The 223,390-nt window shown below is 64.9% G+C and carries 225 protein-coding genes, 3 pseudogenes and 1 riboswitch (2 of these 229 running past the window's edge); of the genes and pseudogenes, 102 read left to right on the forward strand and 126 right to left on the reverse strand.

Going from position 1 to position 223,390, the window contains the following annotated elements:
* The 4 genes from JQ507_20760 to JQ507_20775 all read left to right on the forward strand — a co-directional run.
* Positions 1-782, forward strand: the 3' portion of a protein-coding gene (locus tag JQ507_20760) for an amidohydrolase (protein ID QRI67407.1). Its footprint begins 391 nt before the window's first position; only the last 782 of its 1,173 coding nucleotides appear in the window; its start codon lies off the left edge, out of view; its stop codon occupies positions 780-782.
* A complete protein-coding gene (locus JQ507_20765; GenBank protein ID QRI67408.1) occupies positions 775-2,193 on the forward strand; it encodes an amidase in 1,419 nt (472 codons plus the stop codon). The genes JQ507_20760 and JQ507_20765 overlap by 8 nt, the downstream gene beginning before the upstream one ends.
* A 171-nt stretch (positions 2,194-2,364) precedes the next feature.
* Positions 2,365-3,255: a crotonase/enoyl-CoA hydratase family protein gene (locus JQ507_20770; protein QRI67409.1), complete on the forward strand. Its 891-nt coding sequence runs from the start codon at positions 2,365-2,367 to the stop codon at positions 3,253-3,255.
* Positions 3,252-3,926 carry an alpha/beta fold hydrolase gene (locus JQ507_20775; GenBank protein QRI67410.1) on the forward strand — a complete coding sequence of 225 codons (675 nt, stop codon included), beginning with the start codon at positions 3,252-3,254 and terminating at the stop codon, positions 3,924-3,926. The genes JQ507_20770 and JQ507_20775 overlap by 4 nt, the downstream gene beginning before the upstream one ends.
* Positions 3,927-4,015: 89 nt before the next feature.
* On the opposite strand, the gene JQ507_20780 is transcribed toward JQ507_20775, so the two are convergent.
* From JQ507_20780 to JQ507_20790, 3 genes are all read right to left on the reverse strand, one after another.
* Positions 4,016-4,990 (reverse strand): NADPH:quinone oxidoreductase family protein, encoded by a 975-nt coding sequence (locus JQ507_20780; protein QRI67411.1) that lies wholly within the window; start codon positions 4,988-4,990, stop codon positions 4,016-4,018.
* Positions 4,990-5,601: a 2-hydroxychromene-2-carboxylate isomerase gene (locus JQ507_20785; protein QRI67412.1), complete on the reverse strand. Its 612-nt coding sequence runs from the start codon at positions 5,599-5,601 to the stop codon at positions 4,990-4,992. The genes JQ507_20780 and JQ507_20785 overlap by 1 nt, the downstream gene beginning before the upstream one ends.
* Positions 5,602-5,700: 99 nt before the next feature.
* Complete coding sequence (locus tag JQ507_20790; GenBank protein ID QRI73441.1) at positions 5,701-6,405, reverse strand: glutathione S-transferase family protein; 705 nt, start codon at positions 6,403-6,405, stop codon at positions 5,701-5,703.
* Between the two features lie 99 nt (positions 6,406-6,504).
* Between JQ507_20790 and JQ507_20795 the strand changes: the two genes are divergently transcribed.
* Positions 6,505-7,527, forward strand: coding sequence for a methionine synthase (locus JQ507_20795; GenBank protein ID QRI67413.1), 1,023 nt, complete (start codon positions 6,505-6,507; stop codon positions 7,525-7,527).
* Positions 7,528-7,540: 13 nt separating this feature from the next.
* Here the strand turns inward: JQ507_20795 and JQ507_20800 are convergent, their stop codons facing one another.
* The 3 genes from JQ507_20800 to JQ507_20810 form a co-directional block, all read right to left on the reverse strand.
* Positions 7,541-8,164: a hypothetical protein gene (locus JQ507_20800; GenBank protein QRI67414.1), complete on the reverse strand. Its 624-nt coding sequence runs from the start codon at positions 8,162-8,164 to the stop codon at positions 7,541-7,543.
* Positions 8,165-8,327: 163 nt separating this feature from the next.
* Positions 8,328-8,855, reverse strand: coding sequence for a xanthine phosphoribosyltransferase (gene gpt / locus JQ507_20805; GenBank protein QRI67415.1), 528 nt, complete (start codon positions 8,853-8,855; stop codon positions 8,328-8,330).
* 6 nt (positions 8,856-8,861) lie between these two features.
* Positions 8,862-9,614, reverse strand: coding sequence for a competence/damage-inducible protein A (locus tag JQ507_20810; protein QRI67416.1), 753 nt, complete (start codon positions 9,612-9,614; stop codon positions 8,862-8,864).
* A gap of 236 nt (positions 9,615-9,850) precedes the next feature.
* Between JQ507_20810 and JQ507_20815 the strand changes: the two genes are divergently transcribed.
* The 4 genes from JQ507_20815 (at position 9,851) to JQ507_20830 (ending at position 13,838) form a co-directional block, all read left to right on the forward strand.
* The gene (locus tag JQ507_20815) at positions 9,851-11,269 is read left to right on the forward strand and encodes a circularly permuted type 2 ATP-grasp protein (protein ID QRI67417.1); all 1,419 of its coding nucleotides are present in this window, start codon (positions 9,851-9,853) and stop codon (positions 11,267-11,269) included.
* Between the two features lie 8 nt (positions 11,270-11,277).
* Positions 11,278-12,225: an alpha-E domain-containing protein gene (locus JQ507_20820; GenBank protein ID QRI67418.1), complete on the forward strand. Its 948-nt coding sequence runs from the start codon at positions 11,278-11,280 to the stop codon at positions 12,223-12,225.
* 162 nt (positions 12,226-12,387) lie between these two features.
* A complete protein-coding gene (locus tag JQ507_20825) occupies positions 12,388-13,230 on the forward strand; it encodes a transglutaminase family protein (GenBank protein QRI67419.1) in 843 nt (280 codons plus the stop codon).
* A 182-nt stretch (positions 13,231-13,412) separates the two neighbouring features.
* On the forward strand, positions 13,413-13,838 hold the full coding sequence (locus tag JQ507_20830; GenBank protein QRI67420.1) for a carboxymuconolactone decarboxylase family protein: 426 nt from the start codon (positions 13,413-13,415) through the stop codon (positions 13,836-13,838).
* A gap of 15 nt (positions 13,839-13,853) precedes the next feature.
* Here JQ507_20830 and JQ507_20835 read toward each other — a convergent pair whose 3' ends face one another.
* A complete protein-coding gene (locus tag JQ507_20835; protein ID QRI67421.1) occupies positions 13,854-15,449 on the reverse strand; it encodes a peptide ABC transporter substrate-binding protein in 1,596 nt (531 codons plus the stop codon).
* Positions 15,450-15,744: 295 nt separating this feature from the next.
* Between JQ507_20835 and JQ507_20840 the strand changes: the two genes are divergently transcribed.
* Positions 15,745-16,506 carry a proteasome-type protease gene (locus tag JQ507_20840; GenBank protein QRI67422.1) on the forward strand — a complete coding sequence of 254 codons (762 nt, stop codon included), beginning with the start codon at positions 15,745-15,747 and terminating at the stop codon, positions 16,504-16,506.
* Positions 16,507-16,520: 14 nt separating this feature from the next.
* Positions 16,521-17,282, forward strand: a complete 762-nt coding sequence (locus tag JQ507_20845) for an SDR family oxidoreductase (protein ID QRI67423.1) — start codon at positions 16,521-16,523, stop codon at positions 17,280-17,282.
* A gap of 306 nt (positions 17,283-17,588) precedes the next feature.
* Here the strand turns inward: JQ507_20845 and JQ507_20850 are convergent, their stop codons facing one another.
* Positions 17,589-18,812 (reverse strand): MFS transporter, encoded by a 1,224-nt coding sequence (locus JQ507_20850; GenBank protein ID QRI67424.1) that lies wholly within the window; start codon positions 18,810-18,812, stop codon positions 17,589-17,591.
* Positions 18,813-19,027: 215 nt separating this feature from the next.
* Between JQ507_20850 and JQ507_20855 the strand changes: the two genes are divergently transcribed.
* Positions 19,028-20,278, forward strand: coding sequence for a nucleoside:proton symporter (locus JQ507_20855; GenBank protein QRI73442.1), 1,251 nt, complete (start codon positions 19,028-19,030; stop codon positions 20,276-20,278).
* Between the two features lie 57 nt (positions 20,279-20,335).
* Here the strand turns inward: JQ507_20855 and JQ507_20860 are convergent, their stop codons facing one another.
* A complete protein-coding gene (locus JQ507_20860) occupies positions 20,336-20,890 on the reverse strand; it encodes a cupin (GenBank protein ID QRI67425.1) in 555 nt (184 codons plus the stop codon).
* A 111-nt stretch (positions 20,891-21,001) separates the two neighbouring features.
* Positions 21,002-21,292 (reverse strand): usg protein, encoded by a 291-nt coding sequence (locus JQ507_20865; GenBank protein ID QRI67426.1) that lies wholly within the window; start codon positions 21,290-21,292, stop codon positions 21,002-21,004.
* Between the two features lie 382 nt (positions 21,293-21,674).
* Here JQ507_20865 and groES point away from each other — a divergent pair, with 382 nt between their 5' ends.
* The 3 genes from groES to JQ507_20880 all read left to right on the forward strand — a co-directional run bounded on the left by groES (position 21,675) and on the right by JQ507_20880 (position 24,100).
* Positions 21,675-21,989 (forward strand): co-chaperone GroES, encoded by a 315-nt coding sequence (gene groES, locus JQ507_20870; GenBank protein QRI67427.1) that lies wholly within the window; start codon positions 21,675-21,677, stop codon positions 21,987-21,989.
* Positions 21,990-22,032: 43 nt separating this feature from the next.
* Positions 22,033-23,673, forward strand: coding sequence for a chaperonin GroEL (gene groL, locus JQ507_20875; GenBank protein ID QRI67428.1), 1,641 nt, complete (start codon positions 22,033-22,035; stop codon positions 23,671-23,673).
* 127 nt (positions 23,674-23,800) lie between these two features.
* Complete coding sequence (locus JQ507_20880) at positions 23,801-24,100, forward strand: GIY-YIG nuclease family protein (protein QRI67429.1); 300 nt, start codon at positions 23,801-23,803, stop codon at positions 24,098-24,100.
* Between the two features lie 51 nt (positions 24,101-24,151).
* Here JQ507_20880 and JQ507_20885 read toward each other — a convergent pair whose 3' ends face one another.
* Complete coding sequence (locus JQ507_20885) at positions 24,152-24,991, reverse strand: LysR family transcriptional regulator (protein ID QRI67430.1); 840 nt, start codon at positions 24,989-24,991, stop codon at positions 24,152-24,154.
* A 125-nt stretch (positions 24,992-25,116) separates the two neighbouring features.
* Between JQ507_20885 and JQ507_20890 the strand changes: the two genes are divergently transcribed.
* Both JQ507_20890 and JQ507_20895 read left to right on the forward strand, forming a co-directional pair.
* Positions 25,117-25,710 carry a cysteine hydrolase gene (locus JQ507_20890; protein QRI67431.1) on the forward strand — a complete coding sequence of 198 codons (594 nt, stop codon included), beginning with the start codon at positions 25,117-25,119 and terminating at the stop codon, positions 25,708-25,710.
* 10 nt (positions 25,711-25,720) lie between these two features.
* Positions 25,721-26,350, forward strand: coding sequence for a glutathione S-transferase N-terminal domain-containing protein (locus JQ507_20895; GenBank protein QRI67432.1), 630 nt, complete (start codon positions 25,721-25,723; stop codon positions 26,348-26,350).
* Between the two features lie 573 nt (positions 26,351-26,923).
* On the opposite strand, the gene JQ507_20900 is transcribed toward JQ507_20895, so the two are convergent.
* From JQ507_20900 to JQ507_20930, 7 genes are all read right to left on the reverse strand, one after another.
* Complete coding sequence (locus JQ507_20900; protein ID QRI67433.1) at positions 26,924-28,483, reverse strand: trypsin-like peptidase domain-containing protein; 1,560 nt, start codon at positions 28,481-28,483, stop codon at positions 26,924-26,926.
* A 364-nt stretch (positions 28,484-28,847) separates the two neighbouring features.
* Positions 28,848-30,344, reverse strand: a complete 1,497-nt coding sequence (locus JQ507_20905) for an AMP nucleosidase (GenBank protein ID QRI67434.1) — start codon at positions 30,342-30,344, stop codon at positions 28,848-28,850.
* Between the two features lie 232 nt (positions 30,345-30,576).
* The gene (locus JQ507_20910) at positions 30,577-31,770 is read right to left on the reverse strand and encodes a DUF2778 domain-containing protein (protein QRI73443.1); all 1,194 of its coding nucleotides are present in this window, start codon (positions 31,768-31,770) and stop codon (positions 30,577-30,579) included.
* Positions 31,771-32,162: 392 nt separating this feature from the next.
* Complete coding sequence (locus JQ507_20915) at positions 32,163-33,665, reverse strand: glycosyltransferase family 39 protein (GenBank protein QRI67435.1); 1,503 nt, start codon at positions 33,663-33,665, stop codon at positions 32,163-32,165.
* A gap of 7 nt (positions 33,666-33,672) precedes the next feature.
* The gene (locus JQ507_20920) at positions 33,673-34,806 is read right to left on the reverse strand and encodes a glycosyltransferase family 2 protein (protein ID QRI67436.1); all 1,134 of its coding nucleotides are present in this window, start codon (positions 34,804-34,806) and stop codon (positions 33,673-33,675) included.
* A 253-nt stretch (positions 34,807-35,059) separates the two neighbouring features.
* Positions 35,060-35,269: a hypothetical protein gene (locus JQ507_20925; protein ID QRI67437.1), complete on the reverse strand. Its 210-nt coding sequence runs from the start codon at positions 35,267-35,269 to the stop codon at positions 35,060-35,062.
* 67 nt (positions 35,270-35,336) lie between these two features.
* The gene (locus JQ507_20930) at positions 35,337-35,708 is read right to left on the reverse strand and encodes a hypothetical protein (GenBank protein QRI67438.1); all 372 of its coding nucleotides are present in this window, start codon (positions 35,706-35,708) and stop codon (positions 35,337-35,339) included.
* Positions 35,709-35,846: 138 nt separating this feature from the next.
* Between JQ507_20930 and JQ507_20935 the strand changes: the two genes are divergently transcribed.
* A complete protein-coding gene (locus JQ507_20935; protein QRI67439.1) occupies positions 35,847-36,695 on the forward strand; it encodes a DUF72 domain-containing protein in 849 nt (282 codons plus the stop codon).
* 10 nt (positions 36,696-36,705) lie between these two features.
* Positions 36,706-37,179 (forward strand): DUF488 domain-containing protein, encoded by a 474-nt coding sequence (locus JQ507_20940; GenBank protein ID QRI67440.1) that lies wholly within the window; start codon positions 36,706-36,708, stop codon positions 37,177-37,179.
* A 199-nt stretch (positions 37,180-37,378) separates the two neighbouring features.
* On the opposite strand, the gene JQ507_20945 is transcribed toward JQ507_20940, so the two are convergent.
* The 19 genes from JQ507_20945 to JQ507_21035 all read right to left on the reverse strand — a co-directional run bounded on the left by JQ507_20945 (position 37,379) and on the right by JQ507_21035 (position 54,837).
* Positions 37,379-38,293 (reverse strand): PhzF family phenazine biosynthesis protein, encoded by a 915-nt coding sequence (locus JQ507_20945; GenBank protein ID QRI67441.1) that lies wholly within the window; start codon positions 38,291-38,293, stop codon positions 37,379-37,381.
* Between the two features lie 154 nt (positions 38,294-38,447).
* A complete protein-coding gene (locus JQ507_20950) occupies positions 38,448-39,347 on the reverse strand; it encodes an amidohydrolase family protein (protein ID QRI67442.1) in 900 nt (299 codons plus the stop codon).
* Positions 39,348-39,362: 15 nt separating this feature from the next.
* Positions 39,363-40,607 (reverse strand): MFS transporter, encoded by a 1,245-nt coding sequence (locus JQ507_20955; GenBank protein ID QRI67443.1) that lies wholly within the window; start codon positions 40,605-40,607, stop codon positions 39,363-39,365.
* Positions 40,608-40,654: 47 nt separating this feature from the next.
* Entirely contained in the window at positions 40,655-41,383 is a 729-nt protein-coding gene (locus JQ507_20960) for a GntR family transcriptional regulator (protein ID QRI67444.1), read from the reverse strand.
* A 74-nt stretch (positions 41,384-41,457) separates the two neighbouring features.
* Complete coding sequence (locus JQ507_20965; GenBank protein ID QRI73444.1) at positions 41,458-42,777, reverse strand: adenylate/guanylate cyclase domain-containing protein; 1,320 nt, start codon at positions 42,775-42,777, stop codon at positions 41,458-41,460.
* A 44-nt stretch (positions 42,778-42,821) separates the two neighbouring features.
* Positions 42,822-43,985 carry an ABC transporter permease gene (locus JQ507_20970; protein ID QRI67445.1) on the reverse strand — a complete coding sequence of 388 codons (1,164 nt, stop codon included), beginning with the start codon at positions 43,983-43,985 and terminating at the stop codon, positions 42,822-42,824.
* 4 nt (positions 43,986-43,989) lie between these two features.
* Positions 43,990-44,937 carry an ABC transporter ATP-binding protein gene (locus JQ507_20975; protein QRI67446.1) on the reverse strand — a complete coding sequence of 316 codons (948 nt, stop codon included), beginning with the start codon at positions 44,935-44,937 and terminating at the stop codon, positions 43,990-43,992.
* Positions 44,934-45,719 (reverse strand): efflux RND transporter periplasmic adaptor subunit, encoded by a 786-nt coding sequence (locus tag JQ507_20980; protein ID QRI67447.1) that lies wholly within the window; start codon positions 45,717-45,719, stop codon positions 44,934-44,936. Before JQ507_20980 ends, JQ507_20975 begins: the two co-directional genes overlap by 4 nt.
* A complete protein-coding gene (locus JQ507_20985) occupies positions 45,716-46,441 on the reverse strand; it encodes a TetR/AcrR family transcriptional regulator (protein ID QRI67448.1) in 726 nt (241 codons plus the stop codon). The genes JQ507_20980 and JQ507_20985 overlap by 4 nt, the downstream gene beginning before the upstream one ends.
* 238 nt (positions 46,442-46,679) lie before the next feature.
* Positions 46,680-47,090 carry a DUF2000 family protein gene (locus tag JQ507_20990; GenBank protein ID QRI67449.1) on the reverse strand — a complete coding sequence of 137 codons (411 nt, stop codon included), beginning with the start codon at positions 47,088-47,090 and terminating at the stop codon, positions 46,680-46,682.
* A 135-nt stretch (positions 47,091-47,225) separates the two neighbouring features.
* Complete coding sequence (locus tag JQ507_20995) at positions 47,226-47,633, reverse strand: DUF4189 domain-containing protein (GenBank protein ID QRI67450.1); 408 nt, start codon at positions 47,631-47,633, stop codon at positions 47,226-47,228.
* Between the two features lie 246 nt (positions 47,634-47,879).
* Entirely contained in the window at positions 47,880-49,484 is a 1,605-nt protein-coding gene (locus tag JQ507_21000) for a molybdopterin-binding/glycosyltransferase family 2 protein (protein QRI67451.1), read from the reverse strand.
* The gene (locus JQ507_21005; protein ID QRI67452.1) at positions 49,481-50,182 is read right to left on the reverse strand and encodes an XdhC family protein; all 702 of its coding nucleotides are present in this window, start codon (positions 50,180-50,182) and stop codon (positions 49,481-49,483) included. Before JQ507_21005 ends, JQ507_21000 begins: the two co-directional genes overlap by 4 nt.
* 2 nt (positions 50,183-50,184) lie before the next feature.
* A complete protein-coding gene (locus JQ507_21010) occupies positions 50,185-50,508 on the reverse strand; it encodes an XdhC family protein (GenBank protein ID QRI67453.1) in 324 nt (107 codons plus the stop codon).
* Between the two features lie 28 nt (positions 50,509-50,536).
* Entirely contained in the window at positions 50,537-51,739 is a 1,203-nt protein-coding gene (locus JQ507_21015) for a VWA domain-containing protein (GenBank protein QRI67454.1), read from the reverse strand.
* A gap of 117 nt (positions 51,740-51,856) precedes the next feature.
* Positions 51,857-52,762, reverse strand: a complete 906-nt coding sequence (locus JQ507_21020; GenBank protein ID QRI67455.1) for a MoxR family ATPase — start codon at positions 52,760-52,762, stop codon at positions 51,857-51,859.
* Between the two features lie 99 nt (positions 52,763-52,861).
* Entirely contained in the window at positions 52,862-53,668 is an 807-nt protein-coding gene (locus JQ507_21025; protein QRI67456.1) for a xanthine dehydrogenase family protein subunit M, read from the reverse strand.
* Positions 53,669-53,736: 68 nt separating this feature from the next.
* Complete coding sequence (locus tag JQ507_21030) at positions 53,737-54,222, reverse strand: (2Fe-2S)-binding protein (protein ID QRI67457.1); 486 nt, start codon at positions 54,220-54,222, stop codon at positions 53,737-53,739.
* 168 nt (positions 54,223-54,390) lie between these two features.
* Entirely contained in the window at positions 54,391-54,837 is a 447-nt protein-coding gene (locus JQ507_21035) for a carbon monoxide dehydrogenase subunit G (GenBank protein QRI67458.1), read from the reverse strand.
* Positions 54,838-55,048: 211 nt separating this feature from the next.
* On the opposite strand from JQ507_21035, the gene JQ507_21040 reads away from it, so the two are divergent.
* The 3 genes from JQ507_21040 (at position 55,049) to JQ507_21050 (ending at position 57,752) form a co-directional block, all read left to right on the forward strand.
* On the forward strand, positions 55,049-56,404 hold the full coding sequence (locus tag JQ507_21040) for a 3-carboxy-cis,cis-muconate cycloisomerase (protein QRI67459.1): 1,356 nt from the start codon (positions 55,049-55,051) through the stop codon (positions 56,402-56,404).
* A 56-nt stretch (positions 56,405-56,460) separates the two neighbouring features.
* Positions 56,461-57,243 (forward strand): 3-oxoadipate enol-lactonase, encoded by a 783-nt coding sequence (gene pcaD, locus JQ507_21045; GenBank protein QRI67460.1) that lies wholly within the window; start codon positions 56,461-56,463, stop codon positions 57,241-57,243.
* 116 nt (positions 57,244-57,359) lie between these two features.
* Positions 57,360-57,752, forward strand: coding sequence for a carboxymuconolactone decarboxylase family protein (locus tag JQ507_21050; protein QRI67461.1), 393 nt, complete (start codon positions 57,360-57,362; stop codon positions 57,750-57,752).
* On the opposite strand, the gene JQ507_21055 is transcribed toward JQ507_21050, so the two are convergent.
* Complete coding sequence (locus tag JQ507_21055; protein QRI67462.1) at positions 57,732-58,259, reverse strand: hypothetical protein; 528 nt, start codon at positions 58,257-58,259, stop codon at positions 57,732-57,734. The two genes, JQ507_21050 and JQ507_21055, sit on opposite strands and share 21 nt — an antisense overlap.
* A 183-nt stretch (positions 58,260-58,442) precedes the next feature.
* On the opposite strand from JQ507_21055, the gene JQ507_21060 reads away from it, so the two are divergent.
* The 7 genes from JQ507_21060 to JQ507_21090 all read left to right on the forward strand — a co-directional run bounded on the left by JQ507_21060 (position 58,443) and on the right by JQ507_21090 (position 65,945).
* Positions 58,443-59,198, forward strand: coding sequence for a hypothetical protein (locus tag JQ507_21060; GenBank protein QRI67463.1), 756 nt, complete (start codon positions 58,443-58,445; stop codon positions 59,196-59,198).
* Between the two features lie 520 nt (positions 59,199-59,718).
* The gene (locus JQ507_21065; protein QRI67464.1) at positions 59,719-60,636 is read left to right on the forward strand and encodes a branched-chain amino acid ABC transporter permease; all 918 of its coding nucleotides are present in this window, start codon (positions 59,719-59,721) and stop codon (positions 60,634-60,636) included.
* A gap of 67 nt (positions 60,637-60,703) precedes the next feature.
* On the forward strand, positions 60,704-61,972 hold the full coding sequence (gene livM / locus JQ507_21070; protein ID QRI73445.1) for a high-affinity branched-chain amino acid ABC transporter permease LivM: 1,269 nt from the start codon (positions 60,704-60,706) through the stop codon (positions 61,970-61,972).
* Positions 61,969-62,802, forward strand: a complete 834-nt coding sequence (locus JQ507_21075; GenBank protein QRI67465.1) for an ABC transporter ATP-binding protein — start codon at positions 61,969-61,971, stop codon at positions 62,800-62,802. The genes livM and JQ507_21075 overlap by 4 nt, the downstream gene beginning before the upstream one ends.
* Entirely contained in the window at positions 62,799-63,548 is a 750-nt protein-coding gene (locus tag JQ507_21080; GenBank protein ID QRI67466.1) for an ABC transporter ATP-binding protein, read from the forward strand. The genes JQ507_21075 and JQ507_21080 overlap by 4 nt, the downstream gene beginning before the upstream one ends.
* Before the next feature lie 165 nt (positions 63,549-63,713).
* Positions 63,714-64,832, forward strand: coding sequence for a branched-chain amino acid ABC transporter substrate-binding protein (locus JQ507_21085; GenBank protein QRI67467.1), 1,119 nt, complete (start codon positions 63,714-63,716; stop codon positions 64,830-64,832).
* 117 nt (positions 64,833-64,949) lie between these two features.
* Entirely contained in the window at positions 64,950-65,945 is a 996-nt protein-coding gene (locus JQ507_21090) for a P1 family peptidase (GenBank protein QRI67468.1), read from the forward strand.
* 133 nt (positions 65,946-66,078) lie between these two features.
* Here the strand turns inward: JQ507_21090 and JQ507_21095 are convergent, their stop codons facing one another.
* Positions 66,079-66,906: an EF-hand domain-containing protein gene (locus tag JQ507_21095; GenBank protein ID QRI67469.1), complete on the reverse strand. Its 828-nt coding sequence runs from the start codon at positions 66,904-66,906 to the stop codon at positions 66,079-66,081.
* A 251-nt stretch (positions 66,907-67,157) separates the two neighbouring features.
* Between JQ507_21095 and JQ507_21100 the strand changes: the two genes are divergently transcribed.
* Positions 67,158-67,859, forward strand: a complete 702-nt coding sequence (locus JQ507_21100; protein QRI67470.1) for a ribulose-phosphate 3-epimerase — start codon at positions 67,158-67,160, stop codon at positions 67,857-67,859.
* Here the strand turns inward: JQ507_21100 and JQ507_21105 are convergent.
* The 6 genes from JQ507_21105 to JQ507_21130 form a co-directional block, all read right to left on the reverse strand.
* Complete coding sequence (locus tag JQ507_21105) at positions 67,856-69,313, reverse strand: protein kinase (GenBank protein QRI67471.1); 1,458 nt, start codon at positions 69,311-69,313, stop codon at positions 67,856-67,858. The two genes, JQ507_21100 and JQ507_21105, sit on opposite strands and share 4 nt — an antisense overlap.
* A 5-nt stretch (positions 69,314-69,318) precedes the next feature.
* The gene (locus JQ507_21110; GenBank protein QRI73446.1) at positions 69,319-70,059 is read right to left on the reverse strand and encodes a metallophosphoesterase family protein; all 741 of its coding nucleotides are present in this window, start codon (positions 70,057-70,059) and stop codon (positions 69,319-69,321) included.
* A gap of 122 nt (positions 70,060-70,181) precedes the next feature.
* Positions 70,182-70,775: a TetR family transcriptional regulator gene (locus JQ507_21115; GenBank protein QRI67472.1), complete on the reverse strand. Its 594-nt coding sequence runs from the start codon at positions 70,773-70,775 to the stop codon at positions 70,182-70,184.
* A 531-nt stretch (positions 70,776-71,306) separates the two neighbouring features.
* Positions 71,307-71,915, reverse strand: coding sequence for a hypothetical protein (locus JQ507_21120; GenBank protein QRI67473.1), 609 nt, complete (start codon positions 71,913-71,915; stop codon positions 71,307-71,309).
* A complete protein-coding gene (locus JQ507_21125; protein ID QRI67474.1) occupies positions 71,908-72,597 on the reverse strand; it encodes a hypothetical protein in 690 nt (229 codons plus the stop codon). The genes JQ507_21120 and JQ507_21125 overlap by 8 nt, the downstream gene beginning before the upstream one ends.
* Positions 72,594-73,361 (reverse strand): MotA/TolQ/ExbB proton channel family protein, encoded by a 768-nt coding sequence (locus JQ507_21130; GenBank protein ID QRI67475.1) that lies wholly within the window; start codon positions 73,359-73,361, stop codon positions 72,594-72,596. The genes JQ507_21125 and JQ507_21130 overlap by 4 nt, the downstream gene beginning before the upstream one ends.
* Positions 73,362-73,625: 264 nt before the next feature.
* On the opposite strand from JQ507_21130, the gene JQ507_21135 reads away from it, so the two are divergent.
* From JQ507_21135 to JQ507_21150, 4 genes are all read left to right on the forward strand, one after another.
* A complete protein-coding gene (locus tag JQ507_21135) occupies positions 73,626-74,996 on the forward strand; it encodes a HAMP domain-containing protein (protein ID QRI67476.1) in 1,371 nt (456 codons plus the stop codon).
* A 1-nt stretch (position 74,997) separates the two neighbouring features.
* Positions 74,998-75,663, forward strand: coding sequence for a response regulator transcription factor (locus tag JQ507_21140; protein QRI67477.1), 666 nt, complete (start codon positions 74,998-75,000; stop codon positions 75,661-75,663).
* Between the two features lie 308 nt (positions 75,664-75,971).
* Positions 75,972-77,279 carry an adenylosuccinate lyase gene (locus tag JQ507_21145; protein QRI67478.1) on the forward strand — a complete coding sequence of 436 codons (1,308 nt, stop codon included), beginning with the start codon at positions 75,972-75,974 and terminating at the stop codon, positions 77,277-77,279.
* Between the two features lie 86 nt (positions 77,280-77,365).
* Complete coding sequence (locus JQ507_21150; GenBank protein QRI67479.1) at positions 77,366-78,538, forward strand: amidohydrolase; 1,173 nt, start codon at positions 77,366-77,368, stop codon at positions 78,536-78,538.
* Positions 78,539-78,605: 67 nt separating this feature from the next.
* On the opposite strand, the gene JQ507_21155 is transcribed toward JQ507_21150, so the two are convergent.
* A complete protein-coding gene (locus tag JQ507_21155) occupies positions 78,606-79,598 on the reverse strand; it encodes an agmatine deiminase family protein (GenBank protein QRI67480.1) in 993 nt (330 codons plus the stop codon).
* 264 nt (positions 79,599-79,862) lie between these two features.
* Positions 79,863-80,426 carry a cytochrome b gene (locus JQ507_21160; protein QRI67481.1) on the reverse strand — a complete coding sequence of 188 codons (564 nt, stop codon included), beginning with the start codon at positions 80,424-80,426 and terminating at the stop codon, positions 79,863-79,865.
* Positions 80,427-80,597: 171 nt separating this feature from the next.
* On the opposite strand from JQ507_21160, the gene JQ507_21165 reads away from it, so the two are divergent.
* From JQ507_21165 to JQ507_21190, 6 genes and pseudogenes are all read left to right on the forward strand, one after another.
* Entirely contained in the window at positions 80,598-81,395 is a 798-nt protein-coding gene (locus tag JQ507_21165) for a glutamate racemase (GenBank protein QRI67482.1), read from the forward strand.
* A 60-nt stretch (positions 81,396-81,455) separates the two neighbouring features.
* Positions 81,456-82,232, forward strand: coding sequence for a 2,4-dihydroxyhept-2-ene-1,7-dioic acid aldolase (locus JQ507_21170; protein ID QRI67483.1), 777 nt, complete (start codon positions 81,456-81,458; stop codon positions 82,230-82,232).
* 294 nt (positions 82,233-82,526) lie between these two features.
* Positions 82,527-82,907 carry a cupin domain-containing protein gene (locus tag JQ507_21175; protein ID QRI73447.1) on the forward strand — a complete coding sequence of 127 codons (381 nt, stop codon included), beginning with the start codon at positions 82,527-82,529 and terminating at the stop codon, positions 82,905-82,907.
* Positions 82,908-83,025: 118 nt separating this feature from the next.
* Positions 83,026-83,757: pseudogene (locus tag JQ507_21180) on the forward strand (acyltransferase).
* 323 nt (positions 83,758-84,080) lie between these two features.
* On the forward strand, positions 84,081-84,698 hold the full coding sequence (gene rpsD / locus JQ507_21185; protein QRI67484.1) for a 30S ribosomal protein S4: 618 nt from the start codon (positions 84,081-84,083) through the stop codon (positions 84,696-84,698).
* A gap of 92 nt (positions 84,699-84,790) precedes the next feature.
* The gene (locus tag JQ507_21190) at positions 84,791-85,858 is read left to right on the forward strand and encodes a threonine aldolase family protein (GenBank protein ID QRI67485.1); all 1,068 of its coding nucleotides are present in this window, start codon (positions 84,791-84,793) and stop codon (positions 85,856-85,858) included.
* Here JQ507_21190 and JQ507_21195 read toward each other — a convergent pair whose 3' ends face one another.
* The 5 genes from JQ507_21195 to grxD all read right to left on the reverse strand — a co-directional run bounded on the left by JQ507_21195 (position 85,859) and on the right by grxD (position 90,931).
* On the reverse strand, positions 85,859-87,349 hold the full coding sequence (locus JQ507_21195) for a serine hydrolase (GenBank protein ID QRI67486.1): 1,491 nt from the start codon (positions 87,347-87,349) through the stop codon (positions 85,859-85,861).
* Between the two features lie 2 nt (positions 87,350-87,351).
* Positions 87,352-88,614, reverse strand: coding sequence for a beta-lactamase family protein (locus JQ507_21200; GenBank protein QRI67487.1), 1,263 nt, complete (start codon positions 88,612-88,614; stop codon positions 87,352-87,354).
* 103 nt (positions 88,615-88,717) lie between these two features.
* Positions 88,718-90,001 carry a beta-lactamase family protein gene (locus JQ507_21205; GenBank protein QRI67488.1) on the reverse strand — a complete coding sequence of 428 codons (1,284 nt, stop codon included), beginning with the start codon at positions 89,999-90,001 and terminating at the stop codon, positions 88,718-88,720.
* A 49-nt stretch (positions 90,002-90,050) separates the two neighbouring features.
* Positions 90,051-90,602, reverse strand: coding sequence for an O-acetyl-ADP-ribose deacetylase (locus JQ507_21210; GenBank protein QRI73448.1), 552 nt, complete (start codon positions 90,600-90,602; stop codon positions 90,051-90,053).
* Positions 90,599-90,931 (reverse strand): Grx4 family monothiol glutaredoxin, encoded by a 333-nt coding sequence (grxD, locus tag JQ507_21215; protein QRI67489.1) that lies wholly within the window; start codon positions 90,929-90,931, stop codon positions 90,599-90,601. The genes JQ507_21210 and grxD overlap by 4 nt, the downstream gene beginning before the upstream one ends.
* Before the next feature lie 294 nt (positions 90,932-91,225).
* On the opposite strand from grxD, the gene egtB reads away from it, so the two are divergent.
* Both egtB and egtD read left to right on the forward strand, forming a co-directional pair.
* Positions 91,226-92,479, forward strand: coding sequence for an ergothioneine biosynthesis protein EgtB (egtB, locus tag JQ507_21220; protein ID QRI67490.1), 1,254 nt, complete (start codon positions 91,226-91,228; stop codon positions 92,477-92,479).
* A 53-nt stretch (positions 92,480-92,532) separates the two neighbouring features.
* Positions 92,533-93,501 carry an L-histidine N(alpha)-methyltransferase gene (egtD, locus tag JQ507_21225; GenBank protein ID QRI67491.1) on the forward strand — a complete coding sequence of 323 codons (969 nt, stop codon included), beginning with the start codon at positions 92,533-92,535 and terminating at the stop codon, positions 93,499-93,501.
* A gap of 22 nt (positions 93,502-93,523) precedes the next feature.
* Here the strand turns inward: egtD and JQ507_21230 are convergent, their stop codons facing one another.
* Both JQ507_21230 and JQ507_21235 read right to left on the reverse strand, forming a co-directional pair.
* Entirely contained in the window at positions 93,524-94,708 is a 1,185-nt protein-coding gene (locus tag JQ507_21230) for a low temperature requirement protein A (GenBank protein ID QRI67492.1), read from the reverse strand.
* Positions 94,709-94,738: 30 nt separating this feature from the next.
* Positions 94,739-94,975, reverse strand: coding sequence for a BolA family transcriptional regulator (locus tag JQ507_21235; protein QRI67493.1), 237 nt, complete (start codon positions 94,973-94,975; stop codon positions 94,739-94,741).
* Positions 94,976-95,202: 227 nt separating this feature from the next.
* On the opposite strand from JQ507_21235, the gene JQ507_21240 reads away from it, so the two are divergent.
* Positions 95,203-95,562, forward strand: coding sequence for a DUF427 domain-containing protein (locus tag JQ507_21240; protein QRI67494.1), 360 nt, complete (start codon positions 95,203-95,205; stop codon positions 95,560-95,562).
* A gap of 130 nt (positions 95,563-95,692) precedes the next feature.
* Here JQ507_21240 and JQ507_21245 read toward each other — a convergent pair whose 3' ends face one another.
* Positions 95,693-95,866 carry a DUF1328 domain-containing protein gene (locus JQ507_21245; protein QRI67495.1) on the reverse strand — a complete coding sequence of 58 codons (174 nt, stop codon included), beginning with the start codon at positions 95,864-95,866 and terminating at the stop codon, positions 95,693-95,695.
* 193 nt (positions 95,867-96,059) lie between these two features.
* On the opposite strand from JQ507_21245, the gene JQ507_21250 reads away from it, so the two are divergent.
* Positions 96,060-97,244: an acyltransferase gene (locus JQ507_21250; GenBank protein ID QRI67496.1), complete on the forward strand. Its 1,185-nt coding sequence runs from the start codon at positions 96,060-96,062 to the stop codon at positions 97,242-97,244.
* A 3-nt stretch (positions 97,245-97,247) separates the two neighbouring features.
* On the opposite strand, the gene JQ507_21255 is transcribed toward JQ507_21250, so the two are convergent.
* From JQ507_21255 to JQ507_21265, 3 genes are all read right to left on the reverse strand, one after another.
* Complete coding sequence (locus tag JQ507_21255) at positions 97,248-100,328, reverse strand: efflux RND transporter permease subunit (protein ID QRI67497.1); 3,081 nt, start codon at positions 100,326-100,328, stop codon at positions 97,248-97,250.
* A 29-nt stretch (positions 100,329-100,357) separates the two neighbouring features.
* Positions 100,358-101,467 (reverse strand): efflux RND transporter periplasmic adaptor subunit, encoded by a 1,110-nt coding sequence (locus JQ507_21260; GenBank protein QRI67498.1) that lies wholly within the window; start codon positions 101,465-101,467, stop codon positions 100,358-100,360.
* Positions 101,468-101,627: 160 nt separating this feature from the next.
* Positions 101,628-102,842: an MFS transporter gene (locus JQ507_21265; protein QRI67499.1), complete on the reverse strand. Its 1,215-nt coding sequence runs from the start codon at positions 102,840-102,842 to the stop codon at positions 101,628-101,630.
* Between the two features lie 296 nt (positions 102,843-103,138).
* Here JQ507_21265 and soxR point away from each other — a divergent pair, with 296 nt between their 5' ends.
* Positions 103,139-103,615, forward strand: coding sequence for a redox-sensitive transcriptional activator SoxR (gene soxR / locus JQ507_21270; GenBank protein QRI67500.1), 477 nt, complete (start codon positions 103,139-103,141; stop codon positions 103,613-103,615).
* 108 nt (positions 103,616-103,723) lie between these two features.
* Positions 103,724-103,984 (forward strand): GlsB/YeaQ/YmgE family stress response membrane protein, encoded by a 261-nt coding sequence (locus JQ507_21275; GenBank protein ID QRI67501.1) that lies wholly within the window; start codon positions 103,724-103,726, stop codon positions 103,982-103,984.
* A gap of 107 nt (positions 103,985-104,091) precedes the next feature.
* Here the strand turns inward: JQ507_21275 and purL are convergent, their stop codons facing one another.
* Positions 104,092-106,335 (reverse strand): phosphoribosylformylglycinamidine synthase subunit PurL, encoded by a 2,244-nt coding sequence (gene purL / locus JQ507_21280; protein QRI67502.1) that lies wholly within the window; start codon positions 106,333-106,335, stop codon positions 104,092-104,094.
* Between the two features lie 174 nt (positions 106,336-106,509).
* Here purL and JQ507_21285 point away from each other — a divergent pair, with 174 nt between their 5' ends.
* The 3 genes from JQ507_21285 (at position 106,510) to JQ507_21295 (ending at position 110,644) form a co-directional block, all read left to right on the forward strand.
* On the forward strand, positions 106,510-107,001 hold the full coding sequence (locus JQ507_21285) for a PaaI family thioesterase (GenBank protein ID QRI67503.1): 492 nt from the start codon (positions 106,510-106,512) through the stop codon (positions 106,999-107,001).
* 275 nt (positions 107,002-107,276) lie between these two features.
* Complete coding sequence (locus JQ507_21290; GenBank protein QRI67504.1) at positions 107,277-109,508, forward strand: alkaline phosphatase family protein; 2,232 nt, start codon at positions 107,277-107,279, stop codon at positions 109,506-109,508.
* A 140-nt stretch (positions 109,509-109,648) separates the two neighbouring features.
* A complete protein-coding gene (locus tag JQ507_21295) occupies positions 109,649-110,644 on the forward strand; it encodes a DMT family transporter (protein QRI67505.1) in 996 nt (331 codons plus the stop codon).
* Here JQ507_21295 and JQ507_21300 read toward each other — a convergent pair.
* The 6 genes from JQ507_21300 to JQ507_21325 form a co-directional block, all read right to left on the reverse strand.
* Positions 110,633-111,370: a tetratricopeptide repeat protein gene (locus tag JQ507_21300; protein QRI67506.1), complete on the reverse strand. Its 738-nt coding sequence runs from the start codon at positions 111,368-111,370 to the stop codon at positions 110,633-110,635. The two genes, JQ507_21295 and JQ507_21300, sit on opposite strands and share 12 nt — an antisense overlap.
* 251 nt (positions 111,371-111,621) lie before the next feature.
* A complete protein-coding gene (locus JQ507_21305) occupies positions 111,622-112,587 on the reverse strand; it encodes a tripartite tricarboxylate transporter substrate binding protein BugD (protein QRI67507.1) in 966 nt (321 codons plus the stop codon).
* 5 nt (positions 112,588-112,592) lie between these two features.
* On the reverse strand, positions 112,593-113,294 hold the full coding sequence (purQ, locus tag JQ507_21310) for a phosphoribosylformylglycinamidine synthase subunit PurQ (GenBank protein QRI67508.1): 702 nt from the start codon (positions 113,292-113,294) through the stop codon (positions 112,593-112,595).
* 4 nt (positions 113,295-113,298) lie between these two features.
* Positions 113,299-113,685: a hypothetical protein gene (locus JQ507_21315; GenBank protein QRI73449.1), complete on the reverse strand. Its 387-nt coding sequence runs from the start codon at positions 113,683-113,685 to the stop codon at positions 113,299-113,301.
* Positions 113,686-113,890: 205 nt separating this feature from the next.
* A complete protein-coding gene (purS, locus tag JQ507_21320) occupies positions 113,891-114,133 on the reverse strand; it encodes a phosphoribosylformylglycinamidine synthase subunit PurS (protein ID QRI67509.1) in 243 nt (80 codons plus the stop codon).
* Between the two features lie 9 nt (positions 114,134-114,142).
* Positions 114,143-114,910: a phosphoribosylaminoimidazolesuccinocarboxamide synthase gene (locus JQ507_21325; GenBank protein ID QRI67510.1), complete on the reverse strand. Its 768-nt coding sequence runs from the start codon at positions 114,908-114,910 to the stop codon at positions 114,143-114,145.
* 347 nt (positions 114,911-115,257) lie between these two features.
* Between JQ507_21325 and JQ507_21330 the strand changes: the two genes are divergently transcribed.
* The gene (locus JQ507_21330) at positions 115,258-115,581 is read left to right on the forward strand and encodes a DUF1476 domain-containing protein (protein QRI67511.1); all 324 of its coding nucleotides are present in this window, start codon (positions 115,258-115,260) and stop codon (positions 115,579-115,581) included.
* Between the two features lie 33 nt (positions 115,582-115,614).
* Here the strand turns inward: JQ507_21330 and JQ507_21335 are convergent, their stop codons facing one another.
* Positions 115,615-116,559: a LysR family transcriptional regulator gene (locus JQ507_21335; protein QRI67512.1), complete on the reverse strand. Its 945-nt coding sequence runs from the start codon at positions 116,557-116,559 to the stop codon at positions 115,615-115,617.
* Positions 116,560-116,671: 112 nt separating this feature from the next.
* On the opposite strand from JQ507_21335, the gene JQ507_21340 reads away from it, so the two are divergent.
* Positions 116,672-117,502 carry an isocitrate lyase/phosphoenolpyruvate mutase family protein gene (locus tag JQ507_21340; GenBank protein QRI67513.1) on the forward strand — a complete coding sequence of 277 codons (831 nt, stop codon included), beginning with the start codon at positions 116,672-116,674 and terminating at the stop codon, positions 117,500-117,502.
* A gap of 203 nt (positions 117,503-117,705) precedes the next feature.
* Complete coding sequence (locus JQ507_21345; GenBank protein ID QRI67514.1) at positions 117,706-119,136, forward strand: adenylosuccinate lyase; 1,431 nt, start codon at positions 117,706-117,708, stop codon at positions 119,134-119,136.
* A 53-nt stretch (positions 119,137-119,189) separates the two neighbouring features.
* Here the strand turns inward: JQ507_21345 and cynS are convergent, their stop codons facing one another.
* The 7 genes from cynS to JQ507_21380 form a co-directional block, all read right to left on the reverse strand.
* Entirely contained in the window at positions 119,190-119,678 is a 489-nt protein-coding gene (gene cynS / locus JQ507_21350; GenBank protein ID QRI67515.1) for a cyanase, read from the reverse strand.
* Positions 119,679-119,697: 19 nt separating this feature from the next.
* Positions 119,698-120,609 carry an ABC transporter ATP-binding protein gene (locus JQ507_21355; protein QRI67516.1) on the reverse strand — a complete coding sequence of 304 codons (912 nt, stop codon included), beginning with the start codon at positions 120,607-120,609 and terminating at the stop codon, positions 119,698-119,700.
* A 2-nt stretch (positions 120,610-120,611) separates the two neighbouring features.
* Entirely contained in the window at positions 120,612-121,451 is an 840-nt protein-coding gene (gene ntrB / locus JQ507_21360; protein QRI67517.1) for a nitrate ABC transporter permease, read from the reverse strand.
* 160 nt (positions 121,452-121,611) lie between these two features.
* The gene (locus JQ507_21365) at positions 121,612-122,997 is read right to left on the reverse strand and encodes an ABC transporter substrate-binding protein (GenBank protein ID QRI67518.1); all 1,386 of its coding nucleotides are present in this window, start codon (positions 122,995-122,997) and stop codon (positions 121,612-121,614) included.
* Positions 122,998-123,103: 106 nt separating this feature from the next.
* Positions 123,104-123,982: a sulfurtransferase gene (locus JQ507_21370; GenBank protein ID QRI67519.1), complete on the reverse strand. Its 879-nt coding sequence runs from the start codon at positions 123,980-123,982 to the stop codon at positions 123,104-123,106.
* Between the two features lie 100 nt (positions 123,983-124,082).
* Positions 124,083-125,213 (reverse strand): acyl-CoA/acyl-ACP dehydrogenase, encoded by a 1,131-nt coding sequence (locus tag JQ507_21375; GenBank protein QRI67520.1) that lies wholly within the window; start codon positions 125,211-125,213, stop codon positions 124,083-124,085.
* A 36-nt stretch (positions 125,214-125,249) separates the two neighbouring features.
* Positions 125,250-125,792 (reverse strand): OsmC family protein, encoded by a 543-nt coding sequence (locus tag JQ507_21380; GenBank protein ID QRI67521.1) that lies wholly within the window; start codon positions 125,790-125,792, stop codon positions 125,250-125,252.
* Between the two features lie 254 nt (positions 125,793-126,046).
* Here JQ507_21380 and JQ507_21385 point away from each other — a divergent pair, with 254 nt between their 5' ends.
* Positions 126,047-126,706 carry a TetR/AcrR family transcriptional regulator gene (locus JQ507_21385; GenBank protein ID QRI67522.1) on the forward strand — a complete coding sequence of 220 codons (660 nt, stop codon included), beginning with the start codon at positions 126,047-126,049 and terminating at the stop codon, positions 126,704-126,706.
* On the opposite strand, the gene JQ507_21390 is transcribed toward JQ507_21385, so the two are convergent.
* Together JQ507_21390 and JQ507_21395 are read right to left on the reverse strand one after the other, a co-directional pair.
* Complete coding sequence (locus JQ507_21390) at positions 126,703-127,737, reverse strand: DUF21 domain-containing protein (GenBank protein ID QRI67523.1); 1,035 nt, start codon at positions 127,735-127,737, stop codon at positions 126,703-126,705. The two genes, JQ507_21385 and JQ507_21390, sit on opposite strands and share 4 nt — an antisense overlap.
* A gap of 90 nt (positions 127,738-127,827) precedes the next feature.
* Positions 127,828-128,646 (reverse strand): AAC(3) family N-acetyltransferase, encoded by an 819-nt coding sequence (locus JQ507_21395; protein ID QRI67524.1) that lies wholly within the window; start codon positions 128,644-128,646, stop codon positions 127,828-127,830.
* Between the two features lie 239 nt (positions 128,647-128,885).
* On the opposite strand from JQ507_21395, the gene JQ507_21400 reads away from it, so the two are divergent.
* Positions 128,886-130,103, forward strand: a complete 1,218-nt coding sequence (locus tag JQ507_21400) for a GGDEF domain-containing protein (GenBank protein ID QRI67525.1) — start codon at positions 128,886-128,888, stop codon at positions 130,101-130,103.
* A 21-nt stretch (positions 130,104-130,124) separates the two neighbouring features.
* Here the strand turns inward: JQ507_21400 and JQ507_21405 are convergent, their stop codons facing one another.
* Both JQ507_21405 and JQ507_21410 read right to left on the reverse strand, forming a co-directional pair.
* The gene (locus tag JQ507_21405) at positions 130,125-130,853 is read right to left on the reverse strand and encodes an SDR family oxidoreductase (protein QRI67526.1); all 729 of its coding nucleotides are present in this window, start codon (positions 130,851-130,853) and stop codon (positions 130,125-130,127) included.
* A 98-nt stretch (positions 130,854-130,951) separates the two neighbouring features.
* Positions 130,952-131,842: a LysR family transcriptional regulator gene (locus tag JQ507_21410; GenBank protein ID QRI67527.1), complete on the reverse strand. Its 891-nt coding sequence runs from the start codon at positions 131,840-131,842 to the stop codon at positions 130,952-130,954.
* Between the two features lie 93 nt (positions 131,843-131,935).
* Here JQ507_21410 and JQ507_21415 point away from each other — a divergent pair, with 93 nt between their 5' ends.
* The 3 genes from JQ507_21415 to JQ507_21425 all read left to right on the forward strand — a co-directional run bounded on the left by JQ507_21415 (position 131,936) and on the right by JQ507_21425 (position 134,630).
* Positions 131,936-132,391 (forward strand): PACE efflux transporter, encoded by a 456-nt coding sequence (locus tag JQ507_21415; protein QRI73450.1) that lies wholly within the window; start codon positions 131,936-131,938, stop codon positions 132,389-132,391.
* 236 nt (positions 132,392-132,627) lie between these two features.
* Entirely contained in the window at positions 132,628-133,854 is a 1,227-nt protein-coding gene (locus JQ507_21420) for an ABC transporter substrate-binding protein (GenBank protein ID QRI67528.1), read from the forward strand.
* A gap of 83 nt (positions 133,855-133,937) precedes the next feature.
* Complete coding sequence (locus JQ507_21425; GenBank protein ID QRI67529.1) at positions 133,938-134,630, forward strand: glutathione S-transferase N-terminal domain-containing protein; 693 nt, start codon at positions 133,938-133,940, stop codon at positions 134,628-134,630.
* Between the two features lie 338 nt (positions 134,631-134,968).
* Here the strand turns inward: JQ507_21425 and JQ507_21430 are convergent, their stop codons facing one another.
* Positions 134,969-136,168, reverse strand: a complete 1,200-nt coding sequence (locus JQ507_21430; GenBank protein ID QRI67530.1) for a TrmJ/YjtD family RNA methyltransferase — start codon at positions 136,166-136,168, stop codon at positions 134,969-134,971.
* Positions 136,169-136,501: 333 nt separating this feature from the next.
* On the opposite strand from JQ507_21430, the gene JQ507_21435 reads away from it, so the two are divergent.
* From JQ507_21435 to JQ507_21445, 3 genes are all read left to right on the forward strand, one after another.
* The gene (locus JQ507_21435; GenBank protein ID QRI73451.1) at positions 136,502-138,202 is read left to right on the forward strand and encodes an alpha/beta fold hydrolase; all 1,701 of its coding nucleotides are present in this window, start codon (positions 136,502-136,504) and stop codon (positions 138,200-138,202) included.
* 125 nt (positions 138,203-138,327) lie between these two features.
* Positions 138,328-139,542: an NADP-dependent isocitrate dehydrogenase gene (locus JQ507_21440; protein ID QRI67531.1), complete on the forward strand. Its 1,215-nt coding sequence runs from the start codon at positions 138,328-138,330 to the stop codon at positions 139,540-139,542.
* A gap of 31 nt (positions 139,543-139,573) precedes the next feature.
* On the forward strand, positions 139,574-140,080 hold the full coding sequence (locus JQ507_21445) for a DUF3455 domain-containing protein (protein ID QRI67532.1): 507 nt from the start codon (positions 139,574-139,576) through the stop codon (positions 140,078-140,080).
* Here JQ507_21445 and JQ507_21450 read toward each other — a convergent pair whose 3' ends face one another.
* Positions 140,081-141,331 carry an ion transporter gene (locus JQ507_21450; GenBank protein QRI73452.1) on the reverse strand — a complete coding sequence of 417 codons (1,251 nt, stop codon included), beginning with the start codon at positions 141,329-141,331 and terminating at the stop codon, positions 140,081-140,083. It lies immediately after the preceding gene.
* Positions 141,332-141,342: 11 nt separating this feature from the next.
* Positions 141,343-144,015: an alanine--tRNA ligase gene (gene alaS / locus JQ507_21455; GenBank protein ID QRI67533.1), complete on the reverse strand. Its 2,673-nt coding sequence runs from the start codon at positions 144,013-144,015 to the stop codon at positions 141,343-141,345.
* Between the two features lie 202 nt (positions 144,016-144,217).
* Positions 144,218-144,312, forward strand: a riboswitch (glycine riboswitch).
* 140 nt (positions 144,313-144,452) lie between these two features.
* On the opposite strand from alaS, the gene gcvT reads away from it, so the two are divergent.
* The 4 genes from gcvT to JQ507_21475 all read left to right on the forward strand — a co-directional run bounded on the left by gcvT (position 144,453) and on the right by JQ507_21475 (position 149,529).
* Entirely contained in the window at positions 144,453-145,598 is a 1,146-nt protein-coding gene (gene gcvT / locus JQ507_21460) for a glycine cleavage system aminomethyltransferase GcvT (protein ID QRI67534.1), read from the forward strand.
* A gap of 18 nt (positions 145,599-145,616) precedes the next feature.
* Positions 145,617-145,982: a glycine cleavage system protein GcvH gene (gene gcvH / locus JQ507_21465; GenBank protein ID QRI67535.1), complete on the forward strand. Its 366-nt coding sequence runs from the start codon at positions 145,617-145,619 to the stop codon at positions 145,980-145,982.
* Between the two features lie 11 nt (positions 145,983-145,993).
* Complete coding sequence (gene gcvP / locus JQ507_21470; protein ID QRI67536.1) at positions 145,994-148,867, forward strand: aminomethyl-transferring glycine dehydrogenase; 2,874 nt, start codon at positions 145,994-145,996, stop codon at positions 148,865-148,867.
* Positions 148,868-149,091: 224 nt separating this feature from the next.
* Entirely contained in the window at positions 149,092-149,529 is a 438-nt protein-coding gene (locus tag JQ507_21475; protein QRI67537.1) for an acyl-CoA thioesterase, read from the forward strand.
* Between the two features lie 5 nt (positions 149,530-149,534).
* On the opposite strand, the gene JQ507_21480 is transcribed toward JQ507_21475, so the two are convergent.
* Positions 149,535-150,497, reverse strand: coding sequence for a hypothetical protein (locus JQ507_21480; GenBank protein QRI67538.1), 963 nt, complete (start codon positions 150,495-150,497; stop codon positions 149,535-149,537).
* 93 nt (positions 150,498-150,590) lie between these two features.
* Positions 150,591-151,679: a recombinase RecA gene (gene recA, locus JQ507_21485; GenBank protein ID QRI67539.1), complete on the reverse strand. Its 1,089-nt coding sequence runs from the start codon at positions 151,677-151,679 to the stop codon at positions 150,591-150,593.
* 366 nt (positions 151,680-152,045) lie between these two features.
* Between recA and JQ507_21490 the strand changes: the two genes are divergently transcribed.
* The 5 genes from JQ507_21490 (at position 152,046) to JQ507_21510 (ending at position 155,453) form a co-directional block, all read left to right on the forward strand.
* Positions 152,046-152,210 carry a hypothetical protein gene (locus JQ507_21490; GenBank protein QRI67540.1) on the forward strand — a complete coding sequence of 55 codons (165 nt, stop codon included), beginning with the start codon at positions 152,046-152,048 and terminating at the stop codon, positions 152,208-152,210.
* Positions 152,211-152,522: 312 nt separating this feature from the next.
* The gene (locus JQ507_21495) at positions 152,523-152,771 is read left to right on the forward strand and encodes a hypothetical protein (GenBank protein ID QRI67541.1); all 249 of its coding nucleotides are present in this window, start codon (positions 152,523-152,525) and stop codon (positions 152,769-152,771) included.
* 346 nt (positions 152,772-153,117) lie between these two features.
* Positions 153,118-153,294, forward strand: a complete 177-nt coding sequence (locus tag JQ507_21500; protein QRI67542.1) for a hypothetical protein — start codon at positions 153,118-153,120, stop codon at positions 153,292-153,294.
* A 77-nt stretch (positions 153,295-153,371) separates the two neighbouring features.
* On the forward strand, positions 153,372-153,575 hold the full coding sequence (locus tag JQ507_21505; GenBank protein QRI67543.1) for a hypothetical protein: 204 nt from the start codon (positions 153,372-153,374) through the stop codon (positions 153,573-153,575).
* Positions 153,576-155,246: 1,671 nt separating this feature from the next.
* Entirely contained in the window at positions 155,247-155,453 is a 207-nt protein-coding gene (locus JQ507_21510; protein ID QRI67544.1) for a hypothetical protein, read from the forward strand.
* A gap of 47 nt (positions 155,454-155,500) precedes the next feature.
* Here JQ507_21510 and JQ507_21515 read toward each other — a convergent pair whose 3' ends face one another.
* Both JQ507_21515 and JQ507_21520 read right to left on the reverse strand, forming a co-directional pair.
* Positions 155,501-155,731 (reverse strand): hypothetical protein, encoded by a 231-nt coding sequence (locus JQ507_21515; protein ID QRI67545.1) that lies wholly within the window; start codon positions 155,729-155,731, stop codon positions 155,501-155,503.
* Between the two features lie 95 nt (positions 155,732-155,826).
* Positions 155,827-156,102 (reverse strand): hypothetical protein, encoded by a 276-nt coding sequence (locus tag JQ507_21520; protein ID QRI67546.1) that lies wholly within the window; start codon positions 156,100-156,102, stop codon positions 155,827-155,829.
* Between the two features lie 414 nt (positions 156,103-156,516).
* Between JQ507_21520 and JQ507_21525 the strand changes: the two genes are divergently transcribed.
* Entirely contained in the window at positions 156,517-157,992 is a 1,476-nt protein-coding gene (locus JQ507_21525; GenBank protein QRI67547.1) for an amidase, read from the forward strand.
* A gap of 45 nt (positions 157,993-158,037) precedes the next feature.
* Positions 158,038-158,499 carry a PaaI family thioesterase gene (locus tag JQ507_21530; GenBank protein QRI67548.1) on the forward strand — a complete coding sequence of 154 codons (462 nt, stop codon included), beginning with the start codon at positions 158,038-158,040 and terminating at the stop codon, positions 158,497-158,499.
* A gap of 303 nt (positions 158,500-158,802) precedes the next feature.
* On the opposite strand, the gene JQ507_21535 is transcribed toward JQ507_21530, so the two are convergent.
* The 4 genes from JQ507_21535 to JQ507_21550 form a co-directional block, all read right to left on the reverse strand.
* Positions 158,803-159,096 (reverse strand): hypothetical protein, encoded by a 294-nt coding sequence (locus JQ507_21535; GenBank protein ID QRI67549.1) that lies wholly within the window; start codon positions 159,094-159,096, stop codon positions 158,803-158,805.
* A gap of 212 nt (positions 159,097-159,308) precedes the next feature.
* Positions 159,309-161,333, reverse strand: a complete 2,025-nt coding sequence (locus JQ507_21540; protein ID QRI67550.1) for a pyrroloquinoline quinone-dependent dehydrogenase — start codon at positions 161,331-161,333, stop codon at positions 159,309-159,311.
* Positions 161,334-161,404: 71 nt separating this feature from the next.
* The gene (locus JQ507_21545; protein QRI67551.1) at positions 161,405-162,859 is read right to left on the reverse strand and encodes a caspase family protein; all 1,455 of its coding nucleotides are present in this window, start codon (positions 162,857-162,859) and stop codon (positions 161,405-161,407) included.
* A gap of 143 nt (positions 162,860-163,002) precedes the next feature.
* Positions 163,003-163,230, reverse strand: a complete 228-nt coding sequence (locus tag JQ507_21550) for a hypothetical protein (protein QRI67552.1) — start codon at positions 163,228-163,230, stop codon at positions 163,003-163,005.
* Between the two features lie 160 nt (positions 163,231-163,390).
* On the opposite strand from JQ507_21550, the gene JQ507_21555 reads away from it, so the two are divergent.
* Together JQ507_21555 and JQ507_21560 are read left to right on the forward strand one after the other, a co-directional pair.
* Positions 163,391-163,843 (forward strand): hypothetical protein, encoded by a 453-nt coding sequence (locus JQ507_21555; protein QRI67553.1) that lies wholly within the window; start codon positions 163,391-163,393, stop codon positions 163,841-163,843.
* 163 nt (positions 163,844-164,006) lie between these two features.
* Positions 164,007-165,188, forward strand: coding sequence for a GNAT family N-acetyltransferase (locus JQ507_21560; GenBank protein QRI67554.1), 1,182 nt, complete (start codon positions 164,007-164,009; stop codon positions 165,186-165,188).
* Between the two features lie 206 nt (positions 165,189-165,394).
* Here JQ507_21560 and JQ507_21565 read toward each other — a convergent pair whose 3' ends face one another.
* The 3 genes from JQ507_21565 to JQ507_21575 all read right to left on the reverse strand — a co-directional run bounded on the left by JQ507_21565 (position 165,395) and on the right by JQ507_21575 (position 167,669).
* Positions 165,395-166,033 carry an NIPSNAP family protein gene (locus tag JQ507_21565; GenBank protein ID QRI67555.1) on the reverse strand — a complete coding sequence of 213 codons (639 nt, stop codon included), beginning with the start codon at positions 166,031-166,033 and terminating at the stop codon, positions 165,395-165,397.
* 83 nt (positions 166,034-166,116) lie between these two features.
* On the reverse strand, positions 166,117-166,782 hold the full coding sequence (locus JQ507_21570; protein QRI67556.1) for a DsbA family oxidoreductase: 666 nt from the start codon (positions 166,780-166,782) through the stop codon (positions 166,117-166,119).
* 62 nt (positions 166,783-166,844) lie between these two features.
* On the reverse strand, positions 166,845-167,669 hold the full coding sequence (locus JQ507_21575) for a helix-turn-helix transcriptional regulator (protein QRI67557.1): 825 nt from the start codon (positions 167,667-167,669) through the stop codon (positions 166,845-166,847).
* A gap of 94 nt (positions 167,670-167,763) precedes the next feature.
* On the opposite strand from JQ507_21575, the gene JQ507_21580 reads away from it, so the two are divergent.
* Positions 167,764-167,988, forward strand: coding sequence for a hypothetical protein (locus JQ507_21580; protein ID QRI67558.1), 225 nt, complete (start codon positions 167,764-167,766; stop codon positions 167,986-167,988).
* 30 nt (positions 167,989-168,018) lie between these two features.
* On the forward strand, positions 168,019-168,417 hold the full coding sequence (locus JQ507_21585; GenBank protein QRI67559.1) for a hypothetical protein: 399 nt from the start codon (positions 168,019-168,021) through the stop codon (positions 168,415-168,417).
* Between the two features lie 228 nt (positions 168,418-168,645).
* Here JQ507_21585 and JQ507_21590 read toward each other — a convergent pair.
* Positions 168,646-169,083 (reverse strand): annotated as a pseudogene (locus tag JQ507_21590) (group III truncated hemoglobin).
* 83 nt (positions 169,084-169,166) lie between these two features.
* Between JQ507_21590 and JQ507_21595 the strand changes: the two are divergent.
* Positions 169,167-169,589 carry an Rrf2 family transcriptional regulator gene (locus JQ507_21595; GenBank protein QRI67560.1) on the forward strand — a complete coding sequence of 141 codons (423 nt, stop codon included), beginning with the start codon at positions 169,167-169,169 and terminating at the stop codon, positions 169,587-169,589.
* A gap of 29 nt (positions 169,590-169,618) precedes the next feature.
* On the opposite strand, the gene JQ507_21600 is transcribed toward JQ507_21595, so the two are convergent.
* Positions 169,619-170,311: an SET domain-containing protein-lysine N-methyltransferase gene (locus JQ507_21600; GenBank protein ID QRI67561.1), complete on the reverse strand. Its 693-nt coding sequence runs from the start codon at positions 170,309-170,311 to the stop codon at positions 169,619-169,621.
* A gap of 194 nt (positions 170,312-170,505) precedes the next feature.
* On the opposite strand from JQ507_21600, the pseudogene JQ507_21605 reads away from it, so the two are divergent.
* Positions 170,506-171,008: pseudogene (locus JQ507_21605) on the forward strand (hypothetical protein).
* 18 nt (positions 171,009-171,026) lie between these two features.
* Here the strand turns inward: JQ507_21605 and JQ507_21610 are convergent.
* The gene (locus JQ507_21610) at positions 171,027-171,752 is read right to left on the reverse strand and encodes a TetR/AcrR family transcriptional regulator (GenBank protein ID QRI67562.1); all 726 of its coding nucleotides are present in this window, start codon (positions 171,750-171,752) and stop codon (positions 171,027-171,029) included.
* A gap of 112 nt (positions 171,753-171,864) precedes the next feature.
* Between JQ507_21610 and JQ507_21615 the strand changes: the two genes are divergently transcribed.
* Positions 171,865-173,268 carry a carotenoid oxygenase family protein gene (locus tag JQ507_21615; GenBank protein QRI67563.1) on the forward strand — a complete coding sequence of 468 codons (1,404 nt, stop codon included), beginning with the start codon at positions 171,865-171,867 and terminating at the stop codon, positions 173,266-173,268.
* A gap of 174 nt (positions 173,269-173,442) precedes the next feature.
* Here JQ507_21615 and JQ507_21620 read toward each other — a convergent pair whose 3' ends face one another.
* Complete coding sequence (locus JQ507_21620; GenBank protein ID QRI67564.1) at positions 173,443-173,850, reverse strand: hypothetical protein; 408 nt, start codon at positions 173,848-173,850, stop codon at positions 173,443-173,445.
* Positions 173,851-174,501: 651 nt separating this feature from the next.
* Here JQ507_21620 and JQ507_21625 point away from each other — a divergent pair.
* From JQ507_21625 to JQ507_21635, 3 genes are all read left to right on the forward strand, one after another.
* Entirely contained in the window at positions 174,502-175,077 is a 576-nt protein-coding gene (locus JQ507_21625) for a hypothetical protein (GenBank protein QRI67565.1), read from the forward strand.
* Positions 175,078-175,134: 57 nt separating this feature from the next.
* A complete protein-coding gene (locus JQ507_21630) occupies positions 175,135-175,689 on the forward strand; it encodes a septation protein IspZ (GenBank protein QRI67566.1) in 555 nt (184 codons plus the stop codon).
* Positions 175,690-175,769: 80 nt separating this feature from the next.
* On the forward strand, positions 175,770-176,066 hold the full coding sequence (locus tag JQ507_21635) for a hypothetical protein (protein ID QRI67567.1): 297 nt from the start codon (positions 175,770-175,772) through the stop codon (positions 176,064-176,066).
* Between the two features lie 10 nt (positions 176,067-176,076).
* On the opposite strand, the gene JQ507_21640 is transcribed toward JQ507_21635, so the two are convergent.
* Positions 176,077-176,751 (reverse strand): DUF429 domain-containing protein, encoded by a 675-nt coding sequence (locus tag JQ507_21640; protein QRI67568.1) that lies wholly within the window; start codon positions 176,749-176,751, stop codon positions 176,077-176,079.
* Entirely contained in the window at positions 176,748-178,403 is a 1,656-nt protein-coding gene (locus JQ507_21645; GenBank protein ID QRI67569.1) for a fumarate hydratase, read from the reverse strand. The genes JQ507_21640 and JQ507_21645 overlap by 4 nt, the downstream gene beginning before the upstream one ends.
* Positions 178,404-178,637: 234 nt before the next feature.
* Here JQ507_21645 and JQ507_21650 point away from each other — a divergent pair, with 234 nt between their 5' ends.
* The 4 genes from JQ507_21650 (at position 178,638) to JQ507_21665 (ending at position 180,763) form a co-directional block, all read left to right on the forward strand.
* Positions 178,638-178,955, forward strand: a complete 318-nt coding sequence (locus JQ507_21650; protein QRI67570.1) for a hypothetical protein — start codon at positions 178,638-178,640, stop codon at positions 178,953-178,955.
* Between the two features lie 105 nt (positions 178,956-179,060).
* Positions 179,061-179,522 carry a hypothetical protein gene (locus JQ507_21655; GenBank protein QRI73453.1) on the forward strand — a complete coding sequence of 154 codons (462 nt, stop codon included), beginning with the start codon at positions 179,061-179,063 and terminating at the stop codon, positions 179,520-179,522.
* A gap of 193 nt (positions 179,523-179,715) precedes the next feature.
* The gene (locus JQ507_21660) at positions 179,716-180,390 is read left to right on the forward strand and encodes an isoprenylcysteine carboxylmethyltransferase family protein (GenBank protein ID QRI67571.1); all 675 of its coding nucleotides are present in this window, start codon (positions 179,716-179,718) and stop codon (positions 180,388-180,390) included.
* 13 nt (positions 180,391-180,403) lie between these two features.
* Positions 180,404-180,763: a GFA family protein gene (locus JQ507_21665; protein QRI67572.1), complete on the forward strand. Its 360-nt coding sequence runs from the start codon at positions 180,404-180,406 to the stop codon at positions 180,761-180,763.
* A 6-nt stretch (positions 180,764-180,769) separates the two neighbouring features.
* On the opposite strand, the gene JQ507_21670 is transcribed toward JQ507_21665, so the two are convergent.
* A complete protein-coding gene (locus tag JQ507_21670; protein QRI67573.1) occupies positions 180,770-181,477 on the reverse strand; it encodes a glutathione S-transferase in 708 nt (235 codons plus the stop codon).
* A 191-nt stretch (positions 181,478-181,668) separates the two neighbouring features.
* Between JQ507_21670 and JQ507_21675 the strand changes: the two genes are divergently transcribed.
* Both JQ507_21675 and JQ507_21680 read left to right on the forward strand, forming a co-directional pair.
* Positions 181,669-183,750 carry an EAL domain-containing protein gene (locus JQ507_21675; protein QRI67574.1) on the forward strand — a complete coding sequence of 694 codons (2,082 nt, stop codon included), beginning with the start codon at positions 181,669-181,671 and terminating at the stop codon, positions 183,748-183,750.
* Positions 183,751-183,931: 181 nt separating this feature from the next.
* Positions 183,932-184,339 (forward strand): DUF3606 domain-containing protein, encoded by a 408-nt coding sequence (locus JQ507_21680; GenBank protein QRI67575.1) that lies wholly within the window; start codon positions 183,932-183,934, stop codon positions 184,337-184,339.
* Positions 184,340-184,498: 159 nt separating this feature from the next.
* On the opposite strand, the gene JQ507_21685 is transcribed toward JQ507_21680, so the two are convergent.
* From JQ507_21685 to flgB, 9 genes are all read right to left on the reverse strand, one after another.
* A complete protein-coding gene (locus JQ507_21685) occupies positions 184,499-185,173 on the reverse strand; it encodes a lectin (protein QRI67576.1) in 675 nt (224 codons plus the stop codon).
* A gap of 150 nt (positions 185,174-185,323) precedes the next feature.
* The gene (locus tag JQ507_21690; GenBank protein ID QRI67577.1) at positions 185,324-186,283 is read right to left on the reverse strand and encodes a TIM44-like domain-containing protein; all 960 of its coding nucleotides are present in this window, start codon (positions 186,281-186,283) and stop codon (positions 185,324-185,326) included.
* 244 nt (positions 186,284-186,527) lie between these two features.
* Positions 186,528-189,107 (reverse strand): PAS domain-containing protein, encoded by a 2,580-nt coding sequence (locus tag JQ507_21695; GenBank protein QRI73454.1) that lies wholly within the window; start codon positions 189,105-189,107, stop codon positions 186,528-186,530.
* Positions 189,108-189,248: 141 nt separating this feature from the next.
* Positions 189,249-190,322, reverse strand: coding sequence for a flagellar biosynthesis protein FlhB (flhB, locus tag JQ507_21700; protein QRI67578.1), 1,074 nt, complete (start codon positions 190,320-190,322; stop codon positions 189,249-189,251).
* Between the two features lie 10 nt (positions 190,323-190,332).
* Positions 190,333-191,103 carry a flagellar type III secretion system protein FliR gene (gene fliR, locus JQ507_21705; GenBank protein ID QRI67579.1) on the reverse strand — a complete coding sequence of 257 codons (771 nt, stop codon included), beginning with the start codon at positions 191,101-191,103 and terminating at the stop codon, positions 190,333-190,335.
* A gap of 18 nt (positions 191,104-191,121) precedes the next feature.
* Positions 191,122-191,385 (reverse strand): flagellar biosynthesis protein FliQ, encoded by a 264-nt coding sequence (fliQ, locus tag JQ507_21710; protein QRI67580.1) that lies wholly within the window; start codon positions 191,383-191,385, stop codon positions 191,122-191,124.
* A gap of 123 nt (positions 191,386-191,508) precedes the next feature.
* A complete protein-coding gene (gene fliE / locus JQ507_21715; GenBank protein ID QRI67581.1) occupies positions 191,509-191,823 on the reverse strand; it encodes a flagellar hook-basal body complex protein FliE in 315 nt (104 codons plus the stop codon).
* 26 nt (positions 191,824-191,849) lie between these two features.
* Entirely contained in the window at positions 191,850-192,275 is a 426-nt protein-coding gene (gene flgC / locus JQ507_21720) for a flagellar basal body rod protein FlgC (GenBank protein ID QRI67582.1), read from the reverse strand.
* A 27-nt stretch (positions 192,276-192,302) separates the two neighbouring features.
* A complete protein-coding gene (gene flgB, locus JQ507_21725) occupies positions 192,303-192,713 on the reverse strand; it encodes a flagellar basal body rod protein FlgB (GenBank protein QRI67583.1) in 411 nt (136 codons plus the stop codon).
* A gap of 360 nt (positions 192,714-193,073) precedes the next feature.
* On the opposite strand from flgB, the gene JQ507_21730 reads away from it, so the two are divergent.
* The 4 genes from JQ507_21730 (at position 193,074) to JQ507_21745 (ending at position 196,944) form a co-directional block, all read left to right on the forward strand.
* Positions 193,074-194,015, forward strand: coding sequence for a flagellar biosynthetic protein FliO (locus tag JQ507_21730; GenBank protein QRI67584.1), 942 nt, complete (start codon positions 193,074-193,076; stop codon positions 194,013-194,015).
* On the forward strand, positions 194,012-194,764 hold the full coding sequence (gene fliP, locus JQ507_21735) for a flagellar type III secretion system pore protein FliP (protein ID QRI67585.1): 753 nt from the start codon (positions 194,012-194,014) through the stop codon (positions 194,762-194,764). The genes JQ507_21730 and fliP overlap by 4 nt, the downstream gene beginning before the upstream one ends.
* An 87-nt stretch (positions 194,765-194,851) precedes the next feature.
* Entirely contained in the window at positions 194,852-195,739 is an 888-nt protein-coding gene (locus JQ507_21740; protein ID QRI67586.1) for a hypothetical protein, read from the forward strand.
* Positions 195,740-195,792: 53 nt separating this feature from the next.
* Positions 195,793-196,944 carry an aminotransferase class V-fold PLP-dependent enzyme gene (locus tag JQ507_21745; GenBank protein ID QRI67587.1) on the forward strand — a complete coding sequence of 384 codons (1,152 nt, stop codon included), beginning with the start codon at positions 195,793-195,795 and terminating at the stop codon, positions 196,942-196,944.
* Here the strand turns inward: JQ507_21745 and JQ507_21750 are convergent.
* The 5 genes from JQ507_21750 to JQ507_21770 all read right to left on the reverse strand — a co-directional run bounded on the left by JQ507_21750 (position 196,941) and on the right by JQ507_21770 (position 200,714).
* Positions 196,941-198,176 carry a YbfB/YjiJ family MFS transporter gene (locus JQ507_21750; GenBank protein QRI73455.1) on the reverse strand — a complete coding sequence of 412 codons (1,236 nt, stop codon included), beginning with the start codon at positions 198,174-198,176 and terminating at the stop codon, positions 196,941-196,943. The two genes, JQ507_21745 and JQ507_21750, sit on opposite strands and share 4 nt — an antisense overlap.
* 127 nt (positions 198,177-198,303) lie before the next feature.
* Positions 198,304-198,546, reverse strand: coding sequence for a 4-oxalocrotonate tautomerase family protein (locus JQ507_21755; protein QRI67588.1), 243 nt, complete (start codon positions 198,544-198,546; stop codon positions 198,304-198,306).
* A 20-nt stretch (positions 198,547-198,566) separates the two neighbouring features.
* Positions 198,567-199,277, reverse strand: coding sequence for an SDR family oxidoreductase (locus JQ507_21760; GenBank protein ID QRI67589.1), 711 nt, complete (start codon positions 199,275-199,277; stop codon positions 198,567-198,569).
* A gap of 87 nt (positions 199,278-199,364) precedes the next feature.
* Positions 199,365-200,330, reverse strand: a complete 966-nt coding sequence (locus tag JQ507_21765; GenBank protein ID QRI67590.1) for a LysR family transcriptional regulator — start codon at positions 200,328-200,330, stop codon at positions 199,365-199,367.
* Positions 200,331-200,471: 141 nt separating this feature from the next.
* Positions 200,472-200,714, reverse strand: coding sequence for a hypothetical protein (locus JQ507_21770; protein ID QRI67591.1), 243 nt, complete (start codon positions 200,712-200,714; stop codon positions 200,472-200,474).
* A gap of 270 nt (positions 200,715-200,984) precedes the next feature.
* Between JQ507_21770 and JQ507_21775 the strand changes: the two genes are divergently transcribed.
* On the forward strand, positions 200,985-201,830 hold the full coding sequence (locus tag JQ507_21775; protein QRI67592.1) for a DUF3471 domain-containing protein: 846 nt from the start codon (positions 200,985-200,987) through the stop codon (positions 201,828-201,830).
* Between the two features lie 11 nt (positions 201,831-201,841).
* Here JQ507_21775 and JQ507_21780 read toward each other — a convergent pair whose 3' ends face one another.
* The 5 genes from JQ507_21780 to fliL form a co-directional block, all read right to left on the reverse strand.
* Entirely contained in the window at positions 201,842-205,660 is a 3,819-nt protein-coding gene (locus tag JQ507_21780) for a tetratricopeptide repeat protein (protein ID QRI67593.1), read from the reverse strand.
* A 270-nt stretch (positions 205,661-205,930) separates the two neighbouring features.
* Positions 205,931-206,740 carry a flagellar protein FlbB gene (locus JQ507_21785; protein QRI67594.1) on the reverse strand — a complete coding sequence of 270 codons (810 nt, stop codon included), beginning with the start codon at positions 206,738-206,740 and terminating at the stop codon, positions 205,931-205,933.
* Positions 206,737-207,210: a chemotaxis protein gene (locus tag JQ507_21790; protein ID QRI67595.1), complete on the reverse strand. Its 474-nt coding sequence runs from the start codon at positions 207,208-207,210 to the stop codon at positions 206,737-206,739. The genes JQ507_21785 and JQ507_21790 overlap by 4 nt, the downstream gene beginning before the upstream one ends.
* Complete coding sequence (fliM, locus tag JQ507_21795; protein QRI67596.1) at positions 207,207-208,409, reverse strand: flagellar motor switch protein FliM; 1,203 nt, start codon at positions 208,407-208,409, stop codon at positions 207,207-207,209. Before fliM ends, JQ507_21790 begins: the two co-directional genes overlap by 4 nt.
* Positions 208,410-208,427: 18 nt before the next feature.
* Positions 208,428-208,916: a flagellar basal body-associated protein FliL gene (fliL, locus tag JQ507_21800; protein ID QRI67597.1), complete on the reverse strand. Its 489-nt coding sequence runs from the start codon at positions 208,914-208,916 to the stop codon at positions 208,428-208,430.
* Between the two features lie 382 nt (positions 208,917-209,298).
* Here fliL and flgF point away from each other — a divergent pair, with 382 nt between their 5' ends.
* From flgF to JQ507_21835, 7 genes are all read left to right on the forward strand, one after another.
* A complete protein-coding gene (gene flgF, locus JQ507_21805) occupies positions 209,299-210,063 on the forward strand; it encodes a flagellar basal-body rod protein FlgF (protein QRI67598.1) in 765 nt (254 codons plus the stop codon).
* 16 nt (positions 210,064-210,079) lie between these two features.
* Complete coding sequence (gene flgG / locus JQ507_21810; GenBank protein QRI67599.1) at positions 210,080-210,868, forward strand: flagellar basal-body rod protein FlgG; 789 nt, start codon at positions 210,080-210,082, stop codon at positions 210,866-210,868.
* A 2-nt stretch (positions 210,869-210,870) separates the two neighbouring features.
* Positions 210,871-211,926, forward strand: coding sequence for a flagellar basal body P-ring formation protein FlgA (flgA, locus tag JQ507_21815; GenBank protein QRI67600.1), 1,056 nt, complete (start codon positions 210,871-210,873; stop codon positions 211,924-211,926).
* Between the two features lie 5 nt (positions 211,927-211,931).
* The gene (locus tag JQ507_21820; GenBank protein QRI67601.1) at positions 211,932-212,684 is read left to right on the forward strand and encodes a flagellar basal body L-ring protein FlgH; all 753 of its coding nucleotides are present in this window, start codon (positions 211,932-211,934) and stop codon (positions 212,682-212,684) included.
* A 373-nt stretch (positions 212,685-213,057) separates the two neighbouring features.
* Entirely contained in the window at positions 213,058-213,501 is a 444-nt protein-coding gene (locus JQ507_21825; protein ID QRI67602.1) for a hypothetical protein, read from the forward strand.
* A 100-nt stretch (positions 213,502-213,601) separates the two neighbouring features.
* Positions 213,602-213,895, forward strand: coding sequence for an antibiotic biosynthesis monooxygenase (locus tag JQ507_21830; protein QRI67603.1), 294 nt, complete (start codon positions 213,602-213,604; stop codon positions 213,893-213,895).
* A gap of 45 nt (positions 213,896-213,940) precedes the next feature.
* A complete protein-coding gene (locus JQ507_21835; protein QRI67604.1) occupies positions 213,941-214,483 on the forward strand; it encodes a hypothetical protein in 543 nt (180 codons plus the stop codon).
* Positions 214,484-214,561: 78 nt separating this feature from the next.
* Here the strand turns inward: JQ507_21835 and JQ507_21840 are convergent, their stop codons facing one another.
* From JQ507_21840 to JQ507_21860, 5 genes are all read right to left on the reverse strand, one after another.
* A complete protein-coding gene (locus JQ507_21840) occupies positions 214,562-215,464 on the reverse strand; it encodes a phosphatase PAP2 family protein (GenBank protein ID QRI67605.1) in 903 nt (300 codons plus the stop codon).
* A 578-nt stretch (positions 215,465-216,042) separates the two neighbouring features.
* On the reverse strand, positions 216,043-216,477 hold the full coding sequence (locus JQ507_21845) for a DUF1801 domain-containing protein (protein ID QRI67606.1): 435 nt from the start codon (positions 216,475-216,477) through the stop codon (positions 216,043-216,045).
* A gap of 34 nt (positions 216,478-216,511) precedes the next feature.
* Positions 216,512-216,745, reverse strand: coding sequence for a hypothetical protein (locus tag JQ507_21850; GenBank protein ID QRI73456.1), 234 nt, complete (start codon positions 216,743-216,745; stop codon positions 216,512-216,514).
* Between the two features lie 150 nt (positions 216,746-216,895).
* Entirely contained in the window at positions 216,896-217,327 is a 432-nt protein-coding gene (locus JQ507_21855) for an SRPBCC domain-containing protein (protein QRI67607.1), read from the reverse strand.
* A complete protein-coding gene (locus JQ507_21860) occupies positions 217,324-217,647 on the reverse strand; it encodes a winged helix-turn-helix transcriptional regulator (GenBank protein QRI67608.1) in 324 nt (107 codons plus the stop codon). The genes JQ507_21855 and JQ507_21860 overlap by 4 nt, the downstream gene beginning before the upstream one ends.
* Positions 217,648-218,341: 694 nt before the next feature.
* Between JQ507_21860 and JQ507_21865 the strand changes: the two genes are divergently transcribed.
* Positions 218,342-219,094 carry a carbonic anhydrase gene (locus tag JQ507_21865; GenBank protein ID QRI67609.1) on the forward strand — a complete coding sequence of 251 codons (753 nt, stop codon included), beginning with the start codon at positions 218,342-218,344 and terminating at the stop codon, positions 219,092-219,094.
* A gap of 66 nt (positions 219,095-219,160) precedes the next feature.
* Positions 219,161-219,550: a hypothetical protein gene (locus tag JQ507_21870; protein QRI67610.1), complete on the forward strand. Its 390-nt coding sequence runs from the start codon at positions 219,161-219,163 to the stop codon at positions 219,548-219,550.
* 12 nt (positions 219,551-219,562) lie between these two features.
* Here JQ507_21870 and JQ507_21875 read toward each other — a convergent pair whose 3' ends face one another.
* The gene (locus JQ507_21875; protein ID QRI67611.1) at positions 219,563-220,348 is read right to left on the reverse strand and encodes a fumarylacetoacetate hydrolase family protein; all 786 of its coding nucleotides are present in this window, start codon (positions 220,346-220,348) and stop codon (positions 219,563-219,565) included.
* A gap of 107 nt (positions 220,349-220,455) precedes the next feature.
* Positions 220,456-221,484 carry an aldehyde reductase gene (locus JQ507_21880; GenBank protein ID QRI67612.1) on the reverse strand — a complete coding sequence of 343 codons (1,029 nt, stop codon included), beginning with the start codon at positions 221,482-221,484 and terminating at the stop codon, positions 220,456-220,458.
* A gap of 95 nt (positions 221,485-221,579) precedes the next feature.
* On the opposite strand from JQ507_21880, the gene JQ507_21885 reads away from it, so the two are divergent.
* On the forward strand, positions 221,580-222,008 hold the full coding sequence (locus JQ507_21885) for a helix-turn-helix transcriptional regulator (protein ID QRI67613.1): 429 nt from the start codon (positions 221,580-221,582) through the stop codon (positions 222,006-222,008).
* Between the two features lie 346 nt (positions 222,009-222,354).
* On the opposite strand, the gene dksA is transcribed toward JQ507_21885, so the two are convergent.
* On the reverse strand, positions 222,355-222,720 hold the full coding sequence (gene dksA, locus JQ507_21890; GenBank protein QRI67614.1) for an RNA polymerase-binding protein DksA: 366 nt from the start codon (positions 222,718-222,720) through the stop codon (positions 222,355-222,357).
* Positions 222,721-222,930: 210 nt separating this feature from the next.
* A protein-coding gene (locus JQ507_21895; protein ID QRI67615.1) for an NAD(P)-dependent oxidoreductase crosses the window boundary here: on the reverse strand, positions 222,931-223,390 show its 3' portion. The gene runs 152 nt beyond the window's last position; the window shows 460 of its 612 coding nt (coding positions 153-612); its start codon lies beyond the right edge, outside the window; its stop codon occupies positions 222,931-222,933.

Below are 223,390 nucleotides of genomic sequence, written 5' to 3' on the forward strand. Positions count from 1 at the left end.
TCTTCCAGCCGGCCGAGGAAGGCCTCGGCGGCGCCCGCGCCATGATCAAGGACGGCCTGTTCAAGCAATTCCCCTGCGACGAGGTCTACGGCCTGCACAACGCCCCCGACCTCAACCATGGCGAGATCGCGATCCTGCCGGGCCCGGCGATGGCCGCGGCCGACTTCTTCGACATCAGGATCCAGGGCTATGGCGCACATGGCGCGATGCCGGAACGCTCCAAGGACGCGGTCGTGATCGCAATGACGCTCGGACAGGCGCTGCAGTCCATCGTCAGCCGCAACGTCGATCCGCTGCAGGCAGCGGTGCTGTCGATCACCCAGATCCATTCCGGTTCGGCCTACAACGTTATTCCAGGCGATGCCTGGATGTGCGGCACGGTGCGCTGCTTCTCCGAGGAGATCCGCGCGCTGATCCGCACGCGCATGCGCGAGATCTGCGCCGGCTTTGCCGCCGCATATGGCGCCGAAATCTCGGTCGAGGTCCGCGACGGTTTCAGCGTGCTGGTCAATCAGGAAGAGCAGTCCCGCGTTGTCGAGGAAGTCGCGCGCACCGTGGTTGATCCGGCCAAGGTGATCACGCGCTCGACGCCCAAGATGGGCAGCGAGGATTTCGCCGACATGATGCAGGCCGTTCCCGGCGCGTATTTCTGGGTCGGCCATGACGGTTCAGTGCCCGTGCACAATCCCGGTTACGTTCTCGACGACAAGATCCTGCCGATCGGCGCCAGCATGTTCGCCCGCATCATCGAGAAACGTATGCCGGCAGGTGCGCATGCATAGGCCGAAAGCGGACGCCATCACGTCGCTGCACGATCTCTCGGCCGTCGACCTGCTCGCCGGCTATCGTGCCAAGCAGTTCTCGCCGTCCGAGGTGCTCGAGGAAATCATCTCCCAGGTCGCGACCTGGGAGCCGCACATCAAGGCGCTGTATCTGTACGACCCCGACGGGGCGCGGAAGGTCGCCAAGGCCGCGACCGAGCGCTGGCAGCAGGCCGAGCCGGCCGGCACGCTCGACGGCGTGCCCGTCACCATTAAGGACAATGTCGCGACCAAGGGCCAGCCGGTGCCGCTCGGCAGCGCCAGTGTCAAGCTCGCGCCGGCGGAGAAGGATGCGCCGCCTGCCGCGCGGCTGCGCGAAGCCGGCTGCGTGATCTTCTCCAAGACCACGATGCCGGACTACGGCATGCTGTCGTCGGGACTGTCGTCGTTCCATCCCCTCACCCGCAATCCCTGGGATGTCAGCAAAAACCCCGGCGGCTCGAGCTCCGGCGCGGGCGCCGCCGGTGCTGCCGGTTACGGCCCGCTGCATCTCGGCACCGATATCGGCGGCTCGGTGCGGCTGCCGGCCTCCTGGTGCGGCCTCGTCGCGCTGAAGCCGAGCCTCGGCCGCGTGCCGATCGACCCGCCCTATGTCGGCCGCGTCGCGGGGCCGATGACCCGCACCGTCGACGACGCCGCGCTGATGATGAGCGTGCTGTCGCGCCCGGATCGCCGCGACGGCATGAGCCTGCCGGCGCTTGAGGTGAACTGGAAGGCGCTGGAGAAATCGCCGCGCAAGCTGCGTATCGGGCTGATGCTCGATGCCGGCTCCGGCCAGAAGGTCGAGAAGGACGTTCGCGAAATCGCCGTCAAGGCGGCGAAGGCGTTCGAATCCGCCGGCGCCGTCATCACCGAGATCGACGGCATCCTGACGCCCGAGATGCTCGAAGGGCTCGACAATTTCTGGCGCGCGCGGACCTGGGACGAGCTGTCGAAATTGTCTGAGGCCGATCGCGGCAAGACGCTGCCCTATATCCTCAACTGGGCCGAGGCCGGCGCAAAACTCTCTGGCGTCGACGTGGTGCGCGGATTCAACCAGACGATGGCGATCCGCGCAGCCGCCGCAAAATTGTTCTGCGAGGTCGACTACGTGATCTCGCCGGTGTCGCCGGTGGTGAACTTCCCGGCGGAATTCGCATCACCGCTCAACGATCCGGCAAAGCCGTTCGAGCACATCTGCTTTACCGTGCCGTGGAATATGTCGGAGAATCCTGCGTTGTCGATCAACGGCGGCTATGACAAGAAGGGCTTTCCGATCGGCGTCCAGATCATCGGCCGCCGCTTCGACGATATCGGGGTGCTCGGCATGGGCAAGGCGTTCGAAGGCCTGCGTGGCCCGCAGAAGCCGTGGCCGACGCCGCCGAAGAAGTAGATACCTCCACTTGTCATTCCAGGATGGCCCGAAGGGCTGGGCCCGGAATCCATTTCCCCGCAGGTCCGGCTGTGATTTGTGGAGCAATGGATTCCGGGCTCGCGCTTCGCGCGCCCCGGAATGACGTGCTAGAGATCAATCAGAAACGAACGAAGGAAGGAAATCATCCCCATGGCGTATGAGACGATCAAGTACGAGGTCGCCGAGCAGATCCTGACCATCACGCTGAACCGGCCCGACAAGCTCAACGCCTTCAACGCCACGATGCAGCAGGAGCTGATCGACGCGTTTGACAAGGCCGACAAGGACGACGACGTCAGGGCGATCATCGTGACCGGCGAAGGCCGCGGCTTCTGCGCCGGCGCCGACCTCTCCTCCGGCGCGAACACATTCGACCGCGATGCGCGGCGCGGTCCGGTCAAGCGCAATGCCGACGGCAGCGTCGACTACAGCGATCCGCAGGTGCGCGACGGCGGCGGCCAGGTGACGCTGCGCATCTTCAAATGTCTGAAGCCGGTGATCGCCGCGGTGAATGGTCCCGCGGTCGGCATCGGCGTCACCATGCAGCTCGCGATGGATATCCGCATCGCCTCCGAGGCCGCGCGCTTCGGCTTCGTGTTCTCCCAGCGCGGCATCGTGCCGGAAGCCGCCTCGAGCTGGTTCCTGCCGCGCATCGTCGGCATCTCGCAGGCGCTGGAATGGTGCTATTCGGGCCGCGTCTTCCCGGCGCAGGAAGCGCTCGCCGGCCGGCTGGTCAGCAAGGTGGTGCCGCCGGAGGACCTGTTGCCGACCGCGCGTGCGCTCGCCAAGGAGTTCGCGGCCAAGACCGCGCCGGTGTCGGTGGCGCTGATCCGCCAGATGATGTGGCGCATGCTGGGCGCCGACGATCCGATGGAGGCGCACAAGGTCGACAGCCGCGGCATCTATGCCCGCGGCCGCTCCGAGGACGTCAAGGAAGGCGTGGTGTCGTTCCTGGAGAAGCGTCCCGCGCAGTTCAAGAACAAGGTCTCGTCCGACATGCCCGACTATTTCCCATGGTGGCAAGAGCGCGACTATAAGTGAGCGAACGGCGTCCCACGACGTCCACTTCCGACGGCGTCGTCCTGCTGCACGGCATCAGCAGGACGGCGCGCTCGTTTCGCAGGATGGAGCTGGCGCTCGGCGATGCCGGCTTTGCCACCCTCAACCTCGACTATGACAGCCGGCGCAAGGCGCTCGATGCGCTGGCCGAGGATATTCATCCGGCGATCGATCGTTTCGCCGAAGGGCTCGACGGCTCGGTGCATTTCGTCTGTCATTCGATGGGCGGCCTGCTGGCCCGCGCGTACCTCGCACGACACCGCCCCGCGCAACTCGGTCGCGTCGTGATGCTGGGCACGCCGAACGGCGGTAGCGAGATCGCCGACCGCCTGAAGAACCTCGCCGCGTATCGTGCGTTCTTCGGCTCGGCCGGCCAGCAGCTCGTTACCCGCCGCGATGCTGCGACCAGCGCGCTGTTGCCCGCAATCGATTATGAGGCCGGCATCATCGCCGGCAACCGCTCGGTCTATCCGATCACCTCGATGGCCCTGCCCCGTCCGCATGACGGACGGGTGTCGGTCGCCAACACCAGGCTCGACGGCATGGCGGATCACATCGTGATCCGCACCTCGCATCCCTGGCTGGTACGCAACAGGGAGGCGATCGCGCAGACGATCGCGTTCTTGCGGGAGGGACGATTCAACACACCATAGCGGTCATTGCGAGGAGCAAAGCGACGAAGCAATCCATCGCTCCGCATATCCGGCAGCATGGATTGCTTCGCTTCGTTCGCAATGCCGAATTATTGCATCATCAGCGCCACCCGCCCGATCGCCTTGCGCTCGATCAACAGCCGCATCGCCTTCGCGTAGTCCTCCAGCGGCAGCCGGTGTGAGATGTTCGGCCGCACCCGGCCGGCCTCCGCCCATTCGCTCAGCGCCTTGAACCTGACCTCGCCGAGCGCGGGGTCCTTGCGCACCGCCTCGCCGGCGCGAACGCCGAGCACGCTCGCGCCCTTGATCATCAACAGATTGGTGCGGGCCAGCCCGATGCCGCCGGTGAAGCCGACGACGAGAATCCGCGCGCCCCAGTTGATGCAGCGCATCGAGTTTTCGAACACCTCTCCGCCGACAGGATCGAACACCACGTCGGCGCCGCGGCCGTCGGTGAGGCGCTTGACCGCATCGCGGAACGGCTCACGCGCGTAGAGCACGAGATGATCCGCGCCGCGTTCCCTGGCGATCGCAAGCTTCTCCTCGGATGAGGCCGCCGCGATCACCGTGGCGCCGAGCAGCTTGCCGATCTCGACCGCGGCCAGCCCGACACCGCCGCCGGCGCCGTGCACCAGCAGCACCTCGCCCGGCCTGATCTGCCCGCGGTCGATCAGCGCGTGATAGGCCGTACCGTGCGCGGCCAGGAAAGTCGCGCCCTCGGCATAGTCGAAGGTCGACGGCACCGGCACGAGCTGCGCCGGCACAGCAACCGTCTCGTCGCAATAGGCGCCGAAGCGCATCTTGACGATCACCTTGTCGCCGACTGCGACACCGGCAGCTTCATTGACCTCGACGACATCGCCGGCTGCTTCCGAGCCCGGCGTGAACGGCAGCGGCGGCTTGAGCTGATACTCGCCGGCAGCCATCAGGATGTCGGGGAAATTGATCCCGGCGGCACGGATCGCCACGCGCGCCTCGCCCGGCTTCAGCGGCACCGACGCAAAGCTCTCCAATTGCAGGCGCTCGGGCGGGCCGAGCTCGCGGCAGACAACGGCTTTCGGCATCAGGCGGCTCGCGCCTTGAGACGCGCCAGGGCCTCGCGGATCAGCGGCAGGCGGTCATTGCCGAAATAAATGTCGGTTTTGTCGAGATAGATCGTGGGTGAGCCGAATGCGCCGCGCGCCACGGCCTCTTCGGTGTTGGCCTTGAGCTGGTCCTTGATGGCTTGATCGCCGATGCCGGCAAAAAACTTTGCGGGATCGATCCCGACCTTGCCGCAGATCTCGGTCAGCACCGCATCCTGCGAAATGTCCTTGTCGTCGCCCCAATAGGCCTCGAATACGGCGCGGGCAAAGGGTACCATCTTCTCGTTGCCGAGCCAGATGCAGCCGCGCATCGCCTTGACGCTGTTCACCGGAAACACCGTCGGCGGCATCTTGATCGCAAGACCGGCCGAACGCGCCCAGTCGGCGAGATCCTTCTTCATGTAGCGCGCCTTCAGCGGCACCGGCGTTTCACGCTGCGCATAGACCGAGGGATTGACGGTGTTGAAGATGCCGCCGACCAGGATCGGCCGCCAGGTGATGTCAGCGTCGAACTCCTTCGCCAGCGGCTGGATGTTGTGCCACGCGAGATAGGTCCACGGACTGGAACAGTCGAAGAAGAATTCGATCATGGCGTTTCCCTTTGTCTTTTCCGCATCCATTGTCGTCATTCCGCGATGCGCCGCAAGGCGCGGGCATCGCGACCGTGTCGCGCCGCGGAATAACGGACGTTATTTTTTCTCGACCAGCTCCTTTGCACGCTGGCCGAACATGTTCTTGCGCGATTCCTCGTCGAACGGCTCCTTGACGAATTTGCCGATCGCAAGTCCCGCCTGCACCTGCGGCCGGGCGCGCACCGTCGCGTACCAGCGCTTGATGTTCGGGTAGTCGTCGAGGGTGAAGCCCTGCGCCTTGTGGGTCATGGTCCAGGGAAAGCAGGCTATGTCGGCAATCGAATAATCGTCGCCGGCGACATAGGCGCCGGTCTTGCCGAGCTGCCGGTCGAGCACGCCATAGAGCCGCGCTGTTTCGTCGCGGTAGCGCTCGATCGCATAGGGAATTTTCTCGGCCGCATAGAGCGCAAAATGGCCGTGCTGACCGAGCATCGGCCCGAGGCCGCCCATCTGCCACATCACCCATTGGATGACGTTCGACCGCGCACGCAGCTCCCTCGGCAGGAAGCGGCCGGTCTTGTCGGCGAGATAGATCAGGATCGCGCCGGTCTCGAACACCGAGAACGGACCGCCGCCGTCGGATGGCTCATGGTCGACGATCGCGGGGATCCGGTTGTTCGGGCTGATCGCCAGGAATTCCGCCCGAAACTGCTCGCCGGCGCGGATGTTCACCGGGATCACCGTGTACGGGAGCCCCAGTTCCTCCAGCATGATCGAAATCTTCCAGCCGTTCGGCGTCGGCGCGTAGTGCAGGTCGATCATCGGCGTCCACTTCCCCATCACAAGGACTTTTGTTGTTCTGTACCTCCACTCTAGGACATGGCAAACAGGCGCTCAATCAGAACCCATCGGGAGGCACCCATGCTGTTTCCAACCACGATCGCAGGCTCGCTGCCGAAGCCGGAATGGCTCGCGGAGCCGAACATGCTGTGGGCCCCCTGGAAGTCTGATGGCGCCGAGCTCGCCCGCGCCAAGCGCGACGCCACGGTGCTCGCGGTCAAGCTGCAGGAGGATGCCGGCGTCGACATCGTCACCGAGGGCGAGCAGGCGCGTCAGCACTTCGTGCATGGTTTCCTGGAGCGGATCGAGGGTATCGACTTCGCCCACAAGGTCGAGATGGGCATCCGCAAGGATCGCTACAAAGCCATGGTGCCGCAGGTGGTCGCGCCGCTGCAGCTCAAGGGCCGCGTCCATGAGAACGAGGCGCGAGCGGCGCGCGCCCACACCCGAAACCGGCTGAAATTCACGTTGCCCGGCCCGATGACGATCATCGACACCATCGCCGACCAATATTACGGCGACCGCGTCAAGATGGCGTTCGCCTTCGCGGAGCTGTTGAACCAGGAAGCCAAGGCGTTGCAGGCCGACGGCGTCGACATGATCCAGTTCGACGAGCCGGCCTTCAATGTCTACATGGACCAGGTGCGCGACTGGGGCATCAAGGCGCTGGAGCACGCCGCCGAGGGCCTCACCTGCGCCACCGCCGTGCACATCTGCTACGGCTACGGCATCAAGGCCAACACCGATTGGAAAGAAACCCTCGGCGGCGAATGGCGGCAGTATGAGGAGACCTTCCCGGTCATCGACAAGAGCACGATCCAGCAGGTCGCGATCGAGTGCCGCAACTCGAAGGTGCCGATCGAGCTGCTCGCGGCGCTCCCCGGCAAGATCGTGCAGGCCGGCGTGATCGACGTCGCCAGCGACGAGATTGAAACCCCTGAGGATGTCGTCAAGGTGATCGAGGCGGTCGCCAAGCATGTGCCGAAAGGCAACATCATCGCGACCACCAATTGCGGCATGGCGCCGATGCGGCGGGACATCGCCGAAGCCAAGCTGATCGCGCTCGGTGCCGGCGCCAAACTGGCACGGCAACGGCTCGCGTAGGGATGCCGGCGGTTCAGCCGAGCGCGACCGCCGCGCTCGGATGCAACGCCGGCCGATAGCCGGCCTGAAATGCACGGACGGTCGACGGCGGCGTCAGCAGCATCGCGGGCGCAGCCCCCTCGGCGCGCTCGTAACCGGCAAAGGACCACCGCAGCACTTTTCCCTTGGAGACGAGATAGCTCTCCCCGTTCGCTTGCACCATCGTGCCATCAGGCAGTTCGTTCACCGGCACCGGCAACGGATGCAGCCGCTTCTTCCGGCGATCCAGCCGCTCGGAATGCAGCACCGCATCCATCGCCTTGGCGCTGAGATCACTCGCCCCGTTGCCCTGCTCCCAGGCGGCGCGAAACCGGTCGGCGTCGTCACGGCGGCAGTAAAAGCAGGGCCGGTGCCCGGCCGCGAACGAGGTGGCTTCGTCAAGGAAGAACAGCTCGGTCCAGCTCTGCCGGCGCATCACCTCGCGCCGCCGTCCCCTGAACTCGCAGACGCAAGTGAGCCACGCCGGCGACGACCACCGCTTGTTCAGAAGCGTCCGTGTCGCGGGGTCGTGGATGATGCCGCGATTGCCGGTGAAGGTGCCGCGATGCTCTGACGCGACGATCTCGCCTGTCGGTGTGACGCGGTTTTGCAGGGGCATTTTCTTCTCCTTCTCCCCGCTTGCGGGGAGAAGGTCGGGATGAGGGGGGCGTTCCGCAAGGTCGGTGAGAATTGGACTCGTGGTGGGTCCCCCTCACCCGGATTGCATTCCGCTGCGCTGCATGCAATCCGACCTCTCCCCGCGCGCGGGGCGAGGTGACTCGCTAGGCCGCCCCATCCTTGATCGGCGGCTGGAACGACAGCGCGGTGTCCCAGGGGAAGAAAATCCAGGTGTCCTGCGACACCTCGGTGATGTAGGTGTCGACCAACGGCCGCCCCTTCGGCTTGGCGTAGACCGTGGCGAAATGCGCGTCGGGCAGCATCTCGCGCACCATCCTGCCGGTCTTGCCGGTGTCGACAAGGTCGTCGACGATCAACAGTCCCTTGCCGGTGCCGCCGCCGAGCTTGGCGGTCTGCTCCGAAATGCCCTTGAGCACTTGCAGGTCGCCTTGCTTGTCATGGTCGTAGCTCGCGATGCAGACCGTATCGATGATCCGCAAGCCGAGCTCGCGCGCCACGATCGCCGCCGGCACCAGCCCGCCGCGGGTGATCGCGATCACCGCATGGAACGGTCCGACTTCATTGAGCCGCCAGGTCAACGCCCGGCAATCCCGGTGGAATTGATCCCACGAGACCGGGAACGGCCTGCCGGCCCGATCCTGCGCATTCGGTTCAGAAATTTTCTCGACCATATCGTCTCAACCCGCCGGCTTCTTCTGCGCGGCCTGTACCTGCTTCAACATCTCTTTTACTGCGGCCATCGCGGCCGCAAGCTTGTCCGGATCGCGCGAGCGCACCACCAGATTGGTGTTCGGCTTCTGGTTCTCGTCCTGGAACGGATAGCTGCCGATGATGGTGTCGGGATTGGCTTCCGCGATCGCCCGCAGCGGGCCGCCGATGTCGCCTTCCCGCGCGTCGGCGCGGACCGAATCCGACAGCATCCGCACGCCGGATTTCAGGGTCGGCGCCACGATGTCCATCATCGCCTGCATGATGGTGGGGATGCCGGCCATCACGATGACATTGCCGAGCTTGAAGCCCGGCGCCAGGATGGTCGCGCTCTGAATCAGCTCGGCGCCGTCGGGCACCCGGGCCATCCGCAGCCGCGCCTCGTTGAGGTCCTGTTCGCTCCAGCGCTCCCTGAACCGCGCCACCACCTCAGGGTGATGGTGGATATCGACCCCGAACGCCTTCGCCACGCTGTCGGCGGTGATGTCGTCATGGGTCGGCCCGATGCCGCCGGTCGTGAACACGTAGGTGTACCTGTGCCGCAGCGCATCAAGGGCGGAGATGATGTCGGCCTCGTCGTCGGCGACGACGCGGACCTCCTTCAGGTCGATGCCGATATTGGTCAGGTATTCGGCGATGAAGCCGATGTTCTTGTCCTTGGTCCGGCCGGACAGGATCTCGTCGCCGATCACCAATATCCCCGCCGTGACGATCTCGCTCATGGTCTCATTCCCTAACACTTGCCCTAACTTGATCCCCTGACATTGCCGATCCAATGCCTTGATGTCACGGGGTTTTGCCGCCGAATTAAGCAGACCTCAGCCGGTTTTTCGGGCAGGCCTCCTGGCTATCCCTAGCAAATGCCACACGCCAATGCATATCGCGCTGGCCCGCCCCTTGCTACCATCCCATCAAGTCATGCACTGTGTCACATGGCTTGGGAGGGCAGTCGGGATATATGGCAGTCGCGTTCGATGAGATGAACGGCCTCGGCGAGGATCTCCGCCCGGCCTACCAGGAGCTCTCCCGCTGGCTCAACGAGACGCCGCCGGACGCGCTCGAATATCGGCGCCAGGAAGCGGAGCTCTTGTTCCGCCGGATCGGCATCACCTTCGCGGTCTACGGCGATTCCGAGGCCCAGGAACGGCTGATCCCGTTCGACGTCATTCCCCGCATCATATCGGCGAACGAGTGGACGCTGCTGGAGAAGGGCCTGAAACAGCGCGTGCTCGCGCTCAACATGTTCCTGAAGGACATCTATCACGGCCGCGACATCCTGCGCGCCAACATCATCCCCGAGGACCTGATCTTCCAGAACCCGGTGTTCCGGCCGGAGATGAACGGCCAGGACGTGCCGCACGACATCTACGTCCACATCGCCGGCATCGACATCATCCGCACCGATCCCGACAATTTCATCGTGCTGGAGGACAATGCGCGCACGCCGTCCGGCGTCTCTTACATGCTGGAAAACCGCGAGATCATGATGCGGCTGTTTCCGGACCTGTTCGCGCGCCACCGCGTCGCTCCCGTTGAGCGCTATCCAGACGAGCTGCTGTCGGCGCTGCGCTCGGTCGCCCCGCACAGCGCCTCGGCTGAACCGACGGTCGCACTGATGACGCCCGGCGTCTACAACTCGGCCTATTACGAGCACTCGTTCCTGGCCGACAAGCTCGGCATCGAGCTGGTCGAGGGGCGCGACCTCATCGTCAAGAACGACGAGGTGTTCATGCGCACCACCGAGGGGCTGAAGCGGGTCGACGTGATCTATCGCCGCGTCGACGACGATTTCCTCGATCCCCTCACCTTCCGGCCGGATTCCGCGCTCGGCGTGCCCGGACTGATGTCGGCCTATGCCGCCGGCAACATCACGCTCGCCAACGCAGTCGGCACCGGCATCGCCGACGACAAGGCGATCTATTCCTACATGCCTGACATCGTGAAGTTCTATCTCAGCGAGGAGCCGATCCTGAAGAACGTGCAGACCTGGCGCTGCCGCGAACCGCAGGATCTGTCCTACGTGCTCGACAACCTCGCCGACCTCGTCGTCAAGGAGGTGCACGGCTCGGGCGGCTACGGCATGCTGATCGGCCCGGCCGCCACCAAGGCGACCATCGAGGCGTTCCGCGACAAGCTGAAGCGCGAGCCGGAGGGCTTTATCGCCCAGCCCACATTGGCGCTGTCGACCTGCCCGACCTGCACCGACAAGGGCCTCGCGCCGCGCCATGTCGACCTTCGTCCCTTCGTGCTGACCGGCTCCAGCCACACCACCATCGTGCCCGGCGGGCTGACCCGCGTCGCGCTGAAGGAAGGCTCGCTGGTGGTCAATTCGAGCCAGGGCGGCGGCACCAAGGACACCTGGATACTGAGCGAGTAGTTGAACGCATGCTGTCGCGCACCGCTGAAAACCTGTTCTGGCTGGCCCGTTACGTCGAACGCGCCGAGTACCTCGCGCGCACGATCGACGCCACGCTCCGCGTCACCGCGCTGCCTGCGGCCTATGTCGGCAAGACCAATGAGTGGGACTCCGCGCTGCTCACGGCAGGCGTCGGCGCGAGCTTCTACGATCACTACCAGGAAGCCAACCAGCAGAACGTCGTCGAGTATCTGTCGTTCTCCTCGGAGAACCCCTCCTCGATCAAGAACTGCATCGAGGCGGCGCGGCTCAACTCGCGCTCGGTACGAACCGCGCTGACCTCGGAGATGTGGGACACCATCAACTCCTCCTGGATCGAGCTGCAGGCGGTCTGGAGCAAGGGCGGCACCGGCAGCCGCGAGGAGCTGGCAAAATTCCTGCGCTTCGTGCAGGAGACCTCATTGCGCTTCGATGGCTCGGCCTACCGCACCATGCTGCGCAACGACGCCTACTGGTTCTCGCGGCTCGGCGTCCACCTCGAGCGCGCCGACAACACCGCACGGATTCTCGACGTCAAATATCACGTGCTGCTGCCGGAGGAAGAACACGTCGGCGGCCCGCTGGATTACTACCAGTGGACCTCGATCCTGCGCTCGGTGTCGGCAACGACAGCCTATCACTGGGTCTACCGGGAAACCCTCAAACCCTGGCTGATCGCCGACCTCCTGATCCTCAACGACACGCTGCCGCGGTCGCTTGCGAGCTGCTACAGCAATCTGGTGCGCAATCTGGACCAGATCGGCGTCGCCTATGGCCGCCAGGGCGCCTCCCAGCGCCACGCCCGCGGCATCCGGAACCGGCTCGAGCACAGCAACATGGATGATATCTTCCAGCACGGCGTGCACGAATTCATCCAGGAGTTCATCGCGGACAACTCACGGCTGGGTGAGATCATCACCAAGCAGTATCTGATCTGACCGATACGGCCGGAAAACTGCTCAAATTGTCGTCATGGCGGACCTGATCCCGGCCATCGACGTCTTGCTTTCGCGGCCGATTAGGAAGAAAGACGGGAGTGCCCGGGAAAGCACCGGGCATCACGCCCCTGCCCTCAAAACCGACTGAACTCCGGTTGAGCCATGCGCCTGCGGATAGCCCATACCACCACCTATCGCTACGAGCCGGCGGCCTCGGGCGTGATCCAGATTCTGCGGATGACGCCGGGCAGCCATGACGGCCAGTATGTCGCGGATTGGCAGATCGACGTCTCGACCGATTCACGGCTCGACACCCACGAAGACGCTTTCGGCAACGTCACCCATGTGCTGACACATGGGTCGATCAGCGACCTCACCATCCATTGCGAGGGCCTGGTCGAGACCCATGACACCGGCGGCGTGCTCAAGGGCACCGACGAGCGGTTTCCGCCGAGCCTGTTCCTGCGCCCGACGCCACTGACCGACCTCAACCCGGCGATGACGGCCTTCGTGCGCGAAATGCGCGCGGAAGCCGGCAGCGACGTGCTCGGCTTCCTGCACGCGCTCATGGTGCAGGTCTACGAGCACATGACCTTCGACGAGGACCCGACCAACAGCACCACGTCGGCGTCGGAGGCGTTCGCGCTGAAGCGCGGCGTCTGTCAGGACTACGCGCACATCCTGATCGCCTGCGCGCGTGCCGGCGGCGTTCCGGCGCGGTTCGTGTCCGGCCACTTCCTGCGCTCCGACGGCATGGTGAACCAGCAGGCCGGCCACGCCTGGGCCGAGGCCTTCGTGCCCGACCTCGGCTGGATCGGCTTCGACGCCGCCAACGGCATCTGCACCACCGACGCCCATGCCCGTGTCGCCATCGGTCTCGACTATCTCGGCGCCGCGCCGGTCCGCGGCACCCGTTATGGCGGCGGCAACGAAACGCTGACGGTCGCGGTCAAGGTCGACCAGGCCGGCCGCCCCGGGCAGTGGCAGAGCCAGACGCAGTCGTAAGGTCCCACACTTTCTCCGTCATTTCGGGGCTCACGCAGCGAGAGCCCGGAATCCATGATGCCACCAACTATGCGGAGAAATGGATTCCGGGCTCGCGCCAAGAGGCGCGCCCCGGAATGACGATCGTAAGATACGAGCATGCTATCATTGCTGCCGCTTCATCCGAACCATCGGGACACACCATGGCAACCGTCAAACTGCTCTCCGACGACGAACTCTCGCCCGAGGCACGCGCCGTGTTCGACGACATCCGTGCGGCGCGGAAGTCGGACTTCGTCAACAATTTCTGGCGCGCGCTCGCGCATGATCCGAAGACCTTGCGGCGGACCTGGGAGAGCATCAAGGAAGTGATGGCCCCCGGCGCGCTCGACCCGAAGGTCAAGGAGATGCTCTATGTCGCGGTCTCGGTGGCTCACGGCTGCAGCTACTGCATCCATTCGCACACCGCGGCTGCCCGCGCCAAGGGCATGACCGACGCCGAGTACCAGGAAATGCTGGCGATCGTCGGCATGGCCGCCGAGACCAACCGACTGGTCACCGCGCTCGGCGTGCCGGTGGATGAAGCGTTCCTCGTCGATGCACCGGCAGGACGAAGCCAGGAGACGTAACGGCCCAGCACTGCGTCACTTGTCCAGCCAGACATCCTCGAAGCGCAGATTGTTGTACTGGCTGTTGTCGTGCGGATGAAAGTTCTTCACGTAAGGCTGCCAGCAATTGCCGGCCGATGAGTGCAGGATGACCGGCCGCGCGGCATCGTCGACCAAGAGGTGCTCGATGTCGAACACGATCTTGCGCCGCTTGTCCTTGTCGACCTCACGCGACTGCGCGGCGAGCAGCTTGTCGACCTCGGCGTTGCAGTACTGGGTGTAGTTGCGCTCCGAGTTGCAGGAATAGTTCTCGACCAGGTTACCGTCGGGATCGTCGACGCTGACGCCGGTGACGTTGAGGCCGATGGTGTAGTCCTTGCGCTGTAGCCGCGAGTACCAGCGCGGCGTATCCAGGATATCGAGCTCGGCGACGATGTAGATCTTCTTGAGCTGGTCGGCGAGGATCACGGCCGGGTCCCGATAGGTCGGCAAATTGCGGGTCTGGATCTTGATCGACAGCGGCTTGGCGTCGCTGTAGCCGAGCTTCTGCATGATCACCTGCGCGTCGGCAAGATTCTTCTCGGTATCGGGGCCATAGCCCATCAGCGTCGACAATATCTCCTGCGGCATGCCCCACTCGCCTTCGGGCTTGGCCTGCATCGCGCCGCCGAGCCGCCCGCTGCCCTCGAACAGGATGGAGTTGAAGGCCTTGCGATCGAGCGCCAGCGACATCGCCTTGCGGATCTCCGGATCGTCGAACGGCGGATTGACCCGGTTGACCAGAAGATTGATCTGCAGATTGGTCGAGGTCATCTCGCAGATCGCGTTCGGCGCCCGCGCCTTGACGTCCTTCATCAGGGGAATGCTGACGTCGGACGGAAAGGTGATGTCGTAATCGCCGGTCGCAAACGCCAGCATGCGGGTGGCGCGGCTGTCGATCGAGCGCACCGTGATCTCGTCGAGATACGGCCTGTCCTTCTTGAAGTAGTCGGGGTTACGCACCAAACGGATGGAGTCTCCGCGCCGGAACTCGACGAACCTGAACGGTCCGGTGCCGACAGGCTTGGTACGCATCACCTGCTGCGGCACGTGGCAGGGATAGACCACCGAGAAGGCGCTGGCGAGCAGCGCCAACAGGCCGGGCTGCGGTTCGGTCAGCTCGAAGGTCGCCTCATCCTCGCCGTTGACGCTGACATCCCTGAGCTTCGAGTACCAGACCTTGCGCGGATTGCGCTTGAAGTCCTGAGTTTCGCTCTTGCCGGTCAGCATCCGCCAGGTGCATTGCACATCCTTGGCCGTGAACGGTTGGCCGTCATGCCATTTCACGCCCTGACGCAGCTTGAAGGTGAGCTTGGTGTTGGTCTGGTCCCACGACCAGCTCTCGGCGAGATCGGGGATCACGGTGTCGATCGATTCGTGCACCTTGGCCGGATCGAACACCACGAGGTTGTTGAACACGGCCGCGAACGGCAGCACCGAGGCGATGGTGGATTCCTCGAGCAGCGAAGTCGAGGGTGGGTTGTCGTTGTGATAGAGCCGCAGCGTGCCGCCCTTCTTCTGCGCCGACGCAGGGCTTGCGGCGATTGCCGCGACGCCCAACGCCATGATGCACGCGGCCAATTTGAACGACATTCTCGCCTCCCGGAATTCTTGTTGTTGTCGGTTGCGGGCAGTCGACCACAAGGTCAGGTGCCTCGCAATGACAGCGAATCCGGATCATTGCCGGCTGCGCACAGCGCAGAGCGATAGCGCTCCAAACTCCGAACCGTGGTCACAGGAACAGGCCCCTGCGGGCCGTCTCCGCGATCCGGACCCGCCACTTTGACCGGCCGCAGCAATGTCCGTCACGGGGAATTGGGGTTGGATGCGACCTCGAAATTGGCTACACGTTTGGCGCCGATAAACTCGGACCGTTTGGGGACTGGAAATGACCTATTGCTGCGGAATTCTGGTGCGCGACGGCCTCGTCATGATCGCCGATACCCGCACCAATGCCGGCCTCGACAACGTCTCGACGTTCCGCAAGCTGCACATCTTCGAAAAGCCCGGCGAGCGCATCATGGCGATCGCCAGCGCCGGCAATCTGGCGATCAGCCAGTCGGTGCTGTCGACCCTGACCGAGGGTATGGAAGACCCGCACACCGGCGAGCTCGAGACGCTGATGAATGCGCCGACCATGTTCCAGGCGGCGCAGCGGATCGGCCGCGCCATCCGCTCAGTGCATGCCACCGAGGGCGAGGCGCTGCGTTCGGAGGATATCTCGTTCGACGTCTCGTTCCTGTTCGGTGGCCAGATCAAGGGCTCGCGGATGCGCCTGTTCATGGTCTACACCGCGGGCAACTTCATCGAATGCACCACCGACACGCCCTATTTGCAAATCGGCGAGCACAAATACGGCAAGCCGGTGCTCGACCGCGCCATGCATTACGATGTCGAGCTCTATGAGGCGCTCAAGACCGGCCTGATCTCGATGGATTCGACGATGCGCTCCAACCTCGGCGTCGGCCTGCCGATCGACGTGCTGGTGGTGCGCACCGACGTCTGCGAGGCCGACCTCAACCACCGTATCGAGGCCGGCGAGCCCTATTTCCACGATCTGCGCTCGCGCTGGTCGGCGGCGCTCCGCGCGGCGCACCAGAACATTCCACGCCCGCCCTACAAGAACGAAACCGAAGCAAAAACCAAGTAAGAGGAAACTCGGAGATGACCGAAGCAACCAGCAAGATCGCACTCGTCACCGGCGCCGGCACCGGCGTCGGACGCGCGGCATCGCTCGCTTTGATGGACAAGGGCTACACCGTGGTGCTCGCCGGCCGCCGCATCGAGATGCTGGAAGAGACCGCCAAGCTCGGCCCCGCCGGCAAGAGCCTGTGCGTCTCGGCCGACATGGCCAACCCGGCCGCGATCGCCGCGCTGTTCGATAAGGTGAAGGCGACCTACGGCCGGCTCGACGTGCTGTTCAACAACGCCGGCATGGGCGCGCCCCCGGTCAATTTCGAGGACCTGCCGCTCGAGCAGTGGCAGGCCGTCGTCAACACCAACCTCACCGCGCCATTCCTGTGCACCCAGCACGCCTTCCGCATCATGAAGGACCAGACGCCGCGCGGCGGCCGCATCATCAATAACGGCTCGATCTCGGCGCATGCGCCGCGGCCGTTCTCGGCGGCCTACACCTCGACCAAGCACGCCATCACCGGCCTGACCAAGGCCTCCAACCTCGACGGCCGGATGTACGACATCGCGGTCGGCCAGGTCGACATCGGCAATGCCGCGACCCCGATGACCGACCGCATGGTCAACGGCCCCGGCGTGCTGCAGCCGGACGGCACCACCAAGCACGAGCCGCGCATGGACGCCAAGGCTGTCGGCGATGCCGTCGCCTACATGGCCGGCCTGCCGCTCGACGCCAACGTGCTGTTCATGACGGTCATGGCGACCAAGATGCCGTTCGTGGGGCGGGGCTGATCGTCCCCTGCTCCCCGCGTGCGGCAGGCCATGGCCGGGCAGGTCCCGGCTATGGCCTCGCAGGGGCGCGCTGTCAAAATATCGAAAACAACCCCATGCAAAGGAGCCGGCGGCTGCCGGCGTCCGACCGGGCGCCTTGACACGTCGGGCAAATCAGCGGTAGTTTTCCATTATTCCGAAATAGTCTTCCCCGATCGGGATCCAGGGAAGCCTCCAAGCGGACGGTGAAAGACGAATTCGCGGAGAGTGCCCCTCACCCGCCGCTTCGCGTCGACCTCTCCCCGCAGGCGGGGCGAGGTAAGGCCCCTACTCCAGCTTCTCCACATCCCGCAGCGTCGGGAACAGCTTCATCCAGAGCAGCGCGACTGCGACCGTGGCGACGCCGCCTAGCACGGCTGACGGCACGGCGCCGAGCAGCGCCGCGGTGACGCCGCTCTCGAACTGGCCGAGCTGGTTCGAGGCGTTGATGAACAGGAAATTGACCGCGCCGACGCGGCCGCGCATCTCGTCGGGGGTGGCGAGCTGCACCAGCGAGAAGCGGATCACGACGCTGATCGTGTCGGCCGCGCCGAGCACCGCGAGCGCCAGCGCCGACAGCCACATCCAGTGCGACAGCCCGAACACCACCGTCGCGACGCCGAACACGATCACGGACTGGAACATCCTTAATCCGACGCGACGGTTGATGGTGTGCCGCGCCAGCACCATGGTCATCAGCAGCGCGCCCACCGCGGGCGCGGCGCGCAATACACCGAGGCCCAGCGGACCGGTTTGCAGGATGTCGCGTGCATAGATCGGCAACAGCGCGGTGACGCCGCCGAACAGCACCGCGAACAGGTCGAGCGAGATGGTGCCGAGGATCGCCGGATTGCTGCGCACGAAGGTGACGCCGGCAAACAGATCGTCCGACGATCCGCCGTTCTTCACCGGCGCCTGCTGCAGCCGGCCGATACCGCCGGTCAGCAACGCGCCGAACAGCCAGAACACCATCATGATGCCGTAAGGCGCGCTCGGCATCAGCGCATAGGCGAAGCCGCCGAGCGCAGGGCCGGTGATGGTCGCGACCTGCGCCGCGCCGCTCGATATCGCGGTCGCCCGCTGTAGCGAACCCTGCGGCGCGATCAGCGGCAACACCGCGGCGGTCGCCGGGCTCTCGAACGCACCGGCGATTCCCAGCACGAAAGTCGCAACGAAGATCTGGATTTCGGAGATGGTGCCGGCAAAGGTGCTTCCGGCGAGAAACAATGCGGTCAGCGCTTCCGCGAACTGGCAGGCCTGCACCACGCGCTTGCGCTCGAAACGATCGGCGGCATGACCGGCGACGAACACCAGCAATGCGGTCGGCAGGAACTGCACCAGTCCGACCATGCCGAGGTCGAATGCGCTGCCGGTGAGATCATAGATCTGCCAGCCGATCGCCACCGCGCCGATCTGGCTGGAGAAGCGCGACAGGCTGCGCGACAACAGGAAGAACAGGAATGGTCGGTGGCCGAGCAGATCGCGGGCGCCGGCCGGCGTGGCGGAGGACATGGATGATTGCGTGGCCGAGCGCCTGCAACTTGTCAATGGAGAGGATGGTCAGAGCCCCGTTCCGAAAAGTCGGAACGGGGCTCTGGACTCCTGATTTGACGCGTTTTCTTCACGCGAACCGGTAATCCACTTCGCTGGAAAACGCTCTAATGCGCAACAGCATTGCGCTGCGCGAGGCCCCTGCCCATAATCGCATGCGGGTTCTTGGGGGCGTGATGCTGCAGTTGCAATCGGCGTTCGGCGTGGTGGCGTTGCTCGTGATCGCCTGGGTGTTGAGCGAGAACCGCAGGATGGTGTCGCTGCGGCAGGCGGCGATCGGGCTCGCGGTGACAGTCGTGACCGCGCTGGTGTTGATCAAGGTGCCGCTGGTGACGCAGGCCTTCGGCGTGATCAACGATGCCGTCGGCACCATCGCCGCCGCGACGCGCGCCGGCACCGCCTTCGTGTTCGGCTATGTCGGCGGCGGCCCGGCGCCGTTCGATCCGAAGGCACCCGGCTCGGATTTCATCCTCGCCTTCCAGGCGCTACCGATCGTGCTGGTCATGAGCGTGCTGACGACGCTGCTGTTCTATTGGCGCGTGCTGCCGCCGATCGTGCGCGGCATGGCCTGGCTGCTGGAGCGCACGCTCGGCGTCGGCGGCGCGGTCGGGCTCTCGACCGCAGCCAACATCTTCCTCGGCATGGTGGAAGCGCCGCTGTTCATCCGCCCCTATCTGGCGCAGCTCAGCCGCAGCGAATTGTTTCTGGTGATGACCGGCGGCATGGCCGGGATCGCCGGCACCGTGCTGGTGCTGTACGCGACGCTGCTGGCGCCGCTGATCCCCGATGCGGCCGCGCATTTCGTCATCGCCTCGGTGCTCGGCGCGCCGGCCGCCATTCTGGTCAGCCTGATCATGGTGCCGGAAACCTCGGACACGCGCACCGGCGGATCGCTCGACGATCCCGATATCCAGGTGTCATCGACGATGGATGCCATCGTCAAGGGCACGGCCGCCGGGCTCGAGCTCCTGATGAACATCATCGCGATGCTGCTGGTGCTGGTCGCACTGGTGTATCTCGCCAACAAGATCGTCGGCCTGCTGCCGGAAATCGGCGGCGCGAAGATCTCACTGCAACGCCTGCTCGGCTACGTCATGGCGCCGGTGTGCTGGCTGATGGGCCTGCCCTGGCCGCAGGCGATCACGGCGGGCAGCCTGATGGGCACCAAGACCGTGCTGAACGAGCTGATTGCCTATGTCGATTTGTCGAAGCTCGGCCCCGACGCGCTCGATCCGCGCTCGCGCCTGATCATGCTCTACGCGATGTGCGGTTTTGCCAACTTTGCGAGCCTCGGCATCATGATCGGCGGCCTCGGCATCATGGCGCCGACCCGGCGCGACGAGATCAACGCGCTCGGGCTGAAGTCGATCGTCTCGGGGACGCTGACGACGTGCTTGATGGGGGCGATCGTGGGGGCGATGACGTGACGACGTAGTCGTCATTCCGGGGCGATGCGAAGCATCGAGCCCGGAATGACATCGAGACTACGCCTTCAGCTCCACCGTCTTGAACTCCGCCGGCAGGATCACCTCCAGCAGTTCGACGTCGTCGGAATAGTCCAGGATCATGTGCCGGATGCGCGGCGGCTGGGTCCAGGCGCTGCCTTGCTTCATCAGCGTCTCACCCTCGCCTTCCATGTAGGTCTTCACCCAGCCCTTGAGCACATAGACCATCTGGAAGTCGACGTCGTGGAAGTGCAGCTTCGACACCTCATCCGGATTGCACGGGCCCTGCAGCCGGATCACATGCGCCTGGGCGAGGCCATGCGAGGCGGCTGATATGCCGAGGTCGCGGTACTTGGCGTAGGCGCGCAGCCCATCGGCCTTGAAGTCCTCTTCGCGGTGATGGCTGATGGCGATGCGCTGTTTGGGCCGTGCCTTCGTCGCTGCCTTCGGTGTGCTCTTCTTGGCCGCCGAGACGCGGCCCTTGGACTTGATCGTCTTGCGCGCGGACGTCTTCTTGGCGCCGCCGCCAAGCCCCGACCATTTCTTCTTCACCGCGGTCTTGGCTGCGGATCTCGATGCCGTCTTCTTGGCCATTGTTCGCCTCCCGTCTTGTTCTGGCGGACGGGAAGCTAACACAAGTCGCGCCGCGCGCGGTGGGCAAAGGCGCGCACCGCGCCTTCCCCCTTGCCTTGCCCCCTCAGCGGATCAATTCAGCCGGAACACGCCGTCCACCGCGCGCAGCTCGGCCGGCTTGACCAGCTTGGAATGCGCCACCGTCACCGCGAACAGCGGGCCCTCGAGCTTCTGCTGCCAGAAAGAGAGGAAATCCTGCAGCGCCGGAAATTTCGGAAACAGGTCGTAGTTCTGCCAGACATAGGTCTGCAGCAACGAGGGATGATCCGGCATCCGATAAAGGATTTGCGCCGTCGTCAGCCCATACCCCAACAACTGCTTCCGGAAATCGTCGGAAACAACCCCACCAACTCGCGAGACCATGCCAACCTCCTGTGACGGAGCGCATTCACATGGTGGCCGACCTTCCCCGCCGGACCACCGGCAATGGATGCGCTCACATGAGAGAAATGTGACGCACGCGACTAACCCATCTCAAGCCCAAATGTTTAATAGGTTGTTGAAATTTCTTGCGTTAGCAGCAACTTACCGCAACTGCTAATAGCAACGACGAGATTCGCGCCGCCATTAAGGATGCCGAAATGATCCTGGCAGCGACCATCTGCGAGTGCCAAAATTTCTGCTAGAGGCTCTTGCCCGCCGCCACGGCTTGGCCTATCTCCTGCGCAGCCGGTCTGGCACTCGCTGGGCTGGACTGCTAACACTCCAAAATTCTACAGCATCCGCAAATATTTAGGAGGACTGCATGAAATTCCGTCCGCTTCACGACCGCGTCGTGGTCAAGCGCATCGACGCCGAAGAGAAGACTGCTGGCGGCATCATCATTCCGGACAGTGCCAAGGAAAAGCCCTCGCAGGGTGAAGTCATCGCCGTTGGCCCGGGTGGCCGCGATGAAGCTGGCAAGCTGATCCCCATCGACGTCAAGGTCGGCGATCGCGTCCTGTTCGGCAAGTGGTCGGGCACCGAGGTCAAGATCGACGGCGAAGACCTGCTGATCATGAAGGAAAGCGACATCATGGGCGTGCTCGACGTCCCCGCTTCCAAGAAGAAGGCGGCCTAAGCGCCCCCTCCCTCCCTGGTAAACCTCTCAAGGAAAAACTCAGATGGCAGCTAAAGAAGTCAAATTCTCCGTCGAGGCGCGCGACAAGATGCTGCGCGGCGTCGACATCCTCGCCAACGCGGTGAAGGTCACGCTCGGCCCGAAGGGCCGCAACGTCGTGCTCGAGAAGTCGTTCGGCGCTCCCCGCATCACCAAGGACGGCGTCACCGTCGCCAAGGAGATCGAGCTCGAGGACAAGTTCGAGAACATGGGCGCCCAGATGGTGCGCGAAGTCGCCTCCAAGTCCGCTGACGCGGCCGGCGACGGCACCACCACGGCGACCGTGCTCGCCCAGGCGATCGTGAAGGAAGGCGCCAAGTCGGTCGCCGCCGGCATGAACCCGATGGACCTGAAGCGCGGTATCGACCTCGCGGTCGAAGCCGTCGTTGCGGACTTGCAGAAGAACTCGAAGAAGGTCACCTCGAACGAGGAGATCGCCCAGGTCGGCACCATTTCGGCCAACGGCGATGCCGAGATCGGCAAGTTTCTCGCAGACGCCATGAAGAAGGTCGGCAACGAGGGCGTGATCACGGTCGAGGAAGCCAAGTCGCTCGAGACCGAGCTCGACGTCGTCGAGGGCATGCAGTTCGACCGCGGCTACATCTCGCCCTACTTCGTCACCAACGCCGACAAGATGCGCGTTGAGATGGACGACGCCTACATCCTGATCAACGAGAAGAAGCTCTCCTCGCTGAACGAGCTGCTGCCGCTGCTCGAGGCCGTGGTGCAGACCGGCAAGCCGCTGGTCATCGTCGCTGAAGACGTCGAAGGCGAAGCGCTCGCCACCCTCGTCGTCAACCGCCTGCGTGGCGGCTTGAAGGTCGCGGCCGTCAAGGCTCCGGGCTTCGGCGATCGCCGCAAGGCCATGCTGCAGGACATCGCGATCCTGACCGGCGGTCAGGCCATCTCGGAAGACCTCGGCATCAAGCTCGAGAACGTCACGCTGCAGATGCTCGGTCGCGCCAAGAAGGTGATGATCGACAAGGAGAACACCACGATCGTCAACGGCGCCGGCAAGAAGGCCGACATCGACGCCCGCGTCGCCCAGATCAAGGCGCAGATCGAGGAAACCACCTCGGACTACGACCGTGAGAAGCTGCAGGAGCGTCTCGCCAAGCTCGCAGGCGGCGTCGCGGTGATCCGCGTCGGCGGCGCGACCGAAGTCGAGGTGAAGGAGCGCAAGGATCGCGTTGATGACGCGATGCATGCGACCCGCGCGGCTGTCGAGGAAGGCATCGTCCCGGGCGGCGGCGTCGCCCTGCTCCGTGCCTCCGAGCAGCTCAAGGGCCTGCGCACCAAGAACGACGACCAGAAGACCGGCGTCGAGATCGTGCGCAAGGCGCTGTCGGCTCCGGCTCGCCAGATCGCGATCAACGCCGGTGAAGACGGTTCGGTGATCGTCGGCAAGATCCTGGAGAACAAGGCCTACAATCACGGCTTCGACTCCCAGACCGGCGACTATGCCGACCTCGTCAAGAAGGGCATCATCGACCCGACCAAGGTCGTCCGCACCGCGATCCAGAACGCTGCCTCGGTTGCCGCGCTGCTGATCACCACGGAAGCGATGGTTGCCGAGCTGCCGAAGAAGAACGCCGGCGGCCCCGCGATGCCTCCGGGCGGCGGCATGGGCGGCATGGACTTCTAAGTCCAGCCACTCAAGGCAATCCACGAAATGCAAAACCCCGGCAGCGATGCCGGGGTTTTTGTTTTGGGGTCTCCGTCATTCCGGGGCACGCGAAGCGTGAGCCCGGAATCCATTGGTCCGCTTGCTCATGGCCTACTACGTCTACCTGCTCGCAAGCGACAAATATGGCACGCTCTATCTCGGCGTGACCAACGATGTCGTGCGCCGCGTCCACGAGCACAAGAGCAAGACGGTCAAGGGCTTCACCAAGCGATACGCCGTCGACAAACTTGTCTGGTTCGAGATCTACGATGATGTACTGACGGCGATCGCGCGTGAGAAGGAATTGAAGAAGTCGCGGCGCGACTGGAAGATCAGGTTGATCGAAGAGAAGAACCCACAGTGGATCGATCTGTATCCGGAAATTGCCGCCGGACATCTTGGATGAATGGATTCCGGGCTCGCGCTACGCGCGCCCCGGAATGACAGTGTTTCCACCTCACCCGCTGCGCGCGACATCCTGAAAGCAACCGCGCAGCCAGTCGATGGTGACGCGCGTTGCCGCATCGCGCTTGAGATGGCTCTGCACCAGCAGCCAGACGTCGCGCCGCTTCGGTAGCAGCGTGGCGCGCAGACGGCGATCGGTCAAAAGGTCCGCGCAACTATGCTCCGGCAGCACGCCGACCGCCTGATGCGACTGGATGATCTTGTGGATGATGCGGACATTGTCGGTGACGCAGCGCGCGCGAAGCCGCTTGGCGCGCAGGAACTGCATCTCGGGAATTGCGCCGAGTTCGTCCGGATAGGCGCAAGTCACCGCGTCTGCCGCCGACGTCGCGGCCGGCTCGAAGAAATACAGCCTGACTTCGCCAAGCTTCGAGATCGCGAAATCGCCCTTGTCGGGCTTGCGCAGGCGGATGGCGAGATCGGCCTCCCAGCGCGAGAATTTGACGTTGTCGCTCGAAGTCAGGAATTGCAGCGTGAGGCCCGGATTGGCGCGCAGCAATGCGCCGGTGCGCGGCGCCAGCACTTCCTCCGCGATCGCGTTGGTGGAGGCGACGCGCAGCCGGCCGACCGGGCCCGGCAGGCTGTCGCCGACCCGGCCGATCTCCTCGGCATGCACGGCCATCGCCTGGATATGTGCGAGCACGACGTCGCACTGCCGGGTCGGCTTGCGGACGCCGTCGGCCGCCTCGAACAGGCGGAGCCCAAGCGCGCGCTCGATCCGCGCCAGGCGGCGGCCGACCGTGGTCTCGTCGATGCGCAGCCGCGCGCTGGCGCCGGCATAGGTGCCCTCGTCCCTGACCGCCGCGATGATCCGAAGGTCGTCCCAGTTCATTTCGGCAGGCTACATCCGGCCTTGACCACCTGCAATAACGCAGCCACCGGCTGCAAACTCCCTGCATAACGGCAGGCCGGTCCACGGCTATATTTCACGCGACCCATTTCATGGAGACCTGGACCATGTCGTCAGCCAAGACCTTGATGCAGCTCGCCGGTATCGACCTCACCCCGCCGCGCCTCGGCGATGCCTGCCTGGTGTTGATCGACATCCAGAACGAATATCTCGCAGGTCCCTTGGCCCTGCCCGACGCCAGCCCGGCGATTGCGCGCGCCACCGCATTGCTCGGTCGCGCACGGGAAAGCGGCGCCAAGATCATCCACATCGCGCACAAGGGAGCGCCGGGCAGCCTGTTCGATCGCGACGCGGAGCGCGGCGCGATCGTGGCGCAGCTCGAGCCGCGGCCCGGCGAGATCGTGATCGAGAAGCAATTGCCGAACGCCTTCGCCGGCACCGAGCTCAATGTGCAGCTGGCCGCGACCGGCCGCAAGGAGTTGGTGCTCGCCGGCTTCATGACCCATATGTGCGTGAGCTCGACCGCGCGCGCCGCGCTCGATCTCGGCTTCCGCACCACGATCGACGCCGAGAGCTGCGCCACCCGCGACCTGCCCGACGGCAAGGGCGGCACGATTGCGGCGAGGCTGATTCACGACGTCGCGCTCGCCGAATTGTCCGACCGCTTCGCGATCATCGCCCGCGGCAACGCGCTCGCCTGAGACCACCATCATGCTCGAGCTCTATTTCTCGCCGATGGCCTGCTCCCTCGCCAGCCGCATCGCATTGATGGAGGCCGGCATCGAGGCGCGCTATCGCATGGTGCAGCTCTGGACCAAGAAGGTGCTCGAGGACGATGGCGACTTCCGCGCCGTCGCACCGAAGGGCGCAGTGCCGGTGCTGGTGCTCGAGAACGGCGAACGGCTGACCGAGAGCGCGGCGGTGCTGCAATACATCGCCGACCGCAAGCCCGAACTCGGCCTGGCGCCTCCGCCGGGCGATCCGGATCGCTACCGCCTGCAGGAATGGCTGAGTTTCACCGGCACGGAGATCCACAAGGGATTCCTGTTTCCGACCTTCTGGTACAAGGACGACGCATCGCTTGCCAAACCGCGCGCCCGGATCGGGCCGACCTTGTCGGTGCCAGCAGCGCATCTGGCGCACCGCGAATTCCTGGTTGGGAACCGCTTCACGGTTGCTGACGCGCACCTCGCCTGGGCCCTGCTGCTGCTCCGCGCCGCCGGCGTCGACGTCGCGCAATGGCCGTCACTGGCAGACTATCTCTCGCGCATCCAGGCACGGCCGCAGGTCAAGGCCGCGGTCGGCATCGAGATGCAGTTGTGGAAGACGGTCGCGGCGTGAGCGTCGCGTCTGCTAAGACTTTGGCAGACCAACTATGCCGCTTAAAGCGATGACGCCAGAGATAGCCCGAGGCGCCTTATTGAACGCTCAGAACCCGGCATATCCACGAGTCCTGTGACAATTAACCACCTTCATTTGCTCGCCGTGCACTTTGAGCCTCACATCATCCAACCATGCCTTGTTAGCACATGTTGCGACTGAATTGGAACGTCGCCGCCGTTCGAGATGACAAACTTATAAAGCGTCGCTGGATATATTTCTCCCACACTCAACAGCCTGCCATGAGCAAAAGCGTCGCGAACATCGACTACACTCCTGTCAACTCTAAACTTTCCCTCGGCCTCGCTGAGGAGCCCGTTGTATTCGTCAATGAGAGAGCCTATCGAACGGAAGTTCGTAAGATACGTCTCCGTTGCTGTTTAGTCGCCTAAACCGGGTAACTTGAGCCGCTGGTTGTGCACAGCCGCGAGAAATAATCTCACGACCGTCTCCAGCGCTTGAAGGTTTGTTACGATGGCGCCGACGCCTTGAATATGATCTTGCGCAGTTGTTTTGCTTTCCATAGTTCCGCTCTTACTTACTCAGCAGCGCCGAAAGCTCAATTCCGTTAACTGCCATGAATTCGACACCAGTGAACTTAGTTGAACCACCAAAGCCAACCGCGGCAATGCCAATTACTTGATAGCCGTCATTCAAGACCGGACCACCACTGTTTCCGCCGATAATCTTGGGCGATATCTCCAAATAGGAAACTGCGCTCTTCACAAACGAGCGAATGAGCTTGCCACGTTCCATACGTATGGGAGTAGCAGCAAAATGGTTTGGGTATCCCCACAGGCTGACATCGGCACCGTTCGCCAGAGCGACGCCCTTGTATGCCGAGAGCGGGACAACATTCTCCAATTCGACTGGAACATAAAGAATAGCAAGGTCCCGATGCTTATCCTCCGCCCTAACCTTTAATTTGAAGCGCTTAGTATGATCGGAAGGATGGTAAATGAAAGGATTCTCACCGAGGCAGTGGGCACATGTAACGATACCTACGCCGTCCAGGAAGAAAGCGGTTCCCTGAGAATCGCCGTCATGCTCGATAACCCATATGGCCTGTGCAGCAATCTCGGACCTGCTAAGCGCAGTTCGAATCTTTCCGTTGGCAGTCAGCTTATTGAACTCCAGCGCAAGCTTCTTGAATGACTCGTCGGGTCGACCTCGGATCTGTCCAATAAAGCCAATCTTACCACGAACTACCGCCTCGAAGTCTCGTCCCGCTCCCCCGAATTTTTCGTTGAAGACGCTGCTCGCTTTTACAAGGCCAAATTTCCTCCAAGCGTGAAGCAACGCTCGAGCTTCCCGGATCGCGCTGCGCCGTACGTTGACGCGCTCATTTACGACAAGGCCCGTAACGACCTGACGACGACCTCGAGTCGACAACCGAACTTTGCGCTCATTGATGACGAAGCCATTAGCTTCGATTATTTCGCGAAGAGGTCTTGCCAGTTCAGTGATCGGTGTCCCGTCCGAGTTGAGGTTCAGCGCGGCCATCGGCATGAATTGTCGATTAGTCGAAAACGTCAAATCATCAGCGTAGCGGGTGTAAATGCACTTGTTAGCAAGAGCATATCGACTCAGCTCTGCGTCCATTTTTGCGCAAATGAGGTTCGAGAGGATCGGTGAAGTTGGGGCACCCTGGGGAAGAGCATTATCGAGCGTGCAAGCCTTAGCGATCGCCGCCGCGACTTTTGGTGCTATCCCGTAGGGCTTCTTGGTCAACAAGCCATAGACGCGACCGTAGTTGATAGTATTGAAAAAGTCTTGAAGATCGACGTTCAGTACATGACGCTGACCTACATGGAGCACAGCATTCCGCTTTATGTCGCGCCCCTTCACAAAGCCGGTAACGCATGGCTTGAAGCGAACAAGCCTCTCGAGTTCACGCACAATGCTTCGCTGGATTATCTTGAGATTCGTGGCAGGCGCCTTGATAATTCTAGCGCCTCCGCTCCTCTTTTTGATTTGAAACTGCTTGTATTGCGTAGCGAGGTCGCGCTTATAAACGTAGTATCCAAGCTGCTTCGCGGAACAATCAAGAAGGATCGCTAATGATGTGAGGTCGTAAGCCTTAGAAAGGTCCATGGCGCTGCTGAAAGAGGGAGATGATGGACGCGATCGCGAGACTTCTCACTTACCAAACGCATGCGCCACGTGAGCCATTGGGCCGCACGCCGCGCCGCGCTGCTTCTGCAGTAACGTTTTTAGCAAGGTCGCAGTATCAACGACCAGAACAAATGCCACGATCGCGCCAATTCGCTTTTAACGAGAGTCTGATGGAATAGTCAATCCCAAGCTGCCAAGGCCCCATCCAACTCACCCGTTATTCCGGACCGGCTCAACCATTGGATTTGTCGGCTTCAGGCCGTCTGCGAAGTTACGGCACGTTGTAGAGCCGCCTCGTCTTCTACGCGCAACTATGCCATCAGGTCACCTGCACCCTGCCGCTCTACTGAAACGCGACCTCGGCGAAGCTGCGCAGCTTGCGCGAATGCAGCCGCTCGGATTCCTGCTGCTTGAGCCGCTCCAGCGCCTTGAGGCCGATCTGGAGATGCTGGCCGACGCGCTGGCGATAGAACTCGCTGGCCATGCCCGCGAGCTTGATCTCGCCATGCAGCGGCTTGTCGGAGACGCACAGCAGCGTACCGTAGGGCACCCGGAAGCGATAGCCGTTGGCGGCGATCGTCGCCGATTCCATGTCGAGCGCGATGGAGCGCGACTGTGACATCCGCCGGATCACCTGCGGTCCGCTGATCTCCCAGTTGCGGTTGTCGACGCTGGCGACCGTGCCCGTCCGCATCAGCCGCTTGAGCTCGAAACCGGTGAGCCCGGTCACCTCGCCGACCGCCTCCTCGAGCGCGACCTGCATTTCCGCCAATGCGGGGATCGGCACCCAGAGCGGCAGCTCGTGATCGAGCACGTGATCCTCGCGGACATAGCCATGAGCCAGCACGTAGTCGCCGAGCCGCTGCGTGTTGCGGAGGCCCGCGCAATGCCCGATCATCAGCCAGGCATGCGGCCGCAGCACCGCAACGTGATCGGTGATGTTGCGCGCGTTCGACGGACCGATCCCGATATTGATCAGGGTGATGCCGCGATAGCCGGACTCGACGAGATGAAACGCCGGCATCTGCGGGGTGCGCTCCGATGCCGCCCCCGTAGTGCCGCCGCCGGCCAGCGCGTTGCGCGTGATCACATTGCCGGGCGCGACGAAGGCTTCGATCCCTTCCTCGCCCGCCGCGAGCCGTTGCAGGCTCGATTGCGCGAAGGCGTCGACATAGAACTGGTAGTTGGTGAAGATCACGAAATTCTGGAAATGCTCGGGGTCGGTGCCGGTGTAGTGGTAGAGCCGGCGCAGCGAGTAATCGACCCGCGCGGCGCGGAACAGGGCCAGCGGCTCGGGCGTCCCCGGCGTCAGCTCGAACGTGCCGTCGGCGATCGCATCGTCCATCGCCGCGAGATCAGGCGTATCGAAGATGTCGCGCAGCGATCGCGTGAACGCCGAGCTGTCGGCAACGGTCAGCGCCGCCTCGATATTGATGTCGCGCCGGTAGGCGAAATGAATCGGGATCGGCTCGCCGGACTCGCCGATCTCGACCGCCACGCCATGGTTCTTGATCAGCAGCCCGATCTGCTCGGTGAGGTAGGTCCGGAAGATGTCCGGCCGCGTGATGCTGGTCTCATGGATGCCGGGCCCCGCGACGAAGCCGTAGGCAAGCCGCGAATCGAGCCTCGCATGCGACGAGGTCGTGATGCGGACGAAGGGATAATGCGCGCGGACCCGCGTCGTGAAGGGCACGCCGTTGACATAGGCCTCGAAGCGATTGCGCAGGAAGCCGGTGTTGCGCTCGTAGATCTCTTCGAGACGGGCAACCGCGGCTGCCCCATCGCCGAACGCTTGGGTCGTGATCGGCGGCGGGGTTTCGATGAGCGGAGCAGGATGCATTGCGTTTTCGACCGGTGATCTGGTCGCCGCAGTATAGCAACAATCGACAGGCCAGTTCCAGCGACGCGGAATTTGATGCATGCTATCGGAGGCGATCGAGGCGCGCTTTGGCCTGACCACGCCGATCGATCCGGTCGCTTGGAATTCCACGCTCGACGCGCTGATACGCTGCCGAGGATAGTTGGCCGCGAGCGGACAAGCCAAGGGGCAAGCCCCCTGGCGCAGAATGCGCCTACTGGATCCGCGCGAGCACCGCGAGGCGGCGGATGCCCTTGTTGCGGTAGGCGTCGAGGAACGCGTAGTAGTCCTTGAACGAGACGCAACCGTTGGAGTCGCCGTTCGGACCGAGCATGAAGGTGTGCGCGAGCAGGCCGTCGCGGTTGAAGATCTTGCCCTCGCCGCCGATCGGATTGAGCCGCAGTGCCGGCACGCCGTGGAACAGCGCCTCGCGCGGCTTGAGTTCGTAAATGTGCGGCGGCGTCACGCCGACCATCTTCAGATGCGAGGATCGGGGATCGTCGAGCCGCGAGCCGAGACCCGAATGCGCCTCGAGGCGCGTGCCGTCGGGCAGATACACGGTCTTCGCCGAGATGTCGTACACCGCGGTCTGGCGGTCATAGGGCGGCGAGCCGCCGAGCATCGGGTTCTGGTCCAGCGTCGAGGGAATGCTGCCGGTGACGTTGGCATCGGCGGAGGCAAACGACAGCAGCCCGCCGCTCGACTCGCGTTTGCCCCACAGCTTCTCGACCATGGTCTGCCGCTCGCTCGATGCGATCGACATCACCGCGGCCTTGGCGCGCGCGGCCATGTCGCGGACGCCGCCGGATTTCGCGGCCTGCTTGGCTTCGGCCGGCTTCGCCTCAACGCCCTTGGGCTGAACGTTGACGGTGGGATCGTTGAGCGCCACCTGCAGATTGGCGGCGGCTTGCTTCTTGGCGGTCTCGACCGATTTCGGGGCTGGCAGCGGCTTCGATGTCTCGGCGAGCTCCGCGGTCGCCACCGCCCTCGCCGTCGCAACGACCTTGGGTGCAGCGGCCTGCTTGATCGGGTCGATCTGCGGAGCGGCGTCAGCCACCACGCTGGATGCGACGCCCTCCGGCGTGGCGGCCGCAAACCGATCGTTAAACATGAGTGACGGGGCCAGGGCTTCCGACGTCGCGACCTCGGTCTTTGCAACCTCAGTCTTGGCAACCTCAGTCTTTGCGGGCGCCGCCGGTGCCGGCGTCAGGGACGCGAACACCTCGTTAAACGCCGGTGCCGGCCGCGCGGCAGCGGCGACCGGCCGCTTCACGACAGGCGCATCGAACGACGCATTGCCAACCGACGGATAGACGTTCGCGGCAAAGATGTTGGCGTAGACCGTCCAGGCGCAGCCAAGCACCAGCCCCGCCACCGCGGCGCTGCCGAGGAAATGCTGAGGGAGGATTTTTTTGGAGGATTTCTTGCGGCTTGGCGCCTCAAGAACATACGCACTCGCACTCGTACCCATACACCCGGCGCTCAAAACAGGTCCACCTTTGTCCCTCACTCGACGCGTGGTCGAACGGAGTTCGGCTCAACGTCGCGCGGGGGCACAGACGGCCATTAAGGCGCCTTTTAGTTAAATGCGACTTAACCGGATGTGATCCCCTGCAGCGCGGGAAGTGCCTGTGGCGTAGGGCTTTTTTAAGATGACATTGGACCGCTAAAGCGGCTTTTCTGTCCCATGATGGGACATTTCGGCACCCTGCTCCAGCGCAGCTCAGCGGAATAAATTCAAGAGAGAATTTCCTTGCCGATCACCCCGTGAAGACGCGGGGATCGGACAAAAACCATCTCTCACTGCAGTTCCGGCGGCGGCGAGCGGTCAAAGACCTCGCCCTTGGCGCCATCAAGCAGATCGAGCGCATAGGTCTCGATCACCAAGGGCCCGCGTAAGCGCTTGACCTCGGCCACCGTTTCGACATGAGCGAAATTGTCGCGCACCGAGGCCGGCATCTCCTGCTCGACCTCGTGCACATAGAGCAGCTTGCCGGACAGCTGCGCCGGGCTCGGCTCGCCCATGTTGATCCAGCGAATGCGCTGGCCCTGCTGGGCGACGCAGGTGCCCTTGGGGAGATAGAAGGCCAGCCAGCCGGTGGTGCCGTAGTCCGGCGCCAGCACGCAGGTCGCGCCCGCCCGCACCCGCGCCGCCTCGATTTCATCCGCGAGCTCCCGCCAGCCGACGCCGACGCTGCGCACGGTGGCGTCGCGACGGTAACCCGAGAGCATGCCGGTGTTGGCCTGCACGATCAGCAGCGCGAACAGCACCACGCCGGTGGGCGCAGCCCAGCGACGGCAGAAATCGATCGTGCGCTGCTCGCGCGGCGCCCACTGCACCTGGATCGCGGCGACCGCGGCCGCTACCGCGAAGGCCGGATAGACCGGCGCGAACCAGTTGGCTTCGACCCGCGCATGCAGCGCGTGCCAGGTGAAGTAGACGACGATGGTCCAGAACATGGTGTTGACCAGCACGCGTGCCGGCATCGCGCCGGCGCGGCGCCGGTACAATGCATAGAGGCCCATCACGCCGAGGATGAACACCAGCGGCGTCGCGAACGCAAACTGCGTCGGGATCAGCTCGGCGATGTAGTTCGGCCGGAAATCCTCGATCCGGGCGCGGCCCATCTGCTTGATGAACGACACCCATTGATGATCGGCATTCCAGAGGATGACCGGCGCGAACAGGCCGGCCGCGACCAGGCCGCCAAGATAGAGCCAAAGCGAGAGATACCAGCGCCGCAGCTTCGGCACGACGGCAAGCCAGATCAGGATCGCGGGACCGAAAAACAGCGCGGTGTATTTCGACAGCAGCGCCATGCCGGCGCTGGCGCCGACCGCAAGCCACCAGGCGCCGCGGCCGCTCTCCAGCACCTTCGCAAGCGCGTACAGCAGGAAGCTGGACGCAACCAGCAGCGGCGCATCCGGCGTCACGATCAGCGTGCCGACGGCGGCCATCAGCGTGACGTTGAGCAGGATCGTCGCGCTCGCAGCGATGCGCTGGCCACCGAACAGGATCGCGGCCGCGCGGTAGATCGCCCAGCTCATCGGCAATGCGAGCAGGATCGACACCAGGCGCACGCCGAACGGCGTATCGCCGGCGATCATGGTGCCGAGCCGGATCACCACCGCAACCATCGGCGGATGGTCGTAATAGCCGCCGGCGAGCAACTTCGACCACATCCAGTAATAGGCTTCGTCGAAGGTCAGCGGCGTCCATGCCGCGGCGGCCAGCCGCAACACCACCAGCGCGCACACCGCGAGCGCGGTGTTCCGGGCCGGCCGCGCCTCGTTCGCGTTCATGCCGCCGTCATCGCTTGCGCCAGACGAACAGCCCGGACATCGCGTAGTTCCACACCACGCCCATCAGCGCGCCGGCCGCGCCCGCAAGCCACCAGATCGGCTCCTGGTCGTAGACCGAGAACGCGACGCCGACATTGGCGAGCAGGCCGACGCTGCAGACCAGATAGAACAGCAGCAGGCCGCGCAGGATGCCAATACCCTTCAGCCGCTGGTCGCGGTAGGTCAGGAAATTGTTGAGGATGAAGTTGCTGGTCATCGCCACGATCGCACCGGCGGCCTGGGCCTCCGGGAATGGCGCCTTGAACAGTTCCAGCGCGATGAACAGCACCGTGAGATGCACCAGCAGGCCGAGCCCGCCGACCGCGGCGAACAGGATGAAGCGCAGCGAGATCAGGTCGTTGGTCAGTTTCGCCAGCACGAGGCCGAGGAAGTCGAGCGCAACCATCGAGTCGAGCTTGCTCTCGCCATGCTGGCGGGCGCCGAAAGTGTAGGGAATCTCGACGGTGCGCAGCTTGCCCTCCGCCGTCGCGACGACGTCGAGCAGGATCTTGAAGCCCTGGGTCGAGAGCTGCGGCGCGAGCTGCTCGAAGCGGTCCCGGCGGATCATGAAGAAGCCGCTCATGGGATCGGCGACCTCGACCTTCAGCGCGCGGCGCGCGATCTCGGTGGCGAAGGCGCTGGCGCCGGCGCGCTGCTTGTTGAAGCCGTCGGCCTTGTAGCCCTCGATGTAGCGGCTGCCGACCACGAGCTCGGCCTCGCCGCTCTGCAGCAGTCCCAGCATCTTCGGGAGCTGGGTCTCGTCATGCTGCAGGTCCGCGTCCATGACGGCGGCGTAAGGCGCGCTCGATGCCAGGATGCCCTCAATGCAGGCACCCGACAGGCCACGCCGGCCGATTCGGCGGATGCAGCGCACGCGCGAATCCTTCCGCGCCAGCGCGCGCACCACGTCCCAGGTTCCGTCAGGCGAATTGTCGTCGACGAAGATGACTTCCCAGGACACGTCCTTCAGGATCGCGTCCAGCCGGCGGTACAACACCGTGACATTGTCGCGTTCGTTGAAGGTCGGGACCACCACCGAAAGCTGCGGCAGACTGGCCGCTTGCGACGAGGTTTCGGGGCTGAGCTTGATGGCGTCGTTCATGAGCGCCAGCGTATAGCGGCAGCCTCCCCCGCTGCCAAGGCGGGCCGGCCCAAACGCGGTCTCGGAAAGCGGGAAAACGGGGCAGAATACCCCCGAAAATGCCAACGACCACGAACAAAGGGGCGCGCGTACATCCGGCGCAGCCGACATTGCCGTGGTCGTCCCAGCGCCGGAGCCCTTAAGCTGCAACGTCGCCGTTATGATCCAGATAGGAAGCCCCCATGCGGTTCGCAAGGGGCAGTCTGCACAAAGGCTAGTTGTTCGGGACTTCCCGGATCACCGGGCCGCGCGGCGCCGGGGCCGCCTGCGCAGCCTCCGCGGCGGGAGCCGCCTGCGGCTGCATCGCGGCGGGCTTGGTCGGGTTACGGAGCTGGCTCGGCGACGGCCCGTAGATGAACGCCGCCGCCAGCGCGATGGCTGCGACCACTGCGCCCAAGAAGCCTGCCGTCGATCGTGAGTTCATCCCGTCATCCCCTTAGCCTGCGCGGATTGATATCAAAAATCGGCCGGCCGCAACAGGATTCGGGAACCTATTTCGCCGCTGCCCTGCGCCTGACGAAGGCGATCACGATGTCCTTCTGCGCCAGCTCGATCGCGCGGTTCGCGGTGGACAGGTTGGCGTCGGCATCCTGCTTCGGAAATTGCAGCGACAGGAAGTCGATCAGCGACACCCGGAAGTTCTGCCGCTCCGAAGGACAGACATTGGCGATCAGCGCAGTGAACTCCTGGTCGGACATCGCCTTGTTGCTGTCGCGGGGATATTCGCGGGCGAGACAATTCCAGTAGGCGTCGCGGCCGGTGATCGCGAGCTTGTGCGCATCGTCGACCTCGTCTGCCATTGCAGTAGACGATATGGCCGCGGAAGACGTGATCAAGAGGGCGGCCGCAACCAGCATGCGCATTGTTGTTCTCCCGTTTTTCGGCATCCTAGCCAACGCTTGCGGTCACGATAAGCACTGCCACGCCAATCTGGCAAACTGGCCAATCACGATTATTTTGACTACTCTCTATTCCCTTCCCTCCTCACGATGAGTGCAGTCGTGGCCAAAGCTCCCACCAAGGCGACCAAGACAGACACGAAGACGACCAAGACGGACGCAGGCAACATCTATATCGGCATCGGCGGCTGGACCTTCGAACCGTGGCGCGGGGTGTTCTATCCCGAGAAGCTGACGCAAGCGAAGGAGCTGTCCTACGCCGCCTCCAAGCTGACCTCGATCGAGATCAACGGCACCTATTACGGATCGCAGAAGCCGGAGAGCTTTCGCAAATGGGCCAGCGAAGTGCCCGACGGCTTCATCTTCTCGCTGAAGGGGCCGCGCTTCGCCACCAACCGCCGCGTGCTCGCCGAGGCCGGCGATTCGGTGAAGCGGTTCTACGATTCGGGCGTGCTCGAGCTGAAGGACCGGCTCGGCCCGGTGCTGTGGCAGTTCGCACCGACCAAGAAATTCGACGGCGCCGATTTCGGCAAGTTCCTCGAATTGCTGCCGCGCAAGCTCGACGGTCGCGCGCTGCGCCATGTCGTCGAGGTGCGTCACGACAGCTTTTGCGTGCCCGAGTTCATCGCCCTCATTCGCGAGCACGAGGTGCCGGTGGTGTTCGCCGAGCACGGCAAATATCCGGCGATTGCCGACGTCGCCAGCGACTTCGTCTATGCTCGGCTGCAGAAGGGCAATGACGAGTTGAAGACCTGCTATCCGCCGAAGCAGCTCGACGCCTGGGCCAAGCGGTTTCAGGACTGGGCTGCCGGCGGCGAACCGGACGACCTGCCGAAGGTCGACAAATCAGCGCCGAAGAAGGCGCCGCGCGACGTGTTCGCCTATGTGATCCACGAGGGCAAGATCCGCGCGCCCGCCGGCGCGATGGAGCTGATCGAACGGGTAAAGTAAGGGACAATCGATGGCAAAGGCGAAACGGCTGTTCACCATCGGCTACGAGCAGACGCCGTCAAAGGCGGTGCTCGACGAGCTCGAGCAGGCCGGCGTCAGGCTGCTGGTCGACGTCCGCGCGGTCGCCTCCTCACGCCGGCCGGGCTTCTCCAAGACCCAGCTCGCCGCAGGCCTCGACGAGCGCGGCATCGGCTACGTCCATCTGCGCGGCCTCGGCACGCCGAAGAGCGGCCGGGAGGCGGCGCGCAGCGGGCAATATGCGCTGCTGCACAAGATCTACTCGGCGCATCTCAAGACAGTGCAGGCCAAAGAGGAGCTCGACGAGTTGTCGGCGCTGGTGAAGAAGTCCGGCCCGGTCTGCATCCTCTGCTACGAGCGCGACCACGAACACTGCCACCGCCGCTGGATCGCCGAGATCATCGAGGAGCGCGACGGCGTCAAGATCGAGAACCTCGCAGCGCCGCAGGTGGTCTACGCAAAATAAACTCAGATCGATTCGCGTTCGCCGCGTGCTTGCTTCACCTCTCCCCATTGGGGAGAGGTCGATTTGCGAGGCAAAGCGGGTGAGGGGCCGCAGCTTCAATGAGGGACCGTCCCCCCTCACCCGGCGCTGCGCGCCGACTTCTCCCAAGGGAGAGGTGAACCTCCGCTGCCGGTCCAGCTCGAGCGAATCTCTTCCCGCTCTAGCCTTCTCCCTCCAGGCGCAACGTCCCCTGCATCATCTGCACACAGGCGCCGCCGACATGCGCCGATATGTTAGCACCGTCCTGCTTGCGCACGCGGGTCAGCAGCAGACTCGGCCGGCCCATATCGAAGCCCTGGCCGACCGTCAGCTTCAGGACCCCGTCACGCAGCGGATCGAGCGCAGCCAGCAACGCGGCCGCTGCAACCGTGGCACTGCCTGTGGCCGGATCCTCGATCAGGCCGCTTGATCCCGAGAAGAACATCCGCGCCTGCAGATCGCAGGGCGCCTCCGCGGCCGGGACGTCGCGGGTGTAGAAATACGTGGAGAACGCACCGTCGCGCGGGAAGAAGCGGCCGAACGCCGCCGCATCCGGCTTTGCCCGCCGCACCGCATCGCGCGATGCGACCTCGAAGACCAGGAATGGAGTTCCGACACCAACCACCTGCGGTGCCTGACGATCCGTCCTGACGTCGTCTGCCGTGAGCGAGATGAGGCTCGCGACCTCCCAGGCGGAGAATTGCGCCAGCCGCGACAGCGGCTGCGGCGCGGTCAGCTCGGTGGCAACCACCCTGCCGCCGTCTCGCGTGATGTCGACCGGCACCAGCCCCGCCTTCTCCTCGAACACCAGACGCGGCTTCGGCTCCTTGGCAAGCTGCGCCAGCACGAAGGCCGTACCGACGTTGGGATGCCCGGCGAACGGCAGCTCCCTGACCGGCGTGAAGATGCGAACGTTGGCGTCGTTGGCCTTGTCCTGCGGCGGCAGCACGAAGGTCGTCTCGGAATAGTTGAACTCGGTTGCGATCGCCTGCATCTGTGCGGTCGACAGCCCCTCGGCGTCGAGCACCACGGCGAGCGGATTGCCGCCGAAGGCGCGGTCGGTGAAAACGTCGACAGTGATATAGCGCCGCTGCATCTTGCGTGTCCTTGTGCTCCGGTCATCTGCGACCGATGGCGTCATCGTAGCATAGCCGCAACGACGCCCGTCAGAGCACTCGGTACAATCGCGCGCGCCTTGTTTGAGCATGATCCTCTTCGGAAAAACCGCTTCGCACTTTTCCGGATCATGCCTAGAACCGAAACAATTCCCGCGGCGATGCGAGCACGCGCGCGCGTTCATCGGCATCGGTGACGAGCTCGTCGAGGAATTTGCGGTTCTTCGCGTAATTCTGTGTTGACTCGAATTGCGTGTGCGGCCAGTCGCTGCCCCACAGCAGCCGATCGACGCCGTAGGCGTTGCGCAGCAGCGGATAGGCCTGCTTCGCGAACGCCTCGCCGGCCGCGCCGTTGCGATAAGGCGCCGATATCTTGACCCAGACATTGCGCGTTGTGCCGAGCTTGAGCACCGACTGGAAGCCGGGATCGTCGATGCCGAGCTTCGGATCGGGCAAGGCGAAGTGATCGAACACGACCTTCACGCCCTGGTCGAGCAGCTTCGGCGCCAACGTTGCGAGATCGCTGGCATTGCGCTGGATCTCGACCTGCCAGTCGAGCGTCCGGATCTCTCCGAGCAGCGCCGTCCACTCGCCCGATGTCAGATCGGGCAGCGTCTGGCCGACCAGATTGAGACGGATGCCGGCGACACCGGCACGATCGAGCTCACGAAGCGCTTCCGCCGGAACCGTGGGATCGACCACGGCGATGCCGCGCAGCCGGCCGTTGGTCGCCTTCAGGCACTCCACAAGATAGGAATTGTCGGTGCCGAGAAAGCTCGGCTGCACCAGCACGCCATTGGTGATGCCGTTCTGGTCGAGCTGCTGCAGATAGAGCGCGAGCGGCGCGTCGTAGTCGGGCGCGTACCGGCGGCCCGGCGCGAGCTTCAGCCCGCGATGAAAGACGTGGGCGTGGGTATCGATCGCCAGTTTCGGCACCTCAGCCCTCACCTTGCTCGCCAATCCGCCGGCCGACAGCGCGGCAATCATCCCCGCGGCAAACCGGCGCCGCGTCAAGCCATGTTCGTACGATGTCATGATCATTCCCCATCATCACGCGCGCGCAGCGGTGGCCTGCTCGAAAACCTTGCCGCGGGTTTCCGGCAGCATCAGCACGGCGACCAGCACCAGCGAATAGGCGAAAGCCGCGTCGATCCCGATCGCGGCACCAAGGCCGATGTGATCGCTGAGATAGCCGACCAGGAACGGAAACGCCGCCGAGACGATGCGGCCGAAATTGTAGCAGAAGCCGACACCGGTGCCGCGCACGCCTGCCGGATAAAGCTCGCTGAACAGCGCCGCCATGCTGGCCGGAATGCCCGCCGAGAAGAAGCCCAAGGGAAAGCCGAGCACCAGCATCTGCGAATTGGACAGGGGCGCGAAGATGTAGACCAGCACCGTCACGACGCAGGCGGCGGCGAACAGCGTCACATTGGCGCGCCGGCCGATTCGGTCGCTGATGATCCCGGAGACCACGCAGCCGCAGAAGAAGGCGACGATGATCACGGCGAGATAGGCGCTGGAGCCGAGCACCGATAGATGCCGCACTTCGCGCAAGTAAGTCGGCAGGAATGTCGTCAGCGCCGCATAGCCGCCATGGGCGCCGATGCCGAACAGGCCGCCGATCAGGGTCGAGCGCAGCACGTCGCGGTGGAAGATTCCGGCGAGCGTCGCGAAGAACGGCGGCTCGGCTGTGCGCGATGCGGCACGCGGCGGCTCCTTCAATCCGCGGCGGATATACAGGATCAAGAGCGCCGGGATCAGGCCGACCGCAAACAGGATGCGCCAGGCGATGTCGGCCGGCGCATAGGTAAACACCAGGGCCGAGAGCAGCACCGCCGCGCCCCAGCCGACCGCCCACGCGCTCTGCACGGCGCCGAGCGCCTTGCCGCGATGCTCGGCGCGGATGATCTCCGCCATCAGCACCGCGCCGCAGGCCCACTCGGCGCCGAAGCCGACGCCCTGAATGGCCTTCAGCACCACGAGTTGGCTGTAGTTCATCGCGAAGGCCGAGGCGAAGGTCGCGAGCGCAAAGGTCGCGACCGTGATCTGCAGCGCCTTCACCCGCCCGAAGCGATCGCCGAGTGCGCCGCCGAGCCAGCCGCCGAATGCGCCGAAGAACAGCGTCACCGAGCCGAGCAGGCCCGCGTCGGCCTTGCTGATGGCGAATGCGGTGATCAGCGCCGGAATGGCGAGGCTGAACATCTGGACGTCGAGTGCGTCGAGGCCCCAGCCGCCAAAGCTTGCCCAGAAGGTGCGCCGCTCGAGCGGCGAACATTCGCTATACCAGTTTGCCATCATTCCTCCCTGAGATGTCTTGTGTTGTTTTTAATTGATCGTCGCGGTCATCTGATCTCGGCGTGGTAGCGGAAACGATCCGCCGGGCCGCGCGAGCGGCGCCACTCGATCGGCCGCCGCTCCAGGTCGAAGGCCAGGCGCTCGATCACGATCAGCGGCGCGTTGGCCTCCAGTCGCAGCAGGCGCGATTGCATCTCGGTCGCGATCTCGACGGTGAGGACTTCATCGGCCGAGACCACGACCTGGCCGCAGCGATCCTCGTAGAGCGGATAGAGCAAGTCGCCGAATTCAGCCGTGTCGAGCGCGACGATCGCCTCGAAGCGCGATCGCTGCAGCCAGATCTCTTCCGCGAGCAGCGGCACGTCGTCGATCAGCCGCAGCCGCGACAGGCTGATCACGGGCTCGCCGACCGAGATACGCAACGCCGAGGCCACCGCCGTGGTCGCCGGCATCGCCTTGCGGCGCAGGATGCGGCTCTGCGGCACGCGGCGCTCGCCGCTTTCGGACTGGAAGCGGAAGAAGCGGAACAGCGAGGAGTTGAACCGCGCGCGGCGCACGAAGGTGCCGCGGCCCTGCTGACGCTCCAGCACGCCATCGCTGACCAGCTGATCGATCGCCTTGCGCACGGTGCCGATCGCGACGCCGTAATACGCACCGAGCTCGGCCTCGGAAGGGATCAGGTCCCCGGGACGCCATTCATTGCGGTTGATGCGCGCCGCGAGATCGTCGCGGAGACGCTGGTAGCGCGGCAGTCGATCGTCGAGGGCTGAACTCATATAGTCATCTATATGAGTAAAGGACATCGCGTCAATCACTACCAATCTACCTTTATGCGATCAGATGCGGTGCCCTACCCCAATTGCCAGACCGGCACCGGATGCTCGTAGCCCCGCACCGGGATCTCGCCGCGCGAGACCGCGTCCCTGCACTCATCGCCGAGCGCTTCGCGCACCGCGGAAGAAATCAGGAATTGCGAGCCGAGCTCCTTGTTGAGCGCCTCGAGCCGCGCGGCAAAGTTCACGGTGTCGCCGATGACGGTGTATTCCTTGCGCCGCGGCGAGCCGATATTGCCGGCGACGACCTCGCCGATATGGATGCCGATGCCGATGCGCAGCGGCCAGCTCGAGCCCGCGTTGGTGCGCTCATTGGCGGCCAGCATCTCGCGCGCGGCGGCGACCGCCTGATGCGCGGCATCGCCGGTTTCGAACGGCGCGCCGAACAGCGCGAGGAAGCCGTCGCCGAGAAACTTGTTCACGATGCCGCCATGGCGATCGAGAATCTCGACCAATACGGCAAAGGCGCCATCGAGCCGATCCACCACCTCCTGCGGCGACCGCGAGCGCGCCCCGGCCGTGAAGCTGCGAAAATCGACGAACATCACTGCCACACGGCGGATGTCGCTCGCGGTCGAGGCGCCCTCCGTCATCAGACGCTCGACCACCTGCGGCGAGACGTGCTGGCCGAACAGATTGGTGATGCGATCGCGCGCTGTGGCAGCCGCGATGCTGGCCGCGAACTGCCGCCGCATCTGCAGGCCGACAGTCCCCGCAAGCACGCCGGCAATCAGGACCACGGCGCTGCGCGCGCAGTGGTAGAAAAAATCCGGCTCGGGGTCGAGCGTTCCCTCTGGGCGATAATACATCGCCATCCAGAACAGCTCCGAGGCCGCCACGAAGCCGGTGAAGGTCGACAGCCAGAAGTCCAGCCGCAGGGTCGAGGCGATGATGAAAATGAAATAGACCATCGGCGCGACCCAGCCGAGTGCCGCAACCGGCCCCATGCTGTCGATATGCAGGGCGAGCGCGACGGTTGGCATCGACGTCTCGATCAGAGCGCCGACATAGCGCCTGATGATCGGCAGGTCGCGCCCCTGCCTCCTGTACCAGCTGATCGCGCCATGCACCCACAATTCGAACAGGATGAACGGCGTAATGACGGAGTAGAGATAGGACGGCTTGAAATTGCCGTGCCACACCCGGACCAGCGCGTCCGGAGCCGTGAAGTAGATCACGGATGTGAGCGCCGAGAATGCCAGGGCAATGCCGATCAGCACCTTGATGCGAAGCAGCTCGGTGGCCATCACCTCCTGCATCAGGGCGTGGTGGAAGTCGGCAGAGACCGTCGTGTCCTGCGTTGTCTTTTCGCCGCTCCACCAGCCAGCCATCGTCATCGCTCCGGTCACCATGCCAGAATGACTCCTTGCTTATATTAGCCTCAATCAAGCGTGCGGCGGAAGCGCGTCACGGCGACGGTCATGGCGAACAGCATCAGGGCAGCCAGCGCGATGGTGTCGTATTGCAGGTTCGGCATCGCCGCGCCTTTCAGCATGATGGCACGGACGATGCGAATGAAATGGGTCAGCGGCAGGACCTCGCCGATATATTGCGCCCACACCGGCATGCCGGCGAACGGAAACATGAAGCCGGACAGCAGGATGCTAGGCAGGAAGAACATCATCGAGAGCTGCATCGCTTGCAGCTGGTTCTGCACGATGGTCGAAAACGTATAGCCGATCGACAGATTGGTGGTGATGAACAGCGTGGTGAGCAGCCCCAGCAATGTGAGGCTGCCGAGCACCGGTACGCCGAACAGCAGCACGCCGATGCCGATGATCAGCCCGGCCTGGATGAAGCCAACCATCACGTAGGGGATGATCTTGCCGAACATCACCTCGACCGGCTTGATCGGCATCGACAGCAGGCTTTCCATGGTGCCGCGCTCGATCTCGCGTGTCACCGACAGCGCGGTGAAGATCAGCATGGTCATGGTGAGAATGGTCCCGACCAGGCCGGGCACGATGTTGAGGCGCGATTCCGCCGCCGGATTGTAGCGGGCATGGGCGCGGATCTCGAACGGCATTTCGGGCGGATCACCGATGTGCAGGTCGTGTGCCAGCGCGCCCTGCACCAACGGCCCGAGCGCGCCGAGCGCCGAGCCCGCCGCGACCGGGTCGGTGGCATCGGCCGCGACCAGGAGCGCCGGCTTGTCGCCGCGCCGCACCGCGCGCTCGAAGCCGCGCGGGATCTCGACGCCGAACAGCACCTTGCCCGACTGCAGCAGCTCGTCGAGCTGCTCGACGGTGTGCACCTCGCGCGTGAAGCGGAAATAGGCGGTGTTCTCCATCGCCTTCAGGATCGAGCGTCCGAGGTCGGTATCTTCCTGAAGCAGCACCGCGGTCGGCAGATGCCGCGGCGTGGTGTTGATGGCGTAACCGAACAACAGCAGCTGCATCACCGGAATGATGATGATCATGGCGAAGGACACGCGATCGCGGCGAAGCTGGATGAATTCCTTGACCAGCATCGCGTAGCTGCGGCGCCAGAAGCCGAACGCCGGCTCCCTCTCTTCGCCAATCCGGATCGTATCCGTTGCACTCATGACACTATCCCTGGAAGTTGTCCTTGGAGCGCCCCATCAGGTCGATGAAGACGTCCTCGAGCGACGGCTCGCTCGGCTGCCAACGCCACTTCGAACTGTGGCGGTAGGGTGCGATCGCAGCCTCGAGCGCCGCCTTGTCCCGGCCGGAGACATGCAGGCTGGTGCCGAACGGCGCCACCATGTCGACGCCGGGCTTACCGGTCAGCTCGGCCATCAGCCCGTTGAAATCCTCGCCCGTCACCGTCCAGGTCGACAGCGCGGAGGCCGCGATCACCTCGTCCACCGTGCCGTGGGCAAGCAGATGGCCGTAGGCGATGTAGGCGATCTCGTGACAGCGCTCGGCCTCGTCCATGTAATGTGTCGAGACCAGCACGGTGAGGCCTTCGGCGGCGAGCGCATGGATCTCGTTCCAGAAATCGCGCCGCGCCTTGGGATCGACGCCGGCGGTCGGCTCATCCAGCAGCAGCAATTGCGGATTGGGCAGCGTGCAGGCGCCGAGCGCCAGCCGTTGCTTCCAGCCGCCGGACAATTCGCCGGCGAGCTGCTCCTCGCGGCCCTTCAGCCCGATCCGCGCGATCATGTCGGCCGCGGCGCCGCGCGGGTCCGGCATGCCATAGAGCCGCGCGACGAACTCCAGATTCTCGCGCACCGACAGATCCTGGTAGAGGCTGAAGCGCTGCGTCATGTAGCCGACCTTGCGCTTGATCTTGTCGGCATCGCGCCGGATGTCGTAGCCGAGGCAGGTGCCCTCGCCGCTGTCGGGCGTCAAGAGGCCGCACAGGATGCGGATGGTCGTGGTCTTGCCGCTGCCGTTCGGACCGAGGAAGCCGTAGATCGAGCCGCGCTTGACCTGCATCGACAGGTCATGGACCACTTCGCGACCGCCGAACGATTTGGTCAGGCCCTTCACATCTATGGCAATACCGGGCGCACTGGTTTGGCCGCCGTTCATCTGCGGTCCGCCACGGGGGTCTTGGGATTGAGATAGACGCTGATCGGCTGGCCAACTCTCAGCACATCGGGCCGGCTCGGCCGCGCCTGGATCAAATAGACCAGCTTGTTGCGCTCATCGAGGCTGTAGATCACCGGCGGCGTGTATTCCGCCGTGGTGGCGATGAAGTAGATCTTCGCGGTGAGATCGGCGGCGCAATTATCGCAGGTCACCCGCACCTGGTCGCCGAGCGCAAGCTTCGGCAACTCGGTTTCCGGCACGAAGAAGCGCAGCTTCATGTTGCCGGGCGGCATGATCGACAGCACCGGGCGTTGCGCCTGCACCATCTCGCCCTCGCGGAAATAGATCTGCTGGATCGAGCCCGCGATCGGCGCAAAACCCTTGCGGCGGTCGAGCCGGGTCTGTGAGGTGACGACGCGCGCCTCGGCGACGCGCAGCGCCGAGACCGCGGAATCGAGGTTGGCCTGGGTGCCGGCGCCGGTGCCGCGCAGCGAGGCGGCGCGGTCGTAGCTCTGCTGCGCGTTGGCGAGCGTGGCGTTGTTCTGGTTGAGATCGGCGCGCTGCAGATCGTCGTCGACCGAATAAAGCAGCTCGCCCGGCTTGACCTCGTCGCCTTCGCGCACGTTGAGCTTGATGACGCGGCCGGATTCGTCGGGGCTGACGAAGATCATGTCGGCCTCGACCCAGCCCTGGAAGCCTGGATCGCGCGTCTCCTTGCATCCGGCGAGCGCCACCGCCAGGGCGGCGACCGTGATCAGCTTCATCATGCGCGGCGCGGTCATGTCTTCCTCCGTTCGCCGAAGATCAAGTCGAGATGAACCTTGAACATCGCGAGCCCGTCGAGCGGCGCGTGCCGGGCGAACAGGCTCTGCCAGATCACCGCGACGATCGCGGGCGCAACGACCAGCTGGGGAAACTCGCCGAGCTCGCGCTGCTTGATCTCGCCGCGCGTGATCGCGAGCTGGACCAGCGCCTTCATGCCGGTCAGGCCCTTCGACACCACCTCGCGGAAATAGAAATCGGCGATCGCCGGAAAGCGCGGCCCTTCCGAGACGATCAGACGGATGATGTCGCCGCGCCTGGTCGACACGACCTCGCGGATGAAGGTCTCGGCAAACCCCTCCACCGCGTCGCGCACCGGACCGGTGATGGTGGGCAGTGCCGTCATGCGGCTGATCAGCGGCACCAGCGCGGTGCGGATCAGCTCCTCGAACATCGTCTCCTTGTCCTTGAAGTAGAGATAGAGCGTGCCCTTGGCGACGCCGGCCCGCTTGGCGACATCGTCGAGCCGCGTCGCGGCGTAACCGCGCGCGATGAACTCATCCATCGCCGCCTCGACGATCGCAGCGCGCCGCTCCGCCGATTTCTCGGCGCGGTTCGCCGGCGGCCTCGCCTCGGGCAGCTTCGCCGAAGCCACTTTCGGGATCCTCGCCGCGGCAGCCCGGATCGTGGCCGGGCGTTTGGCGGGCTTGGTGCGGGTCGTTCTTTCGGTGCGCTTTGCCATGACCACATTATGACTGACTGGTCAGTCATTGTCAATTCGCTGAAGGATAGCGCGTTCCCTTACGAAAGGTTGCTGTTCGCCGGCTTGAGCGCGATCAAATCACCGCACGTTCTTCGTCATTCCGGGGCTCGCGAAGCGAGAGCCCGGAATCCATTGAGCCGCAGAACTCCTGGATGAATGGATTCCGGGGCTCGACGCTGCGCGTCGCCCCGGAATGACGGCGGGAAGCGGTGTCGCGCTATGTATGAAACTTCAGCCCATCGAGGATCTTGTCGGCCACCTTGCGCTCGGCGCGGATGGCGAGGCCGACCAGATTGAGCTCGGTGCGCGCCACCGCCTTCACGACCTCGCGGTTGGCGGCGTCGTGCGTGGTCTTGAACATGTCCTCGGTGTAGAGCGCAGGCTTCACGTCGCGCGCCAGCGCGCGCTCCAGGGCGCGTGACAGCTGCGCACGGTCGGCGCCGTAGATCAGGATCGGCTGGCCGATCAGGGAGAGATACCTCGTCCCCGAGCCGTCCTCATAATTCTCGCCGATACATTCGGGAAAGGAAGCGGCGATGCCACCGGCGAGAAACGACGCCACGTTGAGCTTCTGCCAGACTTCCAGGTCGGTGCGGATCACGACCGCGATCTTGGTGTCGAACTGCATAGCGGTAAACCTATCCGCAGGCCGACGGCCAACACCAGCCCTGACGGCGCATCCCTCGCCTGCCCGTCAGGCGCCGGCGTTCGTTTCCTGCAAGGCTTACGCGGCCGACCGTCGCCGCCATTCTTGTAGCCCGCGCTAGCCCTTGGCGTCGCAGGCCCAGGCGCGGATCACGCATTCCTTGCCGCCAAACTCGTAGCACTTCTTGGTCGCGGCATTGAGCGAGCTCGAGATCCTGGGCGCCACCGCATAACCATGGGCGCCGCAGGGATTCTTCATATCGATCGAGAGCGCGGCGCAGGCGCGCTTCATGGTGACGGTGGTGCAATCGCCCTTGCACTGCTTGAGCGCCGCGGCGCGCGCCGCGCCTTCGGCCGAATAGTCGTAGGCCTGGCCATAGGCGCCGCACTTGCCGACCGCGAACGCACCGGCCGCGTGCGCTTTGGGCACGAAGGTCTCCACGGAGAAACGCGCGGCACCCAGCAGCAATGTCAGGACAAGTATCGTCAGCGCGCGGCGCTGCGCGGCGGCGGTCGAAATGATCAAGCGGAAATCCCCCAAAGTCCGGCGCGGACTGTACGCGGGGGTCGTTGCCAGATGGTGAATGACGGGTTGAGGGCGCGACGAAGCTCTATCCACGCGTCGTCCCGGCCTAGTGCGCAATTGCGCACGGGGGCCGGGACCCATAACCACAGGGTTGAGTTATTGAAAGAGGCTGCGGCTACAACGTCGTGCAACAATCGCTTTCGGTGGCAATGGGTCCCGGCCTTCGCCGGGACGACGGCTGATAGTTCAGCCTCGCCTTGCCGCTTCCAGCGCCTGCGGCGTGTCGATGTCGAGGAAGGCGCTGTTGCCTTCGACCGGGACCTCCGCGACCACTTCGGCGTGCTTGGCGATCAGGTGGCGGGCGCCGATGTCGCCGTCGAGCGTCATCAGCTCCTTGAAGAAGCGGCGCGACCACAGCACCGGATTGCCGCGGCGGCCCTCGCTGACGGGGACCGCGATCAGATGGCCGCGGTCGGGCGCGAAGGTCTCGATCAAGCGATCGATCAGCGTGGCATCGATCAGCGGCATGTCGCCGAGGCAGACGATCGCGCCGTCGGCGCGGTCTGACACCGCGGAGATACCCGCCTTCACGGAGCTCGCAATACCGCCAGCGAAATCCGGATTGCGCACGAACTTGACCTTGAGTCCATCGAGCGCCTGCTCGACCAGGTCGGCCTGATGCCCGGTGACGACGATCACCTCCGAGGCCTTCGAGGCCAGCGCCTGCTCGGCGACGATGCGCGCGAGCTTCTTGCCGTCGAGCTCGGCGAGCAGCTTGTTGGGGCCGCCCATCCGGGTCGAGCGGCCGGCGGCGAGCACGATCGCCGCGACGTTGCGGTTGCCTTCGGTGTCCGGCACGGTGCGCGGCTGCGGCCGCGTCACGATCTCCATCAGAAGACCGCCGACACCCATGCCGGTGAGATCCGACCGCGTCACCTTGATGCCGGCGAGCAGCCGCATCAGCACCCAGTCGAAGCCGTTCTCGACCGGCGAGCGCGCGCAGCCCGGCGCGCCCAGCACCGGCACGCCGCCGGCGCTGCCGATCAAGAGCAGATTGCCGGGATCGACCGGCATGCCGAAATGCTCGACGGCGCCGCCGATCTCGGTGATCGCGGCCGGGATCACGTCACGGCGGTCGGCGATTGCGGATGCGCCGAACACGATGACGAGCTCGGCGCCGAGCCCGAGCAATTCCTTGATCGAGGCGGCGAGCACGGTCTCGTCATGCGGCACGCGGCGTTCGGCGATGATGGTGGCGCCGGCCGGCGCGAGACGCTCGGCGGTGACGCGCAGCGTCTTGTCGATCACCTTCGGTGCGAGGCCCGGCAGCAAGGTCGAGACCACGCCGACCTTCTTGATCACATAGGGCGCGATCCGCAGCGTGTCGCGGCCCGCCACCGCGACGGCGGCATCGCGCAAGCGCCCCTCGACACCGAACGGGATCAGCTTGACGGTTGCGATCATCTCGCCTTCGACCACCGGCTTGTAGGCCGCGAGCGTCGCGAAGGTGATCGCCTCGTCGACGCCGTTGATCCGATCGACCGCGGCGCGGTCGACCACCAGCACCCCGGGGCGCGCCGCGAACAGATTGGCGCGGCCGGTGAAGGCGCGCTCGACATTGACGCCCTCGCCCGCCACCGCCTGTGCGATGCTGGCGGCCGCGACGTCTTCCGAGACGTCGCCGTCCTCCAGACGCACCACGACGACGTCCTTGACGCCGGCCCTGGTCAGCGCCTCGACTTCATCCGGGCCGATGGTGGTGCCCTTCTTGAGCACCAGCGCGCCCTGGCGGAGCGTATGCACGGTGACGCCGCCAATCGCGTCGGCCAGACTGGCGGGACCGAACTTCATGCCGCTTCTTCTTTTTCCTTGGGAGGCAGACGCAGCTGCGCGGTGATCTCGGCCATGATCGATACCGCGATCTCCGACGGCGACACCGCGCCGATGTCGAGCCCGATCGGCGCGTGGATGCGCGCGATGTCGCTGTCCTTGGCGCCCTGCGCGCGCAAGCGCTCGGCGCGCTTGGCGTGGGTTTTGCGCGAGCCGAGCGCGCCGATATAGAAGCACTCGCGGTCGAAGGCGTGCAGCAGCGCCGGATCGTCGATCTTCGGATCGTGCGTCACCGCGACGAACGCTGTGTAGTGATCGACGTTGAGCGGCGGCAGCGCGACGTCGGGCCATTCGGCGACCAGCGGCACGTCGGGGAAACGCTCGGGGCTTGCAAACGCCGTGCGCGGATCGACCACCGTGACGTCATAGTCGAGCGACCGCGCCAGCGGCGCCAGGGCCTGGCTGATATGGACCGCGCCGATGATCACGAGCTTTGCGGTCGGCGCGTAGACGTTGAGGAACAGCTTCTTGCCCGCAACCTCGACATTGCCGCTCTTGCCTATCCGCAGCTGCTTCGACAGTTCGGCGCGCAACGGATCGCCGGCGATGTCCGCGGCTTTGACCAGGCGTTGATCGCCATTGGCGGTGTCGGTGACGATGATGACCGGACGGCGCGCAGCACGCTCGGCATTGAGCTCTTTCAATATCTCGAGTTTCACGGCTAACCGACCTTCTCGACGAAGACGCGGATGGTGCCGCCGCAGGACAAGCCGACATTCCAGGCGGTCTCGTCGGCGACGCCGAATTCGAGCATCTTGGGCTGGCCGCTCGCGATCACGTCGAGCGCCTCGGTGACGACGGCGCCCTCGACGCAGCCGCCGGAGACCGAGCCCAGAAACGTGCCGTCGTCATTGATGACGAGGCTGGAGCCGGCCGGGCGCGGCGCCGAGCCCCAGGTCTCGACCACGGTAGCGAGCGCCACGCCATGGCCCTGCTTCTGCCAGGTCTCGGCGGCCTGAAGGATGTCTTCGTCGCGGTTGAGCATGGTGGCCTCCTGCTATCGGGTCAGGCTTCTAGGCTACGGAACGGATCAAACTGCGGTGGTGCGCCGGCGGCGGGGATGACAGCGCCCCGATCAAGCCCTTGATGGACGTCAAGTTATGCACCGGGCGAAATTCGTCAACGTGGGGCAGCATCATTTTGATGCCCTGCGCCTTGGCCTCGAAGCCGGAATAGCGCAGCAGCGGGTTGAGCCAGATCAGGCGGCGGCAGGAGCGGTGCAAACGGTCCATTTCGAAGGCCAGTTTGGCATCCGCCTCCCGTTCTAGTCCATCGGATATAAGGAGGACGATGGCGCCCTGCCCTAGCACCCGGCGGGCCCAGAGCTGGTTGAAGGTGTGCAGCGAGGTCGCGATCCGGGTCCCGCCGGCCCAGTCCTCGACCGAGGACGAGCAGCTCGCCAGCGCCTCGTCGGGGTCACGCGCCCGTAACGCGCGCGTCACATTGGTCAGGCGGGTGCCGAACAGGAACACCGAGACCCGCTTGCGGGCGTCGGTGATGGCATGCAGGAAGTGCAGGAACAGCCGGGTGTACTCGCTCATCGAGCCGGAGATATCGAGCAGCGCCACGATCGGCGCCGGCTTCTCGATCCGACCGAGCTTCCTGATATCGATGATCTCACCGCCGGTGCGCAGCGAATTGCGCACGGTCCGGCGCATGTCGAGCCGCAGGCCGCGCGCGTTCGGCTGGTAACGGCGGGTGACGAGCTCGGCCTGCGGCAACCGCATCTTGGCGATCTCGCGCGTCACCTCGGCGATCTCGGCCGCGGTCATCTGCGCGAAATCCTTCTTCTGCAGCACCTCCTTGTCGGAGACCGATAGCTTCAGCTCCTGCTCCTGGGCCTGCGGCCGCTCCTCGGTTTTCGCCGGCTGCGCCATCGCCTCCTGGACCCGGCGCGAGGCCGGCGGCGGCTTCTTCCTGGCGTGGTCGGGCAGCGGCACCGAATCCAGCATGCTCTTCCACTCCTCAGCGGCTCGGAAGAACAGCATGAAGGCCTGGTGGAAGATCAGCGCGTGCTCATGGCGCTTGACGAAGATCGCCTCCAGCGTGGCGTAGAAATCGGAGCGGTTGCCGACCTCGATCAACTGCAACGCATTGAGCGCATCGATCACCGAGCCCGGCCCGACCGGCAACCCCGCCGCCCGCAGCGCGCGGGCAAAGCCGATCACATTGTCGGCCATGTGGCCGGTCGGGGGATTGAGGTGGTTGATCGGCATCGAGCTATCCACTCCCGTCATTCCGGGGATCGCGAAGCGAGAGCCCGGAATCCATTGTTCAGCGTCAAGGCGGCCCGATGGATTCCGGCTCGCGCTGTGCGCGCCCCGGAATGACGGCTAGTCGCTCGTCGCTTCCTTCAATGTCTTCTGCAACGCATCGCCCTGCATGCGCGCGATGTCGTCCTGGTATTTCAGCAGCGCGCCCAGCGTGTCGCCGACCACCTGCGGCGTCAGCGAGCGGGCGTCGAGCTCGGACAGTGCGGTGGCCCAGTCGATGGTCTCGGCAACGCCCGGCGACTTGTAGAAGTCCTGGTTGCGCAGCGCCTGCACGAAGCGGACGACCTGCTGCGACAGCTTGGCGGAGATGTTCGGCACCCGCGATTTGACGATCGCGAGCTCTCGCTCGGCTGTGGGATAATCCACCCAGTGATAGAGGCAGCGCCGCTTCAGCGCGTCGTGGATCTCGCGGGTGCGATTCGAGGTGATGATCACGATCGGCGGCGCCGGCGCCTTCACGGTGCCGAGCTCGGGAATGGTGACCTGGAAGTCGCTGAGGATTTCCAAGAGATAGGCCTCGAACGCCTCGTCGGCGCGGTCGAGCTCGTCGATCAAGAGCACCGGCGGCCCCGCGACATCCGGCTCGAGCGCCTGCAACAGCGGCCGCTTGATCAGGAAGCGCTCGGCGAAGATGTCGCTCGCGAGCTGGTCGCGATCGGTATCGCCGGAGGCTTCAGCGAGGCGGATCGCGATCATCTGCGCCGCGCTGCTCCACTCATAGACGGCGGAAGCGACGTCGAGGCCCTCATAGCATTGCAGGCGGATCAGCTTGCGCCCGAGCGCCGCCGACAGCACCTTGGCGATCTCGGTCTTGCCGACGCCGGCCTCACCTTCGAGGAACAGCGGCCGGCCCATGCGCAGCGCGAGATAGGTGACGGTCGCTAGCGACCGCTCGGCCAGATAGCCGCGCGAGGTCAAGAGCTCCTCGAGCGCATCGACGGAAGTGGGTAACGCCGATGCACTCATGGAACAGCCAGTCTTCGAACGGGGGTCAGCGAGGTCACGCGTGAAATCTAGTCCCTGGGATCCAGTTCCGATCTAGTCCCTTGGATCTAGTCCTTGGATTTAGCCCTTGGCATTGGCGGCTTCCACCGCCCGGCGCGTCAAAACGCCGATCAGGTGGGCGCGGTATTCCGCACTGCCGTGCAGGTCGCTGTTCAGCCCTTCGGCGGGAACCGCGATGCCGTCGAGCACCTTGTGCGAGAAGCGCTTCTTCAAGGCCTCCTCGAACGCGGTGGCGCGGAACACGCCGTCGGAGCCCGCACCCGTGACCGCGACGCGGACGTCGGACGGACGCTTGGCCACGAACACACCGACCAACGCGTAGCGCGAGGCCTGGTTGCGGAACTTGATGTAGGCCGCCTTCTTCGGCAGCGGGAACATCACCTTGGTGATGATCTCGTCGGCCTCCAGCGCGGTCGAGAACAAGCCCTGGAAATACTCCTCGGCTTTCAGGCGACGCTTGTTGGTGACGATGGTCGCGCCCAGCGCCAGCACCGCGGCCGGGTAGTCGGCGGTCGGATCGTTGTTGGCGAGCGAGCCGCCGATGGTGCCGCGATGGCGCACCGCGGGATCGCCGATCATGCCTGCGAGTTCGGCGAGCGCCGGGATCGCTTCGCCAACGATCGCGGAGTTCGCCACTTCGGCGTGCTTGGCGGTGGCGCCGATCACCAGCGAGCGGCCCTTCATCTCGATCGTGTCGAGACCTTCGATATGGGAGAGGTCGACCAGATGCGGCGGGCTTGCGAGCCGCTGCTTCATGACAGGCACCAGCGTGTGACCGCCGGCGATCAGCTTCGCGTCCTCGTTCTTCACCAGGAGGTTGGCGGCCTGCCGCACGGTGCCGGGGCGATGATATTTGAATTCGTACATTGGCGAAATTCCTGGGAATGTCCTGATCGCAGTCGCGACGAATTGCTGATTAAGCGGGATCCGGCTTGTCAGGCCAAATCCGACTTGGCCATCGCCTTGGCGCCGGCGGCGATCGAGGCGACGATGTTCTGGTAGCCGGTGCAGCGGCACAGATTGCCTTCCAGCTCCTCACGGATCACCTCGTCGGAGAGGTCGTGGCCCTTGCGATGGACCAGGTCGACGGCGGTCATGATCATGCCCGGCGTGCAAAAGCCGCACTGCAGGCCATGATGCTCGCGGAAGGCCTCCTGCATCGGATGCAGCGGCGCGCCATCGGCGGCCAACCCCTCGATGGTCTTGACCTCATGACCGTCGGCCATCACCGCAAGCGTCGTGCAGGACTTCACCGCCTTGCCGTCCAGGTGCACGACGCAGGCGCCGCACTGCGAGGTGTCGCAGCCGACATGGGTGCCTGTCAGCCGCAGGTTTTCGCGCAGGAACTGGACCAGAAGGGTACGGGGGTCGACATTCGCGTTAACGGGATTGCCGTTCACGATCATTGAAATCTTGGCCATCAGCACTCTCTTATCTGCCCCGCCGCATATCGGCGAAGCAGGCGGTTTAAAATCATTCCAGACGGCATAATATGGGCGCGCCCCGCGATGGGCAACCTTTGGAGCCACCCATCCAGGACATAGCGGGAAGCCTTGGCCGGACCCAGATAGTCCAGCCGGAAGGCAGGGCTAACCCTGCACCGCCTTTGCAAAATTTGCAAAGAATTCGTCGGCCAGCTTCTTGGCGGCGCCGTTGATCAGGCGCTGGCCGAGCTGGGCGAGCTTGCCGCCGATCTGCGCCTCCACGTTGTAGCTCAGAAGCGTGCCGCCGTCCTTGTCGGCAAGGCCGACGGTGGCGCCGCCCTTGGCGAAGCCGGCGACCCCGCCCTCGCCTTCGCCCGAGATCTTGTAGCCGTTCGGCGGATCAAGGTCGCTGAGCATGACCTTGCCCTTGAAGCGGGCGGAGACCGGGCCGACCTTCATCTTGGCGGTGGCGCGGAAGCCGCCCTCATCGGTCTTCTCCAGCTCTTCGCAGCCGGGAATGCAGGCCTTCAACACCTCGGGATCGTTGAGCTTGTCCCACACAGCCTGTCGCGGCGCTGCAAGCTGGACTTCGCCGGTCATTGTCATGGCCATGGGGGGACCTCCTCGATCGCAAGAAACCTTTTCCCCCAAGTAAAGCAGCCCGGGCGCAAAGGAAAGGCCACCTTGGGAGGATGAGCGATGCATATTCGCAACCGCAGCAAGCCGAGCGCATCGTTCACGAAATCGCGCGGTCCGCTTGCCGGATGTGACGGCAGCGCAGGGGCATTGGCAGCGACGCGCAGGAGTGGTTAGGTCGCGCGCCATGAGCACAGCCCTCTCCCCCCTGCTTGCGCCGATGCTGTCGAGCGCGGCGATGCGCGCGGTGTGCGACGACGCCGCCACCCTGCAGAACATGCTGGATTTCGAGGCCGCGCTGGCCCGCGCCGAGGTGGCCTGCGGCGTGATTCCCGCAGCCAGCGCTGGACCGATTGCCGCGGCCTGCAAAGCCGAATCATTCGACCTCGCGGCGTTGGCCGATGCGGCGACGCGATCGGGCAATCTGGCGATTCCCCTTGTGAAGGCCCTGACCACCAACGTCGCCAAAGCGGATGCCGAGGCGGCCCGCTACGTGCATTGGGGCGCAACCAGCCAGGACGTCGTCGACACTGCGACCATGCTGTCGTTGCGCGCCGGCATCGATGCGCTGCTCGCCGATCTCGATCGCGCGATTGCCGGATTTGCCGGGCTTGCGCGTGCCCACCGCGACACCGCAGTGGTGGCGCGCACCTGGTTGCAACACGCGCTGCCGATGCCGTTCGGCCTCAAGCTCGCCGAATATGCCGCGGCGCTGCATCGCTCGCGCCAGCGCTTGCTGCGGCTGCGCCGCGAGACGCTGGCCCTGCAATTCGGCGGGGCCGCCGGCACCCTCGCCGCGCTCGGGGACAAGGGACTAGCGGTGGCCGCAGCACTGGCGAAAGACCTCGACCTGCCCCTGCCCGATGCGCCCTGGCACACCCATCGCGACCGCATCGCGGAGGCCGCGTCCGTGTTCGCCATCCTCGCCGGCAGCTGCGGCAAGATCGCGCGGGACGTTTCGCTGATGATGCAGACCGATGTCGGCGAAGCCTTCGAGCCGGCCGGCGCCGGCCGCGGCGGCTCCTCCACCATGCCGCACAAGCGCAATCCGGTCGCCGCCGCGAGCGCGCTCGGCGCCGCGACGATGGCGCCGAATCTCGCCGCGACGATCTTCGCCGCACAGGTGCAGGACCATGAGCGCAGCGCCGGCCCGTGGCACGCGGAATGGCCGACCCTGCCGAGCCTGATGCTGGTGACTTCAGGTGCGCTTGCCGCGATCGTCGATCTCGCCGAGGGGCTCGAGGTCGATGCGGCGCGGATGCGCGTCAATCTCGATGCGACGCAAGGGCTGATCATGGCGGAAGCCGTCACCTTTGCGCTGGCCGACAAGATCGGCAAGAGCGACGCCCATCACTTGATCGAGGCCGCCAGCAAGAAGGCGGTCGCCGATAAGAAGCATCTGCGCGATGTGCTGTCGGCGGATGCCAAGGTCACCGCGCATCTCGACACCAAGCGGATCGCAGGACTGTTCGAGCCGATGGCCTATCAGGGCGCCTCACAGGTGCTGATCGACCGGTTGCTGGCTTCACTGGATGAGAAATAGCGAAGATGTCATTGCCGGGCTTGGCCCGGCAAGCGCATGACGAGAGGGACAAGACGATGCCGATGATCAACGCCGACGGATGCCTGCTCAACGTCCAGGTGGATGGCCGCGACGGCGGGCCGACCTTGATGCTGTCGAATTCGCTCGGCTGCACCTTGCAGATGTGGGAGCCGCAGATGCGGGCGCTGACGCAGATGTTCCGCGTCATCCGCTACGACCGCCGTGGTCACGGCAAATCCGGCGTCCCGGCCGGCCCCTACTCGATGGAACGGTTCGGCCGCGACGTGCTCGCGATCCTCGATGACCTCAACATCGAGAAGGTGCATTGGTGCGGCCTGTCGATGGGCGGCATGGTCGGACAATGGCTTGGCGCCAACGCTCCCGAAAGATTCGGCAAGATCATCCTCGCCAACACCGCCTGCTACTATCCCGATCCGACCAACTGGCTGAATCGCATCAAGGCGGTGAAGCAAGGCGGCATCGCCGCGGTCGCCGACACCGTGATCGCGGGCTGGCTGACCGCCGAATTCCGCGAGCGCGAGCCTGAGACCACGGCGCGCATGAAGGCGATGCTGCTGGCCTCTCCGGTCGAAGGCTATCTCGCCTGCTGCGAAGCGTTGTCGACGCTCGACCAGCGCGCGCTGCTGCCTGGGATCAAGAGCCCGACACTGGTGATCGCAGGCAAGCAGGACATGGCGACGCCGGTGTCGGCGGGTGAGATGATCCGCAGCGGCATTCCCGGCGCCAGCATGACGCTGCTGGATGCCGCGCACATCTCCAATGTCGAGCAGTCGCACGCCTTCACCGAAGCCGTGGTCGGCTTCCTGACGCAACGCTAGCCCCCGAGCAGCAATGGACGTCATTGCAAGCGAAGCGAAGCAATCCATGTCACCGCCTGCCGTAACATGGATTGCTTCGTCGCTTCGCTCCTCGCGATGACGAGGAGGAGAATTCAATGGACGACAACCAGCGCCGCGACGACGGCATGACTCAGCGCCGCAAGGTGCTCGGCAATGAATGGGTCGACAAGTCGATCAAGAACCGCAACGCGTTCAACACCGACTTCCAGGATCTGATCACGCGCTATGCGTGGGGTGAGATCTGGACGCGGCCGCATTTCGATCACCGCACGCGCCGCGTGCTCGTCATCGGCACCATGGTCGCGCTCGGCCAATGGGATGAGTTCCGCCTGCACGTGCGCGCCGCGCTCACTGAGGGCGGCTTCACGCCCGAGGACATCAAGGAGATCCTGCTGCAACAGGCTATCTATTGCGGCGTGCCCGCGGCCAATCACGCCGTCAAGGAAGCCGGTGCGATCATTGCCGAACTAGGGCTGCTGAAGGGATAGCTCGCTCGCCGGGGCTCCGGCCTCGGCGACAGGCGCCTTGGTGACGGGCTTCGCCGGCTGCTCGAACAGCATCACGATCGCGGTGCCGAGCAGCATCAGAAGCTCCGACGCGTGCATCCGCAGCGCTTCGATCTCGCCGACCCTGGAGGCCATCATCATGCTGGCGAAGCTCAGCACGCTGCCGAGGCAGAGCGCCACCGCAAGCGCCTCGTCGGCGCCGCTGCTGTTTCTACGCAGCGGCGAGAACGCGGCCATCGCCAGGAAGACCGCGAAGAACGCCACCACGGTGATCCGCGCCAGCGCCAGCAGCCATGCCAGCCGCACCGTCGCCATCTTGCCGAGGTGCAGATAGTCGCTCGCATACAGTGCGATCGACACGCTCGGCCGCTCATAGAGGCCGTGGATCGGCGACACCATGATGCTGAAGGCGATGATGGTCCAGACCGGAATGAAATAGACCGCAAGCAGCGCGCCATTGAAGGAGCTGATCCGCCAGTTACTCGACATTGCCGCTTCCCGTGCTTGCCGCGCCTTATCGACCGGCGACGGTTCAGCCTGCGAGGTAACGCCGATCGATTGCCGGCAGCAATTTAAACCCTTTGTTAAGGTTAAGCGCGGTGCGATTGTGCCGGGACCGATGCGATCGGGGCCGGCCGGGATTCTGCGCCAGCCGAGACAAAAGGGGGTAAAATGACCGAAAGAACCCGCGTTTTCGTCGCAACGCCCTGCTTCGGCGGCGACCTGAAGATGGCCTATGTGTTATCAGCGCTGAAGCTGCAGGCTGCGGCCACGGCCCGGGGCATCGACATCCAGTTCAACCTGATCGGAAACGAATCGCTGATCGTGCGCGCCCGGAACGAACTGGCCCACCAATTCCTGATGTCCGGCGCCAGCCATCTGCTGTTCATCGATGCCGATATCGGGTTCGAGCCCGAGTCCGTGTTCCGGCTGCTGGACAGGGGCGCCGACGTTTCGGCGGCGGCCTATCCGCTCAAGCACATCGATTGGGCAAAGGTGCAGCGGGCGGCCGACGCCAAGCGGCAGAACCTCGCATCATCGTCGCTGGACTATGTCGTGACGTGGGAGGGCGAGCAGATCCAGGCTCGCGACGGTTTCGCAAAGGTCCGCTACGCCGGGACCGGGTTCCTGCTGCTGAAGCGGTCGGTCCTCGTCAGGATGTGTGATGCCCATCCGGAGCTGAAATATCGAGCCAACCACAAGACCAATGACTTGAACACCGGCGACCTGGTGCGCGCCGACCTCGACCGCGTGTCGCTGTTCGAATGCATGATCGACAAGACGACCGGCGAGTATCTGTCGGAAGACTACGCGTTCTGCCGGCGCTGGCTCGACCTCGGCGGCGAGATCTGGCTCGACCTGCGCAGCGAATTGACGCATTTCGGATCATACGCCTTCCGCGGCCGCTTCGCCGATCAATTGGCATGAACCACAGCGGACACAAACAAATGAGCTGACGACAGGGACCTCGCGACGCGGCGAGACCCTTTTTGTTGCAGCTGCTCAGTTGCCCCGATGAGGGCTTCGGGCTTCTCACGCCGGGACGGTTCCTGAGGCACCCGCGCTTCTGACCTGGGCTCCGGATGCTCGTTGTTTCATCAAGCTGGGGACAACGCGCGCATCGGGACCGCAGTTGCGCTGGGAACGCGGGTTCCGGCGCGATCATTGCAAGGCAACGAGGTGTCGCCCCCTGTGACATCGGAACCGCACCCGCCAAAGTAGTTATGTACAAAGCCCTCTCTGCTGCTGCCATGCTGTTGCCGCCGCCGGGGTTCCGCTGTTAGAAAATACCGCGACGCGACGGACCAGGCTGCCGGGGGCCCTCGCCGCGTCACCCGCGACGTGGCGTTTTCGAGCGAAGTGGAGACCGGTTCGCGTGAAGACAACGCGTCCAAATCAAACCGAGAGCCCGTTCGGTTCTCAACCGAACAGGCCCTGACGGCAGCGCATGGATTATTTCGCCCAGCAACTGATCAACGGCCTCGTGCTCGGTTCGATCTATGGCCTGATCGCCATCGGCTACACGATGGTCTACGGCATCGTCGGCATGATCAACTTCGCCCATGGCGACATCTTCATGATCGGCGGCTTCATCGCGCTGATCTCGTTCCTGGTGCTGGTGTCGCTCGGCCTCACCGCGATCCCGCTCATCCTGCTCATCGTGCTCCTGGTCTCGATGGCGATCACCGCGCTCTACGGCTGGACCATCGAGCGTATCGCCTACCGGCCGCTGCGGCATTCGTTCCGCCTGGCGCCGATGCTGTCGGCGATCGGCATGTCGTTCGTGCTGACCAACTTCTCGCAGGTGTCGCAGGGCGCGCGCGTCAAGCCGGTGCCGCCGATCATCACCGGCGGCTACACGCTGCATGAAGGCTCGCAGGGCTTCGCCGTGCAGCTGTCCAACATCCAGATCATGGTCGTGCTCGCCACCATCGTGGTGCTCGCGCTGTTCACCTGGCTGGTGTCGCGCACCCGGCTCGGGCGCGACATGCGCGCCTGCGAGCAGGACCAGACCATGGCCGCGCTGCTCGGCGTCGACGTCGACCGCACCATCTCGATGACCTTCGTGATCGGGGCCGCGCTCGCCGCCGTCGCCGGCATGATGTACCTGCTGTATTACGGCCTGGTCGATTTCTTCATGGGCTTCGTCGCCGGCATCAAGGCGTTCACGGCCGCCGTGCTCGGCGGCATCGGCTCGCTGCCGGGCGCAATGCTCGGCGGGCTCGCGATCGGCCTGATCGAGACGTTCTGGTCGGCCTATTTCTCGGTGGAGTACAAGGACGTCGCCGCGTTCTCGATCCTGATCGTGGTGCTGATCTTCATGCCGACCGGCCTGCTCGGCCGTCCCGAAGTCGAAAAAGTCTGACAGGCACTTCGTGAGCGCGACCTCAGCCCGCCCCTCGCACGCCGCGCAGCCCTCGGGCAGCGCCTTCATTCTCAAGAAAGCGCTGATCAGCGCCCTCGTCGCGCTGGTGCTGTTCTCGCTGATGATCGGCGTGCGCACCGAGGCCGGACCGCAGGGCGGCCTGATCTACTGGACCCGGTTCGGCGACCTCGCCGCACTGGTCGGCACCGTGTTCGGCGGCAGCATCATCATCGAGCTGCTGCGGCAATGGTGGGGGCCGGTCGACAAGGACCGCCTCGTGCCGAAACCGGTGCAATCGGCGATGTCGTTCGCCGGCCGCTGGCTGGCGCCGGCGCTGCTGGTGTTCACCTTCCTCGTGCCCGTCATCTTCTACAACCAGCGCTACATTCTCGACCTGTCGATCCTGGTCCTGACCTATGTGATGCTGGGATGGGGGTTGAACGTCGTGGTCGGGCTCGCCGGCCTGCTCGACCTCGGCTATGTCGCCTTCTATGCGGTCGGCGCCTATTCCTACGCGCTGCTTGCGACCAATTTCGGATTGTCGTTCTGGGTCTGCCTGCCGCTCGCCGGCATCCTGGCGGCGTTCTGGGGCGTGCTGCTCGGCTTCCCGGTGCTGCGGCTGCGCGGCGACTATCTCGCGATCGTGACGCTCGCATTCGGCGAGATCATCCGCCTCGTCATCATCAACTGGCAGAGTCTGACCGGCGGCCCCAACGGCGTCTCCGGGATTCCGCGTCCGACCATGTTCGGCATTCCGCTGACGCCCGGCGATGACGGGCTCGCCGCCAAGCTCGGCATCGAGTTCTCGCCGACCCACCGCCTCGTCTTCCTGTTCTATCTGATCCTGGGGATGGCGCTGCTCACCAACTGGGTGACGATCCGGCTGCGGCGGCTGCCGATCGGCCGCGCCTGGGAAGCGCTGCGCGAGGACGAGGTCGCCTGCCGCGCGCTCGGCATCAACACCACGACCACCAAGCTGACGGCGTTCGCGACCGGTGCGATGTTCGGCGGCTTCGCCGGCGCGTTCTTCGCAACGCGCCAGGGCTTCATCAGCCCGGAATCCTTCACCTTCCAGGAATCGGCGCTGGTGCTGGCGATCGTCGTGCTCGGCGGCATGGGCTCGCAGCTCGGCGTTGCGCTCGCCGCACTGACCATGATCGGCGGCTTCGAACTGTTCCGCGGGCTCGATCAGTACCGCATGCTGGTGTTCGGCATGGCGATGGTGCTCTTGATGATCTGGCGGCCGCGCGGGCTGATCGGCCATCGCGCGCCGACCGTGTTCCTGGAGCGCAACCAGGCGATCTCCTCCGACCTCGTCAAGGAGGGCCACGGATGAGCGGCGACCCCATCCTCACCGTCGACCGCCTGATGATGCGCTTCGGCGGCATCGTCGCGGTCAACGAGCTCTCCTTCGCCGCCGAGCGGCGCAAGATAACCGCGCTGATCGGGCCGAACGGCGCCGGCAAGACCACCGTGTTCAATTGCATCACCGGTTTCTACCGGCCGAGCGGCGGCGCGATCCGCCTCGCCCATGACGACGGCCGCACCATCCAGCTCGAGCGGCTGAACGATTTCCGCATCTCCAAGCAGGCCAAGGTGGCGCGAACCTTCCAGAACATCCGGCTGTTTCCCGGCATGACCGCGCTGGAGAATCTGATGGTCGCCCAGCACAACGCGCTGATGCGCGCCTCGGGCCTGACCGTGCTCGGGCTGCTCGGCCTGCCGTCCTGGCGCGAGGCCGAGCAGCGCGCCATCGAGCTGGCGCGGACCTGGCTCAAGCGCGTCGGCCTGCTCGACCGCGCCGACGATGCCGCGGGCAACCTGCCCTACGGCGACCAGCGGCGGCTCGAGATCGCGCGCGCGATGTGCACGGAGCCGGCGCTGCTCTGTCTCGACGAACCGGCGGCTGGCCTCAACGCGCGCGAGAGCGGCGGGCTCAACGAGCTGCTGCTGTCGATCCGCAACGAACAGGGCACTTCGATCCTCCTGATCGAGCATGACATGTCGGTCGTGATGGAGATCTCCGACCACGTCGTGGTGATGGACTACGGCGTCAAGATCGCCGAAGGGCCGCCGCAGACCGTCCGCGACGACCCCAAGGTGATCGCCGCCTATCTCGGGGCCGACGAGGAAGAGGCGATCGCCGTGATGGAGAGCGGCACGTGAGCGCGCTAGCTGCTACCACACCCCTGCTCGCGGTGCGCGGCGTGCGTGCGGCGTATGGCAAGATCGAGGCGCTGAAGGGCGTCGACATCGAGATCAACCGAGGCGAGATCGTGGCCCTGATCGGCGCCAACGGCGCCGGAAAGTCGACGCTGATGATGACGATCTTCGGCCGGCCGCGCGCCCGTGCCGGCAGCATCGAATATGACGGCAATGACATCACCGGCGTGCCGACCCACGAGATCGCGCGGCTGCGCATCGCGCAATCGCCCGAGGGCCGGCGAATCTTTCCGCGCATGAGCGTCGCGGAGAACCTGCAGATGGGCGCCGACGCCACCGAAAGCAGCGAGGCCGAACGCGAGGCCGGGCTGGAGCGGGTGTTCGCGCTGTTCCCGCGCCTGAAGGAACGCATCGCACAACGCGGCGGCACGCTGTCGGGCGGCGAGCAGCAGATGCTCGCGATCGGCCGCGCCCTGATGAGCCGGCCCCGCCTGCTGATGCTTGACGAGCCCTCGCTCGGCCTCGCACCGCTGATCGCGCGCCAGATCTTCGACGCCATCCGAACGCTGAACCGGCAGGACGGCCTCACCGTCTTGATCGTCGAGCAGAACGCCAACCATGCGCTGAAGCTCGCCCATCGCGGCTATGTCATGGTCAACGGCCTGATCACGCTCACCGGAACCGGCAGCGAATTGCTGCAGCGCCCGGAAATCCGCGCCGCCTATCTGGAAGGCGGCCGCCACGGGTAGTTGCACGTTTCGTGCCGCTCCTGCAGCAGGATGCAGCTGATGCAGCGTCGATTTGCCTGAAAATTGCCGGTGACTTCGCCGCGAAACCAGCCGAGAATGCCCGCGGTTTGAGGGCCCGGCGTGCCGGGCCCTTCCGCAAGAGGCAACGACCACGAGGGACGTCTCATGAAATCACTGAAGCTGATCGGCCTGGCATTGGGCGCTTCGTTCGCATTGTCGGCGAGCGCATTCGCGCAAGACATCACCATCGCAGTCGCGGGTCCGATGACGGGCTCCGAATCCGCTTTCGGCCGGCAGATGAAGAACGGCGCCGAGCAGGCAGTCGCCGACATCAACGCCGCCGGCGGCGTGCTCGGCAAGAAGCTCGCGCTGGAAGCCGACGACGATGCCTGCGATCCGAAGCAGGCGCGCTCGATCGCGGAGAAGATCGGCTCGTCGAAGATTCCGTTCGTGGCCGGCCATTTCTGCTCGTCGTCGTCGATCCCGGCCTCCGAGGCCTATGCCGACGCCAACGTCCTGCAGATCACCCCGGCCTCGACCAACCCGCTGTTCACCGAGCGCAAGCTCTGGAACGTGGCGCGCGTCTGCGGTCGTGACGACCAGCAGGGCCTGGTCGCCGCCGACTACATCGTGAAGAACTTCAAGGGCAAGAACGTCGCGATCCTGAACGACAAGACCACCTACGGCAAAGGCCTCGCCGACGAGACCAAGAAGGCGCTGAACAAGGCCGGCTTCCAGGAGAAGATGTTCGAGTCCTACAACAAGGGCGACAAGGACTTCAACTCGATCGTCTCGCGCCTGAAGCGCGACAACATCGATCTGGTCTATGTCGGCGGCTACCATCAGGAAGCCGGCTTGATCCTGCGCCAGATGCGCGACCAGGGCCTGCAGACCATTCTGATGGCGGGCGACGCCATGAACGATAAGGAGTTCGCCTCGATCACCGGCCCGGCCGCCGAAGGCACGCTGTTCACCTTCGGCCCCGATCCGCGCAACAAGCCGACCGCGAAGGCGATCGTCGAGAAGTTCAAAGCCAAGAACATCGACCCCGAAGGCTACACGCTCTACACCTACGCCGCGATGCAGGTGTGGACGCAGGCCGTCGCCAAGGCCGGCACCACCGACGCCAAGAAGGTGATGGAGACCATCAAGGCCGGCGATTGGGACACCGTGCTCGGCAAGATGGGCTTCGACGCCAAAGGCGACATCAAGGCGATCGACTACGTCGTCTACAAGTGGGACGCCAAGGGCAACTACACCGAGATCAACCCGAAGGGCTCCTGAGCCCCCCGCGCCTGATCCGATCAGAGATACGAAACGCCCCGGTCCGCCGGGGCGTTTTTCTTTGGTACCGCGGCTGCTATACCGGATCGATCGGACAGCAGGCGGACGGGCCCAATCGTGAAAAACCTTCTCACCGATATTGCCGGCGTTGCCGTCGGCCACGCCGACGACGCGGTGATCGCCTCGGGCGTCACCGCGATCCTGTTCGAACGGCCGGCGGTCGCCTCGATCGATGTCCGCGGCGGCGGTCCGGGCACCCGCGAGGACGCGCTGCTGTCGCCGCATAATGTCGTCGAAGCGATCGACGCCATCACGCTGTCCGGCGGCTCCGCGCTTGGGCTCGATGCCGCCGGCGGCGTGCAGGCCTGGCTTGCCGAGCGCGGCCGCGGCTTTCGCATCCGCGACGCGGTGATCCCGATCGTGCCCGGCGCGATCTGCTTCGACCTGCTCAACGGCGGCAACAAGGCGTGGGGACGCTTTCCGCCCTATCGCGATCTCGGCTATGCGGCGGCGAATGCCGCCTCCGACGACTTCGAGCTCGGCAGCGTCGGCGCCGGCATGGGCGCGACAACAGCCAACCTCAAGGGCGGCCTCGGCTCGGCGTCTGATGTGACCGACGACGGCGTCAAGGTCGCAGCGCTCGCCGTGGTCAACGCGGTCGGCAGCGTCGCGGTCGGCAACGGCCCCTGGTTCTGGGCGGCGCCGTTCGAGGTGAACAGCGAGTTCGGCGGACGCGGCCTGCCACCCTCGTTCACACAGGACATGCTCAAGCCGCGGCTGAAGGGCGGCACGGACGCTACCGCCGCCGAGAACACGACGCTGGTCGTGGTCGTGACCGATGCGCAATTGACGAAACCGCAGGCGCGGCGGCTGGCGATGATCGCACAGACCGGCATGGCGCGCGCGATCTACCCAGTGCACGCCCCGCTCGATGGCGATGTGGTGTTTGCCGCCGCGACCGGTGCCAAGCCGGTCGATCCGCTGTTCGGGCTGACCAAGCTCGGTGCGATCGCCGCCAACACGGTGGCACGCGCGATCGCTCGCGGCGTCCATTCAGCGACCCCCCTGCCCTTCCCCGGCGCGCTGCCGAGCTGGCGGGACCGGTTCGGTTAGATCGTCACTCTCCCGTCATTGCCAGCGAAGCGAAGCAATCCATTTATCCGCACATGCGGACAGATGGATTGCATCGTCGCTCCAGCGCAAAATTGCTTTGCAAGTTTGTCGCCGAGCTCCTCGCAATGACGAGCTACGCGCTGACCGACAGCGACGATGAGGCCTGGGCCGAGATCGCCTGCGACTGGCGCTGGATCAGCTGCTCGATGAAATTGTAGGACGAGGTGGCCTTGTTGCCGGCGGAAGACGAATTCGCGCTGCTGTTGGCCGACGCCGTGGCCGGCGTCGTCATCGACACCTTGGAGCCGTCGGCATAGGTCGTCGTCGTGGTGGTCGAGCCGTCGCTGTTGGTCACCGAGGTCGAGGTTGCGCCGTCCAGCGCCTGCATCAGCGGATCGGAGCTCGAGCCACCCGAGCCGCCGCTCGAGCCGGATCCATCGGTCGAGCCGCTTTCCATGTGATGGTGATGATGGCCGCCGCCCTTGTGGCCCTGCAAGGCCTGCGACATCTCGTCGAGGCTGACGCTGCCGTCGCCGTTCTTGTCGAGCTTGGAGAACACATCGTCGGCCTGCGCGATGTTGGTACCGCCGGCGCCGAGCGCGTTCTCGAATTCGGTCTTGGTGATCTGGCCGTTGCCGTCGGCGTCGATCAGCGAGAACAGGTCCTTCAGCGCATCCGACCGGCTGGTCGGCGTTGTGCTGGTTGAAGCCGTGCCGGTCGAAGCGGTCGCCTGGCTCTGCGCGTCGAGCAGCGCACTCATGGTCTGCGGCGAAATCTGCGGGGTGCCGGCGCCCGATCCGCCGCTGGTGCTGCTCGACGTCGATGTCGCGGTCGAGAGGTCGAACAGCCCGGTGGTCTGATTTCCCTGGGTGGAGCTCCCGGTCTGGGTCGTCGACTTCGACGACATCAGCGAGCTCAAAAGATCGACGGCGGATGACGCAGCGCCAATGGCAAATAACATGGCAATACTCCAACAAGGCCGCGCCTGGCGGCTCAAACGCTTGTCATTGGCGGAGCAAGGGGCATGCCATGGCAAAAACCCAATAAAACCAGGCCTTGGCACATCGACGCGGGTTCCGCGCACCCGGCAAGAACTGCCGTTGGCGGCAGGAATTTCCGGCTTCCAGCCGCCGTCCGCTCGCATTGCCCGCCACGCCTGCGCGTGTTAGGCGGGATCACCCGTCGCCCCCTGAAGTCTTCCGGAACTGCGCTATGACTCAGCCATTCACCCCGCGTCCCCTCATCATCGCTCCGTCGATCCTGGCGTCGGATTTCTCAAAGCTCGGCGAGGAGGTCCGCGCCGTCGACCAGGCCGGCGCCGACTGGATCCATCTCGACGTGATGGACGGACACTTTGTGCCGAACATTTCCTACGGCCCTGATGTCATCAAGGCGATGCGGCCGCACACCAAGAAGGTGTTCGACGCGCATCTGATGATCTCGCCCTGCGACCCCTATCTCGAGGCCTTCGCCAAGGCGGGCTGCGACCACATCACCGTGCATGCCGAGGCGGGCCCGCATCTGCATCGCTCGCTGCAGGCGATCCGCGCGCTCGGCAAGAAGGCCGGTGTCTCGATCAATCCGGCGACGCCGGCGAGCGCGATCGAATATGTGCTCGACCTGATCGACCTCGTGCTTGTCATGTCGGTCAATCCCGGCTTCGGCGGCCAGGCCTTCATCCGCTCGGCGATCGGCAAGATCTCTGACGTCAGGGCGATGGTCGCGGGCCGCCCGATCGACATCGAGGTCGATGGCGGCGTGGCGCCCGACGTCGCGGGCCAGCTCGCCGCCGCCGGCGCCAATGCCTTCGTCGCGGGCTCCGCGGTGTTCAAGGGCGGCACGCTCGAGGCCTACAAGACCAACATCGCCGCGATCCGCCACGCCGCGGCCGAGGCGCGCGGCGAAGCGATTTAGAACAAAGCGGGGGGCGTCGGCGCGGCATCCGCCGCGGCGTCGCCCGTATCCATCGCGGCCAACCGCGACGGCCGCACCACGGTCACGGTGCACGGCGCTTCCCCGGCGACCTGGGCAGACACGCTGCCGAGCAGCGCGCGCCGCATCGAGGACTGCCGCGCGCCGACGATGATGTGGTCGACCAGATTGACCGCGGCGAATTCCAGGATGGCGGCGGCCGGATCGATCGCCTCCAGGACATGCACGGTCAGCCGCCCCTCCTCGAGCCGGAACGGGCGTGCCCAATGCTGGAGCGCCACCAGGCGGTCGACATGCTTGTTCTGGCCCTGCTCGTCGTGGCTGCGGTCGATCGCGAGGCGATTGAGCTTTAACACATTCACGCAGGCGAGCCGCGCCGACGGCGAGGTCGACAACACCTGCTCGGCGGTGACGCGGATGGTCTCGTTCAGCGCCTCGGTACCCTCGCCGAGATCGAGCGCAACGGCAACGATCGGGCTCGATGCGAGCTGCACCGCGACGTTGGACTTCGGCTGCGGCGGCGCCGCGCCGAGATTGAAACGGCGGCGCCAGACCGTACTCAGCGGGTCGCGTTTGAGCCGCTGCGCCCGAGCCGTCAGCTTGACCTGCTCTGGATGGCCGAGATCGAACGCGAGCTGCGCCGCAGTCGGGTAGCGCGCGGCCGGGTCGATCTCCAGACAGCGCAGCACGATCTCCTGCAGCCAGGGCGGATAGTCGGGCTTGAGCTCGCGCGGCGGAGTGGGATCGCGCCACAGCCGCCGGCGCATGCCGCGCAGGCTCTCGGTCTCGCCGAACGGGCGGACGCCGGTGGTGAAGAAATAGAGCAGCACGCCGAGCGAAAACAGGTCGCTGCGCGGATCGTCGCGGACGCCGAGCAGGCGCTCCGGCGCCATGTAGGGCGCGGTGCCGTAAGGCAGCCGAAACTCCTCCTGCAGCAGATCGGGCAGATGCTGGTGATGCGAGAGGCCGAAATCAATCAGCACCGCCTCGCCGCGCTCGCGGAACATGATGCTGCTCGGCTTGATGTCGTGATGGATGACGTTCTGCCGGTGCAGGCTGGCGAGCGCGGCGGCGACCTTGCCGCCGATCACCCGCACCTCGTCGTACGGCAACGGCAGCGCGTCGAGCCGCTTGTAGAGCGTTTGGCCGGGGATGCGCTCCATCACCACATAGGCCTGGCGTTCGAAATCGCCGGTCCCGAAGCAGGCCGGCACGTGCGGCCCCGACAGCCGCGGCAGGATCATCTGCTCCATCTCGAAGCTGACGATCGCGGCCGGATCCTCGCCTTCCGAGGTGAGCGGTACCTTCATCAGCAGCGGCACGTTGATGCCCGGATGGGTGACCGTCCACAGCGTCGCCATGCCGCCACGGTGCACGCGCTCGCCGATGGTGAAGCCATCTATCTCGGCGCCGGGCTGCATCGTCAGCGCCGCCATGTCGGTCACCTGCCGATCGACAAGCGGTCGGCGAGCCAGAGCGGCAGGCCATTCGCCTTGATGCGTGCCGCGGCGGTCGCGACGTCGTAGGGCACGCGATGATAGGTGATCTCGCGGCTTGCCGTGTCGAACATCGCAAACGACGCCGCCGGATCGCCGTCGCGCGGCTGGCCGACCGAGCCGAGCACCGCAAGCCAGCGCCGCCCGGTCAGAAGCTGTACGGGCACGCCCGAGGTCGGAACGAAGCTCGTCATCTTCGCCGTCGAGGACATCGAGTAGAGGCCGGGACGATGGATGTGGCCGCAGAAGGTGATCTGCAATTCGGTTGCCATCATGCTGCGCGCGGCATCCGACGTGTCGCGGACATAGCGCCATTTCGCGGGGTCGGAGGCCTCGGAATGCACGTAGAGCCGGTTGTCCTCCGCGCGTAGGATCGGCAGGCCGGCGAGGAAGGCCTTCTGCTCGGCGCTGAGCCGATTGCGAGTCCAGTCGATGGCGGCCTGCGCATCGGCATTCATGCTGTCGCTGGGCTCGCCGATCGCATTGTCATGATTACCGCGCACCGCAATCCCGCCGTTGGCGACGAGGTCCATCGCCGTGTCGACGGCCCATTCGGGATCGGCGCCGTAACCGACGATATCGCCGAGGCAGATCAGCCGCTCCGCGCCGCGCGCACGCGCGGCATCCAGGCAGGCGGCGAAGGCCTGCCGGTTGGCATGGATATCCGCAAGCAGTGCAAGCCGCATCGTGGTCCGCAGAATGATCGAGAAAAGCACGACTGATCTTGACGGATATCAAGCACACGCGGCCCCGGCCTCGCAATCGGCCGGAGGCATCAGGTCGTCAGAGGATGTTGGAAGAAAGCAGGCTAGTGCTTGCACACCCGCACGCCGCGCAGCAGCAGGGCGATCAGGGCATCGATCCGTGACGGGCATTCCGGCTTGGCCCATTCCTCGGCATGCGCCGGGTGATGGTAGCGGACGGTCGCGTCGAACACGGCGCGCGCCGTCGTCTTGACGTCGTCCATCTCGAACACACCCTGCGCGACGCCGTCGGACAGGATTTTCGCGATCAGGTCGACCTGCTTGTCCTTGTAGGCTTCCACCACCTCGCGCGCGCCCTGCGCCAGCGCAAGGTAGGTCGCGAACATCTCCGGATCGTCGCAGACCTTCTTCTGCTTGATCGAGAAGGCGGTGCGCAGCCATTTCTCCAGCCGTTCCGGCGCCGGGCCGTCGCCGGCTGCGAGCTTGCAGAGCGGCTCGTTGGCGCGGTCCAGCCAGCGTTTGGCGACCGCGTCGCGCAGCGAGGCCTTGCTGGGGAAATGGCGGTAGACGCTGCCGTGGCTGACATCCAGCGCACGGGCCACGTCGACAACGGTGGCCTTGGTCAACCCGTAGCGTCTCAAGACATCCTCAGTTGCCTCGAGAATCCGCTCGGGTGTCAAAACCACCGCCTCGTTCATGCGTTTACCGTCTGGTTATCGCTGTCCTGCCCGCGGGTGAACTTGGCGGCCTGGGCAGCCAAATGGCGGGCGACGCGAAGGTTGAGCCACTGTTGAATCTGGGCGGTCAATTGAAAGATTTCTATCGTCATGGAGGTAGTCCTTCGAGGTGGTCAAATTAAGTACGGCTTCCCCGGCCAAACGCCGGAACAGCCACTGGGCGCCCTCCTCCCTTGGGCTGGATTGTGTATACACCGTCTCGCTGACAGATTTCAATATCTGTCAGCGAGACGGTGTGAGATGACAGCCATGCACGGAGCGCGGCCTTGCTGGAAAATGCCGGTCGGGATCTGGCGGCAGAATCGAAAGGGGCCGCTTCACGCAGCGGCCCCTTTGCCGGGAAAATGGCTTCGGGATAAAATCTAGCCCCGGTTAGCCCAAAGTCTACACGGTTCAGGCAATTGAGGAATTCCGGATGACTACTGTCCGCTCCGCTGACTGATTATTGGCGATCCCTACTTTTGTGCCATCGCCCGGCCGGCCCGCGTCGCCCTATCGCTGCTCGTCCTTGGGTGGCATCCGGGGCGGCGGCAGCGGGGTGAAAACCGATCCCTGCGCGCCCGCCGGCGGGGCCACGAACGTCCCTGTCGTGGAATCGCCGCCCGTGGTCTCCACAATCGTCTTCGGCGTGATGTACTCCCTGACGAAGTCCATGATGGTCCCGTCACCGCCGCCGAAATCCGCCGCCCGCCCGCCCTGCGGATGCCCGGCCTTGATCTCGTTGTCGGCGGTGTGGGTCTGCTCGGCCAGGGCGTCGCTGTAGGGAATGCGGAAGGCGCGCGGCACCGCGCTCGGGCGGTTGTCCTCGTCGAGCTCCTCGACCCACAGATAGATCGAGCCTGGATCGCCCTCCAGCGAGTGCGGCTCCACGATCCGCGTCGAGAGCAGCTTGAAGTTCGCCGGCAGCTTCTCCGCGGAGGCCCAGCCGAGCAGGCCGCGCATGCCGCCGAAGCTGACGAAGTAGAAGGCGCTGGTCACGACGATGACGACGGCCTTCAGCGACCAGTGCAGCCGCGCATAGACCAGCACGATCAAGAGCAGCGCGCCGACCACCGCGTAGGCGACCGCAAGCGTGAGGATGACTGATTGCAGGCTAATCACGACGGAGCACCCTCACGCCGGATCTCGGGACCCCCGTGTTCGGATCGAGATCGGCACCGTTGCGCCAGCTGCTGCGGAAAGTCTCGAGCAGCGATTTCGGCCGCCGGTCGACGTTGATCACCTTGCCCTCGGCATCGAGACGAAATCGCACCGCGGTCTTCTCGTCGCCGGTGTGGTCGACGGTCAGCTTGTCGTCGAAGATCACCTGCGCCGTCGGATTGAGCTTCTGCACCTTGACATTGGCCTGCACCGGCTCGCCTGTCGTGGCCTGGAAATGCGAGACGTTGACGGTGTATTCGCCGGCGACGACGCCGCGCAGGGTGACGATCTCCTCGCGGATTGGCGAAGCGATCTTCTTGCCGTTGACCACGATGAAGTCGTTGGCGCCGCCGCGATCGTCGCGATCGAGCGTCAGGAAGCCGGCCTCGCGATGCCGGTACCAGGCGATGTTGCCGGCCGGGTCCTGCACGAACAGGTCGAGATCGTCGGGATGGTTGTCCGGCCAGTCCATCGTGATGATGAACTCCGCCTTGGATTCGATCTTGCCGTCCTTGGAGTCCGGCGACACCGCGAGCAGCGCGAGGAAGAACAGGAAGGCGATCACCTGCAGCGCCTTGAACAGCATGACACCGAGCGGATCAAACGGCTCCTCGCGCGGATAGAGCCCGAACTCGTCCATCATGGCGGCGTACCAAGGCGACGTTCGAGAGCGGGCGTGACGTGCGTCTCGGTCAGCACGACGGCATCGGAGAACACCCGCTGGGTCGCGGAATCCAGCATGTAGTACTGGATCCGGACCAGGATCGACCCGATCAACCCGGCCAGCGTCGTGTACATCGCAACCGCCATGCCGTCGCTCATCAGCCCCATCGAGGATTTCATCGCGACCTTGTCGGCGGCATCGAGCGAGGCGATCGGCGCCAGCATGATGATGAAGCCGATGATGGTGCCGAGCAGGCCGAGCTTCATCAGCGTGTCGGAGACGAAGGCGCCGAAGCCGTTCGACCCGCGCAAGCGATCCGCCAGCGTCCGCAGCAGCAGGGTCTGGTCGATGCGGCCTTTGGCTTGCGCGTCGGCCTTCTGAACCAGGCTCTTGATGTGATCGGTGACGAGGCCACCGGGCAAGCCGCGCGCATCCGGTACAAGAACCTTGGCGCCGTCAGGCGCGGCGAGGATCGTGCGGCAGGACCGCGCCACCTCGCCTTCCCGCGCGATCGCCCGCGTCCGCCAGAAGCAATGGACGCAGGTGACGACGTAGAGCACCGCGATGACGCTGGAAATGTAGGTGCGGTCGGAACTGACCATCAGGCGGATCAGCCCGTAGCGCCACAGCAGGAAGGCGGCGAACACCGAAAGACCGGTGAAGATCATCCAGAGCAGCAGCACGCTGCGCTCCGCCGCATCCGTGCCGGCCGAAGCGGCCGCGGCGCCGACCTTGGCATTCATGCTGCGCTCGCTCCCTGTGGCGGTTGTTCCATGAGGCTCCGGGAGGGCCTCGCCTTCGGTTAGAGCAGAGCCGGCGGGCGTCGTCCAAAGACATCTGCCCAGGTTTGGTCGGGCAAATTTCCCGACCTGCATCGCTGCGCATGCTTGTCCTTGCCGGGAATGGGGTTGCTGTTAGGCTTCGCGCCGCTCTTTTGAGCGCGATCTCCGCGCAAGCGCGTGCCGCGTTTATCGCGAGGGATCATGCTCCGGCCGTGGAGTGATCATATGCGCCTCGTGCTTCAACTGGTCGCCCGCCTGCTCGTCATCGTCGCGCTGTGCCTTGGCGCCGCCACCGTCTGGGCCACGATCGATGCCTATCGCAGCGTCGATCGCGCCACGTCGGCGTCCGCCGAGCGAGTTTCGCAGGCACTGGAGGCGCTGTACTGGCGCGAATTGCTGCTGCGCAGCAACCGGATGCGGGAACAGCTGCTGCCGGCGCCGGACTGGCGCACCATCGAAACCATGGGCCTGATCGCACCCGGGATCTGCGTGCAGTTCGAACCGGCCGGCGCCTTCGAGAGGCCGCTCTGCGGCCAGAGCAAGGGGATCGGCCAGGCGCCGCCGCGCTGGTTCGCGGCCACGGTGCAGGCGGTGCTCGGCGATCACGCCACCGTCGAGCGGCCGATCAGCGCCCGCGCCACGACCGCGGGAGCCGTCCGCGCCATCGCCGATCCGGAGGCCGCGACCGCGCTCGCCTGGCGGCACATCCTGGACAACATCCATGTCGCGCTGCTGATGGCGCTCGCCATCGCGCTGCTCGCGTCGCTCGCGATCGCGCATACGCTGGCGCCCGCCCACTCGATCGTGTCGGCGCTGCGGCGCATGGCCGACGGCGAGTATCGTACGCCGCTGCCGCGCATCCGATCGATGGAGCTCGCGATGATCGGACGCGCCGTCGGCGATCTCGGCGATCGCCTGGCGCAGGCCGAGGAGGAGCGCACGCTGCTGACCCGGCGGCTGCTCGAAATCCGCAGCGACGAGCGTCGCGCGCTGGCCCGTGAGCTGCATGACGAGTTCGGCCAGAATCTCACCGCGATCCTGGCCTTCGCCACCACGATCGAGGCGAGCGCCGGCGACGAATACGCCGCCGGCACTGAAATCGCGCAGGACGCGCGGATGATCTCGCAGGCCACGCGCCGCATCATCGCCTGCCTGCGTGACACGTTGAACCGGTTGCGCCATCCGCCGGCCGAGGAGCTCGGGCTGGAGGCAAGCCTGGTCGCCCTCGTCGACAGCTGGCGGTCGCGCGCGACGCAGCCGCAGATCCAGCTCGATCTGCAGGGCGACCTCGCCGACATCAGCGGCACGGTCGCGGTCACTGCCTATCGCGTCGCGCAGGAATGCCTGACCAACGCGCTGCGCCACAGCTCGGCGCGCGAGATCGTGCTGCGGATCGAACGGCGCAGCGGAACTGAAAACGCGCTGCTGGTGCGGGTCGAGGATGACGGCGGCGGCGATGCCGCCAAGGTGGCGCAGTCGGCGGGCTTCGGCCTCACCGGCGTCAGCGAGCGCGTCGCAGCACTCGGCGGTTCGCTGTCGATCGCGCGCGCCAGCCGCGGCCTCTCCGTCGCCGCCACGATCCCGCTCGCCGCCTGAGATGACGACCGCGAAAACCACCGCAACCCTCCGGGGCATCTCGATCCTGCTGGTGGACGATCATCCCGTGGTCCGCCAGGGCTACCGGCGCGTGCTCGAGCATCAGGACGATTTCCGCGTGGTCGCCGAGGCCGACAACGCCGCCAACGCCTACCGTGCGTTCAAGTCGCACGGCCCCGATGTGGTGGTGATGGACATCTCGATGCCCGGCGCGAGCGGCCTGGAGGCAATCCGCAACATCCGCGCGCGCGATGCCGACGCCCGCATCCTGGTCTTCAGCATGCACAGCGAGGCCGCCCAGGTGAAGGCGGCATTCGGCGCCGGCGCCTCCGGCTTCGTCACCAAGGGCAGCGAGCCGGCCGAGCTGATCGCGGCGATCCGCTCGGTGGCGCGCGGCGAGCACGCGATGAGCGACGACGTCGCGCGGGTGCTCGCGCTGGAGAGCCTGGTGCCGACCAGATCGGCGCTCGACCAGCTCGGCGAGCGGGAGATCGAGATCCTGCGGCAGTTCGCGGCCGGCAGCACCAAGGAGCAGATCGCCGCCAACCTCAACCTCAGCACCAAAACCGTGCAGAACTACCATTATCTGATCAAGGCCAAGACCGGGATGCGGACCGACGCCCAGCTGGTCCGCCTCGCCGTCGAATGCGGCCTGGCGAACCTCTAACTGCTCCCTCTCCCCGTTCTTGCTATCTCCGCGAAGACGTTGACAGCCGAATTTCGCGGAGGCCCCTCTCACCCCGAGCGCATCCGGCGATGCGTTCCGGCCTCTCGCCGCAAGCGGGGCGAGGCGAAACAAGGCCTCGGATATCGCTGCGCCAATCCGGGCTACCAACCGCCGGTTTCGGCCGGTTTTCCCCGCCAAATGCCCCGAAAAGGTGGCTTCGGCCGACCCGATTTGCTAAAGCGCAGCGTAAAATCGGATCGGCCGGAGCGCGTTTTGCGCGCCCCGCCCCGTCCGATTCGGAGTTCTCGATGATCCCCCGCTATGCCCGCCCGGAAATGGCCTCCATCTGGGAGCCGCAAACGCGTTTCAAGATCTGGTTCGAGATCGAGGCGCATGCCGCCGACGCGCTGGCCGAGCTCGGCGTGATCCCCAAGGAAGCCGCCAAGACGATCTGGGCCAAGGGCAAGGACGCCACCTTCGATGTGGCGCGAATCGACGAGATCGAGCGCGAGACCAAGCACGACGTCATCGCCTTCCTGACCCACCTCGCGGAGATCGTCGGCCCCGAGGCGCGCTTCGTGCACCAGGGCATGACCTCCTCCGACGTGCTCGACACCTGCCTCAATGTCCAGCTCAAGCGCGCCGCCGACCTGCTGATCGCCGATCTCGACCGGGTGCTGGCGGCGCTGAAGACCCGCGCCTTCGAGCACAAGATGACGCCGACCATCGGCCGCTCGCACGGCATCCATGCCGAGCCGGTCACCTTCGGCCTCAAGCTCGCCTATGCCCATGCCGAGTTCGCCCGCGCCCGCGCCCGGCTGGTCGCCGCGCGCGACGAGATTTCGACCTGCGCGATTTCGGGCGCGGTCGGCACCTTTGCGCAGATCGATCCGCGGGTCGAAGAGCACGTTGCGAAAGCGATGGGGCTGCGGCCGGAGCCAGTCTCGACCCAAGTGATCCCGCGCGACCGCCACGCGATGTATTTTGCCACGCTCGGCGTGATCGCCGCGTCGGTCGAACGGCTCGCGGTGGAGGTGCGCCATCTGCAGCGCACCGAGGTGCTGGAAGCCGAGGAGTTCTTCTCCGAGGGCCAGAAGGGCTCGTCGGCAATGCCGCACAAGCGCAATCCGGTGCTGTCGGAAAATCTCTCCGGCCTGTCGCGCATGGTGCGCGCCTATGTGACGCCGGCACTGGAGAACGTCCCGCTGTGGCATGAGCGCGACATCTCGCACTCCTCGGCCGAGCGCATGATGGGCCCCGATGCCACCGTCACGCTCGACTTCGCGCTGGTCCGGCTCGCCGGCCTGATCGAGAAGCTGCTGGTCTATCCGCAGAACATGCAGAAGAACCTCGACCGGCTCGGCGGCCTGGTGCACTCGCAGCGCGTGCTGATCGCGCTGACCCAGAAGGGCGCCAGCCGCGAGGACGCCTACAAATTCGTGCAGCGCAACGCGATGCCGGTGTGGCGTGGCGAAGGCGACTTCCAGACGCTGCTGAAGAACGACCCCGACGTGACGAAATACATGACCGATGCCGAGATCGAGGAGAAGTTCGACCTTGGCTATCACCTCAAGCACGTCGACACAATTTTCAAGCGGGTGTTCGGCGAGGCCTGAGCGAGGCCGCCATTCCCGCGTGACATCGCAGCGGGTTGCGCTACGCTGACCCGTCTTACAAAGCCCACAAGAAACGGACCCTCCCCATGCCCATCGTCAATCGCGTTGCCGCCCTCTCGGATGAAATGGCCGCCTGGCGCCATGACTTCCATGAGAACCCTGAATTGCTCTATGAGGTGCACCGCACCGCCGGCATCGTCGCCGACAAACTGCGCGAGTTCGGCTGCGACGAGGTGGTGACGGGGATCGGGCGCACCGGCGTGGTCGGCGTGATCCGCGGCCGCAAGAACGGCTCGGGCAAGACCATCGGGCTGCGCGCCGACATGGACGCGCTGCCGATCGTGGAGGCGGCCGACGTGCCCTACGCCTCGAAGGTCCCCGGCAAGATGCACGCCTGCGGCCATGACGGCCACACCGCGATGCTGCTCGGCGCTGCGAAATACCTCACCGAGACGCGCAATTTCGACGGCACCGCGGTGGTGATCTTCCAGCCTGCCGAAGAAGGCGGCGCCGGCGGCAAGGCGATGGTCGACGACGGGCTGATGACCCGCTGGGGCATCCAGGAGGTCTACGGCCTGCACAACATGCCCGGCCTGCCCGAGGGCTATTTCGCGACCACGCCCGGCCCGATGCTGGCCTCGTCCGACACCCTGAAGATCGTCGTCCGCGGCAAGGGCGGCCACGCCGGCGCCGCGCCGCACGAGGCGATCGACAGCGTCCTGATCGGCGCCCAGATCATCAATGCGCTGCAATCGATCGTGTCACGCAATCTCGACCCGCTCAAATCGGCCGTCATCTCGATCACGATGTTCGAGGCCGGCAGCGCGTTCAACGTGATCCCGGAGACCGTCACGCTGGGCGGCACCGTGCGCACGCTGGACCCCGGCGTGCGCGACATGGTCGAGCGCCGGATCGGCGAGGTCGCCTCCAGCATCGCCAAGGCTTATGGCGGATCGGCCGAGACGGATTATGGACGGATGTATCCGGTCACGCTGAACCATGCGCATCAGGCCGGCATCGCCGCCGAGATCGCCCGCGACGTGGTCGGCGCCGACCGCGTCAACGACAATCTGGTGCCGGTGATGGGCGCCGAGGATTTCGCCTTCATGCTGGAAGCGCGCCCCGGCGCCTTCGTCTTCCTCGGCATGGGCGACGGCCCGATGTGCCACCACCCGGCCTACAAGTTCAACGACAACATCCTCGGCCACGGCGCGTCCTATTGGGTGCGCCTGGTCGAGAAGCAGATGCCGGCGGGCTAGCACCGCCCGCGCAACCGATGAACGACGAATGGCCCGGCCGCGATCCATCGCGGCCGGGCCATTCACATCACGAACGCGGCTGCTGTTGCGTGGTGCAGTGAATGCCGCCGCCGCCGGCGGCGATGCCGTCGATGTTGAGCTGGATGATTTCCCGGTCCGCAAACAGCTCCCGCAGGATGTCGCGCGCATTGCGGTCGGCGGCCGCATCGCCGAATTCCGGCGCGATCACGGCGCCGTTGCAGACGTAGAAGTTGATGTATCCGGCAGCGAAGTCCTTCGTACCGTGCTTGGGGCGCACCGTCGACGGGCCCTGCAACACCACGACGTCGAGATGCCGGCCCTTCGCGTCGACCGCGCCGCGCAGCAGATCGAGGTGCCGCCTGGTCACCGCGTGATCGAACGACGACGGATCCGGCTCGAGGCCGGCCACGACGACGCCTGGACCGGCAAATCGTGCGTAGAAGTCGGTATGTCCGTCGGTGATGTCCTTGCCGGCGATCCCTGGCAGCCAGATGATCTTGTCCAACCCGAGCAGGCGCGACAGTTCGGCCTCGCATTTCTCCTTGGAGACACCGGAATTGCGATTGGGGTTGAGCACGCAGCTTTCGGTGACGATCGCGGTCCCCTCACCGTCGACTTCGATGCCGCCGCCTTCCAGCACCAGGCCGGCCTTGACGAACGTCGCGTTCGCGGCACGGGCGACGTATTCCGCGACCTCGGCATCGAGCGCGTGGCGCTGCTTGTTGCCCCAGCCGTTGAAGTTGAAACCGATCGCGCCAAGCTGCCCGGACGGGTCCCTCACGAACACCGGTCCGGTGTCACGCATCCACACGTCATCGACCGGTCGAATGACGAGGCTGACCGAGGGGCCGCAGAGCCGCGCGGCAATCTCGCGGTCCTCCTCGCGCACCAGCATGTTGACGCGCTCGTAGGCCGCAATCGCCTTGGCGATGCCGGCGAGATTTTCCCGCGCCGCCGGAAGCAGCTTGCCGCCCCAGATCGCGGCGCTGGCGCCGAACGCCATCCAGGTCGCGGCATGCGGCGCGCCCTCATCCGGCATCCGCCAATTTGCATTGTCCCGTGCAAGGTCGTCCACGAGCGTACCGGCCGCGATGGCCCTCCCGGCTTGACCGCCAGATTAGCCCCGTCGCCAACCCGACGCCACGATCTGACGGTGATCCGCTCGCCCTGGGGCTGGCCGCCCAAGTCGCTTGGTGAGGCGCCTAAAGCGCGATGAGATTGGGTTGAATCGTCATCGCGCTTCAGCTCTTTGTTTGAGCATGATTTTTTCGGAAAACCGCTTCGCACTTTTCCGGATCATGCTTTAGCGAGCGGGGTCGGCCTCACCCGCCCCGATCATGCGAGCGGCGACGCGGTCGCGCTTGACGAAATGATGGAAGGCGACTGCGCCGAGATGCAGCACGATCAGTGCGAGCAGCACATAGGCGAAGAAGATGTGGCGTCCCTCATAGGCATCCGCCGCCGCCTTGTCCGGCGAGGTGATCTGGGGAACGTGGAACAGGCCGAAGAAGCTCGAATAGTCCTGCGCACGGGATCCGGAATGCGCCCAGCCCAGCATCGCCACCAGGATGGTGACGGCATAGAGTGCGCCGTGGTTGACCCGGGCGGCGATCCTTTGCCAGGAGGGCATGTCGGCCGGCAGCGCCGGCGTCGGATTGACTCCGCGCCACACCAGCCTGAGCACCGTGAGCAGCAGCACCAGATAGCCGATGTCGGCATGGATCGACCGGTAGAAGAACTTGTCCGCCCGCGCCGGGATGTGGTTCATCCACCAGCCATAGGCCAGCATGCCGATGATGGTGACGCCCAGCACCCAGTGAAACGCGCGGGCGAGCGAGCCCCAGCTTGCCGTCGTATTGCGGATCATGGTCGAATGCCCCGTTAGGATTTCGCACGTCGCAGCAATAGTTTGCCGAGATACTTGCAGGGATCGGTCAAGGCCATATGAAATTCCCGCCTTCACCGCCTTTTGTCGGCCGCAGACGCTAGATAGCCAAAAACAACTGAATGGTAACCCTGGTTCGGATAGAATTTCCGCGTGTCCAATCCCCCGACCATCCTTGTGTTCGATTCCGGCCTCGGCGGCCTCACCGTGCTGCGCGAGATCGTCCGGGCCCGGCCCGACGCGCACTTCGTCTATGTCGCCGACGACGCGTTCTTCCCCTATGGCCACCATGGCGAAGACGAGATCATCGCCCGCGTGGTGCCGCTGGTCGGCGAGCTGATCGAGGCCCATGCCCCCGACCTCGTCGTGATCGCCTGCAATACGGCATCGACGCTCGTGATGTCGCATCTGCGCGACGCCTATCCTTTGCCCTTCGTCGGCACGGTGCCGGCGATCAAGCCGGCCTGCGCCTCGTCGAAGACACGGCGCGTCTCGGTGCTCGGCACCAGGGGCACCGTGAAGCGGGAATATACCCGCAAGCTGATTTCCGATTTCGCGCAGGGTTGCGAGGTCACCCTGGTCGGCTCCGGCGAACTCGCCTCTCTGGCGGAAGCGGCCCTCAGCGGGAAGGCCGTGCGCGACGAGGACATCGCGGCCGAGCTCGCGCCCTGCTTCGTCGGCGATGGCGCTGACGACCCGGCCCGCACCGACACCGTGGTGCTGGCCTGCACGCATTATCCGCTGCTACTGGAGCGCCTGACGCGGCTCGCGCCCTGGCCGGTCGACTGGATCGATCCGGCGCCGGCGATCGCCCGCCGGGTCGCCGACCTGCTCGGCCCGGCAGGCGGGGAGAGCGACGAAGCCGGCGCCGAGATGATCTTCACCTCGAACCGCCCGCATGCCCTGACCGCGGCGCTGACGCCGTTCTTCGGCGGCCGCGTCCCGGCCTGATCCTTTCCGTCGCCACAACGCGCTGCTAGTTTGCCCTCGCCTCACCGAGGGAGCCCTGCATTGACCTCAGCACCGCTGACGCCGCTCAATCGCCTGCGCAAGGCGTGGCGCGACAAGCGCCCGACCTTCGGCGCGATCGCGACCATTCCGAGCATCCAGACCGTGCAGATCATGGCGCAGTCGCTGGACTGGATCATCGTCGATCTCGAGCACGGCCCGATCGATCTCGGCACCGCGCATGCGATGATCGTGGCGACCTCGGGAACGCCATGCGTGCCGATGGTGCGGATATCAGCCAACGAGCCGCACCTTGCCAAGGCGCCGATGGACATCGGAGCGCTCGGCATCAACTTTCCGATGATCTGCAACCGCGCCGACGCCGAGAAAGCCGTGCGCAGCGTGCGCTATCCACCAAACGGCGACCGGCTGTGGGGTCCGTTCCATGCACCGTTCCGCTGGGGCGTCTCGATGAACGATTACATGGCGACCGCCGACGACGACATGATCTGCATGATCACGATCGAGCATGTCGATGCCGTGAATCGCATCGACGAGATCATGGCAACCTCCGGCATCGACCTCGCGGTGATCGGCCCCGGCGATCTCGCCACCTCGATCAACAAGCGCGGGCTGCCCGACGATCCCGAAGTGATCGCGCTGATGCAGCGTGCCGAGGAAGGCATCATGAGGAGCGGCGTGCCGATCGGCGGCGTCGCCCGCACCGCCGAGCAGGCCAACGCGATGATCGACCGCGGCTACCTCGCGCTCGCACTCGGCTTCGACTGGTCGCTATTCCAGCGCGGCATCGCCGCCGCGTTCGCCGGGATCAGGCGGTAGGCGCGATGGCGAGCAAGTTCCAGCCCTGTCATGACGGAACCCCAGCACCGCCCCAGCGCGGCTGCGATGAGCCGCCGCGCCTGCACGCCGCAATTGCCTGAACAGCAGGTAAGCCCACTGTAAGCTTGGCCGCGGATAATTCCATGACGGCCAGCACGACCGGATGAACGGACTAATCCCATTGTCGAAAGCGTACATCACACAACGCCTGCTTTTCGCCGCGATTCCACGCTGCTAGAGTTTCGCGGGTTGGGAGGAAATTGCATGTTCAGGAATTTGCTGCTGGGTCTCACCGTGATTGCGTTTGCCGGCGCCGGCGCTGGTTTTGTTGGTGCTGGCGCTGCCTTGGCGCAGCAGAGCGGCATCAAGCGAACGCCGCTGCAGAAGGTCGATTTTCCGGCGGGCTACAACACGGTCACAGCGATTGCAGAGGTTCCGGCAGGGGGTGCGTCGGGGCGTCACAGCCATCCGGGTGCTGAAACCGGCTATGTGCTCGAAGGCGAGCTGGAGCTTGTGATCGACGGCAAGCCGCCGCTGAAGCTGAAGGCGGGCGATTCCTACCAGATTCCGGAAGGTGCGGTGCACGATGCCAGGACTTCCGGCGACAAGCCGCTCAAGGTGCTCGGGGTCTACGTGGTCAAGGCCGGCGAGCCCTTGGCCAAACCGGCGCCATGAGCAGAAACCGATTGGCCTCCGGCCAATTGGTTCATGTCAGCTTCAGGTACGGCGAGCAAAGCCTGAGTTCTCCGGGCCTTTGATTTTTTGCCTGATTGCAGGGAAATGAACCGAACAAATGCGCGGTGAATTTCGTCGGATCTCATTGCCGCGCCGTCTCGTCGCTGATCTGATGCACGCGTCGGCCGGCGTGCCGTTCGTCTCCCTGACGCGCTCGTTGAACGTCCGTGCAGTGGTCGAGGCCCGCGCACGCGGGGCACAGGCACCAGGCTGGGCCGCGATCTTCGTCAAGGCATTCGCGCTGGTCGCCAGGACCGAGCCAACGCTGCGAACGCTGCACGTCAAATGGCCGTGGCCCTGCCTCTACGAGTTGCCGTGCAGCGTCGGCATGGTGGCCGTTGCGCGCGTCGAGAAGGGTGAGGACTGCGTGCTGTTCGAGCGCGTCCGCGGCGCCGACCAGATGACGCTCACCGCTGTCGACGCGCTGATCCGGCGCGCCAAGACCGCGCCGCTGCACGAGATTCCCTCGTTCCGCAAAACCCTCTGTGTGACGCGGCTGCCAATTCCGCTGCGCCGCCTGGCATGGGCGATCGGGATGAACTTCGGCCGGCAGCGCGCCAATTTCTGCGGCAGCTACGGCGTGACCTCGGTCGCCGCCTACGGCCCGGGCGAGCTGCACGCGTTGAGCCCCGGCCCGTTCCTGCTGAGCTACGGCGTGGTCAAGCCGGACGACACCATCGATGTGGTGCTGCGCTGGGACCATCTGGTCTGCGACGCCGCCCTGATCGCCCAGACCCTGACCCGGCTCGAGCAGGTGCTTGGCGGCGAAATTGCCGCGGAGCTGGATGCGATCCCGCCGCTCAACGAGGCCGACCGGCTAGGGCAGCCGCAAACCGCCCCTAAAGGGCAAAAACTGCCAAATTTTGCGCCGATTCGGCCCCAAATAGCCGGTGTTTCGTTTGACAGGACCGGACTTTCTCCTTAAGACCACCCTTGCTCGCGGGCCGGTTTCGGCCCGCGATGCGTTTCGCGACCCGTGGTTCTCCCCGAGCTTTCGAGGCGGACCTGTCGGTACAGGCCTTTAGGCAGGTACACAGGAGGGCGCGTCTCCTCAAACCCTGGACTGACAAAACGCCGGACGCCAGACAGCGACGGCTATACAAAGAGGACGCGATGACAAAGCGCAGTGAGGCGAAGTACAAGATCGATCGCCGCATGGGCCAGAACATCTGGGGCCGCCCGAAGAGCCCCGTGAACCGCCGCGAATACGGCCCCGGCCAGCACGGCCAGCGCCGCAAGGGCAAGCTCTCCGACTTCGGTGTGCAGCTGCGCGCCAAGCAGAAGCTCAAGGGCTACTACGCCAACATTTCCGAGCGTCAGTTCCACGGCATCTATGTCGAGGCCAGCCGCCTGAAGGGCGATACCGGCGAGAACCTGATCGGCCTGCTCGAGCGCCGTCTCGACACCGTGGTGTATCGCGCCAAGTTCGTCTCCACGATGTTCGCCGCGCGCCAGTTCATCAACCACGGCCACATCAAGGTGAACGGCCGCAAGGTCAACATCGGCAGCTACAAGCTGAAGGTCGGCGACGTCGTCGAGGTCAAGGAATCCTCCAAGCAGCTCACCCCGGTGCTGGAAGCAAGCCAGCTCCCCGAGCGCGACGTGCCCGACTTCATCGAAGTCGATCACTCCAAGATGACCGCGAAGTACGCGCGCACCCCCGGCCTCTCGGACGTGCCGTTCCCGGTGCAGATGGAGCCGCACCTGATCGTCGAGTTCTATTCGCGCTGATCAGTTCAGCATTGCGAGTTCGGAAAGGCCCCGGTTTTGCCGGGGCCTTTTTGTTTGGCTAAAGTCAGGGCAAATCGACCGAGAGAAACATCATGCACTACACCCCTGCCCCGCCCGATCCGAAGGCGCCCGCCGTGCGCATCAACCTGCTGTCGGACACCCAGACCAGACCGACGCCGGCGATGCGCGAGGCGATGGCGAAGGCTGAGGTCGGCGACGAGCAGGTCGGCGACGATCCGACCACCAATGAGCTCTGCGCCCGCGTCGCCGATCTGCTTGGCAAGGAAGCCGCCGTGTTCATGCCGTCGGGCACGATGTGCAATGTCGCTGCGACGCTGGCCTATTGCCGGCCGGGCGACGAGATCCTGGCGCACGCCACCGCGCATATCATCGCGCGCGAGGGCGGCGCGCATGCCGCGCTCGGCGGCTTCCAGATCACCCAGCTTGCGGGCGACGATGGCCAGTTCACGCCGGACACCTTCCGGGCCGCGCTGCATCCGCGTACCCGTTACCAGCCGCCGCAGGTGCTGGTCAGCGTCGAGCAGACCGCCAATATCGGCGGCGGCACGATCTGGAAGAAGGCCGCGCTGGATGAGGTCGTTGGCATCGCCAAGGCCCATGGGCTCGTGACCCACATGGACGGCGCGCGGCTGTTGAACGCGACCGTCGCCTCCGGCATCTCTCCGCGCGACATGACGGCGGGCTGGGATTCGGCCTGGATCGACTTCTCCAAGGGCCTCGGCGCGCCGATCGGCGGCGTCATCGCCGGCACCAGAGCGTTCATCGACGACGTCTGGCGCTGGAAGCAGCGGCTCGGCGGCTCGATGCGGCAGTCCGGCGTCTGTGCCGCCGCCTGCATCCACGCGCTCGATCATCATGTCGACCGCCTTGCCGACGACCACGCCAATGCGCGGGCGCTGGCACGCGGGCTGTCGCAGATCAACGGCATCGCGGTGCAGACGCCCGAGACCAACCTCGTCTTCTTCAAGCCGGACGGTGCCGGCGTATCGGGCGACAAGATGGTCGCCGAGCTGCGCAAGCGCGGCGTGATGCTGGCGATGATGGACGGCCGGATCCGGGCCTGCACGCATCTCGACGTTACGGCGGAGATGATCGAGGAAGCGGTCGGGCACGTCCGGGACATCGTCCGCGCGGCGTAGCTACGGCTTGGCTTGCGGAACGCGTCGCGCAAGGTGATCCCTACCGTCCTGGTGGAAGATCAACTGCGTCGCTGCAGCTTCGCCGTCACCATCGAACGATAGCACCGCATCAACCACCTTGAAGAAGAAGGTGCGATCGCTCTCGGGGAAGAGCTCGCGACGCTCCTCCCCCGTCGCGTGGCTGAACAGGCGATTGCCCTCCCTGGCGACGCGGATCGCAAACTGCGGCGTGAACTGATAGGTCCCGACCAGGCGATCCAGCGCCTGCGGGTCCGCTGCGATGACTGTCTTGATCCTGGCCTGGCGATCAGGCCAGCGGTACTCATCCGCGATGCTGCGCAGGATCTCGCCCACCAGGATCTGTCCACCCCAGCTATTCGTCATCACGACCGCGCCATCACCGTTCTCGAAGATCACCATCGTGTTGACGAAGCCGTGGTTGACGCCGTTGTGCCAGAACTGCCGTTGAGGCGCGGTGCCGCGAACCAGCCAGCCCAATCCATATCGTCCGAGCCCCGGCGGAAGCCCCTCGGCGCTGCCGAGAACGGGCGAGAGCATCTCCACAGTCGTCGATTGCGAGAGCACGGAATAGCGGCGGCCCGTCAGCCCATCCAGCGTGGCGAGCAAGCAATGAGCGAGATCGGTCGGCGTCGTCCATAGTCCGGCAGCGGCAAGTTCCGGATGGATGCGGGGGCCGCCGGGCACCGGCGCGCCGTCCGAGCGGTAGGGCGTTGCGGCCATCGGCAAGCGATCCGCGGACAATGGTTGCGCGAAACTGGAATGCGTCATCCCGAACGGCCTGAGAACGACATCGTCAAGCAACGCCGGAAACGGCCGCCCCGTCACGTCGACCAGCAACTGCTCGATGATCGCGTAGCCGCCGCCGGAATATTGCGTCTGCTTGCCCGGCTCGTGCTCGACCAAAACCGGCGCGCTGTTCGCAGGCCGCGCGCCATTGAGGACCTCGGCAAGGGACGGCACCGGTTCGCCGGCCGGGTAGCCCTCAAAGCCCTGAACAGTCGTGCCGGCCGAATGACTGAGCAGCCCGCGCAGCGTGACCCTGGATTGGCGGCTGAACGGATGGTCAGGAATTTTCCAGCCCTTGAGCGCGAGATTGACGTCGGCATCCAGATCGAGCTTCCCGGCCTGCGCCAATGCCAACGCCGCGACGGCCGTCACCGGCTTGCTGATCGAGCCGGCCTGGAACAGCGTTTCCGGCACCACGGGCGGGCCACCGATGGCGGTGAGGCCAAAGCCGCGCGCCCATTCGATGACGCCGCCGCTGATGACCGCGATGCTGACACCCGGGACGCGGAGTTCGCCCATCCGCTCGGACAGGCTCATCGGCGCATCGCCATCGACGATGACGGCGGTCCTCAGCCCCATCGTGACCCGTTCGATGCGCGCTGCGACATCGCTTTGACTGTTCGAACCGCCGGCAGAACCGGTTTGCGAGGAAGCGGCGTCGTCATGGCCACCGCCTCGCGCCATTCCTACCGCCCCATCGCCTGGTAGATCAGCGTCTTCAGTTCCTGCTGGATCCGGCCGCGCTGCGACGGCGTCTGCACCATGAAAATTCCAAACAGATCGTCGGCGGGATCGATGAAGAAGAACGTACCGCCGACGCCGTCCCAGCGGTATTCGCCCAGCGGCCAGTTCGTGTTCGCCGGCACCGAAGTGCGGACGGCGAAGCCGAGGCCGAAGCCCGAATTCGGACCGGGATAATAGTTCTTGTCGCGGGCGACGCCGGTCTCGGGGCCGATATGGTCCGACGCCATCAGTGCGATGGTCTCCGCCTTCAGGTAGCGCCGGCCTTCATAGACGCCGCCGTTCAACAACATCTGCGCAAAGCGTGCGTAATCGCTGACGGTACCGACCATCCCGCCGCCGCCGGATCGCCATTTCAGCGGCTTCCTGGGATCGCGCACCTGTGTGGTCGGGCTGATCGCGCGATCATTGGGCATCGGCTCGGCGATCAGCGGCCACTTGGCGGGATCGGCGACATAGAACGCGGTCTCGTCCATGCCGAGCGGCTCGAGTAGCCGCTCCCTCTCGAACTGGAGCAGGGATTTTCCCGTGATCACTTCGATGACGCGGCCCAGCACGTCGGTGGAATGACCGTAGTCCCATCTCGTCCCGGGCTGTTCGGCGAGCGGCAGCGCGGTAAGCTTCGCCACGAACTCGGCATTGGAGATGTCGCTCTTGAACAGGTCGGCATCGGCATAGGCCTTGTTCACCAGCCCACCGCCATAGTAGCCGTAGGGCAGCCCGGAAGTGTGGCGCATCAGGTCTTCGATCGTCACCGCGCGCTTGAGCGGCTCCAGTGTGAGCGCCGGCTTGCCATCTTCTCCGTGCGTCTTCACTCCGACCTTCATATCCGCAAAGGCAGGAATGTATTTCGAGACCGGATCGCTGAGCGCCAGCTTGCCCTCCTCCACCAGCATCATCGCGACGACGGTCGTGATCGGCTTCGACATCGAATAGAGGCGGAAGATGGTATCCGCGCTCATCGACAGCTCGGTGGTGGGGTCGCGAACCCCGAAATTCTCGTAGTAGACCGGCTTGCCGTGCTGTTGCAGCAGCAGGATCGCGCCGGGAATCTTCCCGTTCGCGATCTCGTTCCTGACATAGTCGGAGACCTTGGCGAGGCCCTCCGGAGAGAATCTGTGCGCGGCCAACCCCGGGGAGCCGGCCTTCGCATCGGTTGCGACGAACGCGAGCACGAGCGCCGCGACGACAGCGCGGCATCTACGCATGAGAGAGCATGATCCGATCGGATTGCATCGGATCATGCTCTCATTCCTTGTTTTTGACGCGTTATCTTCACGCGAACCGGCATCCACTTCGCTCGAAAACGCTCTAGTTTTCCATGGCTTCGTAGACGAGCTGCTTCAACGTCCGCTGGATGCGCTGGCGCTCGGTCGGCGTCTGCTCCAGCAGGACGAAGAAGAAGTCCTGCTTGCGGTCGATGATGTAGTAGCAGCCGCTGGCGCCGTCCCATTTCAGCTCGCCGAGATCGCCGGGCGGCGGCGGCTTCGCCGTACCCGGATCGGTGCGCACCGCGATCCCCAGTCCGAAGCCGAAGCCGTCGCCGGGGAAGTAGAAGAAGTCTCGCTCGACGCCGGAGCCGGGCCCGACACGGTCGGTCATCAGTTCCTTGAACGTCTCGGGCTTCATGATGGTCTTGCCGTCGAGGGTGCCGCCATTGAGCAGCATCTGCGCGAAGCGCGAATAGTCCGCCATGGTCGAGACCATGCCGCCAGAGGCGGACTCCCATTTCTTGACCGTGGTCGGATCGTTGATCCGGCCGACCCTGAAGTCGCTGTCGTTCGGCATCGGCTCGGCCATCAGCTTCTGCTTCTCGGGATCGGTGACGAAGAAGCCGGTGTCCTTCATCCCGAGCGGGCCGAGCAGCCTTTCCTGCTCGATGGTCGAGAGCTTCTCGCCGGTGGCCACCTCCATCACGCGCGCCAGGATGTCGGTGGAATGGCCATATTGCCAGAGCGCGCCGGGCTGGTTGTGCAGCGGCAGCTTGGCGATCCGCTCGGCGAATTCAGCGAGATCGAAATCGCCGCCGTAGATGTTGGCCTCCTTGTAGGCCTTGCGGACCAGGCTGTCGCCGTAGAAGCCGTAGGTGATACCCGACGTATGCGTCATCAGATCGAGGATCGTGATCGGCCGCCTGGGCGGCACCAGCTCGAGCGTCTTGGTGCCGTCCTCGGCCTTCTTCTCGACGCCGACCTTCACATTGGCAAAGGACGGGATGTATTTCGAGACGGGGTCGTCGAGCTTGTATTTCCCCTCCTCCAGCAGCTGCATCGACACTACGGCGGTGATCGACTTGGACATCGACGCCAGCCGGAAGATGGTCTGGTCGGTGATCGGCACCTTGCTGACCACGTCCTGCACGCCGAAGGCCTCGTGATAGACCGGCTTGCCGTGCTGCTGGATCAGGACGACGGCGCCGGGAATCTTGCCGGTCGCGACCTCGTTCTTGAAGAACTCGCTGATCCTGGCAAGCTTGTCGGGGTTGAAATGCGCACCCGCCGGAATCTCATAGGTGCCCTCGGTGTGCGAGAATGCCGGCGCCGTTAGCACGACCGCCACGGCTGCGGCCGCGCATGTCAAACGAAATGAATGCATTCGGTCTGTCCCTCCCCGGATATCACGGGGAAGTGTAGCGGCGGTATCATCAGGCACAAGGGCTCCCAAAGGCGTCCAGGACCGCCTGATGCAGCTCGCCGCTTGGAGCCGCGAAGCAGCAGAAGATCACCTGTGTGACACCGGGGGCGGATGGCAGGGCGTCCACGACCGTTCGAACGGCGATTGCCGCCGCGCGATCCGCGGGGAAACGGTAGATCCCGGTGGAAATCGCAGGGAAGGCCACCGACGCAAGCCCGTGCTCGTCGCAGAGCTGCATCGAACGCCGATAGCACGATGCAAGCAGAGCATCCTGGTCGAGCTTCCCGCCATTCCACACCGGGCCAACGGTATGGATCACGTGCCTGGCGGGCAGCCGATAGCCCTTGGTGATCTTTGCCTGGCCGGTCGTGCAGCCATGAAGCATACGGCATTCGGCGACGAGATCGGGTCCAGCGGCGCGATGAATCGCGCCGTCGACACCGCCGCCACCGAGCAGCGATGAATTGGCCGCGTTGACGATGGCGTCAACGCGCAGGGTCGTGATGTCGGTGACGATGACTTCGAGCCGCGCATTGCCGATCCGGCGCGCGGTCAAGGTCAGGCAGCCACGTCGACCGGGATGCCCTTGTCGGCAAACAGCTGCTGCAATTCACCGGCCTGGAACATCTCGCGGATGATGTCGCAACCGCCGACGAACTCGCCCTTCACGTAGAGCTGCGGAATCGTCGGCCAGTTCGAATAGACCTTGATGCCGTTGCGCAGCTCGGCCGATTCGAGAACGTTGAGGCCTTTGTAGCCGACACCGATGTGGTCGAGGATCTGAACGACCTGACCGGAAAACCCGCACTGCGGGAATTGCGGCGTGCCCTTCATGAACAGCACGACGTCGTTCGACTTCACTTCGTTGTCGATGAATTGCTCGATGCTCATTTTCGCTTCCTTGCGTAGGCGGCGCTCTCAGGCCTTGACGGGCCGGCCCGCCCTTCTAACCCGTGACTGGCTATATATGTAGCTCAAACCATTGTGCATCCAAAGCAAAATGGCGGAAATCCGGCATGCGGTTGGGGCCGGACGGCACCCCCAAAAGCGCCGGGATTATCTGACGGCCCCAATATCATCATGGGGGGAGGCTTTTTTCCCGTAACGGAGCCCCTATCTAGGACGAACTGTCCGTCAGGAACCAGACTGCCGAAGCAACGTTCTCCCCTGGAATCGGAGACCCATGTGACGAAACCAGCCTCTGCCGCGGCCGCCAATTCCGCCGCCGCCCCGTCACCTTCCTCCGAATCCGCCCCGCTCGCGCAGCGGCTGGCGGACGCCTATCGTGCGGTCCGCGACGAGACCGAGCGCCGGGCCGCCCCGCTTTCGGCGGAAGACCAGCTGATCCAGTCGATGCCGGATGCGAGCCCTGCCAAGTGGCACCGCGCCCATACCACCTGGTTCTTCGAGCAGTTTCTGCTCGGAGAACACGTCAAGGGCTACACGCCGTTACATCCTGACTACGCCTATCTGTTCAATTCCTATTACGTCAGCGCCGGCCCCCGGCATGCCCGCCACCAGCGCGGCCATCTGACCCGACCGACCGCCGACGAAGTCACAGCCTACCGCCGCCATGTCGACGCCGAGGTGGTGAAGTTCTTCCGGACCGCGACGCCTGAAAAGCTCGAGGCGCTGGTGCCGCTGGTCGAGGTCGGCCTCAATCACGAGCAGCAGCATCAGGAGCTGATGGTCACCGACATCCTGCATGCCTTCGCGCAGAACCCGATTCCGCCGGCCTACGATCCGGCGTGGCGCTTCCCGGCGTCGCAGCACGGGCCGCAGGAATGGGTGGCGCTCAACGAAGGCATCCACACCGTCGGCCATGCCGACGACAGCTTCCATTTCGACAATGAGAAGCCCGCGCATCGAGCCCTGGTCGGCCCGGTCAAGCTCGCCAAGAATCTCGTCACCAACGCCGAGTGGCTCGCCTTCATCAAGGACGGCGGCTATTCCACCGCGACGCTATGGCTGATGGACGGCTTCGGCACTGTCAGCAAAGAGGGCTGGCAGGCGCCCGGCCATTGGCGTGAGATCGACGGCGAATGGCAGATCATGACGCTGGGCGGCCTGCAGCCGATCGATCCGCAGGCCCCGGTCTGCCATGTCAGCTATTACGAGGCCGACGCCTTCGCCCGCTGGGCCGGCAAGCATCTACCGACCGAGATAGAATGGGAGGTCGCCGCCCGCGCCGGCCTGCTCAGCGACGCCTATGGCATCGTCTGGCAATGGACCCGCAGCTCCTATTCGCCCTATCCGGGCTACCGCGCCATCGAGGGCGCACTCGGTGAGTACAACGGAAAATTCATGGTGAATCAGCTCGTGCTGCGGGGGTCGTCGCTGGCGACGCCACCGGGTCACAGCCGCGTCACCTACCGCAACTTCTTCTATCCGCACCATCGCTGGCAATTCACGGGGTTACGCCTCGCCGACTACGCCTGATTGATTCCAGTCGACATCAAGTGCGCGCCGGTAAGCGCGTTCAGGAGAGTATCATGAATGTGCATGCCGCCGCTTTGGCCAAAGCCTATCCGTTCGACGAAGCGACTGCTGCGTTTGCCGGCGACGTGATCGGCGATCTCGCCCGTCACCCGAAACGGCTGTCGCCAAAATATTTCTACGACGCCACCGGCTCGGAGCTGTTCGAGCAGATCACGGTGCTGCCGGAATATTATCCGACACGCACCGAACTCGGCATCCTCAGCGACCGCGGCGACGAGATCGCGGCGAACATTCCGGACGGCGCAGCGCTGGTCGAGTTCGGCGCCGGTGCGACCACCAAGGTACGCCTGCTGCTCGAGCATTGCGAATTCGCAGCCTATGTGCCGGTCGATATTTCCGGCGATTTCCTGAAAGCCCAGGCCGACGGCCTGCGGAAGGATTTCCCGGGTCTCGGCATCTATCCGGTCACGGCCGATTTCACCACGCCGTTCGCGCTGCCCGAGGCGGTCGCCGCGATGCCGAAGGTCGGCTTCTTCCCCGGATCGACGCTCGGCAATTTCGAACCGAGCGAGGCCTTGGCCTTCCTGCGCAGCGCGCGCAAGATCCTCGGCCACGGCGCGCAGATGATCATCGGCGTCGACCTCGAGAAGGACGAGCGCGTGCTGTACGACGCCTACAACGATGCGGCCGGCGTCACCGCGCGCTTCAACCTCAATGTGCTGGTGCGGATCAACCGCGAGCTCGGCGGCAATTTCGATCTCTCGGGCTTCACCCACCGTTCGATCTACAACCGTGACCGCCATCGCATCGAGATGCACCTGATCAGCCGCAAGGCGCAGACCGTGCGGATCCTCGGCAACACCTTCGCGTTCCGCCCCGGTGAAAGCATTCACACCGAGAACAGCTACAAATACTCGATCGAGCGTTTCACCGCACTGGCGCGCAGCGCGGGCTGGACGGTGCGCAACAGCTGGACCGACGCCAACACGATGTTCTCGGTGCACGCGCTGATCGCGGAATAGACTCGGGAGCGGACCCCGCCGGCTATTCTTCGGCCGAGGGATCGGACCGCAGCGAGATCGATTCCCACGCCGCGACCACGATCATGATCGCGGTGGTGACGATCGAGAGCATCAGCGGCGACATCCCGCCGGCGAAATACGCCGTGACCGCCAGCGCGACGATGCCGACGCCGTGCGAGAGCTGCAGGAAGCCGCGGATCACGTATTTGAACAGGATGGTCCCGACCAGGAACAGCATGGGGCCGCCGACCGAGCTGATGATCGTCTTCAGGTCGGAATGGCCGCCTGGATGCTTCAACACCAGCTCATCGGCAACCGCGGTGAGGATGATGCCGCCGACGATCGGCATATGCAGATAGGTGTAGGCGATCCGCGCGACACGGCCGGATTCCTCCGCCTTCGAGATCATCTCGGAGCCCGCCTCGGCGCCCTTGTGGAAATAGATCCACCACATCGCGATGCTGCCGACCAAAGCCGAGATGAAGGCTGTGACATTCTCCGGCGTCCAGATCAGGTCGGCGAAGGTCGCGCCGTCGACCACGATGGCCTCGCCGAGCGCAATGATGATGAAGCCGGCGCAGCGCTCGGCCATATGGCCGCCTTCGACCGACCAGGCCTCGATCGAGGACGGGCCGAGCCCCGGGGTCCAGAACCGCGCGGCGGGCGCGATATATTCGATTGTCAGCGCCGCGATCCAGAGCCACATCCGCGTCTCATGCTCGGCGAAGCCGCCTGATATCCACAGCACGGCCGAGCAAGACAGCCAGGTCAGGATCCGGATCGCATTGTGGCGCACCGCGGTGCGGCGCCGCGGCGTCGCCAGCAGCCAGAACGCGGTGCGGCCGACCTGCATCGCGGCATAGGTCCCGGCAAACCACAGCCCGCGGCCCTCGAATGCGGTCGGGATCGAGGTCGACAGCAACAGCCCGCCCAGCATCAGGACGAACAGCAGCAGGCGGACCGGCGTCAGGTCGGGATTGAGCCAGTTGGTGACCCAGGTGGTGTAGACCCACACCCACCACACCGCGAGGAACAGCAGCGTGACCTGCACCGCGCCGAGCGGGGTGAAGTGATGCAGCAGCGTGTGCGACAGCTGCGTGACGGCGAAGACGAAGACGAGGTCGAAGAACAGCTCGGCATTGGTGACGCGGCTGTGCTGGTTCGGCACGATGACGCGAAACATGGCGCCGCGCGGATTTTCTGCCATTGCTTGCGGCCCCCGCCTGCTGGCCGGGCCTTAGCCTTCCGGCACCCCGGTTTGCAGCGCCAGGGCGTGCAGGACGCCGCCCATCTGGCCCTTCAGCGATTGGTAGACGATCTGGTGCTGCTGGACGCGGGACTTGCCGCGGAATGACTCGGAAACGACAGTGGCCGCATAATGGTCGCCGTCGCCGGCCAGGTCGCGGATCGTCACCTCGGCGTCCGGGATCGCTGCCTTGATCATCGATTCGATATCACGGGCGTCCATCGGCATCCCAGTCCACCTCCGTCAGGTCATTCGAATCAGGGCCGATTTGGCCAGGAAAACCCAAGAAAACCCGAGTAGCCCGAGAAAATCTGCGACAACACCCAAGGCAAAACCTGGCGCCTGAGGTCTTCTAGGTCATCCCGGGCACACTATATTCCCATTCCCAGCGATTTAAACCTGCATCAATCGGTCACAAGCCATCACGTCGAAATAACCAGAAGAGGCGCAGAATCATGAAGCTCCCCGGCCCCGACCATCCCATCACGATCACGCCCAATGCCAAACGCGTCCGCGTCACCGCCGACGGCGTCGTGATCGCCGAGACCACCCATGCGCTGACCCTCAAGGAAGCGAGCTATCCGGCCGTGCAATACGTCCCCCGGCAGGACGCCAACATGGCGCTGCTCGCCCGCACCGAGCGGACCACGCATTGCCCGTACAAGGGGGATGCGAGCTACTTCAGCATCAAGGCGAACGGCAAGACGCTGGACAATGCGATCTGGACCTATGAGGAGCCTTTCCCGGCCATGACCGAGATCGCCGGCCACCTCGCATTCTATCCCGACAAGGTGAAGATCGAGGAAGTCGCCTAGGTTCAACGTCGGCATTCCGGGACGATGCACAAGCATCGCCCCGGACTCTCGGGATCCCCCGAAGCGCAATCGCGCGTCGGAGGTTTGCTTCGCGCCCCGAATGACGGCATTTGTTGAAGCAGCTTTGCCGCTAGACCCTGAATATCGTGAGCCCAAGGATCAGCAGCACCAGGAAGATCACGACGAACACATAGAACAGAAAGCGTGCGATATCGGCTGAAGCGGCTGAGATACCTGTGAAGCCGAGCAAGCCCGCGATGATCGATACGACAAGGAAGACCAACGCCCATTTCAGCAGTGTCATTACTTGCTCCTCAAAGGCGCGCGCCCCGTGCGCCCGCCAGCCTTCCAGACAACGCCCGCTACAAACGCCAGTTCCAAAACGAAACAGACGCGCTGAGATGACCGACCTCGACACCACGGAATCGGGACGATTGGGCCTTGCTGAATCGGGTTCCCGATTGCAACATCGGGATGCAGACCAGGCTGGGGGCACCATGAAATCGATTGCTCACGCGGCTCCGGCCGTCGACATCCAGGCAGCACCGAAGCTCCACAAGCGCAATGTCGCGCTGGACCGCGCGCGCACCTTCCTGACGCTGGTCGTGCTGCTGCACCATGCGGTGATCCCCTACACCCATTTCGGGCATACCGACCCCACATCGTGGATCGGCTTCGACTGCGTGGTGCTCGCCACCGACAGCTTCTTCATGGCGATGTTCTTCTTTCTGTCCGGGCTGTTCGTCTGGCCCGGGCTCGGCCGCAAGCCGTGGCTGATCTTCCTGCGCGACCGGCTGCTGCGGCTCGGCTTGCCGTTTGTGGTCTGCGCCGTCACCGTAATTCCGATCGCCTATTACGCGATCGCCCTGCGCGCGACGCCGGAGCTGACCTTCTCCGAGTTCTGGCGAAAAACCATGATGTTCGGGCCATGGCCAAGCGGCCCGATCTGGTTCGTCTGGGTGTTGATGACCTTCGACCTGACGGCGAGCCTGCTGTACCGGGTCTCGCCGCATCTGCTCGAGCCGATCAACCGTCTGTCGATCATGGGATTCGAACGTCCCTCGAAGTTCTGGCTGTTCCTCGTCGTCGTCAGCGCCGCCGCCTATCTGCCGATGTTGGTCCATTACGGCCAGAACTACTGGTTCGAGCTCGGGCCGTTTTCGGTGCAGGCGAGCCGCGTGCTGCTGTACGCGTCCTATTTCTTCATCGGGGCGGGCATCGGGGCGGCAAACCTCGAGGGTGGCGTGCTCAGCGCGCATGGGCGACTGACCGAGCGGCGCTGGTTCTGGACCGGCGTCACGCTGATCCCCTACGCGCTGATGTGGGTGATGATCTACATCAAGCGCCAGATCATCGGTAACCCCGATCCGCTGCCGGGCTGGTATCTTGCGGCCTATGGCAGCTTCTACGTGCTGTTCAGTGCCTCGATCCTGTTCGCGATCCTGGCCTACTTCCTGCAATCGAAAGCAGTGGGGCCGACGCTGCTCGACCGCATGCAGAGCGACGCCTACGGCATGTTCCTGGTGCACTATCCGATCGTGCTGTGGCTGCAATACTGGCTGTTCGACATGGATCTGCCGGCGATCGCAAAGGCTGCGATCGCGTTCTTCGCCACGGTGGCGCTGAGCTGGGCCGCGACAGCCGTGCTGCGCAAGCTGCCGGGCGCCAACTACGTGCTGTAGAGATCACGCAGCGATCTCGCCCCTCGCCGCCACGCTTTCGAGCCGTGGCGTGGCGGCGGCGCGATGGTCGCGGGCGATCAGGATGTAGAAGGTCGGCAGCACGAACAGCGTGAACAGCGTGCCGATCAGCATCCCCATCACCACGACGATGCCGATCGCGAAGCGGCTCGCCGCGCCTGCGCCGTCGGCATAGAGCAGCGGCGCGAGGCCGGCGACCATCGCGGCCGTCGTCATCAGTACCGGCCGCATGCGCACGACGGCCGCCTTCTGGATCGCGGCAACGCGGTCGAGTCCTTCATGGTGCTGGATCTCGTTGGCAAAGCTCACCATCAGGATGCCGTGCTTGGAGATCAGCCCAATCAGCGTGACGAGCCCGATCTGGGTGTAGATGTTCAGCGTGGTGAAACCGAAATACAGCGGCAGCAGCGCGCCGCAGACCGCGAGCGGCACCGTGACCATGATGACCAGCGGATCGCGAAAACTCTCGAACTGCGCCGCCAGCACCAGGAAGATCACGATCAGCGCCATGCCGAAGGTGACGATCAGGCGGTTGCCCTCCTGGACGTATTGCCGGCTGTCCGACAGCCAGTCGACCGTCATGCCCGGCGACAGCTTCTGCGCCTGCATGAAGGACACCGCCTGTCCCATGGTCACACCGGGCTTGAGCACCGCCGAGATCGTCGCCGCGTTCATCTGATTGAACTGCGGCAGCCGGTTCGGCTCCGGCTTGACGTCGATCTTGATCACCGTCGACAGCGGGAACATCTGGCCCGAGCTGGAACGCACGTTGAAGTTTCCGAGATTCTCCGGCGTGACCCGGTCGGCCTGGCGCACCTGCGGGATCACCACGTAGGAGCGCTCGAAGAAATTGAAGCGGTTGACATAGTTCTCGCCGACCAGCACCGCGAGCGTATCGGCGATGGTCTGCATGCTGACGCCCGCCTCGGCCGCCTTGGCGTGATCGATCGTGATCCGCGCGGTCGGGCTGTCGAAGGCGAGATCGCTGTCGACGAAGACGAACAGCCCGCTCTTCCAGGCCGCTCCCTTCAAAGTCTCGACCTCCTGATAGATGCTGGCGAAATCGCCGGCCGAACGCACCACCATCTGGAACGGCAGGCCGCCGGTCGCCGCCGGCAGTGCGGCCGGCTGGAACGGCGTCACGCTGGCGCCGAGCACGCCGTAGGACATGCCGTAGAGCTGGTTCTGGATGTCGTCGGCGGAACGCTTGCGCTTGTCCCAGTCGGTCAGGTTGATGCCGCCGAAGGCCCGGTTCTGTCCGTCATTGCCGTTAAGCACCCAACTCGACTGATACTCCGGAAACGAGCGATACATCTGCTCGATCTGATCGGTGTAGCGCGTCGTGTAATCCACGCTGGCATATTGCGGGGCCCTGAGCACGGTGAACACGTAACCCTGGTCTTCCGGCGGCGCGAGCTCGCGCTGGCTGCCAAGGAACAGCACCACGATCGCGGCCAGCACGCTGACGGCAACCACCAGCACCGCGGTACGCATCCTAAGCGTCGCTGCCAAGAGCCAGCTGTAGCCGCGCGACAGCTTCGAGAACCGGTACTCGACAAAGCGGGCAAACCGGCCATGCGAGGTCGCTTCACCCAACAGCTGCGAGCTCATCATCGGCGACAGGGTCAGCGCGACCACGCCCGATACGATCACCGAGCCCGCCAGCGTGAAGGCGAATTCGCGGAACATGCTGCCGGTGAGGCCGCCCATCAGGCCGATCGGGGCGTAGACCGCGGCAAGCGTGATCGTCATCGCGACCACGGGGCCGATGATCTCGCGCGCGCCGATCAAGGCCGCCTCGGCCGGCTTCAGCCCCTCTTCGATGTGGCGATGGATGTTCTCCACCACGACAATGGCGTCGTCGACGACGAGCCCGATCGCGAGCACCATCGCAAGCAGGGTCAAGAGGTTGATGGAAAAGCCGAGCGCCAGCATCATCGCGGCGGTGCCGACCAGCGACAGCGGCACCGTGACGACAGGGATCAGCACCGAGCGGAACGATCCGAGGAACAACAGGATCACCACCACGACGATTACGATCGCCTCGACCAGTGCGTGCTGGACCTCCGAGATCGAGGCCTTGACGAAGTGAACGATGTTGAAGACGTCCCTGACTTGCAGGCCGGGCGGCGCCGCCCGGTTGAGATCCCCGATCACCTTGTTGGTGGCCGCGACGATCTCCAGCGGATTGCCGTCGGGGGTCGGCTGCACGCCGATGAACACGGTCGGCGTGCCGTTGTCGCGCGCATTGGCATCGTAGTTCTCGCCGCCGATCTCGAGTGTCGCGACATCGCCGAGCCGCACCAAACCGCCGCTGCCGGCACCGGTCTTGATCACCATCTTGCGGAAATCGTCGAGATTCCTGAGATCGGTCTGCGCCGCGATGTTGGTGACGGTGATCTCGCCGCGCAGCCGGCCCGGCGCCGACTGCACGTTGTTGGCGCGCAGCGCCGCCGCGATATCGCCCGCGGTCAGCCCGCGCGCCGCAAGCTTGAACGGATCGATCCATACCCGCATCGCCAGCGCCGCGCCGCCCAACGTATCGGCCGACGCGACGCCGGGCACGGACGTCAACAGCGGCTGCGCCACGCGGGTGGCGAAGTCGGTGATTTCAGCGGAGCTCAGCGTCGCGCTGGTGAAGGCGATGTACTGCACCGCCGACGCGCCGTCGGTGATCTTGGTGATGACAGGGTCGAACACGCCGGCGGGCATGCGGTACTTGACCTGCTGCACCTTGGCGAGCACCTCGGTCATGGCACGGTCGGCGTTGGCGTTGAGCACCAGCTTGGCCTTGATCTGGCTCGTGCCGAGCGTCGAGTTCGAGGTCATGTACTCGATGCCATTGGCGGTCGCGATCGACTGCGCGATGACAGAGGTGACGAACCCCTGCATGACGTCCTGGGTCGCACCGGGGAACGAGACGTCGACCTGGATCGTCGCGCTCTCCATGCTGGGATATTGCCGGACCGGCAGCGAGACCATCGCTGCGGTGCCGATCAGAAGGATCAGCAGGCTGACGACCGTCGCCAGGATCGGTCGGCGGATGAAGATGTCGGTGAAATGCATGATGCTTGCTTCGGGCGCCGCTCGCGGAGCTAGCGCCCCTTCTCCTGCGTTTCGGCCATGGTCATCTGCACGGCTGCGCCGGGCACGACGCGGAGCTGGCCTGATGTGACGATGTGGTCGCCGGGTGCAAGCCCGTGCTCCACCACGACGCGCTCGCCGATCCGCTGCCCGGTTTTGACCGCGACACCGATCGCCTTGTTGTCGCGCACGACGAGCACGCTCTCGCCGGATGCGCTGGTCTGGATCGCGGTGACCGGCACCACGATCGCATCCAGCTGCGGCGGCAGCACCACGTTGACCGTCACGAACAGGCCGGGCCGCAGCAGCCGGTCGGGATTATCGAACAGGGCCTGCACGAGGACATTGCGGGTGTCCTCGGCGACCTGCGGTTCGATGGCATTGATCTTGGCCTCGAACACCCGATCGGGGAAAGCATCGGTACGGATCGTCACCGCGCCTCCCACCTTCAGATTTGACAGGCGCTGCTGCGGAACGGTGAAATTGGCATAGAGCTGGTCGAGCGCGGTCAGCGTGGCGAGCGCATCGCCTGCGTTGACGTATTGACCGAGATTGACCTTGCGCAGGCCGATCTGGCCTGCGAACGGCGCCCGGATCGTCGTCTGCGCGATCTGCGCATCGAGCTGCTCCACCGAGGCGTCGGCCTGCTTCAGGTCTTCCTGCCGCTGTTGCAGGGTCTCCTGGGTCACGAATCCGGACGGCGCGAGCCCCTGGGAGCGCTTCTCCTGCAATTGCGCGAAGCGTCCCTTGGAGACCGCAACGGCGCGCGAGGCGCGCAGCGGCGCGTCATAGAGCTGCACCAGCGGCGCGCCCGCGGCGACGTCGGTGCCGGCGTCGAAATTGATCGCGGTGACACGCCCGGCCACTTCGGGCGACAGGATCACCTGCCGCACCGCCTGCAGCGAGCCGATCGCCTCGAGCCCGCGCGGCAGGGTTTCGGTCCGCACCACCATGGCCGCCACCGGCGTCGGCGGGGCTTCGGCGGACGGCTTGGCGACCGCTCCGCCGCCGCGCCATGCCAACAATGCAGCGGCAGCCGCGCCAACCAGGAGGACAGCAATGCCGAACGGCATTGCGCGGGCGCGCAGCGACCGGCGAGAAAAAGATGATGCGGACGGCATTTTGATTCCAGAACAGCGAACCCGACGGCTTCGCCGGGTGCTTGCCCCTTGCAAGCTCGCGGATGTTATAGAACCTCAAGCATGGTTGAGGTCAAGACCAGGCAGATTGCAGAACCTCCAATCACGGGAATTCCGACCGTCGCGTCCGCTCACATCTTCGTCATGCTGCTCGCCGCCCAGCCCTGAAGCCATGCGCTTTTGCCTGCCACACGGTGGCCAGCGCAGTCATGACGAGGGGAAGTAAAATCCACGGCAGCCAACCAGGTCCGGCCTGGTCGGTGACGAGTCCTCCGATCAGTCCTCCCCCGGCCACCGCGAGATTGAAGACCGTGACGAGGATGGATTGAGCGACGTCAGCGTGGTCACCCGCCGAATCCGCCAGTGCCGTTTGCAGCAGCGTGGGTGCGCCCCCGAAAGTCAGTCCCCAGGCCGCCACGCCGATCAGCACCAGCACGGCAGAGTGATGCGGTATCGCCAGAAGAATGGCGGCGACAGCGAAGGCAGCCAAGCTGATCAGCGTCAACGCCCGCAACTGGCGATCCACCAGAAGTCCGGTGCCCCATATGCCGACGACCGACGCCACGCCGAAGACGAGCAGGATGAGGTCAAGGCGCAGATCCGTTCCGGTCGCACCAAGGAACGGAGCGACATAGGTGTAGAGGATGTTGTGCGCGAGTATCCATGCGAACAGCACCAACAGGACCGGCCGAACCCCGGGAATGAGAAAGACAAGGCGGACGGGCAAACGTTGATGCCGGGCTTGACCAGGAAAATCAGGGACGGCGAGCCGGACCCACGCCAACAGCAACAATGCGATGGCGGACATGATGTAAAAGACGGCCCGCCAGTCGAACATCCCGCCCAGCCATGACCCGAGCGGCACGCCGAGCGAAAGCGCGATGGGTTGCCCGACGCCGACAATCGCCATCGCCCTGCCTTGCAGGTTCTGCGGAGCCAGCCGCCGCGCATAGCCGGCGACCAGCCCCCACACCACGCCGGCCGACATGCCGGCGACAAAGCGGGCCACGAGTGTCAGCCCGTATTGGGCAGAAACCGCCGTCATCGTGTTGAAGATCAGCAACCCCGCAATCGCCAGCAGGAACAGCGGGCGGCGATTCCAGCTCCGCGTCGCCGCAATCACCGGAACGGCGGCGACAACCGACCCGAGCGCGTAGAGCGTAACCGTCTGCCCTGCCATGGCTTCCGACACGCCGAGGCCAGTGCCGATCTGCGGAAGCAAACCGGCGGGCATGTTCTCGGTCATGATGGCGAGGAAGCCCGCCACGGTGAACGCCAGCAATTGCCCGACCGGAAGGCGGTCTTGAGCGCTGCCAGCCTCTAGTCTGGCGGCATGAATATTCTCTGAGACAGTCATGATTTACTCATCAGGGTGGAGAAGAAGGTGGCGATGTCGCCTTCGCATTGACCGGCGGCGAGGATGTTCGGCCGGTCCGGCAGGCGCGGCGGGGACGGCGACCAACAAGCAGGCAATGCGAAGCAGCACTGCGCGAGCACGCAGCGGCGCGCGCGAAGGAGATGACGCGGACGGCATTTCGATTCCAGAACGGCGAGCCGGCGGTATCAGCCGGATGCTTGCTCCTGCAAGCTGCCGAGTGATATAGAACCTCAAGCATAGTTGAGGTCAACAGGCCGAACACAGGATCGTCCGCGATGGTGCCAGCCACCGAGCTTTCAGTCGGCGAAGTCGCAAGGCGCAGCGGGCTCGCAGTCTCCACTCTTCACTTCTACGAGACCAAGGGGTTGATCGCGAGCCGGCGCACCGGCGGCAATCAGCGGCGTTATCCGCGCGGCGTGCTGCGGCGGATCGCGGTGATCCGGATCGCCCAGCGCGCCGGAATTCCGCTGGAGGAGATCAGGCAGACTTTTTCCGCGATACCACTGGAGCGCGCTCCGACGCTGCGCGAGTGGGAGCGCGCGATGCGGAACTGGACCGCTGCGTTGCAGCAGCGGATCGACGATCTCACTGATCTCAGGGACAAGCTGTTCAGCTGCATCGGCTGCGGCTGCCTGTCGCTGACTGATTGCCCGCTACGCAATGGCGAGGACAGGCTCGGCACCCAAGGCCCCGGCCCGCGCGTCCTGATCACTGCTGCCGAACGCCGCCAGCGGCGCAAGCGGCAGGGCTGAGACCGGACGCCACCACCGACAAGTTGCGCACAACCTGCCATTGGTCACATGCCATCGGGTGATTCTCGGTTATGCTGGCCGGACTGCTTGACCCTAGGGAGTCCCAGAATGAACGACCCTCAAGTTGGATGGATCGCGGCAATCATCGTCGGCGGATTGGCCGGCTGGCTCGCCGAGATGTTCATGAAGACCGGAACCGGCATCTTCATGAATATCATCCTCGGCATCGTCGGCGCCGCGCTGGCGAACTGGCTGTTGGGTCTGCTTGGCGTATCGCTCGGCGGAGGATGGATCAGCTATCTGATCGCCGGCTTCATCGGCGCCGTCATCATCATCTTTGCGTGGCGCGCGATCCGCGGCGCAACCTAGCGCTTGATCCAAAAGGATCGCGCCCGGACATAAGACAATAGCGCGATGATGGGTTCATCGCGCTATCAAGATTGCTGCTTCGCGCCACAGCGCCTGATCCATCCGGATCAGGCCGCGCCGTTGCGCATGTAATTCGGCAGCCAGTGCTCGAAGGCGCGAGCGAGCGTCTCCACCGCAACCGGCGCCTCGCCAGCCACTGCGATGGCATCGCCACCGGTGGTGCCGATACGTGCGCAGGGCACGCCTGCACCCTTCATCTTCGCAAGCACGAGACCGGCATCCGCTGCCGGCACCGTGACGATGTAGCGGGCCTGATCCTCGCCGTACCAATAGGCATGCGGCACGATCGAGGACGGCGCCGCCAGCAGCTGCGCGCCGATACCGCTTGCGATCGCCATCTCGGCCAGCGCGATCAACAGGCCACCGTCGGAGACGTCATGCACCGCGGTCGCGGTGCCGGCGCGGATCATGCCGCGCACCACGTCGCCGTTGCGCTTCTCGGTGGCGAGATCGACCGGCGGCGGAGCGCCCTCCTCGCGGCCGCAGACGTCGCGCAGATAGACCGATTGGCCGAGCCAGCCTTGGGTGTCGCCGACCAGCAGAATCGCCTCGCCCGACGCCTTGAACGCCAGCGTCGCCGACTTGGTGAAGTCGTCGAGCAGCCCGACGCCGCCGATCGAGGGCGTCGGCAGGATGCCGCGGCCGTTGGTCTCGTTGTAGAGCGAGACGTTGCCGGACACGACCGGGAAGTCCAGCGCGCGGCAGGCCTCCGAGATGCCCTTCAGGCAGCCGACGAACTGGCCCATGATCTCGGGCCGCTCGGGGTTGCCGAAATTGAGATTGTCGGTGATCGCGAGCGGCCGGCCGCCGACCGCGGTGATGTTGCGCCAGGCCTCCGCCACCGCCTGCTTGCCGCCCTCGAACGGATCGGCCTCGCAATAGCGCGGCGTGACGTCGACGGTGAGCGCAAGCCCCTTCGGCCCGTCCTCGACGCGGACCACGGCGGCATCGCCGCCGGGACGCTGCATCGTATTGCCGAGGATGACGTGGTCGTACTGCTCCCACACCCAGCGCTTCGAACACAATTCGGGCGTGCCGATCAGCTTCTCCAGCGCCGCGGTGATGCCGAGCGGCGGCTCGACGTCCTGGCCGCGGATCACCGGCAGCGCGTTCGAGGCGACATACGGACGGTCATAGACCGGCGCCTCGTCGCCGAGCTCCTTGATCGGCAGGTCGGCCATCACGTCGCCGCCATGCTTGACGACGAAGCGCTTGGTCGGCGTGGTGTAGCCGACGATGGCGAAATCGAGCCCCCATTTGCGGAAGATCGCCTCGGCCTCCTGCTCCTTCTCGGGCTTGAGCACCATCAGCATGCGCTCCTGGCTCTCCGAGAGCATCATCTCGTAAGCGCTCATGCCGGTCTCGCGGGTCGGCACCGCGCTGAGGTCGAGCTCGACGCCGAGGTCGCCCTTGGCGCCCATCTCGACCGCCGAGCAGGTCAGGCCGGCCGCGCCCATGTCCTGGATCGCGATCACGCAATCGGCTTCCATGATCTCGAGGCAGGCTTCCAAAAGCAGCTTCTCGGCGAAGGGGTCGCCGACCTGCACGGTCGGGCGCTTCTCCTCGGAGGCGTCGTCGAATTCGGCCGAGGCCATCGAGGCGCCATGGATGCCGTCGCGGCCGGTCTTGGAACCGAGATAGACGATCGGCATGTTCACGCCGGAGGCCGCCGCGTAGAAGATCTTGTCGGCATCGGCGAGGCCCACCGCCATCGCGTTGACCAGGATGTTGCCGTCGTAGCGGGTGTGGAAGCGCACCTGGCCGCCGACCGTCGGCACGCCGAACGAATTGCCGTAGCCGCCGACGCCCGCGACCACGCCGGACACCAGGTGCCGGGTCTTGGGGTGCTCCGGCGCGCCGAAGCTCAGCGCGTTCAGGCAGGCGATCGGGCGGGCGCCCATGGTGAAGACGTCGCGCAGGATGCCGCCGACGCCGGTGGTGGCGCCCTGATAGGGCTCGATGTAGCTCGGGTGGTTGTGGCTCTCCATCTTGAAGACCACGGCCTGGCCGTCGCCGATGTCGATCACGCCGGCATTCTCGCCGGGGCCCTGGATCACCCAGGGCGCCTTGGTCGGCAGCCCACGCAGATGGATCCGGGACGACTTGTACGAGCAATGCTCGTTCCACATCGCCGAGAAGATGCCGAGTTCGGTGAAGGTCGGAACCCGCCCGATCAGCTTGAGGATGCGCTCGTACTCGTCCGGCTTCAGCCCGTGGGCGGCGACGAGTTCGGGGGTGATCTGGGGCTCGTTCTTAGGATCGTTCTTGGGGTCGTTCTTGGGCGCGGTCATGGGACCCTTAATAGGTAGATCGAACGGGGGCGAAAAGGCCTTTTACGGCCCATTTCCGGCCTGTCCAGAGCTTTGCGGCGGTTGGACCCGGCTTGGGGTCGGTACCCGGGATTTGCACAATGGGGATGGATCGGATTTAAGGACCCGAACCCGACAATTGAAGGCCCAGATTTCGTGAACGAGCTCGCCCCGACCGCACTCAACACCGCATTCAACCGCCGCCCCGACCTGCACGTCGAAACCGAGGGCGAATTCGCCGGCTGGCGAACCTGGACGCGGGACAATTTCGAGACCCATACCGGCCCGTTTTACCACCGGATGGACGAGACCGGCCGCATCTCCTGCGCGTTCCGGGTCGCCAGGAAGCACCTCAACGGCTCCGGCAATGTCCATGGCGGCTGCTTCATGACCTTCGCGGATTACTGCCTGTTCGCGCTCGCCGGCTCGGTGCTCCAGGGTCCCGGCGTCACGGTCTCGTTCGCGTCGGAATTCCTCGACGCGGCCCGCGAGGGCGATCTGATCGAATGCAGCGGCGAGGTCACCCGCGCCGGCGGCTCGCTGATCTTCGTGCGTGGCATGCTGACATCGGCCGAGCGACCGCTGTTCACCTTCTCCGGCACCATCAAGCGCGTGAAGCGCAAGGCGCCGGCGGAGCCGACAGCGTAAGCACGCGCACCTCGCTTCGCTTGAGAACACGCACGCGCCGTGAACACGCGTCGTCATCCGGCCGTTACATCGGCGCGGATTGAATCGAAGGCGCGGCTCTAGCGCGTTGTGTTCACGCGCGTTCTTCGTGTGAAGCAATGCGCACTGCAGTTGTGACGCGACGAGATGCTGTCGTTGCGTCGTCGCGCATGCGTCACATGCCCGTCAGCCAAGCTTCCGTAGATTGCCGAACGGTTTCGGTTTGTGCATTCGCGCAGCGAGCTTGGGGCATTCTCATGACATTGAAGACGTTTGTTTCCGTCACGACGGCAATGACGCTTGTCGCATCGCTGGCCTGGACCGCAACTCCGGCGCGCGCCGGACAGGACGGCGACAATGGCGATCGCGGCAGCGACTCCCGCGGGCACGATCAGGACCAGGATCAAGACCATGACGGCGGCCATCATGGTCGCAAGCCACGCGTGGTGCTGATCTCGCTCGACGGTGCAAAACCCGATTTCATCCAGAAATTCATCGAGGAAGGCGTGCTGCCGCGCGACGGCGGCCTCGCCCGGCTCAGCCGGCGCGGCGCGGTGGCGCTGCAGAACGTGACGGCATCACCGTCGCTCACCGCGGTGTCGCACATCGCGATCGCGACCGGCTCGACCGCGGTCCACAACGACATCCCCTCGAACACGTTCCAGCCGATCGTCGGGCTGATCTCCAGCAGCATCAGCGGCTTCGCGGCCCCGATCGGCGGCTACACCGAGAGCCCGCTCGGGCCGTCGGCGCACCCGACGGCCGAGCCCCTGTGGGTGCAGCTGCGCCAGCAGGGCAAGAAGGTCGTCACCGCGACCTGGCCCGGCGGCGACGGCGCCGACATCTCCATCAACAAGACCGTGGTGCAACCGGCGCAGCCGACCCGCGTGACCGACTTCACGGTCCCGTTCGGCGCATTCGGCGGCATCGGAGCCCAGGGCTTCACGCTGTCGCGCAGCGACTTCACCGCCGATCCCGGCATCGTCGCAGCGCTGCAGGCGGCAGGTCATTTCTCGTTCAGCCCGGTGCTGGTGACCTCGGCGCCGATCGAGACGTTCTCATGTTCCGCGGCTGCAACCGCGACCTGCACCAATGCGTCGACGCTTGACGTCAAATACTCGATCCGCGTCGCCGCGATCGACACCACGAACGATCGCAAGGTGAACTACGACACGCTGGTGTTCTTCGACGAGAACCGCGGCATCACCGCAGGTCCGTTCCATGCACCGTCGACCGGGCCGGCTTATGCCAGGTTCGGTGGCGAGAACGCGCCGTTCTTCTTCGAGGGCAGCGGCGCCAAGGTCGGTGCCGCCTACTTCGTCTCGGCACTGTCGCCGGACCTCTCGGTGGTGCGCTTCGCCCGCTACGGTGCCAACTACATCCCGCGCAACACGCCGGTTCTCGCCGACGTCGACGACATCAACAACAACATCGGGTTCTGGCGTGCGCAGGCCGACTTCCGCATCCCGGAGCGCCTGAGCCCGGGCTTCACCAACTTCCCCGACGTCGAGATCGAGACGATGTACGAGGACATGGTGAAGACCTTCGTGCGCTACCAGGCCAATATCGGCGAGCGTGCCATCAAGACCCATCCGGACGCCGACCTCGTGATGGTCTATATCGAGCAACCCGACGGCTCCGAGCACCAGTTCCTGCTCACCGATCCGCGCCAGGGCACCAACCCGGCGGATCCGAACTCGATCGGCGCCAACCAGGACCCCGCCAAGGTCAAGCGCTACGCCTCCTACATCCGCTTCGCTTACCAGACCGCCGACAAGGCGGTGAAGCAGGTCGCCGAAGCGGCGGGCCATGACAGCAACGTCGTCGTGGTGTCGGATCACGGCTTCGCGCCGTTCCACACCTCGGTCAACCTCACCAACATCCTGCGCAACGCGGGCATCGACACCAGCAAGGTCGGCATCCGCACCTCGGGCCCTGCGGCCGACATCTACGTCAACCTGCAGAACCGCGAGCTCGGCGGCACCGTGGATCTTGCGACCTACCGGGCCCTGGTGACGCAGATCACCGATGCGGTGAAGAACGCGGTCGATCCCAACGCACGCTTCAACTACTCGCTCAAGGAGCAGCGCATCTTCACCGTCGTCGAGACCCGGCCGCTGCAATGCGACGCCGGCACCGGACAGTGCACCAGCAAGACCGTCGGCCAGGACTATGGCGACGTGTTCGCGCTGATGGCGCCCGGCTACAATTTCGACGGCGTGCAGAATCCGGGCGTCGCACGCCAGGGCGATGCGCCGTTCAATTCGGCGACCACCGCGCTGTCGATGCCGAACTTCTACGGCGCCCACGGTCACGACCCCGAGCTTCCGGTGATGAGCGCGACATTCATCGCCGCGGGACCGCAGATCCGCAGGGATACCGTAGTACGGCACATGCGCAACATCGACGTGGCGCCAACCATCATGCGGATCCTCGGCACCACACCGCATCACGTCGATGGCGAGGTGCTGAACGAGGTGCTGCGCTAGTATCTCAGCTAAATTCCGTGCGACGGACGCCACGCGCGTCCGTCGCTTTTCACTATTGAACCACCGCCTCTAGCCTTTCGCCCTGTGGCCAAGCTACATTCGCCCCATCGCGCGACAATGCGCGAAGGGAGCCAATCAAGGTGCCGAAGAGCACAGCGAACACGGGCGGCGTGACGGCTCCCGCGATCACGCCCCATCCGTCCATATCGGCGCCCGGTGCGCGCGGCTGGCGCGACTATGCGCTGCTGCTGGCGCTGGCCTGCTGCTGGAGCTCGACCTATCCGCTGACCAAGATCGGCCTCGGCTCGATCCCGCCGGTCACCTTCATTTCCGCCCGCTCGCTGGTGGCGGCAGCCTTCCTGCTCGTCGTGCTGCGGATCCGCGGCATCCGCATCCCCACCGACATCAAGGCGTGGAAGCTGTTCGCCTTCCAGCAGACCATCAACTCGACGATCCCGTTCCTGGTGATCACCTGGGCGCAGCTCTATGTGCCGGCGTCCAACACCGTGGTGCTGGCCTCGACGACGCCGATCTTCGCCTTCCTGATCACCTGGGCGATCACGCGGCACGAGCCGGCCTCGCTGCTCAAGCTGGCCGGCGCGATCCTCGGCCTCGCCGGCACGGTCGCGATCATCGGCCTCGACGCGCTCTCGGGCTTCGGCAAGGAAATATTCGCGGAGATCGCGATCCTGCTCGCCACCATCTCGTTCGCCTGCGCGACGATCTTCGGACTGCGGTTGTCGGATTACGATCCGATGGTGGTCGCCGCCGGCTCGCTCTTGTTCGGCGGCACCGTGCTGCTGCCGGTCGCCCTGATTATCGACCATCCCTGGACGCTGCATCCGACGCCGCAGGCGCTGGTCGCCACCGTCGTGAAGGGCATCTTCTCCAGCGCGTTCGGCCTGATGCTGTTCTACATGTGCCTGACGCGGCTCGGCACGCTGACGACCAATGCGCAAGGCTATCTGCGGATTCCGATCGGCGTCGCGCTGTCGGTGATCCTGCTCGGGGAATCCGTGCCGTCGAACCTGGCACTGGGACTCGTGCTGGTCATGTTCGGCGTCGCCGCGATGACGGTGCCGGGCGATGCGGTTAAGCGGTGGCTGCGCAGGGGTAGTCGCAGCTCAAGTCGATAGCTGCTTCTCGGCGATCGAGAGCCATTCGGCCTGCGCATCGCGCAGGTATTTCGGCGCGCGCCGCATCTGGATCAATAGCTCGTTGAACACCATGCGCGCCTCGGCGGTGCGGCCGACCAGCTGCAGCAGCAGGCCATAGCGGACCCGCGCCTCAGCGCCGGGGAAGTACTGCGACACCGCCTGATACTCCTCCAGTGCCTCGTCGAGCCGACCCAGTTCGGCGAGCGAACGGGCATAGAGCAGATGCCCCTCGGCGGACTCGAAATCCGGCCAGCGCTCGCGCAAGGCGTCGAGCGTCGCCAGCGCCTCGGCCGGCTGCTTGCGGCCGAACTGGGCCTGCGCCTTGGCCAGCGCGTAAGCCGGATCGTCGCCCTGCGGCAACCCCAACACATGGTCGTAGTGGCTCTCCGCCTCCTCGAAGCGCCCGATCGCCTGGCACTCCGCGGCCAGCGCCGCGCGGTTGGCGATCGTGTCTGATGTCGCGAGCCGGTCGGACAGTTCGCGATACCGCTTCTCGGGATCGAGCCGGTTGGCGACGCGCTTGCGCGCCTGCGCGGCGCCCGGTCCGCCCCACCATTCCGGAATCAGCTCGACGACGATGTAGGCGATCGCGCCGATCAGCGGCACCATCAGGATGATGAAGGCCCACGGCTGCAAGCGCCCGGTGCGCGAGGCGTGGTAGATCAGCGTGATGTCGAGCAGCAATATGACCAATGCAACAGGCATTGCGGATCCCCGCGAACCGGACAGACCATCCCAATCGCCCTCGTCATAACGTGCCCGGCACGCTGCGACAATCCCCGGTTGCCATGCCGGCCGCGCTAGCGTGAAGAGATTGTGAAACGGAGGCGATTATCCCTGCATTGGTCGCAGACCGAACAGTCCGGGTTCACGGTTCCTATTGCGCTTCGCAGCGAGCCTTGCGCTCCTCTTCAGCGCGCTTTTCCTCTTCTGATGTCGCCTGCATTTCGGAGGCGCTACTTCTTGTCGTCGGCGAGCAGCGCGCGGTATTTCGCGACGTCGCGGGCCACGAGTTGCTGCAGCACCTCGGGCGCGAGCTCGTCGGCGTCCGGCGCGACCGTCGACAGATCGGCGAACCGCTTCTTCACCGCGTCGCTTGCGACCGCGGTGCGTGCGGCGGCGTTGAGCCTGGCGATGATCTCGGGCGGGGTGCCCTTCGGCGCGAACAGGCCGTTCCAGCCCTGCGCCTCGAACTCGGGCAGCCCGGCCTCGCTCGAGGTCGGCAGCTCCGGCAGCGAGGCGAGCCGCACCGTCGAGCCGACCACGACCGCCTTCACGAGCTTGTCGTCGATCGCCTGCGACACCGAGGCCGCGGCATCGCAGACGCCGTCGATCTGGCTGCCGATCGCATCGGTCAGCGCCAGCGCGGCGCCGCGATAGCCGACCAGCTGCACGTCGATCCCGGCGGCATGCACGAAGCTCTTGCAGATCAGATAATTCGACGAGCCGACGCCGGCATGGCCGAGATTGACCTTCCCCGGGTTCTTCTTGGCGTAGTCGATGAAGTCCTTGAGGTCCCTGGCCGGAAAATCCTTGCGCAAAGCGACGATGCCGAAGGTTTTCGCCACCACCGCGATCGGCGCGAAGGAGTCCGGCGTGAACGACAGTTTTGGATAGATCGTGTAGGTCGCGGCGTTGGTGCCGGCATTGCCGATCGCGATCGTGTAGCCGTCCGGCTCGGCGCGCGCCGCGCGGGTCAGCGCGGTCGAGCCGCCCGCGCCGCCGACATTCTCGATGATGATGCTCTGGCCGAGCGCCGCGCTCATCTGGTCGGCGACCGCGCGGGCGATCACGTCGGAGGTGCCGCCGGCCGTGAACGGCACGATCATCGTGATCGGACGCTTGGGGAAGTCCTGGGCGTGAGCCGATGTCACAAGCAGCAGAACCGCGGCTGCGGCCGCGGCAAGGTACCGTCCCAGCATGATGGCTATGCCGCCTTCTCGAACTGCTGGACCAGCCCGGCGAACAGGCCGCGGCCATCGGTGCAGCCCATGATCTCTTCGACGTGGTTTTCCGGATGCGGCATCATGCCGAGCACGTTACCGCGCTCGTTGACGATGCCGGCGATCGAATGCGCGGCGCCGTTGAAGTTGGAGGCCTCGTCGACCACGCCATCGGCCGAGCAGTAGCGGTAGAGCACCCGCCCGTCGCCCTCGAGCCGCTTCAGCGTCTCTTCGTCGGCCTCGTAATTGCCCTCGCCATGCGCCACCGGCACGCGGATCACCTGGCCGGCATTGTAGCCGCGGGTGAACGGGGTGTCGGAGCGCTCGACCTTCATGTGCACGTCACGGCAGACGAATTTCAGCCCGGCATTGCGCATCAAGACGCCCGGCAGCAGACCGGACTCGCACAGAATCTGGAAACCGTTGCAGACGCCGAGCACCAGCCCGCCCGAGGCTGCGAAGTCGCGCACGGCGTCCATCACGGGCGCGCGCGCCGCGATAGCGCCGCAGCGCAGATAATCGCCATAGGAGAAGCCGCCGGGCACCACCACGAGGTCGGTGCCTTTTGGCAGCGCGGTCTCGGCGTGCCAGACCATTGCGGTCTCGTTGCCGGAGGCCAGTTTCAGCGCTCGCGCCATGTCGCGCTCGCGGTTGATGCCGGGGAAGACGAGGACGGCTGATTTCATCGGATCACCTGGTTTTGGGCGCCAGCACGAGCTTCGCTGCGGCGGCAAACTTTGCGTAATTGTCGTTGCTGGCTTTCTCGTCGCGCGCCGAACTGATCAGGCTGGCGGAGCCTTGTCCGCCGATCAGCAAGCCGCTGACTTGATACTCGCTTGCGCCATCGGCCGTCACGGTCAGACGCCGTGCCTTGAACATGCGCGGCGTCGCCGTGCCCTTGTCGCCGTCAACGCCGAGCAGCGTAATCCGCTGTCCGGGCGTCCGCTGTTCCAGCGCCTTGATGATCTGCTCCTGCCCCGCACGGAACTGGTCGAGCGTCATCTGCTTTCCGCCGATATAGTACCGGTAGCTCACCTTGGAGCCCGCACCGCAGGACGACTGCGTGCAGCGGAACATGTGCGCATCGGAGCCGCGGCGCTCGTAGCTCCATCCGCTGACCGTGAACGGCGGCGCCTGCGTCGTGGCGGAGGGTGGCGGCGGCGCCGATTGCGCCGAGACACCGCCGCATCCAGCAACCGTCAGCAGAGCAGCCAACAACGATCGGACGACGATACGGTCACCGCCAGCAGCGAGGGTGGCTGTTGTCATCTGGCGCGCCCGGCTAGCTCAGGACCTCGACCCGGTAGTTCTCGATCACGGTGTTCGCCAAAAGCTTGTCGGCGGCGGCCTTCAATGCCGCCTCCGCCTTGGCCTTGTCGGTCGCGGCGAGCTCGATGTCGAACACCTTGCCCTGGCGAACGCTCGCGATGCCGTCGACGCCGAGCGATTTCAGCGCGCCCTCGATCGCCTTGCCCTGCGGATCGAGGATGCCCGACTTCAACGTAACAGTGACACGTGCCTTCACGATAGCCCCTTAACTTTTCACCAGCACCGGGCCGCTTCCAGCGGGCCGCTCGTTTTCGATCAGGATGCCGAGCCGCTTCGCGACCTCGGTGTACGCTTCGAGCAGACCGCCGAGATCGCGGCGGAAACGGTCCTTGTCGAGCTTCTCGTTCGACTTGATGTCCCACAGCCGGCAGGAGTCCGGCGAGATCTCGTCGGCGACGATGATCCGCATCATCTCGTTCTCGAACAGCCGCCCGCACTCCATCTTGAAGTCGACGAGGCGGATACCGATGCCGAGGAAGAGGCCGGTCAGGAAGTCGTTGACGCGGATGGCCAGCGCCATGATGTCGTCGATCTCCTGGGGCGTGGCCCAGCCGAACGCGGTGATGTGCTCTTCCGACACCATCGGGTCGTTGAGCTGGTCGTTCTTGTAATAGAACTCGATGATCGAGCGCGGCAGCTGGGTGCCCTCCTCGATCCCGAGCCGCTGCGACAGCGAGCCGGCGGCGACGTTCCGTACCACCACCTCGAGCGGCACGATCTCGACCTCGCGAATCAGCTGCTCGCGCATGTTGAGGCGACGGATGAAGTGGGTCGGCACCCCGATGTCGTTGAGGTGCTGAAACAGGTACTCCGAAATCCGGTTGTTGAGGACGCCCTTGCCCTCGATCACCTGGTGTTTCTTGGCATTGAACGCGGTCGCGTCGTCCTTGAAGTGCTGGATCAGGGTTCCCGGCTCGGGGCCTTCGTAAAGCACCTTGGCCTTGCCTTCATAAATGCGGCGTCGACGGCTCATTGGGATGTACCGTGTTTTGTTGAAATCCATGAATTTGGGTGCTCCGGATGACTTGGGGTTACGACCCACGACGGAGCTGCCGCGGAGGCCTGGAACCTGAGCTATCCAACTGGAAACAGAACAAGAACCACGCCTGTTGGCAACCTATCCGATTGGCCCATCCAGCACAATCGATAGTGCCCCCTTGCGGGCACTTATACCGCCCTATCGAAAAGGGCCGATTCCGCCTGTTTTGCCTGCGGCTTAACGGCTCGTTGTCTTGCCGATTCCTCCCAACTATCTAGGCAGGCATCGGGGCTGCCGCAACGAGCTGCGGCCCGCATTCAGCAGGGATTGGAACTTCGGCCATGAACGAGTTCAACAAGCGCGAGGAAGGTTTCGAGAAGAAGTTCGCCCTCGACGAGGAGCTGAAGTTCAAGGCGGAAGCCCGCCGGAACAAGCTGCTCGGCCTGTGGGCTGCCGAGAAGCTCGGCATCACGGGCGATGCCGCCAACGCCTATGCCAAGGAGGTGGTGGCCGCCGATTTCGAGGAAGCCGGCGACAACGACGTCCTGCACAAGGTTCTGAAGGACCTCACGGCCAAGGGCCAGCCCGCCACCGAGCGCGATATCCGCGCCAAGATGGACGAGCTGCTGGCCGTGGCGGTGGCCCAGGTCAAGGCGGGAACCTAGGTTCACGCCCCGGCTTCGCTCACCTTCGAGTTGCTACGCGCGCCGGACCTTGTTCCGGCGCGACGCGTTTGTGCCCCTTGCCTTGGTGAAGTCTGCGCGGATGATGTCGAGCAGGCGGCGCGACGCGGCGCTGAGGAAGCCGCCGTGCCGTGTCACCGCGACGACCTCGTGACTGGCAGTGAGATTGCCGACGCGGATGGTCGCGATCGCCGAGGTCCGCAGCTCCTCCGCCGCATTGCTGTGTGACAGCAGCGCGATCCCGAGCCCCGCCTCGACCAGCCGCTTCTGCGCCGTCAGGCTGTCGACCGGCGTCCATGCGACCTCGCCGAGCCCGTGGGTCAGGAACAGCGCGAACACATGGGAGGCCGTGATCTCGCGCCGGCCCGGCACCTCGGGAAAGGCGATCCACCGCTCGTCCCGGAGATCGGCGAGCCTGCCGACCCTCCGTCCCGCCAGCGGATGGTCCGGCGCGCAGACCACCTGGAGCGGCTCGGCGAACAGCACCTCGCATTCGAGGTCACCTGAGCGGTCGCGGTCGTAGCGCAGCCCGATCGTCGCCTCGCCGCGCCGGATCTGGTCGCTGACCTCGGCGCTGGTCGCCGTGCGCAAGGTCAGCGCGACATCCGGATGCCGGCGGGCGAACCGCTTCAGCACCTTCGAGAGCCGCTCGCCCGCCAGCGTGCCGGTCACCGCCAGCGCCACCGGGCCGGAATTGTCGCGCAGCAGCGCGCGCACCGCGTTCTCGGCATCCTGCGCCGCCGCCACCGCGCGCTCGGCGTAGGGCACCATCACCCGCCCTGCATCGCTGAGCCGCGTCTTGCCTCCGATGCGCTCGAACAGGGGCACGCCGAGCTCCTGCTCGAGCAGCGCGATCCGCCTAGAGATCGCCGGCTGCGAGCGATGCAGCGCCTTCGCGGCGTTCGAGATCCCGCCGCGGCGATGCACTACCAGGAACGTGTTGAGCGCGTCGCTGTCCATTCTCGCCTCATGCAAAAAGCTAATGATATCGAGAGAAATAACAAATTTGTCTGATGATCGAAACCACCCTATCGCTTGCTGCCAGTCGCTTTCCCAACCATCAGGAGTTCACATGCGCACCCAGGCAGACAAGGCAGCACGGTTTCGCGAGCTGCATCAGCGGCCCGGCGCCTTCATCATTCCCAACCCCTGGGATGCCGGAACCGCGAAACTGCTCGCTGCCATGGGGTTCGAGGCGCTCGCGACCACCAGCCTCGGGGTCGCCAACACGCTCGGGCAGTCCACCATCAGCCTCGACGCTATCATCGAGAATTGCCGGATGATCGTGGAGGCCACCGACCTGCCCGTGAACGCCGACCTCGAGAATTGCGGCGCCGATGATCCGAAGACCGCGGCAAGGGCGATCACCCGCGCAGCAGAGGCCGGCGTGGTCGGCGGCTCGATCGAGGACTCGACCGGCAATCGCGAGCATCCGATCTACGACTTCTCGCTCGCGGTCGAGCGGGTGCAGGCGGCGGTCGAAGCGGCACGGGCGCTGCCGTTCCCGTTCATGCTGACCGCGCGGGCGGAGAACCTGCTGCACGGCCGCAACGATCTCGACGACACCATCAAGCGGCTGCAGGCCTTCGAGGCGGTCGGCGCCGACGTGTTGTACGCACCCGGCGTGTACGACGCCAAGACCATCCGCACGGTGACGGCCTCGCTCGGCAAGCCATTCAACCTGGTGATGGGCTTTGCCGATCCGACCCTGACGGTCGATCAGATCGCCGCCGCCGGCGTCAAGCGCATCAGCACCGGCGGCGCGATGGAGCGCCACGCGCTCAACGCCTTCTTGCGCTCCGCCCGCGAGATGAAGGACAAGGGCTCGTTCAGCTATGTCCGCGACATGGCGCCGGTGAAGGAGGTCAGGGCGGCGTTCAACGGATCCGTTCCCGCCCCGTGATTGCGAGCAGTGCTGGCGACAATGACGTCAGCCAGTGCTGCGTGCATGCCGAAGCCGCCTCAGGTTGCCTGAGGCGGTGCGGATCACTATCTGCTAAGGTGCCGCCAACACCGCAAGCCCGGGCCGTGGTGCCTGCAATCTCGACGATCCATGACAGCTCTCGGCTTGCAGCCGGCACCAGGTAATGCCAAGAGAGCGGGATCATGTCCCAAGATCACATTTCCAACGTCCTCGCCGAACGTTATGCCTCGCCCGCCATGCGCGCCATCTGGAGCGGCGAAGGCAAGGTCCGCCTCGAACGCGACTACTGGATCGCCGTGCTGAAGGCCCAGCGCGATCTCGGAATTCCGGTTCCGGATGGCGTGATCGAGAGCTACGAGCGCGTGAAGGACCAGATCAACCTGGCCTCCATCATGCAGCGGGAGCGCATCACCCGCCACGACGTGAAGGCGCGCATCGAGGAGTTCTGCGAACTCGCCGGTCACGAGCACCTGCACAAGGGCATGACCAGCCGCGATCTTACCGAGAACGTGGAGCAATTGCAGGTCTATCGCGCGTTGCAGTTGGTCGAGACCAAGAGCGTCGCCGCGCTGGTTCGATTTGCAAAGCGCGCGCAGCAATTGCGCGACGTTCCGTTTACCGCACGCACCCACAACGTGGCGGCGCAGGTCACGACGCTCGGCAAGCGCATCGCCATGTTCGGCGAGGAAACGCTGCTGGCGCATCAGAGCCTGGTCAATGTGCTTCAAACCTATCCCGCGCGCGGCCTGAAGGGCGCGGTCGGCACCCGGCTCGACCAGATCACCCTGTTCAATGGCGATGCCGGCAAGGCGCGCGCACTCGAACAGCGCATCCTCGTTCACCTCGGCCTGCCGAAAGCCCTTGATGCCGTCGGCCAGGTGTATCCGCGCAGCCTCGACTTCCGTGCCGTCAGTGCGCTCACCGAGCTTGCCAGCGGCCCCGGCAATTTCGCCAAGACCATTCGCTTGATGGCGGGCCACGAACTCGCCAGCGAAGGCTTTGCCAAGGGCCAGGTCGGCTCCTCGGCGATGCCGCACAAGATGAACAGCCGCTCCTGCGAGCGCATCAACGGCCTTCATGTGATCCTGAAGGGCTATCTCGCCATGGCCGCCGGGCTCGCCGGCGATCAGTGGAACGAAGGTGACGTCTCCTGCTCGGTCGTCCGCCGCGTGATGCTGCCCGATGCCTTCCTCGCCATGGATGGGCTCCTCGAAACCTTGCTCACCGTGCTCGATCAGATGGACGTGTTCGAGGCCGTGGTCGCGACCGAGCTCAACCGCTATTTGCCCTTCCTGCTGACCACCACGGTCATGATGGAAGCGGTCAAGAAGGGCGCCGGCCGCGAAAGCGCCCACGAGGCGATCAAGGAACATGCCGTCGCCGCCATCGGCGACCTGCGGACCGGCAAGATCGTGCAAAACGATCTGCTGCAGCGCCTCGCCGCCGATCAGCGCCTTGGCTTGAGCGAGGCCGAGCTGCAGCTTGTGCTGGACCAGGGTCGCGCCAACTCCGGCGACGCCGCCGCTCAGGTCGATTACTTCGCCGAGCAGGTCGACGCCCTGGCGAGAGCCAAGCCCGACGCGGCGAGCTATGCGCCACGCGCGATTCTGTGAGGTCGGAGGGAAGTTCCGAGCGCGCGGCGTGAAGCAGTCGCGCCGCCCTGCTCTCACTCCTCCTTGAAGCCGTATTCCGGCACGTTGCCGCTGGCGCCGTAATATTTGTACGGCAGGAACTTGCCGCTCATGGTGATCTTGACGCGGTCGCCCTTCGGATTGGCGACGCGCTCCATCGCCATGTCGAAGTCGATCGCCGACATGATGCCGTCGCCGAACTCCTCCTCGATCAGCGCCTTCCATGCCGGACCGTTGACCATCACCATCTCGTAGAAGCGGTAAATCAGGGGATCGGTCGGCGGCATCGCCGTGCCGGTGCCGCGCATCGGCACCTCGTTGAGCATCGCAGTCTCAGCCTTCGACAGCCCGAATAATTCCCCGGCGTTGGCAGCCTGCGGTTTTGTCAATTTCATCTGGCCGAGAATTGCGCCGACGATCAGGACTTCGGAATAACCGCCGATCTTCTCGCAGATATGCTTCCAGCTCCAGCCCTTCTCGCGCTTGATGTCGAGCAGCTTTTCGGTGAGGTCTTCGCGTTTCATCTGGTTTCCTCCTCAGGCTTCAGCGCGCAATGCTCTGCGCGGGATTGGGTTCGACGACGCGCGGCGGCGAGACGATCACCGGTTCGCCCAGGCCGGGCCGCACCGTCGGCACGTGGCGCGGATCGTGTCCGGTCACCTCGGCCGCAAAGCTCTTGCTGCGGCTGACCAGGAAATCGACGATATGGTTGCGCAGCGCGTAATAATAGGGGTGGCGGTGCAGATCGATCCGGCCGCGCTCCTTCGGCAGCGGATTCTCGACGATCTCGGCCAGCACGGCGCCAGGGCCGTTGGTCATCAGGAAGATCTTGTCGGCGAGGAAGATCGCCTCGTCGACGTCATGGGTGATCATGAAGGTGGTCTGCCCGGTCTCCAGACAGATGCGCCGCACCTCGTCCTGCAACGTGCCGCGGGTCAGCGCGTCGAGCGCCGAGAATGGCTCGTCCATCAGCATGATCTTCGGCGTGATCGACAGCGCCCGCGCGATGCCGACGCGCTGCTTCATGCCGCCGGACAGCTCCGACGGATGCTTGTGCTCGGAGCCGGTGAGCCCGACCAGATCGATGAACCTTTGCGCGTGGGCCTTGACCCGGGCGCGGTCCCATTTGCGCCATTTCGAACTGACGGCGTAGCCGACGTTGCCGAGCACGGTGCGCCATGGCAGCAGCGCGTGGCTCTGGAAGATCACGGCGCGGTCGAGGCTGGTGCCCTCGATGCCCTGCCCGTCGACGATCACGGTGCCCTCGCTCGGCTGGTCGAGGCCGGCGAGGATGTTGAGCACCGTGGTCTTGCCGCAGCCGGAATGGCCGATCACGCAGCCGAACTCGCCGCGTGCCATCGACAGCCAGAAATTCTCGAACACCGTGGTGGTGCCGCCGCCCGCGCCGGGATAGCGCCGCGCGATGCCCTCGATGGAGATGAACTTGTCGGTCATCGCTACTCCGGAAATGTCACCATGCGCGTGAACCGCGCCAGCACCTGGTCGAGCAGCATGCCGACCAGACCGATCAACAGGATCGCGATGATCACATTGGTGATCGACAGATTGTTCCACTCGTTCCAGACGAAATAGCCGATGCCGGTGCCGCCGACGAGCATCTCGGCGGCGACGATGACGAGCCAGGCGATCCCGATCGAGATCCGCATCCCGGTCAGGATCGTCGGCGCTGCCGCCGGCAAGATCACGGTGAAGGCGCGCCTGACGGTACCGACTTCGAGCGTCCGGGCGACATTGATCCATTCCTTGCGCACGCCGACGACGCCGAACGCGGTGTTGAGCAGCATCGGCCACACCGAGCAGATGAAGATGACGAAGATCGCCGAGATCGAGGAATCCTTGATGGTGTAGAGCGCAAGCGGCATCCAGGCCAGCGGCGAGATCGGCTTCAACACCTGGATGAACGGATCGAGCGCCCTGCTGATCAGGGGCGACATCCCGATCAGGAAGCCGAGCGGGATCGCGACCATGACGGCGATCAGATAGCCGAGCCCGACGCGCGCGATCGAATAGCCGAGCTGGATGCCGAGGCCCTTGTCGTTCGGTCCGTTGTCGTAGAACGGCCGCTTCAGATGCTCCCACAGCTTCGCCCCGACATCGAGCGGTCCGGGCATCGCCGACTTGCCCTGGGTCGCGGTCAGCCCCATCAGCTTCGCATACTCCGGGCTCATGTTCGCCACAGCGCCCGTGCCGCGGGTCGCCAGGTGCCAGGCGGCGAGGAAGGTCGCGAGCAGCACGACGGAGACGATCGCGGCGCGGAAGCGGAGGGACAGCCTCATTCGGCGCGCCCTCTCAACCCGTCGTCCCGGCGAAGGCCGGGACCCATACGCCGCGCCGCCTCGGTGGGGCACGCGGGGAGACGCCGTGCACAAACACCGACGGTCGTGGTTATGGGTCCCGGCCTTCGCCGGGACGACGTGGATAAGCCGGTGCCTACCTTCACGACGACTTCCTGATCTTGAAGCTCGCGAGATAATCGTCGGGCTTGGCCGGATCGAAGCTCTTGCCCATCACCGAGAACGATTTGTAGGCGGTTGCCGGCGGCGAGAGCCCCATCTCGACCATCACCTTCTTCGTGTCGGTGGCAAGGTAGACCTGCTCGGCCACTGCCCGGTAGTCGACCTCGCCCTTGATCTGGCCCCAGCGCTTCATCTGGGTCAGCATCCACACCGCGAAGGATTGCCAGGGGAACGGATCGAAATCGACCCGCTTGGCGTCGGTCTTCACGCCGCCAAGGCCGTCGGCATAGGTGCCGGTCAGCACCTGCTCCAGCACCGTGACCGGCGCGTTGATGTAATTGGCCGGCGCGATCGCCTCCGCGATCTGCTTGCGGTTCTCGGCCTTCGCCGCATAGCCGGTGGCATCGACGATCGCCCGCGTCAGCGCCGCGAACGAATTCGGCGCCGCGGTGATGAACTCGCGGCTCGCGGCAAAACTGCAACAGGGATGGCCATCCCAGATCTCCTTGGAGAGGATGTGCAGGAAGCCGACACCGTCATAGATCGCGCGCTGGCAGATATTGTCCGGCGCGAGGAAGCCGTCGATGTTGTCGGCGCGTAGATTGGCGACCATCTCCGGCGGCGGCACCGAACGGAGTTGCACGTCGGTATCCGGATCGAGCCCGTGCTCGGCAAGATAATAGCGCAGCAGATAATTGTGCATCGAATAGTCGAATGGAATGGCGAACTTCATGCCCTTCCAGTCCTTTGGATCGCGCCGATCCCTGTGCTTCATCGCCAGCGTGATGCCCTGCCCGTTGATGTTCTCGATCGCGGGCACCGTGAACGGGATCGCGTTGGCCCCTAAGCCAAGCGAGATCGCGATCGGCATCGGCGCCAGCATGTGGGCGGCGTCGTATTCCTTGTTGATGGTCTTGTCGCGAATGACCGCCCAGCCGGCGGTCTTCACCACCTCGACATTGAGCCCCTGCTTGGCATAGAAGCCGAGCGGCGCCGCCATGATGATCGGGGTCGCGCAGGTGATCGGGATGAAGCCGATCTTGAGGTCCTTCTTCTCCGGCGACCCTGCTTCGGCGAACGCCTCCGTCGCCGTCTTCAACGGGAAGAATTGCGACAGTGCGGCGAGCGCGGTCGCAGCCCCGACCGACTTCAGGAAGGCGCGGCGTGCGACATCCTGCGGAAACACCGCCCGCATCACCGCGGAGGCAACGATGCCTTCGTACCGCTTCTCCTCACTCACGACAGGCTCGCAGCGCAGCGGGCGCGCGGCATGATCGTGCTCGGCGGCCGAGCGATGCAGCCCGCAGGCGCAGCCCGATCGCACCAGCGCGCGGTCGGCGTCGAAGGGATCGTCTGACATGGACATGCTGCGCCCCATTGTCGCACCGAAACGAGGAAAGCTCCGCGATCCGGTTCATTGATCGGCGTCCGGCCGCGTTTTGCGCCGCCGGACGCCGACAAACATGCAGGTTCTATGCCGCCTTGCCGGTCACGACGGCTGCGGTCGGCAAGCCTTCGTCGATCGGCAGCGCCGGATCGCGCGACCACTCGTTCCAGGAGCCGAAATACATCCGCACGTCCTTCACGCCGGCGTTCTTCAGCGCCAGGAAGGTGTTCGACGCGCGCGCCCCCTTGAAGCAGTAGAGATAGACCGGCGTGGTCTGCGAGATGCCGACGGTGGCGCATTCGGCAAGGATCTCGTCCTTCGACTTGAAGCGCGGGCCCTCGCCGGTCGGCTTCATCATGCGGTACCATTCCAGCCACACCGCGCCGGGAATGCGGCCCTTGCGCGGGCAGAAATCCTTCCCGTAAGGCGACGAGCTTTCGCCGATCCACTCGTCGACGTCGCGCACGTCGAGGATCGCGACGCCCGGCTTGCCGACCGCAGCCAGCATCGCCTTGGCGTCGATCATGATGTCGCCGGCCTCCGGCACGATCGCGAACGCAGCCTTCGCCGGCACCGCGACGTCGGTGGTGACCGGCAGGTCCGCCGCCTTCCAGGCATCGAACCCGCCATGCAGGACCTTGATCTTGGGATAGCCCAGCATCGCCAGCAGGTAATAGCCGCGGCAGGACTGGCCGAAGCCGGAATTCATCGACTGCTCGTAGATCACGGCGGTCTCCTTGCCGGACAGGCCGGCGGCGCCGAAGGCATCGGCGAACTTGGTCTTCAGCGCGTGCATGCCCTCCGGCGTCGAGGTCGCGAGGTAAGTGAAGATGTCATGCACATTGACCGCACCGGGCAGATGTCCCGCCGCATAGGCATCCGGATTACGCGTGTCGATGATGACACACGGTTCTTTCTTGACGAGCTCGGCAAGTTCGCCGGCGGTGATCAGAACGTCCGTCATGGCAGCCTCTCCTGTTGCATGGTTGCTAGTCTTGGTGGTCCCGAACTTGTTTGAGCATGATCTCTTCGGAAAACCGGTCCCCGCTTTTCCGGATCATGCTTCAGCCGTCCGCCAGCATCTTGCGCAGCTGCTTGGTGGCGGGCGTGACGATGGCGACGAAATAGGCTTCGCGAAGCCTGCGCTGGGCGCGGTGGCTCATCAGGTAGCCGCGCGCGCCGCAATGGAGCATCGCCGCATGCGCGACCGCGACGCTGGCATCGCCGATGCGCAGCCGCAGCGCGACGACCCTGCGCCAGTAGCTGTCATCGCCATTGTGGGGATCCTGCGCCAGCGTCATCGCCTCCTTCTCGAACTCGGCATAGAGCTCGCGGAATTGCAGCGGCTGCTGCGGCAGATAGCGGTTGATATGACCGAGCGGCGCATGGACCTCGTCCATGATGTTGATGCAGTCCCGCATCAGCCCGAGGCCCATGCCGACTTGCAACAGGATGAATCCGGCACGGACCTTCTTGACGAAGGGTGCAGCCGGCTCGGCGAGGATCAATTCACCCGGCACGAAGACGTCGCGGAACTGGACGCCATAGGTACCCGTGCCGTCCATCGCCAGGAACGGCTTGCACGGCGTCAGCGTGATCGCGGGATCGGAGCAGTCGGCAAGGAACATCACCGTCTCACCAGCCTCGCCGCCTGCGATGCCGTCGTCCTCGCGCTCGAAGATCGTGCCGAAGTAATGGCCGGGCCCGAGGTTCGACACCCACGGCAGCGCGCCGCGAACGATGTAACCGCCGTCGACCTTGCGCCCCCTGAGCTTCAGCCGCTCGATGCCGAAGAAGCTCTTCATCGGGTTGGAGAGCCCGGTGCCGCCCAGCACCCGCCCGCGGGAGAAGCAGTCGCCGAAGCGCGCGGCGAGCTTCAGATTGGTGGAATTGGCGACGTACCAGACCAGCGTGTTCTGGCACCAGGCCATGAAGGCGGTGGCGCCGCAGACCTCGCCGATCGCGGCCATCGACTGGATGGCCCAGCGCAGGTCGGCCGGGCCTTCCAGCGGCACGTGGCTGCTCCACGCGCCGATTTCGCCGAGCCGCCGCAGGAATTCGCCGGGATAGACCGAGCCGGCATCGATCGCGGATGCAAGCGGCGCCAGTTCCTGACGGGCGAGGCGCGCGACCTCGCCCGCGATCGTCGGTGCGGGATCTCGCGTTGCGACCCGCGATATTGCCAGTGAGCTCATGGATGATCTCCGCACCTTGAATTGCCTGCCAGGCGCCTAGGCGCTGACCTCGAGATTGACGGGGCGCGTGAAGGTGTTGGCGACCGGCGACCACTTCTTCACATGCGCCACCAGGGCGTCGATCTCGTCCTGTGCGACGCCTTCGCACTCCATGTCGACCTTGACGCGGACGTCGGTGAAGCCGACCGGCTTCTCACTGACGTCGCCGGTGCCCCATACCGCTGTGATGTTGAGGTCGCCCTCGAGCTGCAGCTCGAGCTTGTTGACGATCCAGCCGCGATGCACGGCGTTGGCGTGCAGGCCGACCGCAAGGCAGGAGCCGAGTGCGGCGAGCGAGGCCTCCGAGGGATTGGGCGCGGTGTCGTCGCCGAGCAGGCCCGGCGGCTCGTCGACGATGTAGGGCGCGAGGTTGCGGATGTAATTGGCGTGACGGAACTTGCCCTCGGCCACCGTCTTGCACTTCAAGGTCTTGACGACCTTCGGGTTGGCCTTGCCGTTGGCAATGAGCTGCTCGAGCCCGCCTCTGTCGATCGGCGCGAGACAGCCGGTCAGTGCGGTTTTTTGAGCGACAGCGGTCATCAGTTTTCTCCCTAGGGCGATGGAAATGGTCAGGATACCGAACGGTCTGTTTCCTGCACGAAGCGTGCCAATCATGCCCCAGGTCAAAAGACGAAATTCCGCAGACGCTTAGGCGCGCCTGCCTGCCGATTGACCAGGGCGCTGCTGCTCAATCGCCAAGCAAATGCCGCGCGCCGGCGATTATTTTCAGCGCATCGATGCGCGCATGAAGATGCGACTTGATGATTTTGCCGCGCTCCGATTTACTGCCGCGCATGGCCAAATCGATTGCGAAGAAAAAACCTGCCGCGGCGTTCAGCGCCGGCGACGATGAATCGGCGCGCGGGCGGCTGCTGAATGCGGCGACGCATCTGTTCTGCAAGAACGGCATCAACGCCACCGGGATCGATGCGATCATCGACGAGGCCGGAACCGCGAAGACCACGCTCTACAAATTGTTCGGCTCGAAGACCAACCTCGTGCATGCGGTGCTGGAGAGTGAAGGCCGGCAGTGGCGCGACTGGTTCATCGGCGCGATCGAGGCGGGCGGCGGCGATGCGCAGACCAAGCTGTCGCGGATATTCCCTGCCCTGAAGACCTGGTTCGGCGAGGAGCGCTTCTATGGCTGCCCCTTCATCAACGCGGTCGCCGAGCACGACAAGGACGCCAAGCAGTTCCGCAACATCGCGCTGAAGCACAAGAAGGTGGTGCTGGCGCATATCGAAAGGCTCGCCGCCGAGATGGGCGCTACCGAGCCGGCCGTGCTGGCGCACCAGCTCGCGCTGTTGATCGACGGCGCCATCGTCGCCGCGATGGTATCGGGTGATCCCGGTGTCGCCGACACCGCAGGGCTTGCCGCGGGCAACCTGTTCGCCCCGGCCAGGGCGAAGAAGGCAAAACGCGCCAGCAGCGCCGCCGAACTCGTCGCCCTCTAGGCGGCCGATCGCTTCTCCACGGTCGCAATGCCGCGCAACAGCCGCCCGAGCAGGTCCGAGCCGGTGATGATGCGCTTCTGCCCGCTCCACACCAGGATCAGATCGTGCTCGATCACGTCGTCGCCCGGCGTCTCCGGCACCACCTTCATCAACCCGATGACGTCGCCGAGCCGCGCCTTGGCGTCACGCACGATGATCGGCCGGTGCCAATAGGCGGTCGGATCGCTTTCGAGTTGGTTGAACAGCGCATCGCGCAGGAAGTGGTGGGCATCGAGCACGAACACCGGTTCACCCGCGAGATCGGTCACGATCACCCATTTCATCCCCGACGCATCGATCCGGCGCAGGAACGGATCATCTGGCACGCTGTCGAATTTCGGCAGCACGCAGCGCTGATTGGCGAGCGGCAGGCTGAGGATGCTGGCGGGATCGATCGCCTCGCCCTCGTCACACACCGAGATGTCGTCGAGGTCGAGGAAGTTCTGGGCGCCGATCGCCTCCACCTTGCTGATGTCGCCGCCGTCGACGACGTGGCGGGCGATCATCTGCCGGATATCCTGCTCGCGCAGATAGGTGATGCCTTCCGAGCCGAGCCACCAGTCGAGCACCATGGCCGTCGGCTTCGCCAGCGGAAACAGCACGATGCGATAGAAGTTCAGGAACGGCAGGAACCGCGCGGTCATCGCCAGCGCGTTGCGCGAGAAATAGGCCTGCGGGAATATCTCGCCGAGCAGCGTGATGGCGAAGGCCGAGAACAGGAACGCGCCCACGCCGGCCAACACCGAGTCCGACAACAGCGTCAGCAGCACGTTGGTGGTGACATTGCCCCAGATGATGGTGGCGAGGATCTGATTCGAATGCCGGCGAAGCTCGAGCACGCGCGCCGCGTTGGCATTGCCGCTGTCCGCCTCGATCTGCAGCCGCAACAGGCTGAGGCTGAAGACCGCGAGATTGAGGCCGGCGAACAATGCCGACTGCAGGATGCAGGCGGCGATCCCGATCCAGGTCGCGATGATCCCAAGATAGGCCATGGATGCCCCGGCTCACTGTTGCGGCGTTTCGCCGCCATCACAGTCGAACGAGGTGACAGCCGAATGACCGCGCCGTGATCCCTCCGGCCATCATCCAAACGGCGCGCCCTGCTCCGCCATCAGACCGGCGGCGGCATCGACGATCGCCGTCATCGACATCAAGTGGCAGGTCGCCGATCCGACGCGCCCGGTGCGGACAACGCCTTGCCGAACCAGCGCCTGGCCGATCCCCGGAAAGCCGTCGGGGTAGCCGGCCGCGACGTCGAAGCGAACCCAGCGCCGCTGTCCGTCGACCGTCATGGCGGAGCCTTCCGCGATTCTCGGCAGCGACGGCCAAGCCTTCAGCTCGGACAGGTGCAGGGCCGTGCAGGCGTCGAAGCCGGCACCGAGCAGCAGAATGCGCGCCGCCGATCGGTAGAGAACGCCGAGCGGTCCATCGTCGCCGAACGGCTCGCCGAGCGACTGCCACGCCGTGATCCACTCCGCTTCGGGACCAAGGGCCGCGAAGGAGCAGGTCGGATGCAGGCTGCGCCGCGCCCCCGGCCAGCTCCGGAACAATTCGGCGACGGCGCCCATGTCGCGGGTCGGCGTGGTGCGCGGATCGAACGGCGGCACGCCTTCCCGGATGATCCCGATCCAACTCTCGGGGACGGGCGGCGCGCGCCAATTCGCGGGATCGCTGAGCTGCGACGACTGCGCGGGCATCACCAGCGTGCCGGCGTCGGTGACCGCATCAAGCAAGGCGCGCACTACCGCCTCGGCGCCGCCCGCGACCCAGCCGAGCGCGCTCATCGCACAATGCACCAGCAGCGTTTCACCCGGCATGACGCCGAGCAGTCGCAGGTCGCGCATCAGGCTGTGCTGGGTCCGCGGCTCGCCGGTCGCGGCGACGATGGTATGCTCGGTCATTCGATCGTTCCTGCGGTCGTTCCCGCGAAACCGCGGCTCACGAAATCGCATCGAGAATACCGCATCCTGCCGGACCGGCCACGGCACTGACGGCGCGCAGCGGCGATGCGAGGGCGCGCCAATTTGGCGCATCCGTGCGGTTTACTTCCCGTCAAGCACGCCGCGTGATCGGCGGCGTCCTTAAAGGCCTGTTAGGCCCGCTGGGATCAGTTGCCACGTGAAAGTACGGGGCAAGAACAATGCAGTCCGAAACAGGACGATACAGCCAGCCGCGCTGGGGCGTGACGCGCTGGCTTGCCGATGCCGGGCCGGGCGTGCCCGACGACATCCGCCAAGCGCTGATCGGCGATCTCTACGGCTCGCTGCCGGTATTCGCGGCCGGCGCGGTCAACACGGTCGCAGTCTCGGCCGTGATTGCGATCCGCGAGCCGACCGCATGGTTCATCACCTGGGTCATCCTCGAGCTCGTCATCTGCCTGTCGCGACTGGCGGTGCTGGTGGCTGCGCATCGCGCGGCGCGCGAGCGACGGCCGACGCCGACCGATCTGCACCTCGTGCTCGCGGTCGCCTGGAGCGCCAGCGTCGGCTTCGGCATCCTGATCAGCCTTGCCAGCGGCGACTGGGTGGTCGCGATGCTGGCCTCGCTGTCGGCCGCGGCAATGGTCGGCGGCATCTGCTTCCGCAATTTCAGCGCCCCGCGTCTTGCCGGCACCATGATCCTGCTCAGCCTTGGCCCGATCGTGCCGGGCGCGGCGCTTGCCGGCGAGCCGCTGCTGTTCATCGTCTTCCTGCAGGTGCCGCTGTATCTCACGGCGATGACGGTCGCGGCCTTCCGCCTCAACAAGATGCTGGTCGCGACCATGCGCGCCGAGCGCGAGAACGGTCATCTTGCCCTTCACGACACCCTCACCGGGCTGCGCAATCGCGCCGGTTTCGTCGCCGCGCTGAACGCCAAGCTCGAGGCCCCGGCCGGAAACGGCCGGCCGTTCGCGCTGCTGTTCTTCGACCTCGACAATTTCAAACCGGTCAACGACACCTATGGTCACGCGGCCGGCGACCAGGTGCTGATGCTGGCCGCCGAGCGGCTGCGGCGCGCGCTGCCGGAGACCGACGTGATCGCGCGACTTGGCGGCGATGAATTCGTGGTGCTGGCGAACGGCGTCACCGCCGAGCAGGCGCTCGCCGTCGGCCAGCGCATCATCCAGGCCGTGACGATGCCCTACCGGCTCGCCGACGGCGTCTTTGCCAAGGTCGGCGTCAGTGTCGGTGTCGCTGTCTCGCCCGAGCACGGCACCGAGGCCGAAGAGTTGCTGGCGGTCGCCGATGCCGCACTCTATGAAGCGAAATCCGCCGGCAAGGCCCAGTGCCGCATGGCCTCGGTCACCACCAATGTCGCCGCGCTGCGCCGGCTGACGAAACAGGCCCCCGCGCCCGCCCGCAATCGCGGCGCCGCCTGAAAACGAGGTCCGGCGGACCGCCTAAAGATCGAAGTTCGTCGGCAGCATCACGACGTCGCGGATGGTCATGCCGCGCGGCCGGGTCAACATGAAGATCACGACCTCGGCCACTTCGCTCGCCTCCAGCAGGCTGCCCGACGCTTTGGCTTCCTGAAGCTTCTCCGCCGGCCAGTCGGCGAGCAGCGCGCTGATCACCGGCCCGGGCGAGATCGAGCCGACGCGGATGCCGTGCTTGAACACCTGGCGCCGCACCGTCTGCACGAAGCAGTTGATCGCCCATTTCGACGACGCATAGACCGGCTCCCACGGCGTCGGGAAATGCGCGGCAAGCGAGCTCGTCACGATGATGTCGCCGGTTGCCCGCGCGATCATGTGCGGCAGCACGTCGTGCACGTTCTTCATCACCACGTTGACGTTGAGGTTCAGCATCCGGTCGATCGCTGTGCTGTCGGCATCGACGAGATCGCCGCCGACATAGATGCCGGCATTGGCGTGCAGGATGTCGAGCTGGCCTGCTTTCTCCAGCGCACGCGGCAGCAGCGTCGCGCAGGCCGCGGCATCGAGCAGGTCGATGACCAGCGGAATCACCGCATCACCGTGTCTTTCCGCCAGCGCCGCGAGCGCGGTGGCGTCGCGGTCGACCATCACCACGCGCGCGCCGGCCGCCAGCATCGCTTCGCTGCTCGCAAGTCCGATGCCGGATGCCGCCCCGGTCACCGCCGCGACCTTGCCTTCCAATTGCTTCGCCATCGTCTCCACCCTGTCAGGTCAGTGCGACAGGCATGGCAACACATCGCGGTCGCGATGTCAGCTGCCATGCGGTGCACGACGGCGGGCGGGTCCAGCGCTCACAGGCGGAGCATCGGTGGCCGCGTGGCGAAGCGGCGGCGCAGCCATTTTGCCGCCGGCCCGGCCGGCCGCTGCTTGTGCCAGACCACTTCGAGCGCGACCGGATGCGCGCCCTCGTCGAATTCCAGTTCGGGAATGGCGAGGTCTTCGGCGACCTGCGAACTCGCCATGATGTGGGCCGGGATCAGCGCCCAGCCGACGCCGTGCTTGAGGATCTGCAGGATCACCCAATGGCTCTCGACCCACCACACCTCCGCCGCGACACGCAGCCGATGCCGTTCGGTGCCTTCGTTGCGCACCGTGACCATGATCTGGCGATGCCGCTTCAGCTCCTCCCAGTCCACCCGCCCATGCGCCAGCGGATGGGTCTTGCCGCAGACGAGCTGCAACGGCACCCAGCCGATGGTCTTGAAGCCGAGCTCGGGCGGCAGCTGCTCCTGCCGCCACATCACGCCGACATCGGCCTTGCCGTCGAGCACGAGCCGGCTGACGTCCTCCATGATCGGAAACAGCAGCTCGAGTTCGACATGCGGAAAGCGCGTGGCGAATTCCGCGAACAGCTCGCCCACCGCGCTCTCCGGATAGAGCTCGTCGATCGCCACCACCAGGCGCTTCTCGACATGCGCCTCGAAGCTGCTGGCAACGCCGATCAGGTGCTCGCGGCGATCGAGGATCAGTTTTGCCTCGGGCAGCAGTCGCGCCCCTGCTTCGGTCAGCACCGGGTTGCGCCCGGTCCGGTCGAACAGCGCAATGCCGAGGTCGGTCTCCAGGTTTGCCACGTGCGTACTGACCGCCGATTGCGCCTTCTTCAAAAGCCGCGCCGCGCCGGAGAACGAGCCCTGCTCGGCGGCCGCCACGAAGGATTCGAGCTGGTCCATGGAGAGGGACATCTATCTCTTTTCCAGATATTATCTAACTTTATAATCCCACAATATCAGATAGAAACCCGATCACAACGACAAGAAAGGGTTTTCAAAATGTCTATGCGTTCCTTCTCCGACCGGATCAGGCACGCAGTCCTGTTCGAACTGATCGGTATCGCCATCTTCACGCCGGCAGCGGCCTGGCTGTTCAATCAGCCGGTCGCCCATATGGGCGTCATCGGCGTCGTCTCGGCGACGGTGGCGACGATCTGGAACTTGCTGTTCAATCTCGGCTTCGACCACGCGCTGGTCCGCCTCACCGGGCGTGTCGTCAAGACGATGCCGATCCGCGTCGCGCACGCGATGCTGTTCGAGGCCGGCCTGATCGTGCTGCTGATCCCGTTCGTCGCCTGGTATCTCGGCGTCTCGCTGTGGGCCGCGCTGATGATGGATATCTCGATCGTGGCGTTCTATCTGATCTACGCGTTCGTGTTCAACATCGCCTACGACCGGGTGTTTCCGCTGCCCCGGCCCGGCGCGCATGATCGCACGGTGACCCGGGCCTTGCCGGCCTGATCGACCTCAACGCGCGGCGCAGTGGATCATTTGATCCGCCGCGCCGCTGCGCATCCTGACACCGCCGCCAATATTGCTGCTGGTAGCGACTACGCACAAGTTCCGCAGCGCCGCGCACCTAAACTGGTTTGATCCGGATCAACCAGCATGGAATGCTTGAAGCCGAGACGCCCGTCAGAGGCTGCCAAACGGCCAACAATGCCAAAACGGCCAACAAGAAGAAGCGGAGGACTACAATGCCAAGGAACCGTTCGATCCAGCTATCACGCCGTCAGCTCATCAAGGGCACCGCCGCCGCGTCGGCCACGCTGCTGCTCGGCAAGCCTGCGATCGCCAAAGGCAAGACCGAGATCGTGATCGGCAACATCGACGCCTATTCGGGACCGGCTGCGGTCTATTCGTCGATCGGCCGTACGCCCGGCGGCTATTTCAAGATGATCAACGAGCAAGGCGGCATCAACGGCCGCATGATCAAATACATCACCTATGACGACGCCTACAGCCCGGCCAAGACCGTCGAGCAGGCGCGCAAGCTGGTCGAGAGCGACGAGATCGACGTCCTGTTTGCGCCGCTCGGCGCCCCCACCAATGCGGCGATCATGAAATACATGAACCAGAAGAAGGTCCCGCACCTCTTCATCGCCTCGGGCGCGACCAAGTTCGGCGACTACAAGAATTTCCCCTACACGATGGGTTTCCAGCCTTGCTACCAGATCGAGGGCCGGGCCTTCGCGCAGCACGTACTGTCGACGCAGACCGACCCGAAGATCGGCATCGTCTACCAGAACGACGATTTCGGCCGTGACGTGCTGAAGGGCTTCAAGGACGGACTTGGCGCGAAGACGTCTGCAATCGTGGCCGAGCTGTCGTATGAGACCGCGGATCCGACCATCGACAGCCAGGTGGTTCGCTGCAAATCCGCCGGCGCCAACGTGTTCATGAGCATGACCACGCCGAAATTCGCAGCCCAAGGCATCAAGAAGATCGCCGAGCTCGGCTGGCAGCCGGCGCATTACATCGGCAACAACGCTTCCTCCGCCGGCTCGACGCTGAAGGCCGCGGGCTTCGACGTGTCCAAGGGCATCATCTCGAGCGCCTATTTGAAGGATCCCGTCGACGCCGCCTGGGACAGCGATCCCGCGATCCAGAAATGGCGCGCCTTCCTCGACAAATACGATCCAACGGCGGCCAAGAACGACATCTACGCGGTCACCGGCTATCTCACCAGCCAGATCCTGGTTCAGGTGCTCAAGCAGTGCGGCGACGACATCTCGTCCGAGAGCATTATCAAGCAGGCGGCAAACCTCAGGGACGTCGAATCCGACATGCTGCTGCCGGGCATCAAGATCAACACCTCGCCGACCGACTATTATCCGCTCGAGCAACTGCAACTGACGCGCTTCAGCGGCGAACGCTACGAGCCGCTGGGACCGGTGATCGACGGCGGGATTTCGAAGGCGTGATCATCTGAAGCACGCACCGCCCTGACGTTTCCAATCGACCGATCCTGAGGTAGCCTCGTCCATCCTGAACGAGGCGAGCCGCCATGCTCACGCTCTATTCGTATCCGCCGTTGTTCGGCGTCGCCGACAACAATGGCTACGGTCTGAAGGTGTTCGCCTTTCTGAGGCTCGCCGGCGTGCCGTTCCGGCACGAGCACATTTTCGATGCGTCGAAGGCGCCACGCCAGCAATTGCCCTACATCGTCGACGGCCACGACACCGTCGGCGACAGCGAGACCATCCTCCGCTATGTCACCGAAAAATACGGCGTGACGCTGGATGCGGCGCTGACGCCGGCGCAACGCACCACCGATCTCCTCGTCACGCGCATGCTCGACGATCTCTACTGGGTGATGTCCTACTCGCGCTGGAAGGACGAGCGCTACTGGCCCAAGTTCCGCGATGCGCTCAAGCGGGAGCATCCGGACCTCACCGACGACGGCTTGATGAAGGCCAGGGAGTTCAACGCGCAACGCTATCACTACCAGGGCATCGGCCGCTTCGAGCCCGACGCCGCGATGGCCCGCGGGCTCGCCGATCTCGCCGCACTGGCGAACCTGATTTCGCGGCAAGGCTATGTACATGGCGACAAACCGACATCCATCGACGCGGGCATCTATGGCTTCGTGGCCAACATCTACTTCTACGACATCGACACGCCGTTGAAGAGGTTCGTGGTGTCGCACGACGCTCTGCCGCAACACTGCCGCGCGATCCACGCGGCAGTCAGTCTCTGAGCGCGAAACGTCGATCGCCACGCATCCGGCGGATGGAAACGGGAATCGGCACCCGGCTTTCCCTGCGCCCTCCGACATCAGGACGGCGAACAAGAGATGCAAAGCTCGGACAAATCATGTCGCGAGAATGTTGGTGTATGAGCCAAAGCTCGCGCGATAAACACAGTGTCGTCCTGGCGAACGCCAGGACCCATTACCCCAAATCTCCATCGTTGCGCGACGCTGTGGCCGCAATCCCATACATCACGGAATGCGGTGGTTATGGGTCCTGGCTTTCGCCAGGACGACGTTGGAACGAGGTCGCGACGCCATCAGGCAATCGGCGCAACGACCGAGGCTCACCGCCCCTGCGGAAGACTCCCCTCCAGCCGCGCCAGCTCGCCGTCGAGATCGCGCTCGACATCGGCAACATGCATGTCGACGACCCGATAGTCCCTCGCCTCGAGCCAGGCGCGGCGCTTGGCGCGGTCGGTGGCGATGGCCTCGCTCTCGTTCGGATTGACCAGTTCGATCGCGGTCCGGTGCACGAAGGAGACGAAATCGGGGATGTGACGGCCGACCGGGGTCTGGCGCTTGAACTGGCCGGCGAAGCGGCGGTCCCGCGTCAGCGCCTGCCACAGGATGCGTTCGGCGTCGGTCGGGTTGCGGCGGAGCAGCCGGGCGAGGCCACGCACCGTGCTGGAATTGTCCGCGGTCGCGCCGCCCCCGCCCTGTTCGGCGAGCAGCGCCCGAAGCCTCGTCGCCTGGGCGCCGTCGAGCACCCCGCCCTTGGCCGGGCCCTTGCGGCCCTCGGCGATCGCCATCACCACGCCGTGCAGCGTGTGCATGTCCTGCTTGGTCGGGTCCATCCGGGTGAAGATGTTGCGCAGGTTGACCAGCATGGTGTCGCGCTTCTCGGCCGGCCGCAGGAACTCGACCTTGTCGAGCTCGGCGACGAGGTTGTCGAAGAACGCCTGCATCTGGTGCTGGGAGGCCGGCTCGGACCGTTCCGGCATCGCGAACGGCAGCGCGCCCGCGGTCGAGAGCTTGAACCATTCATAGCCCATCAGCAGCACCGCCTGCGCCAGATTGAGCGAGGCGAAGCCCGGATTGACCGGAAAGGTGATGATGCGGTTGGCGAGCGCGACCTCGTCGTTGGTCAGGCCGGAGCGCTCCCGCCCGAACAGGATGCCGGCGCCGCCGCCGGACGCGACATGGCCGACGATCTCGCTGGCCGCGCCTTCTGGCCCGACCACCGGCTTGGCCTGGTCGTGGGCGCGGGCGGTGGTCGCGAACACCAGCGTGAGGTCGGCGATCGCCTGCTCGACGGTGTCGAACAGTTCGACGGAATCGATGATGTGGTCGGCGCCGGCAGCAGCGCGCTGGGCGGCGATGTTCGGCCAGCCGTCGCGCGGATTGACGATGCGCATCCGCGTCAACGCGAAATTGCCCATCGCGCGCGCGGCCATGCCGATGTTCTCGCCAAGCTGCGGCTCGACCAGGATGACGACGGGACCGGCAAGGTCGTGCCCTGCCTTGGTCTTGTCGGTGCCGGACATCTCACTTCACTTTCTGATTCAACGTCTGAAGATTTTGAATCAGCTTCCGAAGCGGCTGATTCAAAGTCTCATACAGGTCCCCGAAACCAGCTTTGCACCGGTTTTGCGCGGGACCAATTTCTCCAAGCAGATAACAGGGTTAGCCGCGATTGCGAATCCTCAATCGGAATCCCGTTCGCACAACGCCGGGGTCGCCGCTTGCGCGCGCTTCGCCTTCGGATAGGCTATCAACCACAACCAAAGCGAAGCTGTAAAGGCACGCTTGAGACGCCGGTTGAACGGCGAGGCACCTTGGGGGAGACGACGATGCGGGGCAGATGGACGCTGGCGATTGTGGGCCTGATCTTGATCGTGGCGGGGAGCCTGCTCGCCCACTTCACGCAGACCGCAGGCGGCATCCGGATCGAGGATGTCAGGTTCAAGGGCGCCAAGGGCAACACCATGAGCGCCCTGCTCTACGTCCCGCCGAACGCGACGGCGCAGATCCCGGCGCCCGGCATCCTCGCCGTCCACGGCTATATCAATTCGCGCGAGACCCAGGACGGCTTCGCCATCGAGTTCGCCCGCCGCGGCTATGTGGTGCTGGCGCTCGACCAGACCGGCCACGGCTATAGCGACCCGCCCTCCTTCGCCAACGGGTTCGGTGGACCTGACGGCCTCGCCTATCTCCGCAGCCTGCCCTTCGTCGACAAGGAGAACATCGGCCTCGAGGGCCACTCGATGGGCGGCTGGACCGTGCTGGCGGCTGCCGCCGCGATGCCCAACGACTACAAGTCGATGGTGCTGGAGGGCTCGTCGACCGGCAAGCCATTTGCCGCCGAGGGCACCACCAGCTGGCCGCGCAACACCGCGCTGGTGTTCGCCCAATACGAGGAATTCCCCGACCTGATGTGGGGCGTCCAGCTCGCCCGCGACGTCACCACGAGCCCGAAACTCTGGGCGCTGTTCGGCACCCAAGGCGCGGTCGAGCCGGGCAAGGTCTATGGCGACCCGGCCAACGGCACCGCGCGGGTGCTCTACACCCCCGCGATGACCCATCCGGCCGAGCACATCTCGCATGAGGCGATCGGCTACAGCCTCGACTGGTTCGCCAAGACGCTGAAAGGCGGCACGCCGCGCCCGGTCGACGACCAGATCTGGTTCCGCAAGGAGATCGGCACGCTGATCGCCCTGATCGGTTTCGTTGCTCTCGTCATCGGGACGTTCGACGGGCTGCTGGAGGCCCAGATGTTCTCCCGCCTGCGGCTACCGGCGGTTGCCGACGGCACCATGCCGCCGCATCAGGCGGCGAGCGGCCGGCGCTGGACCACGGCATTCATCCTGTCCGCCTTCGTCCCGGCGCTGACCTATTACCCGGCCTTCGCGCTCGGTGGCACCTTCGTCACCCCGAGCGCGGTCCTGCCGCAGGGCATCACCAACCAGATCCTGGTCTGGGCCATCATCAATTTGCTGATCACGCTGGCCCTGATGCGGTTCGCCCCCAAGCGCGCCAGCCGGGCCGGCCTGATCGGTCAATCCGTCGTGATCGCGCTGGCCTCCGTGGCGGTGGGCTACGCCGCGCTCTGGCTCGCCGACCTCGCGTTCAAGATCGACTTCAGGTTCTGGATCGTCGCGCTCAAATTGATGAGCGCGAAGCAATTCCTCATCTTCCTGATCTATCTGATTCCGTTCACGGCGTTTTTCGTCGTGGCGCTGCACGTGCTACACCGGAATTTCTCGACCATGAGCGCGCCGCGCGGGGCGCTTTATCTGACCAACATCCTGGCGCTGACGCTTGGCTTCATCGTGTTGCTGGTGCTGCAATACGGCACGATGTGGCTGACGGGGAAGCTGTTCAACCCGCTGCCGGACCCCGGCTTCGTGCCGCTCTCGACCATCGTCGCGATCCAGTTCGTACCGCTCTTGGCGATCGTGGCCGTGATCGCGACCTTTACCTGGCGGCGGACCGGATCCAGCCTGCCGGGCGCCCTGATCGCGGGCCTGTTCGTGACCTGGTACATCGTGGCCGGGACCGCCACTCAGGTCCCATTTTAGGTGAAATGATGGGCTGAAAGTGCATAACCGGTGCGCTTTCGCCCGTCCCCGGGCAGTGCTATAGCGCAGGCGTATTTTCCAACCCGCCGTCAAAAGCGCGCTGTTCCCAAGAGGGCCTCTCCGTCATGGCAAAAATCAAGGTATCCAATCCCGTCGTCGAGCTCGACGGCGACGAGATGACCCGGATCATCTGGCAGTACATCAAGGACAAGCTGATCAACCCGTTCCTGGATGTCGAACTGCTCTATTTCGATCTCGGCATGGAATACCGCGATGAAACCAACGACCAGGTGACCATCGACGCCGCCGAAGCCATCAAGAAGGTCGGCGTCGGCGTCAAATGCGCCACCATCACCCCCGACGAGGCCCGGGTGAAGGAGTTCGGCCTGAAGCAGATGTGGAAGTCGCCGAACGGCACCATCCGCAACATCCTCGGCGGCGTGATCTTCCGCGAGCCGATCATCTGCAAGAACGTGCCGCGTCTGGTTCCGGGCTGGACCAAGCCGATCATCATCGGCCGCCACGCCTATGGCGACCAGTACCGCGCCACCGACATCAAGTTCCCCGGCAAGGGCACGCTGTCGCTGAAGTTCGTCGGCGAGGACGGCACCGTGATCGAGCGCGAAGTGTTCAAGGCGCCCGGCGCCGGCGTCGCGATGGAGATGTACAATCTCGACGACTCCATCATCGATTTCGCGCGCGCCTCGCTGAACTACGGCCTGCTGCGCAACTACCCGGTCTACCTCTCGACCAAGAACACCATCCTCAAGGTCTATGACGGCCGCTTCAAGGACATCTTCCAGGACATCTACGACCGCGAGTTCAAGAAGGAATTCGAGGCCAAGGGCCTGACCTACGAGCACCGCCTGATCGACGACATGGTGGCCTCGGCGCTGAAATGGTCCGGCGGCTATGTCTGGGCCTGTAAGAACTATGACGGCGACGTACAGTCCGATACCGTGGCCCAGGGCTACGGCTCGCTCGGCCTGATGACCTCGGTGCTGCTCACCCCGGACGGCAAGACGGTGGAAGCCGAAGCTGCCCACGGCACGGTGACCCGGCACTACCGCGAGCACCAGAAGGGCAAGGAGACCTCGACCAACTCGATCGCGTCGATCTTCGCCTGGACCCGCGGCCTCGCCCACCGCGCCAAGCTCGACAACAATCCGGAGCTGGCGAAGTTCGCCACCACCCTGGAGAAGGTCTGCGTGTCGACCGTCGAGGAAGGCTACATGACCAAGGACCTCGCGCTGCTGGTCGGCGCCGACCAGCGCTGGCTCTCGACCACCGGATTCCTCGACAAGGTGTCCGACAATCTCGTGAAGGCGATGGCCACCTAAAGGCTGCCGTCTTGGAATGATGGGTGCGAGCATGACCAAGGCCCTTGTCAGAGCCGTCGTGCTCGCATCATTCGCGCTCACAGGGTCGGCGGCATCAGCTGCCGATCCCCTGCCGGACGCCGTCGCGGCGCCTAGCGAGATTCCGGTCCTGTCAGTCCATGCCGAGGGTGTGCAGGTCTACGAGTGCAAGCCGGTCACCGACGGCAAGCTCGCCTGGTCGTTCCGCGAACCGGTCGCCACCCTGATCGCCGACGGCCGCACCGTCGGCCGGCACTATGCCGGCCCGAACTGGGAGCATGTCGACGGCAGCGCAGTGACCGCCCGCACCACCGGCAGCGCGCCCGGCGCGACCCCTGCCGACATCGCCTGGTTGAAGCTCGAAGTGATTTCCCACCGCGGCAACGGCCTGTTCTCCAGTGTTGCCACGGTGCAGCGGATCAACACCTCGGGCGGCGAGCTCAGCGGCGCCTGCGACAAGGCCGGCGCGCTTGGGAGTGCGGCGTATTCGGCGGATTACGTTTTCCTGCGGAGAGACTGACTAGTCCCGGATGCCGCCGTCGGCCTCGCCGGGCGGCTGGGCGATCTCCGCGACGGCGAGGTCGCCGCCGGCCGTGAGCGGATCGGCGAGCCGCGCCTCGGCCGTCTCCCGGACATGTGCGGCGAGCGCCGGCATGCGCTCGATCAGGGCATGGAAGTCCTGCGCATCGAGCAGCAAGAGCTTGGTCTTGCGCGTCGCCGTTACCGTGCCGGAGCGATTGGTCCTGCGCAGCAGCGCGATCTCGCCGAAGAACGTGCCGTCGGCAAGCCGGACCCGCTGGCTCGGCAGGTCGATCTCGACCTCGCCCGCCGTGATGAAATACATTGATGAGGCCGCCTCGCCGCGCCGCACCAGCACCTCGCCGGCCTCGATGGTCTGCGAGCGCAACAGGCGCATGATGTCGGCGATGTCGGCAGCGCCAAGATGCGAGAACAGCGGCACCCGCGCCAGCATGCCCCAGGTCACCACGAAGTCGCGGCGCCGGACCTCCTCGGCGAACGCGCTCGAGATGATCGCGACCGGCAGCGCGATCATCGCGAAGCCGACCACGATCGCAACCACGGTGACGATCCGGCCGAGCGGCGTCACCGGAACGACATCGCCATAGCCGACCGTGCCGAGCGTCACGATCGCCCACCACATCGCCTGCGGCATGGTGCCGAACTTGTCCGGCTGCACCTTGTGCTCGATGGCATAGAGCAGCGCGGCGAACAGCAGCACGGCGCCGGTCAGGATCACGACGCAGCCGAACAGCGTGCGCCGCTCGGCATGCAGCGCCGCCAGAAGCGAACGCATCGCGGGCGAATAGCGCACCAGCTTCAGGAACGGCAGCATGCCGAACAGCACCAATGCGATCTTGTCGTTGATGACCAGGGCGACGGCCGACGGCAGGAACGCGAGCAGGTCGATCACGCCGAGCGCCGAGCAGGCGTATTCCAGCCGCGCCTTCAGCGGCGTCATGTCGCGCAGGGAATGGCCGACCACGCTCCAGAGCCGCGCGGCGTATTCGAGCGCGAAGGCGATGACTGCCGCGACTTCGACCGCGGTCAGCAGCCATCCGAACTGTGCATCGATCTCGGGCACCGAGGCCAGGATCGCCGCCAGCACGTCGACGGTGATGATCGCGACGATGAACCCGGCAAACCGCGAGCCGCCCGAATGCGGCAAATCATCGCGCTCGAGTAGCTCGTAAAGACGGTCACGCAGTCCGGGATGGCTGATCGTGGGCTTGAGCGGAGCTGTCGCCACGATCAGCCCTTCCGTCAGGCGCCGGCCATCGCTTGTTCGATCGCCGACAGCGCGGCGTCGGCCTTGGCGCCATCGGGCCCGCCGGCCTGCGCCATATCGGGCCGGCCGCCGCCGCCCTTGCCGCCGAGCACCTCGGAGCCCTTGCGCACCAGTTCGACCGCGTTGAACCGCGAGGTCAGATCGGCGGTGACGCCGACCACGATGCCGGCCTTGCCGTCCTCGGTGACGCCGACGATCGCGACCACGCCGGAGCCGATCTGCTTCTTGCCGTCATCGACCAGGCTCTTCAAATCCTTGGTCTCGACGCCCTCGACCGCGCGCGCCAGCAGCTTGACATTGCCGACCTCGCGAACGGCCGAGGCCGCGCCGTTCGACGCACCGCCGCCGCCCATCGCGAGCTTCTTCCGGGCATCGGACAGGTCGCGCTCGAGCTTCTTGCGCTCCTCCATCAGCGCTGTGATGCGCGCCGGGACGTCCTCGATCGTGGTGCGCAGCTCGGCCGCCGCGGTCTTGGCCAGCGCCATGGTGTCGTTGGCATGCTTGCGCGCATGACGCCCGGTCAGCGCCTCGATGCGGCGGACGCCGGAGGCGACCGCGCTCTCGCTGGTCACCGAGATCAGGCCGATGTCGCCGGTGCGGCGGACATGGGTGCCGCCGCAGAGCTCGACCGACCAGCCGAGCGCGTTCTGGCCATGCTCGCGGGCGCTCTTGCCCATCGAGACGACGCGGACCTCGTCGCCGTATTTCTCGCCGAACAGCGCACGCGCACCGGCCTCACGGGCATCGTCGACAGCCATGACGCGGGTCGTCACCTCGTCATTCTCGAGCACGACATCGTTGGCGATGTCCTCGACCCGGGCGAGTTCTTCGGGCGTGATCGGCTTCGGATGCACGAAGTCGAAGCGCAGGCGATCGGGCGCGACCAGCGAGCCACGCTGCGCAATGTGATCGCCGAGCACCTGGCGCAGCGCCTCGTGCAACAGATGCGTCGCGGAATGGTTGGCGCGGATCGACGAACGCCTGGCGTGGTCGACCTCGAGCTGCAGCGCCGTGCCGGCCTTCAGCGTGCCCTGCTCCACCGTGCCGACATGCACGAACAGATCGCCGGCCTTCTTCTGCATGTCGGTGACGCGGAATTTGACGCCCTCGCCCGTGAGCACGCCGATATCGCCGACCTGGCCGCCGGACTCCGCGTAGAACGGCGTCTGGTTCAGCACGATCGCGCCGCTCTCGCCGGCCTTGAGGCTATCGACCTCGGCGCCGTCCTTGACCAGCGCCGTCACCGCGCCTTCCGCGCTCTCGGTCTCATAGCCCAAAAACTCCGTTGCGCCGAGCTTCTCGCGCAGCGGAAACCAGATCGTCTCGGTTGCCGCCTCGCCCGATCCGGCCCAGGAGGCGCGCGCCTTCTCGCGCTGGCGGTTCATTGCATCGGTGAACGATGCCTGGTCGACGCTGATGCCGCGCGACTTCAACGCGTCCTGTGTCAAATCCAGCGGGAAGCCGTAGGTGTCGTACAGCGTGAACGCGGTGTCGCCGTCGAACATGTCGCCCTTCTTGAGGCCGGCGCTCTTCTCGTCGAGGATCGACAGGCCCCGCACCAGCGTCTTGCGGAAGCGGGTCTCTTCGAGCTGCAGCGTCTCCTCGATCAGCTTCTCCGCGCGCACCAGGTCCGGATAGGCCTGGCCCATCTCGCGGACCAGCGCCCAGACCAGGCGATGCATCAGCGGCTCGCTCGCGCCGAGCAGCTGCGCATGGCGCATCGCGCGGCGCATGATCCGGCGCAGCACGTAGCCGCGGCCCTCGTTCGAGGGCAGCACGCCGTCGGCGATCAGGAACGCCGACGAACGCAGATGGTCGGCGATCACCCGGTACGACGCGACGTTCTGCGCGTTCGGCCCATGACCGAGCGCCGAGGAAGCCGCATCGATCAGATGGCGGAACAGATCGGTCTCGAACACGCTCTCGACGCCCTGCAGGATGCAGGCCATACGCTCCAGGCCCATGCCGGTGTCGATCGAGGGACGCGGCAGCGCCACGCGCTCCTCCTTCGTCACCTGCTCGTACTGCATGAACACCAGGTTCCAGAATTCGAGGAACCGATCGCCATCCTCTTCCGGGCTGCCGGGAGGTCCGCCCCAGATGTGCTCGCCGCGATCGATGAAGATCTCGGAGCACGGACCGCACGGGCCGGTGTCGCCCATCGCCCAGAAATTGTCCGAGGTCGGGATGCGGATGATGCGATCGTCCGAGAAGCCCGCGATCTTCTTCCAGTAGCCGGCCGCCTCGTCGTCGGTGTGGTAGACGGTGACGAGCAGCTTGTCCTTCTTCAGCCCGAAATCCCTGGTAATCAGATTCCAGGCGAGCTCGATCGCGCGTTCCTTGAAGTAGTCGCCGAACGAGAAGTTGCCGAGCATCTCGAAGAAGGTGAGATGGCGCGCGGTGTAGCCGACATTGTCGAGGTCGTTGTGCTTGCCGCCGGCGCGGACGCATTTCTGCGAGGTCGTGGCGCGCTGATAGCCGCGCTTCTCGACGCCGGTGAAGACGTTCTTGAACTGCACCATGCCGGCATTGGTGAACATCAGGGTCGGGTCGTTGCGCGGCACCAGAGGCGACGACGCCACGATCTCGTGGCCGTTCTCCTTGAAGAAGTTCAGAAATGTCGACCTGATGTCGTTGACGCTGCTCATGTTCATCCAATCGGAAAAATGGGGCCGGCCAGTCGCAAAAAGGCGTCATTTCCGGCCGAACGCTTTTAGACATTGCCAGCTGCGGTGTCCAGAAACTGTGCAGCCGGATCATGGGCTTGCCGCGGCAGCACAAAGCCCATTGGATAGTTGTTGCAGCTGCGTTGACAGGCTTGGCGGCGGCGTGTTTTCTACTGGCCTGTTAACCCGTCACGTCGGGAGAGACCGGCCTTTCTTTGGGCCGGCGCCGAAGGAGCAACCGCCCCGGAAACTCTCAGGCAAAAGGACCGCGTGACGTCTGACATCTGGAAAGAGGCGCTGGGGTTGTCCCCGATTGCGTCCGCCGACGGGATAATACTCTCAGGCACAGCGACAGATGGGGCTTTCTGCAGGTTCCTCAAGGGGAAATAGGTCCCCGTGGGAACCGCGAGGGCCCTGTGATGCTTGCGCACGAAACTTCCCCGCTGAAACAGACCCCGCTGCATGCGCTGCATCTGGCGCGCGGCGCCAAGATGGTCCCGTTCGCCGGCTACGACATGCCGGTGCAGTACACGGCCGGCGTGCTCAAGGAGCACCTGCACACCCGCAAGGACGCCGGCCTGTTCGACGTGTCCCACATGGGACAGCTCGTGCTGAGGGCCAAATCCGGCAAGGTCGGCGACGCGGCGCTGGCGCTGGAAAAACTGGTGCCGCAGGACATTGCCGGCATCGCGCCGGGACGGCAGCGCTACGCGCAATTCACCAACGATGACGGCGGCCTGCTCGACGATTTGATGGTCGCGAATTTCGGCGATCATTTGTTCCTGGTGGTCAACGCCGCCTGCAAGGCCGAGGACGAGGCGCATCTGCGCGCGCATCTCACCGATGCTTGCGAGATCCTGTCGCTGGCTGACCGCGCGCTGATCGCGCTGCAAGGCCCGAAGGCCGAATCGGCTCTGGCGAAGCTTTGTGCAGATGTCAGTTCGATGAAATTCATGGACGCCGGCCCGCGCCGCGTCGCCGACATCGACTGCTTCGTCTCACGCTCCGGCTATACCGGCGAGGACGGTTTTGAGATTTCCGTTCCGGCCCACAAGGCGGAGGCCCTGGTCACTGCGCTGCTCGACAATCCCGACGTGCTGCCGATCGGGCTCGGCGCGCGCGACAGCCTGCGGCTCGAGGCCGGGCTCTGCCTCTACGGCCATGACATCGACACGACGACGACGCCGGTCGAAGGCGCACTGGAATGGTCGGTGCAGAAAGTCCGCCGCAGCGGCGGCGCTCGCGCCGGCGGTTTTCCGGGCGCCGACAAGATTCTCGGCCAGTTCGCACAAGGCGCTTCCCGCCGCCGCGTTGGTCTGAAGCCTGAGGGCCGCGCGCCGGTGCGCGAGGGCGCCGCGCTGTTTGCCGATGCCACCTCGTCCGAGCAGATCGGGAAGGTGACCTCGGGCGGCTTCGGCCCGAGCCTCAATGCACCGGTTGCGATGGGTTATCTGCCGACCGCTCTTTCCGCCGCCGGCACCACCGTTTTCGCCGAACTGCGCGGCCAGCGGCTGCCGCTGAAAGTCGCGTCCACGCCCTTCGTTCCCAATACCTACAAACGCTAAACGCCAGAGGATCTCTCCATGACGACGCTGTACACGTCCGACCACGAATGGCTCCGCATCGAGGGCGACGTCGCCACGATCGGGATCACCGACTACGCGCAGTCGCAGCTCGGCGACGTCGTGTTCGTCGAACTGCCCAAGGTCGGACGCAGCCTGAAGAAGGCCGAGGCCGCCGCCGTCGTCGAATCCGTCAAGGCCGCTTCCGACGTCTACGCGCCGATCACCGGCGAGGTGATCGAGGTCAACGAGGCGCTCGCCGCCGAGCCCGCGCTGGTCAATTCGGATGCCGGCGGCAAAGCCTGGTTCTTCAAGCTCAAGATTGCCGACAAGGGCGAGCTCGGCGGCCTGATGGACGAGGCCGCCTACGCCGCGCACACCGCCTAAAGGATCACGCCATGAACGCGCCCTTCAAGCCGATCAACGAAGCCGCCACCGATTTCGTCCGCCGCCACGTCGGCCCCTCACCGCGCGACGTCAACGCGATGCTGGAGACGGTCGGCGCCGCGAGCCTGCAGGCGCTGATGAATGAGACGCTGCCCGCGTCGATCCGCCAGAAGGCGCCGCTCGATCTCGGCCGCGCGCTGAGCGAGACCGAGGCGCTCGCGCATATGAGCGAGCTCGCCGCGCAGAACCAGATATTCACGTCGCTGATCGGCCAAGGCTATTCCGGCACCATCCTGCCGGCGGTGATCCAGCGCAACATCCTGGAGAACCCGGCCTGGTACACGGCGTACACGCCGTATCAGCCGGAGATCAGCCAGGGCCGGCTCGAAGCCCTGTTCAACTTCCAGACCATGATCTGCGACCTCACCGGGCTCGACGTCGCCAACGCCTCGCTGCTCGACGAGGCGACCGCGGCCGCCGAAGCGATGGCGCTCGCCGAGCGCCACTCGCAGGTCAAGGCGAAGGTATTCTTCGTCGACAAGGAGGTGCATCCGCAGACGCTCGCCGTGATGCGCACGCGCGCCGCCCCGCTGGGCTGGGCGCTGGTGGTCGGCGATCCCCTCACCGAGCTCGACAAGGCCGACGTGCTCGGCGCGTTGCTGCAATATCCGGGCACGACCGGCACGGTGCGCGATCTCCGGCCGGCGATCGCATCGCTGCGCGCCAAGGGGGCGCTTGCGATCGTTGCCGCGGACCTGCTGTCGCTGACCCTGCTGACCTCACCCGGCGAGCTCGGCGCCGACATCGCGATCGGCTCGGCACAGCGGTTCGGCGTGCCGATGGGCTATGGCGGGCCGCACGCCGCCTACATGGCGGTGCGCGACACGCTGAAGCGCTCGCTGCCCGGCCGCATCGTCGGCCTGTCGGTGGATTCGCGTGGTGCGCCGGCCTATCGCCTCGCCCTGCAAACCCGCGAACAGCATATCCGCCGCGAGAAGGCGACCTCCAACATCTGCACCGCGCAGGTGCTGCTCGCCGTGATCGCCTCGATGTATGCGGTCTATCACGGGCCCGAGGGATTGACCCATATCGCACGCGGCGTGCATCGCCGCACCACCGTGCTCGCCGCCGGGCTGCGCAAGCTCGGCTTTACGCCGACCAGCGAGGCGTTCTTCGATACCGTGACCGTCGAAGCCGGCACGAAGCAGATCGAGATCGTTACGCGCGCGCAGGCGGAACGGATCAACCTGCGGATCGGCGCGACCACGCTTGGCATCGCGCTCGACGAGACCACCACGCCGGAGACCGTCGAGGCGGTGTGGCGGGTGTTCGGCGGCAAGCTGAGCTTTGCCGAGATCGAGGCCGGCGCACGCGAGGCGCTGCCGAAGGAGCTGCGGCGCAGCAGCGCCTTCCTCACCCATCCGGTGTTCAACACGCACCGTTCGGAGACCGAACTGCTGCGCTACATGCGCAAGCTCAGCGATCGCGACCTCGCGCTCGACCGCGCGATGATCCCGCTCGGCTCCTGCACCATGAAGCTCAACGCCACCACCGAAATGATCCCGCTGACCTGGCCGGCGTTCGGCAATCTGCATCCGTTTGCGCCCACGGATCAGGCCAAGGGCTATCACGCGCTTTTCAAGCGGCTGGAGCAGTGGCTGTGCGACATCACCGGCTATGACGCGGTGTCGCTGCAGCCGAACTCCGGCGCGCAGGGCGAATATGCCGGACTCCTTGCGATCCGGGGTTACCATCTCGCGCGCGGCGAGCCGCATCGCAAGGTGTGCCTGATCCCCTCCTCCGCGCACGGCACCAACCCGGCCTCGGCCGCGATGGTCGGCATGGACGTCGTGGTGGTCGCCTGCGACGCGCGCGGCGACGTCGACGTCAATGATCTCCGCGCCAAGGCCGAGAAGCATTCGGCCAACCTCGCCGCCGTGATGATCACCTATCCGTCGACCCACGGCGTGTTCGAGGAGCATATCAGCGAGATCTGCGACATCGTGCATGCGCATGGCGGGCAGGTCTATCTCGATGGCGCCAACATGAACGCGCAGGTCGGGCTCTCGCGGCCCGGCGACTACGGCGCCGATGTCAGCCATCTCAATCTGCACAAGACCTTCTGTATCCCGCATGGCGGCGGCGGCCCCGGCATGGGTCCGATCGGCGTCAAGGCGCATCTTGCGCCCTATCTGCCGGGCCATCCTTCGACAGACGGTGCGACAGCGCACGCCATCGGCCCGGTGTCGGCCGCGCCGTTCGGCTCGGCGTCGATCCTGACCATCTCCTACATCTACATCCTGATGATGGGCGGCGAAGGGCTGACGCGCGCCACCGAAGTGGCGATCCTCAATGCGAACTACATCGCAGCAAAGCTGCAGCCGCATTTCCCGGTGCTGTACCGCAACGAGCGCGGTCGCGTCGCGCATGAATGCATCGTCGATCCGCGGGCGCTGAAGACGACCAGCGGCGTCACCGTGGACGACATCGCCAAGCGGCTGATCGACTACGGCTTCCACGCGCCGACCATGAGCTTCCCGGTGGCGGGCACGCTGATGATCGAGCCGACGGAATCGGAATCGAAGTTCGAGATCGACCGCTTCTGCGACGCCATGATCGCAATCCGCAACGAGATCGCGGAGATCGAGAGCGGCCGCTGGAAGGTCGAGGCCTCGCCGCTGCGCCACGCCCCGCACACCGTGCACGACATCGCCGACGATGTGTGGGACCGGGCCTATACCCGCGCCGAGGGCTGCTTCCCGGCTGGCGTGTCGCGCTCCGACAAATACTGGAGCCCGGTCGGCCGCGTCGACAATGTCTACGGCGATCGCAACCTGGTGTGCTCGTGCCCGCCGATCGAAGATTACGCGGAAGCCGCAGAGTAGCGCGGCCTCTGTTGCGGGATGTCGTAGCAACCGTCCACCGGGGATGGTTGCTACGAGGTCCGGTTCAAAACGTCAAAAACAACCCCATGCACAGTAGGGATTGGGGCGACTGGTCATCCGCAGGCACTAGATCCAGTCGGTCAGACGGGTAGAGCCAACGGGTCCGCGATTCGCGCCATCGCAGGGAATGCGCGGGAGCGACCGACGCTGCGGCAGGAGGAGACATGCGCGAGGAATTCTGGTTTCACTTCCCGTTTCGCGTCCGCTATTCCGAGGTCGACGCGCAGGCCGTGGTGTTCAACGCCCATTATTTGACCTATTTCGACACCGCGATCACGGAGTATTTCCGCGCGCTCGGCTACGACTATCTCGGCGAAGTGGCGCGCACCGGCATCGACTTCCATACCGTGAAGTCGGTGGTGGAGTACAAGGCGCCGATCCGGTTCGACGAGGACATCGAGGTCTGCGTCCGGGTCGCGCGGATCGGCCGCTCCTCGATCAACCTGGCGCTGGCGATCTTCGCCAAGGGCTCCGACGACCTGCGCGCCACCGGCGAGATCATCTGGGTCGCGACCGACCAGACAACCCACCAATCGGTCGCCGTCACGGAGGATCTGCGGGCGCTGGTCGCAAGCCGGGAGAAGGCGCTGGCGCCAGGTTGAGTTGACTACGGCTTGGTCAGCGTCGGAGCAATGCGCCAGAGATTGTCGTTGGTGAGGTGCGTGCCGCCCCACCAGCGATCGATCGGGTTATGGCTGCTGAAGTCTTCCTGGTGCGCGATGATCGCTTCGCCGAACTCGGTCAGCCGCGGATAGCTTGCAGCGTAGCGCGCGTACCAACTCCTTTTGCTCTGCGGTCGTTCGAGATCGGTCACTGCAGGCGACGGACCATCCGTGAGGCCGTCGAGCAATGAGAAAAGTTCGAGTTCCCCGAACACATTTCCGGGGCGCCAGAAACGATGAAGGAGTCCAAGCGCTGAAAAGCCGTCGTAACGTGCGATCAGCTCAAGAAGTCGCATTTCAGTTGCGCCAAGCCCCGTCGTGCGGGAGGGCAATTCTGCAACCAAGGCAAGCTGCGCCGACCTCAGAAATGGCAGTGAGCTAAGGTCACTCTGCAAGCAATCCAGAAAAGGCATTGGGGTGGCTGCGCGATACGCCGACCAGATTGCACTTCCGGTATTGAGTTCGACCGGGCCGACGTCGACCGTCAACACATCCTCTGGCTCGGGCATCTGTTCAGCCGGCATCGTCAGATCGAAATCAACAAGACGCAACTTCAATCTGGCCGCTGTCTCGGGATGATATCCGAAAAAAGCCAGAAGGAAGGCCAGCTGCAGCTGATCGTTCGGATATTGTTCGAACCAGAGCTCGATAACGTCATACGGTTCGCAATATTCGACGAACGAAAGGTGCCTGCGAGCCCGCGCTTCATCGGAGAACAATCTCCATGAACACCAATCCGACCAATGACGACCCGGGCCCTGGCCTGAACGCGCGCCAAAATAATCTTCGAACTCTTCTGCCGGGGGCAACGGCCCCCCAACGAAGCGAAAGCGAAATTCAATGACCGCTTCTGCCAGACCTGAGCGCGCGAGACGGATACCGGAACCAGTCAGAATCAAACGCTTCATCATCCAACCTCGCCGAACCCAAAACAAAACGGGCGCCGAAGACGTCGGCAACTCAACGTCCTCAGCGCCCGCTTGCAGCGAAATGATTGAGCCTTACTCTTCCGTCGGCTCCTCGCCGTCGGCGTCACGCTCCGGCGTGCCGGCGAGGATCTGCTCGGAGATCAGGCCGGAGTTCTGCCGGATCGCGGCTTCGATCTTGGTGGTGATGTCGGGATTGGCGCGCAGGAAGGCCTTGGAATTCTCGCGTCCCTGGCCGAGCCGCTGGCTGTCATAGGAGAACCAGGCGCCGGACTTCTCGACGAGGCCGGCCTTGACGCCGAGGTCGAGGATCTCACCCATCTTGGAGACGCCCTCGCCGTACATGATGTCGAACTCGACCTGCTTGAAGGGCGGCGCCAGCTTGTTCTTCACCACCTTGACGCGGGTGGTGTTGCCGACCACCTCGTCGCGCTCCTTGATCGCGCCGATGCGGCGGATGTCGAGGCGGACCGAGGCATAGAATTTCAGCGCATTGCCGCCGGTGGTGGTTTCCGGCGAGCCGTACATCACGCCGATCTTCATGCGGATCTGGTTGATGAAGATCACCATCGTATTCGACTTGTTGATCGAGGCGGTGAGCTTGCGCAGCGCCTGGCTCATCAGCCGCGCCTGCAGGCCCGGCAGCGCATCGCCCATTTCACCCTCGAGCTCGGCCTTCGGCACCAGCGCCGCAACCGAGTCGATCACCAGCACATCCACCGCACCCGAGCGCACCAGCGTGTCGCAGATTTCCAGCGCCTGCTCGCCGGTGTCCGGCTGCGAGATCAGCAGCTCGTCGATGTTGACGCCGAGCTTGCGGGCATAGACCGGATCGAGCGCGTGTTCAGCGTCGATGAAGGCGCAGATGCCGCCCTTCTTCTGGCCTTCCGCCACAGTGTGCAGCGCCAGCGTGGTCTTGCCCGACGATTCCGGCCCGTAGATCTCGACGATGCGGCCCTTCGGCAGGCCACCGACGCCGAGCGCGATATCGAGCCCGAGCGATCCCGACGACACCGTCTCGACGTCCATCGAACGGTCGTTCTTGCCGAGCTTCATCACCGAGCCCTTGCCGAACTGGCGCTCGATCTGGGAGAGCGCGGCTGAGAGGGCCTTGGACTTGTCCATGGAGGATCCTTCGACGATACGCAGTGCGGTGGCGGACATTTGGGATGTGCTCCTTATGGCGAGGATTCGCTAGCGGGACAAACGGGCGGGTGAGATCAGTTGGAATGCGTTGTTGATAGGAACCTCGTACCACGTTTGTTCTATGTTCGCAATATGTTCTTTCCGGCATGCGGGCGCTGTCCGTATTTGACCCCGAGTGTCCTAATTCGAATCTCGCAGTGTCCTAAATCGTTTGGCCGGAATGTCTGGGGCTGGTCTCAGTAGGACTACTGACCTACGCCCCGTCTTGGGCATAACCAGTCTCTATAGGGCGGCAAACTCTTTCCCTACGTGGTTCTCCATAGGTAGACACAGGAACAAAAAGTAACATGGGTTACTTCCTCTCCGGGCGGGAGCAGTTGATCCATGTGTGAGCAGTGCATTGAGCTAGATAAGAGGATCGCGCATTACACCGAACTTGCGGTGCGCGTTACTGATGAAAGGACATTGGACGGCATCGCTAGATTGCTGGCCGATCTGCAAGGCAAAAAGCGCGAGTTGCATCCTGATACGCTCGGCGCGCCGGATTGACCGGGTGCGATGACCAAGAGGACGTGGTGCGGCCGCCTTGTGAGGTCCGAAGTATTGGTGAACCTTACTCTGAACCGGCAAGACTGACCTATAACCGGGATTTTGTTAGTACCCTCTCGGGCTGGAAGGCCGCGCCGCCTGTAAGAGTTTCAAACGGGCGGCGTAGCTTTATTTGCTCCCTAGGAACGCTTCGACCTTGCGACCGCTTACCAAGCATCACCGGCTCCGGCTCTGTTCCATCGGCGTCGGTTCCATAAGGCGTCGTTGGCTGAGAGAGAGACTAATGCTCCGGCCTAGAGACGGAGCGGTCCTATGTCCGCCTACTATTTCGATTTACGTGTTCTCGATGAAGTGTCGGCCGACGAAGAGGGCACCGACCTTGCATCGATGAGCGATGCGCAAGACGAAGCGGCGTATGCCCTCGCCGATCTGCTTAGGCAACAGATGCGCTCTACTGACGGCAGCCCCTTCGCGCAATATCTAGTGGTCGAGGTTCGTGACGGCAGCGTACCGCTATTTGAAGCTAAGTTCTCATTCGAGACCAAGCGCACCAAGCAGTAAGGCCGCCTCAGTTGGCGGCCTCTTTCGGCCAGTACCGACATGCGGGTGCTGTCCGTATTTAAGCCCTGCGTCCTAAGTTGATTTTGAAAGTGTCCTAGTTCGGTTTAAGCGAACAGAAACCACGGCCTAGCTGACGTCCTCGGTAGGATTTACCGTGTGGCGGTCACGGAATGTTCTGCCCATCCCCGGATGTTATACGGCCATAAGATTCACTATGCAGTTTGTGCCAGTTGCCGCCCGGGGTTCTCCGTGGGTGAACGGAGTTCCTATCTCAACTAGCGCATGAGATTGACGGCCGGCGCTGTCTTCCCACTATGGGGTTCGGTCAGGACTGCGGGGATCGTCAATGAAGGACATGAAGGCGCACTTGGAGAAGCTTCGGGTTGAGGCTGAGGAGTGCGAACTAATCAGCAAGCTCGCGACCAACGCGACCAAGAAAGAGCTGTTCGCCAAACTGGCGGCTCACCACCGCGCGCTGGCCGACGAGGTTGAGCGGGCGATCAGTTCTGGCTCCAATAGCTAAGCGCCGCTAGGAACCTTACATTCGTCTGAAAATTAAGTTCCCCGTTCCGGGCAGGAAACCGAACGAGGGAAAGGGAAATGGGTCCGAAACGTCGCCGTGTGAAGCAGACAAATTCACTTGAAGAAAGACTTCTAGAGCGCGCCAGACAGCTACGCCAACAGGCCGCAGCACTCTCCCCAGGTATCGAGAAAGAAGCACTGCTAAAGCTTGCCCGACAAGCTGAAGCTGGTGCAGGCATGACCGAATGGTTGCGCGCTCCCAGCCTTCAATCGCAGACCTGACAGTAAGGCCGCCTCAGTTGGCGGCCTCTTTCATTCTGGAATGTCCTCCCGTTCGGAGCGCCGGCGCGCCGCTTCGGCATCTGAGCGGCGCGAGTTCCTGGATCTGCGCGCCCGCGTGATCGGCCAGCCCGAGATCAGCACGGCGAGGCGTTGACGGGCATCAAGTCATAGGGTGCAGCGACCGCGACAATGTGCCCATGGCAAAGCCGATCATCTTTCGATGTCCTAGCACCAGTGAAAACGTCCAACATTTGCTGGAAGACGATGACGCGGACGATGAGGACTACGAGGCCGTCGAGTGCTTAGCCTGCGCCAAGATACACTTCATCAATAAGGCGACCGGCAAATTGCTGGGAGAGAAATAGACCGCCTCAGTTGGCGTCCTCTTTCATATCCCCCGGCAGTCTCGTCTCCTTAGCTATCCACAGGTCGCAGCGACGGACCTCCCAAAGAAACGGCCCCGGCGAGGGGGCCCAGTGGAAACGAGAGAGCCGCGTCACGCGAACGGCCCGACCGGGTCAATCTGAAAATCATCCGAACTGAAATTCGTCCCGGCCCGAAAATCCTAGCTCGCTTCGCACCCGCAGCAATTCCGGAAAAGCACGTAGTGTCCTCATTTGTTCTACCGAGTGTCCTGACTAGGACAGCACCGAGATGCGGGCGCCGGCCGCATTCAAGCCCCCGTGTCCCAAGCTGGATTCGAAACTGCCCTGGATCGGATTAAGCGAACAAAAACCATAGCTTAGCCGATGTTCTCAGTAGGACTACCGAGACGGCATCGCAAATGTTCTAGGGCTATTATTTTCTGTGGGTCGCGATCCGTTCCGGCCGCGCCGCGCGCTCCGGAGGTCGGCAAGGAAAGCTGAAATTGCTGTCCCGCGCGAACGATCCCTCCGCTCATACAATCAGGAGATTTCTCTGAGAGGCCGCCACCAGTTGGCGGGCTCCTCTTCAAATTTTTCGGCGCGCTTCCGCATGATGCCCCGCCCTCGGTCACGCCAACGCGGTGAAGCGCGGCGGCCCGGTCGTTCCGCGTCGATCATCCGTGATAGCCAATTTGGGACATGTGCTCCGGCACAAATTGTATAGGCTTCCATCTATCAGGATTTTGCACACCTTCCTGGGGCTAGGGCCGGCGCCGTCCGCGTGTATTTCAAGCGGGCGGCGTCGTGCTGTCGGGCGTTCGCCGCAATGAAAATCTTCCCGATCGCGGAATGCGTCGCCGGCTCATGATCGGACCGTCTGGGCTGTGTCGCGACACCATCCGTAGTTCTCCGGGCTAGAACAAAGTTCCGCGCATAGACCGATCGGATTCGCCAAAAGTGATTTCCATAATCAATGGGTTAGCTGCAGGTTCAGTGACACCGGAAATGTCGTTGGCACAATCTGCATACTACCTTGGTACCCCTCCTGACGCCCAAAAAAACTACGTAGCCTTCACGGGAAGACCCGGGTTCCACCAGTGTTCGTAACATTAGCCCGCCGAAGCCAACGCACGGATTTTGCGTCGCAACACACGGCGTACCGCCGGCGGAACGGATCCGCTTCGAGATCCACAACGACGCCCCGGATGGCGCCGCCGTTCACAACATCGCTTGACGGGTGTTAATCATCGCTGCAACCTTTAGTTTAATTATCAACGACCGCCATTCCTCCGCGGAACCGTTCCAGATGATTCATAAGGGTGTCGAATTCAGCGTCACGCAGCTCACGGCCGGCGTCTGGAAATGGCGTTTCCAGATCGGCGATCGGGTCTTCACCGGCAAGACCGAAGCGAAACTCGACCTCCTGGCGATCCGCCGCGTGCAGCTGCGGATCGACCGCGAGTTGAACAATCTGGGGCTTGGACGGAGCCGCGGACGCGGCGATCAGGATTGAGGTGCAGCCGGTTCGACCGGCTCCGCTGCGCGGGCCGGCCTTACGCTTCAGTCCGCGCTGGCCAGCCGCCGCATCGTGAACTCGATGTCGCCGCCGGGCAGCTCGCGCCAGCTCTCGACGGCGCTCATATAGGCGGCCTTCGGATAGCGCTTGAGAAAGGCGCGCGCCCGCAGGCGGGCCTGATCGCGCGGCAGGCTGAAGGTCTCGCGCAGATAGCCGTCATCCGGCTGGCGCCGCGCGGCCATCCGGCTGGCGAGATCGCGCGGACGAAACACCATTGCCGCTACTCCGGACCAACTGACGACGCCCCAATATAGGGGCGGCGCCGGGAGAATCCGAGTCTGCGGGAGGTGGACGGGGCCCCGGCCCGGCGCTACTGCGCGGAGCTTCCGGTCTTGGTTTTCGGCTTGGCGGGATGGGCCGCCGCCTTCGGTGCATCACTGCGCACCGCGCCCCAGGGATCGGACGATCCCTTGGCATCCGGAATCTTGCTCAGCGAGTTCTTGTAGGCCCGGTCGTTGACCGCGTCCTGGTCCTTCTCTTCCTGGGTCTTGGTCTTGACCTCAGGCATCAGATTGACGTTCGGCATTTGCGCATAGGCCGGTGCCGACAGCAGCACCGCGACCGCAACTGCGCACAAAACTCTCATAACAACGCTCCCTGCATTTTCGTCAGCGGTATATCACCGCAGGAAAGCGGTCGCCAAGCATGTCTGGCCCGCGCGCTTGTCCCTGTCCTAGAGATGATCTGACTTGCAGGATTTCGGCGACTGCATCCAGTCGTCCCAGATCGGACCGCATCGCGTACACCCACCAAGCGCAAGCCCGATCGCAATCACGCCACCCAGCAAGACCAACCTGCGGAACATGTACGCCCCCACCACTGACGAGAGGCAATCGGGCGCCGAAACTGGGGCATTTTCAAGCCGGGCATGGCGCTTGCAACACAGCGCCAGCGTATCGGAACGCGGTGCCGGCGCGTCGGAACGCAGCGGCGGCGCGATGGTTTGACCGGGCGGTCCCCCAAACTACACTGCGCAACAAAGCAGAAAAGGAATCGACGAATGACTTTGGCGATGAGCTGGGACGAATGGACGCGGCACGACGGGACGGCGCTCGCCGGGCGCGTCCGGAGCGGCGAGCTGACGCCGCGGGAGCTGGCGGCCCAGGCAGCCAGCGCCGTCGCCAAGGTCGATCCCGCGCTCTCGGGCGTCGTCGAGTTGTTCGACGACGTGATCGCCGATCCGGCGCGCGACGGCGCCGACCTCCACGGCCCGTTCGCCGGCCTGCCCTTCCTGATGAAGGATCTCGGCCCGACCTTGAAGGGACGGCTGCAGGAGATGGGCTCGCTGATGATGCGCGGCAACCGCGCCACGGCCGACACGTTCCTGACCGCGAAGCTGCGCAAGGCCGGGCTCAATCTGATCGGCCGCACCACCACGCCGGAATTCGGGGTCTGCAGCTCCGCCGAGAATCCCGCAGTCTATGTCACGCGCAATCCCTGGAACACCGACTACACCACCTGCGGCTCGTCGGCGGGTAGCGCCGCGATGGTCGCGGCCGGCGTCGTGCCGATCACGCATGCGACCGACGGCGGCGGCTCGATCCGGATTCCCGCCGGCGTCAACGGCAACATCGGACTGAAAGTGTCGCGCGGCGTGTTCTCGCTCGCGCCGCATCTGTCCGATCTCACCGGCCTGGTCTCGATCCAGGGCTGCCAGTCACGCTCGGTGCGCGACACCGCGGCCTTCGTCGATGCCTGCCGGGGACCTGCACCCGGCGAGTTCATGCCGTTCTGGACGCCGCCGGAGCCGTACACCGCGATGATCGCGCGCGACCCCGGCCGGCTCAAGATCGCGCTGTCGCACGCCTGGGGCGACTATCGCGCGACGCCGCATATCGCCGCCGAGCTCGAGCGGGTCGGACGCTTCCTCGAAGGCCTCGGCCATCAGGTCGATTACGCATTGCCGTCGCTCGACTATGCGGAAGCCTTCGCGGCGCAGACCACCTGCTACATCAGCAATTTCGCCGTCGTGATCGGCAACATGCTCGCCGCGCGCGGCCTGGAGCGGCCGCCGGCGGACCTGATCGAGCCGGTCAACATCCGGATCTGGGAGCACGGAAGGCACTTCAGCTTCGCCGATCGCGCGCGTATGCAGGCTGTCTTCAACACGACATCTCGCGGCTTCGGCGCCTTCTTCGAGGATTGGGACATCATCCTGACGCCGGTCACCGCGCTGCCGACGCCGAAGGTCGGCACCACGGAATATCTCACCATCTCGGACAACCCGTCGGTGCTGGACTGGTTCGGCAATCTCTGGCGCAACTTCGCCTTCACGCCGCTGGCCAATCTCTGCGGCATCCCGGCGATCTCGCTGCCGCTCGCGACCAACGAGCACGGCCTGCCGCTCGGCATCCAGGCGATCGCAAAGCAGGCCGACGACGGGCTGCTGCTGCAGCTCGCCGCCCAGATCGAACGGGCGATCGACGGCAAATGGAATGACGGCAAGCGGCCGGGCGTGCATGTCACGCGCAATTAGGCGATAGATTAGAGAACAATAAATCAACAGGGGAAGCGGGACGTCATGCAGCAGGCCGGTGAATTCGGGATCGACGAGGCGAAACGCATGCTCGGCGACGTCTTTGCGCCCTGGGTGCAGGACCTCAATCTGTCGATCGAGCAGTTCGAGTTCACGCCGCCGCCCGGCAACGCGGCCGATTGGCAGCCCGGCGCCATCCTGCGCATGCCGTTCTCCGAGCGGCTGTGCCGCACCGGCGGCATCGTCTGCGGGCAGGCGCTGATGGCGTTCGCCGACACCGCGATGGTGCTGGCCAACCTCGCCGCCAACAAGGGCTATCGTCCGATGACCACGGTCGACCAGACCACGCATTTCATGCGCGCGGTGACCGCCTCCGACGTGCTGGCCGACGCCCGCGTGGTCCGGCTCGGCCGCACCATGAGCTTCGGCCGCGTCACGCTCTCCTCCGCCACCGACAACAAGCCGGTGGCGATGGTATCGAGCGCGTTCGCGATGTTGCCGGGATAGGACGCCGAGGCGACGCGCGTGAATGAACTACGCTGCCATCACCGTCATCCTGAGAGATGTGAGGCTTTGTCCGCATCTACTGTTGTCGTCGCCCGGCTCGACCGCGCGACCCAGTACGCCGCGGCCTATCGGCTCAAGCACGACCGTCTCTGGAATACTGGATCTCCCGCATGCGCGGGTGATGGCACTGGGTAAGCTGTTTGACAGTTGAATCAGACAGCAGCAAAACCCATCACCGTCATCCCGCGCAAAGGCTCCGCCTTTGTCGCTGGAGGTGCGAGCGGAGCGACCTGCGCAGCAAGCTTACTTGCCGAGCACGGCCTCGGCGGCGTTGACGATGCTGATGGTCGGATTCTTGCCGCAATAGGTGCCGAACTTCCTGGCGTTCTCGGTAAACACGTCGGTGTCGATGATCGCCTCGTCGGAATCGCCCTTGTACCAGCCGTCCATCCACACCAGCACCATCTTGATGGTGTCGTCGCCGCCCTCGACGAACTGCTTGCAGGTCATGGTCGAGAGATCGAGGACGGTGGCGCTGGCCGGCGCGGACGACAGCGCGAGCGCGGCGGCAAACATGATCGAGGCAGTGATCTTCATCGCAATCTCCATGGGCAATGATCTGAAATGAACAGGCGCTGGAAGCCCTGCGCGTCCGCTCGCGACCTCGTAAGCGAAGCGTTGCGGCGAACGCAAGCATGACATCGTGCGCGTTCGTCTGCACGTCGTTTCGGTGCACGCATTGAGAACCGATGTCGCTGAAACGATGTCGCTGATTTGTCATGCAGCGGCGCAACGCGCGCGCTGCCGCACTACGCCGCAGCGACGCGACGCCTCCTGCGCCAACGCCAGAGCAGTCCGACCAGCACGATCACCACCACGCCGGCCGCGAGTGCCTTCGCAGCAAACCGTCCACCGGGACGATCGATCAAGCGCGCGAGAAGCGAAGCACCCTCGCCCTGACGCGGCAGGCGAAACGCGACCACGCTGTCGCCGATCGATGTGCCGCCCTCGGAATGCCCGCCGGCGCCGATCACGACATACTGCTCGCCTTTCCACAGATAGGTCATCGGATTGGCGACGCCTGGCACAGGAAGCCGACCGAGCCACAATTGCTTTCCCGACTTGACATCGAACGCGCGCAAATAGGCGTCCATCGCGCCGGTGAACACCAGTCCGCCCGCGGTGATCGCAACGCCATTGAGCAGCGGCGTGCCGGTCTTGAGCGCAATGCCGAGCGGCGCGAGATCCTCGCTGGTGCCGACCGTCGAATGCCAGAGGATCTTTCCGGCCTTGAGATCGACCGCCACCGTCTCGCCCCACGGCGGCTTGTTGCAGGGCGTGCCGACTGAGGTCATTGCAAGCGCCCGCGACATCGCGAACGGCGCGCCCTCCTGCTGGCCGAAATCATGGCCGGGCGGCGGGTTGAAGCCCTTCGCCTGCTCGCGCGGGATCAACGTGATGATATGCGCCGCGTGGCTGACATTGGCGAGCAGGATCTGGTTGACCGGATCGAACGCCGCGCTGCCCCAGTTCACGCCGCCGCCGGTCATCGGATAGACGATCGTGCCACGCGTCGACGGCGGCGTGTAGAGGCCCTCATTGCGGGATTGCGCGAGCAGCTTCTCGCAAGCGGCGCTTCCGAGGCCCGGCAGCAGGCCGCCGATGTCATCCGCAGTCATGCGCTGCGTCAACAAAGGCGGCACATGGGTCGGAAACGGCTGGGTCGGCGACAGCTGCTCGCCCTCGGCGCCGTTCTGCGGGACCGCGCGCTCCTCGACCGGCCACACCGGCTTGCCGGTGTCGCGATCGAGCACGAACACAAAACCCTGCTTGGTCGGCTGGATCACGACATCGCGCATGCCGTCGCCGGTGTCGATCCGCGCCAGCGTCGGCTGCGCCGGCAGGTCGTAGTCCCAGACGTCGTGATGCACGGTCTGGAATGCCCACGCCAACTCGCCGGTCTCGATCCGCAGCGCGACCACGGAATTGGCGTGCTCGTCATTGCCGGGGCGCTTGCCGCCCCAGAAATCGGGACTCGGCGATGTCGTCGGCAGGAACACCAGGCCCCGCTCCTCATCCACCGACATCGGCGCCCAGACATTGCTGTGACCGGCCTCGATGCCGCTGTGCACCAGCGGATCGAAAGTCCAGCGCGGCTGGCCGGTCCGTGCATCGAAAGCCCGCACCGCGCCGACCGGCGCGTCGACCCGCCGGTTGTCGCCGATCGCGGACCCGACCACCACCACGCCGCGGCCTGTCACCGGCGCCGACGTGATCTGAAATTCGCCCGGCCATTCCAGCTTGATCCCGGCGTCGATCTTGATCTCGCCGCCGTTGCCGAAATCCGCGCATGGCTTGCCGGTCCTGGCATCGAGCGCGATCAGGCGCGTGTCATTGGTGCCGGTGAAGATGCGCGACTTGCAGGCCGCACCATCGGCTGCACGATCATCGGTCCAGTGCGCGACGCCGCGGCAGACGAAGCGGTTGGCCGGCCGCTGCGCCATGCTGATCTTCGGATCGAAACGCCATTTCTGCGCACCGGTGCCGGGATCGAGCGCGATCACTTCGTTGAACGGCGTGCAGAAGATCAGGCTGTCCTCGACGAACAGCGGCGTCACCTCGAACTTGGTGCGCTTCATGACCTCGGGCGGACGGGCGTCGAGATCGCCGGTGCGGAATTCCCAGCCGCGCACCAGCGCGCCGACATTGTCGGACGTGATCTGCGTCAGCGGTGAGAAGCGCTGTCCGCCGCGATCGCCTCCCCAATACTCCCAGGCGAGCGCCGGCTGGACGCACAGCACCAGCGCGGCAAACAGGCGAAACAGGAACTGCATTGCGTCCTCCCGCAGGATGCGATCATCGGACGCCGCATCTCATGCGGGAAAGCCTTTACGCGATCGGCGCGTCAGTATCCACCCCTGCGATACCCGCCGCCGTCGTTGCCGCGATAACCGCCGCGATAGCCACCACCGCCGATCCCGATGCCAATGCCGATTCCAACAGGCGGCCCGACGGGCTCATAGACCACCGCCGGCGGCGGACGGCGCACCACCACGACATCGTCCTCGACCACGTCGCGCGGCGGCCGCTTGCCGGCACGCCGCGGCGGATCGGGCTCGGCATGCTTCTCGACACGCTTCTTGGTGGGCGCGACGGCGGCCTTCTGCTGCGGGGGCGGCGCGGCGTTGCACGGACAGGTCGGCGCCGCCAGCGCGACATTGGTCGCGGGCACGCTGAGCGCTGTGGCCGGCGTCAGGTCGGGACGGTAACGCAGCCGTTCGATCATCTTGCGCGCCGTGGCCGTGAGATCGCTGTCGGGATACAGCACCAGGAAGCTGCGATAGGCCGCTGCGGTGTTGGCGAGGACAGCGTCGCTCCACGCCACCATGCGGCGATGCCGGTCGAGCCAGTCGCGCGCCTGCAGGCCGCGCGGCGTGCCGGCGAACACAGCGGCAAAGGCTTCATAGGCTTCGTCGGTGCCGTCCACCACGATCAGTTCGTTGGCAGCCTCGATCGGCTTGCCCTGCAGGTCGCGCTTCCATTCGTCGACGGTGCGCTTGGCCGCGGCCGGCGCCGGTGCCGGTGATGCTGAGGGACCTGCCATGAAGCGGAAGTCGTCGGTGAGCGACGAGGAGTCCCACGGCGTCTGCCGGCCATCGGTCGCCTTGTTCACGGCAAGGCGGACGCGCTTGAAGGTATCCTCGATCGGGATCCCCGGCTCCTTCGCCGAAGCCAGCAACGCGGTCGTGTATGGGCTGTTGGCGCCGCTGCCGTCCTCGGCTTCGGCGCCCGGTGACGTCGAGAACGACACGAAAGTGCCGGGCGCACCGATCCTGGCGTCGACGATGGCAAGCCCGTGCCCTGCGGTCTTGCTGAGCTCCGGGAACGGATTGTTGCGGCAGGCATCGAGCAGCACGATGCGCATCCGGCTCGGCACCGAGGTCAGCGTGTTCAGGATGTCATTGAGACGGACCGCCTGGATCGGGATGTCGGCCTCACGTTTCGGATCGACGTCGACCGGCACCAGATAGTTCTCGCCATCGATCTGCAGGCCATGCCCGGCATAGAACACCAGCGCCACGGTGTCGGCGCCCTTGGCCGCCACCTGGCCGGCGAAATCGCTGATCCGTGCGCGCATCTCGTCCTGGGACAGGTCCGACGCCGCCGTCACCGCAAATCCGGCATCGGTCAGCATTTGTGACACGGCCCTGGCGTCGTTGGCCGGATTGGGCAGCGCGGGAACCGACTTGTAGGCGGACTGCCCGATCACGAGCGCCAGCCGGCTCTCTGCCGATGCCGGCACGGCACCGAACAGGATCGCAGCCGGAACGATCAGGCCGAGGAGCGAACGGCGAAGCATGGCGGCCTCCGACACATGATATCGGAGATGGGTCTGACGCCGTCAGACGAAGGTTCATGCCGTGCGGCAAAGTGCAGCCACCGGCGCCGATTGTGATGTCGCGACGTCACAGGAACCCGATAGGCCCCGGCTATCGCGGCTGACTATTTCGGCTTCTTGGCCGGATCAGCGGCCGGCTTGGTGACGCCCCAGGGATCGTATTTCTCCTTGGGCTCGGGGATCCGATCGAGCGCGGCCTTGTAGGCCTTCTCGTCGATCTTGGGCTTCTGCTCCGTCTTCCTGTCGTCGCCTCCGCCGCCCCGCCGGCCCTGAGCCAGGGTCGGTGTCGCGATCAGCGCCAGAATGACGGCAGCAACCGTGAAGCTTTTCATGTCAGTCTCTCTCCCCCGCAGCCGTAGAAACATCCGGCAACACCTCTACCCCAAAGATAACTTGTCGCTCGACATTTGTTGATCGACAAAGCGTCGCGTGAGCCGAATTCAGCCCCACCAGGGGGGCGCAATGTTGGCGGCGGAACATTAAATCCGGTCGATGGGACAGGGACAAGTACACCTGGCGGCGCTGCTGGCCGGCGCCGCCTTGATATTGAGCGGCTGCGGGCTGGCGGACAGCCACGCGGTGTGGCCGGAGATGTTGAAGGTCAAGGCCACCGAGCCGGCGCCGCTCGAGACGCCTCCGGATGTCAAGCGGCTGGTTGCGGGCAAGCTGGATTCAGTGTTCACCGCCGGCTCGCAGCCGTCCCATGTGCGGGTCTCCGCTCCGCTGCACGACCCGCGCGGCACCGGCTGGACTGCCTGCGTGCGTGCCGAACTGACTTCGGTGATCGGCAAGCCGCTGGGGACGCAGACCTATCGCGTCTTCATCAGTGAAGGCGCGATCTTCGATCGCCGGCAGGTCGAGGCCGACGACAATTGCCTGACCGAGAGTTACGAGCCGGTCGAGAGCACCGTTGCGGCGGACGCGCAGAAGAGCACCAAACCCTGAGCCTGGACGGGGTTGCTCATCACGAGCCGCATCCTGAATGGCCCGTTAACATTACCGCTCAAATTGCCCGATGGCCTCAACGGCATTTTCCATCTCTTTGCTCTAGCGTTGCCCTGACGAACGCCGGCTGATCTGCCGTGCGTGCGCATCGGGGAAAAGGGACGTGGCCGATATTGCTGACCAGGCAATGATCCGCCGTGCATCGCGCAAGGATGCCACGGACGATCGCGCGTTGCCGCCGCTGTCTGCGGCGCCGGTCGGCGCATGGCGCGCGCTTGCCGAGCGCGCGATCGAGCCCAACGGCTACTACCAGGCGGACTGGGAATTGGCGGTCGATGCCTCCGCCCGCGGTCGCACCGGCGCATCGCTGCTCAGCGCCACCGGCGATGCCGGGCAATTGATCGGGCTGTTGCCGGTCGTGCCATTTCGGCGAATCTATCGGATCCCCTTGCCTGCGCTGGTCGGCGCCGAGCCCTACGGCACGCTGTGCACGCCGCTGCTGGATCGCGACGCCGCCGAGCAGGCCGCCGGCCAGATACTGCAGCAGGCACGCGATGCGGGCGCGCATGCGCTGATCCTGCGCACGATGTCGCTCGATGGCCCGGCCATGGCGGCGATCCGCACGGTGCTCGCAAGGGATGGTTTGCAGCCGCGCCTGCTGAGCACCTATCAGCGCGCGCAGCTCGATGCGACGCGTGATGCCGACGATTTGCTGCGCGACGCGCTCGGGCCCAAGAAGCTGAAGGAGCTGCGGCGGCAGCGCCATCGCCTGTCCGACCACGGCGCGGTGCGCTTCGATGTCGCGCGTACGCCGCGCGCCGTCGCAGTGGCGCTCGAGACGTTCCTTGCGCTCGAAGCTGGCGGCTGGAAGGGCCAGCGCGGCACCGCGCTCAGCCAGCACGCCGGCGACGCCGCCTTCATCCGCCGCGCGACCTCGGCAATGGCCGAGACCGGGCGCTGCGAGATCGTCACGCTGCATGCGGGCGGCACGGCCGTCGCCGGCGGCATCGTGGTACGCCACCAGGACCGTGCGTTCTTCTTCAAGATCGGCATCGACGAGCGCTTTGCGAAGCATTCGCCCGGCACGCAGCTGACGCTTGAGCTGACGCGCCATCTCTGCGCCGATCCGGCGATCAATTCGGCCGATTCCACCGCGGCGTCCGGCCATCCGATGATCGACCCGATCTGGCGCGGCCGCTTCGCGATCGGCGACGTGCTGCTGCCGCTACGACGCCGCGATCCGATGGTCGGCGCCATTCATGCCGCGCTGACGCTGAACAATGTCGCCTACGAGGCCGCCCGCAATGCCGTTCGCTTCATCCGCAGTCAGCGGAAGCCGGCCTAGCACACGGCGGCGCAAGGGCCTCAACCGACGGTTTACCCTTTCGTAGCCATGCAGACACATCAGGAAACAACCGGCTTAGCCGTCAGGTTGGTGTCAGCTGGCCCTTTTAGCGTCGCGATGCGCTGTTTCTCAGGCGGCGCATGCCCTTGCCTTGGAAAGCCTCATCCGATGGAAACGTCGGGTGAGGCTTTCTGCGCCACCGTCCGCTACTGCAACGGCGAGTGCGGCGCCGGCAGCATGATCGTCGAGTGCATCTCCTCGAGCAGCTGCGTGCCCTTGCCCAGGAATTCCTGCCAGGCCGGATCCTTCAGCGCGTTGCCGCGCGCCGCGGCGCGGGCATTGAGATCGGGATAGGCCCAGATGTGGCAGACCTCGTTGGGCTGCCCGGCATCGGTGGCCCAGAGGCCGACGACCTTGGAATATTTCTCGCGCTCGGGCATCACGCCGGTGATCAGGTCGAGCCATTGCTTGGCCGCGCCGACCGGCTTGGCGCGATAATTGCGGAATTCGTAGATGTTGCCGGTCGTGGCCGGCGCCACCGGCGGAATGATCGCATTCATCAGCCGGACGTCCTGGCGCATCAGCAGCGGACGAATCACCGGAATGTACTCGCCGGTCCAGCGCGGATTTTTCGCAAGCTCCGCACGCAGCCGGGCCCGCTCGTTGAGATCGGCGTAGCTCCACATGTGCATGACCTGATTGAGCGGCCCGATCTCGGTGATCCAGTAGCCTTCCAGCTTGCCGAAATTATCGGCGCGGATGTCGCGCGAGATCGTGCTCGCGGCCTTCACCATCTCGCCGACGGTTCCTGGACGGACCGTGTAGGTGCGCAGCTCATAGATCATGGTTGTCTCCCTGATGATTTCGGATGGAAGTGGGCAAATGAAAAAGCCCGGCGCGAGCCGGGCTTTCGATGGGGACCCGCGGACTACTCTGCCGCCTGCGCGTTGATCTCGGCCGAGACCTGGCGGATGGCGCGGGCGAGCTGCTCGGCCGGCTGGGCGCCGGACACCGCGTATTTCTGCGCGAACACGAAGGTCGGCACGCCGGAGATGCCCTTCTCGGCCGCCTCCTGGGCCTGCGCCGAGACCAGGGCAACGTCCTCGTCGGAGGCAAGACGCTTGCGGATGTCGTCGGCGTCGAGCCCGACATCGGCGGCCGCCTGCACCAGCACATTGCTGTCGGTGAGATCGCCGCCGTCGCGGAAGTACAATTCCATCAGCCGCTGCTTCATCTCGGCCGCCTTGCCCTTGGCCTCGGCCCAATGGATCAGACGGTGGCAATCGATCGTGTTGGGCTGGCGCTTGACGAGTTCGGGATGATAGGTCAGCCCCTCCTCGTTGGCGGCGGCGACCACGCGGCCGGCGATGCCCTTGTAGGCTTCGACCGAGCCGAACTTGGCGGTCAGATATTCGTCGCGGCTGATGCCCTCGCGCGGCACCCAATTGTTGAGGAAGAACGGCCGCCAGTGCACCTCGACCGGCACGTCGGGCACCAGCTTGAGCGCATCCTCGATGCGATGCTTGCCGATGTAGCACCAGGGACAAACGACGTCGGAGACGATGTCGAGGCGAAGCGGCTTCAGATCGCTCATGGCAGGGTTCCCGGCAAATTTGGAACCCCAAAGGTAGGCCGAAAGCGCCCCGAGACAAGCCGCTATTTCATACTGGCTGCCATCTGCCGCATCCGCTCGGCGGTCAGCTCATCGGCCGGAAAGAAGGTCTCCAGCGCCAGTTCCTGCAGCGTGATGTCGACCGGGGTGCCGAACACCATGGTGGTCGAGATGAAGCTCAGGATCTCGCCGTTGAGGCTGAGCTTGAAGGGCAGCGCGACATTGTTGTCGGTGGTGATCGGCGCCGAGCGCGCCGGGATCGGATAGGACTTCAGGTCCTGGTAGAGCTTGAGCAGCTCCGGATCCGCCGTCGCCTCGCATTGCCGGTGCAGCCGCTCCAGCAGATGCGCAGCCCATTCCGCCAGATTGACGGTGCGCGGCGCCAACCCCTCCGGGTGGAAGGCGAGCCTGAGGATGTTGAAGGGCTGGCCGAGCAGCCGCTGCGGCACGCCCTCGAGCAGCGGCGCCACCATGCGATTGGCGGAGACCAGATTCCAGTGCCGGTCATAGGCCAGCGCCGGATTGGGCTCATGCGCCTTCAGCACCAGGTTGATTGCCTCCCGCGCCGATTTCAGCGCCGGATCCTCCAGCGAACGTTGCGGGAATGCGGGTGCGAAGCCCGCGGCGACCAGCAGCACGTTGCGTTCGCGTAGGGGCACGTCGAGGCGCTCCGCCAGTTTGAGGACCATGTCGCGCGACGGCGCCGAGCGGCCGGTCTCGACGAAGCTCAGATGCCGCGCCGAGATCTCGGCATCGACGGCAAGGTCGAGCTGGCTGAGATGGCGGCGCTGCCGCCATTCGCGCAGGTGCTCGCCGATCAGGACGGGTTTTGCGGGCTCGGCCCGCGCCAGGGATGCATGTGCGTTCATGGTGCAAAACCTACCATGCGGAATTCGCCCGTTCCATTACGCCCGAGGTAATCGAATTGGCGCGCCGGCCGGCTCATCTTCCACGGCACAGGAGATGACCATGCTGATGCTGTCCCTTATCCGCGCCTTCGCCGTCCTGCTGCCGTGGCTGGTCCATCTGGCCACCTGGCTGGTCGCGCGCTCGCTCAACATGCCCCAGCCGCTCGTGCATGCAACCGGCCTGTTCGTGTTCGCGCAGGTCTACGCGGCCGAGATGAGGGTCGGCAAGGCGCTGTGCCCGCCGCGGCTGTGGCGTCAGCTTCAGTCCCTGTTGCGCTGACCAACCCCTCCAACCCAAGGAGATGCTGCCATGATCCATTCGTCCCCGCTGCTGCGCTGCGCTTTGCTTGCCGATGCCGTGTTCAGCGGCGTATCCGCGGTCGCAATGGTGCTCGACACCAGCACGCTGGCCTCGCTGCTCGGCCTGCCGGACGCGCTGCTGCGCGAGACCGGACTGTTCCTGATCGCCTACACCGCGCTGGTCGGCTGGCTCGGCGCGCGGACCTCGCTGCCGAAAGGCCCCGTGATCCTCGTGGTCGCCGGCAACGCGGCCTGGACGCTCGCCAGCATCGCGCTGCTGCTCTCGGGCGCGGTGTCGCCGAATCTGCTCGGGACCATCGTCATCCTCGCCCAGGCGATCGCCACCGGCGTGTTCGCCGAGCTGCAATATGTCGGATTGCGCAGGAGTGAGGGTGCGGTGACGGCGTAGGCCACTCATCGTCATTGCGAGGAGCGAAGCGACGAAGCAATCCATCTCTCGGCAAGCAAGGGATGGATTGCTAATCTCGTTATTCCGGGGCGCGCCCTTGGCGCGAACCCGGAATCCATTGTGCTGCAGAGATTATGGCCCGATGGATTCCGGGCTCTCGCGGAGCCTGTCATCGGGCCGCGCTTCGCGCGGACCCGTTGGCGAGCCCCGGAATGACGAGGGGAGACTTCGTCTGTATCTTTCGCCCACCCCCAGCATCACTCCCTGCCCGCCGGCGACGCCCATCTCGAGGCTCGCGGCGATGCGGCGCGCGCGCTCGATGAAATGAACTGCTGCAACGGGCGGGCACAGTTCATGTGCGGTCGCCTCGAACAGCTCTAGCCAGCGGTCGAAATGCGCGGCGTCGATCGGCAGCTTCATGTGCTTGACCATCGGCGTGCCGTGATAGCGCCCGGTCATCAGCGCGACCGAGGACCAGAATGCGCACATCTGGGCGAGGTGCGGCTCCCAATCGGTGATCCTGGCCTCGAACACCGGCCCGATCATCGGGTCCCTGCGGACCTTGGCGTAGAATCCGTGCACCAGCTGCGCGATCATCGCCTCGGTGATTCCGGTCTGCGCGACGATCTCGGCGGTGATCTGCTCGCGGCGCTCTGCTCCGGTCATCGCTCAAATCCTAAATATGCATTTTAAATGCCTATTTAGACTGCTATAGCTGATCCGCCAAGCGCCGATTTCGAAGGGCTTCCATGCGCCTGACTTCATTCACGGATTTTGCGCTCCGCGCCCTGATGCGGCTGGCCGGCGAACCGGATCGCTCGTTTGCGACCAGCGAGATCGCGGCCGAGTTCGGCATCTCCCGTAATCACCTCGCCAAGGTGGTGCGCGACCTCGCAGAGGCCGGCTTCATCGCGACCCAGCGCGGCGCGGGCGGCGGGTTTTCGCTGGCGCGGCCGGCGGAGACAATCACCCTCGGGCAAGTGGTCCGCGCGCTGGAAGGCGGCAGCGCGCTGGTCGAATGTTTCAGGGATGATGGCGGGGATTGCGTGCTGCTGCCGCGTTGCCGGCTGAAGGCAAGGCTCGCTGCGGCGCGCGAAGCCTTCATGCGCGAGCTCGACGGAACCACGCTGGCGGAATGCGCCTACCTGCCGCGGCCGGCGCGCGCATCATGACGGTCGGCGAACAGGATCGGTCGAGGGACTCAGGCTTGCAGCGGGCGCGCGGCGCCGCGCTTCGAAGGGACCGCCCGCCTACCGGCCGCAGCAGTGAGGCTGTGGCCGTTGAGGTGTTTGCCGTTCAAGGCCTTGCCATTCAGGGTCTTGCTGTTTGCAGTCTTGCCGTTTGCCTTGGCGGCCTTCTTCGCCTTGGCCTTCCGCTCCTTGGCGCGGCTTTCAGCAAGTTTCTCGGCCTCGCGCCTGGCCTTACGTTCGGCCTTTTCCTTTAGCCGCAGCCGCTCCGCCCTCGCCTCCGCGCGCTGCTTCTTGCGCTTCTTCTCGCAGGCGTCGCACTTGCAGCCGATCGGCTTCAGATAGGCTTTGAAATAGTCGGTTCCGTAATCGTAGTTGATCTCGTCGCCCGGCTCGATGTCCTTGATGGCGCGGATGAACACCTTGCGTTTACGCGGGCGAACGTCGGATTCCGCGTTGGGCCGGCAGGCGTGGTTGATGTAGCGGGCGACGTTCTCGCGGACCGAGCCGTCGATGGTCCAGCGGTTGGTCAGCTCGAACAGGTATTTGTTCTCGATCGCGTCCTCATCCTTTTTCTTGGAGTCGAGGATCGGCCCGAAATAGCGGATGATCTTGGTGCCTTTCTTGATCGGCTTGGTGGCGAAGAGGCCGAGGCCGGTACGGGAGCGACCAACGCGATAGGGCTTGTGCGATAATGATGCGGGCATGATGATCGAGGCTACGGCACGCCGGGGCGCACGCGACAAAGTTGCGAAGCCGCCCTTCTAGGACGATTCCGCGCGCCTGTCAGGTGTTTCCCGCGTGTCTGTTGAACCTTCCACAGATTGCATATGTCAGACACAAAGTAACGTCCGGATCGCAGGTTTCCCACGTGAAATACCCGGCTTTTGCAACAATCATTATGGCGCTCGCCTGCGCAAATCCCGGTCAGGCTGCCTCTGAGACGATCAGCAGCAGCTACACCTCGACCGCAAATCCGGCCTTGTGGTGCTGATCAACGAGGGCGATCTGCGCGAAGTGGTCTCGGTGGGCTGAAATCGCGCGGCTGAGGCGAAGGAACCGGCGGCGCAGGCCTGGTTCGGCCCGTTCAGCTCGACCGGCGAAACGGTCGAATGGCGCGCCGCAGGCAGCAAGCCTTTTGCGATCATCCAACGCTGGCAGATCGCCGACAACAGCGAACAGGACAAGCACGGCGGACCCGTCTCGCGGGCGATGCTCGCGGTGACGCGGCTGCCGCCGGGCGATGTCTGTCACGTCGCTTATGTCGATGTCGCCGCCAATCCCAACGCCAACGAACTGGCGCGGCAGGCCGCCGACGGTTTCGCCCGCGATTTCCAATGCGGCACGGATCAGGTGAAGGCGGTCGGCGAGAGCGGCCGGACCACAGCGCTCACCAGGCGCTGATCGCGGCGACAGCATCGGTCACGGCCGCGGCTGTCTGCTTCCCGATCGACCCAGCATCGCGCTCAACAACGTCTCCGCGGACGTGCCTGCGGGCGCGCGATCCAGGATCGTCTTGAGACGGCCGTCGAGCAGCAGCATGGTGAAGCCGTGCACCAGCGACCAGGCGGAGGCGATCGCCGCGGCCTGGTCCAGCGTCAGCACCTCCTTGGAGATCTCCTCATGCCGGCTGGCGCCGACGCCGCGGGTCAGCCCCGCGAACGACGCTTCCGACGCCTCGTGCAGCGACGGCCGCGCATGATCGAGCCGCTCGCTGCGGAACATCAGCCCATACATGCCGGGATGGGCCTGCGCATAGGCGACGTAGGCCTTGGCGCTCGCCACTCCCTTCTCCGGCGGCGTGGCCGCGGACGCGTTCGCGGTCGCCATCGCCTGGCCGAATTGCCGAAAACCGATCGCCGCGAGTTCGCTGAGCAGGCCCGTGAGATCGCCGAAATGATGCGTCGGCGCTGCGTGCGACACGCCGGCCTCGCGCGCCACCGCGCGCAAGGTCAGACCCGCCAGCCCGTCACGCTCGAGCACGCGCTCGGCGGCCTTCAACAGCGCCTCACGCAGATCGCCGTGATGATACGGCGTGTCATTGGCCTTGCGCCGCGATGTCGGACGATCCGCCGCGGCACGCGCAACCCGGCGCGTCGGGGCCCGCGTCGTGCGAGCCGCTTTGTTTTCCTTGGATAATCTTGCCATGACGCCGTTATATGTCGCAATTTTTACACTGTAAAGATTTTGCTTGACGATCGAAGGCACCCTCCCTACTGATATCTTTACGATGTAAAGATCATAATGCAGGGAGATGCGAATGCTCGATCAGGTCACCTCGAACGCGGCGCGGTCCAATCTGGCGCCGATCCCGTTTGAAGCCGATGCGCCATTCCTGAAGATCACCGGCGAACTGCCGCGCGAATTGAACGGCACGCTGTACCGCAACGGCCCCAACCCGCAATTCGATGTGCCGGGCGCACACTGGTTCGTCGGCGACGGCATGCTGCACGCCTTCCATCTCGAGAACGGCCGCGCCAGCTATCGCAACCGCTGGGTCCGCACCACGAAATGGCAAGCCGAGCACGACGCCGGACGCGCACTGTTCGGCGGCTTCGGCCGCAAGCTGCCGGACGCTCCTGCCGACATCACGACCGATGGCTGCGTCGCGAACACCAACATCATCTTCCATGGCGGCAAGCTGCTCGCGCTCGTCGAGAGCCATTTGCCGACCGAGATCGAACCCGGCACGCTGAATCGCCTCGGCTATTGCGACTACAAGGGCGCTATTTCCGGCCCCTTCAGTGCACATCCGAAGATCGATCCGGTCACCGGCGAGCTGGTGTTCTTCGGCTACAACGCCGCCGGTCCGCTGACGCCGGTGCTGTCATACGGCGCGATCGATGCGTCCGGCGTGGTCAAGCGTTTCGAACGCTTCGAGGCGCCCTATGCCAGCATGGTGCACGACTTCATCGTCACCGAGAACCACGTGCTGTTTCCGATCTTGCCGATCACCGGCAGCGTGCAGCGCGCGATGCGCGGACAGGCGCCCTACGCTTGGGAGCCGGAGAAAGGCGCCTATGTCGGCGTGATGAAGCGTAGCGGTTCGTCCAAGGACATCGTCTGGTTCCGTGCCGAGACCTGCTACGTCTTCCATGTCATGAACGCGTGGGAGGAAGGCAACCGCATCATCGCCGACGTGATGCAGTTCGAGGAAGCGCCGCTGTTCAACCATCCGGACGGCTCGCCGACCGACCCGAAGAAGAACCGCGCGCGCTATTGCCGCTGGACCTTCGATCTCTCGGGCAATACCGACCGCTTCACGCAAACCTATCTCGACGACCTCACCGGCGAATTCCCCCGCGTCGACGATCGTCGCGCCGGACTTGCCAGCAATCACGGCTGGTACGCCTGCGCCAACCCCGACCTGCCGATGTTCGGCGCGCTGTCGGGCATCGTGCATGTCGACGGCCGCGGCAAGCGGCTTGGCCATTATTTGCTGCCCGCCGGTGATACGATCTCCGAGCCCGTGTTCGTCGAGCGCAGCGCCGATGCCGCGGAAGGCGACGGCTGGCTGCTCGCCGTGGTCTGGCGCGCCCGCGAAAACCGCAGCGACCTCGCCGTGTTCAACGCACAGGATGTCGAAGCGGGCCCGACCGCGCTGGTCCATCTCGGCCACCGCGTGCCGGATGGATTCCACGGCAATTGGGTCGGGGCGGAGTAGCGGCGCTCCCTCTCCAACACAAGCTAAGTCCTCCACTGTCGCGCCCGGGGCAGGTTTTGGCCGAGACCGGGCGCGCGACTCCGGTACAAGCCGGCCGCTCCAACGTCCGGCTCAGTCCCGAGGTGAATGCGCGTTGCGCCCGGCGCGGCGCGGTTCAAGACCGCCGATCAAGAATTACTGCTCGCGTCGACCGGAGATCGATGGAGGCGGCGGGAATGCGTTTGGATTCGGCTGGGTCCACGGCAACGATCCGCCGGAGTGAGTCGATGGGGGTGGTGCCTGCGGCCGTTTTCTGCACTGATCTCGAAAGGTCGAGATGGCGTCGAGACCGACGTTCAAACTATCGCTGTCGTCTATGGTGTCTCCTACCCTAAAGCGCAGCGTTCCGGTCTTTTCGAAATCGACCAGCCACTTGTCATCATCTTGCACTTGAAAGGCGTATGACCAGCCGCCCACGTCACTGAAGACAAGCTTATCGATCACCGACTTGCTGTCCTCACCGCCGTTCGACAGCGTAACGGTTGGATAGCGCTCGCTCTTCAGAAGTTCCGCGAATTTGGCACGCTGATCGTCCTCCATCATCACCGAGACTTCGATGTTCCCAGACCCAGGTTCACACGAAAGGGCGACACGACCGAAATCATCGGTTGCATCAGACGCAGCTTGAACGAGGACGGACTGTTTCTCCGTTCGATTGACTCGCCAGCGGAAGATCCCCTCTTGCGCCGCGACCTTTGGACATAGATCCGTCAGGAGGGCTATCAATATTGCCGCACAGCACGCCCTTGTCAGCCTTGTCTTGCAATTCGCCGCTGCCATGTTCGAACCACTCATCAATATTCTTGCCTATGCAGGACGAGTTTTGGAGCGACGTCGCTTCCTTCCTCGCTTGCAGCTAATCACGCCTTCCAAAGCGCTAGCAACTCACGGTCGGGGCCAGCTTGCTGCAACAAGCCCAAGCTCGACCATTTATCGCTCTCGGCCAAACACGGAGCCCAGCCCGGACAGCAACGTTCTTCAGCTGTTGAACGAGTGACACGGATGGCCGGGACAAGCCCGGCCATGACGACGGCGAAGAGCACGCCGGCGAACCATCACGCCCTATTCGATTGGAATAATTCACGTTTTCCATGCCGCCTCATGATTTTGACACTGTAAAGATTTCGCTTGACGCTTTTCTCTCCCGCCGCTAGGTTATCTTTACATTGTAAAGATTGGCCTTCGAGGCTTCCAATGACGATCTTTCTGATCCTCGCCCCCTACGGCGCTTTCGCTACGCTGATGCTGGTGACCTCGGCGACGGTGAGCCTGCTCTGTGCCGCACTGATCTGCCTTGCCGTCATCGCGTTCGACATCGCGCGCCGCCGCAGCATCAAGATCCTCGGCATCGGTTCGGTGGTCGTGTTCACCGCGGTCGGCAGCTACCTCACCTTCGTCGATGCGACGCCGAGCATGATCGCGGTGAAGATCGCGGTCGATGCCGGCATCCTCCTGGTGTCGCTCGGCTCGATCCTGATCGGCCATCCCTTCACGCGGCAATACGCGCTCGAGCAAGTCGATGCCAAAACCGCGAAGCAGCCTGGCTTCCTCTACGCCAACTATTTGATCACCGGCGCCTGGACCGCCGCGACGCTGCTGATGTTGATCAGCAACATCGCAGTGCTCTATGTGCCGGCGCTGCCGCTGTGGACGGGCCTGCTGGTTGCCTTCGCCGCGCGCAACGCCGCAGTCGGCTTCACCCGCTGGTATCCGCAGTATCGCGCGGCCAAGTACGGCACGCCGCCGGCCAACGCGCTGCCGTCGCACTGAACGCTGCCATAACGATACCAGAACATTCACTCGCCCGAGGAAACGGAAACCACGACGATGAAGCGCGTATTTGCCAGGCTCGCGAGCGACTTCCTCTCCACCATCGTGTTCCTGGTGGTCTATCTCGCCACCGACAACGTCCTGGTCGCCACCGGCGTTGCGATCGCCGGCGCGGTCGCGCAAGTGGTCTATGCGCGCGTCAAGGGACAGGCGCTCGGCACCATGACCTGGGCGAGCCTTGGGCTGGTGATCGTGCTGGGCGGCGCGACGCTACTCACCAACGATCCGCGCTTCGTGCTGGCCAAGCCCGCGATCGGCCATATCGCGATCGGCACGATCATGTTGAAGCGCGGCTGGATGCTGCGTTATCTGCCGCCGATCGTGACCGAGACCATTCCGGAATACGCCACCCTCGCCGGCTATGCCTGGGCCGGGCTGATGTTTATCCTCGCCGCCGGCACCATCGCGATCGCAGCGACCGGTGACATCAAGCTGTGGGCGTTCTACGTGTCGGTGGTGCTGGTCGGTGCCAAGATCGCCGCCTTCGCGATCCAGTATGTCGCCTTCCGCTTCCTGACCGGCAGCCGGCTGCGCGCCACGGCCCGCGCCTGATCGCCGCTAGCGGCGAACTAGGCGCAAGCAGCAAGATGGGTTATACCCGCGACGCTACAAATAACCGAGGGGATACATCAATGGCGGTGGACGGAAACTGGAATCTCACGATGACGACGCCGATGGGCGAGCGCAAGGCGACACTGTCGCTGGCAAGCTCAGGCGGCACGCTCACCGGCACGCAGGGCGCCGAGGGCAATTCCACCGAGATCTTCGACGGCACCGTGAACGGCGACGACGTCGCCTGGAAGGTTTCCATCACCAATCCGATGCCGCTGACGCTCGAATTCACCGGCAAGGTCGCTGGCGACGGCATCTCCGGCGAGATGGGCATCGGCCCGATGGGCAGTTTCCCCTTCACCGGCACGCGGGCATAAGCGCGATCTTCTAGAACCAGATCTGCATCGGCAGATCATGTCCATCCAGCGGCTGCGGTCCCTCCGGAACGCAGCCGCTTGGTTCATGGGCAGCCAACGCCACCGCGCAGGCATCCAGCACATCGTCGCGCTTCGCGCCGCTGCCGATCCGCGTGACGGTGAGCCAGCGATCGATCTCGCGGAAACCTGCTCGCTTGAGCAGCTTGCGACGGAGTGCATCGCCCTCCTCCGATTTCTTGCGCGGCAGCGGCGTGCCGCCGTTCAGCCGCAGAAACACCAGCTCAGGATGCACCTCGCGGATCTCGCGCGCGGCATTCGCACGCACGAACGCATCGACCTCCATGATCTTCGGCCCGAGGTGCCAGAGCTGGCGCGAGACGGCGGTCTGGCCGCGCCGCCGCGCTTCCTTGTTCGCCTTGTCGGGGTCTTGAAATTCCAGCCACAGCCAGCGCCGCGCACCGGTGAAGACGCGCGAGGTATGCGGGCGCAGGCGCGCGCGTGCGAGACGATCGCAGGCGCGCTCGCCGTCATCGGTCATGCCGATCGGGATATCGATCCCGGCACGATCGAACGGACGCGACAGCGCGTCCGCGACATCGCCGTGAAAGGAAAGTGTGCGGCGGTCGCCGTCGATGCTGACGGCGACCCAGCCCTTCGAAAAGCCGTCGAGGCCGACCGCAATCAACCCAGGTTCAATTCCTTGAAGAAATCGTTGCCCTTGTCATCGATGATGATGAAGGCCGGGAAGTCGACCACTTCGATGCGCCAGATCGCCTCCATGCCGAGCTCGGGATACTCGACCACTTCGACCTTCTTGATGCAGTGCTCGGCGAGGTTCGCCGCCGCGCCGCCGATCGAGCCGAGATAGAAGCCGCCGTGCTTCTTGCAGGCCTCGCGCACCGCGACGGCGCGGTTGCCCTTGGCGACCATCACCATCGAGCCGCCTGCGGCCTGGAACTGGTCGACGAAGGAGTCCATGCGGCCCGCCGTGGTCGGGCCGAACGCTCCGGAGGCGTAGCCGTCCGGCGTCTTGGCCGGACCCGCGTAATAGACCGGATGATTCTTGAAATAATCCGGCAGCGGCTCGCCCTTCTCCAGCCGCTCGCGCAGCTTGGCGTGGGCGGAGTCGCGCGCGACGATCATGGTGCCGGTCATCGAGACCCGGGTCTTGATCGGATATTGCGACAGCGTAGCGAGAATCTCCTTCATCGGCTTGTTGAGGTCGATCTTGACCACATCGCCGCCGAGCGATTGCTCGACTGCCGGCAGATACTGCGCCGGGTTGTGCTCGAGCTCCTCGAGATAGACGCCGTCCCTGGTGATCTTGCCGAGCACCTGGCGGTCCGCCGAGCAGGAGACGCCGAGCCCGATCGGCAGCGAGGCGCCGTGGCGCGGCATCCGGATCACGCGCACGTCGTGGCAGAAATACTTGCCGCCGAACTGCGCGCCGACACCGAGCGACTGCGTCATCTTGAGGATTTCCTGCTCCATCTCGAGATCGCGGAACGCATTGCCGTCGGCCGAGCCGTGGGTCGGCAGCGCATCGAGATAGCGCGCCGATGCGAGCTTCACCGTCTTCATGCAGAGCTCGGCCGAGGTGCCGCCGATCACGATCGCAAGGTGGTACGGCGGGCACGCCGCGGTGCCGAGCGTCAGCACCTTCTCCTTCAGGAACGCCAGCAGACGATCTTTCGTCAGCACCGAGGGCGTCGCCTGGAACAGGAAGCTCTTGTTGGCGCTGCCGCCGCCCTTGGCCATGAACATGAACTTGTAGGCGTCATCGCCCTCGGCGTAGATCTCGCACTGCGCCGGCATGTTGTTGGCGGTGTTCTTCTCCTCATACATCGACAAGGGAGCTACCTGCGAGTAACGCAGGTTGCGGCGCAGATAGGCATCGCGCGCGCCTTCGGAGAGCGCGGCCTCGTCGTCGCCGTCGGTGATGACGTTGCAGCCCTTCTTGCCCATGATGATCGCGGTGCCGGTGTCCTGGCACATCGGCAGCACGCCGCCGGCGGCGATGTTGGCGTTCTTGAGGAAGTCGAAGGCGACGAACTTGTCGTTGTCGCTGGCTTCCTTGTCCTCGAGGATCGAGCGCAGCTGCTTCAGATGGCCCGGCCGCAGATAGTGATTGATGTCACCGAAGGCGGCCTCGGAGAGCGCCCGCAGCGCCTCGCGCGACACCACCAGCATGTCCTTGCCCAGGACCTTCTCGACCCGGACGCCCTCGCTCGTCACCTTCTTGTAGGGCGTGGTGTCGGCACCGAGCGGGAACAGCGGGGTGTGCTTGTAGGGCGGAACGGGCTTCTGCTGGTCGGGAAAGGCTGAGGGGGCGTTCATGAGCTGCTCGTCGGTTTCGAAAGGCCCGGTCCGGCCGCGGGGCCGCCGGCAATGTAGAGCCGTTCTAAGCCTTTTTCGGACAAAGGAAAGGGAAGCCGGCCGTCTTCCAGCCATGCGCCGGAGCGGCAATCCACGTGCTAGGTTTCATCCCTCGGTAATCTCGGCTTGCCACAACGCTGTGCATTCGGCGGACACCGGACACGGAAACCACCGGGACGCCACCAGGAGGCCTTCATGAAGACAGCGCTTTTCTTTGGGTTTGCGGCGCTCGCCTTGCTGGTCGCGCTCCCGAGCGGCGCCGATGCAGCACGGCTCGGCAGGGCCTGCGGCGGCCTTGCCGGCGTGCAATGCAGCAGTCGCGGCCAATTCTGCCAGTTCAAACCCGGCAGCTGCGGACGTGCCGACCAGTCCGGCACCTGCGCGTTCCGCCCGACGATCTGCAACAAGATCTACAAGCCCGTGTGCGGCTGCGACGGCAAGACCTACGGCAATGACTGCGAGCGCCGCGCCGCCGGCGCCTCCAAGGCACAGGACGGCAAGTGCACGTCCTGACGGGCGGGCCATATTGACGCGCTGCGCGGGAGCCTGCATGTAGCTTCGCGTATTTTCGTACCGCGGGGGTATTTCGTGACAGCACCGTTGCGCCGACGCTTGCCTTTGGGCATCCGCTCCACCCTGCACGCCGCGCTGATCGCGCTGGCGCCGGCCTTCGCGGCAACACCCGCGCATGCCGATCCCTGCGTCGACATCGCAAAGCAACTCGCCGGCCAGATCGACGGGCTGAAGGTCAATTTCAGCGCCGCCAACATCACATACCTCACACACCCGGCCGCCAAGGAATTGTCGCTCGGCTGCCGCGGCAAGGATTATGCGATCGAGCTCTATGCCAAGACAGACCGCAAGATGAAGCCGGAGTTTTTCAACCTGGTCGGCTCCGCCACGGCGCTGATCTTCACCGTGCCGAAGGACGATGCCACCACGGGCACCTCACGCTGCCTGAAGCGCATGGGCATCCTGCGCGGCAACACCATCACGATGCGCTATCGCCGCCTCAACCTCGAATGCACGCGTAACAAGACCGACGCCTCGATCACGGTGCGGCGCGGCAACAACGAGTGATCCGTCAAGCTTCCCGGGTGACGCGCGGCCCCGTCGGATCGACATCCGGCGTCTCGCGGCATAAGCAACTACTTATTTAATATCGTTGCGGCCGACGCAGGAACGCCTCCCCCGCTCGTAAAGTTGATGGCTGCTACCGGATGTTTGCCGGAAAAACCGTACGATAATCGCCTCCGGAATCACGGAGTCGCCCATGATCGCAAAACTCCTCCTGCAGAATACGTTCTTCGTCCTCGCCATGGCCGCGCTGCTGTTTGCCTTCGCAGGCACGCTGCACTGGCCCGGCGCGTGGGCCTACCTGATCGCCTCGGCGCTGATCGGCCCGGCCTGCGGGCTGTGGCTTGCCAAGGTCGATCCCGGCCTCTTGGCCGAGCGCATGCGGCTCACCGCACGCGAGGGCCAGCCCGCCGAGGACAAGCGCTTCATGCTGGTGTTCCTGGTCATTGCCGTGCTGTGGTTCGTCGCGATGGGGCTCGATCGCCGCTTCGGCGGCGCCGATGCCGGCGTGCCGCTGATCGTGCTCGGCCTCGCACTGTATCTGCTCTCGACCGTGCTGATCCTGTGGGTGTTCCGCACCAATTCGTTCGCAGCACCGGTCGTCAAGGTGCAGACCGAGCGCCACCATCACGTGATCTCGACCGGCCCCTACGCGCTGGTCCGCCATCCGATGTATGCCAGCGTGATGCTGTTCTTCATCGGCGCGCCATTGACGCTCGGCTCCTGGTGGGGCCTTGCCTTCGTTCCGGTGTTCTTCGCGATGTTCGCGTTCCGCACCGGGATCGAGGAGCGCACGCTGAGGGCGGGATTATCAGGCTATGCTGACTATGCGGCGCGGGTGCGCTATCGTCTCGTGCCCGGACTGTGGTGAGGGACCGACCGTCATGGCAGAGAGCAAGATCTACACCGGCGGCTGCCATTGCGGCCAGGTGCGCTTCGAATGCACCACCGACATGGCGATGGTCACCGCCTGCAACTGCTCGATCTGCACCAAGAAGGGCCTGCACTTCGTGTTCATGCCGCCGTCGAGCTTCCAGCTCCGTGCCGGCGCCGAGAACCTGAAGGAGTATCTCTTCAACCGTCATGCGATCCGCCACCAGCTCTGCGTCGATTGCGGCGTCGACGTGTTCGCGCGCGGCAACAAGCCCGATGGTTCGGACATCGTGGCACTGAACGTCAGCTGCATCGACGGCATCGACCTGTCGAAGATCAGGATGACGCCGGTGGATGGACGGAACAGGTGACTGCGGTCACAAATCCAGCGCCTTGTAGCGCCGGAAAATCCCCTCCTCGTTGAACGGTATCCGCCGCTCGCTCGCCAGATACGCCTTGATGTTGGGCCGCCCGGCGACGCGGTCGCGCAGCGCGATCAGGCGCGGGACCTTCTTCTCGAACGCGGCCATCCGCTTCGGAAAGGCGTAGCGCAGGCCTTCCACGATCTGGAACAGCGACAGGTCGACGTAAGTGAGCCGGCGTCCGGTGACGAAGGCACCGCCGTTCGCCGCGACCAGGTCCTCGAAATAGCCGAGATATTTCGGCACCCGCGATTTCCAGAATTCTTCCGTGCGCTTCCTGGCCGGCGCCCTCTGGTCCTCGTAATACAGCGACGGGCCGAGCGGATGATGGGTGTCGTGGATCTCCAGCACGAAGTCCGCGATCGTCAGCTGCAGCTGGTGCACCCAGAGCTTGCCCGCCTCCGCCTTCGGCGCCAGGCCATGGCGCGCGCCGAGATAGAGCAGGATGTTGGCGGTCTGCCCGATCACGAGGCTGCCGGTTTTGAGGAACGGTGGCGCGAACGGCGGCGTGCCGTTGTCCGCGTCCATCATCTTCATCATGGCGCCGGTGCCGCCCTTGCCGCGGGCAACGTCGGTGTAGCCGGCGCCGGCATCTTCGAGCGCAAGACGGACATATTCGCCGCGGCCCTGGATCATCGGCCAGTAGTAAAGCTGATAGTGCATCACCGGTTCTCCTCGATTTCGTCATGACAAGCTTAACGAATCATTGCCGGGATCGTTCATGCTGGTGATAGCACTTACGAATTCTCAACGCTGTTGGTCAGCGTTCCGCCGGCCTTGGCAGATTCTCACGAGACGCGACGGTCCGGTTAACCGCTCCAACCTAGAATGCCTCACCGTAGGAAAATCGCAGCATGCCTGACGTCACGAGCAATAGTTTTGCCTATCACCAGATGCTGGTTATGTTCGCCGGTTCCGTCTGTCTGCTGGGGACTTGGGTCGGCATGCGCCATTTCGCCCGTGCCCGAGCCACTTCGGGCGCGACACGCATCGGCTGGCTGTTCATGGCATCCGTGGGCACTGGCGCGGCGCTTTGGGCATCCACCTTCATCTCAATCCTTGCGCTCGATCCATCTCTCAACAGCGGTTTTGCTCCGCTCTCGACCGGCATAGTACTGCTGATCGCCATCACGTCCTGCCTGATCGGCTTCGAAATCGGCAGCCGCCATTTCACGCTGGCGCCCGAAGCCGGTGGCCTCGTAATGGGCGTCGGCATCCTCGCGATGCATGTGGTGGCGTTCGAAGGCTGGTACGTCGTGGGAATCGTCGAATGGAATCTGTATGGCGTTGCGGTGACCTTCGTGCTGGGGCTCGGCCTGTCCGCACTCGCTGTAAACCGCGCCAATCGGCCGGTGACGCGCTGGTGCCGCCATGGCGCTGCCATCGTACTCGCCTTCATGGTCTGCACAATGCACTGGGTGTTGACGGCATCCGCATCCGTAGTGCTCGATCCCGCGATCGACTTGCCCGGTTACGTGATCCCGGCGCATATCCTCGGACTTGCCGTCGTCGGCACAGTTCTGCTGGTGATGGGCAGCGGATTTTCGACCTATCTCATCGACCTACGCGTGCGCACTGAATCGGCAGATCGCATCCATCAGCTCTCCTTCAACGACACCATGACCGGTTTGCCGAACCGTATCGCCTTCAACGAGCGGCTTAGCTTCGATGCGGCCGAAGCGCACGAGAAGGCACACAAGCTCGCCGCGTTCTCGATCGATCTCGACAGTTTCAAGGATATCAACGATGTATTCGGCCACGCCGTCGGCGACCTCTTGCTGATCGAGGTCGCAGGCCGCATGCGCGAGATACTTCGTCCCGGAGAATTCCTTGCGCGACAGAGCGGCGACGAGTTTCTCGGCCTGCAGATGTCCGGCAACCACCCGTCCGATGCGCAGGCGTTTGCGGAACGCATCGCCGCGGTGCTCGCCACGCCGTTCCGTGTGCACGACCATATCATCACACTCACCGCCTCGATCGGCTACTCGATCTTCCCGATCGACTCGCCGGAGCGTGAGCAGGTGCTGTCAAACGCCAAGCTTGCGATGCATCGCGGCAAGAGCAAGCAGCGTGGCCTGATCTGCCGCTATCAGCGCGAGATGGATGACCAGGCCCGCGCCAGGCGCGCGCTGGCCCGTGATCTGCAGACCGCAGCGCAAAACGAAGAACTTGTGCTGTTCTATCAGCTCCAGACATCGCTCGCGGATGGCGCGATCTGCGGCGCTGAGGCGCTAATGCGCTGGAAGCATCCGAACCGCGGCATGGTCTCGCCAGTGGAATTCATCCCGCTGGCAGAAGAGACCGAGGCCATCATCGGCATGGGAGAATGGGCTCTACGCCGCGCGTGCCTGGACGCGGCCAAAGGCAGAATTCCCGGTACGATCGCGGTCAACCTCTCACCGGTGCAGTTCAGCCGCGATAATCTTGCCGAGACCATCCACGCTATCCTGATCGAGACCGGGCTGTCGCCGAATCGGCTTGAGGTCGAGGTTACCGAGTCTACGATCATGTCGGACCAGACGCGCGGCCTGCACGTCCTGCGCAAGCTGAAGGCGATGGGCATTTCGGTTGCGATGGACGATTTCGGTACCGGCCATTCATCGCTGGCAACGCTGCATTCGTTTCCATTCGACAAGATTAAGCTCGACCAGTCGTTCGTGCGGCGTGTGCCCGAGGATGCCGCTGCAGCCGCGATTGTGCGCACCGTGCTCGCGCTCGGCGTCAGCCTCGGCATTCCGGTGCTCGCCGAAGGCATCGAGACACATACGCAATGGCAATTCCTCGCAAACGCCGGCTGCTCAAAGGGGCAAGGCTATTTATTCGCAAAGCCGGTGCCGCTCGAACAGATGTCGACCGCGATCGCAAAGGCCAATGAGCTGTTGCGCCACGACGCTCCAACGCCAGTCGCTGCACCGCGCCGGGCGCTGGCCGGATAGGGCATTCCGCGAACGCGAGATGAGACATGCAGTTACCTCCACAAACTTCACTGCATCGCGGCCCCTCACCGCAATCGTAGCCGGGCCGCGATGGGATCGTCCATCGTGCACGGGCCGGCTGTCCGAACTGCGCCGGTACTGCTAAGGTTCCGACGTCGAATCTTCGATGAAGGATCATCTTATGGCCGACGATAAGAAGAAGCGGGGCACGCAAGACCGTGCCCTGATCGCGTTGAGCGAGTCCTACGAAGTTGCGTACTGGTCCAAGAAGTTCAAGGTCACGCCGGCGAAGCTCAGGGCTGCCGTCAAGAAGGTCGGACATTCCGCCAGGAAGGTGGAAGCCCATTTCAAGGAGCAGCGCCACAGGGCCGCTGACCGCGCGCGGATCGCGATCCACGAGCCCTACGAGGTCCGCTACTGGTCGAAGAAGTTCAAGGTGACCCCTGCCCGGCTCAAGGCCGCCGTGGCCGAGGTCGGACATTCCTCGAAGAAGGTCGAGGCCTACTTCGCGACGAAGAAGAAAGCCGCGAAGAAAAAGAAGGCTGCGAAGAAGACCGTCAAGAAGGCTGCCAAGCGCAAGACGAGCTGAGCGCGTTCCATCATTGCAAGCCAACGGATCGCGCGAACGCGCGCCCGATGACAGGCCACGCGAAGCAATCCCTCGTACCGCATACACGCGGAAGGATGGATTGCTTCGTCGCTATCGTTCCTCCAAATGACGGATTGAATGGCCGCTACCGTCGTCCCCTCAATTCGCTGCGAAGCAGTACAGCAGGCCGTCGCCGCCGGTGCTCTTCAGGTCGGCCTGCGAGCAGCCGCCGTCGGGACCGCGCGAGGGATGCGACGTGTTCCAGGATTTTGACGGCTCGTCCTCGCGCAGGCCCTTGCGGTCGAAATGCCCGACCATGGCGGAACCTTGCGTGCTGCTCGTCCAGTTCTTGCAGGTGCGATCCTCGCCGGTCGCAAACGCAGTCCCGTCCGCCTGCGATCCCGTCAGCACGTCGTGACGGTTCGGCGTGTCGCCGGCACCGTTGATGACCTCGCCCTTCTCGGACAAGGCGGTCTGCTTCGTGAGATTATTGTCGGCGCTGTGCAGGTCGGCGACGTCCTTGGCGACCACGACGCCCTTCACGTTCTTCCACGGCCCCTTGCCGATGCGGTCGCGCGCATTGACCGCGGGGTTTCCATCGGCAGCCTGGGTCGAGAGATAGGCGCGCCACGTCTTCGGCGCACCGAAGCCCGCGGCTTGCGCCAGGGTCTGGCAATGATTGTCGGCGCCGGCGAGTCCGCCGAGATTGCCGCCATTGCCGATGCCGTTGCTGGTCACGAAGAAGCCGGTCTCGGCGGTCTGCGCGCTGGCCGGCGCTGCAGCCATGACGACGAACGCAAGACAGGCGGGAACCGCGATTTGAGCAACCTTCATTCCATCCTCCCGATGATTGTTATGGTCCGCTGACATCAACCCGTGCCCGGTCCGGATATTCCGGTGCCGCGACACTTCAATGAAACGTACAAAGCAAAAGCGCCGCGGACGATGCCGCGGCGCCTTGTGATTGTCATATCAGGACGTCGATCAGTTGGTCTGCTGGATCGCCGAAAGCTCCCAGTTGCCGCCGCGCTGGCGCACGAAGGTCCAGACCTCGGTGACCTCCTCCGGCTGCCCGCCGCTGACCTGGCGACCGGTGCCGCGTTCCAGCATCGTGTCGACCAAGGCGTAGCGCATCGCGACCGTCGCATATTCGCTGTCGCCTTCCCGCCAGGCTTCCGCCAGATCGCCCTGCAAGAGCTTCACATTGGTCACCTTGTTGGTGACGTTGCGTAGCTTGTTCCCCTCGAGGTCCTTCGAGAAGTACGACACCATTTCCGGAGTCGCGAGCGTGTGCAGCTTCGCAATGTCCTCGTTCGACCACGCGGTCTGGATGTCGCCGAGCAGCCGCTCGAACGTCTCATAGTCGGCAGGCGCGATCTCGACCGGCGCGTTCGACCCGCCGCCGAGGCCAAAGCCGAAACCCGAGCGGGCGTTCGCCTGCGGACCGGGGCCGACGTCGGGTCCGCCCGCGTAAGCGGCGGCCGGCGTATTGCGCCGCTGCCACCACGACATCGCGAGCCGGACCACGAGCACGATCAGACCGATCTGCAGAAGCAGGCCGAGCATCGACGACAGGCCGCCGAGACCCGAGAACAAGCCGCCGCCGAACAGCATGCCAAACAGGCCAGCCCCGAGGAAACCCGCGGCCAGGCCGCCGAGCAGGCCGCGCCCCATTCCGCCACGGCCGAGCAAGCCGCCGGAGTTCGCGGCCGCCGTCGAGTTCATCCCCGGGCTACCAGGCTGGCTGAAGGTGCGGTTCATCGGCGCAACCGAGCCCGGCGCGGTGCTGGTCGAGGGCGGCGCGGAGAATGTCCGCGAGCCGCGCGAGCCGCCACCGCCGACGCGGGCGTCGGCCGCCGAGACGGTCATCATCACAGGCAGCGCCAGCGCCATCGCGACGGCGATCGCCCGAACAATTCCACGCGTGCGTTGCGAGAAATTCATGTTGGTTTCCTCAAAGGATTCCCCGGCATGGGGAAACGCGCCCCTAAGATGGGCAGGGCTTGACAAAAGTGAAGCGGGAAACGGGAACCGCGGCTGCGGCCCTCGGTCGCGGCGATGTGACACTATGGGCCTTGTGGCCGCGACAACGCGTCCTAGCGCGAGATGCGACCCGGTTTCAATCGCAGTTGCATCGGAATTTCACCTCGCACTTGCGAGAAACGAAGGCAGTTGCGGCGGCAACCACCTAGTTCGCCGTCATGGTTTCCTTCACCGCGGCGACCAGTTGCGTCAGCGTGAACGGCTTCGGCAGGAACGCGAATTGCTGGTTTTCCGGCAGGCTCTTCTCGAACGCATCCTCGGCATAGCCGGAGACGAAGATGATCTTCAGCTCCGCATTGCGGCTGCGCATCTCCTTCAGCAGCGTCGGCCCGTCCATCTCCGGCATCACGACGTCGGAGACGACGAGATCGACGGCGCCGTTCTTCTCCTCGAATGCCTCCAGCGCCTCGACGCCGTTGGCCGCCTCGATCACGCTGTAGCCGCGCGAGCGGAGACCGCGCGCATTCAGCGCGCGCAGGCCGTCCTCGTCCTCGACCAGCAGGATGGTGCCCTGCCCGGTGAGGTCGGGTTTCGGATTGGCGGCTTCCGCGGCGACGGCTTCCTTTGCCGCGCCGTTGCCGACTTGCACCTCCGGTGCGACCTCCTGCTCCTGGCGATGCCGGGGCAGATAGATCCGGAACGTGGTGCCGCCGCCCGGCACGGAATCGACATAGATGAAGCCGCCGGTCTGCTTGACGATGCCGTACACCGTGGACAGGCCGAGGCCGGTGCCCTTGCCGACTTCCTTGGTCGAGAAGAACGGCTCGAAGATCTTGTCGATGATCTCGTGCGGAATGCCGGTGCCGGTGTCCGCGATCTCGATCTTGACATAGTCCGCTGCCGGCATGCCCTTGTTGGCGAGTTGGACGGTTTCCTCGGTCGGCACGTTGGCGGTGCGGATGATCAGCTTGCCGCCGTCGGGCATCGCATCGCGCGCGTTGACCGCGAGATTGACCACCACCTGCTCGAATTGCGAGACGTCGACCTTCACCGGCCACAGATCTCGGCCATGCACGAGATCGAGCTTGACCTTCTCGCCGATCAGCCGGCGCAGCAGCATGGTGAGATCGGACAAAGCATCGCCGAGATCGAGCACCTGCGGCCGCAGCGTCTGGCGGCGCGAGAACGCCAGCAGCTGTCGCACCAGCGTCGCGGCGCGGGTGGCGTTCTGCTTGATCTGCATGATGTCCTGGAACGACGGGTCGGTCGGCTTGTGCGCGTTCAGCAGGAAGTCGTTGGCCATCATGATGGCCGACAGCACGTTGTTGAAGTCGTGCGCGATGCCGCCGGCGAGCTGGCCGACCATCTCCATCTTCTGCGACTGGTTGATCTGGTTTTCCAGTGCGCGCCGCTCGGTGGTCTCGAGCATGTAGACGATCGCGGTCTCGGCGTCGCGCTCGTCCTTCTCCACGGTCGTGACGAAGAACTGCGCGAAGCGCTCCTTGGGCCCGTCGAGCATCACCTCGACCGGCGCGATATCGCCCTGCCCTTCGGCAGCCTGGTTGATCGCGGCGATCAACAGGCCACGGTCGCGCGGGTTGACCGCGCGGAAGATCGACTTGGCCGCGCCGCCGTCGCCGTTCAGCCCCTGCGCCAGCTTGGCATAGCGCGCATTGGCGCCGACCACGTTGCCGCCGCGGTCGACGGTCGCGATCGCCATCGGCGTATGGTCGAAGAAGCGCATGAAGCGCACCTCGGCGGCGCGCTCCGGATCGGAATGCTCGTCGCGGGCGCGGCTGATCACCAGCGTGCGCGAGGCGCCCGCCGCGCCGTCGGCGCCGAAGGCGAGCTTGTGATAGAGCCGCACCGGCACGGTCTTGCCGCCGCGCATCCGCAGGTCGATGTCGAACACCTCGGTCTTGACCTCGCCCGGCACGGCCGCGATCGAGGTCAGCAATGCCGCGCCGTCGCCCGACACGATGTCGGTCAGCTTGAGGCCGCCTGAGCCGATCTCGGCCAGATCGTAGTCCAGCCAATTCGCCAACGTGGCGTTGACATAGGCGATCTCGCCGGCCGGATTGACCGAGAAGAAGCCGCACGGCGCATGATCGAGATATTCGATCGCGTGCCGCAGCTCCTGGAACACATCCTCCTGGCGCTCGCGGTCGCGGGTGATGTCGGCGATCGACCACACCGCATATTTGGCGTCGCGCTTGCCTTCGCCGAGCGGGCGGACCCGCAGCCGCAGCCAGCGGCCTTGTCCACTACCCTGCCCGGCCTCATGCCCGGCGACGCGGACCTCCTCCTGCTGCCGCTTGCCCTCGCGCGCGGCCTTCAAGAGGCGGAACACCGCTTCGGAGACATCGGGGTTGCCGATGAAGACGCGCTCGACCGGACGAACGTCCTGCGGACCGGCCGCACCGGTCAACGTCAGATAGGCGGCGTTGGAATAGACCACGTGGCCGCGGGCGTCGGTGACGACGAGCCCTTCCTGGGCCTGGTCGGCGATCCGCGCCATCACCGGGTCGTCGGTGGCGCGGTCGGAGAAGCGGATGATGCCTGCGGCCAGGGCGAACAGGTTGAACAGTCCGGCGGTGGCAAGCAGGGCCAGCACGCCGAGGATATAGGGCTGTGCCTGGGTACGGCCGATGGTCATGAGCCAGACCGCCACCGCGACGATGCCGATCGCGATCAGCACCACCAAGAGGATGCTGCCGCTCCGCCGGGCTGGCCCGTGAGCCACGAACGGCTCGGTCACGGGAGGATCGTTGCTATCGGCGGTCATCTGGAGAGACATGGCTCGTCTGCATCACGAAGGCGACCGGCCGGCCACCTTGCCCCTGAGTGCCTGAATCGGACCCGAAAACGCAAGTCCACCGGGCGGCAATTTCGCAAGTTACGCGCATTTCAAGCGGTTTTCCGCCCCTTACTGCCGCAGGCCGGACAGGCCGCGCCTCAGCCGCATCACGTAACCGATGATTTCGGCAACCGCGTGATAGTGCTCGACCGGGATTTCCTTGTCGATGTCGACGGTGGCATAGAGCGCCCGGGCCAGAGGCACGTTCTCCACGATCGGGATGTCGTGCTCCTTGGCGATCTCCCTGATCTTGAAGGCGAGGACGTCGACGCCCTTGGCGACGCAGATCGGGGCCGACATGCTGCGGTCGTAGGCCAGCGCGACCGAATAGTGGGTCGGGTTGGTGATGATCACCGAGGCCTTCGGAACCTGGGCCATCATGCGCTTCTTGGCGCGCTGCACCCGCAACTGCTTGATCCTGCCCTTGACGTGCGGGTCGCCTTCCGACTGCTTGAACTCCTCCTTCATCTCCTGCAGCGACATCTTGTGACGCTCGTACCAGGTCCGGTACTGGAAGAAGTAGTCGGCGATCGCAACTGCGGCGAGGATCGCGACCACCGCCGCCAGCAGGTGCACCGTCATGCCGGTGATGGCGGGCAGCAGTTCGGCCGGATCGATCCGCAGGAACGATTCCATCCGCATCCGATCCGGCCACAACACCATGACCATGACGACGCCGAGCGCGATCAGCTTGAACAGGCCCTTCAGGAAGTTCGCCACCGCCTGCTTGCCGAACAGCCGCTTGAAGCCGGCGGCCGGCGAGATCTTGGAGAATTTCGGCTTGAGCTGCTCGCCCGACCACACCAGCTGGTGCTGGATCATGTTGCCGGCGACCGCGGCCAGCGCGAGCATCAGGAACGGCACGCCGATCGCCGCGACCACGGCGTAGCCGAGCGTCTGGGTCAGTTGCAGCAGGCCGGCACCGTCGGTGCGGATCATCCATGAATTGGCGATCAAATTGCGCAGCGGCATCAAGATGCCGCCGCCGATCGAGCCCGAGAAGGTCGACAGCACCAGCGTGGCGCCGGCGATGATGAACCAGGTGTTGACCTCCTGGCTCTTGACGACGTCGCCTTTCTCAAGGGCTTCGTCGAGACGTTTTTGCGTAGGGTCTTCTGTTTTGTCTTCGGTATCGTCGGCCATCTCTTCTCCCCTAGTTCATTGGAGCGAGTTGGCGCATGACGCCGTTGAAGTAGTCGAAATAGGTGCTCATCATCGCCGCGAGCACCACGGCGAAGATCAGGAAGCCGACCATGATCGAGAGCGGCACGCCGACGAAGTAGACCTGCATCTGCGGCATCAGCCGCGCCAGCACGCCGAGCCCGATGTTGAAGACGAGCCCGAACACCAGGAACGGCGCCGACAATTGCAGGCCGATCTTGAAGGCGGCCGAGAAGGCGTTGGTCGCAAGCGCAGCGACGTCGCCGGTCGGCATGATCTCGCCCGGCGAGAAGATCCGGTAGCTCTCGCTCAACGCCGCGATGACGAGATAGTGGCTGTCCGTGGCAAACAGCAGCGTCAGGCCGAGAATGGTGAGGAAGTTGCCGATGATCTGGCCCTGCTGGCCCTGGGTCGGGTCCACCGCGGTGACGAAACCGAGCCCGAGCTGCTGGGCGATCACGGAGCCCGCGACGTTGAGCGCCGACAGCGTCACCCGTGCGGTCGCGCCGAGCACGATACCGATGATGAGCTCATGCACCATCAGGACACCAAGCGAGGAGATCGACGTCAGGTCGACGTGATAGGCGTTGCGATGCAAAGGCAGGATGATCAGCGTCAAGAGCAGCGCGATCGACAGCTTGACCCGCGCCGGGATGTTGCTCTCGCCGAAACCAGGCAGCAGCATCACCATGGCGCCCACGCGCGCGAAGACCAGCACGAAGATTGCGGCCAGCGCCGGCAGCAGGGAGACATCGATGCGCATGACCGCGGCATTAGTGCATCAACCGCCGATGATTCGCGACGAAATCCGCATCATGTGGCTACTGAGCGAATCCGCCATGAACGGCAGCGCCAGCAGCAATGTGACGAAGATCGCGAGGATCTTCGGTACGAAGACCAGCGTCTGCTCCTGGATCTGGGTCAGCGCCTGGAACAGCGACACCACGACGCCGACCACGAGGCCGACCACCATCAAGGGCGACGACACGATCACGATCGTCCAGATCGCATCGCGCGCCACGTCGAGAGTTTCAGGGCCGGTCATTTTGGATTCTCGCTTTCAGTTGTTTGCACCGTCATTCCGGCGCGATGCAAAGCATCGAGCCCGGAACCTCGAGATCCCGGGCTCGACGCTGCGCGTCGCCCCGGGATGACGTCCTGACGGACGTCAGATCGGCATCTTCATGATGTCTTCGTAGGCCTGGATCACGCGGTCGCGGACCGAGACCAGCGTCGACACCGCGACGTCGGTGTCGGCGACCGCCGTCACCACGTCCATCACGTTCGCCTTGCCCGAGGCCATCGCCATGGTCTGCGCGTCGGACTTCTTGCCCGCTTCCAGCACGCTGCCGACCGAGTCCTTGAGCAGCGCGCTGAAGGACGGGCCGGCGACCGCCTGCGTGCCGGCCTTCTCGGCGCCGCCGCGCTCCATCATCCTCGCGAGGCTGGCATAGGCGTTGGCGGCGACTGTCGGGGTAGCCATGAGTTACGTTCCCTGTTCTTGTTGCGTCAGGATTTGAGGATGTCGAGCGTGCGCTGGATCATCCGCCGCGTCGCGCTGATGATGTTGAGGTTCGCCTCATAGGAGCGCTGGGCGTCGCGCATGTCGGTCATTTCGACCATCGAATTGACGTTCGGATATTTGACGTTGCCGGAGGCGTCCGCCGCCGGATTGCCGGGCTCGTGCTTGATGCGGAATGACGACTGATCGGGGCGGATCCGGCCGAGCGTCACGACCTGGGCGTCGAGCGAGCGATCGAGCGCGGAGGAGAACGTCGGCACCTTGCGGCGGTAGGGATCGCCGCCTGCAGTCTGCGCCGTCGAATCGGCGTTGGCGATATTTTCCGAGATCACCCGCATCCGCCCGGCCTGCGCACGCAGGCCGGAGGTCGCAATGCTCATCGAGCGGGCGAAATCACTCGTTCCATCTGCCATGGGATCCTCCTGCCGCCGTTAAGTGGCCTAGCCCTTGCCGATCGCGGTCTTCAGCAAATGCAGGCTTTTGCTGTAGAGCGACGTGGCGGCTGCGAAGTCCATCTGGTTGGCCGACACTTTCAGCATCTGCTCCTCGAGATTGACCGCATTGCCGGCCGGGCGGGTCTGGAACCCGCTCTTGCCGCGATCATTGTCGAACGTGTCGGGCGCGCCGGAGGCTGCCATGTGGGTGGCGCTGGTCTGCATCATCGGCAGCGTCCCCACCCCACCGCCGACCGCCGCGCCACCCTTGTCGAACTTCGGCTCGACCAGGTCGCGCGGCCGGAAGTTCGGCGTGTCTGAATTGGAAATGTTCTCGGCGAGCACCCGCTGGCGCTCCTGGTGCCACTGCATCTTGGTGCGCAACGCCGACAGGATCGGGAGATCGTTCATGGCCATCGCCGCGGCTCCGTTAACCTCTGGGTCCTCCCGAGGTAGGCAGAATTTGCCCGGTGTATGGTTAACGGGTGGTTAAAATGCCGGACCGATCCGTGGAGAATGCCGCAATAGCCGCCTCCGAGCGCATTTTCGCCACGAATGCTGCGTTAACCAGCACAAACCGAGACAGCGTGGGGCGCTGAGAAGTCGTTTTGGGACAAGCGATTCTTGGTTTATTAATAGAACAGTCGGCTGCAAGCCGCTGGGAATTAAGAAATAAGGCGAATCTCGGGCGCGATTCGCTGCGTAAAACCGCAACTATCAATCCGCGCTCGTTGATGGCGGAAGCTGAGGAAGGCCAAGATGGCCGGGGACTCCAATATGCAGGTCATTACTTTCGTCTTGGCATTCGTTGTCGTGCTGGCGCTGATCGGCGTCACCGCATGGCTCGTCCGCCGCTTCGCTGGAAACCGCCTCGGCGCCAATGCCAACCGCGGCCGCATGCCGCGCCTGGCGGTGATCGACGCCGCCGCCGTCGACGGCCGCCGCCGGCTGGTCCTGGTCCGCCGCGACAATATCGAGCATCTCCTGATGATCGGCGGCCCCACCGACATCGTCGTCGAGCCGAACATCGTGCGCGCCATGCCCGGCCGCGACCAGATGTCGAGCCGGCCCGCGGTCGCCCCCGAGGCTGCGCTGCCACGTGCCGCACCGCTCCCGGACGCTGCCTGGAACGAGAGCGAGGCCGTCCGCGCCGACAATTTCGATCTTCCCGAGCCCGAGCTGCCGCCGCGTCCGGTGCGCCCCTCCTTTGCCGACGAGCTGCGGCGGCCCCCGCCGCCGATCGCCGAGCGCCGCAATGATCCGCTCGCGGGCTTCACAGCCGAGCGGGGCGAGCCGCGGCCTGATCCAATGCCGCCGCGCCTGCCGCCGCGCTCCGAGCCTGCCATCCCCCGTGCGCCGCGCGCTGCCGAACCGCCGAAGGCGCCACCGCCGCTGCGTGCGCCCGAGCGCGCCGTGACCCCGCCGCCACCGCCTCCCCCGGCTCCGCCGCCGATCGCAACGCAGGCGCCAGTGGCCGCCCCGCCCGCATCGAACGCCGATGCCAATCTCGCCGAGATGGCGCAGCGGCTCGAGGCAGCCCTGCGGCGCCCGACCGGTGCCGGCGAGACCGTCGCCCCGCCGGTTGCACCCGAGGCGCCGCCGGTGCGTGCCCCGCGCAGCGAGCCACCCGCCCCACCGGCCGGCGGACAGAAGAGCGGGTTCGAGAACCTAGAGGACGAGATGGCATCGCTGCTCGGCCGACCGAAGAACCCTTCGTGAGGTTCGGGGCCGTCCCGCGTAGAGTTTTTTTCATCGCTGTCCTGATCGCCGCCGGATCCTTTGCCGATCCGGCGATGGCGCAGGATATCAGCATCAACCTCGGCGGCGGCAATGGCGGCGTGACCGAGCGCGCGATCCAGCTGATCGCGCTGCTCACGGTGCTGTCGATCGCGCCGTCGATCCTGGTCATGATGACGTCGTTCACGCGCATCGTGGTGGTGCTCTCGCTGCTGCGCACCGCGCTCGGCACCGCCACCGCGCCGCCGAACTCGGTGATGATCGCGCTCGCGATGTTCCTCACCGCGTTCGTGATGGGGCCGGTGCTGCAGAAATCCTATGACGACGGCATCAAGCCGCTGGTCGCCAACCAGATCGGCGTCGAGGAAGCGCTGCAGCGCGCCTCGGTGCCGCTGCGCGGCTTCATGCAGAAGAACGTCCGCGAGAAGGATCTGAAGTTGTTCATGGACCTCTCCGGCGAGCCGCCGCCGGCGACGCCCGACGAGATGTCGCTGCGCATCCTGGTGCCGGCCTTCATGATCTCAGAGCTGAAGCGTGCCTTCGAGATCGGCTTCCTGCTGTTCCTGCCGTTCCTGATCATCGACCTCGTGGTCGCCTCGGTGCTGATGTCGATGGGCATGATGATGCTGCCGCCGGTCGTGGTGTCGCTGCCGTTCAAGCTGATCTTCTTCGTCCTGGTCGACGGCTGGGCGCTGGTCGCCGGCAGCCTGGTGCAGAGTTACGGGGGGTAGCGCCCTGCGAAACATTCATGGCCTGTCGGCTGGATCGGCCGTGCCGTTGCATTATCATGCGCGGCACCGCATCCAGGGAGCCGCGCCGTGCAGCAGCCATTCGATCGCGCCGCAGAAGATCTCGGCAACGCCATCCATCTCGAGCATGTCAACGTGCAGGTGCCGGACCAGCGCCTCGCCACGCTGTTCTATGTCGCCGGAATCGGGCTGACCCGCGATCCCTATCTGATGGTCTCCGACAGCAACATGTGGGTGAATGCCGGCCGCAGCCAGTTTCATCTGCCGAGCGGCCGGCCACAGGTGCTGCGCGGCCACACCGCAATCGTGATCGCCGGACGGCAGGCGCTGCTCGCGCGGCTCGCCGCGGTCGCGCCCAAGCTGGAAGGCACCGCGTTCGGCTATCGCGAACACAACGATCACGTCGAGGCCATTTGCCCCTGGGGCAACCGCCTGCGCTGCTTTGAACCGGACGCCGAGCGGTTCGGGCGCATCGCGCTCGGCATGCCCTATGTCGAATTCGACGTGCCGCGCGGCACGGCTCAAGCGATCAGCCGGTTCTATCCCGAAATCATGGGCATTCCCGCCACCGTCGTGAATGGCGACGGTGTCGTGGCACGGGCAAAGGTCGGCAAGGACCAATATCTGCAATTCCGCGAGACCGACCAGCCGCAAGGCGAGTTCGACGGCCATCACGTGCAGATCTACATCACGGACTTCTCGGGCCCCTACAAGCGGCTGCGCGAGCGCAATCTGGTCTCGCGCGAGGACAATCAGTACCAGTACCGCTTCTGCGACATCGTCGATCCCGCCGATGGCCGGCATCTGTTCACCGTCGAGCACGAGGTGCGCAGCGCCACCCATCCGATGTATCTGCGGCCGCTGGTCAACCGCAATCCTGATCAGACCAACCGCACCTTCGCCAACGGCTACGACCAAGCGCCGTGGGCGATGGGGCCGGACCAATACGACGGTTGAGCGCCCGCATCTCCGCGACACGCCATCAACGCAAATTCCAGCAACGAGACGACATGCTTCCTTCCCAGCGCCATCTGTTCGAGATCCCACGCGAGGTCTGCTACCTGAATTCGGCGTCCTACAGCCCGCTGCCGCTGAAGACGCTGGAGGCTGGCCGCGTGGCCGTCGGGCGCAAGGGCCAGCCCTGGACGATCGACCCCGGTTTCGCCGGCCGCCAGCATGAGCGCGCCCGCACCGCAGCCGCTCGCCTCATCAACGCCGATCCGGGTGACGTCGCGCTGATCCCAGCGATCAGCTACGGCGTCGCGACGATCGCGAAAGCGTTGACCATTCCGCGCGGCACCCGCGTCGTCGTGCTGGAAAATGATCACTCCTCGCCGGTCCTCGAATGGCATGCCCGCGCAGAAGCGCAAGGGTTCGTCATCGACACCGTGCCGCAGCCAGCCGACGGCGACTGGACATCGGCGGTGCTCGCAACGATCGAGCGCTCCGCCGCACCGCCGGTGGGCCTCGCCTCGATCTCGTCGGTGCACTGGTCGGACGGGGGCATAATCGACGTCGACAGGGTGCAGACCGCGCTGCGCCGACAGGGTGCGATGTTCGCGATCGACGCGACGCAGAGCGCCGGCGTCGTGGCGATGGACGTGACGAAGCTCGATCCGGATGCGGTGATCTTCCCGACCTACAAATGGCTGATCGGCCCTTACGGCCGCGCCTTCCTCTACATCGCAAAGCGTCACCAGAACGGCGTGCCGCTGGAGCAGACCTCCGCCGGCCGCCGCAACGTCAACTCCGAGAACGCGGTCTATTTCGGCGATCTCGGCTATGTCGACAATGCCCGCCGCTACGACATGGGCGAGCGCGATCATTTCATCACGCTGGAGATGGCGTCGATCGGCATGGAGATGATGGCCGAATGGGGCGCCGGCGCCGTCAGCGAGCGGCTCGCGATGCTGACACAGCGGATCGCCGATGGTGTACGTGACCTCGGGCTCGACGTGCTGGCGCGCGGCGTGCGCGCGCCGCACATCCTGAGCCTCGGCATGGTGGGCGGCATCCCGAAGGAGCTGATCGCGCGGCTCGCCGCCGAGAATATCCATGTCGCACTGCGGCTCGGCCGGATGCGGATATCGCCGCACGTCTACAACGACGAGGCGGATGTCGACCGCCTCGTCGAAGGCTTGACGAACGCGTTGCGCGGTTAGCTCGGCTTGCGCCCGAGCACGAGGACGCTGACCAGTTCGATCGCGAGCGCTGCGGCCACGCCGGCCGCGCCGATCACGAACAGCAGCGCATAGTTGCCGCCGCTCTGCGCGAACAGATAGGACAGGCCGTAGGCGCCCGCCGCCTGGAACAGCGCGAAGGTCGTGGTGGCCTGCGCCCAGGCGGAGCGCTGGCTCGCGGCCGAATGCGGGATCAGCTCGTGGATGCGGCCGATCACCAGCGGCACGATGCCGGGCGTGAAGCCGCCGACGATGAGGCTCGACACGATCAGCGCGGCGGGCGATGTGGTCACGGCGGGCAGCGCGACCGCAACGGCCTCGATCAGGAACGCCGCGCGCAGCGCCGCAGCGAAACCGGCGCGATCGGCGAGATGTCCGGTCAAGAGCGGGCCGACCACGGCACCGATGCCATACAGCACCCAGTAGTACGATCCCGCGGCGATCCCCTGCCCGAGTCCACGGGCGACGAAATCGACCAGGAACACCATGTGCGGCACCAGCGCCAGCGCGTTGAGGCCGTATTCCACGCACAGCGCGAGCACCAGCGGCGAGCGCACACCATGCATAGCGACAGGCGGCTCCGCCGCGACATGCGCGGCGGGCGCTTCCGCCGGCCACGCCTTCCAGCTGATCAAGGTCAACACCGCCGACAGCGCACCAAGGCCGTACCAGGCCTGCTTGACGCCCTGTTGCAGCAACAACGGCACCAGCGTGCCTGACGCGGCGATGCCGAGGCCAACGCCGGCGAAGATCACGCCGCCAATCAGGCCGCGCTTGCTCGGCGCGGTGTGCGGCAGGATCGCAGTCGCCGCCAGCACCATGATGACGCCACCGCTGATTCCGGCGAGGAAGCGGAAGCCGAAGAACCAGACGAAGGAGATCGGCACTGCGCAGGCAAAGCAGCTGATCGCCGCCAGCACCATCATGCCGCGCAACGCCCACACCGAGCCGATCCGCGCGCCGAGGTCGCGCGCGATCAACGCGCCGGCGAGATAACCGGCGAGGTTGGCGGCGCCGAGATAGACCGCTTCCGCCGGCGTGAACCACTTCGCTGCGATGAGCGCCGGGATCAGCGGCGTATAGGCGAAGCGCGCCAGCCCAAGCCCGACCAGCGAGGCACACAAGCCCGCTGCCGCGGAAACCCACAACGGCTTGCCGGCATCGCGATGCGGCTCAACGCGGTGGTGCCTGTGGTGATCGACATTGGCTGACATAGACATGGCAATAGGCCTTCCGACCGTTCGTGAAAAATGATTAGTTCCGATTGCAGCAATCGCTCGCCGCGATCACACCTCACCTCTCCCGGTTGGGAGAGGTGGTCGTTCGATCGGCCCAAAGCCGTCAGCGGGAAGCCGCTGCAGCGGCCCGTTTCTTCCGATATTCCAGCGCGGGCAGTCCGCCCCAGCCCCAATTGTCGGTGTCGACTTCCTCGATGACGACGAAGGTCGATTCCATGGGCTTGCCGAGCACGTCGCGGAGCAGTTCGCTGCTGCCCTTGATCAGGGCCGCCTTCTGCTCCGGCGTGGTCGACGACGCCCCTGGCGTCGTCCCTTCACGCGTGACCTGGATAGTGACGATAGGCATGACACGCTCCTGGTGGTGCTTCAGTGGCCGGCGCTCTGGCCGCCATCGACGTGCAGGATCTCGCCGGTGACGAAGCCCGCGCCTTCCAGGAACAGCACGGCGTCGGCGATGTCCTTCATCTCGCCCATTCGGCCGACCGGATGCAGCTTGGCGAGATAGTCGTGCGTCTCGGGCGCGTGCATCGGGGTCTTGATCACGCCGGGCGCAACAGCATTCACGCGGATACCCTTGGCGGCGTATTCGATCGCGAGCGACTTGGTCGCGGCGGCGAGACCACCCTTGGTCAGCGACGCCAGCACCGAGGGCACATTGCTGTTGGCGTGATCGACCAGGCTGGTCGTGATCTGCACGATGTGCCCGGATCCCTGCTTCACCATTTCCTTGGCGACGCGGCGGGTGATGTAGAAGAAGCCGTTGAGGTTGGTCGCCAGCACCGCCGCATAGTCCTGGTCGGTATGATCGGTGAACGGCTTGGCGACGAAGATGCCGGCGTTGTTGACCAGCGTGTCGATCCGGCCGAAATGCCCGAGCGCCTGCTTGACGGTGCGCTCGGCAACCTCGGGATCGCCGATGTCGCCCGCTACAGTCAGAACATCCGGATCCGTCGACGGCTTGATGTTGCGGGAGTTGGCGACGACGCGCCAGTTGCGGTCGCGATAACCCTTCAGGATCGCCTCGCCGAGGCCCTGCGACGCACCGGTGATGATGGCAACCTTCTGCTCTGCACCCATGATTTCTCTCCATCCGTTGCTGAAGCGACCCAGCGCCGCTTCGATGGAGGGGAACCTAGATACATCCGCATCCCGTGCGAATGCCCGCTATTCGGCAGACACCCTTCCGCGCCGCGAACGACTGGCATCGGCCTGGCTGGCCTCGCGGGAGAGCCGCTCGAAGTAGCGTCTCAGCCGCGGCGTCGCGAAATCGACGAAGGCGCGCACCTTCGGCACGTCGAAGCGGCCCTGCGGGGCCAGCAGGTGCACCGGCAACGGTGGAGGCTCGTCGCCGGCGAGCAGGATGTGCAGCCGTCGGTCGCGGATTTCCTCGGCGATATGATACGAGAACAGCCGGGTGACGCCATGCCCCTCGCTGGCCGAGGCAACTGCTGCCCGCACCGTATTGACGACCAGCCGCGGGGTGAACTGGACCGCGCGCGCGATCTTCGACTTGGCGGCCGGCGGAAAGCTCCAGGAGTCCAGCCCGAAATGCGTCATCGCGATGATCTGCTGTTTCGCCAGATCGGCCGGCTCGCCAATCAACGGATGCTGCGCGAGATAGCCCGGCGATGCCGCGACCACGCGGCGCACCTCGCCGACCTTGATCGCGACGAAACTGGAATCGGCGAGATGGGCGATGCGCAGCGCAACGTCGATGCCCTCGTCGATCAGATTGACAGTGCGATCAAGCATCACGAGCCGCACCGACACCGCCGGATATTCCGTCATGAACGCGTCGAGCACCGGCCGTAGCACATCCTCGCCGACGACAATGGGCGCGGTGATGGTGAGTGTGCCGCGCGGCGCGGCCCGCTCACTGCCGGCCGAGATCTCGGCCTCCTCGAGCTCGGTGAGGATGCGCCGGCACGCCGATGCATAACGCTCGCCGGCATCGCTCAGCTTCAGCGACCGCGTGGTGCGATGAAGCAGCTCGGCGCCGACGTGATGCTCGAGAAACGCGATCGCCCGGCTGACCGCCGCCGGCGATCGCCGCAGTTTCCGGCCCGCGCCGGCAAGGCTGCCCTCGTCGACCGCCGCGACGAAGACCTTCATGGCGTCGATGCGGTCCATCGATCCTCCTTCGCCGCAGCCGCTAAAGCACGTTGAGATTGAGTCGAATTGTCATCGCGCGTTAGCTCATTGTTTGAGCATGATCTGTGCGCAAACGCTGTACGTTTGTCGCACCGGAAAACCGCTTCGCACTTTTCCGGATCATGCCGATCCCTTCACATCAAACTGCTTGCTGAGGTGGTCGCCGATCTGCACCAGCATCGCGACGCATTCGGGATAGCCGGGCCTCGCCACCGTGGCCTCATTGGCGCTGGCGCGGAATTCCCAGCTGTCGCCGTCGCGCAGCACCGAAATGTCGATGCCGTCGGGGCAGTCGGCATGCACCTTCAGCTCGGCCCGCGCCATCGCGATGAGTTCGGCTTCGGTCTTGATCGGCTTGCTCATGTGACGACGTCCTCCCGGCTGGCGATATCAGCCATGGTTGCCGAATTGGCAGCAGGATGTCGAGAGGACGCAGGCGATCACGGGCTGTTGCAATTGACAAATTGCGGGTCTGCGGCGAACATTCGACCCGGGTCGATACTACCCGCCGCTTGCACCCCGCCCGGGGACGGTGAATGTATCAAGCCGGTTTCAGGCTTCCTTTGCCCGCGCGAACGGGTCAGCAACGCAAGCCCCTGACGCTTTCCGTTCGTCGATGCAGAGGACCACTCCATGCGCGACTTCCGTGATGCCAAGGCCATGGCGCAAACGCTGCGCGATGCGCTCGGCGCCAAATCGATCCCCCTCACCCACAGCGACAGCCTGGAGCTGATCGCCAGGCTGTTCGGCCAGCGAGACTGGAACACGCTGGCGACGCGGATCCAGTTCGCCGGGCCGCCAAACACGTTGGGCCAGGCTGCAGGGCCCGCTGTGGAATCACCACCAATCGCAGCGCGGCAGGAGATCGCCGTCGACCCAGCCGTGCTCGATCATTATGCCGGCTTCTACCGGCTCAACGACCGCGCCGTGTTCACGGTGACGCCCGATGGACAGCATCTGGTGATGCAGCTCACCGGACAGCGCCCGGTGCGGTTCTTTGCGGAGAGCGCAACCGAATTCTTCGCCAGGATTGTCGATGCGCAGGTCAGCTTCGTGGTCGGACCGGACGGACGCGCCACCTCGCTGGTTCTGCATCAGAATGGCAGCGATATTCCGATGGTGCGTATCGACGCCGCGACGGCCACGAAGATCGCCGATCAGACCGCGGAGCGCGTCAAGAACCAGGCGCCCAGTCCCGGAACCGAGGCGGCGCTTCATCGCCTGATCGATGGGATCGCATCGGGGAATCCCGACTACAACGAGATGAGCCCGGCGCTGGCGGCGGCCACCCGCAAGCAGATGCAGTGGCTTCAGCCGCTCGCGGACCTCGGCAACATCCAGTCGATCCGCTTTCTCGGTGTCGGCGAGCAGGGCGAGGACGTCTATAGCGTCAGACAGGCTAACGGCGCCACGCATTGGCGCATCGCACTCGACGACAAAGGGATCATTTCGACCGCGTGGGTGACGCCCGGACCGTAAAGCCGGCGCGGCTACTGGGCGGCGCTGGCGCGGCGCTCGCCCTTGATCGCCGGCAGCACGCTCACCGGCGCCGCCTTCGGCATGTCGGGCACCGATCCGGTCGACACCGGATCGGGCAGCGGCGCGCGGGCGGTGGCATCGGGGAAGCGGGTCTTCATCTCGCGGATGAAGCCGTCGAGCGTGTCGACGCTGGCGGCCATCCGCGCGATCTGGGCGAATTCGGCGCTCGAGGTCGCGACCGGCTTGCTGGCCGAATCGAACGCCAGCCTGTCGGCATCGCCGGACATCAGCGGCGCGTATTTTTCGCGGAATCGGGATAGTCCGATGGCATCCTCTGCGAGCGCGTAGCCGACCACGGCGCGGATGACGTCGGCCTTCTCGCTCGCGTTGAGCGGCGTGAAGTCGCGCCAGCGGTCGCCGTAGTAGAGTTCGATCTGCTCGGACGCCTCGCGCCAGTGCCGCGACGCCCAATAGATGTCCGAACGCAGCCGGACCGCCTCGCGGCCGGTGATGTTCGAGATGATGTCGAGCGCGAGGTCGTGCCGGCCGACGTCGCTCTGCGCGCGCGCTTCGAGCAGCAGCCGCTGCTGGCGCAGTTCGCCGGAGAGATCCGCGATCCGCGTCGAACGCAGCGCGGCAATGGCGCGGTCGGGCTTGCGGTTCATCAGGTAGACCATCGCAAGCCGCGCGGCGACCTGGGCGCGTGCGGCGCCTTCGAGCCGCTTGTCGACCTGGTATTGCAAGAGGTCGGCGGCCTGGTCGAGCAGGTCGACGCCGACGAGACGATCGGCAAGACGGCGGATCATCTCGTCGCCGCGGCGACCGATCGGCGTCAATTCGCGATATTCGTAGAAGGTGCCGAGCGCGTCGATCGGCGCCATCTCGTCGCCCTTCGGGCCGAGATAGAGCTGCACGAACAGCGCCGAGGCGGCATCCTGCGCCTGGCGCGATTCCGGCGCGTTCGGCTGCAACCGGGTCGCGGCGCGCGTCACCGCGAAGGCGTCGGAATAACGCGCGGTCTCGGCATAGATCTTCGACAGCACATAGAGCGTCTTCAGCTCGATATTGTCGCCGCGCCACAGCATCGACAACAGCTCGAGCTCCTTCAGCACATCGTCGCGGCCGATCTCGCCGCGCTTCTGCTTGAGCAGCGTCTCGAGCAGCCTGCCTTCGGCGGCTGCCTGACGGTCGGCCGAATTGGCGGCGAAGCGGTAGGCGTCGAGCGCATCCTTCTCCTGGCCGAGCGCTTCGGCGAGCCGGCCGCGCAGCACCGCAACCGCAGGCTTGATCGCGTCGGGAACGCCGACCACGTCGAGATCGCTCTTGCGCCGCGCGGCGCCGGCATAGTCCTTGACCTCGAGCGAGGCCTTCATCGAATCAATGGTGACGATGCGCTGCAGGTCTGGCGGCAAGGTCGCGACCGCGAACTCGGAATTCTTGAATTTTTCGCGCGCCTCGGCCCATCTGCCTTCGCGGGCAAAGGCCAGCCCCTTCCACAATTGGGAATCGTAACCGTTGCCGATCGCCGGATTGGCGAGATCCTTCAGGCCCTGCGCCGGGTGCCCGACCAGGATGCTGGCGACCGCGTGCACCATCACCACGGACGGCGTCTCGCTGCCGCGCTTGCTCTCGGACAGGATCAGGTTGGCGACACCATGGGCTTCCTGGTACATGCCGCGCGCCATGTAGAACTCGGCGAGATCGAGCCGCGCCTGCGGCAGCTGCTCGGCACTGGCGGTCGAAGCTGCAGTGATCAGGCCGTCGAGCTGCTTGAGGAAATTCTCCGACTGGTTCTTGCTCCACACGTCCGGATCGAACAGCGGCTTCACCGCCGCGGTGGCGCGCTCGGCGGCGACATCGGCCGATGACAGCGTCAGGCCACCCGGACGGCCCAGCATCACCTTGTCGGCGCCGACCTCGGCCCTGACGTCGTCGGCGTTCGGATGGACCACGACGCCGTGGATCGATTCCAGCAGGGAGAGCTCGACGAAGTCCTGCCGCTTGATGATGCCGCGGGTCGGCGGCGGTGCGGTCACGATCCAGAGCGTATCGCCCGCGTCGGGATCGACCAGTCTGTGGAGCTGGCCGGGATTGGCGAGCGGCACGCTGACATTGGCGAGCGACGGCTCTGAGATGTTGCGCACCACTGACAACGGCAAAGGTGGCTTCTGCACGCGGTCGGCAAAGGTCAGCGTCCAGCTCACGCCGCGCGAACGGTCGTCGCTTTCGAGCGACGGCATCTGCGGCCGGTTGAGGCGGAAGCGTACCGCCTGCCCGTTCTCCAGCGCAATCCGGCTGACATCTGATATCAGCGCGCCGCCCTTGGCACGGATCGGGTCGACATCGATCGCCTCAGGCGTGTCGAACACCATCCACACGGTGTCGGCACGGCGGTACAGCGCCGCCGGCGTCGCGCCGGGGAATGAGAATGTCACCCGCAGCCCATCGCTGTCGCGCTGGGCATCGACTGAGGACTTGGCGATGGACTTGCCACGGGCCTCGGCCGGCGGCGATGGCTCAGCGGCGGGCTTCGGTGCTTCGCTGACTGGTGCCTTGTTCTGCTCTGCCGCGGCGCCGGCACTGCCCTCGCGCGGTGCGGGCGGGTTCTCGACGTCGGCCGCTGGTGCAGCCACGACCTTCGGCAGTTCCGGATCGGGCAGCTCCGATCTCGGCTGTTCGGTCTTCGCCGGCATGGCGGCCGGTTGTTCGGTCGTAGCCGGTTCGGGTTTCGCAGGCTCGGATTGCGGCGGCCCGGACTTCTGCTCAGGCTTGGCTGGCTCGGACTTGGCAGATTCAGGCTTGGCAGACTCAGACTTGGCAGACTCAGATTTGGCAGGCTCCGCTTTGGATTGATCGGGACGGATCTCGATCCTGGCCTGCTGCGCGAAGCTCTCCGATGTCACCGGCGCGATGGCCGCGGCGCCCTTCAGTTTGCCGCGCGTGGGCAACAACGAACTCTGCGAGGGCTTCGCCGCCGGCTGCTGCTCGTTCTGCTGGAACGCGACATCGACGATGTAGCTCTTCTCGTCGCGGAACGAATGCACGTCGACATCGCCAATCAGGGTCACGTCGACCGCCGAAGTGTCCGTATCGGCCCGCGAACTGATCGAGGCGACGTTCGGCGGGGCGGCGACCTTGGCATCGGCAAGGTCGAACGCCAGGACCGAGTTGAAGGACAGCGTCAGTTTCTGCTCGTTCAGCACCGAGGAGACGCTGACCCCGTCGGGAACCTCGAACACGAAGCGCACGAAGGTGGGCTGCACCAGCGCGCGAACCCGGATTGGCGGCTTCTTCCTGGCGGCATCGGCGGCGCGCTGGATGCGCAGCAGACGCTCGGCGGCACGGGCGCGCTCCGCCAGTTCGCGGATCACGTCCTGCGGCAGCGATGGCGGCGGGCCGGTCCAGCCGTCGGGCAGGAAGTCGACGAAGATGCGCTCGCCGGCGGTCATGGTGTTGACGGTGACGCGGCGCGCCAGCGACAGCCGGATCGCCGAGCCGTCCGGATCGCGGCGCGCGGCGCCGACATAGTCGGGCACAGCATCCGACAGTTTCTCGACGGGGATATCGACCGGACGCTTGAAGCGGATCACGATGATCGAGCCGGCGGTCGTGACCTCCGACTCGACATCTTCCTTCAGCTTCAGCACCAGCCGGGCATAGCCGTTCGCGGCCGAGAACGTCGCCTCACCCGGCACCGGCGGCGGGTCTTCGGCACGCAGCGCGGTCGGACATACAAAGAGAGCAAGGCCGGCGGCGAGCAGGCACAGACGCGCGGTCCGCGCCCAGGCGCGGCCTTGCGACCATGTTCCAGCGGCAGCCGTTCGCGCCATCTCGAAACGTCTTCTCGGACCTCAGCAAGCCAGCGCGAAGCGCCCTCGCCCACGCGTCCCGATCTTGGATCGGGCGGCGTTAAGGAGCTGTTAACGACAACGGATTGCGAGCACGGAGGTTACGTAATGTTCTGTTGGTCCGTCATTCCGGGTCGCGCCTCCTGGCGCCAGCCCGGAGTCCATTGGCCCGCAGGCTCTCCGGATGGATGGATTCCGGGGTTCTCGCTCCGCGAGCTCCCGGAATGACGATCGTGAAGGGCCAACGCTCCGTCAATTCGTCTTCGGCGCGAGCATCTTGCCTTCGATCTTGGGAAGATCGTCGGTTGAAGCCGACTTGTCGCCGCCGGCGCGGCGGGCGAGTTCGACCGTGAGCCGCTCGGCGGCTTCGGGCTGCATCAGGCCCAGAATGTCGGACATCTTGCGCGGCTGGATCTGCGAGGCGATCTGGTAGAGCACGTTCATCTCCAGCCGGTCGAACACCTTGGCGGCGTCCTTCGGCTTCATGTTCTCGTACATGGTGACGATGCCCTTGAAGCGCGCGGCCTCAGCTTCCGCCTTGGCTGCGGCGTCGGCGTTCGCCTTGGCATCGTTGGCCTTGGCTTCCTCGACCTTGGCCTCGATTCGCTTCTCTGCGGCTTTCAGCAGGCTCTCGCGGATCTCGACCTCGCGAGCACGCGTCTCGAGCTCCTGGCGACGCGACTGCAGCCGTTCCAGGATCGCACGTTCGGATGCCGACACCGGCGGCGGCGCATCCAGGTTGACCACGACGCCGTCGGGCTTGGACGGCTCCGCGGCCGGTGCGGCCGGCTTCGGCGCCTCGTCCTTCTTGGCGTCCTTGTTCTCGACCGACCCCGTGATGTCGCCGGGATCGGCCTTGAGCTTGCTGTCGGCCACTGCCTTGCCGGCACCGGGGAAGTTGAAGTTCTGTTGCGCCCAGGACGGGCCGGCCGGGCGGGCCGGCGCCTCCTCGGCAAACACGTAACCGCCATCGAGCACGAGGCCCGCGACCTTCAGCACCATCAGGCCGAAGATCGCGACCAGCACCACGGGCATCACTCTGATGTCACGAAGCAACTTCATGCAGCGAGGCCGCCGGCCCTCCTGCGCTCGGTGAACGCTTCGGCCGCCGCAGCAACCGCGCGCGCGGCGGAAACCCTGGGCGCCGGCGCCGCTGGCGCTGCAGGCGCAGCCGCCTGCGCCGGCGCACGCGCGGGCTCTGACGGTCGCGCGGCCAGCGCGATCTTGGACAGGCGGCGGACCACGCCGTCACCCTCGGCGAGCTGGGTCTTCAGCAGCGCCGACATCTGCGTCGCCGCGTCGAGCTGGTTGCCGAGGTTCTCGTTGACGTCGCGCACCGCGTGCTTCAACCCGCCGATCGCCCGCTCGGCGATCTCGGTCGCGGTGATCAATTCGGCAATCGTCGCCTTCAGCGAATGCTCGTCGGCCTTCAGCCGCTGCAGGCGCTTGTTGAGCAGCCAGCAATAGCCGATGGTCAGCATCAGCAGCACGGCCACCAGACTCTCAATTGCTAGTCCAAGCACATGACTCATGGTGCCTCCATCATCTTGGTCCGCTCGTCCGCCTTCTCGAACATCGCGAAGGTGGTTTGGGGTTTACGCAAATTCTTGGTGACGCGGATCGCGACCCGGTCGCCGACACGGCCCATGCGGCCTTCCGTCAGCGTGACGTTGCCGCAGCGGACCGAGACGAGCGCATCGGAGCGGATGTCGAGCGGCAGCGTGTCGCCGACCTTGAGCTTCATCAGCTCCTTCAGCGGGATGTCCGCTTCGTACAGCACCGCATCGACCGCAATCTCGGCCTGCGCCACCTCGGTCGCGAAATGACCTTCCCAGATCGGATCGCGACCGAACTTTTCGCCCATGAACATCTGCAACAGCACGTTGCGGATCGGCTCGATGGTGGCGTAGGGCAGCAGCAACTCGACGTTGCCGCCGCGATCTTCCATGTCGATGCGCAGGCGGACCAGGATCGCGGCGTTGGCCGGGCGGCTGATCGCGGCAAAGCGCGGATTGGTCTCGAGCCGGTCGATCGAGAAGGTCACCGGCGACAGCGGCCGGAACGCCTGCTCGGCGTCCGACAGCACCACCTCGACCAGGCGCTTGACCAGATTGGTCTCGATCGTGGTGTAGGGTCGGCCCTCGATGCGCAGCTGGGTCTGGCCGCGGCGGCCGCCGAGCAGCACGTCGATCATCGAATAGATCAGGCTGGAATCGACGGTGGCGAGACCGAAATTCTCCCACTCCTCCGCCTTGAACACCGAGAGCACCGCCGGCAGCGGGATCGAGTTCATGTAGTCGCCGAACCGCACCGAGGTGATGCGGTCGAGCGAGACTTCGACGTTGTCCGAGGTGAAGTTGCGCAACGATGTCGTCATCAACCGGACCAGGCGGTCGAACACGATTTCGAGCATCGGCAGACGCTCGTAGGACACCATCGCCGAATCGATGATGGCGCGAATGCCGGAATGATCGTCGAGGCTGACGTCGCCGACCGTGAAGCCGAGGAGATTGTCGATCTCCTCCTGCGACAGCACGCGTTCGCCATTGGTGGTCTTGCTGCCGAAGTCGCGGCTGCCGTCCTCGACCATGGCGGCCCATTGCAGCGCCATGTTCTCGGTGAGCTCATTCTTGGCAGCTTCCGCCGCGGCCGCCGCGGGATCCTCGGAATCGAGCGAGGCTTCCCATTGGGCCGCAATGGCGTCCTGGTCCATCTGGTCGTTGCCGGCCATGGCTTTACATCCGCCCCGTCACTGGATCACGACTTCCTTGAACAGCACCGCGTTGACCTGGTTGGGCGCCAGCGCGAGGTTGACGCGCTTGGTCAGCTCCTCCTTGAGGCGGAACAGGCCGGCCGAGCCGTTGAGGTCGCTCGGGCGCAGCTCGCGCATATAGGTCTGGAACAGGTCGGTGACGCGCGGCAGCGCCGGCTTGATCGCCTCGACCTGCTTCTCTTCCTTGACCTCGAGCACGAGCTTGAGCTTGAGATATTGCACACGCTCGCCGGGCGCGCCGACCAGATTGACCAGCATGTCCGGCACGTCGACGAAGCTCGGCGGTTTCGGCGGCGGCGCCTCGGCGTGCTGCTCCTCGCCGTGGCCGCGCATGAAGACAAACCATCCGCCTGCGCCCGCGCCGAGCACGACGAGGAAGCCGACGACGGCAATGATCAGCTTGAGCTTGCCCTTCTTCGGAGCGGCCGCGCCTTCGCCGCCTTCCGTCTTTTCCTCGTCCGCCATCGTCCGCTCGCTTCACTCTGAAGGATGCGAACGCGATTTGCCCCAGCTTTGGCCTGAAGACGCGATACAAATGCCGCCGGCGCACACGCGCCCCATCGCCGGCAACGCTAGGGCCCGAATGGTTAACGGAACCTTAGGATTTACCTTCCACTAGGAAAAAACTGCCGGGCAAACATGGTCAACAAGACCTTTCTGCCGCCCCCTCCGACGCCCGGCCAGAGACCTAAGCCTTTCAAATACCTTAGTATTTCAAGTTGGCACGGCTTTCGCTGAGAGCACGGCGTGACTGGCGGGTTTGGGAGAACCCAATGGTTACCGACGGGTCCGGCGTGAAGGTTTGGGAGAACCTGCGTTCGGATCGCCTCACAGGGGAGAACCACCGATGCAGAATACGCTTCTGGTCGGCCTATCGAAGCAGATGGTGCTGGAACGGCAGATGGATGTCGTTTCCAACAACATCGCGAACATGAACACCAACGGCTACAAGGCCGATCGGTCGCTGTTCCAGGAATATCTGTCCTCGAACGCGCACGAGGACAATTTCGCGTCCGCCGACCGCCGCGTCTCGTTCGTGCAGGACCGCGCGACCTTCCACGACTTCTCGCAGGGCCCGACCGAGGAGACCAAGAACCCGCTCGACGTCGCGATCGACGGCAATGCCTTCCTGGTGGTGCAGACGCCGGGCGGCGAGCGCTACACCCGCGAGGGCAATCTGGCGATCAACAACCGCGGCCAGCTGGTCACCGCCTCGGGCTATCAGGTGCTGGGCACCGCCGGCCCGATCACCTTCCAGCAGACCGACCACGACGTCTCGATCGCCGCCGACGGCAACATCACCGTGCTCGAGGGCACCTCCCGCCTCGACTCGATCCGCGGCAAGCTGCGCCTGGTCTCGTTCGCGCAGGCCCAGCGCCTGCTCAAGGAAGGCGGCAATCTCTACGCACCCGGCGAAGGCGCGGTGGCGCAGCCGGCCACCAAGGCCCAGGTTCGCCAGGGCTTCATCGAGAAGTCGAACGTCAATTCCGTCGTCGAGATGAGCCGCATGATCGAGATCACGCGGACCTACACCCAAATCGCCTCGCTGCTGCAGCAGCAGAGCGACCTGCACAAATCGGCGATCGAGAAGCTCGCCGACGTGCCGAACTGATCCGGGGGACTGACCGATGCGCGCACTTTATACCGCTGCGACCGGAATGGCGGCACAGGAACTCTCTGTTCAGGTGATCTCCAACAACATCGCGAACCTGCGCACCACCGGCTACAAGAAGCAGCGCGCCGCGTTCCAGGACCTGATCTACGACCACGTGCGCCGGGTCGGCGCGCAGGCCTCCGACCAGAACACCATCCTGCCGATGGGCATCGACCTCGGCGGCGGCGTGAAGACCGTCGGCACGCCGCGCCTGATGACCCAGGGCACGCTGTCGCCGACCGGCAACGATCTCGACATCGCGATCCGCGGCGAAGGCTTCTTCAAGATCCTGATGCCGGACGGCACCTACACCTACACCCGCGACGGCTCGTTCCAGATGGACAACCAGGGCCGCATCGTCAACGCGCAGGGCAATCCGGTGCAGCCGACGATCACGATTCCGCAGAACGCCTCCGGCCTCACCATCAATGCGCAGGGCCAGGTCTCGGTGACGCTGCCGGGCCAGACCGCATCGACCACGATCGGCCAGATCGGCCTGACCCGCTTCATCAACAAAGCCGGGCTGATGCCGATCGGCGACAATCTGTTCACGGAAACACCGGCCTCCGGCCAGCCGCAGGACGGCATCGCCAACACCGACGGCTATGGCGACATGCAGCAGAGCAACCTCGAACAGGCCAACGTCGAGGTGGTCTCGGAAATCTCCGACCTGATCGCAGCGCAGCGCGCCTACGAGATGAACTCGAAGGTGGTCTCCGCGGCCGACCAGATGATGCAGTCGACCTCCAACCTATTTCGCTGAGGATGATGTCGATGATCGCCCGCTCACTCCTGATTGCAGCAGCGCTGCTCGCGGCCTCGATGACTTCGGCCGCCGCGCAAAGCCGCAGCGAGACCATCGCGGTGCCGACGCTGCGCGCCAGCATTACGGTCGCGGACGACATCGTGCGGGTCGGCGACCTGATCGACAATGCCGGCAGCGCCGGCAGCATCGCGATCTACCGCGCGCCGGACCTCGGCACCACGGGCACGCTGCCGGTCGCACAGGTGCTGAACGTACTGCGCTCACACCAGGTGATCGGCGTCGACACCCGCGAGCTGAAGGAGATCACCGTCACGCGGCTTGCGCGCACCATCGACAGCAAGGAGATCGAGCAGCAGCTGTCGCGCGCGCTCGAGGGCCGCCACGGGCTCGGCCGGGCCGGCAACATCGCGCTGACCTTCGACCGCGATCCCGGCGATATCAGGCTGGAGTCGACCAATACCGGCGCGATGCAGCCGATCGCTGTGCGCTACGACCCGCGCTCGACGCGCTTCGACGTCACCTTCGAGATCAGCAACGACGCCGGCACGGCGCCGTACAAGCTGCGCCTCACCGGCACCGCGATCGAAACCATCGAGGCCGCCGTGCTGACGCGGAATGTCGAGCGCGGCGACGTGCTGAAGGCCTCCGACGTGGTGGTCGAACGCCGTCCGAAGGCCGAAATCGGCAGCGACGCGGCAGCACGCGACAGCGCCGTCGGCATGCAGGTGCGCCGCCAGCTCCGCGCCGGCCAGGCGCTGCGCGTCGCCGACATGGCAAAGCCCGATCTCGTCACCCGCGACCAGAACGTCATCCTGATCTACCGCACCGCCGGCATCTATCTCACCATCCGCGGCAAGGCGATGGATGGCGGCGCCGAAGGCGACGTCGTCAGCGTGATGAATTTGCAATCCAAGCGCGCCGTCTCCGGCGTCGTCACCGGCCGCGGCGAGGTCTCGATTTCGGTCGCGACCCCGCGCCCGGCGCCGGTTGCCGACGCCACCTCGTCAGATTCCGCTCCCGTCAAGCTGAGTTCAGTCGCACCAAACGCCGAGTAAAGTTCATGTCCCAGTACCGTATCAACCGCCTCATCCTGACCGGTGCGCTGATCGCACTCGGAACGATCGCCAGCGGCTGCTCCTCGATCGACCGTCTCTCCCAGATCGGCGAACAGCCGAAGCTGACGTCGATCGACAATCCGACGACGCAGCCCGGCTACAAGCCGGTGCAGATGCCGATGCCGAAGCCCGAGGTCGCCTCCTACAGCCCGAACTCGCTGTGGCGCAGCGGCTCTCGCGCCTTCTTCAAGGACCAGCGCGCCGCGCGCGTCGGCGACATCCTGACCGTCACGGTGAACTTCACCGACAAGGCCGCGATCGCCAACGAGACCCAGCGCAGCCGCACCAACAAGGAAGACTCCGGCGTCTCCAACTTCCTGGGATCGCAGACCATCACGCAAGCGAACAAGATCCTGCCCGGCCGCATCCTGACTGCCGACTCGGCGGCCTCGAGCGACGGCAAGGGTTCGGTGAACCGGCAGGAAGCGCTGCAGACCAACGTCGCCGCGGTCGTCACCCAAGTGCTACCCAACGGCAATCTCGTGGTCGAGGGCAAGCAGGAGATCCGCGTCAACTACGAGATCCGCGAGTTGATCGTGGCCGGCATCGTGCGTCCGGAGGACATCCAGAGCGACAACACCATCGACTCCTCGAAGATCGCCCAGGCCCGCATCGCCTATGGCGGCCGCGGCCAGATCACCGACGTGCAGCAGCCGCGCTACGGCCAGCAGGTTCTCGACGTGCTCTTGCCCTTCTAGCCGCATGATCCCGAACGATTTCGGATGAGGATCATGCCTGAGTAAGACCTTCACGAGCTCCCACATCTCGTCGCGAACCTAGGCGCGGCGCGGTGTACCAACACGGCCCTCGCCAGCTCCCCTGGCGGGGGCCGTGGCATTTGGAGCGCGTCAAAACAAGCCAGGAGCCCGCTTCGATTCAATCGAGACGGAAAGGCTCTTGTGACCGGTCGCATGCACTCAAGCTGTTGTCGCGCACCAGTCCGATACCGCTTCGCGCAAATCGCGCGATCGGCTTCTCGGTTCGTTAACCGTCGCAGCAGTGCACAGTGGCAGTCGCGACGCTTGCAACGTAGCAAGGGGACAACGCAGGGTTTCTGTTTGTATGACGGTCATGCAAAGAGACGGACAATATGCGGCGTGGTTCCGGACGCCGCGGGGCGAAGGCACCGGAATAGTCCAGCTCGACAATGGCAGGATCAGCGGCGGCGACGCCATGTTCACATATGGCGGCTCCTATCAGCTTGACGAGGACCGCTTCACGGCGGTCCTGACGACGCACCGCTATGCCGACGGCCCGTTCACCACCGTGTTCGGGTGCGACGAGGTCGAGGCGCAGCTGACCGGCTCGTTCAGCGGCAACCGCGCGGTGTGCATGGGAACGGCGAAGCAGGCCCCCGGCGTAGTGTTCGAGGCCACGCTGTTTCTGCAGCAGCCGGAAGCCGCGCCCACGCCGCCGCCGAAATCCGCGCCGGGTTCTGCCGGCCTCGCCAGGCTGCCAAAGCCCGCGGTCAGCCGCCGCTCGCCGAATCCATTCGCGGGCAAGCGCATCGTCTGATCCGCGCCCCGTTCCCGATGGCGCCCGCGCCCGAGCCGGCGTACGATCCTGCATGCGCACGAAGCGCAGCCCGATCGATCCAGCCGGAAGGAGCAAGCCCATGTATGCCGCCATCCGCCAGGCCAAGGCAAAAACCGGCACCGCCGAAGAACTCGCGCGCCGGATCAAGGAAGGCGCGATCCCGATCATCAGCGACGTCGAAGGCTTCATGGCCTATTATGTGGTGTATGCCGGCGACGACACCGTCACCGCGATCAGCGTGTTCAACAATCATGCCGGTGCGGAGGAAGCCAACCGCCGCGCGCTGGCCTGGATCGACGACAATCTCGGTCCCCTGCTGGTCGGGCAGGCCACCGCGGTTGCGGGTCCGGTCATCGTGCATACGAAAGCATAGTGGCCGCAACGAGGTTGCGGCTCCGGTCGTGCATACGAAAGCATAGTGGCCGCAACGGGGTTGCGGGTCCGGTCATCGTGCATACGAAGGCGTGACGGCCGGTTTATCGGCAAACTTCACCCGGCAGCAATTTCCCGCGGCACGTGTGGCGCGCGTCGCGCCACCGCGATCCGCTTGAATTTACAGTGGCACCGCTTGGCACGCCATTTGCTCCGCGATTGCAGCACTGCAACGGGAAAGCGCGCGCAGATGACGGCGATATCGGCCTTCGGATCGGTCACAGCCAACATGACGACCGGCAAGTTGAAGAAGCCGCTGATCGCCGACGCCACGGGGTCTTCGCAAGCCGCCGGCGACAGCTCATCCACCGACACCGTCGAACAGAAATTTCTCAAATACGCGCAGATGAGCCCGATGGACCGCTTGCGCGCCAACATCCTCAAGAGCATGGGCATGTCGGAACAAGATTTGAAGAACATGACGCCGGATCAGCGCGCCGCGGTCGAGCAGAAGATCAAGGTGCTGATCGAGCAGTCGTTCCAGAAGAACTCCGGCAAGGCCGGCCAGGCGGTCGACATTTCAGCATAGCGTCGCTGCGCGCGAGCCCGCATGGACGCCGGCGTTCAGGGCATTCTGTCCCCGAGATTTGCAGAGAAGAACGCTTTGTCATGTCGCCGCAGTCGAAGGCTGCGGGGAGACGTTCCGTAACGGATCTGCGGATCGCGCGAGATACCTGCCAACGCGGTTCACCGCATGGATCGATACCGCCGCCACCACGAGCCCGGCAATGACGTCGACGAAATAGTGACCGCCTCCGATCGGCGTCGCCGCCAGCATCACCGAGTTCCAGATCAAGCCGACACCTCTGAGCCAACGGATCGGCCAGCAGGCCCACACGTACAGTGCCGCGGAAACGGCGTGAAAGCTCGGAAACGTCAGGAGTGGCCCCAGTTCAAACGGGTCGAGCAATCTCGTGGTGCCGTTGCGGACGAGCGGCAGCTCTCTCAAGGTGTCGTAGTAGACGCTTGGTTCAACATGCGAATAGTCCGCCGGCAGGAGCCCGAGTGCCCCGTAGACGCCGGTGGCCGGAACCAGGGTCGAGATTCCGGTCGTCACAATAAGGCCTGTCGCGAAGGCGAGGACAAGCTCCGCCGCGCGTTGGTAGTGCCCGACCAGGCCGAGCAGCGACAGCAACGCGAAGAGCTGAAGCCAAATGGAGTTGTAGGCCTTTGCGAGCACGCCGATCAGAATCGGTCGATCGTTGGCGAAGTCCAGATAGGCGCGGAAATCCAGACCAAGGAACCGGTCGAACGCGAGCAGATTGGCGTCCTGCATCGGCAGGTTCGCCGCCGCAGCAATGTATCCGAGTGACGCGAGCAACATGGCGACGCAGAAGATCTGCGGCAGGACGAACAGGGGCACGTAGATTCGCGGATCGCTGTCAGCCGACGTCATCTTGAAATATCCGAACGATCCGTAGAGGCCGGCCACCGCTGCGACGATGAGGTAGCTGCCGGCACGCACCCGAAAGTCGGTCAGGAGAAGCGCGCCCAGAAAGACTACCAGCATCGCGGCGATCAATATCCAATTGAGCTGCAGCAGTCGCTTGGCAACCGCGAGGTGCGTATCCTCGCCCTGAATTGGGTGAGCGTCCGCCGGCTGCGATAGTGCGGGCCAACGCCGGCCGCTACCACGGTGGTGGACGCGAGGAGTGCGAGATTGCTCCGCTCTCGGACAGGCCCCCGCTGCAATACCAACGTCGGCCGGCGATACGATCTCTGGCCGGACAACCAATCCACTGAACATTGCAACTGCCATTCCAGCGCGGCGTTTCGACACGAAGCCCGCTCATTCCACAGCCACAAGTTTAGCATCCGCCCGCAAAGTTGCGTCGGTATACCGGTACAACCATCAGCGGGCCGCGCGACTTTCATGTCCAATGGTGAACGATTTATTGCGCTACATTTTCAGGGAGATGGCGTCCGCGTCCGACGCTGCCGCGAGCCTATTCCGTTCCGATTGAATCGGAACGGGCTCTAGATTCTTGTTTTGACGCGTTTTCTTGACGCGAACCGGTATCCACTCGGCTCGAAAACGCTCTGGTCGTGATCATCTCGGATGGATCCTTAACCGCATGCCGGCGCAGCTCACGCCTTTTTCTTCGCGGTCGCGTGGGCGCCTGCGGTCGCCTTCTTTGCCGGCTTCTTCGCCGACTTCCTTGACCTGGCCTGGTTGAGCTCGATCGCGGCGCGGATCAAGGTCTTGAACGCAGAAGCGTTGATCTTGTCGCCCTCGAACAGGTCGATCGCGCGCCGCACATTGCCCTCGAAGCCGGTGTTGAACAGCTTGTCGGGGTCCGGGAGCTGCGCGCCATACATGAAGGTCAGCTTCACCTTGCCCTTGTGCGCGTTGCCGACCGCGATGATGCCGTCGCGCGACCACACCGGGCTGCCCATCCACTTCCATTCCTCGATGATGCCGGGGTCTGCAGCGAGGATGCTCTTGCGCAGGCCGGCGAGCGCCTTGCCGCGCCAGTCGGCGAGATCCTCGATCATCTGGTCGATCCGTTCCGATGCCGTCATCGCTTCCTCCTCGCTCCTCGGCTGCCCCAATCAATCATACTTGCGATGCCGAGGTCGATCCCCCGAGCCGGCGCCGCGGCGCCAGATAGGGCAGCGCGAACAGGTACAGGCCGCTGAGCAGCATAGGGATCAGCGGGAACAGCGCCAGCAGGCCGATCCAGACCGCCTGCTGCTGCAAGACCATCGCGATGATGTTGATGATGACGGCAACCGTGAAGACGATCGAAAGCCAGCGGTGCGATTGCCTGATGAAGTTGTTCCAGTTCAATGTGATCTCCTGTTGTATGTGTTTGTGCTGAAGCGACGACTTGTCTGCCGAAGCCTTGGCGAAGGCGGAAGCAATCCATTTATCCGCGCATGCGGCACGATGGATTGCTTCGCTTCGCTCGCAATGACGAGGATGGAGCTGCAGCAATCCTCACTCCGCCCGCACCAGCAGCTGATCGAGCTTCTCGAAAAACTGCTTCCAGCCGGCATGGGCGCCGCCATAGGCCTGCTTCTGATGCGGCTGGAAGCCGGACTGCTCGACGCGCAGATGGGTGCCGCGTGCCGTCGGCGTCAACGTGAACACCACCACGCTCTCGAGATTGTAGGCGGCATCCTCATGTGTGAAATTCCAGGTGTAGGACAGCGTCCTGTGCGGCTCGATGGTGAGCACCTTGCAGTCCAGCACGCCGCCCCACTCGCCGCGCAGATTGAAGCTGTGTCCGACCTCGGGCTTGAAGTCGTTCTTCATCAGCCACTCCTCCATCAAATGCGGTTGCGTCAGCGCGCGCCAGAGTTTCTCAGGAGGATGAGGAAATTCGCGCTCGACGATCGCCGAGCGCGTCTCACGGGTGGTGTCGTTCATTGATCCATCCTTTTGAGAAGATCTTCGAGGTGATCGAACCGGTTCTGCCAGAAGCCGGCCATCTGGCTGGTCCAGTCGATCAGCGGCGCCAGCGCGCCGAGTTGCGCGCTGTAATGCGTCTGCCTGCCTTCATGGCGATCGCGCACCAGGCCGGCCTGCTTCAGCACGCCGAGATGCTTTGACACCGCCGGCTGAGAAATCCTCGCCCGCGCCGTCAGCGCGCTGACGGTCTGCTCGCCCTCGCGGCACAGACGCTCGAAGATCGCCCGGCGGGTCGGGTCCGCGAGGGTTCGAAACAGCATGTCGTGAGCGTCTGGCATTTTACGATCAATAACCCGTTGATTATGTATTTATGCATAACTAGCCGGCTATGGATTAGTCAAGCGACAATTCGGAGTAGGTAAGTTTCGCTAGGTGATGCGTTTATTGGGCGGCTCAGCCCTGCCCAGAACGCCCGCTCTTTTATAACCCGCGGGTTATTAAATAACGTCGATCTGTCCGCTGGCATTGCGATCGGCAGAGCAGCTTGTCCGCCGGAGGCGAAGCGAACAGTCGGCGGCGCAAACGATGGGTACTCCGCAAGCAGAGGGCGAAACGAAGAGCATGGCTCGGACAATTCGTGTCGCGAGAGTGCGAAGCTGTGTCCCCACTCAAGCTGTCGTCGCCCGGCTTGACCGGGCGATCCAGTACGCCGCGGCTTATCGGCTCAAGCACTGCGGCCTCTGGAATACCGGATCACCCGCATGCGCGCGGGTGATGACACCGATGTTGGACCATCACCACCGTCGTCCTGGCGAAAGCCAGGACCCATTACCCCGAAAGCTCATCGCTGCGCGATGCTGGGGCCACGATCCTTCTTGCAATCCGGTGCGGTGGTCGTGGGTCCTGGCTTTCGCCAGGACGACGACGCGTGGACGTGGCGGCCGCGCACGCGAGAACGCACGTCGTTGCGAATAGATTGCGCTTCACCTACAAATATCGCGCGGATGCGGTCCTTGTTCACGGAGAACCTCGATGTGCCAACTCTGCGACGTCGTACCTTCCGGCCAGACCTCCCGACGATCTTTCCTCGCCGCCGCGGCATGCACCGCCGCCGGCCTCGCCTTTGCGCCGCCGATCTCCGCCAAGGAGACAAAGCCGCCGCCGAAGCCGCAGAACGTGCTGGCGCCGGATGCCGCGCTCGACCGGCTGGTGAAGGGCAATCTCCGCTATGTCGAAGGCGTGTCGCGGCGGCATGATTTCAAGCACGAGCGCGAGGCGCTGGCCACCGGACAGAATCCGTTTGCCGGCATCCTGAGTTGCGCGGACTCCCGCATCGCGCCGGAATACGCCTTCGACACCGGTCGCGGCGATCTGTTCGTCTGCCGCGTCGCCGGCAATTTCGCCAGCGACGAGATGATCGCGAGCCTCGAATATGGGTCGTCAGTGCTCGGCGTGCCGCTGTTCATGGTGCTCGGTCACGACAGCTGCGGGGCAGTCGATGCCGCGATCAAGTCGCTCAAGGACAACTCCACCCTGCCCGGCCACCTGCCCTCGCTGGTCAGCGCGATCACGCCGGCGGTGAAGGCGACCGAGGGCAGGCCGGGCGACCGCCTCGCCAACGCGATCAGGCAAAACGTCATCGACAACGTCGCCAAGCTCAAGACGGCGACACCGATCCTGAGCGCCGCGGTCGATCAGGGCAAGCTCAGGATCGTCGGCGCGGTCTACCGGCTGACTGACGGCAAGGTCGAGCTGGTCGCGGACGGCAAGCGGCCAACCACTTGAACCTCGGCGCGGTCTGCGACCACTGAAGCCAAGAACGACGTCGCGTGAGCGACATGGAGCAGGCGGATGTGGCACCGGAGCGAACGGATTGCTGGAGCGCTGCTCCTGCTGGTGGCCTCCCTGCCGGCGCGCGCCGGCGTCGAGCCCTGCAACACCGCGCAGAAGCGGACCGAAATGACCGCGTTGCTCCGCCGCGCCGCGGAGGACCGGCCGGTCAACATCACCTTCGCAACCCGGGCCGACGGCGTGAAGCTGCCCGCCGCCGTGGTCGAGAAATACCCCGAGGAGATCACGATCATCCTGCAACACGAATTCGATCGCCTCGTGGTCAGGGACGACGGCTTCGAGGTCGGCGTCTGGTTCAATCGCAAATATGCCAGGCTGGCCGTGCCGTTCGACGCCGTCAGGAGCCTGTGGGACGGCAAGGCCCTGATGTGTACGAACGATCAAATGTAGGAAACAGTGACCTCAGGTGAACGCCGCTTCTACCTTGCCGAGCCCATCGAGCTCCATCACGACCACATCGCCCGCCTTCAGCCACACCGTCTTGACCAGGCTGCCGGTCATGACGATCTGGCCGGCATGCAGGCCACGGCCCTCGGCGGCGAGATGATTGGCGAGCCAGGCGAGCGCGTTGTGGGGATGGCCGAGCACGTCGGCGCCGGTGCCGCGCCCCTCCTCCTTGCCATTGATCATCGCGCGTCCCACCACCTTGCGCAGATCCGGCACGGTAATGCGCGGCACGGCCTCGCCGAGCACGCAGCCGGCGGCGAAGAAATCGTCGGCGATCAGCGTCGGCGCGCCGAGCGTCTCCCATTTGACATAGCGGTCGTCGACGATCTCAATCGCGGGATGGTAGGCCTCGATCGCTTCCGCGACCCATTCGGCGGTAAAAGGCGCTTCGCTCGCAGCCAGATTGCGCGCCAGCCGCACCGCGATCTCGCATTCGACGCCGACATGGACGAAGTCGGCCGCCGGCAGCCGCACGCCGCTGTCATGCACGACCTTCTCGAACACGCCGCCGCCGCAGGGGTGCGGGATGTTGATGTACTCCTGCATCACGGCGCTGGTGCAGCCGATCTTGTAGCCGACGAGGCTGCCGACCTGCGGCTGCAACAGATCGTGCAGCGCGTACTGCACCTGATAGCCCTCGGCCTCGTCGCGCGGCACGACGTCTTTCGGAAGCGCCTTGAGCGGCGCGCGGCTACGGCGCGCGCTGGCGATCGCCTTTGCGGCCGCGAGGATCCGTTCCATCTGCGCAGCCTCCCAGTTGTCTCGGCGGCGCGGTGGCGCCTCCGTCTGCTCACGGCAATTCAGCACCCGCCGATGCGTCTGGCAAGCGTGCCGGACGGGAGAGGCCGTCAGGTTTTGACCAGGCCGAGCCTGATCAGGCTTTCGGCGGTCGCGACGATCATCTCCGCATTGCCGCGCGGCTTCCAGCCCAGCAGGTTCTGCGCCTTGGCGCTGGTCGAGCGGCGCACCTTGCCGAGCAGCGGCAGCGCGGCGCGCGCCAGCGGATTGCGCCGCGCGGCGAGCCGCATCATCCAGTCCGGCGCCTGGAACCGGGGCACGCGCCGCGCCTTGCTGCCAAGCTTGTTGCGCAGCAGGCGGGCCACCTGCAGCACCGACATGGTTTCGCCGGCGACCGCGAGGAACCGCTCGCCCTTGGCCTTGGGCGACGTCATGGCGCGCAGATGCAGGTCGGCGACATCGCGCACGTCGACGAGCCCGAAATGGATCCGCGGCACCGCCGGCATCGCGCCGTCGAGCAGCGCCTTGATGATGCCGATCGATTCGGAGAAATCGGGACCGAGCGCCGGGCCGAACACGGCGGTGGGATTGACCACGGCAAGCTCGAGGCCATTGCCCTCGCGCGCGACGAAATCCCAGGCGGCGCGCTCGGCCAGCGTCTTGGATTTCGGATAGGCCTGCACGTCGGGGCCATCGAGATTGGACCACACCGTCTCGTCGAACGGCGCCGCCTGCGGCGGATGGCCGTAGCCGATCGCGGCAAACGACGAGGTCACGACGACGCGCTTGACGCCGGCGTCGCGCGCCGCGCGCAGCACCCGCAGCGTGCCTTCCCGCGCCGGCACGATCAGCTCGTTCTCGTCCTCGGGCGCGTGAGCACCGAGCGGCGATGCGACATGCAGCACGTAATCGCAACCTTTGGCGGCCTCGTGCCAGCGGTCATCGCGCAGCAGGTCGGCGGTCGCGAAGCCGACCTGGTCGGCCGTATCAGCGCCGCCCTCGCGCAGCATCGCGATCACGTCTTTGCTGCGATCCGGATTACGCACCGTGGTGCGCACCGCATGCCCGCCGGCCAGCAGCTGCAGGATCGTATGCACGCCGATGAAACCAGATCCGCCCGTGACCAACACCGTGCTCATGTCCTCGCCCTTTCGATGGTTCGGCGGGGTCGAACATCGCGCTGCCCACCCTGCACAGGCCGCATCTGGTCACTATCTCTGTCCTGGCAAGTAGAATGAAAATCGAGACCGGTATGGAAAACAATACCAGTGATGTGTGTGACGGCGGTGACTGCGGCAGCTGCCCCGCCGACCCGACTTTGCTGATCGACTCCAAGCAGGCGATCGGCGCGCTCAGCGGCAAATGGAAGCTCGAGATCCTGTTCACGCTGATGCACGGCGGCGTGCGGTTCGGCGCGCTGCGCCGTGCGCTCGTGCCGATCACCCAGCATATGCTGACCGGCCAACTGCGAGAACTCGAGCGCGATGGCTTGGTGGCGCGCAAGGTGCTGGCCGAGAAGCCGCTACAGGTCGAATACGAGCTGACGGATTCGGCCTGGGGCCTGACGCCGGCTTTCCGCGAACTGCTGGCGTGGTCGAAGACCCACGGCCCGCGCCGCAGTGCGCTGGCAATCGAGACGACAGTCGAAGCCGGACTGGCGTAGATTGTTGTCGATCTATCGCCGCATCGACGTCGATCCTGACAAAGCCCTGTTCGATGAATTGCGCGATTTGTGCGCCGCTCAGCGCACATGCGTCGTCCCGATGAGTCATATTTGTCTCTCAAACTGCCACGGGCCATCGATACTCCGCGGTGCGCGGAATTGGGCTGACCCATTCGGATCACTGGAATCCCACGAGCCCAGGCTCGCGGGGACGATCAGCGTTTCCTGCCGGAAACGGGATCAGCCCAGGAAGAAGACCGATGCGATGTTGAGAGTACGTGTCATCATGGCGGCGCGAACCTACGACCGGTGCGCGCCGGAATCAATCTGTGGTGGCCAGCCGCCACTATTCGTCGCGATAGACCTTCTCGCGCTTCTCGTGGCGTTCCTGCGCCTCCACCGACAGCGTTGCGATCGGGCGGGCTTCGAGCCGCTTCAGCGAGATCGGGTCACCGGTCTCCTCGCAATAGCCGTAGGTGTTGTCTTCGATGCGCTGGAGCGCCGCGTCGATCTTCGAGATCAGCTTGCGCTGACGGTCGCGGGCACGGAGTTCGATCGCGCGGTCGGTTTCCGAGGAAGCTCGGTCCGCGAGGTCGGGGTGATTGACGTTCTCTTCCTGCAACGTCTGCAGCGTGACCTTCGATTCGCGGAGGATCTCATCCTTCCAGGCCAGCAGCTTGGCGCGGAAATAATCGCGCTGCCGCTCATTCATGAAAGGCTCTTTTTCAGTCGGCCGGTAGTTCTTCAGCTTTTCCAAAGGCAGCCATGTCCCTGTGAGGCGGAGGGAACAGGACCCCTCCGCGCGGCGCCTTATATAGCCACGTCATGTGACAGACAATATCTGCCACCGCGAAAGGCGGGCCGCCCCCAAGGCCTTGCACAGGCAAACTTATCCGCCCTGCTTGGGGGCCGCCCCGCCCCCTCAATAGCCGACCGTGAAACGCTGGCGGAGATGGGCCGGACGCTCGATTTCGTCGGCGAGTGCAACTGCGAAATCCTCAAACGAGATCGAGCTTTTGCCGTCGGCGGCGGTCAGAAGCTGGTCGGTCCCGAGCCGGAACTTGCCGGTCCGCTCGCCCGCCACGAACAGCGCCGAGGGCGACAAAAAGGTCCAGTTCAGGTCGCTTTGCTGGCGCAGCAGGTCAAGGAATTCGGCCCCCTTGGAGGCCTCGGCCTTGTACTGGGGCGGGAAGTTCGGCGTCGTCACCAGGCGGACGCCGGGGGCCACTTCGAGGCTGCCGGCGCCGCCGACCACCAGATAGCGGCCGACCCCGGAGGCCTTGGCGGCCCCGATCAGCTTGAGGGGGTCGCTGACCGAGAAATGGACGGAACTGATCGCGGCATCGTGGCCGGCCCACAGCGCGGCGAGGCCCGCCTGGTCG

Source organism: Bradyrhizobium sp. PSBB068, from assembly GCA_016839165.1.
Lineage (GTDB): Bacteria > Pseudomonadota > Alphaproteobacteria > Rhizobiales > Xanthobacteraceae > Bradyrhizobium.

Coding starts and splice junctions, on each gene's coding strand:
- JQ507_20765 (QRI67408.1), top strand. CDS start 775: ATGCATAGGCCGAAAGCGGACGCCATCACGTCGCTGCACGATCTCTCG.
- JQ507_20770 (QRI67409.1), top strand. CDS start 2,365: ATGGCGTATGAGACGATCAAGTACGAGGTCGCCGAGCAGATCCTGACC.
- JQ507_20780 (QRI67411.1), bottom strand. CDS start 4,990: ATGCCGAAAGCCGTTGTCTGCCGCGAGCTCGGCCCGCCCGAGCGCCTG.
- JQ507_20785 (QRI67412.1), bottom strand. CDS start 5,601: ATGATCGAATTCTTCTTCGACTGTTCCAGTCCGTGGACCTATCTCGCG.
- JQ507_20790 (QRI73441.1), bottom strand. CDS start 6,405: ATGATCGACCTGCACTACGCGCCGACGCCGAACGGCTGGAAGATTTCG.
- JQ507_20795 (QRI67413.1), top strand. CDS start 6,505: ATGCTGTTTCCAACCACGATCGCAGGCTCGCTGCCGAAGCCGGAATGG.
- JQ507_20800 (QRI67414.1), bottom strand. CDS start 8,164: ATGCCCCTGCAAAACCGCGTCACACCGACAGGCGAGATCGTCGCGTCA.
- gpt (QRI67415.1), bottom strand. CDS start 8,855: ATGGTCGAGAAAATTTCTGAACCGAATGCGCAGGATCGGGCCGGCAGG.
- JQ507_20810 (QRI67416.1), bottom strand. CDS start 9,614: ATGAGCGAGATCGTCACGGCGGGGATATTGGTGATCGGCGACGAGATC.
- JQ507_20815 (QRI67417.1), top strand. CDS start 9,851: ATGGCAGTCGCGTTCGATGAGATGAACGGCCTCGGCGAGGATCTCCGC.
- JQ507_20820 (QRI67418.1), top strand. CDS start 11,278: ATGCTGTCGCGCACCGCTGAAAACCTGTTCTGGCTGGCCCGTTACGTC.
- JQ507_20825 (QRI67419.1), top strand. CDS start 12,388: ATGCGCCTGCGGATAGCCCATACCACCACCTATCGCTACGAGCCGGCG.
- JQ507_20830 (QRI67420.1), top strand. CDS start 13,413: ATGGCAACCGTCAAACTGCTCTCCGACGACGAACTCTCGCCCGAGGCA.
- JQ507_20835 (QRI67421.1), bottom strand. CDS start 15,449: ATGTCGTTCAAATTGGCCGCGTGCATCATGGCGTTGGGCGTCGCGGCA.
- JQ507_20840 (QRI67422.1), top strand. CDS start 15,745: ATGACCTATTGCTGCGGAATTCTGGTGCGCGACGGCCTCGTCATGATC.
- JQ507_20845 (QRI67423.1), top strand. CDS start 16,521: ATGACCGAAGCAACCAGCAAGATCGCACTCGTCACCGGCGCCGGCACC.
- JQ507_20850 (QRI67424.1), bottom strand. CDS start 18,812: ATGTCCTCCGCCACGCCGGCCGGCGCCCGCGATCTGCTCGGCCACCGA.
- JQ507_20855 (QRI73442.1), top strand. CDS start 19,028: ATGCTGCAGTTGCAATCGGCGTTCGGCGTGGTGGCGTTGCTCGTGATC.
- JQ507_20860 (QRI67425.1), bottom strand. CDS start 20,890: ATGGCCAAGAAGACGGCATCGAGATCCGCAGCCAAGACCGCGGTGAAG.
- JQ507_20865 (QRI67426.1), bottom strand. CDS start 21,292: ATGGTCTCGCGAGTTGGTGGGGTTGTTTCCGACGATTTCCGGAAGCAG.
- groES (QRI67427.1), top strand. CDS start 21,675: ATGAAATTCCGTCCGCTTCACGACCGCGTCGTGGTCAAGCGCATCGAC.
- groL (QRI67428.1), top strand. CDS start 22,033: ATGGCAGCTAAAGAAGTCAAATTCTCCGTCGAGGCGCGCGACAAGATG.
- JQ507_20880 (QRI67429.1), top strand. CDS start 23,801: ATGGCCTACTACGTCTACCTGCTCGCAAGCGACAAATATGGCACGCTC.
- JQ507_20885 (QRI67430.1), bottom strand. CDS start 24,991: ATGAACTGGGACGACCTTCGGATCATCGCGGCGGTCAGGGACGAGGGC.
- JQ507_20890 (QRI67431.1), top strand. CDS start 25,117: ATGTCGTCAGCCAAGACCTTGATGCAGCTCGCCGGTATCGACCTCACC.
- JQ507_20895 (QRI67432.1), top strand. CDS start 25,721: ATGCTCGAGCTCTATTTCTCGCCGATGGCCTGCTCCCTCGCCAGCCGC.
- JQ507_20900 (QRI67433.1), bottom strand. CDS start 28,483: ATGGACCTTTCTAAGGCTTACGACCTCACATCATTAGCGATCCTTCTT.
- JQ507_20905 (QRI67434.1), bottom strand. CDS start 30,344: ATGCATCCTGCTCCGCTCATCGAAACCCCGCCGCCGATCACGACCCAA.
- JQ507_20915 (QRI67435.1), bottom strand. CDS start 33,665: ATGAACGCGAACGAGGCGCGGCCGGCCCGGAACACCGCGCTCGCGGTG.
- JQ507_20920 (QRI67436.1), bottom strand. CDS start 34,806: ATGAACGACGCCATCAAGCTCAGCCCCGAAACCTCGTCGCAAGCGGCC.
- JQ507_20925 (QRI67437.1), bottom strand. CDS start 35,269: ATGAACTCACGATCGACGGCAGGCTTCTTGGGCGCAGTGGTCGCAGCC.
- JQ507_20930 (QRI67438.1), bottom strand. CDS start 35,708: ATGCGCATGCTGGTTGCGGCCGCCCTCTTGATCACGTCTTCCGCGGCC.
- JQ507_20940 (QRI67440.1), top strand. CDS start 36,706: ATGGCAAAGGCGAAACGGCTGTTCACCATCGGCTACGAGCAGACGCCG.
- JQ507_20945 (QRI67441.1), bottom strand. CDS start 38,293: ATGCAGCGGCGCTATATCACTGTCGACGTTTTCACCGACCGCGCCTTC.
- JQ507_20950 (QRI67442.1), bottom strand. CDS start 39,347: ATGACATCGTACGAACATGGCTTGACGCGGCGCCGGTTTGCCGCGGGG.
- JQ507_20955 (QRI67443.1), bottom strand. CDS start 40,607: ATGGCAAACTGGTATAGCGAATGTTCGCCGCTCGAGCGGCGCACCTTC.
- JQ507_20960 (QRI67444.1), bottom strand. CDS start 41,383: ATGAGTTCAGCCCTCGACGATCGACTGCCGCGCTACCAGCGTCTCCGC.
- JQ507_20965 (QRI73444.1), bottom strand. CDS start 42,777: ATGACGATGGCTGGCTGGTGGAGCGGCGAAAAGACAACGCAGGACACG.
- JQ507_20970 (QRI67445.1), bottom strand. CDS start 43,985: ATGAGTGCAACGGATACGATCCGGATTGGCGAAGAGAGGGAGCCGGCG.
- JQ507_20975 (QRI67446.1), bottom strand. CDS start 44,937: ATGAACGGCGGCCAAACCAGTGCGCCCGGTATTGCCATAGATGTGAAG.
- JQ507_20980 (QRI67447.1), bottom strand. CDS start 45,719: ATGACCGCGCCGCGCATGATGAAGCTGATCACGGTCGCCGCCCTGGCG.
- JQ507_20985 (QRI67448.1), bottom strand. CDS start 46,441: ATGGCAAAGCGCACCGAAAGAACGACCCGCACCAAGCCCGCCAAACGC.
- JQ507_20990 (QRI67449.1), bottom strand. CDS start 47,090: ATGCAGTTCGACACCAAGATCGCGGTCGTGATCCGCACCGACCTGGAA.
- JQ507_21000 (QRI67451.1), bottom strand. CDS start 49,484: ATGAAGTTCGGTCCCGCCAGTCTGGCCGACGCGATTGGCGGCGTCACC.
- JQ507_21010 (QRI67453.1), bottom strand. CDS start 50,508: ATGCTCAACCGCGACGAAGACATCCTTCAGGCCGCCGAGACCTGGCAG.
- JQ507_21015 (QRI67454.1), bottom strand. CDS start 51,739: ATGCCGATCAACCACCTCAATCCCCCGACCGGCCACATGGCCGACAAT.
- JQ507_21020 (QRI67455.1), bottom strand. CDS start 52,762: ATGAGTGCATCGGCGTTACCCACTTCCGTCGATGCGCTCGAGGAGCTC.
- JQ507_21025 (QRI67456.1), bottom strand. CDS start 53,668: ATGTACGAATTCAAATATCATCGCCCCGGCACCGTGCGGCAGGCCGCC.
- JQ507_21030 (QRI67457.1), bottom strand. CDS start 54,222: ATGGCCAAGATTTCAATGATCGTGAACGGCAATCCCGTTAACGCGAAT.
- JQ507_21035 (QRI67458.1), bottom strand. CDS start 54,837: ATGGCCATGACAATGACCGGCGAAGTCCAGCTTGCAGCGCCGCGACAG.
- JQ507_21040 (QRI67459.1), top strand. CDS start 55,049: ATGAGCACAGCCCTCTCCCCCCTGCTTGCGCCGATGCTGTCGAGCGCG.
- pcaD (QRI67460.1), top strand. CDS start 56,461: ATGCCGATGATCAACGCCGACGGATGCCTGCTCAACGTCCAGGTGGAT.
- JQ507_21050 (QRI67461.1), top strand. CDS start 57,360: ATGGACGACAACCAGCGCCGCGACGACGGCATGACTCAGCGCCGCAAG.
- JQ507_21055 (QRI67462.1), bottom strand. CDS start 58,259: ATGTCGAGTAACTGGCGGATCAGCTCCTTCAATGGCGCGCTGCTTGCG.
- JQ507_21060 (QRI67463.1), top strand. CDS start 58,443: ATGACCGAAAGAACCCGCGTTTTCGTCGCAACGCCCTGCTTCGGCGGC.
- JQ507_21065 (QRI67464.1), top strand. CDS start 59,719: ATGGATTATTTCGCCCAGCAACTGATCAACGGCCTCGTGCTCGGTTCG.
- JQ507_21075 (QRI67465.1), top strand. CDS start 61,969: ATGAGCGGCGACCCCATCCTCACCGTCGACCGCCTGATGATGCGCTTC.
- JQ507_21085 (QRI67467.1), top strand. CDS start 63,714: ATGAAATCACTGAAGCTGATCGGCCTGGCATTGGGCGCTTCGTTCGCA.
- JQ507_21095 (QRI67469.1), bottom strand. CDS start 66,906: ATGTTATTTGCCATTGGCGCTGCGTCATCCGCCGTCGATCTTTTGAGC.
- JQ507_21100 (QRI67470.1), top strand. CDS start 67,158: ATGACTCAGCCATTCACCCCGCGTCCCCTCATCATCGCTCCGTCGATC.
- JQ507_21105 (QRI67471.1), bottom strand. CDS start 69,313: ATGGCGGCGCTGACGATGCAGCCCGGCGCCGAGATAGATGGCTTCACC.
- JQ507_21110 (QRI73446.1), bottom strand. CDS start 70,059: ATGCGGCTTGCACTGCTTGCGGATATCCATGCCAACCGGCAGGCCTTC.
- JQ507_21115 (QRI67472.1), bottom strand. CDS start 70,775: ATGAACGAGGCGGTGGTTTTGACACCCGAGCGGATTCTCGAGGCAACT.
- JQ507_21125 (QRI67474.1), bottom strand. CDS start 72,597: ATGATGGACGAGTTCGGGCTCTATCCGCGCGAGGAGCCGTTTGATCCG.
- JQ507_21130 (QRI67475.1), bottom strand. CDS start 73,361: ATGAATGCCAAGGTCGGCGCCGCGGCCGCTTCGGCCGGCACGGATGCG.
- JQ507_21135 (QRI67476.1), top strand. CDS start 73,626: ATGCGCCTCGTGCTTCAACTGGTCGCCCGCCTGCTCGTCATCGTCGCG.
- JQ507_21140 (QRI67477.1), top strand. CDS start 74,998: ATGACGACCGCGAAAACCACCGCAACCCTCCGGGGCATCTCGATCCTG.
- JQ507_21145 (QRI67478.1), top strand. CDS start 75,972: ATGATCCCCCGCTATGCCCGCCCGGAAATGGCCTCCATCTGGGAGCCG.
- JQ507_21150 (QRI67479.1), top strand. CDS start 77,366: ATGCCCATCGTCAATCGCGTTGCCGCCCTCTCGGATGAAATGGCCGCC.
- JQ507_21155 (QRI67480.1), bottom strand. CDS start 79,598: ATGCCGGATGAGGGCGCGCCGCATGCCGCGACCTGGATGGCGTTCGGC.
- JQ507_21160 (QRI67481.1), bottom strand. CDS start 80,426: ATGATCCGCAATACGACGGCAAGCTGGGGCTCGCTCGCCCGCGCGTTT.
- rpsD (QRI67484.1), top strand. CDS start 84,081: ATGACAAAGCGCAGTGAGGCGAAGTACAAGATCGATCGCCGCATGGGC.
- JQ507_21190 (QRI67485.1), top strand. CDS start 84,791: ATGCACTACACCCCTGCCCCGCCCGATCCGAAGGCGCCCGCCGTGCGC.
- JQ507_21195 (QRI67486.1), bottom strand. CDS start 87,349: ATGGCGCGAGGCGGTGGCCATGACGACGCCGCTTCCTCGCAAACCGGT.
- JQ507_21200 (QRI67487.1), bottom strand. CDS start 88,614: ATGCGTAGATGCCGCGCTGTCGTCGCGGCGCTCGTGCTCGCGTTCGTC.
- JQ507_21205 (QRI67488.1), bottom strand. CDS start 90,001: ATGCATTCATTTCGTTTGACATGCGCGGCCGCAGCCGTGGCGGTCGTG.
- grxD (QRI67489.1), bottom strand. CDS start 90,931: ATGAGCATCGAGCAATTCATCGACAACGAAGTGAAGTCGAACGACGTC.
- egtD (QRI67491.1), top strand. CDS start 92,533: ATGAATGTGCATGCCGCCGCTTTGGCCAAAGCCTATCCGTTCGACGAA.
- JQ507_21230 (QRI67492.1), bottom strand. CDS start 94,708: ATGGCAGAAAATCCGCGCGGCGCCATGTTTCGCGTCATCGTGCCGAAC.
- JQ507_21235 (QRI67493.1), bottom strand. CDS start 94,975: ATGCCGATGGACGCCCGTGATATCGAATCGATGATCAAGGCAGCGATC.
- JQ507_21240 (QRI67494.1), top strand. CDS start 95,203: ATGAAGCTCCCCGGCCCCGACCATCCCATCACGATCACGCCCAATGCC.
- JQ507_21245 (QRI67495.1), bottom strand. CDS start 95,866: ATGACACTGCTGAAATGGGCGTTGGTCTTCCTTGTCGTATCGATCATC.
- JQ507_21250 (QRI67496.1), top strand. CDS start 96,060: ATGAAATCGATTGCTCACGCGGCTCCGGCCGTCGACATCCAGGCAGCA.
- JQ507_21255 (QRI67497.1), bottom strand. CDS start 100,328: ATGCATTTCACCGACATCTTCATCCGCCGACCGATCCTGGCGACGGTC.
- JQ507_21260 (QRI67498.1), bottom strand. CDS start 101,467: ATGCCGTCCGCATCATCTTTTTCTCGCCGGTCGCTGCGCGCCCGCGCA.
- JQ507_21265 (QRI67499.1), bottom strand. CDS start 102,842: ATGACTGTCTCAGAGAATATTCATGCCGCCAGACTAGAGGCTGGCAGC.
- soxR (QRI67500.1), top strand. CDS start 103,139: ATGGTGCCAGCCACCGAGCTTTCAGTCGGCGAAGTCGCAAGGCGCAGC.
- JQ507_21275 (QRI67501.1), top strand. CDS start 103,724: ATGAACGACCCTCAAGTTGGATGGATCGCGGCAATCATCGTCGGCGGA.
- purL (QRI67502.1), bottom strand. CDS start 106,335: ATGACCGCGCCCAAGAACGACCCCAAGAACGATCCTAAGAACGAGCCC.
- JQ507_21290 (QRI67504.1), top strand. CDS start 107,277: ATGACATTGAAGACGTTTGTTTCCGTCACGACGGCAATGACGCTTGTC.
- JQ507_21300 (QRI67506.1), bottom strand. CDS start 111,370: ATGCCTGTTGCATTGGTCATATTGCTGCTCGACATCACGCTGATCTAC.
- JQ507_21305 (QRI67507.1), bottom strand. CDS start 112,587: ATGCTGGGACGGTACCTTGCCGCGGCCGCAGCCGCGGTTCTGCTGCTT.
- purQ (QRI67508.1), bottom strand. CDS start 113,294: ATGAAATCAGCCGTCCTCGTCTTCCCCGGCATCAACCGCGAGCGCGAC.
- JQ507_21315 (QRI73449.1), bottom strand. CDS start 113,685: ATGTTCCGCTGCACGCAGTCGTCCTGCGGTGCGGGCTCCAAGGTGAGC.
- JQ507_21325 (QRI67510.1), bottom strand. CDS start 114,910: ATGAGCCGTCGACGCCGCATTTATGAAGGCAAGGCCAAGGTGCTTTAC.
- JQ507_21330 (QRI67511.1), top strand. CDS start 115,258: ATGAACGAGTTCAACAAGCGCGAGGAAGGTTTCGAGAAGAAGTTCGCC.
- JQ507_21335 (QRI67512.1), bottom strand. CDS start 116,559: ATGGACAGCGACGCGCTCAACACGTTCCTGGTAGTGCATCGCCGCGGC.
- JQ507_21340 (QRI67513.1), top strand. CDS start 116,672: ATGCGCACCCAGGCAGACAAGGCAGCACGGTTTCGCGAGCTGCATCAG.
- JQ507_21345 (QRI67514.1), top strand. CDS start 117,706: ATGTCCCAAGATCACATTTCCAACGTCCTCGCCGAACGTTATGCCTCG.
- cynS (QRI67515.1), bottom strand. CDS start 119,678: ATGAAACGCGAAGACCTCACCGAAAAGCTGCTCGACATCAAGCGCGAG.
- JQ507_21355 (QRI67516.1), bottom strand. CDS start 120,609: ATGACCGACAAGTTCATCTCCATCGAGGGCATCGCGCGGCGCTATCCC.
- ntrB (QRI67517.1), bottom strand. CDS start 121,451: ATGAGGCTGTCCCTCCGCTTCCGCGCCGCGATCGTCTCCGTCGTGCTG.
- JQ507_21365 (QRI67518.1), bottom strand. CDS start 122,997: ATGTCCATGTCAGACGATCCCTTCGACGCCGACCGCGCGCTGGTGCGA.
- JQ507_21370 (QRI67519.1), bottom strand. CDS start 123,982: ATGACGGACGTTCTGATCACCGCCGGCGAACTTGCCGAGCTCGTCAAG.
- JQ507_21375 (QRI67520.1), bottom strand. CDS start 125,213: ATGAGCTCACTGGCAATATCGCGGGTCGCAACGCGAGATCCCGCACCG.
- JQ507_21380 (QRI67521.1), bottom strand. CDS start 125,792: ATGACCGCTGTCGCTCAAAAAACCGCACTGACCGGCTGTCTCGCGCCG.
- JQ507_21385 (QRI67522.1), top strand. CDS start 126,047: ATGGCCAAATCGATTGCGAAGAAAAAACCTGCCGCGGCGTTCAGCGCC.
- JQ507_21390 (QRI67523.1), bottom strand. CDS start 127,737: ATGGCCTATCTTGGGATCATCGCGACCTGGATCGGGATCGCCGCCTGC.
- JQ507_21395 (QRI67524.1), bottom strand. CDS start 128,646: ATGACCGAGCATACCATCGTCGCCGCGACCGGCGAGCCGCGGACCCAG.
- JQ507_21400 (QRI67525.1), top strand. CDS start 128,886: ATGCAGTCCGAAACAGGACGATACAGCCAGCCGCGCTGGGGCGTGACG.
- JQ507_21405 (QRI67526.1), bottom strand. CDS start 130,853: ATGGCGAAGCAATTGGAAGGCAAGGTCGCGGCGGTGACCGGGGCGGCA.
- JQ507_21410 (QRI67527.1), bottom strand. CDS start 131,842: ATGTCCCTCTCCATGGACCAGCTCGAATCCTTCGTGGCGGCCGCCGAG.
- JQ507_21415 (QRI73450.1), top strand. CDS start 131,936: ATGCGTTCCTTCTCCGACCGGATCAGGCACGCAGTCCTGTTCGAACTG.
- JQ507_21420 (QRI67528.1), top strand. CDS start 132,628: ATGCCAAGGAACCGTTCGATCCAGCTATCACGCCGTCAGCTCATCAAG.
- JQ507_21425 (QRI67529.1), top strand. CDS start 133,938: ATGCTCACGCTCTATTCGTATCCGCCGTTGTTCGGCGTCGCCGACAAC.
- JQ507_21430 (QRI67530.1), bottom strand. CDS start 136,168: ATGTCCGGCACCGACAAGACCAAGGCAGGGCACGACCTTGCCGGTCCC.
- JQ507_21440 (QRI67531.1), top strand. CDS start 138,328: ATGGCAAAAATCAAGGTATCCAATCCCGTCGTCGAGCTCGACGGCGAC.
- JQ507_21445 (QRI67532.1), top strand. CDS start 139,574: ATGACCAAGGCCCTTGTCAGAGCCGTCGTGCTCGCATCATTCGCGCTC.
- alaS (QRI67533.1), bottom strand. CDS start 144,015: ATGAGCAGCGTCAACGACATCAGGTCGACATTTCTGAACTTCTTCAAG.
- gcvT (QRI67534.1), top strand. CDS start 144,453: ATGCTTGCGCACGAAACTTCCCCGCTGAAACAGACCCCGCTGCATGCG.
- gcvH (QRI67535.1), top strand. CDS start 145,617: ATGACGACGCTGTACACGTCCGACCACGAATGGCTCCGCATCGAGGGC.
- gcvP (QRI67536.1), top strand. CDS start 145,994: ATGAACGCGCCCTTCAAGCCGATCAACGAAGCCGCCACCGATTTCGTC.
- JQ507_21475 (QRI67537.1), top strand. CDS start 149,092: ATGCGCGAGGAATTCTGGTTTCACTTCCCGTTTCGCGTCCGCTATTCC.
- JQ507_21480 (QRI67538.1), bottom strand. CDS start 150,497: ATGAAGCGTTTGATTCTGACTGGTTCCGGTATCCGTCTCGCGCGCTCA.
- recA (QRI67539.1), bottom strand. CDS start 151,679: ATGTCCGCCACCGCACTGCGTATCGTCGAAGGATCCTCCATGGACAAG.
- JQ507_21490 (QRI67540.1), top strand. CDS start 152,046: ATGTGTGAGCAGTGCATTGAGCTAGATAAGAGGATCGCGCATTACACC.
- JQ507_21495 (QRI67541.1), top strand. CDS start 152,523: ATGTCCGCCTACTATTTCGATTTACGTGTTCTCGATGAAGTGTCGGCC.
- JQ507_21500 (QRI67542.1), top strand. CDS start 153,118: ATGAAGGACATGAAGGCGCACTTGGAGAAGCTTCGGGTTGAGGCTGAG.
- JQ507_21505 (QRI67543.1), top strand. CDS start 153,372: ATGGGTCCGAAACGTCGCCGTGTGAAGCAGACAAATTCACTTGAAGAA.
- JQ507_21510 (QRI67544.1), top strand. CDS start 155,247: ATGATTCATAAGGGTGTCGAATTCAGCGTCACGCAGCTCACGGCCGGC.
- JQ507_21515 (QRI67545.1), bottom strand. CDS start 155,731: ATGGTGTTTCGTCCGCGCGATCTCGCCAGCCGGATGGCCGCGCGGCGC.
- JQ507_21520 (QRI67546.1), bottom strand. CDS start 156,102: ATGAGAGTTTTGTGCGCAGTTGCGGTCGCGGTGCTGCTGTCGGCACCG.
- JQ507_21525 (QRI67547.1), top strand. CDS start 156,517: ATGACTTTGGCGATGAGCTGGGACGAATGGACGCGGCACGACGGGACG.
- JQ507_21530 (QRI67548.1), top strand. CDS start 158,038: ATGCAGCAGGCCGGTGAATTCGGGATCGACGAGGCGAAACGCATGCTC.
- JQ507_21535 (QRI67549.1), bottom strand. CDS start 159,096: ATGAAGATCACTGCCTCGATCATGTTTGCCGCCGCGCTCGCGCTGTCG.
- JQ507_21540 (QRI67550.1), bottom strand. CDS start 161,333: ATGCAGTTCCTGTTTCGCCTGTTTGCCGCGCTGGTGCTGTGCGTCCAG.
- JQ507_21545 (QRI67551.1), bottom strand. CDS start 162,859: ATGCTTCGCCGTTCGCTCCTCGGCCTGATCGTTCCGGCTGCGATCCTG.
- JQ507_21550 (QRI67552.1), bottom strand. CDS start 163,230: ATGAAAAGCTTCACGGTTGCTGCCGTCATTCTGGCGCTGATCGCGACA.
- JQ507_21555 (QRI67553.1), top strand. CDS start 163,391: ATGGGACAGGGACAAGTACACCTGGCGGCGCTGCTGGCCGGCGCCGCC.
- JQ507_21565 (QRI67555.1), bottom strand. CDS start 166,033: ATGATCTATGAGCTGCGCACCTACACGGTCCGTCCAGGAACCGTCGGC.
- JQ507_21570 (QRI67556.1), bottom strand. CDS start 166,782: ATGAGCGATCTGAAGCCGCTTCGCCTCGACATCGTCTCCGACGTCGTT.
- JQ507_21575 (QRI67557.1), bottom strand. CDS start 167,669: ATGAACGCACATGCATCCCTGGCGCGGGCCGAGCCCGCAAAACCCGTC.
- JQ507_21580 (QRI67558.1), top strand. CDS start 167,764: ATGACCATGCTGATGCTGTCCCTTATCCGCGCCTTCGCCGTCCTGCTG.
- JQ507_21585 (QRI67559.1), top strand. CDS start 168,019: ATGATCCATTCGTCCCCGCTGCTGCGCTGCGCTTTGCTTGCCGATGCC.
- JQ507_21595 (QRI67560.1), top strand. CDS start 169,167: ATGCGCCTGACTTCATTCACGGATTTTGCGCTCCGCGCCCTGATGCGG.
- JQ507_21600 (QRI67561.1), bottom strand. CDS start 170,311: ATGCCCGCATCATTATCGCACAAGCCCTATCGCGTTGGTCGCTCCCGT.
- JQ507_21610 (QRI67562.1), bottom strand. CDS start 171,752: ATGGCAAGATTATCCAAGGAAAACAAAGCGGCTCGCACGACGCGGGCC.
- JQ507_21615 (QRI67563.1), top strand. CDS start 171,865: ATGCTCGATCAGGTCACCTCGAACGCGGCGCGGTCCAATCTGGCGCCG.
- JQ507_21620 (QRI67564.1), bottom strand. CDS start 173,850: ATGATGGAGGACGATCAGCGTGCCAAATTCGCGGAACTTCTGAAGAGC.
- JQ507_21625 (QRI67565.1), top strand. CDS start 174,502: ATGACGATCTTTCTGATCCTCGCCCCCTACGGCGCTTTCGCTACGCTG.
- JQ507_21630 (QRI67566.1), top strand. CDS start 175,135: ATGAAGCGCGTATTTGCCAGGCTCGCGAGCGACTTCCTCTCCACCATC.
- JQ507_21635 (QRI67567.1), top strand. CDS start 175,770: ATGGCGGTGGACGGAAACTGGAATCTCACGATGACGACGCCGATGGGC.
- JQ507_21645 (QRI67569.1), bottom strand. CDS start 178,403: ATGAACGCCCCCTCAGCCTTTCCCGACCAGCAGAAGCCCGTTCCGCCC.
- JQ507_21650 (QRI67570.1), top strand. CDS start 178,638: ATGAAGACAGCGCTTTTCTTTGGGTTTGCGGCGCTCGCCTTGCTGGTC.
- JQ507_21660 (QRI67571.1), top strand. CDS start 179,716: ATGATCGCAAAACTCCTCCTGCAGAATACGTTCTTCGTCCTCGCCATG.
- JQ507_21665 (QRI67572.1), top strand. CDS start 180,404: ATGGCAGAGAGCAAGATCTACACCGGCGGCTGCCATTGCGGCCAGGTG.
- JQ507_21670 (QRI67573.1), bottom strand. CDS start 181,477: ATGCACTATCAGCTTTACTACTGGCCGATGATCCAGGGCCGCGGCGAA.
- JQ507_21675 (QRI67574.1), top strand. CDS start 181,669: ATGCCTGACGTCACGAGCAATAGTTTTGCCTATCACCAGATGCTGGTT.
- JQ507_21680 (QRI67575.1), top strand. CDS start 183,932: ATGGCCGACGATAAGAAGAAGCGGGGCACGCAAGACCGTGCCCTGATC.
- JQ507_21685 (QRI67576.1), bottom strand. CDS start 185,173: ATGAAGGTTGCTCAAATCGCGGTTCCCGCCTGTCTTGCGTTCGTCGTC.
- JQ507_21690 (QRI67577.1), bottom strand. CDS start 186,283: ATGAATTTCTCGCAACGCACGCGTGGAATTGTTCGGGCGATCGCCGTC.
- JQ507_21695 (QRI73454.1), bottom strand. CDS start 189,107: ATGACCGCCGATAGCAACGATCCTCCCGTGACCGAGCCGTTCGTGGCT.
- flhB (QRI67578.1), bottom strand. CDS start 190,322: ATGGCCGACGATACCGAAGACAAAACAGAAGACCCTACGCAAAAACGT.
- fliR (QRI67579.1), bottom strand. CDS start 191,103: ATGCGCATCGATGTCTCCCTGCTGCCGGCGCTGGCCGCAATCTTCGTG.
- fliQ (QRI67580.1), bottom strand. CDS start 191,385: ATGACCGGCCCTGAAACTCTCGACGTGGCGCGCGATGCGATCTGGACG.
- fliE (QRI67581.1), bottom strand. CDS start 191,823: ATGGCTACCCCGACAGTCGCCGCCAACGCCTATGCCAGCCTCGCGAGG.
- flgC (QRI67582.1), bottom strand. CDS start 192,275: ATGGCAGATGGAACGAGTGATTTCGCCCGCTCGATGAGCATTGCGACC.
- flgB (QRI67583.1), bottom strand. CDS start 192,713: ATGGCCATGAACGATCTCCCGATCCTGTCGGCGTTGCGCACCAAGATG.
- JQ507_21730 (QRI67584.1), top strand. CDS start 193,074: ATGCAGGTCATTACTTTCGTCTTGGCATTCGTTGTCGTGCTGGCGCTG.
- JQ507_21745 (QRI67587.1), top strand. CDS start 195,793: ATGCTTCCTTCCCAGCGCCATCTGTTCGAGATCCCACGCGAGGTCTGC.
- JQ507_21750 (QRI73455.1), bottom strand. CDS start 198,176: ATGTCAGCCAATGTCGATCACCACAGGCACCACCGCGTTGAGCCGCAT.
- JQ507_21755 (QRI67588.1), bottom strand. CDS start 198,546: ATGCCTATCGTCACTATCCAGGTCACGCGTGAAGGGACGACGCCAGGG.
- JQ507_21760 (QRI67589.1), bottom strand. CDS start 199,277: ATGGGTGCAGAGCAGAAGGTTGCCATCATCACCGGTGCGTCGCAGGGC.
- JQ507_21765 (QRI67590.1), bottom strand. CDS start 200,330: ATGGACCGCATCGACGCCATGAAGGTCTTCGTCGCGGCGGTCGACGAG.
- JQ507_21770 (QRI67591.1), bottom strand. CDS start 200,714: ATGAGCAAGCCGATCAAGACCGAAGCCGAACTCATCGCGATGGCGCGG.
- JQ507_21775 (QRI67592.1), top strand. CDS start 200,985: ATGCGCGACTTCCGTGATGCCAAGGCCATGGCGCAAACGCTGCGCGAT.
- JQ507_21780 (QRI67593.1), bottom strand. CDS start 205,660: ATGGCGCGAACGGCTGCCGCTGGAACATGGTCGCAAGGCCGCGCCTGG.
- JQ507_21785 (QRI67594.1), bottom strand. CDS start 206,740: ATGAAGTTGCTTCGTGACATCAGAGTGATGCCCGTGGTGCTGGTCGCG.
- JQ507_21790 (QRI67595.1), bottom strand. CDS start 207,210: ATGAGTCATGTGCTTGGACTAGCAATTGAGAGTCTGGTGGCCGTGCTG.
- fliM (QRI67596.1), bottom strand. CDS start 208,409: ATGGCCGGCAACGACCAGATGGACCAGGACGCCATTGCGGCCCAATGG.
- fliL (QRI67597.1), bottom strand. CDS start 208,916: ATGGCGGACGAGGAAAAGACGGAAGGCGGCGAAGGCGCGGCCGCTCCG.
- flgF (QRI67598.1), top strand. CDS start 209,299: ATGCAGAATACGCTTCTGGTCGGCCTATCGAAGCAGATGGTGCTGGAA.
- flgG (QRI67599.1), top strand. CDS start 210,080: ATGCGCGCACTTTATACCGCTGCGACCGGAATGGCGGCACAGGAACTC.
- flgA (QRI67600.1), top strand. CDS start 210,871: ATGATGTCGATGATCGCCCGCTCACTCCTGATTGCAGCAGCGCTGCTC.
- JQ507_21820 (QRI67601.1), top strand. CDS start 211,932: ATGTCCCAGTACCGTATCAACCGCCTCATCCTGACCGGTGCGCTGATC.
- JQ507_21825 (QRI67602.1), top strand. CDS start 213,058: ATGCAAAGAGACGGACAATATGCGGCGTGGTTCCGGACGCCGCGGGGC.
- JQ507_21830 (QRI67603.1), top strand. CDS start 213,602: ATGTATGCCGCCATCCGCCAGGCCAAGGCAAAAACCGGCACCGCCGAA.
- JQ507_21840 (QRI67605.1), bottom strand. CDS start 215,464: ATGCTGGTAGTCTTTCTGGGCGCGCTTCTCCTGACCGACTTTCGGGTG.
- JQ507_21845 (QRI67606.1), bottom strand. CDS start 216,477: ATGACGGCATCGGAACGGATCGACCAGATGATCGAGGATCTCGCCGAC.
- JQ507_21855 (QRI67607.1), bottom strand. CDS start 217,327: ATGAACGACACCACCCGTGAGACGCGCTCGGCGATCGTCGAGCGCGAA.
- JQ507_21860 (QRI67608.1), bottom strand. CDS start 217,647: ATGCCAGACGCTCACGACATGCTGTTTCGAACCCTCGCGGACCCGACC.
- JQ507_21865 (QRI67609.1), top strand. CDS start 218,342: ATGTGCCAACTCTGCGACGTCGTACCTTCCGGCCAGACCTCCCGACGA.
- JQ507_21870 (QRI67610.1), top strand. CDS start 219,161: ATGTGGCACCGGAGCGAACGGATTGCTGGAGCGCTGCTCCTGCTGGTG.
- JQ507_21875 (QRI67611.1), bottom strand. CDS start 220,348: ATGGAACGGATCCTCGCGGCCGCAAAGGCGATCGCCAGCGCGCGCCGT.
- JQ507_21880 (QRI67612.1), bottom strand. CDS start 221,484: ATGAGCACGGTGTTGGTCACGGGCGGATCTGGTTTCATCGGCGTGCAT.
- JQ507_21885 (QRI67613.1), top strand. CDS start 221,580: ATGAAAATCGAGACCGGTATGGAAAACAATACCAGTGATGTGTGTGAC.
- dksA (QRI67614.1), bottom strand. CDS start 222,720: ATGAATGAGCGGCAGCGCGATTATTTCCGCGCCAAGCTGCTGGCCTGG.